The 222884-nt window shown below is 59.6% G+C and carries 224 protein-coding genes, 2 tRNA genes, 1 pseudogene and 1 riboswitch (2 of these 228 running past the window's edge); of the genes and pseudogenes, 138 read left to right on the forward strand and 89 right to left on the reverse strand.

Going from position 1 to position 222884, the window contains the following annotated elements; translation table 11 throughout:
- From ACA054_RS06750 to ACA054_RS06760, 3 genes are all read right to left on the reverse strand, one after another.
- Nucleotides 1-1260 carry the 5' portion of an inorganic phosphate transporter gene (locus tag ACA054_RS06750; protein WP_008056861.1) on the reverse strand. Its footprint begins 216 nt before the window's first position, so only the first 1260 of its 1476 coding nucleotides appear in the window; it begins with the start codon at nt 1258-1260; the stop codon falls past the left edge of the window.
- A gap of 368 nt (nt 1261-1628) precedes the next feature.
- The gene (locus tag ACA054_RS06755; protein ID WP_224541985.1) at nt 1629-1829 is read right to left on the reverse strand and encodes a hypothetical protein; all 201 of its coding nucleotides are present in this window, start codon (nt 1827-1829) and stop codon (nt 1629-1631) included.
- The gene (locus ACA054_RS06760) at nt 1826-2086 is read right to left on the reverse strand and encodes a hypothetical protein (RefSeq protein ID WP_497688706.1); all 261 of its coding nucleotides are present in this window, start codon (nt 2084-2086) and stop codon (nt 1826-1828) included. Before ACA054_RS06760 ends, ACA054_RS06755 begins: the two co-directional genes overlap by 4 nt.
- A 423-nt stretch (nt 2087-2509) precedes the next feature.
- Between ACA054_RS06760 and pcaR the strand changes: the two genes are divergently transcribed.
- The 10 genes from pcaR to pcaC all read left to right on the forward strand — a co-directional run bounded on the left by pcaR (nt 2510) and on the right by pcaC (nt 11962).
- Nucleotides 2510-3352, forward strand: a complete 843-nt coding sequence (gene pcaR / locus ACA054_RS06765) for a pca regulon transcriptional regulator PcaR (protein ID WP_150769781.1) — start codon at nt 2510-2512, stop codon at nt 3350-3352.
- Nucleotides 3353-3483: 131 nt separating this feature from the next.
- Nucleotides 3484-4830 carry a 4-hydroxybenzoate transporter PcaK gene (gene pcaK, locus ACA054_RS06770; protein ID WP_497688707.1) on the forward strand — a complete coding sequence of 449 codons (1347 nt, stop codon included), beginning with the start codon at nt 3484-3486 and terminating at the stop codon, nt 4828-4830.
- A 204-nt stretch (nt 4831-5034) separates the two neighbouring features.
- Nucleotides 5035-5892 (forward strand): CoA transferase subunit A, encoded by an 858-nt coding sequence (locus ACA054_RS06775; RefSeq protein WP_008054173.1) that lies wholly within the window; start codon nt 5035-5037, stop codon nt 5890-5892.
- Nucleotides 5892-6671, forward strand: coding sequence for a CoA-transferase subunit beta (locus tag ACA054_RS06780; protein ID WP_497638354.1), 780 nt, complete (start codon nt 5892-5894; stop codon nt 6669-6671). The genes ACA054_RS06775 and ACA054_RS06780 overlap by 1 nt, the downstream gene beginning before the upstream one ends.
- A complete protein-coding gene (gene pcaF / locus ACA054_RS06785) occupies nt 6668-7873 on the forward strand; it encodes a 3-oxoadipyl-CoA thiolase (RefSeq protein ID WP_497688708.1) in 1206 nt (401 codons plus the stop codon). Before ACA054_RS06780 ends, pcaF begins: the two co-directional genes overlap by 4 nt.
- 38 nt (nt 7874-7911) lie before the next feature.
- Complete coding sequence (pcaH, locus tag ACA054_RS06790) at nt 7912-8616, forward strand: protocatechuate 3,4-dioxygenase subunit beta (RefSeq protein WP_497688709.1); 705 nt, start codon at nt 7912-7914, stop codon at nt 8614-8616.
- Between the two features lies 1 nt (nt 8617).
- Entirely contained in the window at nt 8618-9184 is a 567-nt protein-coding gene (gene pcaG / locus ACA054_RS06795; protein WP_497688710.1) for a protocatechuate 3,4-dioxygenase subunit alpha, read from the forward strand.
- A 192-nt stretch (nt 9185-9376) separates the two neighbouring features.
- Nucleotides 9377-10741: a 3-carboxy-cis,cis-muconate cycloisomerase gene (locus ACA054_RS06800; RefSeq protein WP_497688711.1), complete on the forward strand. Its 1365-nt coding sequence runs from the start codon at nt 9377-9379 to the stop codon at nt 10739-10741.
- Nucleotides 10742-10752: 11 nt separating this feature from the next.
- A complete protein-coding gene (gene pcaD / locus ACA054_RS06805; protein ID WP_497688712.1) occupies nt 10753-11559 on the forward strand; it encodes a 3-oxoadipate enol-lactonase in 807 nt (268 codons plus the stop codon).
- A 10-nt stretch (nt 11560-11569) separates the two neighbouring features.
- A complete protein-coding gene (gene pcaC, locus ACA054_RS06810; protein ID WP_497688713.1) occupies nt 11570-11962 on the forward strand; it encodes a 4-carboxymuconolactone decarboxylase in 393 nt (130 codons plus the stop codon).
- 129 nt (nt 11963-12091) lie between these two features.
- Here the strand turns inward: pcaC and ACA054_RS06815 are convergent, their stop codons facing one another.
- The 4 genes from ACA054_RS06815 to emhA all read right to left on the reverse strand — a co-directional run bounded on the left by ACA054_RS06815 (nt 12092) and on the right by emhA (nt 19572).
- Complete coding sequence (locus ACA054_RS06815) at nt 12092-13351, reverse strand: OprD family porin (RefSeq protein ID WP_497688714.1); 1260 nt, start codon at nt 13349-13351, stop codon at nt 12092-12094.
- A 438-nt stretch (nt 13352-13789) separates the two neighbouring features.
- Nucleotides 13790-15250, reverse strand: coding sequence for an efflux RND transporter outer membrane subunit EmhC (gene emhC, locus ACA054_RS06820; protein ID WP_497688715.1), 1461 nt, complete (start codon nt 15248-15250; stop codon nt 13790-13792).
- Nucleotides 15250-18411, reverse strand: a complete 3162-nt coding sequence (gene emhB, locus ACA054_RS06825; protein WP_497688716.1) for an efflux RND transporter permease subunit EmhB — start codon at nt 18409-18411, stop codon at nt 15250-15252. Before emhB ends, emhC begins: the two co-directional genes overlap by 1 nt.
- Before the next feature lie 3 nt (nt 18412-18414).
- On the reverse strand, nt 18415-19572 hold the full coding sequence (gene emhA, locus ACA054_RS06830; RefSeq protein ID WP_497688717.1) for an efflux RND transporter periplasmic adaptor subunit EmhA: 1158 nt from the start codon (nt 19570-19572) through the stop codon (nt 18415-18417).
- A gap of 269 nt (nt 19573-19841) precedes the next feature.
- On the opposite strand from emhA, the gene emhR reads away from it, so the two are divergent.
- Nucleotides 19842-20474 carry an efflux system transcriptional repressor EmhR gene (gene emhR, locus ACA054_RS06835; protein WP_497688718.1) on the forward strand — a complete coding sequence of 211 codons (633 nt, stop codon included), beginning with the start codon at nt 19842-19844 and terminating at the stop codon, nt 20472-20474.
- 846 nt (nt 20475-21320) lie between these two features.
- Here emhR and ACA054_RS06840 read toward each other — a convergent pair.
- From ACA054_RS06840 to ACA054_RS06850, 3 genes are read right to left on the reverse strand one after another with little or no spacing between them, the layout of a single operon-like run.
- The gene (locus tag ACA054_RS06840) at nt 21321-22370 is read right to left on the reverse strand and encodes an alkene reductase (RefSeq protein ID WP_497688719.1); all 1050 of its coding nucleotides are present in this window, start codon (nt 22368-22370) and stop codon (nt 21321-21323) included.
- 21 nt (nt 22371-22391) lie between these two features.
- Nucleotides 22392-23558 (reverse strand): MFS transporter, encoded by a 1167-nt coding sequence (locus ACA054_RS06845; protein ID WP_497688720.1) that lies wholly within the window; start codon nt 23556-23558, stop codon nt 22392-22394.
- 34 nt (nt 23559-23592) lie between these two features.
- Nucleotides 23593-23895: an ArsR/SmtB family transcription factor gene (locus tag ACA054_RS06850; protein WP_034146718.1), complete on the reverse strand. Its 303-nt coding sequence runs from the start codon at nt 23893-23895 to the stop codon at nt 23593-23595.
- Between the two features lie 171 nt (nt 23896-24066).
- Between ACA054_RS06850 and ACA054_RS06855 the strand changes: the two genes are divergently transcribed.
- A complete protein-coding gene (locus tag ACA054_RS06855; protein WP_497688721.1) occupies nt 24067-24636 on the forward strand; it encodes an acyl carrier protein phosphodiesterase in 570 nt (189 codons plus the stop codon).
- A 102-nt stretch (nt 24637-24738) separates the two neighbouring features.
- Here the strand turns inward: ACA054_RS06855 and ACA054_RS06860 are convergent, their stop codons facing one another.
- Nucleotides 24739-25533, reverse strand: coding sequence for a lysophospholipid acyltransferase family protein (locus ACA054_RS06860; protein WP_497688722.1), 795 nt, complete (start codon nt 25531-25533; stop codon nt 24739-24741).
- On the reverse strand, nt 25533-26288 hold the full coding sequence (gene olsB / locus ACA054_RS06865) for an L-ornithine N(alpha)-acyltransferase (protein ID WP_497688723.1): 756 nt from the start codon (nt 26286-26288) through the stop codon (nt 25533-25535). The genes ACA054_RS06860 and olsB overlap by 1 nt, the downstream gene beginning before the upstream one ends.
- Nucleotides 26289-26443: 155 nt before the next feature.
- Between olsB and ACA054_RS06870 the strand changes: the two genes are divergently transcribed.
- The 9 genes from ACA054_RS06870 (at nt 26444) to ACA054_RS06910 (ending at nt 36031) form a co-directional block, all read left to right on the forward strand.
- Nucleotides 26444-27322 (forward strand): acyl-CoA dehydrogenase middle domain-containing protein, encoded by an 879-nt coding sequence (locus ACA054_RS06870; protein WP_497688724.1) that lies wholly within the window; start codon nt 26444-26446, stop codon nt 27320-27322.
- Between the two features lie 158 nt (nt 27323-27480).
- Entirely contained in the window at nt 27481-28575 is a 1095-nt protein-coding gene (locus tag ACA054_RS06875) for a serine hydrolase domain-containing protein (protein WP_497688725.1), read from the forward strand.
- A complete protein-coding gene (locus tag ACA054_RS06880; RefSeq protein ID WP_497688726.1) occupies nt 28572-28895 on the forward strand; it encodes an amidase in 324 nt (107 codons plus the stop codon). Before ACA054_RS06875 ends, ACA054_RS06880 begins: the two co-directional genes overlap by 4 nt.
- 289 nt (nt 28896-29184) lie before the next feature.
- On the forward strand, nt 29185-30360 hold the full coding sequence (locus ACA054_RS06885; RefSeq protein WP_497688727.1) for a M20 aminoacylase family protein: 1176 nt from the start codon (nt 29185-29187) through the stop codon (nt 30358-30360).
- An 82-nt stretch (nt 30361-30442) separates the two neighbouring features.
- Nucleotides 30443-31753 carry a citrate-proton symporter gene (locus ACA054_RS06890; protein ID WP_497688728.1) on the forward strand — a complete coding sequence of 437 codons (1311 nt, stop codon included), beginning with the start codon at nt 30443-30445 and terminating at the stop codon, nt 31751-31753.
- Between the two features lie 2 nt (nt 31754-31755).
- Entirely contained in the window at nt 31756-33198 is a 1443-nt protein-coding gene (locus tag ACA054_RS06895) for an amidase (protein WP_497688729.1), read from the forward strand.
- Nucleotides 33199-33282: 84 nt separating this feature from the next.
- Nucleotides 33283-34053: an IclR family transcriptional regulator gene (locus ACA054_RS06900; protein ID WP_497688730.1), complete on the forward strand. Its 771-nt coding sequence runs from the start codon at nt 33283-33285 to the stop codon at nt 34051-34053.
- A gap of 228 nt (nt 34054-34281) precedes the next feature.
- Nucleotides 34282-34872 carry a YceI family protein gene (locus tag ACA054_RS06905; protein ID WP_497688731.1) on the forward strand — a complete coding sequence of 197 codons (591 nt, stop codon included), beginning with the start codon at nt 34282-34284 and terminating at the stop codon, nt 34870-34872.
- Between the two features lies 1 nt (nt 34873).
- A complete protein-coding gene (locus ACA054_RS06910) occupies nt 34874-36031 on the forward strand; it encodes a phospholipase D-like domain-containing protein (RefSeq protein WP_497688732.1) in 1158 nt (385 codons plus the stop codon).
- A 121-nt stretch (nt 36032-36152) separates the two neighbouring features.
- On the opposite strand, the gene bglX is transcribed toward ACA054_RS06910, so the two are convergent.
- The gene (bglX, locus tag ACA054_RS06915) at nt 36153-38444 is read right to left on the reverse strand and encodes a beta-glucosidase BglX (RefSeq protein WP_497688733.1); all 2292 of its coding nucleotides are present in this window, start codon (nt 38442-38444) and stop codon (nt 36153-36155) included.
- A 259-nt stretch (nt 38445-38703) separates the two neighbouring features.
- Here bglX and ACA054_RS06920 point away from each other — a divergent pair, with 259 nt between their 5' ends.
- From ACA054_RS06920 to ACA054_RS06940, 5 genes are all read left to right on the forward strand, one after another.
- The gene (locus tag ACA054_RS06920) at nt 38704-39309 is read left to right on the forward strand and encodes a LemA family protein (RefSeq protein ID WP_497688734.1); all 606 of its coding nucleotides are present in this window, start codon (nt 38704-38706) and stop codon (nt 39307-39309) included.
- Between the two features lie 29 nt (nt 39310-39338).
- Complete coding sequence (locus tag ACA054_RS06925; RefSeq protein ID WP_497688735.1) at nt 39339-40091, forward strand: TPM domain-containing protein; 753 nt, start codon at nt 39339-39341, stop codon at nt 40089-40091.
- A gap of 43 nt (nt 40092-40134) precedes the next feature.
- Entirely contained in the window at nt 40135-40752 is a 618-nt protein-coding gene (locus ACA054_RS06930) for a TPM domain-containing protein (RefSeq protein WP_497688736.1), read from the forward strand.
- Nucleotides 40753-40887: 135 nt separating this feature from the next.
- Nucleotides 40888-41190, forward strand: coding sequence for a helix-turn-helix domain-containing protein (locus tag ACA054_RS06935; RefSeq protein ID WP_497688737.1), 303 nt, complete (start codon nt 40888-40890; stop codon nt 41188-41190).
- Nucleotides 41177-41533, forward strand: coding sequence for a putative holin (locus ACA054_RS06940; RefSeq protein ID WP_497688738.1), 357 nt, complete (start codon nt 41177-41179; stop codon nt 41531-41533). Before ACA054_RS06935 ends, ACA054_RS06940 begins: the two co-directional genes overlap by 14 nt.
- A 78-nt stretch (nt 41534-41611) precedes the next feature.
- On the opposite strand, the gene ACA054_RS06945 is transcribed toward ACA054_RS06940, so the two are convergent.
- On the reverse strand, nt 41612-42040 hold the full coding sequence (locus ACA054_RS06945) for a helix-turn-helix domain-containing protein (RefSeq protein ID WP_497688739.1): 429 nt from the start codon (nt 42038-42040) through the stop codon (nt 41612-41614).
- A 300-nt stretch (nt 42041-42340) separates the two neighbouring features.
- Between ACA054_RS06945 and ACA054_RS06950 the strand changes: the two genes are divergently transcribed.
- The 3 genes from ACA054_RS06950 (at nt 42341) to ACA054_RS06960 (ending at nt 44331) form a co-directional block, all read left to right on the forward strand.
- Nucleotides 42341-42619, forward strand: coding sequence for an Ogr/Delta-like zinc finger protein (locus tag ACA054_RS06950; RefSeq protein ID WP_497688740.1), 279 nt, complete (start codon nt 42341-42343; stop codon nt 42617-42619).
- A gap of 2 nt (nt 42620-42621) precedes the next feature.
- Entirely contained in the window at nt 42622-42984 is a 363-nt protein-coding gene (locus tag ACA054_RS06955) for a hypothetical protein (RefSeq protein WP_497688741.1), read from the forward strand.
- Nucleotides 42985-43116: 132 nt separating this feature from the next.
- Entirely contained in the window at nt 43117-44331 is a 1215-nt protein-coding gene (locus ACA054_RS06960; RefSeq protein ID WP_497688742.1) for a class I SAM-dependent methyltransferase, read from the forward strand.
- Between the two features lie 13 nt (nt 44332-44344).
- On the opposite strand, the gene ACA054_RS06965 is transcribed toward ACA054_RS06960, so the two are convergent.
- On the reverse strand, nt 44345-45235 hold the full coding sequence (locus ACA054_RS06965) for a DMT family transporter (RefSeq protein WP_497688743.1): 891 nt from the start codon (nt 45233-45235) through the stop codon (nt 44345-44347).
- A 304-nt stretch (nt 45236-45539) separates the two neighbouring features.
- Between ACA054_RS06965 and ACA054_RS06970 the strand changes: the two genes are divergently transcribed.
- The 3 genes from ACA054_RS06970 (at nt 45540) to ACA054_RS06980 (ending at nt 46878) form a co-directional block, all read left to right on the forward strand.
- Nucleotides 45540-46121: a DJ-1/PfpI family protein gene (locus ACA054_RS06970; protein WP_497688744.1), complete on the forward strand. Its 582-nt coding sequence runs from the start codon at nt 45540-45542 to the stop codon at nt 46119-46121.
- Nucleotides 46122-46135: 14 nt separating this feature from the next.
- Nucleotides 46136-46441 carry a ribbon-helix-helix domain-containing protein gene (locus ACA054_RS06975; protein ID WP_497688745.1) on the forward strand — a complete coding sequence of 102 codons (306 nt, stop codon included), beginning with the start codon at nt 46136-46138 and terminating at the stop codon, nt 46439-46441.
- Nucleotides 46442-46533: 92 nt separating this feature from the next.
- Nucleotides 46534-46878 (forward strand): YegP family protein, encoded by a 345-nt coding sequence (locus ACA054_RS06980; protein ID WP_497688746.1) that lies wholly within the window; start codon nt 46534-46536, stop codon nt 46876-46878.
- A 141-nt stretch (nt 46879-47019) separates the two neighbouring features.
- Here ACA054_RS06980 and ACA054_RS06985 read toward each other — a convergent pair whose 3' ends face one another.
- Both ACA054_RS06985 and ACA054_RS06990 read right to left on the reverse strand, forming a co-directional pair.
- Nucleotides 47020-47907 carry a dihydrodipicolinate synthase family protein gene (locus tag ACA054_RS06985; RefSeq protein WP_497688747.1) on the reverse strand — a complete coding sequence of 296 codons (888 nt, stop codon included), beginning with the start codon at nt 47905-47907 and terminating at the stop codon, nt 47020-47022.
- A 31-nt stretch (nt 47908-47938) separates the two neighbouring features.
- Nucleotides 47939-48721, reverse strand: a complete 783-nt coding sequence (locus ACA054_RS06990) for an aldolase (RefSeq protein ID WP_497688748.1) — start codon at nt 48719-48721, stop codon at nt 47939-47941.
- 111 nt (nt 48722-48832) lie between these two features.
- Here ACA054_RS06990 and ACA054_RS06995 point away from each other — a divergent pair, with 111 nt between their 5' ends.
- Nucleotides 48833-49375: a helix-turn-helix domain-containing protein gene (locus ACA054_RS06995; protein WP_497638397.1), complete on the forward strand. Its 543-nt coding sequence runs from the start codon at nt 48833-48835 to the stop codon at nt 49373-49375.
- A gap of 99 nt (nt 49376-49474) precedes the next feature.
- Here ACA054_RS06995 and ACA054_RS07000 read toward each other — a convergent pair whose 3' ends face one another.
- Nucleotides 49475-50494, reverse strand: coding sequence for a DUF4917 family protein (locus ACA054_RS07000; RefSeq protein WP_497688749.1), 1020 nt, complete (start codon nt 50492-50494; stop codon nt 49475-49477).
- Nucleotides 50495-50540: 46 nt separating this feature from the next.
- Nucleotides 50541-51707 (reverse strand): MFS transporter, encoded by a 1167-nt coding sequence (locus ACA054_RS07005; RefSeq protein WP_497688750.1) that lies wholly within the window; start codon nt 51705-51707, stop codon nt 50541-50543.
- 243 nt (nt 51708-51950) lie between these two features.
- On the opposite strand from ACA054_RS07005, the gene ACA054_RS07010 reads away from it, so the two are divergent.
- The 4 genes from ACA054_RS07010 to ACA054_RS07025 all read left to right on the forward strand — a co-directional run bounded on the left by ACA054_RS07010 (nt 51951) and on the right by ACA054_RS07025 (nt 56726).
- Nucleotides 51951-52859: a LysR family transcriptional regulator gene (locus tag ACA054_RS07010; protein WP_497688751.1), complete on the forward strand. Its 909-nt coding sequence runs from the start codon at nt 51951-51953 to the stop codon at nt 52857-52859.
- A 230-nt stretch (nt 52860-53089) separates the two neighbouring features.
- A complete protein-coding gene (locus ACA054_RS07015) occupies nt 53090-54283 on the forward strand; it encodes a CaiB/BaiF CoA transferase family protein (RefSeq protein WP_497688752.1) in 1194 nt (397 codons plus the stop codon).
- Nucleotides 54280-55206, forward strand: coding sequence for a hydroxymethylglutaryl-CoA lyase (locus ACA054_RS07020; protein ID WP_497688753.1), 927 nt, complete (start codon nt 54280-54282; stop codon nt 55204-55206). Before ACA054_RS07015 ends, ACA054_RS07020 begins: the two co-directional genes overlap by 4 nt.
- A 188-nt stretch (nt 55207-55394) precedes the next feature.
- Nucleotides 55395-56726 (forward strand): MFS transporter, encoded by a 1332-nt coding sequence (locus tag ACA054_RS07025; protein WP_497688754.1) that lies wholly within the window; start codon nt 55395-55397, stop codon nt 56724-56726.
- A 78-nt stretch (nt 56727-56804) separates the two neighbouring features.
- Here ACA054_RS07025 and ACA054_RS07030 read toward each other — a convergent pair whose 3' ends face one another.
- Nucleotides 56805-57293 carry a DMT family transporter gene (locus ACA054_RS07030; RefSeq protein WP_497688755.1) on the reverse strand — a complete coding sequence of 163 codons (489 nt, stop codon included), beginning with the start codon at nt 57291-57293 and terminating at the stop codon, nt 56805-56807.
- A gap of 77 nt (nt 57294-57370) precedes the next feature.
- Here ACA054_RS07030 and ACA054_RS07035 point away from each other — a divergent pair, with 77 nt between their 5' ends.
- The 5 genes from ACA054_RS07035 to ACA054_RS07055 all read left to right on the forward strand — a co-directional run bounded on the left by ACA054_RS07035 (nt 57371) and on the right by ACA054_RS07055 (nt 61261).
- On the forward strand, nt 57371-58324 hold the full coding sequence (locus tag ACA054_RS07035; protein WP_497690256.1) for a LysR family transcriptional regulator: 954 nt from the start codon (nt 57371-57373) through the stop codon (nt 58322-58324).
- Nucleotides 58321-58959, forward strand: coding sequence for a LysE family translocator (locus tag ACA054_RS07040; RefSeq protein WP_497688756.1), 639 nt, complete (start codon nt 58321-58323; stop codon nt 58957-58959). The genes ACA054_RS07035 and ACA054_RS07040 overlap by 4 nt, the downstream gene beginning before the upstream one ends.
- Nucleotides 58960-59062: 103 nt before the next feature.
- Nucleotides 59063-60409: a sensor domain-containing protein gene (locus tag ACA054_RS07045; RefSeq protein WP_497688757.1), complete on the forward strand. Its 1347-nt coding sequence runs from the start codon at nt 59063-59065 to the stop codon at nt 60407-60409.
- A 118-nt stretch (nt 60410-60527) separates the two neighbouring features.
- Nucleotides 60528-60683, forward strand: a complete 156-nt coding sequence (locus ACA054_RS07050) for a stress protein (protein WP_497688758.1) — start codon at nt 60528-60530, stop codon at nt 60681-60683.
- A gap of 74 nt (nt 60684-60757) precedes the next feature.
- Nucleotides 60758-61261 carry a DUF4142 domain-containing protein gene (locus ACA054_RS07055; RefSeq protein ID WP_497688759.1) on the forward strand — a complete coding sequence of 168 codons (504 nt, stop codon included), beginning with the start codon at nt 60758-60760 and terminating at the stop codon, nt 61259-61261.
- A gap of 45 nt (nt 61262-61306) precedes the next feature.
- Here ACA054_RS07055 and ACA054_RS07060 read toward each other — a convergent pair whose 3' ends face one another.
- Nucleotides 61307-61717: a low affinity iron permease family protein gene (locus ACA054_RS07060; protein ID WP_401308702.1), complete on the reverse strand. Its 411-nt coding sequence runs from the start codon at nt 61715-61717 to the stop codon at nt 61307-61309.
- A gap of 661 nt (nt 61718-62378) precedes the next feature.
- On the opposite strand from ACA054_RS07060, the gene tam reads away from it, so the two are divergent.
- Nucleotides 62379-63149, forward strand: coding sequence for a trans-aconitate 2-methyltransferase (gene tam, locus ACA054_RS07065; protein ID WP_497688760.1), 771 nt, complete (start codon nt 62379-62381; stop codon nt 63147-63149).
- 53 nt (nt 63150-63202) lie between these two features.
- Here tam and ACA054_RS07070 read toward each other — a convergent pair whose 3' ends face one another.
- Complete coding sequence (locus tag ACA054_RS07070; RefSeq protein ID WP_497688761.1) at nt 63203-63931, reverse strand: class I SAM-dependent methyltransferase; 729 nt, start codon at nt 63929-63931, stop codon at nt 63203-63205.
- A gap of 139 nt (nt 63932-64070) precedes the next feature.
- The gene (locus tag ACA054_RS07075; protein ID WP_497688762.1) at nt 64071-64340 is read right to left on the reverse strand and encodes a short-chain dehydrogenase; all 270 of its coding nucleotides are present in this window, start codon (nt 64338-64340) and stop codon (nt 64071-64073) included.
- Between the two features lie 727 nt (nt 64341-65067).
- Here ACA054_RS07075 and ACA054_RS07080 point away from each other — a divergent pair.
- Nucleotides 65068-65637: a YjaZ family protein gene (locus ACA054_RS07080; RefSeq protein WP_497688763.1), complete on the forward strand. Its 570-nt coding sequence runs from the start codon at nt 65068-65070 to the stop codon at nt 65635-65637.
- 422 nt (nt 65638-66059) lie between these two features.
- Here the strand turns inward: ACA054_RS07080 and ACA054_RS07085 are convergent, their stop codons facing one another.
- The 13 genes from ACA054_RS07085 to ACA054_RS07145 all read right to left on the reverse strand — a co-directional run bounded on the left by ACA054_RS07085 (nt 66060) and on the right by ACA054_RS07145 (nt 81830).
- Nucleotides 66060-67607: a Fic family protein gene (locus ACA054_RS07085; RefSeq protein ID WP_497688764.1), complete on the reverse strand. Its 1548-nt coding sequence runs from the start codon at nt 67605-67607 to the stop codon at nt 66060-66062.
- Between the two features lie 305 nt (nt 67608-67912).
- Nucleotides 67913-67986 (reverse strand) — tRNA-Gly (locus ACA054_RS07090).
- Between the two features lie 165 nt (nt 67987-68151).
- Nucleotides 68152-69036 (reverse strand): alpha/beta fold hydrolase, encoded by an 885-nt coding sequence (locus ACA054_RS07095; protein WP_497688765.1) that lies wholly within the window; start codon nt 69034-69036, stop codon nt 68152-68154.
- A 312-nt stretch (nt 69037-69348) separates the two neighbouring features.
- Complete coding sequence (locus tag ACA054_RS07100) at nt 69349-70041, reverse strand: pseudouridine synthase (RefSeq protein WP_497688766.1); 693 nt, start codon at nt 70039-70041, stop codon at nt 69349-69351.
- Between the two features lie 35 nt (nt 70042-70076).
- On the reverse strand, nt 70077-70295 hold the full coding sequence (locus tag ACA054_RS07105) for a cysteine-rich CWC family protein (RefSeq protein ID WP_497688767.1): 219 nt from the start codon (nt 70293-70295) through the stop codon (nt 70077-70079).
- Nucleotides 70292-71791, reverse strand: coding sequence for a sensor domain-containing diguanylate cyclase (locus tag ACA054_RS07110; RefSeq protein ID WP_497688768.1), 1500 nt, complete (start codon nt 71789-71791; stop codon nt 70292-70294). The genes ACA054_RS07105 and ACA054_RS07110 overlap by 4 nt, the downstream gene beginning before the upstream one ends.
- A gap of 230 nt (nt 71792-72021) precedes the next feature.
- Nucleotides 72022-73800 (reverse strand): allophanate hydrolase, encoded by a 1779-nt coding sequence (gene atzF / locus ACA054_RS07115; RefSeq protein WP_497688769.1) that lies wholly within the window; start codon nt 73798-73800, stop codon nt 72022-72024.
- Nucleotides 73801-73825: 25 nt separating this feature from the next.
- Nucleotides 73826-77461 (reverse strand): urea carboxylase, encoded by a 3636-nt coding sequence (uca, locus tag ACA054_RS07120; protein ID WP_497688770.1) that lies wholly within the window; start codon nt 77459-77461, stop codon nt 73826-73828.
- 281 nt (nt 77462-77742) lie between these two features.
- Nucleotides 77743-78396 (reverse strand): urea amidolyase associated protein UAAP2, encoded by a 654-nt coding sequence (locus tag ACA054_RS07125; protein WP_497688771.1) that lies wholly within the window; start codon nt 78394-78396, stop codon nt 77743-77745.
- 11 nt (nt 78397-78407) lie between these two features.
- Entirely contained in the window at nt 78408-79133 is a 726-nt protein-coding gene (locus ACA054_RS07130) for an urea amidolyase associated protein UAAP1 (RefSeq protein WP_497688772.1), read from the reverse strand.
- Nucleotides 79134-79155: 22 nt separating this feature from the next.
- Nucleotides 79156-79935, reverse strand: a complete 780-nt coding sequence (locus tag ACA054_RS07135; protein ID WP_497688773.1) for an ABC transporter ATP-binding protein — start codon at nt 79933-79935, stop codon at nt 79156-79158.
- Nucleotides 79932-80747: an ABC transporter permease gene (locus tag ACA054_RS07140; RefSeq protein WP_497688774.1), complete on the reverse strand. Its 816-nt coding sequence runs from the start codon at nt 80745-80747 to the stop codon at nt 79932-79934. Before ACA054_RS07140 ends, ACA054_RS07135 begins: the two co-directional genes overlap by 4 nt.
- 15 nt (nt 80748-80762) lie before the next feature.
- Nucleotides 80763-81830: a putative urea ABC transporter substrate-binding protein gene (locus ACA054_RS07145; RefSeq protein ID WP_497688775.1), complete on the reverse strand. Its 1068-nt coding sequence runs from the start codon at nt 81828-81830 to the stop codon at nt 80763-80765.
- A gap of 60 nt (nt 81831-81890) precedes the next feature.
- Nucleotides 81891-81991, reverse strand: a riboswitch (guanidine-I (ykkC/yxkD leader).
- A gap of 277 nt (nt 81992-82268) precedes the next feature.
- Between ACA054_RS07145 and ACA054_RS07150 the strand changes: the two genes are divergently transcribed.
- Both ACA054_RS07150 and ACA054_RS07155 read left to right on the forward strand, forming a co-directional pair.
- Entirely contained in the window at nt 82269-82517 is a 249-nt protein-coding gene (locus tag ACA054_RS07150) for a hypothetical protein (protein WP_497688776.1), read from the forward strand.
- A 167-nt stretch (nt 82518-82684) separates the two neighbouring features.
- Entirely contained in the window at nt 82685-83134 is a 450-nt protein-coding gene (locus ACA054_RS07155) for a hypothetical protein (protein ID WP_497688777.1), read from the forward strand.
- Between the two features lie 367 nt (nt 83135-83501).
- On the opposite strand, the gene ACA054_RS07160 is transcribed toward ACA054_RS07155, so the two are convergent.
- Nucleotides 83502-84050, reverse strand: coding sequence for a P-loop NTPase family protein (locus tag ACA054_RS07160; protein WP_497688778.1), 549 nt, complete (start codon nt 84048-84050; stop codon nt 83502-83504).
- A 17-nt stretch (nt 84051-84067) separates the two neighbouring features.
- Here ACA054_RS07160 and ACA054_RS07165 point away from each other — a divergent pair.
- Nucleotides 84068-84249 (forward strand): annotated as a pseudogene (locus tag ACA054_RS07165) (group II intron reverse transcriptase/maturase); the annotation flags it as partial.
- A gap of 138 nt (nt 84250-84387) precedes the next feature.
- Here ACA054_RS07165 and dspII read toward each other — a convergent pair.
- On the reverse strand, nt 84388-85500 hold the full coding sequence (gene dspII / locus ACA054_RS07170; protein WP_497688779.1) for an enoyl-CoA hydratase/isomerase DspII: 1113 nt from the start codon (nt 85498-85500) through the stop codon (nt 84388-84390).
- 132 nt (nt 85501-85632) lie between these two features.
- On the opposite strand from dspII, the gene ung reads away from it, so the two are divergent.
- Nucleotides 85633-86325, forward strand: a complete 693-nt coding sequence (gene ung, locus ACA054_RS07175; RefSeq protein WP_497688780.1) for a uracil-DNA glycosylase — start codon at nt 85633-85635, stop codon at nt 86323-86325.
- Between the two features lie 112 nt (nt 86326-86437).
- Here ung and ACA054_RS07180 read toward each other — a convergent pair whose 3' ends face one another.
- From ACA054_RS07180 to ACA054_RS07195, 4 genes are read right to left on the reverse strand one after another with little or no spacing between them, the layout of a single operon-like run.
- A complete protein-coding gene (locus ACA054_RS07180; protein WP_497688781.1) occupies nt 86438-87478 on the reverse strand; it encodes an AbrB family transcriptional regulator in 1041 nt (346 codons plus the stop codon).
- A complete protein-coding gene (locus ACA054_RS07185) occupies nt 87471-88985 on the reverse strand; it encodes a tripartite tricarboxylate transporter permease (RefSeq protein WP_497688782.1) in 1515 nt (504 codons plus the stop codon). Before ACA054_RS07185 ends, ACA054_RS07180 begins: the two co-directional genes overlap by 8 nt.
- 1 nt (nt 88986) lies before the next feature.
- Nucleotides 88987-89445 (reverse strand): tripartite tricarboxylate transporter TctB family protein, encoded by a 459-nt coding sequence (locus ACA054_RS07190; RefSeq protein WP_497688783.1) that lies wholly within the window; start codon nt 89443-89445, stop codon nt 88987-88989.
- 58 nt (nt 89446-89503) lie between these two features.
- Nucleotides 89504-90481 (reverse strand): Bug family tripartite tricarboxylate transporter substrate binding protein, encoded by a 978-nt coding sequence (locus tag ACA054_RS07195; RefSeq protein WP_497688784.1) that lies wholly within the window; start codon nt 90479-90481, stop codon nt 89504-89506.
- A 439-nt stretch (nt 90482-90920) separates the two neighbouring features.
- On the opposite strand from ACA054_RS07195, the gene ACA054_RS07200 reads away from it, so the two are divergent.
- Nucleotides 90921-91592, forward strand: a complete 672-nt coding sequence (locus ACA054_RS07200) for a response regulator (protein ID WP_008055965.1) — start codon at nt 90921-90923, stop codon at nt 91590-91592.
- Nucleotides 91585-92973, forward strand: coding sequence for a sensor histidine kinase (locus tag ACA054_RS07205; RefSeq protein WP_497688785.1), 1389 nt, complete (start codon nt 91585-91587; stop codon nt 92971-92973). Before ACA054_RS07200 ends, ACA054_RS07205 begins: the two co-directional genes overlap by 8 nt.
- Nucleotides 92974-93087: 114 nt before the next feature.
- Here ACA054_RS07205 and ACA054_RS07210 read toward each other — a convergent pair whose 3' ends face one another.
- A complete protein-coding gene (locus ACA054_RS07210; protein ID WP_497688786.1) occupies nt 93088-93909 on the reverse strand; it encodes an HDOD domain-containing protein in 822 nt (273 codons plus the stop codon).
- Nucleotides 93910-93944: 35 nt separating this feature from the next.
- Nucleotides 93945-94886 (reverse strand): CAF17-like 4Fe-4S cluster assembly/insertion protein YgfZ, encoded by a 942-nt coding sequence (ygfZ, locus tag ACA054_RS07215; RefSeq protein WP_497688787.1) that lies wholly within the window; start codon nt 94884-94886, stop codon nt 93945-93947.
- A 149-nt stretch (nt 94887-95035) separates the two neighbouring features.
- Here ygfZ and ACA054_RS07220 point away from each other — a divergent pair, with 149 nt between their 5' ends.
- Nucleotides 95036-95290, forward strand: coding sequence for an FAD assembly factor SdhE (locus ACA054_RS07220; protein ID WP_007898624.1), 255 nt, complete (start codon nt 95036-95038; stop codon nt 95288-95290).
- On the forward strand, nt 95274-95726 hold the full coding sequence (locus tag ACA054_RS07225) for a protein YgfX (RefSeq protein ID WP_497688788.1): 453 nt from the start codon (nt 95274-95276) through the stop codon (nt 95724-95726). The genes ACA054_RS07220 and ACA054_RS07225 overlap by 17 nt, the downstream gene beginning before the upstream one ends.
- On the opposite strand, the gene nadB is transcribed toward ACA054_RS07225, so the two are convergent.
- On the reverse strand, nt 95695-97311 hold the full coding sequence (gene nadB / locus ACA054_RS07230; RefSeq protein WP_497688789.1) for an L-aspartate oxidase: 1617 nt from the start codon (nt 97309-97311) through the stop codon (nt 95695-95697). The two genes, ACA054_RS07225 and nadB, sit on opposite strands and share 32 nt — an antisense overlap.
- 557 nt (nt 97312-97868) lie before the next feature.
- On the opposite strand from nadB, the gene rpoE reads away from it, so the two are divergent.
- The 4 genes from rpoE to ACA054_RS07250 all read left to right on the forward strand — a co-directional run bounded on the left by rpoE (nt 97869) and on the right by ACA054_RS07250 (nt 101643).
- Nucleotides 97869-98450 carry an RNA polymerase sigma factor RpoE/AlgU gene (gene rpoE / locus ACA054_RS07235; RefSeq protein WP_003172477.1) on the forward strand — a complete coding sequence of 194 codons (582 nt, stop codon included), beginning with the start codon at nt 97869-97871 and terminating at the stop codon, nt 98448-98450.
- A gap of 31 nt (nt 98451-98481) precedes the next feature.
- Nucleotides 98482-99069, forward strand: coding sequence for a sigma-E factor negative regulatory protein (locus tag ACA054_RS07240; protein WP_497688790.1), 588 nt, complete (start codon nt 98482-98484; stop codon nt 99067-99069).
- A gap of 8 nt (nt 99070-99077) precedes the next feature.
- On the forward strand, nt 99078-100037 hold the full coding sequence (locus tag ACA054_RS07245) for a MucB/RseB C-terminal domain-containing protein (RefSeq protein WP_497688791.1): 960 nt from the start codon (nt 99078-99080) through the stop codon (nt 100035-100037).
- Between the two features lie 178 nt (nt 100038-100215).
- Nucleotides 100216-101643 carry a DegQ family serine endoprotease gene (locus ACA054_RS07250; protein ID WP_497688792.1) on the forward strand — a complete coding sequence of 476 codons (1428 nt, stop codon included), beginning with the start codon at nt 100216-100218 and terminating at the stop codon, nt 101641-101643.
- A 63-nt stretch (nt 101644-101706) separates the two neighbouring features.
- On the opposite strand, the gene ACA054_RS07255 is transcribed toward ACA054_RS07250, so the two are convergent.
- Entirely contained in the window at nt 101707-103140 is a 1434-nt protein-coding gene (locus ACA054_RS07255) for a M48 family metallopeptidase (RefSeq protein WP_497688793.1), read from the reverse strand.
- A gap of 98 nt (nt 103141-103238) precedes the next feature.
- Between ACA054_RS07255 and ACA054_RS07260 the strand changes: the two genes are divergently transcribed.
- A complete protein-coding gene (locus tag ACA054_RS07260) occupies nt 103239-103478 on the forward strand; it encodes a sulfurtransferase TusA family protein (RefSeq protein ID WP_497688794.1) in 240 nt (79 codons plus the stop codon).
- 31 nt (nt 103479-103509) lie between these two features.
- Nucleotides 103510-104580: an AI-2E family transporter gene (locus ACA054_RS07265; protein ID WP_497688795.1), complete on the forward strand. Its 1071-nt coding sequence runs from the start codon at nt 103510-103512 to the stop codon at nt 104578-104580.
- 143 nt (nt 104581-104723) lie between these two features.
- On the opposite strand, the gene ACA054_RS07270 is transcribed toward ACA054_RS07265, so the two are convergent.
- Entirely contained in the window at nt 104724-105197 is a 474-nt protein-coding gene (locus ACA054_RS07270; protein ID WP_497688796.1) for a peroxiredoxin, read from the reverse strand.
- A gap of 10 nt (nt 105198-105207) precedes the next feature.
- Nucleotides 105208-105768 carry a glycine cleavage system transcriptional repressor gene (locus ACA054_RS07275; RefSeq protein WP_497688797.1) on the reverse strand — a complete coding sequence of 187 codons (561 nt, stop codon included), beginning with the start codon at nt 105766-105768 and terminating at the stop codon, nt 105208-105210.
- 330 nt (nt 105769-106098) lie between these two features.
- On the opposite strand from ACA054_RS07275, the gene dapA reads away from it, so the two are divergent.
- The 6 genes from dapA to ACA054_RS07305 all read left to right on the forward strand — a co-directional run bounded on the left by dapA (nt 106099) and on the right by ACA054_RS07305 (nt 110838).
- Nucleotides 106099-106977 carry a 4-hydroxy-tetrahydrodipicolinate synthase gene (gene dapA / locus ACA054_RS07280; protein ID WP_110752523.1) on the forward strand — a complete coding sequence of 293 codons (879 nt, stop codon included), beginning with the start codon at nt 106099-106101 and terminating at the stop codon, nt 106975-106977.
- A gap of 17 nt (nt 106978-106994) precedes the next feature.
- Nucleotides 106995-108110 carry an NlpB/DapX family lipoprotein gene (gene bamC, locus ACA054_RS07285; RefSeq protein ID WP_497688798.1) on the forward strand — a complete coding sequence of 372 codons (1116 nt, stop codon included), beginning with the start codon at nt 106995-106997 and terminating at the stop codon, nt 108108-108110.
- A 4-nt stretch (nt 108111-108114) separates the two neighbouring features.
- Nucleotides 108115-108873, forward strand: a complete 759-nt coding sequence (locus tag ACA054_RS07290; RefSeq protein WP_497688799.1) for an MBL fold metallo-hydrolase — start codon at nt 108115-108117, stop codon at nt 108871-108873.
- Between the two features lie 28 nt (nt 108874-108901).
- The gene (gene purC, locus ACA054_RS07295; protein WP_065929120.1) at nt 108902-109615 is read left to right on the forward strand and encodes a phosphoribosylaminoimidazolesuccinocarboxamide synthase; all 714 of its coding nucleotides are present in this window, start codon (nt 108902-108904) and stop codon (nt 109613-109615) included.
- A gap of 84 nt (nt 109616-109699) precedes the next feature.
- Nucleotides 109700-109789 (forward strand) — tRNA-Ser (locus ACA054_RS07300).
- Between the two features lie 194 nt (nt 109790-109983).
- Nucleotides 109984-110838, forward strand: a complete 855-nt coding sequence (locus ACA054_RS07305; protein ID WP_497688800.1) for a DUF4062 domain-containing protein — start codon at nt 109984-109986, stop codon at nt 110836-110838.
- Between the two features lie 54 nt (nt 110839-110892).
- Here the strand turns inward: ACA054_RS07305 and ACA054_RS07310 are convergent, their stop codons facing one another.
- The 11 genes from ACA054_RS07310 to ACA054_RS07360 form a co-directional block, all read right to left on the reverse strand.
- Nucleotides 110893-112119 carry an Arm DNA-binding domain-containing protein gene (locus ACA054_RS07310; protein ID WP_497688801.1) on the reverse strand — a complete coding sequence of 409 codons (1227 nt, stop codon included), beginning with the start codon at nt 112117-112119 and terminating at the stop codon, nt 110893-110895.
- The gene (gene xisR / locus ACA054_RS07315) at nt 112116-112331 is read right to left on the reverse strand and encodes an excisionase family protein (protein WP_497688802.1); all 216 of its coding nucleotides are present in this window, start codon (nt 112329-112331) and stop codon (nt 112116-112118) included. The genes ACA054_RS07310 and xisR overlap by 4 nt, the downstream gene beginning before the upstream one ends.
- Nucleotides 112332-112497: 166 nt before the next feature.
- Entirely contained in the window at nt 112498-112956 is a 459-nt protein-coding gene (locus tag ACA054_RS07320; protein WP_497688803.1) for a hypothetical protein, read from the reverse strand.
- Between the two features lie 74 nt (nt 112957-113030).
- Nucleotides 113031-113843: a DUF2303 family protein gene (locus ACA054_RS07325; RefSeq protein ID WP_497688804.1), complete on the reverse strand. Its 813-nt coding sequence runs from the start codon at nt 113841-113843 to the stop codon at nt 113031-113033.
- Nucleotides 113844-113883: 40 nt separating this feature from the next.
- Nucleotides 113884-114234: a YfdP family phage-associated protein gene (locus ACA054_RS07330; protein ID WP_497688805.1), complete on the reverse strand. Its 351-nt coding sequence runs from the start codon at nt 114232-114234 to the stop codon at nt 113884-113886.
- A gap of 59 nt (nt 114235-114293) precedes the next feature.
- Nucleotides 114294-114536, reverse strand: a complete 243-nt coding sequence (locus ACA054_RS07335) for a pyocin activator PrtN family protein (protein ID WP_497688806.1) — start codon at nt 114534-114536, stop codon at nt 114294-114296.
- Entirely contained in the window at nt 114533-114916 is a 384-nt protein-coding gene (locus tag ACA054_RS07340) for a hypothetical protein (protein ID WP_497688807.1), read from the reverse strand. Before ACA054_RS07340 ends, ACA054_RS07335 begins: the two co-directional genes overlap by 4 nt.
- Nucleotides 114913-115188: a hypothetical protein gene (locus tag ACA054_RS07345; RefSeq protein WP_008056012.1), complete on the reverse strand. Its 276-nt coding sequence runs from the start codon at nt 115186-115188 to the stop codon at nt 114913-114915. Before ACA054_RS07345 ends, ACA054_RS07340 begins: the two co-directional genes overlap by 4 nt.
- A 10-nt stretch (nt 115189-115198) precedes the next feature.
- Nucleotides 115199-115570 carry a hypothetical protein gene (locus tag ACA054_RS07350; RefSeq protein ID WP_008056014.1) on the reverse strand — a complete coding sequence of 124 codons (372 nt, stop codon included), beginning with the start codon at nt 115568-115570 and terminating at the stop codon, nt 115199-115201.
- Entirely contained in the window at nt 115567-115773 is a 207-nt protein-coding gene (locus ACA054_RS07355; RefSeq protein WP_492598516.1) for a hypothetical protein, read from the reverse strand. The genes ACA054_RS07350 and ACA054_RS07355 overlap by 4 nt, the downstream gene beginning before the upstream one ends.
- A gap of 138 nt (nt 115774-115911) precedes the next feature.
- A complete protein-coding gene (locus ACA054_RS07360; protein ID WP_497688808.1) occupies nt 115912-116658 on the reverse strand; it encodes a S24 family peptidase in 747 nt (248 codons plus the stop codon).
- 99 nt (nt 116659-116757) lie between these two features.
- Here ACA054_RS07360 and ACA054_RS07365 point away from each other — a divergent pair, with 99 nt between their 5' ends.
- The 32 genes from ACA054_RS07365 to ACA054_RS07520 all read left to right on the forward strand — a co-directional run bounded on the left by ACA054_RS07365 (nt 116758) and on the right by ACA054_RS07520 (nt 147133).
- A complete protein-coding gene (locus tag ACA054_RS07365) occupies nt 116758-116985 on the forward strand; it encodes a transcriptional regulator (protein ID WP_497688809.1) in 228 nt (75 codons plus the stop codon).
- A 138-nt stretch (nt 116986-117123) separates the two neighbouring features.
- Nucleotides 117124-117612 (forward strand): phage regulatory CII family protein, encoded by a 489-nt coding sequence (locus tag ACA054_RS07370; protein ID WP_414920556.1) that lies wholly within the window; start codon nt 117124-117126, stop codon nt 117610-117612.
- On the forward strand, nt 117605-117811 hold the full coding sequence (locus tag ACA054_RS07375) for a TraR/DksA C4-type zinc finger protein (RefSeq protein ID WP_008056023.1): 207 nt from the start codon (nt 117605-117607) through the stop codon (nt 117809-117811). The genes ACA054_RS07370 and ACA054_RS07375 overlap by 8 nt, the downstream gene beginning before the upstream one ends.
- Nucleotides 117808-120504 carry a bifunctional DNA primase/polymerase gene (locus ACA054_RS07380; protein ID WP_497688810.1) on the forward strand — a complete coding sequence of 899 codons (2697 nt, stop codon included), beginning with the start codon at nt 117808-117810 and terminating at the stop codon, nt 120502-120504. Before ACA054_RS07375 ends, ACA054_RS07380 begins: the two co-directional genes overlap by 4 nt.
- 328 nt (nt 120505-120832) lie before the next feature.
- Nucleotides 120833-121315, forward strand: a complete 483-nt coding sequence (locus ACA054_RS07385) for a hypothetical protein (protein ID WP_497688811.1) — start codon at nt 120833-120835, stop codon at nt 121313-121315.
- Between the two features lie 190 nt (nt 121316-121505).
- Nucleotides 121506-121844, forward strand: a complete 339-nt coding sequence (locus tag ACA054_RS07390; RefSeq protein WP_179054248.1) for a phage holin family protein — start codon at nt 121506-121508, stop codon at nt 121842-121844.
- A 20-nt stretch (nt 121845-121864) separates the two neighbouring features.
- Nucleotides 121865-122581, forward strand: a complete 717-nt coding sequence (locus ACA054_RS07395) for a hypothetical protein (protein ID WP_497688812.1) — start codon at nt 121865-121867, stop codon at nt 122579-122581.
- A 189-nt stretch (nt 122582-122770) separates the two neighbouring features.
- Nucleotides 122771-123268: a hypothetical protein gene (locus tag ACA054_RS07400; protein WP_497688813.1), complete on the forward strand. Its 498-nt coding sequence runs from the start codon at nt 122771-122773 to the stop codon at nt 123266-123268.
- 19 nt (nt 123269-123287) lie between these two features.
- Nucleotides 123288-125306: a phage terminase large subunit family protein gene (locus tag ACA054_RS07405; RefSeq protein WP_497688814.1), complete on the forward strand. Its 2019-nt coding sequence runs from the start codon at nt 123288-123290 to the stop codon at nt 125304-125306.
- A gap of 2 nt (nt 125307-125308) precedes the next feature.
- Nucleotides 125309-125530: a DUF6148 family protein gene (locus tag ACA054_RS07410; protein ID WP_274073221.1), complete on the forward strand. Its 222-nt coding sequence runs from the start codon at nt 125309-125311 to the stop codon at nt 125528-125530.
- The gene (locus ACA054_RS07415) at nt 125527-127137 is read left to right on the forward strand and encodes a phage portal protein (RefSeq protein ID WP_497688815.1); all 1611 of its coding nucleotides are present in this window, start codon (nt 125527-125529) and stop codon (nt 127135-127137) included. Before ACA054_RS07410 ends, ACA054_RS07415 begins: the two co-directional genes overlap by 4 nt.
- A gap of 2 nt (nt 127138-127139) precedes the next feature.
- Nucleotides 127140-128495 carry a S49 family peptidase gene (locus ACA054_RS07420; RefSeq protein ID WP_497688816.1) on the forward strand — a complete coding sequence of 452 codons (1356 nt, stop codon included), beginning with the start codon at nt 127140-127142 and terminating at the stop codon, nt 128493-128495.
- A 41-nt stretch (nt 128496-128536) separates the two neighbouring features.
- Entirely contained in the window at nt 128537-128950 is a 414-nt protein-coding gene (locus tag ACA054_RS07425) for a hypothetical protein (protein ID WP_497688817.1), read from the forward strand.
- 39 nt (nt 128951-128989) lie between these two features.
- On the forward strand, nt 128990-129934 hold the full coding sequence (locus ACA054_RS07430; protein WP_103393070.1) for a Mu-like prophage major head subunit gpT family protein: 945 nt from the start codon (nt 128990-128992) through the stop codon (nt 129932-129934).
- Nucleotides 129935-129969: 35 nt separating this feature from the next.
- Complete coding sequence (locus ACA054_RS07435) at nt 129970-130212, forward strand: hypothetical protein (RefSeq protein WP_497688818.1); 243 nt, start codon at nt 129970-129972, stop codon at nt 130210-130212.
- Complete coding sequence (locus ACA054_RS07440) at nt 130202-130390, forward strand: hypothetical protein (protein ID WP_497688819.1); 189 nt, start codon at nt 130202-130204, stop codon at nt 130388-130390. The genes ACA054_RS07435 and ACA054_RS07440 overlap by 11 nt, the downstream gene beginning before the upstream one ends.
- Before the next feature lie 34 nt (nt 130391-130424).
- Complete coding sequence (locus ACA054_RS07445) at nt 130425-130670, forward strand: hypothetical protein (protein ID WP_218495646.1); 246 nt, start codon at nt 130425-130427, stop codon at nt 130668-130670.
- 4 nt (nt 130671-130674) lie between these two features.
- Nucleotides 130675-131127 (forward strand): hypothetical protein, encoded by a 453-nt coding sequence (locus ACA054_RS07450; RefSeq protein ID WP_497688820.1) that lies wholly within the window; start codon nt 130675-130677, stop codon nt 131125-131127.
- Nucleotides 131128-131139: 12 nt separating this feature from the next.
- Nucleotides 131140-131895: a hypothetical protein gene (locus ACA054_RS07455; protein WP_497688821.1), complete on the forward strand. Its 756-nt coding sequence runs from the start codon at nt 131140-131142 to the stop codon at nt 131893-131895.
- The gene (locus tag ACA054_RS07460) at nt 131892-132242 is read left to right on the forward strand and encodes a hypothetical protein (protein ID WP_497688822.1); all 351 of its coding nucleotides are present in this window, start codon (nt 131892-131894) and stop codon (nt 132240-132242) included. The genes ACA054_RS07455 and ACA054_RS07460 overlap by 4 nt, the downstream gene beginning before the upstream one ends.
- A gap of 65 nt (nt 132243-132307) precedes the next feature.
- Nucleotides 132308-132508, forward strand: a complete 201-nt coding sequence (locus ACA054_RS07465; protein WP_497688823.1) for a hypothetical protein — start codon at nt 132308-132310, stop codon at nt 132506-132508.
- 79 nt (nt 132509-132587) lie between these two features.
- On the forward strand, nt 132588-135353 hold the full coding sequence (locus tag ACA054_RS07470) for a hypothetical protein (protein WP_497688824.1): 2766 nt from the start codon (nt 132588-132590) through the stop codon (nt 135351-135353).
- Nucleotides 135354-135362: 9 nt separating this feature from the next.
- Nucleotides 135363-136013, forward strand: coding sequence for a DUF2460 domain-containing protein (locus ACA054_RS07475; protein WP_497688825.1), 651 nt, complete (start codon nt 135363-135365; stop codon nt 136011-136013).
- Nucleotides 136010-136870 carry a phage/gene transfer agent baseplate hub protein gene (locus ACA054_RS07480; RefSeq protein WP_497688826.1) on the forward strand — a complete coding sequence of 287 codons (861 nt, stop codon included), beginning with the start codon at nt 136010-136012 and terminating at the stop codon, nt 136868-136870. Before ACA054_RS07475 ends, ACA054_RS07480 begins: the two co-directional genes overlap by 4 nt.
- A complete protein-coding gene (locus ACA054_RS07485; RefSeq protein WP_497688827.1) occupies nt 136867-137325 on the forward strand; it encodes a CHAP domain-containing protein in 459 nt (152 codons plus the stop codon). The genes ACA054_RS07480 and ACA054_RS07485 overlap by 4 nt, the downstream gene beginning before the upstream one ends.
- Nucleotides 137309-139846 (forward strand): phage tail protein, encoded by a 2538-nt coding sequence (locus ACA054_RS07490; RefSeq protein WP_497688828.1) that lies wholly within the window; start codon nt 137309-137311, stop codon nt 139844-139846. The genes ACA054_RS07485 and ACA054_RS07490 overlap by 17 nt, the downstream gene beginning before the upstream one ends.
- Nucleotides 139847-139858: 12 nt before the next feature.
- Nucleotides 139859-141799 carry an SGNH/GDSL hydrolase family protein gene (locus ACA054_RS07495; protein WP_497688829.1) on the forward strand — a complete coding sequence of 647 codons (1941 nt, stop codon included), beginning with the start codon at nt 139859-139861 and terminating at the stop codon, nt 141797-141799.
- Nucleotides 141800-141821: 22 nt separating this feature from the next.
- The gene (locus ACA054_RS07500) at nt 141822-142592 is read left to right on the forward strand and encodes a hypothetical protein (protein WP_497688830.1); all 771 of its coding nucleotides are present in this window, start codon (nt 141822-141824) and stop codon (nt 142590-142592) included.
- A 198-nt stretch (nt 142593-142790) separates the two neighbouring features.
- Entirely contained in the window at nt 142791-144074 is a 1284-nt protein-coding gene (locus ACA054_RS07505) for an SGNH/GDSL hydrolase family protein (RefSeq protein WP_497688831.1), read from the forward strand.
- Nucleotides 144075-144143: 69 nt separating this feature from the next.
- Nucleotides 144144-144653, forward strand: a complete 510-nt coding sequence (locus ACA054_RS07510; RefSeq protein WP_497688832.1) for a glycoside hydrolase family 24 protein — start codon at nt 144144-144146, stop codon at nt 144651-144653.
- Between the two features lie 20 nt (nt 144654-144673).
- Nucleotides 144674-145024: a hypothetical protein gene (locus ACA054_RS07515; RefSeq protein WP_497688833.1), complete on the forward strand. Its 351-nt coding sequence runs from the start codon at nt 144674-144676 to the stop codon at nt 145022-145024.
- Nucleotides 145025-145426: 402 nt separating this feature from the next.
- Entirely contained in the window at nt 145427-147133 is a 1707-nt protein-coding gene (locus ACA054_RS07520) for a glycosyltransferase (protein ID WP_497688834.1), read from the forward strand.
- Nucleotides 147134-147277: 144 nt separating this feature from the next.
- On the opposite strand, the gene ACA054_RS07525 is transcribed toward ACA054_RS07520, so the two are convergent.
- The gene (locus ACA054_RS07525) at nt 147278-148102 is read right to left on the reverse strand and encodes an LPO_1073/Vpar_1526 family protein (protein ID WP_497688835.1); all 825 of its coding nucleotides are present in this window, start codon (nt 148100-148102) and stop codon (nt 147278-147280) included.
- Between the two features lie 404 nt (nt 148103-148506).
- Here ACA054_RS07525 and ACA054_RS07530 point away from each other — a divergent pair, with 404 nt between their 5' ends.
- Nucleotides 148507-148737, forward strand: a complete 231-nt coding sequence (locus ACA054_RS07530) for a hypothetical protein (protein ID WP_497688836.1) — start codon at nt 148507-148509, stop codon at nt 148735-148737.
- Here the strand turns inward: ACA054_RS07530 and ACA054_RS07535 are convergent.
- The gene (locus ACA054_RS07535; protein WP_497688837.1) at nt 148734-149429 is read right to left on the reverse strand and encodes an SOS response-associated peptidase family protein; all 696 of its coding nucleotides are present in this window, start codon (nt 149427-149429) and stop codon (nt 148734-148736) included. The genes ACA054_RS07530 and ACA054_RS07535 overlap by 4 nt on opposite strands.
- Nucleotides 149430-149431: 2 nt before the next feature.
- A complete protein-coding gene (locus ACA054_RS07540; RefSeq protein WP_497688838.1) occupies nt 149432-149758 on the reverse strand; it encodes a hypothetical protein in 327 nt (108 codons plus the stop codon).
- A 440-nt stretch (nt 149759-150198) separates the two neighbouring features.
- Here ACA054_RS07540 and ACA054_RS07545 point away from each other — a divergent pair, with 440 nt between their 5' ends.
- Nucleotides 150199-150816, forward strand: coding sequence for a hypothetical protein (locus ACA054_RS07545; protein WP_497688839.1), 618 nt, complete (start codon nt 150199-150201; stop codon nt 150814-150816).
- A 231-nt stretch (nt 150817-151047) separates the two neighbouring features.
- Here ACA054_RS07545 and ACA054_RS07550 read toward each other — a convergent pair whose 3' ends face one another.
- The gene (locus ACA054_RS07550; protein ID WP_497688840.1) at nt 151048-151260 is read right to left on the reverse strand and encodes a hypothetical protein; all 213 of its coding nucleotides are present in this window, start codon (nt 151258-151260) and stop codon (nt 151048-151050) included.
- Nucleotides 151261-151444: 184 nt separating this feature from the next.
- Nucleotides 151445-151651 (reverse strand): hypothetical protein, encoded by a 207-nt coding sequence (locus tag ACA054_RS07555; protein WP_497688841.1) that lies wholly within the window; start codon nt 151649-151651, stop codon nt 151445-151447.
- Between the two features lie 242 nt (nt 151652-151893).
- On the opposite strand from ACA054_RS07555, the gene ACA054_RS07560 reads away from it, so the two are divergent.
- Nucleotides 151894-152820: a LysR family transcriptional regulator gene (locus tag ACA054_RS07560; protein WP_497688842.1), complete on the forward strand. Its 927-nt coding sequence runs from the start codon at nt 151894-151896 to the stop codon at nt 152818-152820.
- 57 nt (nt 152821-152877) lie between these two features.
- Nucleotides 152878-153243 carry a 5-carboxymethyl-2-hydroxymuconate Delta-isomerase gene (locus ACA054_RS07565; protein WP_497688843.1) on the forward strand — a complete coding sequence of 122 codons (366 nt, stop codon included), beginning with the start codon at nt 152878-152880 and terminating at the stop codon, nt 153241-153243.
- Between the two features lie 3 nt (nt 153244-153246).
- Here the strand turns inward: ACA054_RS07565 and ACA054_RS07570 are convergent, their stop codons facing one another.
- Nucleotides 153247-154182, reverse strand: a complete 936-nt coding sequence (locus tag ACA054_RS07570; RefSeq protein WP_497688844.1) for a LysR family transcriptional regulator — start codon at nt 154180-154182, stop codon at nt 153247-153249.
- 93 nt (nt 154183-154275) lie between these two features.
- Nucleotides 154276-155454: a cyanate transporter gene (locus ACA054_RS07575; RefSeq protein WP_497688845.1), complete on the reverse strand. Its 1179-nt coding sequence runs from the start codon at nt 155452-155454 to the stop codon at nt 154276-154278.
- A 327-nt stretch (nt 155455-155781) separates the two neighbouring features.
- Here ACA054_RS07575 and ACA054_RS07580 point away from each other — a divergent pair, with 327 nt between their 5' ends.
- From ACA054_RS07580 to ACA054_RS07600, 5 genes are all read left to right on the forward strand, one after another.
- Entirely contained in the window at nt 155782-157431 is a 1650-nt protein-coding gene (locus tag ACA054_RS07580) for a phosphoethanolamine transferase (protein ID WP_497688846.1), read from the forward strand.
- Between the two features lie 61 nt (nt 157432-157492).
- Entirely contained in the window at nt 157493-158155 is a 663-nt protein-coding gene (locus ACA054_RS07585) for a class I SAM-dependent methyltransferase (protein WP_497688847.1), read from the forward strand.
- A gap of 123 nt (nt 158156-158278) precedes the next feature.
- Nucleotides 158279-159412, forward strand: a complete 1134-nt coding sequence (rnd, locus tag ACA054_RS07590) for a ribonuclease D (RefSeq protein ID WP_401308820.1) — start codon at nt 158279-158281, stop codon at nt 159410-159412.
- Nucleotides 159409-159702, forward strand: a complete 294-nt coding sequence (locus ACA054_RS07595; RefSeq protein ID WP_497688848.1) for a YcgL domain-containing protein — start codon at nt 159409-159411, stop codon at nt 159700-159702. The genes rnd and ACA054_RS07595 overlap by 4 nt, the downstream gene beginning before the upstream one ends.
- Nucleotides 159703-159822: 120 nt before the next feature.
- On the forward strand, nt 159823-160755 hold the full coding sequence (locus ACA054_RS07600) for a D-2-hydroxyacid dehydrogenase (protein WP_497688849.1): 933 nt from the start codon (nt 159823-159825) through the stop codon (nt 160753-160755).
- 125 nt (nt 160756-160880) lie between these two features.
- Here ACA054_RS07600 and ACA054_RS07605 read toward each other — a convergent pair whose 3' ends face one another.
- The gene (locus tag ACA054_RS07605; RefSeq protein ID WP_497688850.1) at nt 160881-161474 is read right to left on the reverse strand and encodes a nitroreductase family protein; all 594 of its coding nucleotides are present in this window, start codon (nt 161472-161474) and stop codon (nt 160881-160883) included.
- A gap of 278 nt (nt 161475-161752) precedes the next feature.
- Between ACA054_RS07605 and ACA054_RS07610 the strand changes: the two genes are divergently transcribed.
- Both ACA054_RS07610 and ACA054_RS07615 read left to right on the forward strand, forming a co-directional pair.
- The gene (locus tag ACA054_RS07610; protein ID WP_497688851.1) at nt 161753-162202 is read left to right on the forward strand and encodes a YcgN family cysteine cluster protein; all 450 of its coding nucleotides are present in this window, start codon (nt 161753-161755) and stop codon (nt 162200-162202) included.
- Nucleotides 162203-162222: 20 nt separating this feature from the next.
- Nucleotides 162223-163455, forward strand: coding sequence for a hypothetical protein (locus ACA054_RS07615; RefSeq protein WP_497688852.1), 1233 nt, complete (start codon nt 162223-162225; stop codon nt 163453-163455).
- Between the two features lie 128 nt (nt 163456-163583).
- On the opposite strand, the gene ACA054_RS07620 is transcribed toward ACA054_RS07615, so the two are convergent.
- The 4 genes from ACA054_RS07620 to ACA054_RS07635 all read right to left on the reverse strand — a co-directional run bounded on the left by ACA054_RS07620 (nt 163584) and on the right by ACA054_RS07635 (nt 165816).
- Entirely contained in the window at nt 163584-163961 is a 378-nt protein-coding gene (locus ACA054_RS07620) for a YgaP family membrane protein (protein ID WP_497688853.1), read from the reverse strand.
- An 80-nt stretch (nt 163962-164041) separates the two neighbouring features.
- Entirely contained in the window at nt 164042-164512 is a 471-nt protein-coding gene (locus ACA054_RS07625; protein ID WP_046816778.1) for an RNA methyltransferase, read from the reverse strand.
- A 197-nt stretch (nt 164513-164709) separates the two neighbouring features.
- Nucleotides 164710-165081 (reverse strand): YajD family HNH nuclease, encoded by a 372-nt coding sequence (locus tag ACA054_RS07630; RefSeq protein WP_007944009.1) that lies wholly within the window; start codon nt 165079-165081, stop codon nt 164710-164712.
- A 48-nt stretch (nt 165082-165129) separates the two neighbouring features.
- Nucleotides 165130-165816: a spermidine synthase gene (locus ACA054_RS07635; RefSeq protein WP_497638469.1), complete on the reverse strand. Its 687-nt coding sequence runs from the start codon at nt 165814-165816 to the stop codon at nt 165130-165132.
- A gap of 94 nt (nt 165817-165910) precedes the next feature.
- Here ACA054_RS07635 and ACA054_RS07640 point away from each other — a divergent pair, with 94 nt between their 5' ends.
- Nucleotides 165911-166201, forward strand: a complete 291-nt coding sequence (locus ACA054_RS07640) for a hypothetical protein (RefSeq protein WP_497688854.1) — start codon at nt 165911-165913, stop codon at nt 166199-166201.
- Here ACA054_RS07640 and ACA054_RS07645 read toward each other — a convergent pair.
- Together ACA054_RS07645 and ACA054_RS07650 are read right to left on the reverse strand one after the other, a co-directional pair.
- Nucleotides 166198-166671, reverse strand: coding sequence for a cyclic nucleotide-binding domain-containing protein (locus ACA054_RS07645; RefSeq protein WP_497688855.1), 474 nt, complete (start codon nt 166669-166671; stop codon nt 166198-166200). The genes ACA054_RS07640 and ACA054_RS07645 overlap by 4 nt on opposite strands.
- 197 nt (nt 166672-166868) lie before the next feature.
- On the reverse strand, nt 166869-168923 hold the full coding sequence (locus ACA054_RS07650) for a S9 family peptidase (protein WP_497688856.1): 2055 nt from the start codon (nt 168921-168923) through the stop codon (nt 166869-166871).
- Between the two features lie 303 nt (nt 168924-169226).
- On the opposite strand from ACA054_RS07650, the gene ACA054_RS07655 reads away from it, so the two are divergent.
- From ACA054_RS07655 to ACA054_RS07665, 3 genes are read left to right on the forward strand one after another with little or no spacing between them, the layout of a single operon-like run.
- The gene (locus ACA054_RS07655) at nt 169227-169724 is read left to right on the forward strand and encodes an MFS transporter (RefSeq protein ID WP_497688857.1); all 498 of its coding nucleotides are present in this window, start codon (nt 169227-169229) and stop codon (nt 169722-169724) included.
- A gap of 33 nt (nt 169725-169757) precedes the next feature.
- The gene (locus tag ACA054_RS07660) at nt 169758-170534 is read left to right on the forward strand and encodes a class II glutamine amidotransferase (RefSeq protein WP_008056134.1); all 777 of its coding nucleotides are present in this window, start codon (nt 169758-169760) and stop codon (nt 170532-170534) included.
- Between the two features lie 12 nt (nt 170535-170546).
- Nucleotides 170547-171089 (forward strand): DUF2937 family protein, encoded by a 543-nt coding sequence (locus ACA054_RS07665; protein ID WP_020797831.1) that lies wholly within the window; start codon nt 170547-170549, stop codon nt 171087-171089.
- Between the two features lie 113 nt (nt 171090-171202).
- On the opposite strand, the gene ACA054_RS07670 is transcribed toward ACA054_RS07665, so the two are convergent.
- Nucleotides 171203-172117 carry a LysR family transcriptional regulator gene (locus ACA054_RS07670; RefSeq protein WP_497688858.1) on the reverse strand — a complete coding sequence of 305 codons (915 nt, stop codon included), beginning with the start codon at nt 172115-172117 and terminating at the stop codon, nt 171203-171205.
- A 147-nt stretch (nt 172118-172264) separates the two neighbouring features.
- On the opposite strand from ACA054_RS07670, the gene ACA054_RS07675 reads away from it, so the two are divergent.
- The 4 genes from ACA054_RS07675 (at nt 172265) to ACA054_RS07690 (ending at nt 176001) form a co-directional block, all read left to right on the forward strand.
- Nucleotides 172265-173551: an MFS transporter gene (locus ACA054_RS07675; RefSeq protein WP_497688859.1), complete on the forward strand. Its 1287-nt coding sequence runs from the start codon at nt 172265-172267 to the stop codon at nt 173549-173551.
- Nucleotides 173552-173624: 73 nt separating this feature from the next.
- Nucleotides 173625-174377: a 5-oxoprolinase subunit PxpA gene (locus ACA054_RS07680; protein WP_497688860.1), complete on the forward strand. Its 753-nt coding sequence runs from the start codon at nt 173625-173627 to the stop codon at nt 174375-174377.
- Nucleotides 174374-175078: a 5-oxoprolinase subunit PxpB gene (gene pxpB, locus ACA054_RS07685; RefSeq protein WP_497688861.1), complete on the forward strand. Its 705-nt coding sequence runs from the start codon at nt 174374-174376 to the stop codon at nt 175076-175078. Before ACA054_RS07680 ends, pxpB begins: the two co-directional genes overlap by 4 nt.
- The gene (locus ACA054_RS07690) at nt 175075-176001 is read left to right on the forward strand and encodes a 5-oxoprolinase subunit C family protein (RefSeq protein ID WP_497688862.1); all 927 of its coding nucleotides are present in this window, start codon (nt 175075-175077) and stop codon (nt 175999-176001) included. The genes pxpB and ACA054_RS07690 overlap by 4 nt, the downstream gene beginning before the upstream one ends.
- A gap of 104 nt (nt 176002-176105) precedes the next feature.
- On the opposite strand, the gene ACA054_RS07695 is transcribed toward ACA054_RS07690, so the two are convergent.
- Nucleotides 176106-177284 carry a vWA domain-containing protein gene (locus tag ACA054_RS07695; RefSeq protein WP_497688863.1) on the reverse strand — a complete coding sequence of 393 codons (1179 nt, stop codon included), beginning with the start codon at nt 177282-177284 and terminating at the stop codon, nt 176106-176108.
- A gap of 18 nt (nt 177285-177302) precedes the next feature.
- Nucleotides 177303-178148, reverse strand: a complete 846-nt coding sequence (locus tag ACA054_RS07700) for an AAA family ATPase (protein ID WP_060541285.1) — start codon at nt 178146-178148, stop codon at nt 177303-177305.
- Nucleotides 178149-178376: 228 nt separating this feature from the next.
- Between ACA054_RS07700 and ACA054_RS07705 the strand changes: the two genes are divergently transcribed.
- Nucleotides 178377-178607, forward strand: coding sequence for a DUF4160 domain-containing protein (locus ACA054_RS07705; RefSeq protein WP_219095173.1), 231 nt, complete (start codon nt 178377-178379; stop codon nt 178605-178607).
- The gene (locus ACA054_RS07710) at nt 178595-179095 is read left to right on the forward strand and encodes a DUF2442 domain-containing protein (RefSeq protein ID WP_497688864.1); all 501 of its coding nucleotides are present in this window, start codon (nt 178595-178597) and stop codon (nt 179093-179095) included. The genes ACA054_RS07705 and ACA054_RS07710 overlap by 13 nt, the downstream gene beginning before the upstream one ends.
- On the opposite strand, the gene ACA054_RS07715 is transcribed toward ACA054_RS07710, so the two are convergent.
- The gene (locus tag ACA054_RS07715) at nt 179092-180198 is read right to left on the reverse strand and encodes a DUF748 domain-containing protein (protein ID WP_497688865.1); all 1107 of its coding nucleotides are present in this window, start codon (nt 180196-180198) and stop codon (nt 179092-179094) included. The genes ACA054_RS07710 and ACA054_RS07715 overlap by 4 nt on opposite strands.
- Before the next feature lie 98 nt (nt 180199-180296).
- Here ACA054_RS07715 and cysK point away from each other — a divergent pair, with 98 nt between their 5' ends.
- The 6 genes from cysK to ACA054_RS07745 all read left to right on the forward strand — a co-directional run bounded on the left by cysK (nt 180297) and on the right by ACA054_RS07745 (nt 187729).
- Nucleotides 180297-181271, forward strand: a complete 975-nt coding sequence (gene cysK / locus ACA054_RS07720; RefSeq protein ID WP_497688866.1) for a cysteine synthase A — start codon at nt 180297-180299, stop codon at nt 181269-181271.
- 231 nt (nt 181272-181502) lie between these two features.
- Nucleotides 181503-182441, forward strand: a complete 939-nt coding sequence (locus ACA054_RS07725) for an aspartyl/asparaginyl beta-hydroxylase domain-containing protein (protein ID WP_497688867.1) — start codon at nt 181503-181505, stop codon at nt 182439-182441.
- 1191 nt (nt 182442-183632) lie between these two features.
- Nucleotides 183633-184703 carry a dTDP-glucose 4,6-dehydratase gene (gene rfbB, locus ACA054_RS07730; protein ID WP_497688868.1) on the forward strand — a complete coding sequence of 357 codons (1071 nt, stop codon included), beginning with the start codon at nt 183633-183635 and terminating at the stop codon, nt 184701-184703.
- A complete protein-coding gene (gene rfbD, locus ACA054_RS07735; RefSeq protein WP_497688869.1) occupies nt 184700-185596 on the forward strand; it encodes a dTDP-4-dehydrorhamnose reductase in 897 nt (298 codons plus the stop codon). The genes rfbB and rfbD overlap by 4 nt, the downstream gene beginning before the upstream one ends.
- A 2-nt stretch (nt 185597-185598) precedes the next feature.
- Nucleotides 185599-186477: a glucose-1-phosphate thymidylyltransferase RfbA gene (gene rfbA / locus ACA054_RS07740; protein WP_497688870.1), complete on the forward strand. Its 879-nt coding sequence runs from the start codon at nt 185599-185601 to the stop codon at nt 186475-186477.
- A 388-nt stretch (nt 186478-186865) separates the two neighbouring features.
- A complete protein-coding gene (locus ACA054_RS07745) occupies nt 186866-187729 on the forward strand; it encodes a DMT family transporter (RefSeq protein ID WP_497688871.1) in 864 nt (287 codons plus the stop codon).
- A gap of 94 nt (nt 187730-187823) precedes the next feature.
- Here ACA054_RS07745 and ACA054_RS07750 read toward each other — a convergent pair whose 3' ends face one another.
- The 4 genes from ACA054_RS07750 to ACA054_RS07765 all read right to left on the reverse strand — a co-directional run bounded on the left by ACA054_RS07750 (nt 187824) and on the right by ACA054_RS07765 (nt 191963).
- Complete coding sequence (locus tag ACA054_RS07750) at nt 187824-188768, reverse strand: LysR family transcriptional regulator (RefSeq protein ID WP_497688872.1); 945 nt, start codon at nt 188766-188768, stop codon at nt 187824-187826.
- Between the two features lie 69 nt (nt 188769-188837).
- A complete protein-coding gene (locus tag ACA054_RS07755; RefSeq protein ID WP_497688873.1) occupies nt 188838-190367 on the reverse strand; it encodes a tripartite tricarboxylate transporter permease in 1530 nt (509 codons plus the stop codon).
- Nucleotides 190364-190897: a tripartite tricarboxylate transporter TctB family protein gene (locus ACA054_RS07760; protein ID WP_497688874.1), complete on the reverse strand. Its 534-nt coding sequence runs from the start codon at nt 190895-190897 to the stop codon at nt 190364-190366. The genes ACA054_RS07755 and ACA054_RS07760 overlap by 4 nt, the downstream gene beginning before the upstream one ends.
- A 52-nt stretch (nt 190898-190949) precedes the next feature.
- Nucleotides 190950-191963: a Bug family tripartite tricarboxylate transporter substrate binding protein gene (locus tag ACA054_RS07765; RefSeq protein ID WP_497688875.1), complete on the reverse strand. Its 1014-nt coding sequence runs from the start codon at nt 191961-191963 to the stop codon at nt 190950-190952.
- Nucleotides 191964-192508: 545 nt separating this feature from the next.
- On the opposite strand from ACA054_RS07765, the gene ACA054_RS07770 reads away from it, so the two are divergent.
- The 6 genes from ACA054_RS07770 (at nt 192509) to ACA054_RS07795 (ending at nt 200042) form a co-directional block, all read left to right on the forward strand.
- Nucleotides 192509-193831 carry an MFS transporter gene (locus ACA054_RS07770; RefSeq protein ID WP_497688876.1) on the forward strand — a complete coding sequence of 441 codons (1323 nt, stop codon included), beginning with the start codon at nt 192509-192511 and terminating at the stop codon, nt 193829-193831.
- Nucleotides 193824-194780 (forward strand): amidohydrolase family protein, encoded by a 957-nt coding sequence (locus tag ACA054_RS07775; protein ID WP_497688877.1) that lies wholly within the window; start codon nt 193824-193826, stop codon nt 194778-194780. The genes ACA054_RS07770 and ACA054_RS07775 overlap by 8 nt, the downstream gene beginning before the upstream one ends.
- Nucleotides 194777-195781: a 4-hydroxythreonine-4-phosphate dehydrogenase PdxA gene (locus ACA054_RS07780; RefSeq protein ID WP_497688878.1), complete on the forward strand. Its 1005-nt coding sequence runs from the start codon at nt 194777-194779 to the stop codon at nt 195779-195781. Before ACA054_RS07775 ends, ACA054_RS07780 begins: the two co-directional genes overlap by 4 nt.
- Nucleotides 195782-196097: 316 nt before the next feature.
- A complete protein-coding gene (locus tag ACA054_RS07785; protein WP_497688879.1) occupies nt 196098-197273 on the forward strand; it encodes an L-rhamnonate dehydratase in 1176 nt (391 codons plus the stop codon).
- 41 nt (nt 197274-197314) lie between these two features.
- Nucleotides 197315-198310: an AraD1 family protein gene (gene araD1 / locus ACA054_RS07790; protein WP_497688880.1), complete on the forward strand. Its 996-nt coding sequence runs from the start codon at nt 197315-197317 to the stop codon at nt 198308-198310.
- Between the two features lie 151 nt (nt 198311-198461).
- A complete protein-coding gene (locus ACA054_RS07795; protein WP_497688881.1) occupies nt 198462-200042 on the forward strand; it encodes an aldehyde dehydrogenase (NADP(+)) in 1581 nt (526 codons plus the stop codon).
- A 132-nt stretch (nt 200043-200174) separates the two neighbouring features.
- Here ACA054_RS07795 and ACA054_RS07800 read toward each other — a convergent pair whose 3' ends face one another.
- The gene (locus tag ACA054_RS07800) at nt 200175-201068 is read right to left on the reverse strand and encodes a DMT family transporter (protein ID WP_497688882.1); all 894 of its coding nucleotides are present in this window, start codon (nt 201066-201068) and stop codon (nt 200175-200177) included.
- A gap of 163 nt (nt 201069-201231) precedes the next feature.
- On the opposite strand from ACA054_RS07800, the gene aceK reads away from it, so the two are divergent.
- The 3 genes from aceK to ACA054_RS07815 all read left to right on the forward strand — a co-directional run bounded on the left by aceK (nt 201232) and on the right by ACA054_RS07815 (nt 208499).
- Entirely contained in the window at nt 201232-202950 is a 1719-nt protein-coding gene (aceK, locus tag ACA054_RS07805) for a bifunctional isocitrate dehydrogenase kinase/phosphatase (RefSeq protein WP_497688883.1), read from the forward strand.
- Nucleotides 202951-203134: 184 nt separating this feature from the next.
- Nucleotides 203135-207046, forward strand: coding sequence for an ATP-dependent RNA helicase HrpA (gene hrpA / locus ACA054_RS07810; protein ID WP_497688884.1), 3912 nt, complete (start codon nt 203135-203137; stop codon nt 207044-207046).
- 331 nt (nt 207047-207377) lie between these two features.
- Nucleotides 207378-208499 carry a beta-ketoacyl-ACP synthase III gene (locus tag ACA054_RS07815; RefSeq protein ID WP_497688885.1) on the forward strand — a complete coding sequence of 374 codons (1122 nt, stop codon included), beginning with the start codon at nt 207378-207380 and terminating at the stop codon, nt 208497-208499.
- A gap of 240 nt (nt 208500-208739) precedes the next feature.
- Here ACA054_RS07815 and ACA054_RS07820 read toward each other — a convergent pair whose 3' ends face one another.
- Nucleotides 208740-210059, reverse strand: a complete 1320-nt coding sequence (locus tag ACA054_RS07820) for a putative porin (protein ID WP_497688886.1) — start codon at nt 210057-210059, stop codon at nt 208740-208742.
- Nucleotides 210060-210341: 282 nt separating this feature from the next.
- On the opposite strand from ACA054_RS07820, the gene ACA054_RS07825 reads away from it, so the two are divergent.
- Nucleotides 210342-211466: a GNAT family N-acetyltransferase gene (locus ACA054_RS07825; RefSeq protein WP_497688887.1), complete on the forward strand. Its 1125-nt coding sequence runs from the start codon at nt 210342-210344 to the stop codon at nt 211464-211466.
- A 116-nt stretch (nt 211467-211582) separates the two neighbouring features.
- Here ACA054_RS07825 and ACA054_RS07830 read toward each other — a convergent pair whose 3' ends face one another.
- The 4 genes from ACA054_RS07830 to ACA054_RS07845 all read right to left on the reverse strand — a co-directional run bounded on the left by ACA054_RS07830 (nt 211583) and on the right by ACA054_RS07845 (nt 215811).
- Nucleotides 211583-213415, reverse strand: a complete 1833-nt coding sequence (locus ACA054_RS07830) for an ABC transporter ATP-binding protein (RefSeq protein WP_497688888.1) — start codon at nt 213413-213415, stop codon at nt 211583-211585.
- Between the two features lie 93 nt (nt 213416-213508).
- Complete coding sequence (locus ACA054_RS07835; protein WP_497688889.1) at nt 213509-214066, reverse strand: peptidylprolyl isomerase; 558 nt, start codon at nt 214064-214066, stop codon at nt 213509-213511.
- A gap of 3 nt (nt 214067-214069) precedes the next feature.
- A complete protein-coding gene (locus ACA054_RS07840) occupies nt 214070-214873 on the reverse strand; it encodes an alpha/beta fold hydrolase (RefSeq protein ID WP_497688890.1) in 804 nt (267 codons plus the stop codon).
- A 14-nt stretch (nt 214874-214887) separates the two neighbouring features.
- A complete protein-coding gene (locus ACA054_RS07845; protein WP_110964427.1) occupies nt 214888-215811 on the reverse strand; it encodes a PA3225 family LysR-type transcriptional regulator in 924 nt (307 codons plus the stop codon).
- A 50-nt stretch (nt 215812-215861) separates the two neighbouring features.
- On the opposite strand from ACA054_RS07845, the gene ACA054_RS07850 reads away from it, so the two are divergent.
- The 4 genes from ACA054_RS07850 (at nt 215862) to ACA054_RS07865 (ending at nt 219861) form a co-directional block, all read left to right on the forward strand.
- Nucleotides 215862-216191, forward strand: a complete 330-nt coding sequence (locus ACA054_RS07850; RefSeq protein WP_497688891.1) for a 3-phosphoglycerate kinase — start codon at nt 215862-215864, stop codon at nt 216189-216191.
- Nucleotides 216192-216341: 150 nt separating this feature from the next.
- Nucleotides 216342-216941: an FMN-dependent NADH-azoreductase gene (locus tag ACA054_RS07855; RefSeq protein ID WP_497688892.1), complete on the forward strand. Its 600-nt coding sequence runs from the start codon at nt 216342-216344 to the stop codon at nt 216939-216941.
- Nucleotides 216942-217170: 229 nt separating this feature from the next.
- Nucleotides 217171-218037, forward strand: coding sequence for a carboxylate/amino acid/amine transporter (locus tag ACA054_RS07860; protein ID WP_497688893.1), 867 nt, complete (start codon nt 217171-217173; stop codon nt 218035-218037).
- Between the two features lie 180 nt (nt 218038-218217).
- Nucleotides 218218-219861 (forward strand): acetolactate synthase large subunit, encoded by a 1644-nt coding sequence (locus ACA054_RS07865; protein ID WP_497688894.1) that lies wholly within the window; start codon nt 218218-218220, stop codon nt 219859-219861.
- 150 nt (nt 219862-220011) lie between these two features.
- Here the strand turns inward: ACA054_RS07865 and ycaC are convergent, their stop codons facing one another.
- Together ycaC and ACA054_RS07875 are read right to left on the reverse strand one after the other, a co-directional pair.
- Nucleotides 220012-220644 carry an isochorismate family cysteine hydrolase YcaC gene (gene ycaC / locus ACA054_RS07870; protein ID WP_497688895.1) on the reverse strand — a complete coding sequence of 211 codons (633 nt, stop codon included), beginning with the start codon at nt 220642-220644 and terminating at the stop codon, nt 220012-220014.
- 166 nt (nt 220645-220810) lie between these two features.
- Nucleotides 220811-222109 (reverse strand): mechanosensitive ion channel family protein, encoded by a 1299-nt coding sequence (locus tag ACA054_RS07875; RefSeq protein WP_497688896.1) that lies wholly within the window; start codon nt 222107-222109, stop codon nt 220811-220813.
- Nucleotides 222110-222301: 192 nt separating this feature from the next.
- Here ACA054_RS07875 and ACA054_RS07880 point away from each other — a divergent pair, with 192 nt between their 5' ends.
- Nucleotides 222302-222884, forward strand: partial view of a DEAD/DEAH box helicase gene (locus ACA054_RS07880; RefSeq protein ID WP_497688897.1) — the 5' end (the start) only. Its footprint extends 758 nt past the window's final position; the window shows 583 of its 1341 coding nt (coding positions 1-583); it begins with the start codon at nt 222302-222304; its stop codon lies off the right edge, out of view.

Consider the following 222884-nt stretch of genomic DNA (forward strand, 5'->3'; position numbering starts at 1 on the left):
GGTGGTGATCTGCGCCGACATGCCCTGGGAATAGGTCATGCCTTGCTTGCCGATCTTCTCGCCGATGGTCAGTACCACGCGTTTCCAGCCAACCATGGTACCGAGGCCCAGGGCCAGTGCAACCGCCAGGATGACCCAGAACGGCGCGTATTCGGTGGTGGTGGTCAGGTCTTTGCGCAGCTTGTCCAGGTCAGCCTTTTCACGGGCGCCCAGGATTGGCAACTTGCTGACTTTCTTCGCCGTGTCGTCCAGGCACAACAGATAACGGCGTACTTCGATGCGGCTTTCCGACGACAGCGAGTGGTAGTCGGCTACGCCCTTCAGGGTGCCTAGCAGGGCATCGATGGTCGGTTCGGTCTGCTGCGGGTTGCAACGGAACTTCTCCGGCAGATCGCCTTCCAAGCTTTTGCCCAGGGCCAGGAACTCGCCCAGGGAGTCGGCGTTGCGCTTGTAGAACTGACTCAAGTGCAAGGTGGCGTCGCGGGTACGCTCGATCTGGTAGGTGGTGCTGTTCAGGTCGAGAACGAACTGCGCCGGCACAATACCGATCAGCACCAGCATGATCAGGCCGATACCTTTCTGACCATCATTGGAGCCGTGCACGAAGCTCACGGCCATGGCCGAGATCACCAGTACCAGGCGGTTCCAGAACGGCGGATGCTTCTTGTCGTCGATCTTGCGGCGCTGCTCCGGCGTCTTGTGCATCTTCGACAGCGGACGCCACCATTTAAGGCCGATCAATATCAGCGCGGCGATCAGGAAGCCTGCCATTGGCGAGAACACCAGCGACATGGCGATATCGATTGCCTTCTGCCAGTTCACTCCGTCGGCCAACGGAATATCGTTGATCAGGGCATTGGCCAGGCCTACGCCGAGGATCGAACCGATCAGCGTGTGGGAGCTGGAGGCCGGGATACCGAAGTACCAGGTGCCCAGGTTCCAGGTGATGGCCGCTGCGAGCAGCGAGAAAACCATTGCCAGGCCGTGGCCGGTGTTCACGTTGATCAGCAGTTCAACCGGTAGCAGGTGAACAATGGCATACGCCACGCCAACGCCACCGAGCAATACGCCGAGGAAATTGAACACACCGGAAAAGAACACCGCCAGATGTGGGGGCATGGCTTTGGTGTAGATAACAGTGGCTACCGCGTTAGCGGTGTCATGAAATCCATTGATGAACTCGAAGGCGAGGACAAAAGCCAGGGCGAGCAAGAGGCTCACAAGCACCCAAGCATCCAGTCCGCTGAATAAATCGATCATGAAGGTTTTCTGACCCGGTCATAAGGGGGCGCGATTATGCCAGAAAAGACTGGAAATCGATGCACCTGCTGCTCATTGGTAACATTCTTCAACGAATTATTTTGCAACGGTGCCCAAAACCCCGGCGAATTTACGGGTCTTGCAAGTGATTGAATTTCTTTGAAAAGCCCGCAGGCACAGGGGTTTGCCACACTTGTAGGGATTGTGAGTGTGCTTGTATGAAATTTCTGAAAAAAGGGTCAGATTCGAGCCTTCAACCTCGTCCGGTGGGCAAGGCGGCCGCTGCCCGCTCGTAGCGGGCGCAAAAGGCAACATCAGTACATCCCGCTTTTGACGGATGCAACCTGCAAGTATTCAAGCCCAGGCCATCATGGCTCCTCGGCTTTGAGTTCCTTTTCCATTTTTTCCAGTTCTTGCTTGAAAACCTGATCCTGAACGGTGGCGCGTTTGCGCCATGGCTTGCGTTCCGGTTCTGGCTGGGCGGCGTAGGTGGTGACTTCCCCGCCGTAAACATCCTTGTAACGTTGTTCCTGGCGCTCAAGTTCCGCGCGCAGTTCGTCTTTTGTCACGGTGCTACCTGATTGAGTTGAGTTGAATTCTGGTGAAACGCGCTGCACCTGATGTATTGAGCGCACGCGTCGAAAGCAAAAAGCCTTTGCAGGCATCGTTTTTGCGACAGTGCGACCATTACTTCCATGTTGCAGGCGGCCACGGCACCAGAGATAAACAGCTGACGTAGCATCAGATCCTGTTTCAGCGAGCGCGTTGGCGCGATGCAGATGCAGTCGGCGTCAGGTGCTTGCTGTGGAGAGCGGCGATGGAACATCGCGCCACCGGGTAGCGGGATCGGCTAATAAAAATCCGAATGGCTACTGAATTACATTATAGCGAGCGATTTACAGAACACTATCACGATAGAGTTAAAAGTGGATCTTGATGTGTGATTGTTTTTTTACCCATAACCTTTACTGGCAACTAGGACACCGGATGATGCCACTGTACGGCGATGCCTTTCTGGCGCCATTAAGTCGCACAACTTAAGACAGTTAAATTGCGCCTTGAAGTCTGCACTGGCGCCTGCGCAAAAACATGTATTGATAGCTGCATGGCCGGTCGCATCATGAACGGCATGGATTGCGATTATCGAGCGATGGTTCGATAATCGCCCAATGTTGCTGGGCCAGGCTTGTGTTACCTACTGCCAGTGTCCTGTAATAGCTCGCCGATCCGTCCGGGAAAAGGACCTTACATGAACGATCAACTGCGCAACTCCTTCGCTTCGGTGGCACCGCCGATCGTTGCTTCACCCGCCAAGCGGATCCAGGCCCTGACTGGTGATCCGGATTTCATGACCTCGCTGGCGCGTGGACTGGCCGTGGTGCAAGCCTTCCAGGAGCGCAAGCGGCACCTGACCATTGCCCAGATCAGCCATCGTACGGAAATTCCCCGCGCCGCGGTGCGACGTTGTCTGCACACGCTGATCAAACTCGGTTACGCCACGACCGATGGCCGTACGTATTCGTTGTTACCCAAAGTGCTGACCCTCGGCCATGCCTATGTGTCCTCGACGCCGCTGGCTGTTTCTGCGCAGCCCTACCTGGACCGCATGAGCGAGCAGCTCCATGAGGCCTGCAACATGGCCACCCTGGAAGGCGATGACATTTTATACATCGCCCGCTCGGCGACCACCCAGCGCCTGATTTCGGTCGACCTTTCGGTGGGCGGGCGCTTGCCGGCCTATTGCACGTCGATGGGCAGGATCCTGCTCGCCGCCCTGGATGACACTTCATTGCGCGAGTATCTCGACCACGCCGACCTGCAAGCCAAGACCAGTCGAACTATTCATACCCCCGAGGCATTGCTCGAATGCCTGCAAGAAGTGCGTCAACAGGGATGGTGCATCGTCGATCAAGAGCTGGAGCAGGGCCTGCGCTCCATTGCCGTCCCGGTGTATGACGCTTCCGGTCAGGTGGTCGCGGCCCTCAACGTCAGTACCCATGCCGGTCGGGTCAGCCGCAATGAGCTTGAGCAGCGTTTCCTGCCCGGCCTGTTGAGTGCCAGCCGCGACCTCAGCGCACAGTTGTTTGCCTAAGCTGTTCGATAATCGCACGGAGTCGCTTTTAGTGAATTGACGCTGTTTCCTGCGGATTATTACTGTCGCGGCTGCGCCAACCCCTCGGCTGGCACCTGTTCGACTGTGTACTTCTGCGTGGAATAAAAATAATGAATCAACCTCAGTCTGCTGTAGGAAACTGCCTCGACGTGCAGTCCTTCATCAACGCTCAACCCATTTCACGCTACCAGTGGCGCGTGGTAATCCTGTGTTTCCTGATTGTCTTCCTCGATGGCCTCGACACCGCGGCCATGGGGTTCATCGCCCCGGCCCTGTCACAGGACTGGGGCATCGACCGCGCCAGCCTGGGTCCGGTCATGAGTGCGGCGCTGATCGGCATGGTCTTCGGCGCATTGGGCTCCGGCCCTTTGGCTGACCGCTTCGGGCGAAAAGTCGTACTGGTGGGTGCCGTGTTCCTGTTCGGTGCATTCAGCCTGGCGTCGGCTTACAGCACCAATGTCGATCAGTTGCTGGTCTTGCGCTTCCTCACTGGCCTTGGGTTGGGTGCCGGGATGCCGAACGCCACCACGCTGCTGTCGGAATACACCCCGGAGCGCAAGAAATCCCTGCTGGTGACCAGCATGTTCTGCGGCTTCAATCTGGGCATGGCGGGTGGCGGATTCATTTCGGCCAAGTTGATTCCGGCTTTCGGCTGGCACAGCCTGCTGTTGATCGGCGGGATTCTGCCGTTGATCCTCGGCGTCGTGTTGCTGTTCTGGCTACCGGAATCGGCGCGCTATCTCGTCGTCCGTAACCGTGGCACCGACAAAGTGCGCAAGACGCTGGCACCCATCGACCCGACAGTGGTCGGCCAGGCTTCCAGCTTCAGCGTGCCGGAACAGAAAACCGTGAAGGCGCGCAACGTGTTTGCGGTGATCTTCTCCGGTACCTATCGCGCCGGTACGTTGTTGCTGTGGCTGACCTATTTCATGGGCCTGGTGATCGTTTACCTGCTGACAAGCTGGCTGCCGACCCTGATGCGCGACAGTGGCGCGAGCATGGAGCAGGCCGCGTTCATCGGCGCGCTGTTCCAGTTCGGCGGGGTGTTGAGCGCGGTGGGCGTAGGTTGGGCGATGGACCGCTTCAATCCGCACAAAGTCATCGGCACGTTCTACCTGCTGGCGGGCATATTCGCCTACGCGGTTGGGCAGAGCCTGGGCAATATCACCCTCCTGGCGACCCTGGTGTTGGTGGCAGGCATGTGTGTCAACGGTGCGCAATCGGCGATGCCGTCGCTGGCGGCACGGTTTTATCCGACTCAAGGGCGTGCTACCGGGGTGTCGTGGATGCTTGGGATTGGCCGCTTCGGCGCGATCCTTGGCGCATGGATGGGCGCGACGCTGCTTGGGCTGGGCTGGAATTTCGAGCAAGTGTTGACGGCACTGGTGATTCCGGCGGCTTTGGCGACTGCGGCGGTGGTAATCAAGGGTGTGGTCAGTCATGCGGATGCGACCTGATCATGGCTTGAAATAGCGGTGTAGCAGCAAAGATCGCAGGCGACACAAAACGATAGCTGACCAACAATGTGTTCGATAATCGAACACTCAGTCGATTATCGGATTGTTTGGCGTATATCAGGGGCTTAATCTTTAACCATTCCGGCGCTGCGCATCGGCGCCTTTTCCACCACGTTGGTTAATAACAAATGGGAGCCTGCCCCAATGGCTGAAATTCTTTCGCTGCACGACGCGGTGAAGCAATTCGTGAACGACGGCGATACGGTCGCACTCGAAGGCTTTACTCACCTGATCCCGACAGCGGCGGGTCACGAAATCATTCGTCAGGGCAAGAAAGACCTGACCCTGGTGCGGATGACCCCTGACCTGATCTACGATCAGTTGATCGGTGCCGGTTGTGCTCGCAAGCTGATTTTCTCCTGGGGTGGCAACCCTGGCGTCGGTTCGTTGCATCGTCTGCGTGACGCCGTCGAGAAGCAGTGGCCCCACGCCCTGGAAATTGAAGAACACAGCCACGCCGACCTGGCCAACGCCTATGTCGCCGGCGCTTCGGGCCTGCCGTTCGCGGTGCTGCGTGCGTACGCCGGTTCCGACCTGCCGAAGGTCAACCCGCTGATCAAGTCCGTCACCTGCCCGTTCACCGGCGAAGTGCTGGCCGCCGTGCCTTCGGTACGCCCGGACATCACCGTGATTCACGCGCAAAAAGCCGACCGCAAGGGCAACGTGCTGTTGTGGGGCATTCTCGGCGTACAGAAAGAAGCTGCGCTGGCTGCCAAGCGCTGCATCGTCACCGTTGAGGAAATCGTCGACGACCTCAACGCGCCGATGAACTCCTGTGTGCTGCCAACCTGGGCACTGAGCGCGGTTTGCCACGTCCCTGGCGGCGCGCATCCGTCTTACGCCCACGGTTACAACGAGCGTGACAACCGTTTCTACCAGGCTTGGGACCCAATTGCCCGCGACCGTGAAACCTTCACCGCGTGGATCAACGAGTACATCCATGGCAGCGCTGACTTCAGCGAGTTCCAGGCCAAACTGGCCGCCGCTTCGGAGGCGAAGTAATGACTTACACCACCAATGAAATGATGACCGTCGCCGCCGCCCGCCGCCTGAAGAACGGTTCTGTATGCTTCGTGGGCATCGGCCTGCCGTCGAAAGCGGCCAACCTGGCGCGCCTGACTTCCTCGCCGGACGTGGTCCTGATCTACGAATCGGGCCCGATCGGCGCCAAGCCGAGCGTACTGCCACTGTCGATCGGTGACGGTGAACTGGCGGAAACCGCTGATACCGTGGTCCCGACCGGTGAGATTTTCCGCTACTGGCTGCAGGGCGGGCGTATCGACGTCGGTTTCCTCGGCGCTGCGCAAGTCGACCGTTTCGGCAACATCAACACTACCGTGGTCGGTGATTACCACGCACCGAAAGTGCGTCTGCCGGGTGCCGGTGGCGCGCCGGAGATTGCCGGTTCCGCCAAGAGCGTGCTGATCATCCTCAAGCAGTCGGCGCGTTCCTTCGTCGACAAACTCGACTTCATCACTTCGGTCGGCCATGGCGAGGGCGGTGATTCACGCAAGCGTCTGGGCCTGCCGGGCGCAGGTCCAGTGGGGATCATTACCGACCTGTGCATCATGGAGCCGGAAGCCGGCACCCATGAATTCGTGGTCACTGCATTGCACCCGGGCGTGACCCGCGAGCAAGTGGTCGCCGCGACCGGTTGGCCAATCCGCTTTGCCGACAGTGTCGACACCAGCGCCGAGCCGACCGAGGTCGAGCTGACCGCTCTGCGTGATCTCGAAGCCCGCACCGCAGCGGCCCACGGCCAAGCACCGGGAGAAGCGTGATGCGTGAGGTTTATATCTGCGATGCGATTCGCACCCCCATCGGCCGTTTCGGTGGTGGCCTGGCGGCGGTTCGCGCCGACGACCTGGCCGCCGTGCCGATCAAGGCACTGATGGAGCGTAACCCGTCGGTGGACTGGAATGCAGTGGACGAAGTGTTCCTCGGCTGCGCCAACCAGGCCGGTGAAGACAACCGCAACGTGGCGCGCATGGCGCTGCTGCTGGCGGGTCTGCCGGAGACCATTCCGGGTGTGACGCTCAATCGCCTTTGCGCTTCGGGCATGGATGCCATCGGCACCGCGTTCCGTGCCATCGCCAGTGGCGAAATGGAGCTGGCGATTGCCGGTGGCGTCGAGTCGATGTCCCGCGCGCCGTTCGTGATGGGCAAGGCCGACGCCGCGTTCTCGCGCAACATGAAGCTGGAAGACACCACCATCGGCTGGCGCTTCATCAACCCGTTGATGAAAGCCCAGTACGGTGTGGATGCGATGCCGCAGACCGCCGACAACGTCGCCGACGATTACCAGGTGTCCCGCGAAGACCAGGACGCGTTCGCCTTGCGCAGTCAGCAACGCACCGCAGCCGCACAAGCCGCGGGCTTTTTCGCCGAAGAAATCGTCGAAGTGCGCATCGCCCACAAGAAGGGTGAAACCGTGGTCAGCCAGGACGAACATCCTCGCGCCGACACCACCCTGGAAGCCTTGACCAGACTCAAGCCGGTCAATGGTCCCGACAAAACCGTCACTGCTGGCAACGCTTCGGGTGTCAACGATGGCGCCGCCGCGTTGATCCTGGCTTCGGCCGAAGCAGTGAAAAAACACGGTCTAACCGCCCGCGCCAAAGTGCTGGGCATGGCCAGCGCCGGTGTCGCCCCACGGGTGATGGGTATCGGCCCGGTACCGGCCGTGCGCAAACTGATTGAACGCCTCGGTGTGGCAGTCAGCGATTTCGATGTGATCGAACTCAACGAAGCCTTCGCCAGCCAGGGCCTGGCGGTGCTGCGTGAACTGGGGATCGCCGACGACGCGGCCCAGGTCAACCCCAATGGTGGCGCGATTGCCTTAGGCCATCCGTTGGGCATGAGCGGCGCGCGGTTGGTGCTGACCGCGTTGCATCAGCTGGAAAAAACCGGTGGCAAGAAAGGTCTGGCGACCATGTGCGTCGGTGTCGGCCAGGGTCTGGCCCTGGCGATCGAACGCGTCTGACGCGCTCGAAAAGACTTATAAGAACTGAGGAATGTTTCATGACTGACAAGCCTGGTTACCGTCGCCCGCAGGAAGGCACTCAGCCCGCGTACCTGCACCCGACCTATCAATCCACCAACCTGCGCTCGCCGTCCAAACCGTTGGTGTTCTTGCCGCATTCGCTGTCGGAAATCACCGGTCCTACCGTCGGCGCCGAGCGCATCAACGAGAAGGACAACGACCTGACCGCCCAGCACGAGGGGCAGCCTCAGGGTGAGCGCATCATCGTCCATGGCCGTGTGCTGGATGAAAACGGTCTGCCGGTGCCGGGGATTCTGGTGGAGATCTGGCAGGCCAACGCCGCCGGTCGCTACAACCATGCCCGTGACCTGCACGACGCGCCGCTGGACCCGAACTTCACCGGCACCGGCCGCACCGTGACTGACGCCGATGGCTGGTACCAGTTCCAGACCATCAAGCCCGGCGCGTATCCGTGGGGTAACCACCACAACGCCTGGCGTCCGGCGCACATCCATTTCTCGCTGTTCGGGCCGAGCATCCTGACGCGCCTGGTCACCCAGATGTATTTCCCGGGGGATCCGCTGCTGGCGTACGACCCGATCTACAACTGCGTGCCCGATACCCGCGCCAAAGAGCGTTTGATCGCCACGTTCGATCTTGAAAAAACCATCCCTTCCTATGCCCTCGGTTATCGCTGGGACATCGTTTTGCGCGGCCGCGATGCCACGCCGATGGAGAAATAAGATGACGCTGACTGCGACCACGTCCCACACCGTCGGGCCGTACTACCACATCGGCCTGACCTGGCTGAATCGCGAAAACCTGACCGTCGAACAAACCCTGGGCGAGCGCGTGGCGATCACTGGGCAAGTGGTCGATGGCAACGGTGATGTCGTCAACGACGCGATGCTGGAAGTCTGGCAGGCCAACGCCGCCGGCAAATACGATCACCCTGAAGACGATCAGGACAAACCCCTGGACCCGAACTTCGAAGGCTTTGGCCGGGTGCCGGTGGACGCCGAAGGGCGCTTCCGCTTCACCACCATCAAGCCGGGCACGGTCGAAGGCCTCAAAGGCACGACCCAGGCACCGCATCTGGTGGTGCTGGTGTTTGCCCGTGGCCTGGTGAAGCACTTGCTGACGCGGATCTACTTCGATGGCGAACCGGCCAATGTTTCGGACCCGCTGCTCGAATGCGTGCCGGCCGAGCGCCGCAGTACCTTGCTGGCCAAGCAGGATGCGTCGGGTGTTTATCAGTGGAATGTGATTCTGCAGGGCACTGATGCGGAGACGGTGTTTTTCGATTATTGAGTGAACATCGCAAATCCTGTAGGAGCCGGCTTGCTGCGGGCTCCTACAGGGGTAACTGCGTAGGCCAAGCATCTGCGAAATGGGGCTGTGGCAAAGTATGTCTAGACTCTCACAGACCCAAGCAAGCGAAGTATTTGCATCACGACCATTGATCTACACAAGCGGGCCCGCCCGCGCCTCCAGGGACTGTTTATGAACGAGCGACCGGGCAATCAATTGTTCGATGCCTATTTCACTGCCCGCGACATGCGCGAAGTGTTCTGCGATCAGGGCCGGGTCCAGGCCATGCTCGATTTCGAAGCGGCACTGGCCCGGGCCGAAGCACGGGTCGGCCTGATTCCGCACACGGCGGTCGCGGCGATCGAAGCGGCCTGCCAGGCCGGGCATTACGATTTTGCTGTCCTCGGCGAGGCGATTGCCACGGCGGGTAATTCGGCGATCCCGTTGGTCAAGGCGTTGGGCAAGCAGATCGCCGCGAGCGATGCGCAAGCCGAACGCTATGTGCATCTGGGCGCCACCAGTCAGGACGTGATGGACAGCGGCCTCGTGTTGCAATTGCGCCGGGCGCTCGAATTGATCGACAGCGATCTGGCGCAACTGGGCGAAACCCTCGCCACCCAGGCCCAATGTTATGTGGCCACGCCACTGGCCGGGCGCACCTGGTTGCAACACGCGACGCCGGTCACCCTCGGCATGAAGATCGCCGGTTGGCTGGGGGCGGTTACCCGTAGTCGGCAGCGTCTGCTCGAACTCAAACCGCGTCTGCTGGTGCTTCAATTCGGCGGCGCTTCCGGAACCCTCGCGGCCCTCGGTGAGCAGGCGATGCCGATTGCCCAGGCGCTGGCCGAGGAGCTGCAACTGAGCTTGCCCGACCAGCCCTGGCACACCCAGCGAGATCGCCTGGTGGAATTTGGATCGGTACTCGGTTTGATCGCCGGTAGCCTCGGCAAACTCGGTCGCGATATCAGCTTGTTGATGCAGACCGAAGCTGCCGAGGTGTTCGAGCCTTCGGCGCCGGGCAAGGGCGGTTCCTCGACCATGCCGCATAAACGCAACCCAGTCGGCGCGGCGGTGCTGATTGGCGCGGCGACGCGCGTGCCGGGCCTGCTTTCGACGCTATTCAGCGCCATGCCGCAGGAGCACGAGCGCAGCCTGGGGCTGTGGCATGCCGAGTGGGAAACCCTGCCGGAGATTTGCTGCCTGGTGTCCGGCAGCCTCAAGCAAGCGCTGTTGGTCACGGGTGGGCTGGAAGTGGACGCCGAACGCATGGCCCGCAATCTCGATCTGACCCAGGGCCTGGTGCTCGCCGAAGCGGTGAGTATCGTCCTCGCACAAAGGGTCGGCCGCGACACCGCGCATCACCTGTTGGAGCAATGCTGCAAACGCGCCGTGGCCGAACAACGGCATCTGCGCGCCGTACTCGGCGACGAACCGCAAGTGACCGCCGAGCTGTCGGCCGCTGAACTCGATCATCTGCTGGACCCCGCCCATTATCTCGGTCAGGCCCGTACCTGGGTCGAGCGAGCGGTGGCTGAACATTCTGCACTGACTGCCTGAAGGAGACTGCTGTGGCTTTCGTACAACTCGCCGATGGCGAACTGCACTACCAAATTCAAGGGCCGCAACTCGATGGGCCGGTCGATGCGCCGGTACTGGTGCTGTCCAACTCGCTGGGCACCGACCTGCATATGTGGGACGCGCAGATTCCGGCGTTTACCGAGCATTTCCGCGTGCTGCGTTTCGACACCCGTGGTCACGGCCAATCGCTGGTGACCCCGGGCCCTTACAGCATCGAACAACTTGGCCGTGATGTATTGGCACTGCTGGATGCCTTGCACATCGAACGTGCGCATTTCTGTGGCCTGTCCATGGGTGGGCTGATCGGGCAATGGCTGGGGATTAATGCTGGCGAGCGCCTGAATAAGCTGATCGTGTGCAACACGGCGGCGAAAATCGGCGATCCGTCGATCTGGAACCCGCGTATCGAAACCGTGCTGCGTGACGGTCAGGCGGCCATGGTCGCCTTGCGCGATGCATCGATTGCACGCTGGTTCACCCCGGACTTCTCCGAAGCCAATCCGGCGGCGGCCAAGCAGATTACCGACATGCTCGCGGCCACTTCGCCTGAAGGCTATGCGGCCAATTGCGCGGCGGTGCGTGATGCAGACTTCCGCGATCAGTTGTCCTCGATCAAGGTGCCGCTGCTGGTGGTTGCCGGGACTGAAGACGCAGTCACGCCGCCATCCGGTGGGCATTTCATTCAGGAACATGTGCCGGGTGCCGAGTACGCCGAGTTCTATGCGGCGCACTTGTCCAATGTCCAGGCAGGCAGCGCGTTCAGCGAGCGGGTACTGGCGTTTTTGTCGGCTAATTAAGGGGATTGTTGTGGACGAGAAACAACGTTACGACGAGGGCATGAAAGTCCGTCGCGCGGTACTGGGCGACGCCCATGTCGATCGCAGCCTGACCACCCTGACCGAGTTCAACTCGGGGTTCCAGGAAATGATCACCCGCCACGCCTGGGGTGATATCTGGACTCGCCCTGGCCTGCCGCGCCACACCCGCAGCCTGATCACCATCGCCATGCTGATCGGCATGAACCGTGAGGGTGAACTCAAACTGCACCTGCGCGCCGCCGCCAACAACGGCGTGAGCCGTGGCGAGATCAAGGAAGTGATCATGCAGAGCGCGATCTACTGCGGCATCCCGGCGGCCAACGCGACGTTCCACCTGGCCGAGTCGGTGTGGGATGAGTTGGGGGTTGAATCGCGGGAGTGATCCCGGCGATATGTGGTGCCTGATCTGACGCCTTCGCGAGCAGGCTCGCTCCCACAGTTAACCGAGTTTTTCCTGAAGGAATGCGGTCGAATGTGGGAGCGAGCCTGCTCGCGAAGGCGTACTTGAGGTTTACAACAGGCTGATCGGGTAACTGATGATCACGCGGTTCTCATCGAACTCGTTGTTGCTGTAGTCGCGGCGCATCGTCGAGTTGCGCCATTTCACATTCAGGTCTTTCAGCGCACCGCTCTGCACGGTGTAGCCCAGTTCACTTTCACGACCCCATTCCTTGCCATCGGTGATCGTGCCGGTGTGGACGTTGTCGCCGCTGATATAGCGGTTCATCAGGGTCAGCCCCGGCACGCCAACGGCAACGAAGTTGTAGTCGTGGCGCACTTGCCAGGATTTTTCCCGGGCGTTGTCGTAACTGGAGTTGTAGCTGTCGTTGGCCAGGGTGCCGCCGCTGGTGCCGTTGACCCGCATCCACGGGCTGTCGCCGGTGAGTTTCTGCAGGCCGACGTAGAAGGTGTTGCCGCCGTACTTGGCCGAGAGCAGGCCGTACATGGTTTTGTTGTCCAGCTCGCCGGCCCGGGCGCTACCGTCATCCTTGCCGTAGAAAAACCCGAGATTGGCGCCCAAGGTCCAGGCGCCGATCGGTTGGCTGTGGGTCAGGTTGATGAATTGCTGGCTGTAGATGTCCTTGAGTTCGGCGTTCCACACTCCGATCTGGGTGCGTTTGTCGTTGAACAGGTACTCGCCGCCCTGGAAGTTGAAACGGTCGGAGGTGAACGCGGCTTTGCCGGTCATCGACATGTCGCTCATGCTGCTGTCGTCGCGCGGGCTGTTTTGTCGGAACTGGCCGCCGTACAGCGTCAGGCCGTCGAATTCCTTCGAGGTGATCTGACCGCCACGGAAGGTCTGCGGCAGCGAGCGACCGTCGTCCGAACGCAGGATTGGCAGCACCGGCATCCATTCGCCCACCTTCGCTTCGGTCTGCGACAGCTTGGCCTTGAACGCCACGTTGGTGCGGCCGAAGTTGTCGGCCGGGCGGCCGTCACTGTCCAGCGGCAGCAACTGGGTACCGCCAGTGCCTTTGCCGCCATCAAGTTTCACCGAGTACAGCCCCAGCACATCCATGCCGAAACCGACGGTGCCCTGGGTAAACCCGGACTTGGCGTCGAGAATGAAGCTTTGCGTCCACTCTTCGGCCTTGCCCTGGGCCTTGGTCGGGTTGGTGAAGTTGCGATTGATGTAGAAGTTGCGCAGGTTCAGGTTAACCTTGGCCCCTTCGACAAAACCCGACTCCTCGGCTTGGGCGGGCAGGGCTGCGCTCGCCAGGGCCAGGGCGATCAGACTGGGAACGAAATACTGCGCGGGAGAAGGCGTCATGGGCTCGGGTCTCTCTAATTCTTGGGGGTGAAACAAGGTGATGCCGCAACCCGGGGTTGCAGACGTGCAGTGGAAACAGGACAAACGAGGCGGATCAGCCGGAGAGGGCAGGGCGCGGGGGCATGGCATCGGACCTGTTGTTATTGGTTTTGTGGATCGGATGGTGCGATGTATGTACTAGATGGTTCAATCTGTAAATGCAGGTTATGGGCGATAATCGAACATAACCTGTAGTCGGATTTTGTGTGGCCTGTGCTGGCCTCATCGCGAGCAAGCTCGCTCCCACAGGGGGCTTTCTCTATGCATGAGATTTGAGCCAAACGACGATCCCTTGTGGGAGCGAGCTTGCTCGCGATGGGGCCACAACGGGCAACGCATATTTTCAGGCAGCCAACAAAAAGCCCACCAAAAGGCGGGCTTCGTGTTTTCACAGCGCTATCAGAACAACTTCAACTTCGGCGCTTCTTCTTTCAACGGCTCGTTCTTCGCCGTCTGTTCATTCCAGCCACCGCCCAGGGCCTTGTACAGGTTGACCTGGCTGACCAGTTGCGCCAGACGGTCGGTGATCAGTGCCTGTTGGGCGCTGAACAGCTGACGCTGGGCATCGAGGAAGGTCAGGTTACTGTCGACACCGATGCGGTAACGACGCTCGGCCAGACGGTAGTAGTCCTGGTTGGCATTGACGAAATCCTGCTGTGCCTGCAACTGCTGGACGTAGGTCTGGCGCGCGGCCAGGCCGTCGGCGACTTCCTGGAAGGCCGTTTGAATGGACTTCTCGTAGTTCGCCACGCCAATGTCTTTCTGGATTTTCGAGTAATCCAGGCTGGCGCGCAGGCTGCCGGCGTTGAAGATTGGCAGGTTGATCTGCGGCTGGAACAGCCAGGTACCCGAACCACCCTTGAACAGACCGGACAGGTCCGGGCTCAGGGTCCCGGCGTTGGCCGTCAGGCTGATGCTCGGGAAGAACGCCGCCCGCGCCGCGCCGATATTGGCGTTGGCGGCCTTGAGGTTGTACTCGGCTTGCAGGATGTCCGGACGACGCTGCAGCAAGTCCGACGGCAGGCCAGGTGGCACTTCGGCCAACAGATCGTCCGCCAGCGGTTTGGCCGCTTGCAGGTTGGCCGGGATGCCGGTGCCCAGCAGCAACACCAGGCTGTTTTCATCCTGGGCGACCTGACGGGTGTACTTGGCCAGTTGCGCACGGGCGTTTTCCACCGAGGTGCGCGACTGCGCCAGGTCCAGGGCCGAAGCGACCCCCACTTCGTTGCTGCGGGCGGTGAGCTTGTAGCTCTCCTCGAACGCGGCAAGGGTGTCCTGAGTCAGCTTGTACAGTTCCTTGTCGGCCTGCCAGGTCAGGTAGGCATTGGCCACGCTGGCCACCAGGCTGATCTGGGTGCTGCGGCGGCCTTCTTCGGTGGCGAAGTACTTCTGCAGGGCTTCTTCGTTCAGGCTGCGAATGCGGCCGAACATATCGAGTTCATAGGCACTGATGCCGACCGTGGCCGAGTAGGAACTGCTGATCCCGGCTTCACCGGTCTGCGAAGCGTCAGCCGGCAAGCGTTGGCGGCTGCCGGTACCGTTGGCCGAAACGGCCGGGAACAGATCGGCGCGCGAGATGCGGTATTGAGCCGCAAAAGCGTCGATGTTCAAGGCCGCGACACGCAGGTCACGGTTGTTTTCCAGGGATATCTGAATCAGCTGCTGCAGCGCCGGGTCATGGAAAAACTGCTTCCAGCCCTGCTCGGCAGCGGCCTGCGCCGGTGCCTGGGCCGGCGAATACGCCGGGCCCTGCGGGTATTGACCTGCCACCGGTGCTTGCGGCTGCTGATAGTCAGGTATCAGCGAGCAGCCACCGAGCACGAAGGCGGCGACTGCCAGGGAGAGTAGCGACTTGCTCATTAGCCAGCCTCTTTAGGAGTTTCAGTAGCGTCTTCCTGGTCGACGTTTTTACGCTGACCCATGGCCGACACGGTGACGAAGAACAGTGGGACCCAGAAGATCGCCAGAACGGTTGCCGTGATCATACCGCCAATTACACCGGTGCCGATGGCATGCTGGCTACCGGAACCTGCGCCCGTGGATATCGCCAGGGGTACCACACCGAGAACGAACGCGAGCGAGGTCATGATGATCGGTCGCAGACGCATGCGGCAGGCTTCGATGGCCGCCTCGCGCAGGCTGCGCCCTTGTTCGTGCAGTTCCTTGGCGAATTCGACGATCAGGATGGCGTTTTTCGCCGCCAGGCCGATGGTCGTCAACAAGCCCACCTGGAAGTACACGTCGTTGGACAGGCCGCGCAGGCTGGTGGCCATCAGCGCACCGATGATCCCCAGCGGCACCACCAACATCACCGCGATCGGAATCGACCAGCTTTCATAGAGTGCCGCCAGGCACAGGAACACCATCAGCAACGACAGGGCGTACAGCGCTGGCGCTTGCGAACCGGACAGACGTTCCTCGTAGGACAGACCGGTCCAGGAAATACCGACACCGGCCGGCAGTTTCTTGGCGATGGCTTCGACTTCGGCCATGGCTTCACCGGTGGAGTAACCCGGTGCCGGAGCGCCGAGGATTTCCACCGCTTCCACGCCGTTGTAACGGGCCAGTTTCGGCGATCCGTAAATCCACTCACCCTTGGCGAACGCCGAGAACGGAACCATGGTGCCGACGCTATTGCGCACGTACCACTTCTTCAAGTCTTCAGGGCTCATGCGTGCACCGGGCTGGCCTTGCACGTAAACCTTCTTCACCCGACCACGGTCGATGAAGTCGTTGACGTAGCTACTGCCCAGGGCGATCGACAAGGTGTTGTTGATGTCGGCGATGGTAATGCCCAGGGCACTGGCCTTCTCGTCGTCGATTTCCAGCTGGTATTGCGGCTCATCGTTCAGGCCGTTCGGACGCACCTGAGTCAGGATCTTGCTTTGCGCCGCCATGCCGAGGAACTGGTTACGGGCTTCCATCAGCTTGTCGTGACCAATACCGGCGCGGTCCTGCAGGAACACGTCGAAACCGGTGGCGTTACCCAATTCCAGTACCGCCGGTGGCGCGAAGGCAAACACCATGGCGTCACGGAAGGTGAAGAAGTGTTGCTGGGCACGGGCTGCGACCTTGAACACGCTGTTGTCAGCGTTACGATCTTCCCATGGGCGCAGCATAATGAACGCCATGCCCGAACTCTGGCCACGGCCGGCGAAGTTGAAGCCGGTCACGGTAAATACCGAGTTCACCGCATCGCCTTCACCGCCATCCTTGCCCGGACGCAGCAGGAATTCCCGCATTTCGTCCACCACCACCTGGGTGCGCTGGGACGTCGAGCCGGCCGGCGTCTGTACTTGGGCGAACAGTACGCCCTGGTCTTCTTCCGGCAGGAACGCGGTTGGAATGCGGGTGAACAGCCAGATCATGCCGACGACGATGATGATGTAGGCCAGCAGGTACGGCGCCTTGTGCGTGAGCATGCTGCCCACGCCACGCTCGTAGCTTTTGACGCCGCGGTCGAAGTTGCGGTTGAACCAGCCGAAGAAGCCGCGTTTCGGGGTGTGGTGCTCGCCTTTCGGAATCGGCTTGAGCATGGTGGCGCAAAGCGCCGGCGTGAAGATCAGTGCAACCAGTACCGACAGGGCCATGGCCGAGACGATGGTGATCGAGAACTGCTTGTAGATCACACCGGTGGAACCGCTGAAGAAGGCCATTGGCAGCAGAACCGCCGACAGCACCAGGGCGATACCCACCAGTGCACCCTGGATCTGGCCCATGGATTTCTTGGTGGCTTCCTTGGGCGACAGGCCTTCTTCGCTCATGACCCGTTCGACGTTTTCCACCACGACGATGGCGTCATCCACCAGCAAGCCGATGGCCAGCACCATACCGAACATGGTCAGGGTGTTGATGCTGAACCCGGCCGCCGCGAGGATGCCGAATGTACCGAGCAATACCACCGGCACGGTCATCGTGGTGATGATGGTGGCGCGGAAGTTCTGCAGGAACAGGAACATCACCAGGAACACCAGCGCAACCGCTTCGACCAGGGTGTGAACCACGCCCTTGATCGATTCGGTCACCACCGGCGTGGTGTCGTACGGGAACACCACTTCCATGCCTTCGGGGAAGAACGGCTTGAGGTTGTCGATGGTCGTGCGCAATGCCTTGGCGGTATCCAGGGCATTGGCGCCGGTGGCCAGCTTCACGGCCAGGCCAGACGCCGGGGCGCCGTTGAACTGGGCGTTGATGCTGTAGTTCTCGCCACCCAGACCGACCTCGGCGACATCTTTGAGGCGAACCTGGGAGCCGTCCTTGTTGACCTTGAGCAGAATCTTGTTGAATTGCTCCGCGGTCTGCAGGCGGGTCTTGCCGATGATCGTCGCGTTCAGCTGGGTGCCGGGCAGGGCCGGCAAGCCGCCGAGCTGGCCGGAGGACACCTGGACGTTCTGTGCGGCGATGGCGGTTTTGACGTCGACCGGGGTCAGGTTGAAATTGTTCAACTTGGCCGGGTCGAGCCAGATGCGCATGGCGTATTGCGAACCGAATACCTGGAAGTCGCCGACACCGGCGGTCCGCGAGATCGGGTCCTGCATGTTGGAGACGATGTAGTTGGACAGGTCGTCCTTGGTCATGCTGCCGTCACGCGAAACCACGCCGATCACCAGCAGGAAGTTCTTCACTGCCTTGGTCACGCGGATACCTTGCTGCTGCACTTCTTGCGGCAACAGCGGGGTGGCCAGGTTCAGCTTGTTCTGGACCTGAACCTGCGCGGTATCGGAGTTGGTACCTTGCTCAAAGGTCGCGGTAATGGTCATGGTGCCATCGGAGTTACTTTCCGAAGACACATAACGCAAATTGTCGATACCGTTGAGCTGTTGCTCGATCACCTGAACCACGGTGTCCTGCACGGTTTGCGCAGAAGCGCCCGGGTAAGTCACGGAAATGGCGATGGCCGGTGGCGCAATGCTCGGGTATTGGTTGATCGGCAGCTTGAGGATCGATAGAGCCCCGACCAGCATGATCACCAGGGCGATTACCCAGGCGAAAATCGGACGGTCGATGAAGAATTTTGACATGAATTACTCCCCTTTGCCGCTGGAAGCCTGCTCAGCTGGCTTGGCGGGGGCCGGGTCTTTTGCGCCTACGTTGGTCGCGTCAGTGGCCTTGACTTCGATACCAGGTTTGACGAATTGCAGGCCTTCGGTGATCAGGCGATCGCCGGCCTTCAGGCCGTCCTCGATCAGCCATTGGTTGCCGACGGTACGGTTAGCCTTGAGCTGACGCAGTTCGACCTTGTTGTCGGGGCCCACGACCAATGCGGTCGGCGTGCCTTTGAGGTCGCGGGTGACACCTTGCTGCGGAGCCAGGATCGCGGCGCTGTTCACACCGGCCTGCAACTGGGCGTGCACGAACATGCCCGGCAGAAGGGTGTGCTCAGGGTTCGGGAACACGGCGCGCAGCGTCACGGAGCCGGTGGTCTGGTCAACCGAGACCTCGGAGAACTCCAGCTTGCCGTCGAGTTTGTACTGGCTGCCATCCTCGAGGGTCAGTTTGACTTTCGCGGCGTTGTCGCCGGCCTTTTGCAGGCGACCGCTTTCCAGTTCGCGTCGCAGTTGCAGCAGTTCTACGGAGGACTGGGTGACGTCGACGTAGATCGGGTCAAGTTGCTGGATGACGGCCATCGCTTCGGTCTGGCCGTTGCTGACCAGCGCGCCTTCGGTGACCGACGAGCGACCGATCCGGCCGGTCAACGGCGCATACACCTTGGTGTAACGCACGTTGATCTGGGCCGATTGAAGTGCGGCTTCCGATTGCAGGCGGTTGGCCACAGCGGTGTCGTATTCCTGGCGGCTTACGGCCTGTTCGTCGACCAGTTGCTTGTAGCGGTCGGAGATCGACTTGGTCGAACGCAGGTTGGCTTCGGCGCTTTTCAGCGTAGCGTCGTAGACCGAGGGATCGATCTGATACAGCTGCTGGCCGGCCTTGACGTCGCCGCCTTCCTTGAACTGACGCTTGAGAATGATGCCGTTGACCTGTGGGCGAACTTCAGCAATGCGGAACGCACTGGTGCGACCCGGAAGTTCGGAAGTCAACGTAAACGTTTGCGTCTGCAGGGTGACAACGCCGACCTGAGGCGGTGGTGCGGCCGGAGCGGCTTCTTCCTTTTTACATCCGCTGAGCAGCGATGCCAGGGCGACGGCGGCGACCAGAGCGGTAACAGCTGGCTTGAATTGCATGAAAATCCTCGGGTCAGGCGCGAAAAAAAACGCACAAGAAAAGATTGAAGGTTAAAAAGTGGGGGCCGAGTGGATAAGTAGCATGCTAAGTAATATACTTACGTTCATGGCTGTTTGTAAAGACCTTGGACATGTACCCCAAGCCGTTACAAACGCCGTTGAAAGGTTCGAATCGTAGGTCCGGGGACGATACCCAAGAGCACTCGCCCCGCTTTTATTCAGCTGATATCCAGACATCGCTGAAGCATCCTGATTGAGGTTGTACTGCCATGGTCCGTCGTACCAAAGAGGAAGCTCAAGAAACCCGCAGCCAGATACTCGAAGCGGCCGAGAAAGCCTTTTTCGAAAGGGGCGTGGCGCGCACGACACTGGCGGACATCGCTACCCTGGCTGGCGTCACCCGCGGGGCGATTTATTGGCATTTCAGTAACAAGGCGGACCTGGTCCAGGCCATGCTCGACACCCTGCATGAGCCTCTCGATGAAATGGCCAAGGCCAGCGAAAGCGCAGACGAACCCGACCCCCTGGGCTGCATGCGCAAGCTGTTGATTCATTTGTTTCATCAAGTTGCCCTGGACCCGAAAACCCGACGCATCAACGAAATTCTGTTTCATAAGTGCGAGTTCACCGATGAAATGTGCGACTTGCGCCAACAACGCGTGGCGGCCAGCCTGGACTGCAAAGTACGAATCGGCCTGGCCCTGAGTAACGCGGTGAATCGCGGGCAACTGCCGGAAGACCTCGACACCGTCCGCGCAGCCATCAGCCTGCATGCCTATATCGATGGCATCCTGTACCAGTGGCTGCTGGCTCCCGACAGTTTTCAACTGCACAGCGAGGCGGAGCGTTGGGCCGATACCGGGCTGGACCTGTTGCGCTTCAGCCCCAGCTTGCGCAAATGAAGCAAAATGCGTAATTGGCTTCGTATGTGTCAATCGATAAGGGTGTAGATGAACAGTTCTTCATTCGCTCTGAGGCAATGGGCTGCTTTTATATACTTACACTGGGCGGGTTGACAGGCAGCAAGCTGAGTATTTTGTAGGGATTTTGTGTCGAACCCGTAGGAGCAAGGCTTGCCCGCGATGGCGGCCTGATAGCCGACCTGTCTTTTGTTGACTGAGTACATATCCGTTGCTGCGGTAACGGCGGCTGGTGGTTTCGCCCTGACGGCCGACTCCCTTTGGCAAACGCCGGAGTGCCGGCCCAGCCCAAAGGAAGCAAAGGTCTCGCCCCGGCGTCCGGCCCCTCGCCAAGGCTCGGGGTTCCTTCGCTCCGGCATTCATCCGGGGACACTGCCCTCCGGTTGGCTTCGCTGCACCTTCATGCAGCGTGTTCGACTACGTCGAACGGCGCTGCGCGCCACTCCCCGGATAAACGCCTCCACTCAGCCTCCCGAAGGGGCGGGCAGATCAAGATCAAAAGCTGAAGGCGAGCTAACGCTCGGCCTGATGAGTGGTGAAGAGCGGGTGTACGCCAAACTGTTTTTGTAGGAGCAAGGGTTGCCCGCGATGGCAGCCTGCCAGCCGACATGATTTTTGTGGGTGCAATCGTTCCCCTGTAGGAGCGAGCATGCTCCGGGCGGCGTTCCGACGATGGTCGTCAACGATAACGCGCAAAGCCAGATGCCCCGCGGCGCCCTCGGGTTTTTCGCGAGCAGGCTCGCTCCTACAAGGGGCGCGCCAAATTCACGATAAATAAAAAGCCCCGGCTCTTTCGAGTCGGGGCTTTTACGTTTTACGGCGTGCTGATTACAACGTCGGGTAGTCGATGTAGCCAACCGGACCCTTGGCATAAAACAATTCCGGACGCGCTTCGTTCAGCGGCGCATCCGCTTTCAAACGTGCCGGCAAGTCCGGGTTGGCAATGAACGGCACGCCGAAGGCGACCGCATCAGCCTTGCCAGCGGCCAGCCAGGCATTGGCGCTGTCCTTGGTGAAGCGTTCGTTGATGATGTACGGGCCGCCGAAGGCTTCCTTGATCTGCGGGCCGAGGCTGTCGGCGCCTTCTTTCTCGCGTGAGCAAATGAACGCGATGCCGCGTTTGCCCAGTTCGCGAGCGACGTAGGTGAAGGTTTCGGCGAGGTTGTCGTCGCCCATGTCATGAGAGTCGGCACGCGGTGACAAGTGAACACCGACACGGCCGGCGCCCCAGACTTCGATCGCGGCATCGGTCACTTCCAGCAACAGGCGGGCACGGTTTTCCAGGGAGCCGCCGTATTGGTCGGTGCGCTGGTTGGTGCTGCTTTGCAGGAACTGGTCGAGCAGGTAGCCGTTGGCGCCGTGGATTTCCACGCCATCGAAGCCGGCCGCCTTGGCGTTCTCGGCACCGGTGCGGTAGGCATCGACGATGTCGGCGATTTCAGCGGTTTCCAGGGCGCGCGGGGTCGGGTAGTCGGACAGTGGACGAACCAGGCTGACGTGACCTTTGGGCTGGATCGCGCTTGGTGCGACCGGTGCTTCACCGCCCAGGTACGACGGGTGCGAGACACGACCCACGTGCCACAGTTGCAGGAATATCTTGCCGCCCGCACCGTGGATTGCCTTGGTTACGTTGGTCCAGCCGCGCACCTGGTCGTTGGACCAGATGCCCGGAGTATCGGGGTAGCCGACGCCCATCGGCGTGACCGAAGTGGCCTCGCTGAGGATCAGGCCAGCCGAGGCACGTTGTACGTAGTACTCGGCCATCAGTGCATTCGGTACACGACCTTCGTCGGCGCGGCAGCGGGTCAGCGGGGCCATGATGATGCGGTTGGCCAACTCGAGGTCGCCCAGTTTGATCGGATCGAAAATAGTGGTCATCAAATAGCTCTCTTTTGGAGATCAGTTGGTAGCGGGGGCCAGTTCGGGATTGCCGCTCTGACGGAAAGTAATCAGGGTTACCAGCAGGGCGAGTACCGCAAGTAAGGCGGCCGCGAGAGGAACGCTGGTCAGGCCGAAACCGTGGGCGATGACACTGCCGCCAACCCAGGCGCCCAGGGCGTTGCCGACGTTGAAGGCGCCGATGTTCAGGGTCGAGACCAGGTTCGGTGCGGCCTTGCCGTAGGTCACCACGTTCACTTGCAGGGCAGGCACGGCGGCGAAACACGCGGTGGCCCAGAGGAAGAGGGTGATTTCGGTCGGAATCAACGCGACGCTGGTCCAGGTCAGCACGGTGGACACTACGGCCATCGCGATGAAGACGCCGATCAGCGTTGCCGCCAGACCCTTGTCTGCCAGCTTGCCGCCGATGATGTTGCCGACGGTCAGGCCCAGGCCGATGAGCATCAGGGTCCAGGTCACGCCACGGGGTGAGACGCCGGTGACTTCGCCCAACAGTGGCGCCACATAGGTGAACAGGGTGAATACCGAGGCGGCGAACAGTGCGGTCATGCTCAGGGACAACCAGATCCCGGCGCCTTTGAGGGCGCGCAATTCGGCGCGCATGTCGAGTTTTTCTTCATCGCGCTTGGCCGGCAGGAAGCGGATCAGGCCGATCAGTGCGATCACACCGATCACTGTCACTGCCCAGAAGGTCGAGCGCCAACCGGCCTGTTGACCGAGCGCGGTGCCCAGCGGCACGCCGAGGACGTTGGCCAGGGTCAGGCCGGTGAACATCAGGGCCACGGCCGAGGCGCGTTTGTTGGCTGGCACCAGGCCTGCCGCCACCACCGAACCGATGCCGAAGAATGCACCGTGGCACAGCGCCGTCACCACCCGGGCAAACATCAGCACGTTGTAGTCACTGGCCACCGCGCAGAGCAGGTTGCCGATAATAAAAATGCCCATCAATGCGACCAGGGCGGCCTTGCGCGGCAGTCGAGCGGTGGCCAGTGCCATGAACGGCGCACCAATGGCCACGCCCAGGGCGTAACCGGTCACCAGCCAGCCGGCGCCGGGGATCGAGACACCGAGGTCGGCGGCCACGTCGGGCAGCAAGCCCATGATGACGAACTCGGTGGTGCCGATGGCGAAGGCGCTCAAGGCCAGAATGAGTAGCGAGAGGGGCATGGTTGATTCCTTATCGGCGTACTGACGTAAAGGGTCAGAGCTCTTTGCTGAAGATTTTGAGGAACTCCTGAATGGTTTCCTCATTGCGTTTAAAGAAATGCCACTGGCCGACCTTGCGGCTGCTGATCAGGCCGGCGCGTTGCAGGGTTGCCAAGTGTGCGGACACCGTGGACTGCGACAAACCGCAACGTTGATCGATCTGCCCGGCGCAGACGCCGTGCTCGTTGCTGTGGGACTGGTCTGGAAATTCGACGTCCGGATTTTTCAGCCAGTGCAGGATTTCTCGCCGTACCGGGTGTGCCAGGGCTTTTATTATTTCGTCGAGTTCAAGGTTCATGGTTGGGGGCTCGTGATCAGTAAAACGCTATATCGCGATGAAGCGAACTTTAAATCGGTATTTCGCGATATACCAATATGATTTTGGTCTGACGACCGAGTAAATCGGTATATCGGGTTATAACGATATGTGGGCTGTAAAGAAACAATGGGGCAGTGCTAAGCTGCGCCCATGAACTATCTCGCACATCTTCACCTCGGTGGCCAGCGTCCCGGTCAATTACTCGGCAGTCTGTATGGCGATTTCGTCAAAGGGCGGCTGCAAGGGCAGTTCGATCCAGAGATCGAAGCGGCCATCCAGCTGCATCGCAGCATTGACGTTTATACCGACCGTCATCCACTGGTGGATGTCGCATTGTCGAGGTTTTCCCTGACGCGCCGGCGCTATGCCGGAATCGTGCTCGATGTGTTTTTCGATCATTGCCTGGCACGGGACTGGACGTTGTACGCGGACCGGCCGCTGGAGCTGTTCACCTCGGACGTGTACCGGGTGCTGTCCACCCAATCTCAACTGCCGGAGCGCCTGGCGCAAATCGCGCCGCACATGGTGGCCAATGACTGGTTGGGGTCTTACCGCGAGTTCGAATTGCTGGAGCAGGTGTTGCGGGGGATTTCACGGCGCTTGACCCGACCGGAAGAACTGGCCGCTGCGATGCAGGAACTGCGGGTGTTGTATGAGCCGTTGAGCGAGGATTTTCGGTTGTTCTATCCGCAGCTTCAGGATTTTGCCCAGAACCGCTGACACTCATGACCTGTAGGAGCGAGGCTTGCCCGCGAAGGGAACGCCGCGGTGTGCCTGAGACACCGCGGCGTTCCCTTCGCGGGCAAGCCTCGCTCCTACGGGTTAGGCGGCGATCAGTTCTCCGGTACGACGTGGCTCGACAGGTTTCGCCACTTCACCAAACAACGCCTTCTGCACCGCCTGCTGCGCCTCGAACGCCAGTGCCGCACGTTCCCGACCTTCGCAAGCAATCGGCTTGAGCAGATGAATCTCCACATGGCCCCGGTCATTGGCAAACAGACGCATCAAGTGCGACAACAAATCATCATCACCAATGAACGGCGCCAGTGTGTCGGGCTCGCCGTTGCGCACATATCGAATCGCCACCGGTTGCATCGCCACTTCGGAGTCGATGGCGGCAGACAGCAAGCGACCATGGAAAGTGCGCAGCGAGCGGCCGTCAGTGGTGGTGCCCTCGGGGAACATCAGCAGCGGGTGGGCGTGCGCCAGGTGGCGGGTCATTTGTTTGCGGATCAACTGGCTGTCACCCGAACCGCGACGGATAAACAGGCTGCCGGCCTTGGCGGCCAGCCAGCCGGCGACGGGCCAGGTGCGCACTTCGGCCTTGGACAGGAACGACAGCGGTGTGAGCATGCCCAGCAACGGTATGTCGGTCCAGGAGACATGGTTGCTGACCCACAGCATCGGCGCTTTCGGCAGCTTGCCGTGCACCGTGACGTCGAAGGGCAGGGCATTGCTCAGGCGCGCCATGAAAAACCGCGACCAGCGCTGGCGGCGTTCCATCGAATGGGCCAGCCCCAGCCGCTCGAAGACACCAAATACGGTTGCCATGCTCAGGCCGAGCCCGACCACCAGCAGCACTCGTGCGATTCGCGCATACACGCGCAGGCGACTCATTACACAGCCGCCTTGAAGTGTTTGGCGTAACGCGGGCAGAGTTCGTCGCGCTTGAGCAGGATGAACACATCGGCCACCTGGAAATCTTCGTCCCAGCACGGCTCGCCGCAGATCTTCGCGCCCAGGCGCATGTAGGCCTTGAGCAGCGGCGGCATTTCGGCGATCACGTTCGATGGAATATCCAGCGTCGGCAACGGCTTTTTCGGCTCGGCCCGCAAGTGTTCGGTACACAGGTAGCGTTCACGCAGACGCTGCATGATCGCGTGGGCCTGGATCCCGCCATCCTGCATCGGAATGCTTGCGCAACCCATCAGGTAGCTGTAGCCACCCTGGTTCAACACTTCCGCCAGCTCTCCCCAGAGCACGGCGATGGTGCCGCCGTTGCGGTAGGCCGGGTCGACGCAGGTGCGACCGATTTCCAGGATCGGGCCTTGCAGATGGACCAGGCCGTGCAGGCTGAATTCTTCTTCGCTGTAGAACTTGCCCAGGCTGCTGGCGGCAGTGTGGTCGAGCAGGCGGGTGGTCGCCACCAGGCGCCCGGTGTTCAGGTCGCGCACGCCGATGTGGGTGCAGTGAACATCGTAGTCGTCCATGTCCAGACCCAGCTCCGCACCTTTCAGCCTGGCGTTGAATTCGCCGCTGAACACGTTGAAGCGCAAGGCCTGGGCTTGCTGCAAAGCCTCGGCGCCTATCAGACGTTCGGCTTGCAGGCGGCGTTCGTTGCCGGTGTCGCTGATGCGGGCGATCTGAGTCATGGCGAATCTCCGTGCGGGCTGCTCACCCGTCTTGGGGTTACAGCGAATCGACTTTCTTTATCCAGCCGTGTTGTGCAAAGTCAGGCTATGTAGCCCCGGTGTCATCGCCATGAAGCTTTGGTGATGCTTGTATGACAGCCCACAAGGAGCCTTCTATGCCCTGGCAAACCCTGTTGAACCGCCACGCTCGCTTGCCCGCCAACCCGGATCTGGGCGAGGGGTTCGCCACGTTGTTGCAGCAGCTGGGCAACGTCACTCCGTTTGAACTGGCCGTGGTCGGTGCACGCATGATGGCGACGCCGGGGCTGGCGTTTCTGGTGGGCTATCAGGCGGCGTTGCGCATGCTGTGGCCAAGCGCGCCGTTGAGCCTTGGCGCGCTGTGCGCGACCGAGCAACGCAGCCTGCGGGTGGCTGACATGCAGACCCGTCTGCACGATTTGCGCTTGAGCGGTCGCAAGGATTTCGTCACCGCAGGCGATGCCGCCGACTGGCTGCTGATTGCCGCCCGCAGTGAACAACCCGACGAGACTCCGCGCCTGAGCCTGGCGGTGGTCTACCCCGATGAGCCGGGCGTGCGGGTGGAAAAACTGCCGCCGATCCCGTTGATGCCGGACATCAGCCATGGCCGCTTGTTTCTGGATAACGCACTGTGCGAATTGCTCGCGGGAGATGGCTGGGATGCCTACGTCAAACCGTTCCGAACCCTGGAAGACATCTATGTATTGAGTGCCATGACCGCCTGGCTGTATGGCGTCGGTCAGGACAGTGACTGGCCGCAGGCCTTGCAGTTGCGCTTGCTGGCGCTGCTGGCCGGGTGTGCGGAGGTCAGTCGACAACCCCCCGTCAGTCCGGCGGGGCATGTGTTGCTCGGTGGGTTGTTTGCGCAGTTCGAGGGGCTCAAGGGTGAGATCAATGAAGCGCTGGCCGAGGGCTCGCCGGAGTGGGCGGCAATGTGGCAGCGCGATCAGGCGGTGATGGAGCTGGCGGCGGGGGCCAGGGCCAAGCGTCTTGCTAAAGCATTGACGGCGATCTGACCGGCCCCATCGCGAGCAAGCTCGCTCCCACAGGGGAATGAACTCGAAAATGTGGGAGCGAGCTTGCTCGCGATGGCGACCTTCAGGACAACAAAATCCCCCAAAACTGTCATCAACCTCAACTAGGCTCAGCAGGTTCATCCCCACGAGCCCCCGCCATGCCTAAAGGCCTGTCCCTGTTTTTCATGCTGCTGCTCAGCCTCACGGCCCACGCTGAAAACTGGCCCACCGAGCAATGGTCGCCCGGCCCGACCATCACCGGGCCCGCGCTTGAAGCTCTGGCGCGTTACGCCTTTCCACCCCGCAACGACACCACCCGCCAAGACATCCGCACCGACGCCTTGCTCGTAATCCGTGACGGCCAGGTGATCTACGAGCGCTACGCCGGGCCGACTACCGCCGAGACGCCGCACCTCACTTGGTCCATCAGCAAAAGCCTGATGGCCACGGTCCTCGGCGTGGCTTATGGCGAGGGTCGGTTCAGGCTCCAGGACCCGGTGGCCAAATTCTATCCGCCATTGCAAAAACACCCGGACCTGACCATGATCGACCTGCTGCACTGGGCCTCCGGCCTCGACTGGCAGGAAGACTACGAATACGCACCGCTTAAATCCTCGGTGGTGGCCATGCTCTACACCCGAGGTCACCGGGACATGGCCGCCTTCACTGCCGATCACGGCACCTACGCCGCACCAGGGCAGGCGTTTCGTTATTCCAGTGGCGACACGAATCTACTGTCCGCCGCGCTGAAAACTATCGTCGGTGCAGAGCGCTATGCGAACTATCCGTGGACTGCGTTGTTCGAGCCTCTGGGCATTCGCAGCGCGGTCTGGGAAACCGACGCCACTGGAACGTTCGTCGCTTCGTCCTATGCCTACCTCACCGCTCGGGATCTGGCCCGCATCGGTTTGTTGATGGCGCGGGACGGTCGCTGGGGCGACAAACAACTCCTGCCCAAGGACTGGGTTGCCTTCAATCGCGAACCCTTCGCTCGCTATCGCGCCAACCAGGATGATGCGGTGCCCGGCGGCCACTGGTGGCTCAATCGTGCAGCAGACGGGGGCGCCCGACCCTGGTCCGATGCTCCCGTCGACACCTTCGCCGCGCTGGGCCATTGGGGCCAGGCGATGTACGTGATCCCCGGCGCAAACCTGGTGATCGTACGCTACGGCGATGACCGCGACGGCAGCTACCGGCACAACGAATTGCTCAGGCTTGTGCTCAAGGCGTTTGCCGGGAGGGAGCAGCCATGAGCGGTTTCATTCGTCGCCGTCCCATCAGTTCGCTGCTGCTGGCCCTGTTGCTCGCCTTGCTCGGCTGGATCTGGCATGAGCGGGTGGCGCTGTGGGCATTCCCCGACATCATCAGCGCCTACACCGCCAAGGAATATTGCTCGTGCCGTTACGTGATGAACAACGACGCCGAGTATTGCCGTGGCTACGTAAAGCAATGGTTGCCCACCAGCGGTTTTGCCGATGATACCGCCAGTAAGCGCATCACCGTCAGCGGCATGGGGCGCACTAATAGCGCAGCCTGGATCGGTGATCGCCAGGGCTGCCGCTTGAATCCCTGACTCCACACACAACACCTGTGGGAGCGAGCCTGCTCGCGAAAGCGTCGGCAGACTCAACGCAAGCAGCGGGGCTGGTATTGCATTCGCGAGCAGGCTCGCTCCCACAGGGTATTAGGCGAATTTCAATTGATCGGCCTCTCAGGTTCCACGCAGTGGAACCACATTCGATTGTCCTCGCGCGCGACTCGCGGTTATCTGGTCGTGAGCGCCTGCCTTTGATGCGTCGCGCTCACCACCAAAGAACAGCTAACAAAAAGAACGGGAATACACCCGGCCCGAGGAAATCGTCATGACCCGACATCAGCACATCCTTGCCTGGCTCAACGACGTCGCCAGCGACCTGCATGCCACCCGCCAGGACATCCACGCTCACCCGGAGCTTGGCTTCGAGGAAAACCGCACCTCGGCGTTGGTCGCCAGGTCGCTTGAAGAATGGGGCTACGAAGTACACACCGGGATCGGCAAGACCGGCGTGGTCGGTGTCCTCCGCAACGGCAGCAGCCCGCGCAAACTCGGGATACGGGCGGACATGGATGCGCTGCCGATCATCGAAAATACCGGGGCGGCCTACAGCAGCCGGCACCAGGGCTGTATGCACGCCTGTGGGCACGACGGCCACACCACGATGTTGTTGGGCGCGGCGCGTTACCTGGCGGCGACCCGCCAGTTCGACGGCACCCTGACCCTGATTTTCCAGCCCGCCGAAGAAGGCCAGGGCGGCGCCGAAGCGATGCTCGCCGATGGCCTGCTCGAACGTTTTCCCTGCGATGCACTGTTCGGCATGCACAACATGCCGGGCTTGCCAGCGGGGCACCTGGGCTTTCGCGAAGGGCCGATGATGGCTTCGCAGGATTTGCTCACGGTGACCATCGAAGGCGTCGGCGGGCACGGCTCGATGCCGCATCTGGCGGTAGACCCATTGGTGGCGGCGGCCAGCGTAGTCATGGCCCTGCAAACCGTGGTCGCGCGCAACATCGATGCGCAGCAGGCGGCGGTGGTAACGGTCGGTGCATTGCAGGCCGGGGAGGCGGCCAACGTCATCCCCCAGCAGGCGATCCTGCGCCTGAGCCTGCGCGCGCTGAACGCCCAGGTGCGTGAGCAGACCCTCGACCGGGTGCGCGCGATCATCGAATCCCAGGCTCAGAGTTTTGGTTGCAGTTCGAAAATCGAGCACCGTCCGGCTTACCCGGTACTGGTCAACCATGCCGCTGAAACCGAGTTCGCCCGGCAAGTCGGCGTCGAGCTGCTCGGCGCCGCTGCGGTGGATGGCAACACCCCCAAACTCATGGGCAGCGAAGACTTCGCCTGGATGCTGCAACGCTGTCCCGGCGCCTACCTGTTCATCGGCAACGGTGTGTCGCGGCCGATGGTGCACAACCCTGCCTACGACTTCAACGACGACATCCTGCTGACCGGCGCGGCGTATTGGGGCGCGCTGACCGAGAGCTGGCTCAAGCCGGCCTGACCCTTTCACTTTCTACTGCCGCTGGACCGGGCGTGCCAAGTCGTGCCCGGCATCACCCAACAGGTTTCTGGAGAGTTCCCCCATGCACACTTCGAGCACAGGTGTTTCGCGCACCCGGCAGGTGGTCGCTGCCGTTATCGGCAACGCGCTGGAATGGTATGACTTCATTGTTTACGGCTTTCTGGCGAGCATCATCGCTCGGCAGTTCTTCCCCTCCGAGGACGAATACGCGTCGTTGCTGATGGCCCTGGCGACCTTCGGCGTCGGCTTCTTCATGCGCCCGGTGGGCGGCATTCTGCTGGGCATGTATTCGGACCGCAAAGGGCGAAAGGCGGCGATGCAGATGATCATTCGCCTGATGACCGTGTCCATCGCGTTGATCGCCTTCGCGCCGAACTACGCCGCCATCGGCATGGGCGCGCCGCTGTTGATCGTGGTCGCGCGAATGCTCCAGGGCTTCGCCACCGGCGGCGAGTACGCCAGTGCCACGGCGTTCCTGGTGGAAAGCGCGCCGGCGCACCGCAAGGGTTTGTACGGTTCGTGGCAATTGGTCGGGCAATGCCTGGCGGTGTTTTCCGGGGCGGGGATGGTGGCGTTATTTACGCACCTGCTGACCCCCGAGGCGCTGGACAGCTGGGGCTGGCGGATTCCATTCATGATCGGCCTGTTGATCGGCCCGGTCGGCCTGTGGATTCGCAAGCACATGGAGGAACCGGAAGAGTTTCTCGAGGCACGCAAACAGGCCAAAGGCGAAAGCCCGGGTTTGCTGCAAGTGATCCGCGAACATCGCCGCGCCATTCTGGTGTCGATGGGCCTGGCGTGCGGCGCGACGGTGTCGTTTTACGTGGTGCTGGTGAACATGCCGACCTTCGCTCACAAAAACCTCGGTTTGCCGCTGGATCAGGTGCTGTTGGTGCAAATGCTCGCGGTGGCGCTGATGACCGTGGTCATTCCCCTGTCCGGCGCACTGTCGGACCGCCTTGGCCGCCGCCCGGTGTTGATGGCCTTCACCCTGGCGTTTTTCCTGATGGTGTATCCGCTGTATGTGTGGGTGGCGGCGGCGCCTTCAGTAGAGCGCTTGCTGGTGATGCAACTGCTGTTGTGCAGTTCGATTGGTGGCTTCTTTGGTCCGGCACCGACGGCACTGGCCGAGCAGTTTCCGATTGAAGTGCGCTCCACCGGGGTGTCGGTGGCCTATAACGTTGCGGTCATGGTGTTCGGCGGTTTCGCCCCGCTGATCGTCACCTGGCTGAGCAAGGTATTGGCCACGCCGGTGGCGCCATCGTTCTACGTATTGTTCGCTTGCGTGCTGACGCTGTTGGGCACCTACTGCATGCAGGAAGCACCACGGGCAAAGAGATCCGTTGCACTTAACCTTGGGGTGAAACCTTGAGCATGAATCCGATTGTTGAAATGGACGCCGATGCGTTGTCCCGCGCCATCCACGGGCGACTGGTGTCCTGCCGTGAAGTGATGCAGGCGTATGTGGCGCAGATCGAACGCTTCAATCCACAGGTCAATGCGCTGGTATCCCTGCGCCCGGCCGAAGAATTGCTGGCAGAGGCCGACGCCTGCGACCGACAACTGGACCAGGGCCAGTCCCGGGGCTGGATGCACGGCATGCCGCAAGCGGTGAAGGACCTGGCGGCCACCGCCGGATTGCGCACGACCATGGGCTCGCCGCTGTTTGCCGAGCAAGTCCCGCAGCACGACGCCATCAGCGTGGCGCGGGTTCGCGACTGTGGCGCGATCATAATCGGCAAGTCCAACGTGCCGGAATTCGGCCTCGGTTCGCAGAGCTACAACAGTGTGTTCGGCACCACCACCAATGCCTACGATCCGTCGCTGGTTGCCGGCGGCAGCAGCGGCGGGGCGGCGGTGGCACTGGCGTTGCGCATGCTGCCAGTGGCCGACGGCAGTGACATGATGGGCTCGCTGCGCAACCCGGCGGCCTTCAACAATGTGTTCGGTTTTCGTCCGTCCCAAGGCCGCGTGCCCCACGGCCCGCAACCGGAGGTGTTTGTCCAGCAGCTGGCCACGGAAGGGCCGATGGGCCGCACCGTCACCGATGTCGCCCGGTTGCTCGGCACCCAGGCCGGGTACGACCCGCGCGTGCCGTTGTCGCTGACTCAGGACCCGGAGATTTTCCATCAGTCGCTGGCGCAGGATTTCAGCGAGGTCCGCCTGGGTTGGCTGGGCGACTACAACGGCTATCTGCCGATGGACCCTGGCGTGATGAGTCTGTGCGAGTCGGCGCTGCAGGACTTTACGGCCCTCGGGTGCAAGGTCGAAGCCTGCCAACCGGATTTCTCCATGGAGCGCCTGTGGCAGGCCTGGCTGGTGCACCGCCACTGGCTGGTGCAGGGCAGCCTCGGTAGCCTGTATGCCGACCCGCGCAAGCGCGAGCAACTCAAGCCGGAAGCCATTTGGGAAATCGAGGGTGGTATGCGCCTGACGGCGGCGGATGTCTATCAAGCCTCGGTCAGTCGCAGCGAGTGGTATCGCGCCTTGAACGAGTTGTTCGAACGTTACGATTTCCTGCTGTTGCCCACTGCGCAAGTGTTTCCTTTTGATGCACAAACCCCTTGGCCGCGCGTCGTCGGCGGGCAGAGCATGGACACCTATCACCGCTGGATGGAGGTGGTGATCGGACCCACCCTGGCCGGTTTGCCGAGCATGAACGTGCCGGTAGGATTCAACCCGGCCGGACTGCCGATGGGCCTGCAAATCATCGGCCCGGCTCAGGCTGATCGCGCGGTATTGCAACTGGCGTACGCCCACGAACAACTGACGCAATGGGTCACGCGCCGACCGCCTGGTTGTCTGCAAAATGCGTGAAAGCTGTGGGCAGGCCCACATCTTGCTGTGCTTTGTAAAAAAAGAGCAGCGATCATCCGATCCGGGCTCAGGGATATCGAATCCATGGGGAACAAGGCAGAAACCGGCAGCGTACGTTCCGTCGAGCGCGCCTTGGCGATCGTCGAGTTACTGGGCGAGCATCAGGCGCTGGGCCTGGAGGAGTTGCACTACTTGACCCGCCTGCCCAAGGCCACGGTGTCGCGCATGCTGCTGACCTTGCAGGAGCAAGGCTGGATCTACCGCGGCTTGAGCGACCGGCGTTACCGCTTGTGTGCCAAGCGCCTGTTCGGTGACAGTCGGCAGCGCTTCAAGCGGCGCCTGGTGGAAAACGCCGCGCCGCTGTTGCTGGCGTTGAGCGAGCGCACCGGGCTGGTGGCGGATCTGTCGTGCTTCGATGGCGAACGGGTGGAGGTGATGGAAAGTGCGATCCCGCAGGTTTTGCGCAAACGCTACCCCAACAACTGTCAGATCGTTGGCCAGCACGCCAGCCTGTTTCATTCGGCCATGGGCCGTGCCTGCCTCGGTGAACTGGAAAGTCATGAAGTGGAGCGCCTGGCCAGTCGTGAGCGACTGAGCGACGAATCGCTGTTCAGCGCCACCGAACAGGCGCTGCATCAAGGTTTCGGCCAGCGCACCGAAGGCTACTGGGAATACCCGGTGCGCCTGCCGTTCCTGATTCGCGCGGTGGCCTTGCCGATTCACACCGATGGTCGGCTGGTGGGCAGTATGGCGTTGCACTGGCCGATGGATCAGGCGCCGGTGGAACGGGTGCTGAGCCTGCACCTGAGCAGCCTCGCCGCCACCATTGGTGATGTGCAGCAGGCGATGGCTTGACCCTGCTTTTGTGGCGAGGGGATTTATCCCCGCTCGGCTGCGTAGCAGTCGTAATACCTGCGACGGCGGTCTGTCTGATAAAACGCATCGCCTGGTTTTGGGAGCGCTTCGCACTCCAACGGGGATAAATCCCCTCGCCACAGGAGATGCGGTGCACTCGAAGAAAGTTTGCAACCTGTGTCAGGGCAGTTAAGGTTCAGCACAGGTTTATCTGCCCCTAGAGTTTCTATGTTCAAGCGGTCTGTTTGCAAAACCCTCACCTGCCTGCTGTTGGCCGGCGCTTCGCTGTCGGCCCAGGCCAACTGGTATCTGGACGGGGAATCCTCGCGGCTGTCGTTCGTCAGCACCAAAAACGCCAATGTTTCCGAAGTGCAGCGCTTTTTGGTGTTGCACGGCAAAGTCGATCCCAGCGGCAAGGCCGAAGTCGAGGTCGAGCTGGAATCGGTCAACAGCGGTATTCCCTTGCGCGATGAACGCATGCGCAAGGATCTGTTCGAGATCGACAGGTTTTCCGAAGCCCTGATCACCACGCAAATCGACCTGCGTCCGATCAACGACCTTGCGCCCGGTGCGCAACTGGAGTTACGCCTGCCGCTGACCGTCGACTTGCATGGCAAGCAACACACCTACAACGCCGAACTGTTGGCCACTCGTCTGGATGACCGGCGCTTCCAGGTGGTGACTTTGGAACCGGTGGTGATCAATGCCGAAGACTTCGATCTGGCGCCCGGCCTGGAAGCGCTGCGCAAGGTCGCCGGCCTGTCGGCCATCAGTCTGTCGGTGCCGGTGGGTGCGGTGCTGATCTTCACGGCGCGTTGACATGGCCGGCCCGATCTTTCCCTGGCGTGAAGGCAATCGCTTCGAATTGCTGGTCGACGGTCCGCAATTCTTCCCACGCATGCTGGTGGCGATTGCCCGCGCCGAAGAACAGGTCGAGCTGGAGCTGTACCTGGTGGAGGCGGGCGCCTGCGCCGAAGCCATGGTTCAGGCACTGGTCCAGGCCGCCGAGCGCGGTGTACGGGTGCGCTGCCTTTTCGATGATTACGGCAGCCTCGCCTTTACCCTGACCCTGCGTCAGCGGCTCATGGCCGCCGGCGTCGAACTGCGCTTCTACAATCGTCTGAGCTGGCGGCGCTGGGTCGGCAATTTCTACCGCGATCACCGCAAGTTGCTGCTGGTGGATCAGAGCATGGCCGTGGTCGGTGGCACCGGTGTGACCGATGAATTCTGGACACCCAACGAAGACGTCAGCGAGTGGCACGAAGTGATGGTGGAAATCACCGGCCCGCTGGTGCTCGACTGGCAATTGCTGTTCGACCGCCAATGGATCGCCAACCGCCATCGTCGCGCCTGGCGACCGGCCTCGCATTTCGGTCTGCCGCGCCTGCCCCGCGTGCCGTCCACGGGCGAGGGCATGGGCCGGGTCGCCTATGCCGACGCCCGCCAGCACCGGGACATCCTGCAATCGCTGATTCGTGCGTTGAACAGCGGACAGAAGCGGATCTGGCTGGCTACCCCGTATTTCCTGCCGACCTGGAAAGTCCGTCGATCACTGCGCCGCGCGGCCTCCCGGGGTGTCGATGTGCGGCTGCTGTTGACCGGACCACGCACCGATCACCCTTCAGTGCGCTACGCCGGGCATCGCTACTACCCGCGATTGCTCAAGTCCGATGTACGGATTTTCGAGTACCAGCCGTGTTTCCTGCATTTGAAAATGGTCTTGATCGACGACTGGGTGAGCATTGGTTCGTGCAACTTCGATCACTGGAATTTGCGTTTCAATCTGGAGGCCAATCTTGAGGCGCTGGACCCTGGATTGACTCGTGACGTGGTGGCGAGCTTCGAGAAGGACTTCTCGCTGAGCCAGGAAGTCAGCCTGGAAGCGTGGCAGCGCCGGCCGCTGTGGAAGCGGGTCAAGCAGCGGGTGTGGGGGTGGGTGGATCGGCTGGTGGTCAATCTGCTGGATCGACGAGGATAGTGATCCAGATCGTTCCCACGCTCTGCGTGGGAATGCAGCCCGTGACGCTCCGCGTCACTGGACGCGGAGCGTCCCTTGAGGCGTTCCCACGCAGAGCGTGGGAACGATCAGTGCACGGGGATTAGAGCAACTCGAAGCTCTGCTGCGTCACATCCTGGGAGTCCAGGCCGATCTGCACGTTGAACTTGCCCGGTTCCGCCGCGTACTTGAGCTGGGTGTTGTAGAACTTCAGGTCGTCCTCGGTGATGGTGAAGTGCACGACTTTTTGTTCACCCGCCTTGAGCATGATTTTCTGGAAATTCTTCAGCTCCTTGAGCGGGCGGATCATCGAGCCGGTCACGTCCTGGATGTACAACTGCACCACGGTTTCGCCATCGCGCTTGCCGGTGTTCTTCAGCACCACGCTGGCATCGAGCTTGCCGGTCTTGTTCAGGGTGGTCGACGACAGGGCCATGTCGCTCAGGCTGAAATCGGTGTAGCTCAAGCCGAAACCGAACGGAAACAGTGGGCCGGTGGTGTCATCGAAGTACTGCGAGGTGTAGTTGCCCGGCTTGCCCGGTGTGAATGGCCGGCCAATGCTCAGGTGGTTGTAATAAGTCGGAATCTGCCCCACCGAACGCGGGATGGTGATCGGCAGTTTGCCCGATGGGTTGTAATCGCCAAACAGCACGTCGGCAATGGCGTTGCCACCTTCGGTACCGCTGAACCAGGTTTCCAGGATCGCGTCGGCCTGCTCCTTCTCCTGAAGAATCGACAGCGGACGGCCGTTCATCAGCACCAGCACCAGCGGTTTGCCGGTGGCTTTCAGGGCGCGGATCAACTCCCGCTGGTTTTCCGGGATGTTCAGGTCGGTGCGGCTCGACGACTCGTGGGACATGCCACGGGACTCGCCCACAGCGGCCACCACCACATCGGCATCCTTGGCGGCTTTCACCGCTTCATCGATCAGTACTTGCGCCGAGCGCGGATCATCCACCACTTCCGGGGCATCGAAGTTGAGGAAGTTCAGGTAATCCAGCGCCTTCTTGTCGCTGGTGATGTTGGCGCCACGGGCATAGATCAGCGTCGATTGCGCACCGAGTGCGGTGGTCATGCCATCGAACAGGGTCACCGACTGCGCAGGGCGACCGTTGGCGGCCCAACTGCCCATCATGTCGATCGGCGCCTTGGCCAACGGACCGACCAGGACGATCTTCGCGGTTTTCTTCAGCGGCAGGGTTTCGCTCTGGTTTTTCAGCAACACCAGGGTGCGGCGCGCGACGTCGCGGGCCTCGGCGCGGTGCAGGCGGCTGTCGGCGTTGGTGTCGGCCGGGTCATCCTCGGCCTTGCCGATGCGCAGGTACGGGTCCTTGAACAGGCCCATGTCGTACTTGGCGTCGAGCACCGCGCGCACGGCGTTGTCGATGTCGCTCTGCTCGATCTCGCCAGCCTTCAACAGCCCTGGCAGTTCCTTGCCGTAGAGCGTGTCGTTCATGCTCATGTGGATGCCGGCCTTGATCGCCAGCTTCGCGGCTTCGCGACCGTCAGCGGCGACGCCGTGCTTGATCAGCTCGAAAATCGCTCCGTGGTCGCTGACCGCCAGGCCCTTGAAGCCCCATTCCTTGCGCAACAGGTCGTTCATCAGCCAGGTGTTGGCGGTGGCCGGCACGCCGTTGATCGAGTTCAGCGCGACCATTACCCCGCCAGCGCCGGCGTCAATCGCGGCGCGGTACGGCGGCAGGTAGTCCTGGTACATCTTGACCGGGCTCATGTCGACCACGTTGTAATCGCGACCGCCCTCGACCGCGCCATACAGGGCGAAATGCTTGACGCTGGCCATGATGCTGTCGGCCGCGTTCGCGCCGGTGCCCTGGAACGCCTTGACCATCACCCCGGCAATGCGTGACACCAGGTAGGTGTCTTCACCAAAGCCTTCGGATGTACGGCCCCAGCGTGGGTCGCGGGAGATGTCGACCATTGGCGCGAAGGTCAAGTCAATGCTGTCCGACGCGGCTTCCTTGGCGGCGATGCGCCCGGACAGGCCGATGGCGTCCATGTCCCAGCTCGAGGCCAGGGCCAGCGGGATCGGGAAAATGGTGCGGTGGCCGTGGATCACGTCGTAGGCGAAAAACATCGGGATCTTCAACCGGCTGCGCATTGCCGCATCCTGCATCGGACGGTTTTCCGGGCGGGTGATCGAGTTGAACGTACCGCCGATGTTGCCCGCCGCGATTTCCTTGCGAATCAGCTCCCGGGGCATTTCCGGGCCGATACTGATCAGGCGCAACTGGCCGATTTTTTCATCCAGGGTCATCTGCTTCATCAGGTTGCTGACGAAGGCGTCCTTGTTCTCCAGAGGTGCGGGCGTCGTGGCGGCCAGTACGTTATGACTGGCCAGGCTGACGAACAGGCCCAGCAAACACAGCTTATTCATGAATAGTTTTCTCAAGGGCCCAAGCGGCGATGTACACGCCGGCCAGCCAAAATTTAGGGAGCGACTATTGTTGTTCGGGTGCTGACTCAAAAAGCGCCAGCCGAAAACGGCAGTCGAACGCCGGATACGGCTTTTGCGCAGGGCTTCTTTTAGCCCATTTGTCCCGACGCAATCCAGTGCCGCGCCGATTATGCCCGAAGAGCCGGCCGAGAGGGTCGCCGGTTGATTTTCCATGAAATGTGAAGGGAGCATCACTCTGATGAATGTACGACAGTCTTACCGGTCGAGCCTGCAAGTCGCCACGTTGCTCATGCTGGCCACGCTGCTGACCGCCTGCGGCATCAACAACATCCCGACCCTCGATGAACAGGCCAAGGCTGCCTGGGGTCAGGTGCAGAACCAGTATCAGCGCCGTGCCGACCTGATTCCCAACCTGGTGGAAACCGTCAAGGGCTATGCCGCGCATGAAAAGGAAACCCTGACTGCGGTGATCGAGGCCCGGGCCAAGGCCACCTCGATCCAGGTTGACGCCTCCACGCTCGATAACCCGGAAAAACTCAAGCAGTACCAACAGGCCCAGGATCAACTCAGCGGCGCCTTGAGCCGCCTGATGGTGGTGTCCGAGCGCTATCCGGACCTGAAGGCCAACCAGAACTTCCTGGCCCTGCAATCGCAGCTTGAAGGCACCGAGAACCGAATCAGCGTGGCCCGACGCGACTTCATCCTGGCGGTGCAGAAATACAACACCGAAATCCGCACGTTCCCCGGTCGCCTGTGGCACAGCGTGATGTACAGCAACCTGCCGGAACGCGAGACCTTCGAGGCCACGCCGGGGTCGGAGAAGCCACCCGAGGTTAAATTCTGATCGCTGCGTCACCACGGACGAGGTAGCCCATGCGCGTGTTGAAAGCTGGCCTGGTGTTGTTGCTGTGGGTGTTTGCCCTGGCGGTCCAGGCCCAATTGAAGTTCCCGGAGCTGACCGGGCGGGTGGTGGATAACGCCCAGATGATCGAGCCATCGGTGCGCGAGCAGCTGGTGCAGCAGTTGCAGGCCCATGAAAAGGTCACGGGTGAGCAGCTGGTGGTGGTTACGCTTGCGGACTTGCAGGGCGCCGACATCGCCGATTTCGGCTATCAACTGGGCCGCTACTGGGGCATTGGCCAGAAAGACAAGAACAACGGCGCGTTACTGATTGTTGCCCGCGATGAGCGCAAACTGCGCATCGAAGTCGGCTACGGCCTGGAAGATCGCCTGACCGACGCCCAGAGTTCGGTGATCATCAATCAGGTCATCACCCCGGCGTTCAAGGCGGGTAATTACAGCAAAGGCATCAGCGACGGGGTAGCGGCGATGCTGGTGGTACTGGGCGGCAATCCCCTGGACGAACCCTCGACGGTCTATGAGTCCAGCGGCGATCCGAGTGATGATTTCATGTCGCGGCACCCTGGGGTATTCGTGTTCCTGGTGTTGTTGTTCATCCTGACAGTATTTGTTTGCCAGATGCTCGGTATCCTTCCTGCCGGTCGTGGCGGCTCCGGTGGTTCCGGTGGCGGTTTTGGTGGCGGTGGTTTCGGCGGCGGTGGCGGTGGGGGCTTCAGCGGTGGAGGGGGCAGTTTCGGTGGCGGTGGCTCATCGGGCGGCTGGTGATGACATAGCAGATAAAAACTATAGCGAGCAGGCATTCAACCACATGGCATTACTGACTGAACACGAACAACGCAAGGTCGCCGAGGCGATTGCTCGGGTGGAGCGCGACACCGACGCGGAACTGGTCACCGTGCTCGCGGCTCGCGCCGACGACTATGTGTACATCCCGCTGCTCTGGGCCAGCCTGCTGGCACTGGTGCTACCGGGGATCGTGCATTACCTGACCGGCTGGCTGACCTTGCACAGCCTGCTGCTGGTGCAATGGATCACCTTCATCGTGCTGTGCCTGGTATTGCGCATACCGAAAATCACCACACGCCTGATTCCCCGTTCGGTGCGTCACTGGCGCGCCTCGAACCTGGCGCGCCGGCAATTCCTGGAGCAGAACCTGCACCACACGGTGGGCAGCACCGGCATCCTGATTTTCGTCTCTGAAGCCGAGCGCTATGTGGAAATCCTGGTGGATGAGGGTATTTCCAGTCGGCTGGACAACAGCAATTGGGATGCGATCGTCGAGGCGTTCACCCGGCAGGTGCGACAGGGCCAGACGTTGCAGGGCTTTGTCGCCTGCGTCGAGGCGTGCGGCGAATTGCTCAAGGTGCACGTTCCGGTGACGCATGTGCGCAACGAGCTGCCAAACCGCCTGGTGGTGCTCGGCTAGTGCTGTTCGGACGAACACTTTTGTAACGCTTGGCGGTACAACTTCGGCAAGTTGTTTGGCTTCTGTTCAGTCTTCAACATCTCCCTCCAATAGCGAGCGCCCTGTAACGGGCGTTCTGACGTAGAGGGAGTACTTATGTCAACGCATCTACCGCTCGACTCTTTTGTCGGTGCCGCGCCCGACGGCGAGGGAAATGTACCGTCGGTACATCTGACGGCGAAAGAAATACAAGCCTTAATGTGGTGCTTCAGAGGCAAGACTTCCTGGGAAATCGCCAGGATTCAGAATTGCTCGCCAACCACGATCAACTTCCACTTTTCCAATATTCGCCGCAAGTTTGCTGTCAGGTCCCGTCATGCCGCCTTGCTCAAAGCCATTGAGTCGGGAGTCATTGTCATCGACAGCGTCGATGAGCGAGGTGCCCATGAGCCTGACTGATTCCGCCTACAACAGTATCAGCGGACTCCTGCTGGGATTGGGGATCGCGACACTGCCTTCGATTGATGGCGAAGCGCTGTTCGGTGCATCGCTCGGCGCGTGGCTGGTCACGACCACTCGTGTTGACTTCAAGGCCTGGCAGCGTATCGGCTCCTGGTTGCTGTCGGCAGGCGTTGGCTATCTGTTTACCCCCGTCGCGCTGCCGCTGGCGCCTTTCCTGACCGCTGGGGTGACGGCATTTCTGTGTGCGCTGATCATTATTCCCATCAGCGTCAAGGTCATGCAGTGGGTCGATGGCGCTGGCCTGGGTGAAATCATTGAGCGCCTCAAGGGACGAGGCTGATGGGTATTAACTTGTCATCATTAAGTGCTGTAGCAACATCGCCGGTGTGACGTGCCTTCAAGTAAACAGCATATGACATTATGTTTCGTTCGACTGTTGAAGTGTCGACAGAATAGACGCCATCTCTGAAAGTTTGAGTTCCATTTCACGCAGGCGGCGTTTTTCCTCCAAGACATTTTGTATGGCGCAGCGATCTTCTTCACTGAGCAATCGCCACATCGCGAGAATTGTGTTTTCCCGGGTAGCTGTTTCCTGGTTGTGTTCAATGGCATTGGCAGCAGCGCTGTGGCGCAAGACCGGTCCTTCACCCAGCAACAACCAGTCGAGTGAAATGCCGCGCGATTGAGCGATTTCTACGCATAATGAGTATGGTGTGCTGTCGCGACCCTTCCAGCTGCTGAGGGTCTGTGGGCTGACTTGTAGCGCCGAAGACAAAGAAGCATCGCTTTTTGTGCCAGTAATTTGCTTTAGTCGCGCTAAAACAGCCTGAGATTTTTTGCTACGCAATTTGAGCCTCTTCCTTTTGACACATGCTTTTTGAGTGCTTAATGTATGCGCAATGAGTAGTATTTTTATTGTGAGTAATCAATCGTTAACTATGAGTCAGATGAATAAGATGTCGAAACTTCCTAATGGTAGCAGGGTGATTTCCTACATGTTTGGTTCTTACCCATTACGCCGGTGTTCGTTGCACTTTCTTTTTTCGGGTGGGCGTTACTTGCAGTGCCGGGTTGCAGCGATCATCGCTTCCAGCAGTATTGCGTTTGATTATGGCGATTACCACCCGATGTATAGCGGGATCCAGGCATGAGTACTTACAAAATGGTGTGTCCGCACTGCTTGAACCGGATGCGAATCCGAACCAGCGAGGGGCGGCATATTTTCCTGCGGGTGGCCTACTTGCAATGCACGTCGGAAGCCTGCGGCTGGTCGGTTCGGGCCGAGTTCGAAATGACTCACGAACTCTCTCCCAGTGGAATGCCCAACCCCGCCGTGCGCTTGCCTTTCGCCGGGCCCGACTTGCGGCACGCCGCCCGGCCGGTTGCGCCAAGTGAACCGACGACGTCGGCGCCGCTGGAGTCATGAACATGAGCGCAATGGTTGAAGACGAGGAGTTGAACGAGCAATTGTTGGCCGTTGCCCAGGCATTTCTGGCCCGTCATGAAAGCGATGCGGTCGTTGATGACCAAGTGCTGTTCTGTCGCGCCGTAAAGCACTTGCAAGGGATTGATGTGCCGATGCACCTGGCGGAGCGACTGGTCAGCCACGCCTATGGGGAGCTCAAGTCCTGCAACGATCGACGACGCCTGGACATCGGCGCAAGCTCCGAAACCGTCGCTGTCATCACTGACCCGGCCAATGGCCTGACGTGGGCCGTACCGGTGGGATTGATCGTCAGATATGTGATCAATTCACCGAGCAATCGCAAACTTCGGCTGGTGCAGCCCTGAGGTATCGGTGAATACAAAGCGGGTCTGGGGGGCATTACCGGGCCTGCGAAAAATAACCCCGTGCCCAAAACCCGCATCCCCCCTAAAATACCGGGCATTCTCCGATTCGCATTGCCCGAGGCCGTTTTTTCCATGTCCGTCATCGCCACACCCGCCAGCCTCGCGCCGGACCATCACGCCCAGTTCATCGACCTGCTGCAATCGAGCCTGGAGCAGAACGCCTTCATCAAGCTGGTGCTGGCCAAGTACGCTGGCGATGAAGCGGACCTGCAGCGGATCATCATCAAGCCGGTGACGGTCAAGGCGCAGTCTTGTCTGTCCTTCGTCTATCGGTACAAGACCCGCGACATCACCAAGAACTTGCCATTGGCCGAAGGGGTGGCGGTCATCAAAGGCTTGTTGCCGGCATCGTTCAAGAATGCGCATTTGTTGTCATTGAACGATGAAACCCAGCTCGAATACAGCAAAAAGGGCAAGTCTTCGCTGTTCAAGAGCAAACCCCAGCAATTGCGCGAAGTGCCGTCCGCCGGGCACAACCGCGAGAAAAACCGCTTTCTCGATCTGCACCGGCCGTTTCTCGCCGACCTGGGTGTCACCAACAAGCAGCATGAATTGATCCCGGCGATGTCGCGCAAGTGGAAGCAGATCAACAAGTTCATCGAAGTCTTCAGCCATGCGCTGACCTCGTCGCCACTGGCGCTGGACAGCCCGGTTCGCGTGGCAGACTTCGGGTCCGGCAAGGGTTACCTGACTTTTGCGATCCATGACTATCTGCGCAATACCTTGAAGGCCGAAGCGCAAGTGACCGGCGTCGAGCTGCGTGAAGACATGGTCACCCTGTGCAACAGCGCCGCGGCAAAGCTTGAGCATCCAGGGTTGGTCTTCAAGTGCGGTGATGTGCGCAGCGTGGCACCGAGCGAGCTGGATGTGATGATCGCGTTGCATGCCTGCGACATCGCCACGGACTATGCGATTCACACCGGCATTCGTTCCGGTGCCTCGATCATCATGTGCTCACCGTGCTGTCACAAACAGATTCGCCTGCAAATCCAGAGCCCGGCATTACTCAAGCCGATGCTGCAATACGGCTTGCACCTGGGACAGCAGGCGGAAATGGTGACCGACAGCTTGCGTGCACTGTTCCTTGAAGCCTGCGGCTACGAGACCAAGGTGTTCGAGTTCATCTCGCTGGACCACACCAACAAGAACAAGATGATTCTGGCGGTCAAGCGTGCCGAGCCGGTAGATCCGGCCCAACTGTTGGCGAAGATCCAGGAACTCAAGGCGTTCTACCACATCACCGAGCATTGCCTGGAAACCCTGTTGCGGGCTGACGGTTACCTCTAGACCCCGCCTGAATTTACGCCGTGGCAATACGTGCGGGCTTGACCGCCGTCTTGCGTCCCAGCACGACGGTCAGGATCACCCCGCCGGCAAACAGCCAGGTAATCGGCTCGACGTGTTCGCCAAAGAACAGCGCCGAAAAGCCGATGGTGAAGAAAATCTGCAGCAGCTGGATCTGGCTGACCCGGGCAATGCCACCGATGGCCAGCCCGGCATACCAGGCAAAGAACCCGATGAATTGCGAAAACAGCGAGACGTAGCCGAAGGCCCACCAGGTCTTGGTCGAAATCTCGCCCTGATGTTGCAACCCAAGGTACAGCACCGGCCCGACCAGCAGCGGCGTCGACAGCACCAGTGCCCAGCAGATCACTTGCCAGCCGCCCATTTCCTTGGCCAATCGGCCACCCTCGGCGTACCCCAGGCCGCCCACCGCAATTGCGCCGAGCATCAACAGGTCACCCGCCTGGATGCTGCCGGCCCCGCTGATCAGCGCGTAACCGAGCACCAGCGCACTGCCCAGCGCGGCGCAGGCCCAGAAGGCTTTCGACGGGCGTTCGTGGGACAGCCACGCGGCGTAAAGCGCCACGCACAGTGGCTGCAAGCCATTGACCAGTGCGCCATGGGACGCCGGCAAGGTTTGCATGGCCCAGGCCGACAGCACCGGAAACCCGAGGATCACCCCGGCAATGACCAGCGTCAGGCCTTTGACCTGCTTCCAGGTTGGCCATTTCTCACGCCGCCACAACAACAGCAACGCCGCGGGAATCGCCGCGAACAGCGCCCGGCCCAGGCCGTTGAGCAGTGGATGCATTTCCTGCACGACAATGCGTGTGAAAGGCAGGGTGAGGCTGAAGATCACAACGCCGAGAAGGCCCAGGGCCATGCCGGTGTTTTCGCGGGTGGACATGATGGCAACCAGAATCTTGGGGGATGGGAGGTGCCTTCATCTAGCCATAAACCATTGTTTTTGGCGCTTACAGCTGGACACAGAATTATCCGTACAGTTCAAGGACGCCTTCGCGGGCAAGCCATGCTCCTACAGGTATCGCATCGGTTTTGGAGAACGGCGCAGGACCTGTAGGAGCATGGCTTGCCCGCGATGAACGATAACGCGGTCCATCAGGTAGTAGCCGGTTGTTACCCGACCGGCCGGATAAGGACTACCTTGAATACTCCTGCATGCCCATGCATTTCCCAGAGGAGTCCTCCCCATGGCGGCGAAAAAAATTCTGATGCTGGTCGGCGATTACGTCGAAGACTATGAAGTGATGGTGCCGTTCCAGGCCCTGCTGATGGTCGGTCACACGGTGCATGCCGTCTGCCCGGACAAGAGCGCCGGCCAGACCGTGCGCACCGCTATCCATGACTTCGAAGGCGACCAGACCTACAGCGAAAAACCCGGTCACCTGTTTGCCCTGAACTTCGATTTTGCCAAAGTTAAAGAGGCGGATTACGACGCAGTGCTGATCCCGGGTGGTCGTGCGCCGGAGTACTTGCGGTTGAACGAAAAAGTCCTGGAACTGGTGCGCGACTTCGACAAGGCCGGCAAGCCGATCGCCGCCGTGTGCCATGGTGCACAATTGTTGGCCGCCGCCGGGATACTCGAGGGGCGTGAATGCAGCGCCTACCCGGCCTGTGCGCCAGAAGTGCGCTTGGCGGGCGGTACGTTTATCGATATCCCGGTGACGGATGGCCATGTTCAAGGCAATCTGGCGACGGCACCGGCCTGGCCTGCCCACCCGAGTTGGCTCGCCGGTTTTCTCGGCTTGCTGGGCACCAAAATCACGCTGTAACGGGAGACCCGTCCATGTGCGAGCTGTACGTCAAAGCCGATCCGATTCTCTACGAATCGCGCTCCCGCTCGCTGCGCATCTGCGGGGTGGTCACCACCCTGCGGTTGGAGAATCAGTTTTGGGACATCCTCAGCGAAATCGCCGAGACCGACGGCATGACCACCAATCAGCTGGTTGCCAAGCTGTATGAAGAGGTCATGGACTACCGCGGCGAGGTGGTCAATTTTGCCTCGTTCCTGCGGGTGAGTTGTACGCGGTATCTGAGTCAGCGGCGGACTCAGGCGCCGGAGTTGTCGGTGGTGCGGGCGGTGGTGAAGTAGACAGAGTTGTATAGAGCCGCACAGGCGACAAAAATACCGGCCTGGTCTTTACTCTGAAGCGCGCAACCTCTCAATCGCCAAGGAGAAAGAGCATGTCCGGATGGTACGAAGTGAGCAAGAGCAGCAGCGGTCAGTTCAGGTTTGTGCTGAAGGCGGCGAATGCCGAAACCATTCTGACCAGCGAGTTGTACACCACCCGCGCCGCGGCCGACAAAGGCATAGCGTCGGTCCAGGCCAACAGCCCGCTCGATGAGCGCTACGAGAAGAAAACCACCAAGGATGGGCATCCTTATTTCAACCTCAAGGCGGGTAACCACGAGATTATCGGCAGCAGCGAGTCCTATTCCTCCGATGCCACCATGGAGAAAGGCATTGGCAGTGTGAAGGCGAACGGCCCGACCAAGGTGATCAAGGACAAGACCCTGCCGGTGCTTTGAACACATCTTTCAAATACAGCACAAATCCCTGTGGGTGCGAGCTTGCTCGCGATGGCGGTCTTACAGTCAACATTGAAGCTGAATGTTATGGCCTCATCGCGAGCAAGCTCGCTCCCACAGGGAATAGGTGCTGTCCCAAGGTCAGCGCAGGGTTTTCAACAAGCCTTGCAGTTGACTGACACCAGCGTCATCCAACGGAAACACCGGCAACCGCGGATCACCCACCTCCAGCCCGGTTTGGCGCAAACCAGCCTTGATCGTCGCCGGCAAACCACCCTTGAGAATGAAGTCCAGCAACGGCAACTGGCGATAGAACAGTTCACGTGCCTTGTTCAGGTCGTTGGCCAGCACGGCGTCGTACAGGTCGAGATTGAGCTGCGGGATCAGGTTCGGCGCTGCTGTGCACCAGCCTTTTGCCCCGGCCGCGAAGGCTTCCAGCGCCAGCGGGTTGCAACCGTTGTAGAAGGGCACCTGACCTTCGCCCAGGCGATACAGTTGATGCATGCGCTGGATGTCGCCGGTGCTCTCCTTGACCATGGTCACGTTTTCCACGCCGTCGACGATGCGCAGGATCAGGTCCACCGACATGTCGGTGCCGCTTGTGGCCGGGTTGTTGTAGAGCATGATCGGCACGCCAATGCTGTCGCCGATGGCGCGGTAGTGCGCGAGGATTTGCGTTTCGCTGAGTTTCCAGTACGACGTCGGCAGCACCATCACCACGTCGGCGCCATGAGCTTCGGCGAAACGGGCGCGACGGACCGCTTTGGCGGTGGTCAGGTCGGACACGCTGACGATGGTCGGCACACGCTTGGCCACGTGCCTGATGCTGAACTCGGCGACCTGGTCCCACTCCGCGTCGCTCAGGTAAGCGCCTTCGCCAGTACTGCCCAGTGGCGCGATGGAATGCACGCCGCCGTCGATCAAGCGATCGATGGAGCGCCCGAGCGCGTCAAGATCAACACCCTCGCCGTTGGCGGTGAATGGGGTGATGGTGTAGCCGATGATGCCGTGAATGTTTGCGGTGGACATGGTGTCTCTCCGTTCAAAAAAGGTCTGGGGTTCAGTTCAGGCAATCGGCGTGTCGACGCAGGTTCTGCCGGGCGTAGTAGTTGAAAGCGGCGGCGTGACGCTTGGGCCGGGCAATCCAGTCATGGGCTTCACGGCCCAGCTCCGGAATGATCGGCTTGATGGTTCCGGCGCTCATCGCCAGCAGCTGTAATCTGGCGGCGCGTTCGATCAGTTGGGCGATCACACAGGCCTCCTCGATGGTGGTGCCGGTGGACAACTGGCCGTGGTGGGAAAGCAGGATCGCCCGCTTGTCGCCCAGCGCGCCGGCAATCAATTCGCCTTCTTCATTACCCACCGGTACACCGGGCCAGCCTTCGAGAAATGCGCAGTCGTCATAGAGCGGGCAGAGGTCCATGTGGGAAATCTGCAGCGGCACTTCCAGCATCGACAACGCCGCGACGTGAGTCGGGTGGGTGTGAATGATGCAGTTCACATCCGGGCGGGCGCGGTACACCCAGCTGTGGAAGCGGTTGGCCGGGTTGGGCATGCCGTGGCCTTCGAGCACGTCCAGGTCTTCGTTGACCAGCAGCAGGTTGCCTGCGGTGATTTCGTCGAAACCCAGGCCCAGTTGTTGAGTGTAATAGGTGCCAGGCTGCGGGCCGCGGGCGGTGATTTGCCCGGCCAGGCCAGAGTCATGGCCATTCTCGAACAGAATGCGGCAGGTCAGGGCCAGCTTTTGCCGGTCGGTCCACGTATTATCCGCGAGGGTGTTTTGCATCTGGCTCAGCGCTTGCTTGACCAGTTGATCTTTGGGCAGTGCTAATGTCGTGGCCATATCGGTGTCCTCTTTGGCTGGGTCATGCATATGACACGAAAGATGCTATATGACACTTTGTGTCATTAGCAAGGACAATTCGTCACCTCCTTTATGGATTAATCGCTCTAAATGTCTATCCGTTTGAAATTATTGAGAAAAAAACTTGGCGTGACCCTTGAGGCGTTGGCGGAAAAATCCGGCATGACCAAGAGTTATCTGTCAAAAGTCGAACGCGGCCTGAACACGCCGTCGATTGCGGCCGCATTGAAACTGGCCAAGGCACTGAACGTGAAGGTCGAGGAGCTTTTTTCTGAAGACAAGGTCAGCCTCGACAGCTACAGCCTGGTGCGTAGCCATGAGCGCCAGCCACTGGGTGCCAGCGACGACAACCCGGGTTACGCGGTGCTGGCCCATCAGGTCAGCGAACGCAGCTTGCTGCCGTTCATCATCTATCCGCCGACAGAATTTACCGACAAAGCCTTCAAGGAACACTTGGGCGAAGAGTTTCTGTTCGTCCACGAGGGCCAGGTTGAAGTGGATTTCGTCAACGAACGCGTGCTGCTCAGCCGTGGCGATGCGCTGCACTTCAACTCACAGAAACCGCACCGGATCCGCTCAGTGGGCGAGGTGCAGGCGCAGTTGTTGGTGGTGGTGCATAGCGCTGAAGAATGAGTTGACCCTAAAAGCTTCGCGAGCAGGCTCGCTCCCACAGGAGGAATGCATTCCATTGTGGGAGCGAGCCTGCTCGCGAAGGCGTCAGCTCGAACAACACTAAACTTCGACGGGAACCGCCAATTTCGGGCTACCCAACGCATGGGTCTTCGAATCAAAAAACCGCAACTCAACCCCAGTCCCCTCGAACACCTTCGCGTAATGCCGCTTCTGATGCTGGATGAACGCCTTGCTGCGCGGATAAATCGAGATTGCCACGACCTTCGGTTTCGCCAGGCGCAAGGCATGCACGATATGGCTGTCCTGCTCACCCAATGCATGCCCGAAAATGCACAAGCCGTCACCATGGCCGAGCAACTGGTCGTAGCAGAACGACAGGTAATCCGAACTGCGGATGGTCTTGAGCTTGTCCGCGCTCGGCCCTTCGTTGATGAACAACGGCACCTCGTCGAGGGTCTTGATCGTGTTGTTGATGGCGAAACTGCCCAGTAACGTGCCTTCGGTCGACATCAGTTTGCGCGCCGTGCCGTCCTGATTGCGCACTAGGTGCAGACCGCCGTGCAGGTAGAGCAAGCGGGTTTTGTCGGTGGCGGTAACGCTCAGGTCGAAGGCCGGTTCAGAACCCTGGAACAGATCGGTGATCGCCTCGGGTTGCTGCTGGATCGCCCAGTAATTGAGCAAGTCGTAGTTGGTGGTGAACACCGTGCGATAGCGGCCCAGTTCCTGACTGATCGTCCCAAGGCTCGACGCCTCGACCAACCGCCACGGGATGTGTACCCCATGCACGGTGTTGATCAGCGCTTCCTTGATCGCGTAGTAGCGGTTTCGCGGTGCGGCGGAGCTGACGGCCAGGGCCTTGTTAACCCGGCTGGTGGTTTTCAAAGCGCTGAGCACCTGCTCGAAACTGCGTGTTTGCAGCGCCTCGAACACGCTCAGTTCGGACGGGCTGAGGGGTTTTTCTTCGACGGTGCGGGCGTTTTCGAACAGCGAGTCGTAACCGAAGTCGTCCCACACCGCACGGCTGGCCCCATTACCCACCAGCAGACCGTCGAACGCAGCGCTGCTGCGCAAGACGTTCCAGTCTTCAAGTTGGGAATCGACATCCTGGAAATCGGTCATTGCGGTGGTCGTCTCGAAGCAAAAGGTCTAATGGGCGGCGACTCTATCATGGTCGGGCGTTGAGCCTGGCCAGCATCACGCAGATCATCGCGCCCAAGGCCAGCAAGGTGCAAAGCAGCGATAGCGGCCATGCCTGCTGACCAGCGATCAGGCTAGCAATCCCGCCAATTGCGGCAGCCATCAGTTGATGGATGAAACCACTCAGCGCCATCGCATAAGCACCGCCGACCGGCGCACCGTCGTTGGCCAGGGACAGACTGATGGGATAGTTAAGTGACTGGCCGAATACTGCAACGCAGTAGGGTAGCCAGAACAGAAGCGCAATTGAGGTGCCCGCGACGCTCCCCAGCAGCATCACCGCGCTTCCAGTCAGCACCAATCCCACACCGATCTTCATCAGCCAATGTCGGCCGGTGCGAAGTACCAGGTTATTTACCCCCAGAGCTCCTAGAAAATACGCCGCGCTGATGGGCCAGCCCAATAACCCGTACTCCACGGGCGACCAATTGAATGGCCCTTGCAGAATCAGTGGTGCTGCGGTGTTGAAGGCAATGATTACCCCGTATCCCAACCCCCCGGCCAGCGCGGGCAACAGAAAGTCCCGATGACACAGAATTTGCCAGTAGCTCAGCCAAGTGGATGACCTGGCATTTTCCTCAACTCGTGGCGCAAAGGTAATTCGCGCGACGACCACCGCCATCGCAAGACTCACACCTCCCAATAGAAAGAAAATTGCTTGCCAGCCCAATGCCACCTGAATGATCGAACCGAGGTACTGGCCGATACCCAGCGCGACCACAAAGGAAATCGACAGCCAGGACAACGCCTTGGCCAGCAGGTCACCGCTGAAGCTGTCGCGGATCAACACCCGGGCCATTACCGAAATGCCGCTGGCACCAACGCCTGTAAGCAGGCGCAGGACCAGAAACGATTCCAGGTTCGAGCCCAAGGGCAAGGCGAGATTTCCCAGACCAAACACACCCAATGCCGCAAGCAACACCGGTTTGCGGCCGATATGCTGGGCGAGACTGCCCCAGAACAGCATCGGCAGCGCCATACCGATCAGATACACCGCTAGCCCCCAAGACAACTGTGACGCTTCGGCAGCCAGTTCATGGGCGATTTCCGGTAACGCCGACAGGTAGATGCTCATGCCAAGTTGCGCAAGAAAAACCGTGCAGCAGGTAACGAGGAGGGTGGTGTGTTTTTTCATTGAGCCGTCCCTGGTTTTTTTAGCAGTCGACATCTTCGCCGTGAGTACGCAAAAGCTCGGTGACTAGCTTACAGAAGCCCAGACTACAGAGGACGAGGCGGCCATTTGAATTAGCTGATTCTGGCAAAGCTGTGTGTTACAGGAGGTATATGTGTAGGACGATTATGTTCGGTGCCGTGTCAGGTTAAACACAAACCGGGCTATCCTGCCGTCTCAGTCGACCCTCACGTCATCGAGCCCTCCATGCTGCAAAAAAGCCTGATCCGCCGTCTCGACCTGATCACCCTGCAACTTTTTGTCGCTGTCCATGAAGAGGGCACGCTCACCCGTGCCGCCGCGCGTGAAGCGATTGCGGTGTCGGCGGCGAGCAAGCGTTTGATGGAGCTGGAGGAAGCGCTGGGTATCAGCTTGTTCGTGCGCCAGGCCAAAGGCATGACGTTGACGCCGGCGGGTGAAACGTTGCTGCACCACGCTCGGCAGATGTTGTTCAACGTCGAGAAAATGGGCCTGGAGCTGGGCGAGCACAGCCACGGTGTGCGGGGCTATGTGCGGATGCTCGCCAATCTGTCGGCAATCATTCAGTTCCTGCCCGAAGACTTGCGGGATTTTTCCGAGCGTCACCCGCAGGTCAAGACCGATCTCGAGGAACGGCCCAGCGCCGGGGTGATCCAGGGCGTTCTGGATGGCGTGGCGGATCTCGGAATCTGCTCCATCGACAGCGACATCAAGGGCCTGCGCAGCGTGCTGTATCGCCAGGACAAACTGGTGGTGTTGATGCCCCCACACCATCCGTTGGCGGGCCGTTCGAGCCTGGCGTTTGCCGACACCCTGGACAGCGATTACGTCGGCCTGCACGCCGCCAGTTCGATCAACATGCGCACCCACGCGGCGGCGCGTGAGGCCGGCAAGGTCTTGCGGGTGCGTATCCATGTACCGGGATTCGACGCCATGTGCCGCATGGTCCAGGCCAACATGGGCATCGGCGTCCTGCCGCAGCGGGCCTATGAATTGTTCGGTCGGGCCTTGGGGCTGACGGCCGTGCCGTTGACCGATGAGTGGTCGGATCGCGCCTTGATCCTGGTGGTGCGTGATGAGGCGTTGCTGTCGCCGGTGAGCCGGATGTTGTTTGAGCATTTGCATGGGGCGGTCTGACAATTCTCTATTGATTGGACCGGCCTCTTCGCGAGCAGGCTCGCTCCCACATTTGGACTGCATTTCCCTGTGGGAGCGAGCCTGCTCGCGAAGGCATACCTGAGGTCGCGGAGTATTCATTGCCGGCCGTTCGCGTTTCGCGAACGCTCGTTGCCAACTGAAGGTTGGATTCCCAAGCCTCCTGTCCTCTAGCCTTGGACCCATATTCCAAGAACAAGAGGTACCCCGCGATGACTGCCCCCTTAAGTGCAATCAAAGTGATCGAGATCGGCACGCTGATCGCCGCGCCGTTCGCCGCGCGCATGCTCGCCGAGTTCGGCGCCGAGGTGATCAAGATCGAAGCCATGGGCCAGGGCGATCCCCTGCGTAAATGGCGCAAGCTGCACGAAGGCACCTCGCTGTGGTGGTACCTGCAATCGCGCAACAAGAAGTCCCTGGCGCTGAACCTCAAATCCGCCGAAGGCATCGAACTGGTCAAGCAACTGGCGACCAGCGCCGACGTGCTGATCGAAAACCTGCGTCCCGGCGCACTGGAAAAACTCGGCCTCGGTTGGGACGTGCTGCATGCCCTCAACCCCAACCTGACGCTGGTACGGATTTCCGGTTACGGCCAGACCGGTCCGTACCGCGACCGTCCGGGTTTCGGTGCCATTGGCGAGGCCATGGGCGGCATCCGCTACACCACCGGCACCCCCGGTTCGCCACCGGCGCGGGTTGGCGTCAGCCTTGGCGATTCCCTGGCATCGCTGCACGCAGTGATCGGCGCGCTGATGTCGCTGCTGCGGGTCAAGACCGGGCAGGGCGGTGGGCAAATCGTCGATGTGTCGCTGGCCGAAAGCGTGTTCAACGTCATGGAAAGCCTGGTGCCGGAATACGACATGCTCGGCCATGTGCGTGAGCGCAGCGGCGGTGCCTTGCCGGGCATCGCACCTTCCAACACTTACCTCACGGCCGATGGCGCCTACGTGGTGATTGCCGGCAACAGCGATCCGATCTACAAGCGACTGATGCAAACCATTGGCCGCCAGGATCTGGCCGAAGCCCCCGAGTTCGCCCATAACGACGGGCGTGCGGCCAAGAGCGGCCTGCTCGATGCGGCGATCACCCACTGGACCAGCAGCCTGCCGATCGACGACGTACTGGCGGCGCTGGAAGCCGCCGAAGTGCCGGCCGGACGCATCTATTCGGTAGCCGACATCGTTGCCGATCCGCATTATCAGGCGCGGGACATGCTGCTCAGTGCCGAACTGCCGGGTGGCGCCACGGTGAAGATGCCGGGCATCGTGCCGAAACTCTCGGAGACACCCGGTGGCGTCAACTGGTCGGGGCCGGGACTGGGCCAGCACACCGACGGCATCCTCGCGCAGCTTGGTCTTACGCTGGCGGACATCGAACGCCTGAAAGTCGAAGGAGTGGTGCAATGATCACTGATTATTCCGAGCGCCTGATCGTTCAGGAAGTCTCCCCGCGCGACGGCTTGCAGATCGAGCCGACCTGGGTTGAAACCGTCGACAAGATCGCGCTGATCGATCAACTGTCGCTGGCCGGGTTCAGCCGTATCGAGGCCGGGTCGTTCGTGTCACCCAAGGCCATTCCCGCGTTGCGCGACGGTGAGCTGGTGTTCAAGGGCATCGCCCGCCAACCGGGAGTGATCTACGTCGCGTTGATCCCCAACCTGAAGGGCGCGCAACGGGCGCTGGCCTGCAGTGCCGATGAACTGAACCTGGTGATGTCCGCCAGCCAGACCCACAACCTGGCGAACATGCGCATGCGCTGCGAAGACTCGTTGGCCGCCTTCGGCGAGATCGTGGCGTTTGTGCACGGCACACCGGTGCGTCTCAACGCCAGCATTGCCACCACCTTTGGTTGCCCGTTCGAAGGCAAGATTGATGAGGACCGGGTACTGCAAATCGTCGAGGCCTATCAAGAGCTCGGCATCCAGGGCATCACCCTGGCCGATACCACAGGCATGGCCAATCCGCGGCAGGTCGACCGGTTGGTGCGACGGGTGTTGCAACGGGTATCGCCAGCGGACCTGACCCTGCATTTCCACAACACCCGTGGTCTGGGTTTGTGCAATGTGCTGGCCGCCTACGAGGCCGGTGCCCGGCGTTTCGACGCGGCACTCGGCGGCCTCGGCGGTTGCCCGTTTGCACCGGGTGCCTCTGGCAATATCTGCACCGAAGACCTGGTCAATCTGTGCGATGAAGTCGGGATTACCACCGGCATCGACTTGCCGCTGTTGCTCAAGCTGTCCCGAGGATTGCCGGCGCTGCTCGGCCACGAAGTGCCGGGCCAGTTGGCCAAGGCCGGGCGCAATTGCGACCTGCACCCCGTGCCCTCCTGACCACATCCAAACCCCCTGTGGGAGCGAGCTTGCTCGCGATGAGGCCAGCCCATTCAACATTTATGGTGACTGTCACACCGCTATCGCGAGCAAGCTCGCTCCCACAGTAAAAGCTCTCACACCGAGCACCTTAACCAGACAACAAAAACAATCGGACACCCCAAGGGAAGTCCGCCTGGAGAACCGCAATGAGCCTGAATGCACTGGAGGTCGGCGCGAGCCCGGCCGTTAGCCACGATGAAGAAAAAGCCTTGGTCAGCAAGGTCGCCTGGCGGTTGATGCCGCTGATCATGGTCTGCTACCTGTTCGCGTTTTTCGACCGCATCAACATCAGCTTCGCCAAGTTTCAGCTGCAGACCGACCTGAGCCTGAGCGACACCGCTTATGGCCTCGGCGCCGGGTTGTTCGTGGTCGGTTATGTGATTTTCGAAGTGCCGAGCAACATGATGCTGTACAAGGTCGGCGCCCGTCGCTGGATCGCCCGGATCATGATGTCCTGGGGCGTGGCCACGGCGTTGATGGTGTTCGTCAACAGCGAATGGCAGTTCTACACCTTGCGTTTCGTGATTGGCGCAATGGAGGCGGGTTTTGCGCCAGGCGTGTTGTATTACCTGACGCTGTGGTTCCCGCAGCACTACCGCGGGCGCATCACGTCGATGCTGTTTTTGTCGTCGGCCTTTGCCGGTCTGGTCGGTGCGCCGTTTTCCGGGCTGGTGTTGCAACACCTGGATGGTTTCCTGCAAATGCGCGGCTGGCACTGGTTGTTCCTGCTTGGCGGTGTGCCTTGCATCGGCCTCGGCTTGCTGGTGTTGACCTCGCTCAAGGACCGCATCGAAGACGCCCATTGGCTTACGCCGTCGGAGAAGACCCTGCTGGCCAGTCGCATTGCGCACCATGAGCCGCACAAGAGTGGCGGCTCGCTGCTCGCCGCCTTGCGGATTCCGGGCTTCCTGACCCTCGGCCTGATCTACTTCCTGATTCAGGTGGCGTCCTACGGCCTGAATTTCTGGGCACCACAACTGATCCGCAGCGCGGGTACCGAGAGCCCGGTGATGATCGGACTGTTGACGGCCATTCCGTACATCTGCGGCGCCATCAGCATGGTGGTGATCGGGCGCTTGTCCGATGCTTCTGGCGAGCGACGCAAGTTTGTCGCCGGTCTGGTCGCCGTTGGCGCGATTGGTTTCTTCTGTGCCGGGATCTTCGCTAACCACACGACCTTCCTGATCGTCGCATTGGGCTTGCTAGGTGCCGGCATCATCGCCTCCATCCCGAGCTTCTGGACCCTGCCGCCGAAACTGCTGGCCGGTGCCGGCGCGGGTGCGGCGGGCGGGATCGCGGTGATCAACACTCTGGGGCAGTTCGGTGGCATCGTCAGCCCGGTCATGGTCGGACGGATCAAGGACCTGACCGGCAGCACCACGCCAGCGCTGTACGTCATTGGTGTCTGCGCGCTGATCGCTGTTGCGCTGCTGTTGTGGGGCTTGCCGCAGAAGCTGCGCACGTTAGACAAGTTTTAAAAGATCGCAGCCTTCGGCAGCTCCTACAAGGACCACGCATCCCTGTAGGAGCTGCCGGAGGCTGCGATCTTTTGATCTTCAAGTATTTGCTGCAATTGCTTTTCCTGCAGTGTCACCGAACTGAATCAACACCACACCGCCGATCAACAACACCGCCCCAGCCAATCGCGGCAAGGTGATTTGCCGCTCCACCAACCCAAACCACCCAAAGTGATCGAGCAACAGCGAAGCCACCACTTGCCCAGCCAGCGCCAATGCCATAAACCCCGAAGCGCCAAGCTTGGGCAGCAGAACCAACGCCAACGAAATAAAACACACCCCAAACGCACCACCAGCCCACATCCACAGCGGCGCCTTTCCGATGAACGCCAACGACGGCAACGGCAAACGCATCGCCAGCATGATCGGCAACAACACCAGAATGCTTACCACCAATGAAGCGAGGGTTGCCCACAACGGATGACCCAGGCCGCGCCCCAGATTGACATTGATCGCGCTCTGAAACGGCACCACCGCACCGGCGAACGCGGCAAGCAGCAACAGACCCGCCCAATGCAACGTACTCATATTCATTCTCCAACAAGTTTTGCTGGACTCTAGAGTATTCGTCGCACAGATTTAAATTCCGATTTGCTATGTCGAACATGCACCACATGAATGATCTGCGCCGCATCGACCTTAACCTGCTGGTGATCCTCGACGCCTTGCTCAGCGAGCAACACGTCACTCGCGCGGCAGAGCGTCTGCACCTCAGCCAGCCTGCCGTCAGCCATGCCCTGGCGCGCTTGCGCGATCTGCTCGGTGATCCTTTACTGGTTCGCGCCGGCGCCAGCCTGGTGCCGACCCCGCGGGCGCTGGAGCTAATGGCGCCGCTGGGCGAAGTCCTGGCCCAGGTGCAATCACTGTTGGCACCGAACGCCTTCGATCCAACCACGGCCAAACGCACCTTTCGCTTGGCGATGTCTGATTACGGCGCCGCCATCGTCCTGCCAGGTCTGATCCGCACGCTGCGGCGTGAAGCGCCGGGCATCGACCTGCAAATCAGTCACGCCAGCCGTGAAGGCATGCTCGAAGGGGTGCTCAACGGTGATATCGATGTCGCCGCCGGGGTGTTTCCGGAAATGCCCAACGAGCTGCGCAGCACGCCGTTATTCGAAGAGCACTATGTTTGCCTGGTGGACCGCAACAGCCTGCCTGACGCGAGCGTGCTCGATCTTCGCACCTATTTGAGCCGACCCCACGTCCTGCTGGAAATGCGTGGCAGCGGCACCCCGGAAATTGAGCGCGCCTTGACCCGCCTGCGCGAACGTCGTCGAGTTGCGATCAGCCTGCCGCACTGGAGTGTCGCCCCGGAACTCATCAGCGCAACGGATCTAATCCTCACCGTCGCCTCCCGGGCCCTGCGCGATATCGATGAGCAGTCATTGATAGTCATGCCGCCGCCGTTTGATATTCCGTCGTTTACCTTTGTCCTGGTCTGGCACAAGCGCCGGGGCGGGGACCAGGCGTTGAATTGGCTGAATGCGCAAATCGAGCGAGCCTCAGCTGATATAGACTGGCGCCCACTCACCAAAACAGCTCAAAAGGACTTCCCATGACCCCCTCGCTGCTAATGGCCGTTCTCGCCTCGGGCTTCATCTATGGCATCACGCCAGGGCCGGGCGTATTGGCGGTGTTCGGCATTGGCGCCGCGCACGGACGGCGGGCGGGGGCGGGGTTTCTCTGCGGGCATTTGTTGGGGGATGTGGTCTGGTGCAGCACCGCGCTGGTGGCGATTGTCGGTGCGCGGGAAATCGGCAGCACCGCGTTCGATGCGCTGGGCGTGCTCAGCGGGCTCTACCTGTTCTGGCTCGGCTGGCGCGCGGTGCGGGCGCGTCAAAGGGGTGCCGAGGCGCCGCAGGGGCCGGCGCGGCAGCCATTCTGGCACGGCATTCTGTTCGGCCTGACCAATCCGAAAGCTTACCCGGTGGCAGTGGCCACCTTCACTGCGCTATTGTCCAGCCGGGCAGAGTTGCTGACCTGGTCGATGTTGCCGTGGCTGATCGTCTTGAGCTTCGTCGGTGGCCTGCTGGCCTACGCTATCCTCATCGGCATTGTCGGCGCGCGCCAGGTGCGCACCTTGTATCAACGTCATGAATTGGCTATCACCCGGTTGTGCGGGGTAATGTTTATCGGTTTCGCCATCAACGCACTGGCGCATGCACTGCCGGGGCTGGTGACGAACAAGGCTTGACGCTGAGCGCAGGGACGCATCAGTTGCACAGTCGGCGCTCGGGCGCCTGACCGGTCAGGGAAGGTTCTTAATGGCTGCAATGTCCGGACATGCTCACTGCACCATGACCAGAACAAACTCCGCGCCGTTGGCGAGCTACATCGACCTATTGCTGGACGCCGTTTGCGCGGTCGACAAACAAGGCCGCTTCGTCTTTGTCAGCGCGGCTTGCGAGCGCATTTTCGGCTACAGCCCCGACGAGCTGATCGGCCAGCCAATGATCGACCTGGTGCACCCGGCCGATCGTCAGCGCACCCTCGACGCCGCGCAGGACATCATGGGCGGCGAGCCCAAGCTCAATTTCGAAAACCGCTACCTGCGCAAGGATGGCCGGGTGGTCAATATCCTGTGGTCGGCGCGTTGGTCAGAGGTCGATCAGCTGCGCATCGCCGTGGCCCGCGACATTACCGAGCGCAAGCTGGCCGAATCCCGGCAAGCGGCGTTGTATGCGATTTCCGAAGCGGCACATGCGGCGGAAGACTTGCTGGCGTTGTTCAAACGTGTCCACCTGATTATCGGCGAATGGTTGCCGGCGCTGAATTTTTCCGTGGCGCTGTTTGACGAGCAGTGTGCGCAGCTGAAATTTCCCTATCACGTCGACGATCACGAGCCGCAACCCGAACAGCCCGGAACCATCACCGCACGCCTTTGCGCGCAGGTTATCCGCAGCGGCCTGCCGATCCTGCTGACGCCGGACCAGAGCGACGTGCCCGTGGGCTTCGAGGCGCTGGTGAGCGGGCAGCATTCGTCGTGCTGGCTGGGTGTGCCGCTGAACTCGCAAAACGGCACGATTGGTGCCCTGATCGTCAAAAGCGTGCCGGGTGGCGAGCGCTACACCGAGCAGGACAAGGAGTTGCTGCAATATGTTTGCGAGCAAGTCGCCACCGCGATCGAGCGCAAGCAATTGCACACGCGCCTGCAGCACATGGCCCAATACGACCAGTTGACCCAGCTGCCCAACCGCGAATTGCTGCGTGACCGGCTGAATTTGGCCCTGGAATCGGCGCGGGAAGAACGCGGACGCATGGCTCTGTTGTACGTCGATCTTGACCGCTTCAAGCAAGTCAACGACACCCACGGTCATGCAGTCGGTGACATGTTGCTGCAGACAGTGGCCAATCGGCTCAAGGGTTGCGTGCGCGAAACCGACACAGTGGCGCGCATTGGCGGTGACGAATTCGTGGTGTTGCTGCACAGCATCAACGCCTCGGGCGATGCCGACTGTGTGGCCGGGAAAATTCGTCAGGTACTGTCAGCTCCGCTGCGCCTCGACGGGCACAGCCTGCACATCCAGCCGAGCATCGGCGTCGCCCAATACCCCGAGCATGGCACCGAAGAAAAGCAGCTGTTCAGGCACGCCGACGAGGCGATGTACACCGCCAAGCGCGAGAATCACCTGCGTCTTGTCTGAAAAGTATTGCCACCGTTCGTCGTGGCGATTTCAGCTTTTCTAAACCTTTTGCTACGTGGAAATTCAGATTCTATGCGGGCTACGGCTCGCCGCGTTCATCATCAAGAGGTAGAGAATCATGCCTAACTCAAGAAACTCGAACTCGGGAAACGCCAACGATCGAACGAAGGCGCCTGAAGCCGGTCGCAAAGGTGGGAAAACTACCACCACGACTGTCGATAAAGAGCCTGCGAAACCCGACATGGGCCGCAAACCTGGACAGAAATCCAAGTAGCGGATGAAGGTAGTTTTGATTGAGAAGCGGGAGCGAAAGCTCCCGTTTGAATTTTTACTGAGGAGGGCGCGACCATGAACCGCATGGCCACCCGATTACGCAACTGCGGTCTAGCCGCGTTACTGGGCCTGTGTGCCAACAGTGCCTTCGCCCAGACACCCACCGAATTCATCAACGATGCGTCGGCCAAGGGCATCGCCGACATCGAAGCCAGTCGCCTGGCGCACCAGAAGTCCGAATCCAAAGAGGTCAAGGACTACACCATCGTCGTAATCAACGATCGCACGACCGCCAACCAGCATCTGGCGAAAATCGCCAAGCAGCTGGACCTGCCGGTGGCCCCGCGCGAAGAGGTGATGGAAAAAGCCAAGGCCCTAATGCCGCAAGTCATGGAAGGCGCGACCTTCGATGAGGCCTACGCGGCCAGTCAGGTCAAGACCACCCAGGAAGCCATTGAGCAGCTCGAGCAAACGGCGCAGACCACCGACGAGCCGCAAATCAAGGCGTTCGCTGAAGAAACCCTGCCAAAACTGCAGAATCACCTGCAAATGGCCAGGGCCCTGCAAGCCAGTCGGTAACCCTTCGCGTGCGCGGGTGACTTGCGCTCACCCGCGCACCATCGATCAGCATTCATTCAGATCCTGTTTGCCTTTCTCCTGGACCACGGTGCCATCAATGGAAATGGTCTGGCCTTCGCCAAGGCTGCGGTAGTGCTTTCTCAAGGCTTCCAGTTCCTTGAGGTCCAACGCCTCGAGCCCTAGCATCGCGTTCTGCGCTTCTTTTGTTACCCGCAGCAACTCATCGACCTTCAGATGCAGAATGTCCGTGTCACGGTTCTGCGTGTTCTGGATCAGGAATACCATCAGGAAGGTGATGATGGTGGTTGAGGTATTGATGACCAACTGCCAGGTATCGTTGAAACCGAAAATCGGCCCACTCAGCCCCCACACTAAAATCAGGATGATCGCCCCGAGGAACGTCGTGGGGCTGCCGGTCCACAGGGCAAGTTTCTGGGCGATTTTTGCGAATTTCATGGCCGTTTTCCTTATTGGGGATGAACCTGAAATTCAGACATCGGTGGCGCGACGAAAATTCGGATTTTTACCGGCTACCCAATGGCGAACCCTGTAGGAGCCAGGCTTGCCGGCGAAGGCGGCCTGACTGCCGATCATTTTCTTACAGGTGTACATATCCATTACTGCGGTAACGGCGACTTAGGGTTTCGCCCTTACGGCGAGTCACTTGGAAAAGCCCCAAGTAACCAAGGGCTCTTGCCCCTGACGTTCGGTGCCTCGCTGTGGCTCGGCATGCCCTCGCTCCGGTCCTGCTCCGTGGGCCCGCCGCGATGGGCCATCCTTGGCCCAGCGCGGCTAACCCGGCATCCATGCCGGGTTGCCCACTGCGCAGAACCTCCACTCGGCCTCTCGATGTGGCAAGAAAATCAAAAGCCAAATCAAAAGCCAAAACGAGGCGGCCTACCGGCCGGCCTGATCGGGAGCCCTACGCATCCCCTCTGTAGGAGCCAGGCTTGCCGGCGAAGGCGTCTTCGAACATTGCGTTGGTCTTTCGGACCGGGCGGAAACCTGTACTGACGATTCCCGCCAAAGGTGGAATAGAGCACCGCCCCCCAGTCGATGTATCGTAGCGAACCGGTTGTCAGCCAAGACCCACACAACGCACCGACAGGAGAACGCAATGAGTTGGTCCGCCAAACAATACGTCGCTTTTGAAGATGAACGCACCCGTCCCGCCCGCGACCTGCTGGCCGCCATACCCGACGGGACAGTGCGCTCGGCCATTGACATCGGTTGCGGTCCCGGTAACTCGACCGAGTTGCTGGTAGAGCGCTTCGCCGACGCCACCGTACGTGGGCTGGACAGTTCGACCGACATGATCGAGGCCGCGCGCAAGCGCCTGCCGCAGGTGCGGTTCGATGTTGCTAACATCGACACCTGGAATGACAGCGGCCCGTTCGATGTGATTTTTGCCAACGCGGTGCTGCAGTGGGTTCCCGATCACGCAACGTTGCTGCCTGCGCTGGTGAGCAAGCTCGCACAGGGTGGCAGCCTGGCGATCCAGATGCCGGACAACCTCAATCAACCTTCGCACCGCTTGATGCGCGAAGTTGCGGCACAAGGCCCGTGGGCCGAAAAACTGGCAGGCGTCGCAGGACAACGGACCGAAATGGCCGATGCCAGCGCTTATTACTCGATGTTGAAAGCCTGTTGTACCCGCGTCGATGTATGGCGCACCACTTACCATCATCCGCTGGCGGGCGGCGCGTCGGGTGTGGTGGAGTGGTTCAAAGGCAGCGGGTTGCGGCCGTTCCTCGATCCGCTGGATGAGGCGGAACGCGCGCAGTATCTGAAGCAGTATCAGGCCGCCATCGAGCAGGCCTATCCGGCATTGGCCGATGGTTCGGTATTGCTGCCGTTCCCGCGGTTGTTTCTGGTGGCCACTCGCTGAAGCGAAAAAGGGACAGATCACACTGAGCGTCATCTGTCCCATGGCTTCATCAATCAGCGCTGAACGCTGACCAACATCATCATCGGCCGTTCCCGCTCTTCGGCCAATGCCGGTTGCGCTTCAACCTCGGCATCCGTGGGTCCCCATTCGTTGACATGCTGGATGCTGAAACCCGCGCCAATCAGCATGTTGAGTAACGTGCCAACGGTTCGGTGCTGCTTGATCACGCCGTCGGCCAACCAGTTGGTCACGCGTTCTCCTTCCATCTGATAGTTATCCAATGGCCAGCTCTTGCGGCCCTCGGCATCGGTGATCCAGCCGGGATTACGCGGCGCCATGAAGATAGGATGTTCGATGGAAAACACAAACCGCGAACCGGGTTTGAGCGCTGCGTGGGTATTCGCGAATAGCCCCGGCAAATCCTTAATGTAATGCAGCGCAAGTGAGCTGTAAGCCAGATCGAAACTAGTTGCCGGCAAATTGAGCTGTTCCAGGTTTGCGCGTTCGTATCGGATATTAGAGGCGGACGTTGTGCTACCAGCCTGATCGAGCATTTTCTGCGAAACGTCCAGGCCAAGCACACTGTGGGCGCCTTGCTCACTGGCCCAACGGCAAAACCAGCCGTAACCGCAACCGAGATCCACCACCTTCAAGCCTTTCATCGGCGGCAACATCGCCTTCAGCGCAGGCCATTCCGGTGCGGCATCGAGGCCATTAATGGAACGGGCCATTTGACTGTAGCCCTGGAAGAAACCGGGGTTGTCGTAGATGTTTTGGGTCATGGTCGGGGTGCTCTGCTGAAATCGTTCGACATGCGTTGGGGTTACCGTAAACCCTGTGGGAGCGAGCCTGCTCGCGATGACGGTCGCACATTCACATCCGTGTTGTCTGCCTGGCCGCCATCGTGAGCAAGGTGTTACATCAGGACGGTTCTGCATCCATGCGTCGAGCTATAACGTCCAGCACATCACAACCGTCGCGCAACGGCACGCAGCAGAGCAATGCAAAGTCGCTGAGGATGACCGAGTCGGTGGTGATACCGCCCCGCATCGCGAGGTTTTCAAGGATCTGCGTGACGGCCCGGATTCTGTAGATGGCGGTGCTAAGAAGTGAGTGCAGCGGTTGGGTGGTGTTTACATACAACGAGGGGAGGTCGTCGGCGTTGCTGGTTAAAGCCATAAATTCTTTCATGAGTGATTACCTTGAGGTTAGGTGAACTACCACTCAGCGTCGCCAAACAAAGGGTGGTAGCTGTACGCGGGTTGGCGAACCGGACAAGGCACAAACCGGCAGACCCGAAGATCTCCCACGCACAGCCACCAAAAAACAGGTAGCCAAGTACGTTCAGAAACGCTCCGAGCTGGCTCGGAGATTTCTGTGCCTTGCCATCGAGTCGCCAAACCCGATACGCCATTTAGGGCGCGCTCGGACTATAGATCTCATGACAAAGGCACAGCAATGCGCGAGTGTACGGACATTTCCTAGTGTCGTGTAGGACGTGGCTTGTTTGAAGGTCGGGCTGTTTGTAACCATCGGAGATGGGGGCATTCCGTACGCGGAACCACCCAGCGCGTCAGCCGGATCCGCAAAAGAATTACTCTTTGCTGCCCATCTTTCGATCCACAAACACGGAAAGCCCTCACGACACGTTGGTTGGCGCCTCATGGCGATGTGCCGGGACGAGTTCAGTCTCGATGAAGTCGAGCGAGTTTGGCTAGAGCCTTAACTTAAAGCCGTCGAAACTTTCATGTGTCCGGAGCGGGTCACCCACTGGCGATCGCTATCGAGCCCGCCTCGTTACGCGTCACGAACTGAATATCAAGCAACCCCGGCCATGAGCCTCAGCCGTGTTCGGTGTCCAAAATAACGCTGATTTTTCAGGTAAAGTGGGCGTTTACCCCTTGCTCGAGGAACGAGCTTGCCAGCATTTCACGTTGACTCCATCCAGCATTGGGAGCCTTTTGAGCATGACGGGATGTCGTTTGACCTGGGGCATTTAGACAGTCACGAAGTCCTGTTCCAGAAGGAAGAAGGCAAGGAAGCAATCCGCTTCGTCGTCACCTATGGTTTGCACTGCTTCACCAAAGACGACACCAAGCACAATATTCCCCTGAAGTACGCCGACGGTCGCGAGAGTCAGTTCATCTGTATGGAGCGCTACGAGGCTTCAAAACAGCTGCGAGGCATGCTGGAAAAACTCGCCGGCGCTACGGTCTACCTGACGCAAGGCGAAAGCTTTTTCACCTTGGACGTGATGAACAACGAAAGTGGCGTGGTGGAGCCGTTCAAGATCTGCATGGCCATCTTTCGGGAAAATCGGGTGTTGCGGATCCACGTCACCAGCGCTTTCTTTGCACGGCTGGGCGAAGGCTCACCAGGGGTGCCGATCAACAAGAAGGGGTTCAGCATCTTCAAGGTCGCGGTCGACACCCAGAAAAAGCCGAAGGGGCAGTGTCCGAAAGAAGTCCGGAACCGGCACAAGACGTGAGTAGCGGGAAATTGGGGGCCCAGAAACGGCGAATCCCTCTCTAGGAGGGATTCTCAGCCGTCGATTGCATGCATTCGACGGGGCAGGTCGTTCTCGCGTCGCGCTCGGCGAACTGCTTTCGCAGTAACGGGGTGCGATCCTTTCGGATCCCTGTAACCACCCTGTGGTACACGACTAAGTCGCAAGTTGATTATGCAAGGAACCACAAGCGTATACAAGGTTCATTGATCATTTTTGATCACCCTGGTTCACGCTGGATCATCGCGTTTGCCCTATTCAAAGCCACGGCCACCACCTTGAGCTCATCGGCTTGGCCGGAATACTCGTCAGGCATCACCCGCAAACAAACTTGACCGGAAAAAGGTGACGAAAAGGTGACGAAAAGGTGACGAAAAAGGTGACTGACGAAAAAGGTGACGGATTTATTTCTCTTCACTGTCTCCCATCTCGCGATCCTCAAACACCGAACGCACAGCCTCCACAACCCGCTCCGCCATGCGCTCATCTTCAAGCAGCGGATACCCTTTCTTCAGCTTGCCCGACACCACCCAGCCATTCTCCTTGATGGAACGGATGATGCGATTCGCATCCTGATCCGGCATTTCCAGTACCTCTTTCAACTGCTCCTGTGCTCGCTGAAAGATCACCAGCACGCGGGCTTCATCCGCCATTTCCGTGCGAATCGTGTGCTCGACAACGCGTGCGGTGTACAGGACGTGTTCGGTCAGATCCGGATACCTCCAGGCGAAGCAGGCATCTTCGTATTCATCGAAGATGAAGTTGCTGAGCGTTCCGTCCTCGTAGGTCACCAGTTCGCCGAAGCGATAGGCCGTCGCGTAACGTCGCATGAACGGTCGCGAGAACACTTCGAGCGTACGGTCGTAGCCAGCCCTGAAGTCGATCGAGCTAGTGATGGTGGCTGACACCGGCAGGATTACGCCGTCGGGCACTGCCTTGTCCCGAATCAAGGTGTCGTTGATCAGGAAGCGGTGTATCCGGCCATTGCCATCGCGCATGGGACGGATATAGACGAAGCCAAATGCCAACACAGCGGCGCGTGCCAGTGATTCCGCACCACGCGTTGCAACCTCAAACTCGTTGAGGCCCGCCAGTAACGGGTCAAGGTCCCTGGAGTGGGGGGCGATGTAATGCACGATGTCTTCGCGCATCGTGGCCTGCCCCACGAACACAGGAGAGCGCCGAAATCCCAGTCCGATGGCATCACGCCCGAGAATGCCGGCTTGAAGGGACTGCAGGCTGTCGTTGCTCAACGGATCTTTGATATGACCACAGTACTGGGCAATGACATGGGCAAACCGCTGGATGCGATCAGCCTGGTCGGCTTCCTTTTCGATGAGGAAACTCGCACGCGATTCCTTAAACGTCAGCCAACTGGCCGTGCGCATCAGGATGTTGGCGCCAAAGGTCTGATCCAACTCAGCCAATGCTTCGCGCAGATCGAATTGCAGAGCTTCCTGCACGGGCGTCGTACGGCGAACCAAGGGACAGAACTGAGCTGTTCCTGGCAGATTGTTATTGATTCGCCAACGCCGGATTCGTAACGACTCGCGACGAGTCAGGTATTTTTTTGCCGAAAGTGCATCGACATAGGCGCCATTGGTCACGTCAGGCACATCCAGATGTTCACCTGTCAGCCATTCGTAGAGGAATCCTGTGCGACGGGCGTACTGGCCAAAAGGCTCCCGTCGACACCAGTCTTCAACAGGCTGTGGACCTACTGCCGCAAACAGGCGAGCAAAGAACTCGAGATGAATCTCTTCGTACTTGAGGCCGAATTCGAAATGTCCTGCAAAGTCGTCTGCGGGCCGGTAGCTTGGCGGATACCGGTTTTCCACATGCCCGTCGCTTTCGCGGCTGACACGGGTGGTGCCGATCATGGACTCGACGCGCAGAGGTTGCGCTAATGCGATGTCGTAGCGGTTCGCGAGGGTCTTGAAACCGACTTGCATTGACGAAATCCTTTACTGAGGCAAGAAAAACGCTAACAGAACGTCGATCCTATGCGAAAACGCTAATTTGCGCAGGTGTGAAAAGGCTAATGCTTGATGAAAATTGATACTGAAACCGGGTTTTGAGAAAAAAACGCTAACGGGCTCAGAGTAGTCGCAACACCGGCGGGAACACTTTCTAGTCGACCAGCGGAATGACAAGCCGGATCTCACCAAACCCCAGGCACAAAAAAACCGGCCATAAAGGCCGGTTTTTTCTATACCTGCATCCCCCGTCAAAAAACAACGTGAGACAAAAATTCGATTGGAGCGGGTGAAGGGAATCGAACCCTCGTTATCAGCTTGGGAAGCTGGAGTAATGCCATTATACGACACCCGCTCAGAGCGGTGACTTTGTACCAGATGTGCGCGTGGAAATGAAGTTTTTCTTTGCGTTTGATGGCTTTAGCGCGGGTGAAACACAAACAGGAACCGTGTGACGGTCATTCGCGGGCAAGCCTCGCTCCTACAGGGCAGGGTGGGGCTTGCTCGCGATGACGCTATTTCAGAGGGACAGTGCATGGTGGTCCTGGACGTAGTGGTAACGCGGTCGGCTATCGTGCTGTGCCGGCTTCAGGAACCCCAGCAGTGCATTGCGGCTGTCTCGGCAGGCGGCTTTGTGTTCCATGTCGAGAAAGTGGCCGGTGGCTCCCAGGGTTGTGAAGGTGGCGTCTTGCACGTGACCGGCGAACAACCGGGCGCCTTCGGCGGCGGTGTATTCGTCCCATTCGCCGTTCATGAACAGCAGGGGTACGTTGATTTTCTCGGCCGCTTTGAAGAAGCATTGGCGGTCGCTGTGCAGCAGGTCGCTGATGTGGAAGTGCATCTGCCCGTATTCATGATCGGCCAGGCTGCTGACGTGCCGGTAGTTGAAGCGCTTGAACAGCGTCGGCAGGTGTTTGCCGATGGTGCTGTTGACCAGGTTGCCGACCCGGTCACCGTCGCGGCTGCCCAGGTAATCCACACCGCGCTCGAGGTAATCGAGCATGTGCGCATTGATCTCCGGGGAGAATGAGCTGATCACGGCTTTTTCGATGCGCCGTGGCTGATGGGCCAATGCGACCAGTGTTGCTGCGCCACCCCAGGAAAACGACAGCACGTGTTCGGCGGCGAAGTGGTCGATCAGCTCCAGGAGGATCTGCCCTTCGACTTCCTTGGTCAGCAATTTCTCATGCAGGTTGTGGGCTTTGGATTTGCCCGCGTAGGGCTGGTCATAGCAGACCACATTGAACTGCGGGTGGAGGTTTTTCACGGTTTGTGCAAACGACGCAGTCGTGGCCATCGAGCCGTTGACCAGAATAATGGTCTTCTCTGCGGCGTCTGCGCGATAGAACTCCGTGTAAACCCGATACTGACCCTGTATATCCAGCACAGCGATTTCTGGCCTCATGTCATAAGACTCCTGGCAAGCGGGTATGCGCGCAAAAGAGATTGCACGAGCTTTGTGACAGGTAGGCATACGCCTTGGAAATTGTTAGCCCATGTCGATCCATTACAGCCCGGTCGACGGGTATTATTATTGGCGGGCAGTTTGCCGGGCGAGGCCGGAACCCAGGGGTTCCTACCGGCAAAAAGTTTCTAAGAAGCATCTTGTGACTCATCGGTCACATTTCGGCCGACGTCCTGATTCAAGCAGGCGTCACGTCATCGCGCAAGTGCTAATGGCAAATTGTTCGACAACTTCTGCTGAGCGGTACCCTGCTTAGATCAATTCGATCTCGTCAACGCTCAGGGGGCGGTATTCGCCTGGTTTTAACCCGTTGTCGAGCACCAGTGGGCCCATGCGTTCGCGATGCAGGCGCAGCACCTTGTTGTTGAAGTGACCGAACATGCGCTTGACCTGGTGGTACCGACCTTCGACGATGCTCAGGCGCGCGCATTTTGGGCCCAGCAGCTCTAGCCCGGCGGGTTGGGTGGTGAGATCTTCAAAGGCGAAATACAACCCCTCGCGGAATGTGATCGCGTATTCGGGGCCGATGTCCTGCTCGGTTTCAACGTAGTAGACCTTCGCCAGTTTAGTTTGCGGCTGGGTCAGGCGTCGCGACCAACTGCCGTCGTTGGTGATGAGCATCAGGCCGGTGGTGTTGAAATCCAGGCGTCCGGCGATGTGCAAGTCATCCTTGTCCGGTTCTGCGATCAGGTCCAGTACGGTGGGGTGCTGCGGGTCGCGGGTGGCGCTGACGCATCCGGCGGGTTTGTTCAGCATGAAGTGACGCAGCGGTTTGCCGGGTTGCAGCACCTGTTCGTCGACTTCGACGCGGCTGAATTCGCGGACGTCGGCGTGGGGGTCGCTAACGGTTTTGCCGTCGATCCTTACGCGCTTTTCCACTAGCAACAGGCGCACCTGCTTTCGGTTGAAGCAGGGCAGGTTACTGAGAAAGCGGTCGACGCGCATGGATGGAAGATCAGTGAAGAACGGGGGGGCGCATCTTACTGGATTGACTGCGCCGTTGCTTGCAACTGCGCCTCGACCTCGGCGCAACGCGGGCACAGGCAGGCAGCGTTGCGCAGTTCGGCTGGCAGCGCTTGGAGCACCGCCGGATCGATGCTGACGCCGTAGCACCAGCACGCCCGGTCAGCGGTTCGCGGGTCGGCCAGGGCGCAGTCGTTGGGTGCGCCGCAAGCGGGGCAGAGGTCAGGCTTTGTCATAAGCAGGCTTTTTCATAAAGAGCGTCGGGCAGTTCCACGCAGGTTCGATTGCGGCCCGATTGTTTGGCCCGATACATCGCATGATCGGCCCGCGACAGCAGGGTGTGCAAGGTGTCATCGGCCTGCAGGGTGGTCAGGCCGATGCTGACGGTCAGTCGCAAGCGGTTGCCATTGTAGGCATAGGGCTGGCGTTCCACATGCTGACGTATTTTCTCGGCGATCACCTGGCCGCTGTCACCGTCAGTGTCCTTGAGCAGCACGATGAATTCTTCACCGCCCCAGCGACAGACGATGTCGGAGTGGCGCAGGCAGCTTTCCAGGTCCCGGGCGAAGCCGATCAGCACCTGATCGCCGGCCAGGTGACCGTAGGTGTCATTCAAGGCCTTGAAGTGGTCCAGGTCCAGCAGCAAGGCCGTCAGCGGCCTTGGTTCGCGCTGGGCTTCGTGCATCGCTTGCGCGGCCAGCAGGTCAAAGCCGCGACGGTTGGGCAGTTCCGTCAGGCTGTCGAGCGTCGCCTGGGTCTGGATCTGGCCCTGGTAGCGTTTGATCACGTGGTTGAGCAGGGCCAGCACGGTCAGGGTGACGACCAGGCAAATCAGCAAGTTGAGGTACAGCGAGCGGCGGATGTCGCTGAGGTCGCCGTCTTCGCGCTTATCGACGAACAGGTACCAGTTCAGTTCCGGGATGAACCGCACGTTGAGGAAATGTCCCTGGCCCTGGCCCGAGTATTCGTAGCTGCCGCTGTGGGGCTTGGGCAGCTGGCTGAGCAGGTTTTTCATGCTGTCGAGTTCGGCCAGGGTCTGCCCGGCTAGGGCACCTTGCGGCCCGCCCTCGGCCCCGGTGAGCACCAGACGGCCGAATGTATCGACGAAGTACACGCTGCGTTGGTAGCGCTGCTGGTATTTGTCGATCAGCTTGATCACCGCGTCGACCGTCAGCCCGACACCCGCGGCGCCGATGAAGCGGTTGTGGTAGTCGTAGACCTTGTAGTTGATGAAGACGGTCAGGTTGTCCTTGTTGGCGAGGTCCGGATCGACGTTGATCTCGTAGGGATCCTTCATGTCACGGACACGGAAGTACCAGGCATCGCGGGGCTCGGTGATCTTGACCTGCTTGAGCACGCCCTTGGCGTGGTAGTAGGTCAGGCTGGCGTCGGAGACGAAGAACGCCGTGTAGGCACCGTAGTGGGTCATGACCTCGTTGAGGTAGCGGGTCATCTGCCCGGTGTCGCGTTCGCCGTTGACCACCCAGTCGCGCATGAAGGTGTCGCGGGACATCATCGAGGAAATCAGGATTGGCCTGACCAGGTCTTTCTGGATTTCCGAGTAGACGGTGTCCGAGGTCAGCGGCAGCTCGGTATTGACGATGTTGTCGCGGATCGACGCTCGCGAGGCGTAGTAACTGAGAAAGGAGGTGGCCAGGAAGCCCGCGCCCAGCAACGCGACCAGTGTGAGGACCAACGACCGTTGGGAATACAGCGGCGAGCGAAGTGGCATGGCAGTTCCATTGTCAGCAATCCGATGGCAAGCATTCTAAAGGCTGGCGCGGGAAATAACTGCTCTATGTACGTCGCGAATGCTCGTTCCTGTGTTGTGGCGCAGATCATTCCCACGCTCTGCGTGGGAATGCAGCCAGGGACGCTCCGCGTCCCAAATCAAGAGCCGAACGCAGAGCGTCCGTTGAGGCATTCCCACGCAGAGCGTGGGAACGATCTCACAGGGGCGGGTCAGGCGGGGGTTCTCAGATAGGCGCGCCACCCGCCCAAATGACTGATTTCCACCGCCCCCTCCAATCCATAGGCCTCACAGATAAACCCGCTTTCCCAGCGACCATCCGCCAACTGCACCTTGCCCAGCCCCAACGGTGCCGCAATGCCGGTGAGGAACGAACCCAGTTCGCTGCTCGGCAATTCCCAGACTTCCACGGCAATCGCCACGCCGCCGTCCTTGACCCGAACCATGCCTGGACGAAACGGCGGGCCACCGGCCAAGGCATACAGTTGATAATCGGCTGAGCTGGACGTGGTCTCCACCAAGCGCGCGCCGCGCTGTTTGAGCTGCCAGTTCAACGCCAATCCATCCAGGTGCGCGCCACAGACCACCAGCCGCGCCCGGTCATTGCGTGCCACCGCCGTCGGCACCGGTGCCGCCAATCCTTGCTGGCGCTGCAAGCCATCGGCCAGGCTCAACAGATACTGATCGGTGAACGCCCGCCCAAACAGAGTCACGCCCCAGGGCAAGCCGTTGTCCATGAAAGCGCTGGGCACGGCAACGGCGGCGTAGTCGAGCAGGTTCATGAAGTTGGTGTAGTAGCCCAGTTCGCTATTGCGCAGTACCGGTTCGGCGTCGAGTTCTGCCAGTGTGACCGGGCGGCCGATGGTGGGCGTGACCACGCAATCGAGGCCATCCAGCGCTTTGTCGCACAAGGCTTTCAGCGCTTGCAGTCGATACTGCGCGCGGAAGGTTTGCACACCGCTGACCGCCGGCGCCTTGTCCAATACGGCGCGAATCACCGGCAACACGGCTTGCGGGTTTTCTTCCATCAGCTCGCCGGCCACGCTGTAACGTTCGGCCACCCAAGGGCCTTCGTATAGCAAACGCGCCGCTTCGAGGAACGGCGAAAGATCCAGCTCCACGGCTTCGCCGCCCAAAGCCTTGAGTTGTTCGATGGCATCGGCGAACAACAACGGGCCTTCAGCGCAGCCGAAAAATTCCAGGTCTTGCGCCCGAGGCACACCGAAACGGAACGCACGCATGGCGCCAAACGCCGAGCCGTCATTCCACAACGGATTACTGCGGCTGTACTCGTCCCGTGGGTCGAGTTTCGCGGTCAATGCAAGCAACTGACTCGCCTCCCGGGCGGTTGCGGTAAACGTCGTCACGCAATCGAGCGTGCGACAGGCCGGCACCACGCCAGCGGTGGAAATCAGGCCCTTGGTGGCTTTCATCCCGACCAGGTTGTTCAACGCCGCCGGCACGCGCCCGGAGCCCGCGGTGTCGGTGCCCAGGGAAAAACTCGCCACACCGAGCGCCACCGCCAGTGAAGAACCGGCGCTGGAACCACCCGACGGATACTCCGGCAACACGCTGTTTGGGCATGCGCCATAGGGCGAGCGAGTGCCGTTGAGGCCGGTGGCGAACTGGTCGAGGTTGGTCTTGCCCAGCGGCACTGCGCCCAGCGCCAGCAGTTGCTCGACGATGGTCGCCGACCGTTGGGGCACGTAGGCAAACGCCGGACAGGCCGCCGTGGTCGTTATGCCCGCCAGGTCGATGTTGTCCTTGATCGCGAACGGCACGCCGTACAGTGGCAGGCTGTCGATGTCGCGGCCGTCGAGGGCGGCGAGGTAGGGTTCCAGTTCTTCTGCGCTGAGCAAATGGATGAACAGGTGATAGTCCGGGTTCAGTGCCGCCGCTTTGTCCCGAAGGCTCAGCAGCAGTTGCCGGGGCGTGGTGCTGCCGTCGCGGTAGGCGTTGCGCAGGGCGTCGAGTTGCAGATTGATGTTCATGGCGTTAATCCTTTTCAAAATGGTTTCAGTCGAGTTCCAGCACCACGACGCGTTGTCCGGCGCGCACCGCCGAACCCGGCTGCACACGAACCTCGCGCACCACCCCGGCCATGGGGGCGAGCAGCGGGATTTCCATCTTCATCGACTCCAGGATCACCAGCACATCACCGGCCTCGACCCGGCTGCCGGTTTCGACCTGAACCTGCCAGAGGTTGCCGGCGATGTGGCTGTCGACGCTCTGTTGACCGCTGGCCAGTGCTGCGTCCTCGGTCACTTCCGGGATGAGTTCTTCGCTGTCGAAATGCGCTTGGCCGCTGGCGATCCACCGTTCGCGTTCGGCGTTGAACGCGCCTTTTTGCTGATCGCGAAACGCGTTGATGCTCTGGGCTTCCTGCGCCAGGAATGCAAGGTAATCCGCCAGGTTCAGCTGGCTGTGTTCGATGTTCAGCTCGAAGCGCCCGAGGGGGAAATCCCGGCGTATGCGCAACAGTTCATCGGCGCTGACCGGGTAGAAACGGATCTGGTCGAAGAAGCGCAGCAACCACGGTTTGCCATCGAACGCGGCGACTTCGCGGTAGCGATTCCACATCTGCAACGTACGCCCGACGAACTGATAACCGCCGGGGCCTTCCATGCCGTACACGCACATGTAGGCGCCACCGATGCCCACCGAATTTTCCGCGGTCCAGGTGCGGGCCGGGTTGTACTTGGTGGTCACCAGGCGATGGCGCGGATCGAGCGGGGTGGCGACCGGTGCGCCGAGGTAGACGTCGCCCAGGCCCATCACCAGGTAGCTGGCGTCGAACACCGTGCGTTGCACTTCATCGAGGTTCGGCAGGTCGTTGATGCGGCGGATGAACTCCAGATTGCTCGGGCACCAGGGGGCGTCCTTGCGCACGGTGGTCATGTATTTCTCGATGGCCAACTGACAGGCCGGGTCGTCCCAGGATAGAGGCAGGTGGACGATGCGCGAGGGCACCTGCAGGTCTTTGGCGGCGCACACGGCGTCCCATTCGCCGGCAACGATGCCGAGCAGATCCGCCAGGGGCAATTGCTCGGGTTGGTAGTGCACTTGCAACGAGCGGATGCCTGGGGTGAGGTCGATCACGCCGTGCAGGTGTTTGCTTTCCAGGGCTTGCATGAGGGCGTGGGCGCGGAAGCGCAGGACGAGGTCGAGTTCCGGGGCGCCGATTTCCAGGAGCAGGTGTGTATCACCGGACAACCGCGCAACCAGCCGCGTGTCTTCCTGACCAATATCCAGCACCACAGGCGACACAACCCCCTGTGGGAGCGAGCCTGCTCGCGAAGGGGCCAGATCAGACACCGCATTAACTTCTTCGCGAGCAGGCTCGCTCCCACAGGGGGGACTCCATTTCAGGGCGAGATTTCGGGCGGTTTTCAGATCGACAGGGGTGAATTGCACCTTGTCCCCAGCCTTGAGCTGCCCCAGTTGCCAAAGATCCGCCTCGATCACCGTCACCGGGCAGACAAATCCGCCTAGGCTCGGACCATCCGGCCCCAAGATCACCGGCATGTCGCCAGTGAAATCCACCGCGCCGATGGCGTACGGATTGTCGTGGATGTTCGACGGATGCAGACCTGCCTCACCGCCATCTGCCCGTACCCATTCCGGTTTCGGCCCGATCAGCCGCACGCCGGTTCTGCTGGAGTTGAAATGCACTTCCCATTGAGTCGCGAAGAAGGTGCCGATGTAGTTTTCAGTGAAGTATTCCGGTGCGCCGTGTGGACCGTAGATCACCCGGATCTGCCGCATGGCAGGCAACTCGCTGAGCTGATTGTCGGCCAATCGCGCACCGACGCTGCGGTCACTCAAGGCCGGCACATGCAACACGTCGCCGGCCCGCAAAGCACGACCGCCATGCCCGCCAAACTGGCCGAGGGTGAAGGTACTTTTGCTGCCCAGGTAATCCGGCACTTGCAGCCCGCCACGCAGGCACAGGTAGCTGCGAGCGCCAGCGCCGGCAATAGTGCCCAGGCTCAATGTCGCGCCTGCCGGAACCAGCAGTGCGCAGTTCATCGCCACGCTTTCGCCGTTCAGCGCCAGCGCAATCACTGCGCCCGTGACGGCAACGACCGCGTCGCAATTGAAGCGCAGCAGTGGCCCGCTCATGGTGATTTCCAGCGCTGCGGCGCCTTCGTCATTGCCCAGCAAAAGGTTACCCAAGCGCAACGCTCGACTGTCCATCGGCCCCGATGGTGGTACGCCTACCGCCCAATAGCCGAGGCGACCGGGATAGTCCTGGACGCTGGTCTGGGTGCCGGCGCTGAGCACTTCGAAGGTGTTGGCCTGGTATACCAGGCCTTCCAGGCAACGGGTCCACGGCTGACCGCTGGCGAAGGGCGCATCGAGCAGAATCTGCCTCAGGTAATCACGGTTGGTTTCCACCCCGTAGAGCAGGCTTTCGCCCAAGGCTTGATGCAGGTCGGCAGCCGCTTGATCACGGGTCGGCGCCCAACTAATGATCTTGGCGATCATCGGATCGAAATAGGGCGGGATCTCGCAACCGGTCTCGACCCAGGTGTCGATGCGCAGTTGTATACCGTTAGCCGGTGGAAAATTCACGGCGGTCAGCAGGCCCGGACTGGGTTGAAAATCGCGTCCTGGATCTTCCGCATACAAGCGTGCCTGAATCGCATGACCCTGCGGTTTCAAGCCCTGGCTCAACGCGCTCAACGGCGGCAGATCACCCGCTGCCAGTTGCACCATCCAGCGCACCAGGTCGACGCCCCAGACTTGCTCGGTGACGCCGTGTTCCACCTGCAAACGAGTGTTCACTTCAAGGAAGTAGAAACGCTGGGCATCGCTGTCGAACACGAACTCGACCGTGCCGGCGCTGCGGTAATTCACCGCTTTGGCCAGTTTGATCGCCGCCGCGCACAGTTCATCGGCCATACCCTCGGGCAGGTTCGGCGCTGGGGTTTCTTCGAGGACTTTCTGGTTGCGCCGCTGCACCGAACAGTCGCGCACGCCGAGGGCAATCACCTCGCCACAGCCGTCGCCAAACACCTGCACTTCCAGATGCCGGGCGCGCTGGATGTACTTCTCGATGAATACACCGGCGTCGCTGAAATTGTTCTGGCCAAGGCGCTTGACCGCTTCAAAGGATTCGCTCAATTCGGCCGCGCTGCGGCATACACGCATGCCGATGCCGCCACCGCCGGCGGTGCTTTTGAGCATTACCGGGTAGCCGACCTGTTCACCGGCTATCAATGCCGCTTCGAGGCTGTCGAGCAGTTCGGTACCTTCGAGCATCGGCACGCCGTGTTGTTTGGCCAGGGCGCGGGCGGTGTGCTTGAGGCCGAACACGCGCAATTGCTCCGGGGTCGGGCCGATGAAGGCGATGTCGGCGGCTTCGCAGGCTTGGGCGAAGGTGGCGTTTTCCGAGAGAAAGCCGTAGCCGGGATGGATCGCGGTGGCGCCGGTGGCCTTGGCGATGGCGAGGATTTTTTCCACCGCCAGGTAGGTGCCAGCGGCCGCGCCTTCACCGAGGCAGTGGGCCTCGTCGGCTTGCAGGATGTGCAGGCTGGCGGCATCGGCTTCGGAGTACACGGCAACGCCCGCGACGTGCAGTTCGCGCAAGGTGCGCAGGATGCGGCAGGCAATGGCGCCACGGTTGGCAATCAGGACTTTTTCGAACATGGCATAACCCCTGGAGGGGATGCGGGCCGTCCCGCAGTTTTTCGATGAGCGCCGGGGTCGTCCCCAACGGAAAAATCAATTCTCTTCAGACTCCACCGTCCCCCTGTGGGAGCGAGCTTGCTCGCGATGACGGTCCCACATTCAACGTATGTGTTGCCTGACACACCGCTATCGCGAGCAAGCTCGCTCCCACAGGGTTCAGTGGCGTTCGGAATGTTTGAGGCACTGGCCTGAGCGGGCCTGGCATAGGGCAAACAACCAGCGGCGCAACAGCGAAATTTTCAGTTCCATACCAGCAGCTCCGCAGGGGTCGGGTTGTAGGCGTTGCACGGGTTGTTCAGTTGCGGGCAGTTGGAGATCAGCACGATCACGTCCATCTCGGCGCGCAGGTCGACGTATTTGCCCGGTGCGGAAATCCCGTCTTCGAAAGTCAGCCCGCCGTCCGCAGTGACCGGTACGTTCATGAAGAAATTGATGTTCGGGCCGATGTCGCCTTTGCCCAGGCGCCCGTCGTGAACGCAGGCGCGCAGGTAGTTGTCGCGGCAGCTGTGCATGTAGCGTTTTTCCAGGGCGTAGCGCACGGTGTTGCTCTCTTGCGCGCAGGCACCGCCGAGCGAGTCATGGCGTCCGCAAGTGTCGGCGACGATCGTCAGCATCGGCTTGCCGAGGTTGGAATAGAGCACGCTGCCAGTGCTCAGATACACGCTGTTCTGGCGGCGCAACGTGCGCTGCACGTCGTAGCGTTCCTTGGGATTGGCGACGCTGTAGAACAGGGTGTCGACGGCCTGGTTGCCTTCCAGATCGAGAATGCGCAGGGTCTGGCCGGCCTTGACCTCCATCAGCCAGGGTTCGCCGGCGGGGATGGTGGCGTGGTAGACCGCAGTTTCGGGCTGCCTGCTTGTAGTAACGTCAGTAGTAGCGATAGCGAGTGACATGGCAGCGATCCTCAGGCGAACAGACGGTCGGTGTTGATGAAGCCGCGCTCGTTTTCCGGGCGCGAGGTGCGGCAGTGTTCGGCGACGCTGGGGTCGGCGTTCATCCAGCTGAGCTTCAGCGGTTTCGGCGCATATTCCGGTGCCGGGTCCATCGGATGCTGCAGGGCGGTGAGCACCACCAGGGTGTCCATCGGCGCGTACAGCTCGATGTAGTCGCCAGCCTTGGAATTGCCTTCTACGAAATGGAAACGCCCGGCGTCGTCGACGTTCACGCGGCTGAACAGGTTGAGGGTCATCAACAGGTCGGACAGGCCCAGTCCCCACTTGCCCAGTTCCACCAACAGGTTGTCGGTGCCGTTGCGGAAGAAGCCGTTGCGCAGCTCCTGATAGCGGCCCTGGCCATATTTTTCTGCCACTTCCTCAGCGCAGAGCACGCCGCCGAGGCTGTCGCTCCAACCGCAAGTATCGGCGGTGATGGCGGCCAATACGCGGCCCATGTCCGAGTACAGGCAATGGCCGGCGGTGAGCTTGGCGGTGTGTTGGCATTTGAGGCTGTCGGGCAGGTTCAGGCGTTCGGTTTTTTCATTGGCGTTGAGCAGCGTCAGGCTGACGTTGGCGCCGCCGCGCAGGTCGGTCAGGCGCAGCAGTTGGCCGCGTTTGAGCACGAAGGAACGATGGCCGCCGCCGGGCAGCAGTTCTTCGGCGAAGGGCGGGAACAGTTGGGTCGAATCAGTCATTCTGAAAGTCCTCTCAAGCGGTTCATAGCGCGCCTGCCAGTTGCACTGGCAAGGCATCGACGGCGGCACGGCAGGCGCGGCGGTCGCTGTTCAAAGGGATGTCGTAAGTGATGCGCGCGCCATAGGCGCCGGGGGCGTGCGGGTCGACGCGGACCTTGTCGAACACCAGCAAACGGGTACCGAGGCTGAAACCTTCGGACAGGTCATGGGTGACCATGAATACCGTCAGTTGGGTCTCGCGCCACAGCTCCAGGAGCAAGGCGTGCATGTCTTTGCGGATGCCCGGATCGAGGGCGCCGAAGGGTTCGTCGAGCAGCAGCACCCGCGGCTTCATGATCAACGCCTGGGCGATGGCGAGGCGTTGTTGCATGCCGCCGGAAAGTTGCGCCGGGTACTTGTCCAGCGAATGACCGAGGCCGACTTTGTGCAGCAGCACCGAAGCCTGTTCCCTAGCTTGGCGCTTGGCGCTGCCAAACAGACGCCCAAGCAATGGCGAGCGGGGCAGTTCGAGGCCGAGGGCGACGTTGTCCAGGACGCTCAAGTGCGGGAACACCGAGTAGCGCTGGAACACCACGCCACGGCTGGCATCCGGTTCAGCGGCCAGCGGTTGGCCGTCAAGCAGGATCTCGCCACGACTGGCGCATTCCTGGCCGAGCAGCAGGCGCAGGAAGGTCGATTTGCCGCAACCGGAGGCGCCGACCAACGTGCAGAACTCGCCCTCATTGACGTTCAGGTTCAGGCCTTCGAGCACCACCTGGTCGGCGTATTGCTGCCAGACATTTTTCACCGTGATGAAACTCATGCCCGCGCTCCTTCATACCAGGGGAACGCACGCAGGGTCAGGCGCTTGAGGCCCCAATCCATCAGCCAGGCGAGGAGGGTGATCCACACCACGTACGGCAGGATCACGTCCATCGCCAGGTAGCGGCGCACCAGGAAAATCCGGTAGCCGAGGCCGTCGGTGGACGCGATGGCTTCGGCGGCAATCAGGAACAGCCACGCCGAACCCAGCATCAGGCGCAGCGAGATCAGCAGGCGCGGTAGCAACTGCGGCAGGACCACCCGCAGCATCAGGGTCCAGGTCGATGCACCGAGGGTCTGGGCCTTGATCAGCAGTTCCACGGGGATTTCCCGAGCGCGCTGTTCCAGGTCACGGGCCAGGGCCGGGGTGATGCCGATCACGATCAGCATCACTTTCGACAATTCCCCCAGCCCGAAGACGATGAACAGGATCGGCAGGATCGCCAGCGGCGGCACCATCGATAGCACGGTCAGCAACGGCGACAACGGCGCGCCGAACAACGGCAGGGTGCCAGCGGCGATGCCCAGGCACAGCCCGGCCAGCGCGCTGATGCCCAGGCCGATGGCCAGGCGTCGCAGGCTGGAGGCGCTGTCCTGCCAAAGCAGGTATTCGCCGGTGCGGCTGTCGGCAACGAAGGCCAGGCGCTTCACTGCGTCGGTCATTTGCACGGCACTGGGCAGCAGTTTGTCGTTGGGGTTGTCCGCCAGGCGCTCGGCCGAGCCCATGAAGTAGGCGAACAGCAGCAGAGCGAACGGCAGGATCACCAGCAACAGGCGACTCGGGCGATCCGGGTGGCGATTGATCAGGCGCATGGCCAAGTCCTCTGGTTACAACTTGGCGTCGGCAGCCATCTGCACGTAACTGGGGTCGAAGCGCAGCTTGAGGTTGCCCTTGTCGCCGCTGGTCACCCCGTTGGCGAAGGCCATGCCGACCGCGCTGGTGTCTTTGGCACCCTCACCGAGCAAGCCGTGCTGGAAGGAAAACTCGGCCACCTTGCGCATGGTTTCCGGCAATTGCTTGCTGGTGCTGAACGCCAGGGCTTCTTGAGGGGTGGCGAACAATCTGGTGGTGTCCAGTTGCGCCTGGAAGCCGGCCAGATCGGTGCCCGAGGCTTTGGCCATGTGCTCCAGTGCGGCCTTGCTCGCGGCGTTTTTCGCGTTCATCAACTCGACCACTTCGAACCAGGCGCCGGTCAGCGCTTTACCCAGGGCCGGGTTGTCCTTGAGGGTCTGGGAGTTGACCACCATCATGTCCATGATCTCGCCGGGGATCTGGCTGGAATTGAACACCTCGGTCACCCCGGGCTTGGCCTTGATGTCCGAAAGCATCGGGTTCCAGGTGGTGACGGCGTTGACCTGATCGGTGTTGAAGGCGGCGGAGATATCGGCGTCGGAGGTGTTGACCACTTTCAGGTCTTTCTCGGTGAGGTCCACCGAATCCAGGGCCCTGGCCAGCAGGTAGTGCGACACCGAGAGCTCGACCAGATTGACGTCCGCACCCTTGAGGTCGGCGACTTTCTTTCCTTCGCCCTTGAGCACTATGCCGTCGTTGCCGTTGGAGAAGTCGCTGACGATCAGCGCGGTGCTGTCGACGCCGCCAGCGGCCGGAATGGTCAGCGCGTCCATGTTGGTCATGGTGCAGCCGTCGAACTGGCCGGCGGTGTACTGGTTGATCGATTCGACGTAGTCGTTGAGCTGCACCACATCGATCTTGATGCCGTACTTCTTCGCCCACTTGTCGACGATGCCTTGGCTGCCGGCGTATTCCCAGGGCATCCAGCCGGCGTAGATCGTCCAGCAGACGCTGAAGTGGTCTTTCTGGGCGGCATGGGACGAGACGCTCACGAGGGCTGCGAAGGCAGCGGCGAGCAGGGCGGGTAAACGATGCTGGGACATGATGGTTCTCCAGTTGATCAAGGGCGGACAGGACGGCAGCGGCACCGCGAACGGTGGCTTGTCTCCCGGGCTTTTGTCCCGCCGTGTAACCTCAACTGGAGGTCGCCAACTCTCGGACCAGTCACTCGCGCTTGCGAGCCGGAACCCTAGTCAGCCATTGCAAATTGTGGTGCCGCGAACCTGTGATGACTCCTGCACGTCTTCGCTAAAGCGAGAGACGTGCCAAGTCGATTGAAGCGCTCTGGCACGGGGGATTGTTCGACTGTTGCTGTAGGAAGGGTGTTTGGGGTTGCCTTGTGATGGTGCGCGGGTGCACCGCAATGGAACGCGCTGGCCACTGATCCGAAGGTTGCCAGGGCGGTGCACTTGGTCGGGGATAACGAGTCAAAACAGGTGTCAGCCGGCCTGTACCGGCTGCGGGTCTTTCAGGAGGCCGCCATGTTTCGTCGATTGTTGCTCGGTTGTGTACTCGGGTTGGGCTTGGCCGGCTGTTATTACTATTCCGGTGGCTACGACGTCGCGTATCCCGCACCTTATTACTATCCCGGTTATTCGCCTTATTCCTACTACTACGGCCCGCGTTACTACTACGGCGGCCCTCGCTTCTATGGCGGTTATCGCTATTTCTACTGGGGCGGTCACGCGCCACGTTATTACGGCGGTGGATATCGTCACGGCCACCACTAATCAGCGTGTGAATAGATGAAAAACCTTTCATCGGCGAGATGTTTCGACGTGTTGCAAGAACGCACCAGATCTCGAATTCGATGTCTGATCTATCGACAGTCGCAGAACATTTCACTGTCGCCTGCCAGCGTCGCTGGTGTGGTTCACTCGCGGTCCAGGAGGCCGCTATGTATAGACGAATTCTTCTGATTGCCGTGTTGGGTTTGTCATTGGGTGGATGCGTGCCTTATTCCGATGGAGGCGGCGGTTATTACAGTTCCGAGGTCTACACCTCGCCAGCGCCTTACTACGCAGGCGGCAACTCCTACTACTCCAATGGCGGCGGTTACTACACGCCACCGCGCCGGTATTACGCGCCGCCAGCGCGGTATTACCAGCCAACGCCGCGCTATTACCACCAGCCGCGGATCTATCAGCCGGCGCCGCGCTATTACCAACCGGCTCCTCGTTACTATCAGTCCCGGCCGGACTACAGGGCGCATCAGAACCATGGTTGGGACGGTCGCAACCGTGGCGGCTGGGACAATGATCATCGTCGCGGACGAAACGACAAACACGATCGTCGAGGCGACCGCAATGGGCGCGGCGATCGCGACGGCCGGGGTAATCACCGTTAATCACGCATGACCAAGCGGCGCATCAAGCGCCGCTTTTTTGTGATGCGCGAGGCATGGTGCGTTGCGCGAAACGCAACCAACTTGGCTGTGGTGACCACTCTGGTGACTTGAAGGTGAAAGTCCTCTACACACCCGGCAAGGGGAAGTGTTAGCAAGAGCCAAGGGGGGCGCGGGTGACTGCGAATCTGAAGGAAAGCCCGAGGCAAAATGCTGGCCTGCGAACAGGAAGCGGTTAGAGGCGGCGCAGCGGTGTAAGGTGGCCATGATTACTAAAGCCCAGTACTTACCACGGAACGCTGCGACGTAGACCCGAACAGGCATAAGCAGGAAGAGGTGTCCACGCCCAGCTCGATGTAACTTGAACCGCTCAGCTCAGCGCCTCCACTGCCTCAGCAACCAAGGACACTTGCAGCGCCACCTCAAGATCTCCCTCCAGCCTCAACACCTTGCCTCTGCGCTGGCCCAGCCAGGCTTCATGTGACGCTCGGGACCGTCCTGGCCGGCCGCCCTGCTCGTATTGAGCTGCCCAATCAATAAAAGCAAGATCAATATCCGTATATAAACGCCGCTCACGCGCGATCAACCGCTGCAAACGTATCGATGTATCCAGCACCCTGAACACAATAAGGTCGAAAGCGTTTTCCAAAGCGTCTCCCCAATTGACAATCGAACCGGCGACAACAACATTCTTCTCACGATTCAGGGCATCGAGAATATTCCACAAACGCGTCGCTTCATCTACCTTTCGTGTAAAGGGGGGCGCCTTGTCCAACCATTGAAAGTCATCCGTTTCAAGATGACGCCACAATAGTTGCTCAGCCAACGCGGCTGCCAACGTCGACGTGCCGGAACCCGGCCCTCCCATGATCAATACTCGAAGGGGCCTTATTTTAATTGCCGAAGCTGTAGTGTTCATTTTTCAATTATCACACATGGGTGCGTGACAAACTTCGCTGTGTCATCTGGCGTCAATGGAAGCAGCCCTCAACGAGGGCGCGTAACCTGAGCTGGGGCTCGACGAAGAACGCGTCTGTACATCCGCGTTCAATGGTCGAGGTCAATGGTGTAACTCCGGAGCGCCGCATATGAATCAGGCCCTGCCGAAGAAACTGTGAGGCCGACTGGGACTGGTCTCGATACTGGATACGATAAACCGGCTCAGCCGTGTAATCTGAACCGCCGTATATGGAACCGTACGTTCGGTTGGTGTGAGAGAAGGCGGATGTAAATCCGCCACCTACTCAATCCGGATTTCAGTAATTCGACAAATCCGCGAGCGGATGACGGCCTTCCCAGGCCTTTTGGAAATGCGCCTCCACCACGGCATCCGGCACGTTGTTGACGTCCGGCCAGTGCCAGCGGGGTTTCTGATCCTTGTCGATCAACCGCGCGCGCACGCCTTCGCTGAATTCGGGATGGCGACAGCAGTTGAGGCTCAGGGTGTATTCCATCTCAAAGACTTGCGCCAGTGACAGATGCCGGGCACGTTTGATCTGTTCCCAGACCAGATGCGCTGTCAGCGGCGAGCCTTCTATCAGGTTGCGCGCGGCGCGGTTGAGCAGCAGGTCTGTGTGATCGCGTAGCGTGCTGATAGCCTTCCAGGCGCAGCGCACATCACTGACATCCAGCAGTTCATCGATTTGCTCGCGGCGCGGCAGCCACTGGGCTTCGGGCATCTGCGCAACGGCCTTCTGCTGCAAGGCCTTGAGCAGACTGTTGAGCTGCATCGGCGTCTGTTCCTGCCAGTTCAACTGCAGCAGGCCTTCGATCAGCTCTGGCTGTTGCTCATCGAGCAGGAAACGATCAGCCAGGTCCAGGTCGATCGCATCACGACCATTCATGTGGGCACCGGTCAAGCCGAGAAACAATCCGAGCTTGCCGGGCAACCGTGACAGGAACCAACTGGCACCGACGTCCGGGTACAGGCCGATGGTGATCTCCGGCATGGCCAGCCGGCTGCTCGGTGTGACAATACGAATGTTCGCCCCCTGCAGCAGCCCCATGCCGCCGCCGAGCACATAGCCGTGACCCCAGCAGATCAGCGGTTTTGGATAGGTATGCAGGTTGAAGTCCAGGCGATATTCCGCGGCGAAGAAGTGCGCAGCCAGGGGCGGCACTTCGCCCGGATGGGCACGACAGGCCTCGACCAGGCTGCGCACTTCACCGCCAGCGCAAAAAGCCTTGATGCCGTTGCCGCGCAGCATGACGCAAACGATTTGTGGTTCCTTCGCCCAAGCGTCCAACCTGTCGCGCAGAGCGTTGATCATCGGCAATGACAGGGCGTTCAACGATTGCTCGGCATCCAGGGTGGCAACGCCGATGCGGGCGCCGTCAGTACCGGTGTGTTCTTCGAAGTGCAGATTCATCGTGACCTCGCTCGGGAATTTGAGGGTTAAGTATGATCGCTGTGTGGGAAAGTGCCGGATCGGCGTCAGATCAATTGACAAGCGTGATGGGCTTTCCTAGGGTGCGCCCCATAGTTTTTGCCGGATGTAACCATGACTGCTGACGACCGTATCAAACTCGAACCGAGCTGGAAGGAGGCACTGCGTGCCGAATTCGACCAGCCCTACATGGCAGAGTTGCGAAAATTCCTCCAGGAGGAGCGGGCGGCGGGCAAGGAAATCTATCCGCCGGGTCCGATGATCTTCAACGCGCTCAATTCCACGCCGCTGGACAAGGTCAAGGTGGTCATTCTTGGCCAGGACCCCTATCACGGCCCAGGCCAGGCCCACGGCCTGTGTTTCTCGGTGCAACCGGGCGTGCCGGCGCCGCCGTCGCTGGTCAATATCTATAAAGAGTTGAAGCGCGACCTGAACATCGACATCCCCAGCCACGGCTACCTGCAAAGCTGGGCCGAGCAGGGCGTGTTGATGCTCAATACCACCATGACCGTGGAGCGTGCCAACGCCAACGCGCACAAGGACAAGGGCTGGCAGTTTTTCACCGACCGGATCATTGAAGTGGTCAGCCAGCAGCAGCCGCACCTGGTGTTTATGCTGTGGGGCGCCCATGCCCAGAGCAAACAGAAGCTGATCGATGCCACCAAGCACCTGGTGCTGACCTCGGTGCACCCGTCACCGCTGTCGGCCTATCGTGGCTTCCTCGGGTGCGGGCACTTCAGCCGGACCAATAAGTTTCTGGAGCAGAATGGCGAGACGCCGATCGAGTGGCGGTTGCCACCGGTTTGATGCGTTGGCCGGGCCGGCCCCATCGCGAGCAAGCTCGCTCCCACAGGGTTTTGTGATCACCGCAAATCCAATGTGGGAGCGAGCCTGCTCGCGAAAAGGGCGCCTCGGTTTATCAGGCTGAATCCGGGTTTCGGTTCCAATACTTGAACAACGGCTCCGCCAGAAACAACACAAACAACAACCGCATCACCTGCATCGCCGTCACCAACGGCACCGAGAGTTGCAAGGTTTCGGCCGTCAGGCTCATCTCGGCAATCCCGCCGGGCATCATGCCCAGCGTCAGCGAGCGCAAGTCCAGGTGGGTCAGCGCACTCAATCCCAGCGCTGCCACCGTGGCGATCAACATGGTCAGCACCGTACCGATCAATGTCCGCCCCATGAACGACGGCGCGCGACGAAAAAACTGCCGATTGAAGTGACACCCCAGGCCGCTGCCGATCAGCCATTGGCCGATCTGGCTGCCGCCGTTGGGCAAGCCGATATGCAGGTCCCAACTGATGCTGACCCCTGCGCTCACCAGCAAGGGGCCGAACAGCCAGGGATTGGGTTGACGCAGGCGTTCCCAGATCCAGGCCGCCACCGCCCCTGCCGGAAACAACACCGCCAGCCAGCGCCAATCGATGCTGCCAGCGTAGGCAATCGGTGCGCCGTCACCCAGCAGGTATTTGAACGCTGCCGGTACGCAAAGTACGACGACCAGGACTCGCAAACTCTGGCCCGCCGCCACCCGACTGAGCACCGCGCCATTGCGTGCGCCGAGGTTGACCATCTCCCCGGAACCGCCGGGCATGCTGGAAAAAAATGCAGTGGCGCGATCTTCACCGGTGCGGCGCATCAACCACACGCCGACCACCGCCGAGAGGCTGGTGACCAACGCACCGAAGAAGATCAAACCGAAATGACTCAGCACCTGCTCCATCACCACCGGGGTGAAGTGCAGGCCGATGCCGATGCCGACGATCCACTGGCCGCACTTGCGCCCACCAGGGATTTCCGCCAGTTGCCAGGATGTCAGGCTGCGCACGAGGATGATCGCCAGCAACGAGCCGACCATCCACGGCAAAGGCCAGCCGACCTGGCTGGCGAGGAAACCGCCAATCAGGCCGACCAGCGGGGTTCCCCACCAGAGTTTGAAGGGGGACCGATCAGACATCGGCGATAACGCGTTGCGCGGCCGAACGTTTGCGCCAGATGCGGATGATCGGCATCAACAGCATGATCGCCGTCAGGACCCAGCAACCGAAAGTGATCGGGCTCGACCAGAGGATTTCCAGCGCACCGTTGGAGATCGACAGGGCACGGCGCAGGTTCTGCTCCATCAGGCCTCCGAGAATGAACCCCAGCAGCACCGGCGACAGGGGGAAGTCCAGCTTGCGCAGAATGTAGCCGAAGATGCCGATACCAATCATCAGGAACAGGTCGAAGGTGGTGGCGTGCACCGCGTAGACGCCGATCCCGGTAATGATCGCGATCACCGGCACCAGCGCCCAATTCGGTACGGCGAGAATGCGGGTAAAGATGCGAATCATCGGGATGTTGAGGATCACCAGCATCACGTTGGCGATGAACAACGAAGCGATCAGGCCCCAGACGATGTCCGGTTGCTGTTGGAACAGCAGCGGACCGGGGGTGATGTTGTACAGCGACAGGGCGCCGATCATCACCGCCGTTGTGCCCGAACCTGGAACGCCGAGGGTCAGCATCGGTACCAGCGCACCGCAGGCGGCGCCGCCGATGGCGGTTTCCGGCGCCGCGAGGCCGCGCATGTCGCCCTGGCCGAAAGTACCCTTGGCACCCGCCATGCGTTTTTCGGTCATGTAGGCCACGGCGCTGGCCAGGGTCGCACCGGCGCCCGGCAATACGCCCATGATGAAACCCAGTACGCCGCAACGGATGTTCACCACGAACACCGACGCCGCTTCCTTGAAGTTGAACATCATGCGCCCGGTGGCTTTCACCGCTTCCTGGCCGTGGTGGGTTTTCTCCAGTAACAGGAGGATTTCACTGATGGAGAACAGGCCCAGCACCAGCACCACGAACTGAATGCCGTCAGTCAGGTGGATGTTGTCACCGGTGAAACGGTACACGCCACTGTTGGCATCGATGCCGACCGTCGACAGGAACAGGCCGATCAGTGCTGCGATAAAGGTTTTCAACGGTCGGTCACCGGCCATGCCGCCCAGGCAAACGATCGCGAACACCATCAACACGAAGTATTCCGCCGGGCCGAAGGCGATCGCCCATTTCGCCAGCAGCGGGGCAAACAGCACCATGCCGCAAGTGGCGATGAAAGCGCCGATGAACGAGCTCCACGCCGACAGCGACAACGCCACACCGGCCAAGCCTTTGCGGGCCATCGGATAACCATCGAGGGTGGTCATCACGGTGGAGGCTTCACCTGGAATGTTCAGCAGGATCGAGCTGATCCGGCCGCCGTATTCACAACCCAGGTACACCGCCGCCAGCAGGATCAGCGCCGACTCCGGTGGCAGGCCGAGGGCGAATGCGATCGGTATCAGCAGTGCCACGCCATTGATCGGTCCCAGGCCCGGCAACAGGCCGACCACCGTACCGATCAGGGTGCCGCACAACGCGGTCACCAGATTGTACGGGCTCAGCGCGACGCCGAAGCCCTGACCCAAATAGCCAAGAGTATCCATATCAGTTCTCCAGAACGTCGAGCACGCCAAGTGGCAGCGGCACGTCCATCAACTTGTCGAACAGCAGGTAGAGGCCGACGGCCATCAGACTGATGATCACGATGCTCGGCACCCAGCGACCGCCATACAGACGGGCCATGGGCACGCCGATCAGGATGCTGGCGACGATGAAGCCCAGCGGTTCGAAGGTGCCGGCGAACACCAGCAACAGCACCACACAGATTCCGATTTTGGTCAGGGTTTCGCGATCCAGCGGCGGCTCGTCATCACTGTGTTTGATCGGTGCCGGACGGAACACCATGTACAACAGCGCTGAGCCCATCAGGCCGAGCATCAGCAACGGGAAGGCCCGAGGCCCCACCGGTTCATAGGAAAAAGCCGCTTGATACGGCCAGGCCATCAGTGCGAGGCCGAGACAGGCCAGCAACAGCACCGAAGCAAAAATGCGTTGTAAGAGCATGGGGAACTCCTGGGCCACGGCTGCGCAATCGCCAGCCGTGACCGCTAGACAGAGACGATCACTGGATCAGGCCGAACTCTTTGGCCAGCACTTTGTAGTCCGCCACCTGCTTCTTCACGTAGGTGTCCAGCTCCGGGCCGGTCATGGCGAACGGGAACAGTTCACGCTGATCGCGCAGCTTGGCGAACTCAGGTGAGGCCAGCAGTTTGTCGAAGGAGTCCTTCCACCAGGCGTAGTCTTCATCGCTGACTTTTGGCCCGAGGTAGAAACCGCGCACCACCGGCCAGACGATGTCGTAGCCTTGTTCCTTGGCGGTCGGAATGTCTTTCATTTCCGGCTCGTCCAGGCGCTTCTCGGAGAACACCGCCAGCAGACGCATGTCGCCGCTCTGGATGTGCGGCATGGAGTCGGAGATGTCGGTGCTGCCGACCTGGATGTGGCCGCCGAGCAGGGCGGTGGCGATTTCACCGCCGCCTTCGAGCGCCACGTAACGCAGGTCACGCGGGTTGATCCCGGCGGCCTTGGCGATCAGGGCGGTCTGCATCCAGTCCTGGCTGCCGACGGTGCCACCGGAACCGATCACCACTTTGCTCGGATCTTTCTTCAGCGCCTGCACCAAATCGTCCAGGGTCTTGTAGGGCGAATCGCTTTTCACCGCGATGGCGCCGTAACTGGTGCCGACGGCGGCCAGCCAGCGCACGTTGGTTTCATCGAAACGACCGAACTTGCCCTGGGCCAGGTTCAGCAGCGAGCCGCTGGACCAGGCCACCAGCGTGCCGGCATCCGCCGGGCGCTGGGCGACGACTGCGTTGTAGGCCACCGCGCCGACACCGCCGGGCATGTAGGTCACGCGCATCGGTTTGGTCAGCAGCTTTTCGTTGACCAGCGCGCTCTGCGCCAGTTTGCAGGTCAGGTCGAAACCGCCGCCGGGCGAGGCCGGGGCGATGCATTCCGGGCGTTTCGGCTCGGCCATCAGTTGGCCGGCGAACAGCATGACGCTGGCGGCGAGGGCGAAACGGCGCAGTGATCGATTCATTTTTGTCTCCACAGGAGTTGTTGTTTTTCGGGATGATTCAGGTGCGACGATTTCGCGCGGTGCTGGCATGTTCAAGTCCGCAGGGACTGAACGACGGGCAGCCGGCTTCGGCGCTGGCAAGCGTAGATATCGGGGCGTTTAGGGAAGGGTGGTGCGGGCAAGCCTGGGGCTGTGCGTACAGCATGGCGAAGTACCTCGTTTATTGTTCTTATTGGCGAAAACGCTTCATGGCGTTTTTCGGGAGCTACATTTCACAGCAGGGTGCAGACGATGGTTGGAACGTCAGGTCGAAACATTCCGTAACCCGACTCTAACCACTCAACCTTTCGCTAACCTTTCAGGGCGCTTTCACGGTTTTTCGGGCTTCACAGCGGCGGAGGCCGCTGTAAACTCCGCGCCAAAGAATGGCGTCGACCATCCCTGAACGAGGTAATAATCAATGCGTGTCCTGCTCGTCGAAGACCATCTGCAGCTCGCCGAAAGCGTCGCCCAGGCGCTCAAAAGCACCGGCTTGACCGTGGATGTGCTGCACGACGGTGTAGCGGCCGATCTGGCGCTGGGCAGCGAGGAATACGCCATGGCGATTCTCGACGTCGGCCTACCACGCATGGATGGTTTCGAGGTACTCGCGCGCCTGCGTGCCCGGGGCAAGAACCTTCCGGTGTTGATGCTGACCGCCCGCAGCGACGTCAAGGATCGGGTCCATGGCCTGAACCTGGGCGCCGATGACTATCTGGCCAAACCTTTCGAACTCACCGAGCTTGAAGCCCGGGTCAAGGCCTTGCTGCGCCGTAGCGTGTTGGGTGGCGAGCGTCTGCAGCGCTGTGGTGTGCTGGCCTACGACCTGGAGACCCGGCGCTTCACTCTCGGCGAGGAGCTGCTGACCCTGACCTCCCGCGAGCAAGCGGTACTCGAAGCCCTGATCGCCCGTCCCGGCCGGGTGATGAGCAAGGAGCAACTGGCCTCACAGGTTTTCGGCCTGGACGAGGAGGCCAGTCCCGACGCCATCGAAATCTACGTACACCGCTTGCGCAAGAAACTCGACGGCCACCCGGTGGCCATCGTGACGTTCCGCGGTCTCGGTTATTTGCTGGAAAGCCGTGATGCATAAGGCCAGCAGCCTGCGCTGGCGGTTGTTGTGGAACCTGGCGCTGTTGCTGGTGGTATTGATGCTGGCCAGTGGCTTGAGCGCTTACTGGAACGGTCGCGAAGCGGCTGACACGGCCTATGACCGGACGTTGCTGGCCTCGGCGCGGACCATCGCCGCCGGCCTGTCCGAGCGTGATGGCAGCCTCAGCCTGGACGTGCCTTACGTGGCCCTCGATACGTTCGCCTACGACAGTGCGGGGCGTATTTTCTACCTGGTCAACGACATCAACCAAAAGCTGATCTCCGGCTACGAAAACCTGCCGCCGCCGCCACCCGGTACACCGCGCACCGACAACTACCCGGCGCTGGCGCGTTTTTACAACGCGACTTACCAGGGGCAGAACGTGCGCGTGGTCAGTCTGCTCAAGGCCGTCAGCGAGCCGAACATGAACGGCATGGCGGAAATCCGCGTGGCGGAGACCGATGAGGCCCGCGTCAGCATGGCCCGCAGCCTCGCTGGCGATACCTTGCTGCGTCTAGGCATGCTGGCGGTCGGGGCACTGATGATCGTGTGGTTTGCGGTCAGTGCGGCGCTGCGTCCGCTGGAGCGTTTGCGTACGGCGGTGGAGGAGCGTCAGCCGGATGACCTGCGGCCGTTGCCATTGGTAGAAGTGCAACGCGAGTTGTGGCCACTGGTGCGTGCGCTCAATCATTTCACCGAGCGTCTGCGCGGGCAGTTCGAGAAGCAGGCGCAATTCATCGCCGATGCCGCCCACGAATTGCGCACTCCATTGGCGGCGCTCAAGGCCAGGCTGGAATTGGGCTTGCGCGCGAGCGAGCCACAAACCTGGCGCAGCACGCTGGAAACCGCTGCTCAGGGCACTGATCGCCTGACCCATCTGGCCAATCAATTGCTCTCGTTGGCCCGGGTGGAAAACGGCGCCAGGGCGATTGCCGAGGGTGGCGCGCAACTGCTCGACCTCAGTCAATTGGCGCGTGAGCTGGGCATGGCCATGGCGCCGCTGGCCCATAAGCGCGGCGTGGCCCTGGCGCTGGAAGCTGACGAACCGGTGTGGTTGCGCGGCGAGCCGACCTTGTTGAATGAGTTGTTGAGCAATCTGGTGGACAACGCCTTGGCCCACACGCCACCGGGCGGCAACGTCATTTTGCGGGTCTTTGCCCCGGCGGTGCTGGAGGTTGAGGATGATGGGCCTGGGATTCCCCTTGATGAGCGTGATCGAGTATTCGAGCGCTTTTACCGGCGCAATCAGCAGGTGGCCGGGTCGGGGCTGGGTTTGGCGATTGTCGGCGAGATCTGCCGCGCGCACCTGGCGCAGATCAGCCTGCATGATGGGGAGCAGGCGGGGTTGAAGGTGCGGGTGAGTTTTATTGCCGGGGATTGATGGTGTTTGTTCTGGCCTCTTCGCGAGCAGGCTCGCTCCCACAGGGATCTGTGGCGCTACATAAATCCAATGTGGGAGCGAGCCTGCTCGCGAATGAGGCGATGCGGTGTTTGATCAGTAAAACATCAAACGCGTTTCTTCCAGATCTTCGCACATCGCCTTGTTATCCGGATCGATCCCGAGCTTGATGAAGGCCGGCACGCTGAAAGGATCAATGCGCGAGATCGGATGATCTGTGTCTTTGTAGCAATACAGGCTGGCCACCTGAACCAGATCGACATAATCGATTTGCGCGGACTGTCGCTTGAAGTCCAGGTAGAGCTGCGGCACCTGCACCAGCGGCTCCGGAAACTCCCAGACCCGCAGCAGCTTGTCGCCGAGCAACGGATGAATGTGGTCGATCACATGATTGAGGCTGACCGGATCGGACAGCAGTTCATAGTGATCTTCGGCATACGTCAGGATCGGCAATACCCCGATCTGGTGCACCAGCCCGCCAAGGGCCGCCTGATCAGGCTTTAGCTGGGTGTAGTTGCGGCAAAGCGCATAGCTGACGCCGGCGATTTCCAGGCTTTTGCGCCAGACATCGCGCATTTTCTGTTCCACGACTTCGGAGCGGGCATGGAAAATCTGTTCCATGACCAGGCCGATGGCCAGATTGCTGCTGTAGTTGATGCCCAGGCGCGTGATCGCCGTGTGCAAATCGGTGACTTCCTGCGCCGCGCGCAGCAGTGGGCTATTGACCACCTTGATCAGGCGCGCCGACAGCGCGGTATCGCGGCCAATCACTTTGCTCAGGCTATTGATACTGATTTCCGGGTCTTCGGCGGCCTTGCGAATCTGCAAGGCCACTTCCGGTAACGTTGGCAGAACCAGGTCATCGTTATCGATGGCCTCAACCAAATCCTGTTGGACCTTTTCCGCCAGCTCACTCATTACGCTTCTCTAGGTATTGCAAAAAAGTACGGCGGTTAACGCTGGATTTCGCGATCGCGGTCCAGTGAGTACGGCAGGTCGAGCAAGTGCAGGGCCGGGCCGTCGAGTGCGCCCAGATGAATGTCGCCGCCTTCTGCCGCTTCGGCTTGCAACACGGCCAACAGTTCAATGTGACCGGCGGCATCGGCGGCCAGCACCACTTCACCGATCGAGCTGCCGTGACTCGGGGCAAACAGCTGGGTGCCGGGTTCCGGTAGTTCGCTGGCATCCAGTTGCAGGCGATACAGGCGGCGCTTGAGTTTGCCCAGGTATTGCATGCGCGCGACGATTTCCTGACCGGTGTAGCAGCCTTTCTTGAAACTCACGCCACCAACGGCTTGCAGATTGAGCATCTGCGGAATGAACAACTCACGGGTGCTTGGCATCACCTGGCCGATCCCGGCACGGACCTGGCCCAGTAGCCATTGATTGAGCTCACCTTCGTTCAGCAGGGCGGACAGCTGGCCCTTGATGCCGTCGGCCCGGTCGGCGGCAACCCACAGCTCGGCGCGTTCGGGCGAGACGCGAATGGCGATCAAGCCGTCATTACGCACGACGCTGTCGGTGTCTGCCGACAGTTCAAGGCCGAGGCTTTTCAATGCGCCATCGCCATGCTCGATGCCGAAGCGAACCCAGGCAGCGCTTTCATCGGTCAGTTTGGACTTGGAGAACACTGCGTATTTTTTCAGGTCCGCCAATTGCGGTTCGAGCAACTCGCTGGCCATGGCCAGAAGTACGCCATCACCTTCAAGCAGGATGCGGAAGCTCGACTGCATCCGGCCTTTCTGCGTGCAACGCGCGCCGAGGCTGGCCCGGGTGTCGCTCAGGTAATCGAGGTTGCAGGTCAGTTGGCCTTGCAGGAATTTGCCGGCGTCCGCGCCGCGGACCGCCAGAACACCTTCATGAGACAGCGTGCAGAAAAAAGCAGAATCGGCCATGGGTCATCGCAGGGTAAAGAGTCTGGCGGACATGATAAGGGGCTGCCCTTGAAATGGGTAGTTCACAAAGGATCGTCGGTGCCCGACCAAAGCCGAGTGTTCGATGAGGCGCGGGGCTGTATACTTGTGGCCTATTTGAGGAGCGCTCCATGGTCGAAGATGTTGAACTGAATCGCCTCTACTGGCACAGCCGCCGCGGCATGCTTGAGCTTGACGTGTTGCTGGTGCCGTTTGTGAAAGAGGTTTATCCGCACCTCAACGAAGTTGATCGCGCCTGCTACGTCAGGCTGCTCGAATGCGAAGATCAGGACATGTTCGGCTGGTTCATGGAGCGCGCCGAATCGGAAGATCCGGAGCTTCAGCGCATGGTTCGCATGATCCTGGATCGTGTCCAGCCCAAGTAACGGGTTTGAATGCCGCTGGCATGCCTCACGGCAGTTGCTGGCGGCGTATCTTGTAGTCCAGCTGTTCGCGCTGGGTTCGTTGTTCCTGCTCGCCATACCGCTCTGGGCCAGTCTACCCGGTGCCTTGTGCTGTCTGTTGCACGGCGCCTGGACGCTGCCGCGACAGATTTTATTGACGCACCCACAGGCTTTTCGCGGCTTGCGGCGTGACGCTGATGGCTGGCAATTGTGGAGTCAGGCGCGGGGATGGCAGCCGGTGCAACTGCGTCCGGACAGCCTGGCACTGCCATTGGGGGTGGTGCTGCGTTTTCGTCTGCGCGGCGAGCGACGCGTCAGGACCCTTTGTGTGCCGCGGGATTCGCAGGCGGCGGATCTGCACCGACGCCTGCGAGTGCGGCTCAAGTTCAGTCGGCGTAGGTGGGCGGCACCAGGATAGTGTCCCGGGCGACCGGCAGCATGTTCGGGTAGTCGAGGGTGTAGTGCAGGCCGCGACTCTCCTTGCGCTCCATGGCTGAAAGGATCATCAGCTCGGCCACCTGGGCCAGGTTGCGCAATTCGATCAAATCCCGGCTGACCTTGTAGTTGCTGTAGAACTCGTCGATTTCGTCGAGCAACAGACGCACCCGGTGTTGCGCCCGTTGCAGGCGCTTGTTGGTGCGCACGATGCCGACGTAGTCCCACATGAATCGCCGCAGCTCATCCCAGTTGTGCGCAATGATCACGTCTTCATCGGAATCGGTCACCTGGCTCGCGTCCCAGATGGGCAGGGCAACAGGTGCCGACACCTGTTGCAACTGTTCCAGGATGTCCGCCGCTGCCGAGCGGGCGTAGACGAAGCACTCCAGCAACGAGTTGCTGGCCATGCGGTTGGCACCGTGCAGGCCGGTGAAGCTGGTTTCGCCAATCGCGTACAGCCCAGGCACATCGGTGCGACCCTGTTGATCGACCATCACGCCGCCACAGGTGTAGTGCGCCGCGGGCACCACCGGGATCGGCTGTTTGGTGATGTCGATGGAAAATTCGAGGCAACGTTCGTACACCGTCGGGAAGTGCGACTTGATGAACGCTTCAGACTTGTGGCTGATGTCCAGGTACACGCAGTCGACGCCAAGTCGCTTCATCTCATGGTCGATGGCCCGGGCGACGATGTCCCGTGGCGCCAGTTCGGCCCTGGGGTCGAAGCGCTGCATGAAGCGTTCGCCATTGGGCAGCTTCAGGTGCGCACCTTCGCCGCGCAGGGCTTCGGTGATCAGGAAACTCTTGGCTTGCGGGTGATACAGGCAGGTGGGGTGGAACTGGTTGAATTCCAGGTTCGCCACCCGGCAGCCCGAGCGCCAGGCCATGGCGATGCCATCACCGCAGGCGCCATCGGGGTTGCTGGTATAGAGGTAGACCTTGGCCGCGCCGCCGGAGGCGAGGATCACGAAGCGGGCGCCGTAGGTGTCGACTTGCCCGGTACCGCGATTGAGCACGTAGGCACCCAGGCAACGATCACCTTCAAGGCCCAGGCGCTTTTCGGTAATCAGGTCGACCGCGACTCGCTGCTCCAGCAACTCGATGTTGGGCCGTTGTTGGGCCTGGGTGAGCAACGTTCTGAAAATCGCCGCGCCGGTGGCGTCGGCTGCATGGATGATGCGGCGATGGCTGTGACCGCCTTCACGGGTCAGGTGGAACTCGAATCCGCCATCTTCGGTGCCGGACTGCTCGTCGCGGGTGAACGGCACGCCCTGGTCGATCAGCCATTGAATGGCCTCTCTGCTGTGCTCGACGGTAAAGCGCACGGCGTCTTCATGACACAACCCGCCACCGGCGTTGAGGGTGTCATCGACGTGGGACTCGATGGTGTCGGTGTCATCCAGAACCGCGGCGACCCCGCCCTGGGCCCAGAACGTCGAGCCATTGGCGAGGTCGCCTTTGCTCAATACGGCGATGCGCAAATGACCGGGCAAGGTCAGCGCAAGGCTCAAGCCGGCAGCACCGCTGCCAATTACCAGGACATCGTGTTGAAACTGTTGGCTCATTTCAGGATTCCGCTCAAAGCGACCCGGGTCGGGGTAGGCGCCAGACATCTGGACAGGCATGCCCGGCAGCCGCACAGCCCACTAGTATATAGAGGGGGGGAGCGGCACAATAGCCGAGCCGATATGGCATTGTGAAACTACTGTGACGGAAAACTGCTGACGCTTCGTCGGATGTTTTTTCCATCGGTTCGGCGACAAGCGAACTGTATCGTGGATTTAACACTCTTTTTCGCTTCAGGGTTGCACAATGTCGGTTCTGCGCAACTATAAATATTTGGAACTTTTGCCAAAGGCTCAAGATCAATAGACGGTTGCCTGAATCAAGGGACAGTGTCGGTTTCATCGCAGGATCGCGGTTGGATCCTTGCCGGTCAAACCGATGACAAGATTATTCGCGCAGCCGGGGAATCTCGCGCTGCGTTTTTCGTGCGTGCCGAATCAGAGCCCGCAGGAAACTTGCCTGGAGGGGGAGAACTTTTGCGAAAAGCCCGAGTCTATGTTTGCAAGCCCGGTCGTTTAGTAATGCAAGCCTCCTCCGAGCTTATCGAGGAGTGTTCATGCTAACCCAGGAAGAGGATCAGCAGCTGGTCGAACGCGTTCAGCGCGGCGACAAGCGTGCATTCGATCTGCTAGTGCTGAAATATCAGCACAAAATTCTCGGGTTGATCGTGCGTTTCGTGCACGACACCCATGAAGCCCAGGATGTAGCGCAAGAAGCCTTCATAAAGGCCTATCGCGCACTTGGTAATTTTCGCGGAGACAGCGCGTTTTATACGTGGCTTTACCGCATCGCCATCAACACGGCGAAGAACTATCTGGTTTCACGCGGCCGTCGGCCGCCGGATAGCGATGTCAGTTCCGAGGATGCAGAGTTCTACGATGGCGATCATGGCCTCAAGGATCTCGAGTCGCCAGAGCGGGCTTTGCTGCGGGATGAGATCGAAGGCACCGTCCATCGAACCATTCAGCAACTGCCAGAAGATTTGCGTACGGCTTTAACTTTACGTGAATTCGATGGTCTGAGTTACGAGGACATTGCGAGCGTCATGCAGTGTCCGGTGGGTACCGTGCGCTCCCGGATCTTCCGCGCCCGGGAGGCCATCGATAAAGCCCTGCAGCCGTTGTTGCAGGAAAACTAAAGACAGCGGCGACAGCCAAGAGAGGAACGCCATGAGTCGTGAAGCCCTGCAGGAATCGCTGTCCGCAGTGATGGATAACGAAGCGGACGAATTGGAATTGCGTCGGGTATTGAATGCCTTCGACGATGTTGAAACCCGTGAAACCTGGGCTCGTTATCAGATCGCTCGGGCGGTGATGCACAAGGATCTCCTGCTGCCACGCCTGGATATTGCCGCGGCTGTATCTGCTGCATTGGCTGACGAAGCCGTACCGGCAAAAGCCACCCGTGGTCCATGGCGCAGCCTGGGTCGCCTGGCCGTTGCCGCCTCGGTGACCCTGGCGGTATTGGCAGGTGTTCGTCTGTACAACCAGGACGAGATCGCTGGCGTCGAACTGGCACAGCAATCCACTCAACCAGGCTTGGCTGTCCCACAAGTCAAGGGCCCGGCTGTTCTGGCAGGCTACAATGAGAGTTCGGAAGCCACCGGCCCCATGGCCAACGGCGTATTGCAAGGTCAACCAGGCTTCAACGATCAGCGTTTGCCGGGCTACTTGCGCCAACATGCTCAACAGGCTGCACTGAAAGGTACTGAGAGCGCTCTGCCTTACGCTCGTGCAGCAAGCCTGGAAAACCGTTAAGGAGGATCATGCGCGCCATACCTCTACTTACGCTTTTGCTCAGTGGCTGGTTCGTTGTTCCAGCCCACGCCGATGAGGCTCATGACTGGTTGACCCGTCTTGGCCAGGCCGAGCAGCAGCAAAGCTTTCAAGGTACTTTTGTCTACGAGCGTAACGGTAGTTTTTCTACCCACAACATTTGGCACCGCGTCCAGGATGGCAAGGTCCGCGAGCGCTTGATCCAGCTCGACGGGACTGCTCAGGAGGTCGTGCGCGTTGATGGGCATACTCAATGCGTCAGCGGCAACCTGATGGCAGGGGTTGGGGATTCCTCCAGCTCCGCAGCTCGTGCACTTGATCCACAAAAGCTCAAGAATTGGTATGACCTTGCTGTCATTGGCAAGTCGCGCGTCGCTGGGCGCCCGGCAGTGATCGTCTCGCTGACCCCGCGTGACCAGCACCGTTACGGTTTTGAACTGCATCTGGATAAAGAAACCGGCCTGCCTCTGAAGTCATTGCTGCTGGATGACAAAGGGCGACTGCTCGAGCGCTTCCAGTTCACTCGACTCGATCCCGCTGCGGTTCCGTCCGACAGTGACCTGCAGCCCGGTTCCGATTGCAAGAAGGTCTTGGTCGACAGCGACAAGGCTTCGGCGGTCAAGGAAGCACGGGTCTGGCATTCGGACTGGTTGCCACCGGGTTTCGAATTGACCAGCAGTACGGCACGCAAGGATCCAGAGACCAAGGCTCTGGTCAACAGCCTGATGTATGACGATGGCCTCGCCCGTTTTTCAGTGTTCCTAGAGCCTTTGAGTGGTACTGGGGCGGCCGATACCCGTACTCAACTAGGGCCAACCGTTGCCGTTTCCCGGCGCTTGAGCACACCTCAAGGCGAAATGATCGTGACTGTCGTGGGTGAGATCCCGATCGGCACCGCTGAACGGATTGCCTTATCCATGCGAACCGACGCCACTGCGACCCAGCAGTGATGCGCACTCGAAATGTTTCGTGAGCATTTCAATTTGCAAATCCCGCCAGAATTTTTTATAGGTCAGAGCCCCTCGGCTCTGGCCTTGTTTGTTGTTCCCGGAACAAAAATACCGGCGTATCTTTCCTGGTGTTCCTTGCTCCATATCGCTTAACCATGCTCGTCGTAACGGGAGCCGTATGTCGATACCACGCTTGAAGTCTTACCTCTCCATTTTTGCCACCGTGCTGGTGCTCGGTCAGGCGGTCGCTGTTCAAGCGGTCGAATTGCCTGACTTCACGCAACTGGTCGAACAGGCCTCGCCTGCGGTGGTGAATATCAGCACTACGCAAAAACTGCCTGACCGCAAAGTGAACCAGCAGATGCCTGACCTCGAAGGCTTGCCGCCGATGCTGCGCGAGTTTTTCGAACGCGGCATGCCGCCGCAGCCTCGATCGCCACGTGGCGATCGTCAGCGCGAAGCGCAATCGTTGGGTTCGGGTTTCATCATCTCGCCTGACGGCTACATCCTGACCAATAATCATGTGATCGCCGATGCCGACGAAATCCTCGTGCGTCTGTCCGACCGCAGTGAAATGAAGGCCAAGCTGGTCGGCACCGATCCGCGATCCGATGTGGCGCTGCTGAAAATCGAAGCCAAGGATCTTCCGGTCCTGAAACTGGGTAAATCCCAGGATCTGAAAGCGGGGCAATGGGTCGTGGCCATTGGCTCGCCGTTTGGTTTCGACCATACCGTGACCCAGGGCATCGTCAGTGCCGTCGGTCGCAGCCTGCCGAATGAAAACTATGTGCCGTTCATCCAGACCGACGTGCCGATCAACCCGGGTAACTCGGGTGGGCCGCTGTTCAACCTCAACGGTGAGGTGGTCGGGATCAACTCGCAGATCTACACCCGTTCCGGCGGCTTCATGGGCGTATCGTTCGCGATCCCTATCGATGTGGCCATGGACGTTTCCAATCAGCTGAAAAGCGGTGGCAAGGTCAGCCGTGGCTGGTTGGGTGTGGTGATCCAGGAAGTGAACAAGGATCTGGCCGAATCGTTCGGCCTGGAAAAGCCGGCCGGTGCGCTGGTCGCTCAGATTCAGGATGACGGCCCGGCTGCCAAGGGTGGGCTGCAGGTAGGCGATGTGATCCTGACCATGAATGGCCAGCCGATCGTCATGTCCGCCGATCTGCCACACCTGGTGGGCGCATTGAAGGCGGGCTCCAAGGCCAATCTGGAAGTGATCCGCGAAGGCAAGCGCAAGAATGTCGAACTGACTGTTGGCGCTATCCCGGAAGAAGGCAAGGAGCTGGACGACCTGCCACAGTCGAGTATCGAGCGAAGCAGCAACCGCCTGGGCGTTTCCGTGGCGGAGCTGACGGACGAACAGAAGAAAACCTACGAACTCAAGGGTGGCGTGGTGATCAAGGAGGTCCAGGACGGTCCTGCTTCGATGATCGGCCTGCAGCCAGGCGATATCATCACTCACCTGAACAATCAGGCGATCGGTTCGGCCAAGGAGTTCACGGACATCGCCAAAGCGTTGCCCAAGAACCGCTCGGTGTCGATGCGCGTACTGCGTCAGAACCGTGCGAGCTTCATCACCTTCAAGCTGGCTGAATAATCCGCTTGTCGGCTGAATGAAAAACCGCCTCGAAAGAGGCGGTTTTTTTTGGGGTGAAACTTGTCAGCCCATCATGTCCTTGATCATGCGCTCCTGCTCCATCAGCTCGCGCTGGCGGGCATCGATTCGCGAGGACAGCGGGAAATTGGTACCCGCCTTGCGCTTGGCAAAATCCAGTTGCTGAATGGCCTGGCGATAGTCGCCCACCAGCGCGAAATACTCGGCGCGCGCCTGGTGCAGGCCAATGATGTTGCCTGACAGTCCGCGGGTTTCGGCAACCTGATACCACACGTCCGGATCGTCCGGGCGCGATTTGAGCAGGCCTTCGAGGGCCTTTTCGGCATCGGCGGCGCGGTTCTGTTTCAGCAGCAGGTCGACGCGTACCTGGTTCAGCGGATAATTGCCGGGGTATTGCGTCAGCATCCGGTCAACCCTGGACTGTGCGTCCGGCAGGCGATTGTTGGTGATGTCCAGATCGACCTGAGCGAGGTTGTAGATGATCTCGTTCGGCGCTTTGGCCAGCAGCAACTTGAGGTTTTCCCGTGCTTCGTTCAGCTGGCCGCCCTTGATCTGGGCGATCGCAAGACCGTAGCGAGCCGCATCGTTTTTCGGATTTTCCTCCAGCAAGGCGCGGAAGCGCTTGGCGCCCAGGCCTGGGGTTTCTTCATAGATCAGCTGAACCCGTGTACGAATAAGCTGGTAACGCAGGGTGTCTTCGATGCCGCCTTTTGAGGCCTGCTCGGCACGGTTGCGGGTGTCGGCGATCCGCGATTCGGTCACCGGGTGAGTCAGCAGGAATTCCGGTGGCTTGGCGTCGAAGCGGTACTGACGCCCCAGGCGTTCGAACATGGTTGGCATTGAACGCGGGTCGTAGCCGGCCTTTTCCAGATTGAGGATGCCGATGCGGTCGGCTTCCTGTTCGTTCTGGCGAGAGAATCGCCGCTGTTCCTGGATGGCCGCCGCCTGCGTCCCAGCAATCGCCGCAATACCGGCATCGCCGGCACCGGCCGCCGCAATCACGATGCCGGCCAGCAACGCGGCCATCATCGGTACTTGCATGCGCTGCTGGGCTTCGACACCACGGGCAAAGTGGCGCTGCGACAAGTGAGCCAGTTCGTGCGCCATTACCGAGGCATATTCGCCTTCGGTCTGCGCATTGAGGAACAGGCCGCCGTTGACCCCGACAATCCCGCCGGGTGCCGCGAATGCGTTGAGCTGCGGGCTGTTGATCAGGATGAACTCCAGGCGCCGGTCATTGACCTGGCTGGTCTCCACCAGCCGGTAGACGCTGGATTCGACGTAATCCTTGAGCTGCGGGTCGTTGAGCTGCGCGACCTGGCTGCGCAACAGGGCCAGCCAGGCGCGGCCCAGCTGGTACTCCTGTTGCGGCGAGACGATGGCAGAACTGGCGTCACCGAGTGACGGCAGGTCGTCGGCGAAGCCCGGTGAGGCAAGCAGGCAAGCGAGCGTCAGCAGGGTAGGGCGCAAAAAAGTCATGCACAAAGCCTTAGTCGACAAAGAGCTTACTGTAGCCGGACACCAGCCCTGCGACCAGATATTCTAGGTAACTCAACCACCTGACCCGGAGTGATGCAATGATCGACGCTGTAGCCCATGACGTTGAACTCGACGCCAGTGGCCTCAATTGCCCGCTGCCGTTGCTCAAGGCCAAGATGGAACTCAACCGGATGGCCAGTGGCGCGGTGCTTAAGGTGACTGCCACCGATGCAGGTTCGCAGCGTGATTTCCGCACCTTTGCCCGATTGGCCGGTCATACGCTGCTTCGTGAAGAAGATGAAGCGGGCATTTACCGTTACTGGTTGAAAAAAGCCTGAAACCTGCAGCGTTCGCTCCTAAGGAATATTGATGTTCAAAGTGTTGCGCGACTGGATTCAGCGCTACTTCTCCGATGAAGAGGCCGTGGTTCTGGCGGTGCTGTTGTTCCTGGCATTCACCGCCGTGCTGACCCTGGGCGGCATGCTCGCGCCGGTGCTGGCCGGAATGGTGCTGGCCTACCTGATGCAGGGCCTGGTGGTGAGCCTGGAGCGAATGCGGATGCCGGGCGGGGTCGCGGTGGGGCTGGTCTTCGCGCTGTTCATGGGGCTGCTGCTGGTGTTCATCGTGGTCGTGGTGCCGTTGCTCTGGCATCAGCTGATCACCTTGTTCAACGAATTACCCGGCATGCTCGCCAAGTGGCAGACGCTGTTGCTGCTGCTACCGGAGCGCTATCCGCACCTGGTGTCCGACGAGCAGGTGCTGCAAGCCATTGAAGTGGCGCGGGGCGAGATCGGCAAGTTTGGCCAATGGGCGTTGACGTTTTCGCTGTCGAGCCTGCCGCTGCTGGTCAACATCATGATCTATCTGGTGCTGGTGCCGATCCTGGTGTTCTTCTTTCTCAAGGACCGGCAAATGATCGGCCAGTGGGTGCGCGGCTACCTGCCCCGTGAGCGGGCGCTGATCACCCGCGTCGCCCATGAGATGAACCGGCAGATCGCCAACTACATTCGTGGCAAGGTCATCGAGATTTTCATTTGTGGCGGGGTGACCTACGTCGCCTTTGTCGTCCTGGATCTCAACTATGCGGCGCTGCTGGCCTTGCTGGTGGGCATCTCGGTGGTCGTGCCCTACGTCGGGGCGGTGGTGGTGACCGTGCCTGTGTTCCTGATAGCGCTGTTCCAGTGGGGCTGGAGCGATCAGTTCATCTATTTGATGGCGGTCTACGGGATTATCCAGACGCTGGATGGCAACGTGCTGGTGCCACTGTTGTTCTCGGAAGCCGTGAACCTGCATCCGGTGGCGATCATCTGCGCGGTGTTGTTGTTTGGCGGGCTGTGGGGCTTCTGGGGGGTGTTCTTTGCGATTCCCCTGGCGACGCTGTTCAAGGCCGTACTCGACGCGTGGCCGCGCAAGGAGCCGGTGGTGGCGCCTCTGCTTTAACTATCATCCCCGAACATTTCGTGGGGCTGATGGCCTCTTCCCGAGCAGGCTCGGTCCCACAGTTGACCGAGTCGTCCAGTCATACTCGGTTAACTGTGGGAGCGAGCCTGCTCGCGAAGGCGCCGCAACAGGCGCCCAATCAATCAGGCTTTGTCGAGGGCCTGGGCAGCAGCCAAAACAGCATCCACATGCCCCGGCACCTTCACGCCGCGCCATTCCTGACGCAACACTCCATCCTTGTCGATCAGGAACGTGCTGCGATCCACGCCCATATATTCCTTGCCATAAAGCTTTTTAAGCTTGATCACATCAAACAGCTGGCAGAGCGCTTCTTCCTTGTCGCTGATCAGCTCGAAGGTGAATGCCTGCTTGGCCTTGAAGTTCTCATGGGACTTCAGGCTATCGCGGGACACGCCGAACACTTCGGTGTTGGCGGCCTTGAAGGCGTCCAGCTGATCGCGAAAGCCCTGGCCCTGGGTGGTGCAGCCCGGCGTGCTGTCCTTGGGGTAGAAGTAGATCACTACCTGCTTGCCCTTGAGGTCTGCGAGACGGACGGTTTGCCCGCTGGTGGCGGGTGCTTCGAAGTCGGCAACCGGTTGGTCGAGTGCAACGGCCATGAATGCTTCCTTACATTGGGTTCTGTGGACGCCACGGTTCGATCAGGGCGTCGAGGTTCAGCGCGTCGGCGAAGTCCAGGAACTGGTCGCGCAACCAGCTGATTTGCACACCGGCCGGCAGGGTCACGGTAAACGTGGCATTGAGCATGGTGCCGCCGGTCTGTGGTGCCTGATAGGTGTCACAGGTCAGGTTTTCCAGTTCGACATTGTGGTCCATGAAGAACTGGCACAGCTCGTTGATGATGTCCGAGCGGTAGGCCGAGCTGACATAGGCCACGTAGGGCAGGGCCTGGGGACGGTTCTCCAGGGCGGCGCTGCGCACCACATTGACGGTGAAGGCATGCCGTTTTGCCAGGGTCGTCAGGCTGCCTTCCAGGCGAGCCAGGGCGTCCCAGCTGCCGGAGATTTCGAGGACCAGCGCACTGCACTCGCCATGACGCGTCAGGCGAGAGGTGACCACGGCGCAGCGGTTTTCATGGCTGGCGCGGCACAGGACGTTAGTCAGCTCCATGGGGTTGGCGCCGAGGGCACTGATGACAAGGAATTGTTCGCGAACTGTGGGGGTGGACATGCAGCATTCCTAAAGCGATGAGCGGTCGGTACTTCTATCGGCTGGTTTTGCCGGGAGCGCGCCTGCGGATGCGAATTATCAAAGCCCCGGGCACAAGGTCGCAACGTGGCTCCAGAGTAGCAGGAGCGGGGGTGGCAACGCTGGATCGGGGGCTTGTGATGTCGAAAATGGAGGTGCAAACCCGAAATACGAGCTTAGCAGTATCGATCAAAGTCTGAAGGGTAGCGAAAAGCGGCGCCTAGGGGAATGGCGGCAGCGCAGTACTTCGCTTGTGCAAGCATCTTGGCGCCAGTACCATTACGGCTCTCTTTTTCCGGCAGGAGCGGTTGCATGATTGCGGGCAGTATGGTGGCACTGGTCACACCCATGGATGCACAAGGTCGTCTCGACTGGGACAGCCTGAGCAAACTGGTGGACTTTCACCTGCAAAACGGCACCCACGCCATCGTGGCGGTCGGCACCACAGGTGAATCGGCCACTCTTGATGTGAGCGAACACATCGAAGTGATCCGTCGCGTAGTCAAGCAGGTCAACGGGCGCATTCCGGTCATCGCCGGCACCGGCGCCAACTCGACTCGCGAGGCGATCGAGCTGACCACCAATGCAAAGACCGCGGGCGCCGATGCTTGCCTGCTGGTCACGCCGTACTACAACAAGCCGACCCAGGAAGGCCTGTACCAGCACTTCAAGGCGATCGCCGAAGCCGTCGACATCCCGCAGATCCTCTACAACGTGCCAGGCCGCACCGCCTGCGACATGCTGGCCGAGACCGTGATCCGCCTGTCGAGCGTCAAGAACATCATCGGTATCAAGGAAGCCACCGGCGACCTGCAGCGCGCCAAGGCCATCATCGACGGTGTCGACAGCAACTTCCTGGTGATCTCCGGTGACGACGCCACTGCCGTCGAGCTGATCCTGCTGGGCGGCAAGGGCAACATTTCGGTGACGGCCAACGTCGCCCCGCGTGACATGGCCGACCTGTGCATTGCCGCGCTGAACGGCGAAGCCGAGAAGGCGCGCGCCATTCACCAAAAGCTGATGCCACTCAATAAAACCCTGTTTATCGAGTCCAATCCAATTCCCGTGAAATGGGCGCTGCACGAAATGGGCCTGATGCCGGACGGTATCCGTCTGCCGCTCACCTGGCTCAGCGCCGAATGTCACGAACCGCTGCGGCAGGCCATGCGCCAGTCCGGCGTCCTGGTTTAATTGAGGAAGTACAACGCATGAAGCGAATGGCCGGACTTTCCGCACTTGCCTTGATCATCTCCAGCACCAGTGGCTGTGGATGGGTCTGGGGCCCGGAAGGTTATTTCCGTGACCGTGGTAGCGATTACCTGGAAGCGCAACAGACTGCACCCATGCAATTGCCGCCGGATATCACCACCGCCAAGCGTCTGGATCCGCTGTTGCCGATTCCGCGCAACGTCGCCGATGACACCGCCAAGGGCGAATACATCGTGCCTCGTCCGCAGCCGTTGTCGGCCGCAGCCGACGCCAGTGGCTACTCGCTGCAAAAGAGCGGCGATACACGCTCGATCCTGGCGCAGAACCCGCCAGCGGAAGCGTGGCCCGTGGCCGTACAGTTCTTCCAGGACAACGGTTTCCGCCTGGACGAACAGCGCCCGCAAACCGGTGAGTTCACCACCACCTGGCAGCGTTCCGACGAACTGTCCGCCGCCATGGCCAAGCGCCTGAGCGCGGCCGGTGTCAGCACCGACAGCGAAACCCGCGTGCGGGTACGCATCGAGCCAGGCGTACAGCGCAACACCAGTGAAATCTACGTGGTCAGCGCCGAGCGTCCTGCCGGCAGCACGGCCGACGTCGCCTTCACCAACCGTTCGGTCAACACTGGCCTGGACTCGGCGCTGGTCGACGACATGCTGGCGAGCATGAGCCGCATCTCCGAGAAGGGCGGTTCGGTCTCCATGCTGGCCTCTCGCGATTCCGACGCGCCAAGTCGCGTCAGCCTGAGCGAAGACGGTAGCGGCAACCCGGTGCTGAACGTCGGTACCGACCTGGATCGTGCCTGGTCGAGCGTCGGTCGTGCGCTGGAGCAGGGCGAATGGCGCGTTGAAGACATCAACCGCAGCCTGGGCCTGTACTACATCAACCTCGCTGAAAAAGCCGAGAAGAAGGACGACCAGCCTGGGTTCTTCAGCAGCCTGTTCGGCAGTGCGCCGAGCAAGGAAGAAGTCGAGTCCCGTGCCGAGCGCTATCAGGTTCGCCTGAGCAAGGTGGGCGACAGCGTCCAGGTCACCGTCGAGAAAAACATCAACACCGTGGCGCCGGCTGACGTGGCGCGCAAAGTGTTGAGCGTGATTCAGGACAATCTGGGCTGATCACATGCGTTTTGCCGTTCTCGGCAGCGGTAGCCAAGGGAATGGCACGCTGATAGCCAGCGCTGATACGTATGTGCTGGTGGATTGTGGTTTCTCCCTGCGGGAAACCGAAAAACGCTTGCTGCGCCTGGGTGTAGACCCTGCGCAGTTGAGCGCGATACTCGTGACCCACGAACATGCCGACCACGTGCATGGCGTGGGTTTGCTGTCTCGGCGTTACAATCTGCCTGTCTACCTCAGTCGCGGGACCCTGCGCGGGATGCGCAAACCGGTCGAGCCCGCGGGCTTCCTGGCCGGTGGCGAACAACTGCAGATCGGCGACTTGAGCATTGGTGTCATTGCCGTGGCCCACGATGCGCAGGAGCCGACGCAATACGTTTTCAGCGACGGTGAGCGGCGCTTCGGCCTGTTGACCGACCTGGGCTCATATTGCAACAAGGTGCTGGACGGCTATCGCGACCTCGATGCATTGATGATCGAGGCCAACCATTGCCGCGACATGCTGGCTCGCGGTCATTACCCGTACTTTCTCAAGCAGCGGGTGGGCGGTGAGCTGGGACATTTGAACAACCATCAGGCGGCATTCCTGGTGTCCGAGTTAGGCTGGAAAGACCTGCAACACCTGGTCCTGGCCCATCTGAGCAGCAAGAACAACCTGCCGCGGCTGGCCCGGCAATGTTTTGTCGACACCCTCGGGTGCGACCCGGACTGGCTGCAACTGGCCGATCAAGATTCAGGGCTCGACTGGCGACACATCGCCTAGCCCACCTACTTAGCAAGCGGAGCCCATCATGGAAAAACGTGAAGAACTCTACCGCGGCAAAGCCAAATCGGTTTACAAGACCGACGACGCTAACCGCTTGATCCTGCTGTTTCGCAACGACACTTCGGCGTTCGACGGCAAGCGCATCGAACAGCTCGACCGCAAAGGCATGGTGAACAACAAGTTCAACGCCTTCATCATGCAGAAACTCGAAGCCGCCGGCGTGCCGACCCAATTCGACAAACTGCTGGGCGACAACGAATGCCTGGTGAAGAAGCTCGACATGATCCCTGTCGAGTGCGTCGTGCGTAACTACGCCGCCGGCAGCCTGGTCAAGCGCCTGGGCGTTGAAGAAGGTTTGAAGCTCAACCCTTACACCTTCGAACTGTTCCTGAAGGACGACGCCAAGGGCGACCCGTTCATCAACGAATCCCACGTCGTGGCCTTCGGTTGGGGCACTGCCGAGCAACTGGTGCGCATGAAGGAGCTGTCGCTCAAGGTCAACGATGTCCTGAGCAAACTGTTCGACGACGCCGGCCTGCTGCTGGTCGACTTCAAACTGGAATTCGGCGTATTCCACGACGGCACCATCGTCCTGGGTGACGAATTCAGCCCGGACGGCTGCCGCCTGTGGGACAAGGCCACCAAGAAGAAAATGGACAAGGACCGCTTCCGCCAGGGCCTCGGTGACGTCATCGAAGCCTACGAAGAAGTCGCCAATCGTCTGGGCGTACCGCTTTAATCGACGCAAGCATCTGATAGCACAGAAAAAAATTGCGAAAGAGGGTTTGCTTTCGGCAAAAGTGTTGTTATGATGCGCGCCGTTGGAGAGATGCCAGAGTGGCCGAATGGGACGGATTCGAAATCCGTTGTACCTTCACCGGTACCTAGGGTTCGAATCCCTATCTCTCCGCCATTATTAAGTACGATTAAACCCCTGAAAATGTTGAAGTTTTCAGGGGTTTTTTCGTTTCTAGCGTCATATTTAGGGCAAATTTAGGGCAGAAATCTACGACTCAAGGCCGTTCTATACCGCTGGACGCCTTTCACTGATGTCATCTGATACTCTGCGTTCATCTGTAACATTAGGTAATCGGGGAACTGGGAAGGATGAGTTACGACGCCAAGGTTTTTAACGTGATGGTTGCTTCGCCTGGGGATGTCCAAGCTGAGCGTGCAGTCTTCCGTGAAGTCATTCACGAATGGAACGCCATCCATTCTGAAGCGAGGAAGGTTGTACTCATGCCCGTCGGTTGGGAAACTCATTCTTCACCGGAAATGGGAGCCGGCGGCCCTCAGGACATCATCAACAAGCAAGTCCTTCACAGCTGCGATCTTTTGGTAGGTATTTTCTGGACGAAAGCCGGAACTCGTACAACGGAGTTTGCCAGTGGAACGATTGAGGAGATTGAAAGGCATATAGCCGCTGGGCGTTTGGCGATGTTGTATTTCTCCAGTACACCAGTAGTGATAGATAACGTTGATCATGAGCAGTACCAAACTCTGAAAGCATTCAAAGAATCCTGTCGAAGCCGTGGCCTGTACGAGTCTTTTGAAGGTCTCGGTGAGTTTCGTACTAAATTCACCAGGCAACTTCAACAAAAACTTAACGCTCATGAAATGTTCAAGCTTGCACAGGTGCAGCTTCCGGATGCAGTTCCTATGGCTTCAGGCACTTTTCCTCCGGCAACTCAGTCGCTGACGTTGGAAGCTAGAACTTTGCTGAAAGAAGCAAGCCAGGATCCGCAGGGCCAAATCCTATATCTCCACTTTTTAGGCGGATCTGCGATGCAATCAAACGGTAAAAGCTTTTTGGAGAGTGCTGAGCGCCGAGTGATTGCAAGGTGGGAGGCCGGGTTGAATCAGCTTCAGAATGAGGAATTGGTCACTCCGCGGGGGGTAAAGGGGGAGATTTTCGAGATCACCGCGAAGGGCTATGAGTTCGCCGATAAAATAGATTCTTGACAATAAAGTCAAAATAGATCTTGAGATGCGCCTCAGCGCATCTCAAGATCTAGGTCATCCATCTTCGCTTCCCCGGAAACCGAGCATCTTCGAAACGATACCCGCCATGCTCTTGGTATCCTTCGGTATCCATCTCCCGTAGTGCTTTCTCACCATCGTTGTGTCGGCATGTCCGAGTTGTCGGGCAACCCATTCGACCGGTACATAGCTCGACAACATCTGGCTGGCAAAGGTGTGGCGGCACTGATTCGCCCCGCGGTGGCGGACCTCTGCCTTTTTCAGATGGGCAGTAAACCAATTGCTCAGTGTCTTGCCACTCCACAGCAAACCGCTGGTCGAGCTGCGGAAAAGGAATCTGACTTTCATTTTCTTGGACGTGATGTTGTCGCGCTGGATGACAGTGATCTCCACGGATGGGGCGTCTTTGGCAGCGGCAACAATCTCCCGCATCAGTTCAAGTGCTGGGTCGATGAGCTCGACGACTCGAACCCTGGATCGCTCTTTGGGGACTTTGAATTCACCGACGACCAATGCCCTGCGAACGTGTACCAGGCCGGCTTCAAGATCGATGTCTTCAACGGCAAGCCCGATGAGCTCGGACAGGGACAGCCCGGCCCAGCAGTTGAACTCAATCATCCGGGCGTCAGCTCGCCGGTCGGGATCCGCGTTGCCAATCAAGTCGATCTCGGTGCGACTGAAGGGGTCTGCATGCTCCAGGTCGACGTCAGATCCGACGTTGCTGATCCGGTCGAGCGGATTGGCTTTCAAGATGCCGTCGCCGAAGGCATCAGCCCAGACCCCACGGACGACCGTGAAAATGTCGTTCACTGTCTTCGGTGCGAGGCCTTGCTTGAGTAACTGCGCCTGGAACAACTCGATGTCGCTCTTACTGATGTCGACGATCCGGCGTTTGCCGAATTTCTTCTCGACGTGCACAGCTTTACTGACGTAGTTAACGACAGTGCTCGAAGCTTTGAGCGCGCGCTGAACCTCCAGCCAGCGATCAATGCCTTCTTTCACTGTGCGCTTTAGCGAAGGGCCGCCAGTCCCCGTAAACATGGCAGCCCTGGGCGAGTTCGGAAAGTGGGCCGCATAGTCGAAGCGGCCCTCTTTTATTTCCGCGAGGATGGTGCGGCGCTTGTTGTCGGCGTAGGCGATCGCGGCCTTGTTAACTTTCGAGACTCCTTCCAAGGGTTCCCGGCACCGTTGGCCGTTGAAGATGAACCAAATGCGTAACTGCTTGCCGTTCATCTCAACGCCGGTCGGCATCTTGTCGGTCATGGTTTCCCTTCCATCCAGCGTTCAATGGCGGAGCGGTTGTAAACGATCACGTTGGCTGGGTCCTTGCGCCAGTGTTTGCCTTCAAGCCAGAGGCCGCGGGTGCGGTACTTGCGGACAGCTTCGGTGCTCAGACCGAACACTGGATACAGCAGGTCCTGGCGGAACCAGGCGCCTGGTGTGATGTGGAGGTCGAGTTTCTCTGCTGCGCTCATTGTTGTTTCTCCCCTGCGCGCCGGGCGATACCCTCGGCTTGGCGCTGCTTGCTGCATTGTTCGTGGTTGCCGTGCGCCCGTGACTTGTTGCACTTGTCGCAGATCGTTTGTAAGTCGAGTGGGGGCATTTGGCCTCGGCGGATTCGGACTGTTCGGCGCAGGGCGGTCATGCGGCATCCTTCAGCGCCAAGCGTTCCTCAGCATTGATGCTATCCAGCAAGCGATAAGCCAGGGCGCCGACGAAGTGGGCCTGGTTGATTGCTTTCACGCGATAAGCCTCGGTTCCCGGGAATGCCTCCCAAGTGTCTTTGGCTAGCCTGAGGGTGGTGGCAATCTCTAGCAGGGCCAAGTGGTCGCTCTTGAGGACCGGGGTTGCGTGCGTAGCACGCGCTTGTCGAGCCAGTTTCTCCAACCGGTGTTGGTCGGCGCGATGCAGACGATTCAGGTCGGCGATGTCGGTGTTCAAAGCTTCAATGCGAAGCGAATGCACGGCATTGCGCTCGTCCAAACCTCTGCTGTAGCTGCGGGCGAGTGAGCGCAGGACTGCTTCACGAATGAAGTAGGCCATCAACAGAAGGCCAATGGCTGAGCAAATGACGATGATGATCTGGTGTTGTGTTTGCATGTACTGTGTTCCTCGGTAGAGCCCGCCGCTGGGATCATTGGTGAGAGGCCGGCGGCGGGGTGTTGCAGTGGTGGTTAGCCCAAGTTGAAGCTGCCGATGGTCAACTTCGCGCCGCCACCGACTTCCTGCTGAACGACATCCTTGAATTCTTGTGCGAGGTCCTCGCGCAGCTGCTCTTCGCCAATCCAGCGCAGGCGCAGTAGGGGCTTGTCACCGCCGGTGAGGACAGCAACACGGAGTCGGATGATCTGCACCTTCAGTCCTTCATATGGCTCGACGGTGAATAGGAATTCGGCTGGCAGGCCTTCCGAGGATTTGGCTTCGATCTGGTCCATCGCCGAGCGGGATGCGCTCAGATCGCCAACGATATGTTCGCTCTTGCGTGCTTGCTCGATGCTGATGGAGCGGATAGCGCTAGCGGCTTTGCGCAGATCGATGTGGCTATCGTCCGCTGAAAGGGCTTGGAGGTTCGACGCCCAATCCTCAATCCAGTCGCTCAGGTCTTTCTGCGCGAATTGGATGGTGGCGGCACGCTCGAGCGCACGGAAGGCGGCAGTCTTTCTCAGATTGAGGGTGGCGGTAAAATCGCCGTGCCCGGGCTCTTTGGTGTTGCCCAGGTTAAAAATGACGGTGCAAGACATGGCTTCGGCGTCGACAAAACCAGATGCGACGACTTCGGCGCTTTGCTCCATCACGTAGTTGCCGAAGTCCAGCAACGAGTGGGTGGTGAGCGCACCGCGGAAGCGACTACGAGCGGCTTGGAACTTCTCGATGCTGTGGATCTTCTGATCAGACGGCAGAATCAGCGCCGGAGTGAAGGTGCTCAGCGGCTTGGCATAGGCCAATACGGCGGTGTCTTGAATCAACTGAATTGCTTTGGCTTCCATCGGATCGTTTTCCTTTTGGCGAGAGGCATGGATATAGCGGTTAGGACTTCGGGTGAATCGGCGCGGCGTCTCGGTTGAACAGCTGGCCCGCGCGAGGGGCTTCGGCAAACAAGGTCAGGCGACCGCCCTCGTTGACATGCATCGGCGTGTCGAGGGTTGTGTCTTCGCTGCGGCTGCCGCGTTTGGTTGGCACCTTGTAGGCGAGCTTGTGGTTGACCGTTACCTGGTGGCTGTCGGCAATCTGTTTCAGCGTGAAGGTCAGCGTGACGGAGCCGACCTTGCCGTTATCGACAACGCCCGATGCAACTTCGGAAAGGGCGTGGCCGATCTGGTTCGCGAAGACGCCCGCGTTGAGTTCACCGATGAATTCGGCTGTGTCTGTTGGTTTCATGTGCTGTGCCTCAGTGAGTGCGAGTTGTTTGCCCCTGAACGGCAGGGGCCACCGATAAATCAGGCCGCTTGCTTCGCCGCTTGGGCGTCGAGGAAGTCGGCCAGGTCGTGCAGATAAACCACGCGCTTCGCCCGTGCCGAGTTGTGTAGCCGCTTGACGACCAGGGCGATGCGACCGGCCTTGATCTCTTCCAGCAGGTAGCGGTCGGTCCGGATGTGCGTGAAGTACTGTTCACGGACTGCCGTCAATGAAGGGCAGGGTGTGGCGAACTGTCTACGAAGCAGGTCGAGGGTGTTGCTCATGCGGCTTCCTCCCCGAACCCCTCCGATCGGGGCACCAGCTTGAGGCGTATCAATTCAGCCAGTCCTTCTTTGCTTTTGCCCATCGCGGCGGCGCAGATTTGGCCTTTGGCATCAGCCACCACGGCACCGAATGGGTACTCCGGCGAGTTGGTAGGGGTGACGTAGGCCACTTGCCCGTCTTGAATGACGTTGTTGACGCAGCGAAATACCTCCGCAAGATCGGTACTCAGCACTGGCATGCTTTCCAGCAGCTGGACGGCTTCCGTCGAGGCGCCGATCAGCGTGGCGCGGTTGATGACGCCGGGGCAGTTGAGGAAGATCGGGATCAACTTCAGGGCGCCGAGGGCTTGGGTGTAGGCGTTGGCTTGATTGGTTTTCATGCGGCGGCGTCCTTGTTCGTAATGGTGATGCCCAGCTTCTTTGCCAGCCATTCCACCCCGGGTTCTTTCACCATCACTACGGCGTAGTGAACCGGTTTGCCTATCGTGGGGTTCCAGCGGACGCGGGGGTCTGAGTACAGGCGGCCTTGGTCTCGATACTGGCTGGCGAGGTCACCGCTGCTGTTCAAAATGCCCAGCTCCCGCAACCTGGTGCGGAAGGCGCGGGGCTTGATGCCGAGCACTGCGGCGGTTTGGTCCAGGGTGCGGTTCATGGCGCTGTCCTCAGGCGGCGATCAGTTTGCGAACGCGGTCAAGCAATGCTTCCGAGTCGGCCAGTGCCTGATCAATTTGCGCCAGTCGGCCGGACTGTTCTGGTGGCGCGGGTCGCGCCGACTCAATCCGGCCGTTCGCAATGTCCTGGATGAAATCTCGCAGGTGCAGGTGGTTGGCTCGGTCTGATCGCTTGAGGGTCAGTTCGCCGGTGTGGCCGCCCAGGTCAACATTGATGAGGGCGGTGGTGTCGGTGAGCTCGACTTCAAAGCTTGCGTGGATGGTTTGCTCTGGTCTTTGAAGGGGGCACACGGCGGCGCCGCCGACCTGCAGCATGTGGTGCAGGAGCTCTTGCTTTGCCAGTGGGATTAGATAGCTGTTCATGCTGCGTCACCCCCGAAAGGCCAGGAGCTGTTATCGACGGCGACGATGTCGAATGGCTTGACGGCTTCGGTGCGGCCTTTAGCGCTGGTGATTACCAGCAGTCCGGTGCGGCGCTGGATCGCTTCAACGGCGGCCCGGCTACTGCATGCGGATGGGTGCAGGTACACCGGGCAGCGGGTGTTGCTGTGCTGTGTGGTTTGCATGGCTCGTACTCTTGGTGAGAGGTAGATACGAGTGCAAAATTAGCAACGGCTAAATAAACTTGCAATAGCAAATGCTAAATTAGTTTTTCGATTAGCAAAAAAAACCCGCACTTGGCGGGTTCTTCGATGCGTGAGGTCCTACAGCAACACGGAATACCAGAAGACCTTACCGATCACGATGATCTCGTTTTTGATGAGGTCAGTCGCGCTGTACTCTTCGTCGGGATGCTCTTCACGATTGTAGCTGCGCATTCTCAAGCCTCCGCCAGGTAAGCGGTATAGCGTCTTAACTCTTAGCTGACCACCGTGATTGAGCGCGTACATTTTTCCATCTGTGATGGTTGTACAGCCCTGATCAACACCGACGGTGCTGCCGTGTGGCAGTACAGGCTCCATGCTGTTGCCGTTAACTGTTACGCATACGGCCTCATTCGCCTGAACGTTTTGCCGCCGAAGCGTCATCTTTCCGAATCGAAGTTTTTGCTTGTGGGACTGGTGAACCGCAGTCCTGCCGCTTCCCGCGGACAATTCAACTTCCTTAAGGAAAGGCACGTAAACCTCGTCATCATCCAAGGGGGTCTCGTCGTCCCAGACGTCGATTGGGCCGAGGTAATAGGCATTGCTGTCGACTGACTGATTCTCAGATGGTGGCAGCGTTCCGGTTGCGGATGCGCGCATCGAGACAGAAGGCGTGGTGAGGGTTCCCGCAGCAAGGCCGATTTTCGCTTCGAGATTCGCCGCTGCTTTTTCGCCCAACGATCTATGCCCATTGAGAAGCTGGGAAAGGTACGAGGCATCCAGGTTGTAATGCTCGGCGAACTCTTTCTGGGTTCTTTCACCCATCAAGTCGCGCAAAACTTGAATTCGCATTTTCTTTATATCCATTCGCCAATCATCGCCTTCCGTTAGCAAACAGTAAATTACGGTTTGCTATTGCTCATTGCATTAGCAATTGCTAATCTCGGCGCTCAGAAGGAGGTGTGTATGACCTTGCACGAGTATTTGAAAAGTCTTGATAAGGCGTCGCTGGATGCATTCGCGGGCCGATGCGGTACGTCAGTAGGCCAGTTGAAACAGGTCGCTTACGGCAATCGCAGGGCCAGCGTCGCTTTGGCGGTAGGCATCGAGCGAGAGTCTGCGGGTTCAGTCACCTGCGAACAGCTTCGTGCAGATATTGACTGGGCATATTTGCGCGGCTCTAAAGGAGCTTAAAAGGTGCCGAGCTGGGGCCTCTCACCAAAGATCCCCCAGCTCAGCTACGACGACACACAGCACATGCACATCGGTCGTGGTCGTAGGATAGGGTCTGCCCTGGTCTATGGCTACACCGTAAATAGGGGATTTACGGTTATGAGTCGCACAGATCTTTTGCCGGACGCGGGTCCGGTCCTTCCATTGCGTCAGGCGATCTATCGCGCTGGTCGTGATTACAAAGGCGGAATCACCGCCCTTGCCTTTGACATGGTGTTGGACAACGACACCCTTCAAAAGAAACTCAAGCTCGATGAAGAGCGCCGTTGGCTGAACCCTGATGAGCTTGAGGAGTTGATCAGGCTTACTGGCGATTCGCGCTTACTTGATGCGCTGATGCGCCCGGCCGGCGCTGTCTGGTATCGCCCGGTTCCAGTACCAGCAACGCGGGATGCCCTGAAGGCCGTCGGTAAGTTGCTCGGCGAAACCGGTGAGTTCGTGGCTGCCATGCACGATGGTGCTGCCGACAATGTATGGGAGCTTCACGAAGTTCTCGATCTTGAAAAGCAGGGCATGGATGTGATCCGCGAAGTTCTCGGCATCATGGCGGGCGCTCGTCAGGCAATGGAGGATCGTGTCCATGGCTGACGAAATCGATCGCGCCAATGATCAGGCGCAGTACTTGCTCGACGTTGCGCTTCAGCGCCGTCGCCTTGCACCATCAAACCGCGTCAGTGCGCAGTTCTGTGTGGATTGCGACGAAGCCATCCCGTTACTTCGACAGCAGACGATTGCAGGTTGCCAAACCTGTGTCGACTGCCAGGGGTTGCGGGAGGTTCGGCGATGAGTGAGCCGGCAAAAGGAATAGCCATCGCCACATGGGCAAAACGCTACATCGATACTTTCAACTTCGCCTTGGTATCCATTGAACCAGGTGAAAAAACCCCGAAAGGCATGGGGTGGAACAAACCGGGCGGTTACATCACTGATGCCGCCACTGCTGAAGCATTCTGGCAACGAAACCCTAATCACAACCTCGGCGTCGTACTCGGACCGAGCCGTGTCTGTTCGCTGGACGTCGACGACGTTCAGTGGACGCGGCACGTGTTGTATGAGCTGCTGGGTGTTGATCTGGATGCCATGGTGTTGGTGTATCCGACTATTGTTGGTAACCCTGCGCGCTTCCGGGTCGTGTTCAAAGTGCCGGAAGGCATTGAGCTTACCCGGCACTCTCTTTCCTGGCCAAATGAAAAAGACCCTGACGGTTCGATTCACAAAGGCCTGATGGATAAAGCCAAGGCTGCGAACGAGCAGGGCGATGGGGTCGGGGAGGCTGCAGCGCGCGCGGAGGCTGAAGAGTACAAGCGCTTCACGGTGTTCGAGCTTCGCGCCGGCCTGGTACAGGACGTGTTCCCGCCTTCGATTCATCCGGGTACCGGCAAGCCTTACACCTGGAGAACTCCACCGAACGCTAACGACGGCCTGCCGACGCTGACTGTCGATCTGCTGAACATCTGGCAAGGCTGGGAGTTTTTCAAACGTGATGCCGAGGCAGCCTGCCCGTGGGCCATCAAGCCAACCACGGCGCCGGCGAAAGTCATTAAGCGTTCAGCACCTGCGGTAGGTAAGCAGCCGTCAGTGATCGACGAGTTCAACCGCTGCCACGACATCGAAGAACTGCTGCGTACTCACGGCTATATCAAGCGGGGTAGCAAGTGGCTCTACCCGCAGAGCAGCACCGGCCTACCAGGTGTGACAATCGCTGACGGCAAGGTCTATTCGCACCACGGTGCCGATCCGCTCGCGAATGGGCATCAGAATGACGCCTTCGAGGTGTTCTGTTTGCTCGAGCACGGCGGCGATCAGTCGAAAGCGGTGAAGGATGCTGCGCGTATGTTGGGTATGCAGCGTTCATCGCGGCCTGATCCGCAGGATCTTCCCCCGACCCCATCCGGTGAAGTGAGCGAGCCGAGCTGCGCGAACGACGCCATCGGCGAGGCTGCTCCGGCTCCTGACGGGGGGGCGGGGGAGGCACTCACGCTAGACCATTTACTTCGTCGTTTTGCGCTGGTCGAGGGCACCACGCAAGTGTGGGACTGCGACCAGTCACGGGTGATGAAGAAGGCCGCATTTGAAGCGCGCGTGGGCAAGCCCCTCGCCAAGGCGTGGCTGGACGACATGGCCAAACGGTTGATTGCGGATGATCACGTCCGCGACATCGAGCAAGCGCGACGTATGGCGGGTAAGAAGGGCGGCGCGCTCGGTATGCCGCCGACTGATCGGTATGTGTACATCGATGGCACCAAGGATGTCTGGGATCGGGAAAAGAAGCGGCGTATTGCCGAAGGCGCCGTGAAGATGGCGCTGGGTGACACTTATCCGCTGTGGCTCAACAGCAGTGAGCGGCGCACCGTGGATGTCGAACACATCGTGTTTGATCCGACCATGAGCAAGGACCCTGCGGTGTACATCAATACCTTTGATGGCCTGCCGCTGGAACCTGTCAGGGATGATGAAGCCTGCGCCAATCTGCGTTGGCTGATTTCGTTTTTGTGCAACCACGATGAAGCAGCGGCCCAATGGCTCGTCCGCTGGTTGGCGTACCCGTTGCAGCACCTGGGCGCCAAGATGGACACCGCGGTACTGATGCACTCGATCATGGAAGGCTCAGGCAAAAGCCTGCTGTTCGCCGATGCACTGGGCATGCTGTATGGACAGTACGCGGCCACGGTCGGCCAGACGCAGTTGGAGAGCAACTTCAACGCCTGGCAAAGCCGCAAGTTGTGGTCGGTGTTTGAAGAGGTTGTGAGCCGTGACCAGCGGTACAACCAAGTGGGCAAGATCAAGCACCTGATCACCGGCAAAACGGTGCGAATGGAATCGAAGTTCATCAACGGTTGGGAGGAAGCTAACCATATGAACGCGGTATTCCTGAGCAACGAAATTCTGCCGTGGCCGATCAGTGACAGTGACCGGCGGATGCTGGTGATGTGGCCTATGGAAACCTTACCGGTCGAACGGCAAAAAGCGATCGGACGAGAGCTGGAGCAGGGTGGAGTCGCGGCGCTGTACGGCTGGTTGTTGTCGGTCGACCTGGGCGACTTCAACCAGCGGACACGACCACCGTCGACGGATGCTCGTGAGCGTCTGGTGGCCTTGAGTCGCGCCGGATGGCAGACGTTCTTGCATCTGTGGAAGTACAGCGAGTTGGGCCAGGGGCTTTGGGGGCCGTGTCTGTCGACCGACCTCTATTCGCTGTTCCTCGAATGGTGCCAGCGCAATAAAGAGCACGTGATGAGTCAGACGAAGTTCTCGCTGTTCATCAGTTCCGAGGTCGATAAGACGCGGGCGATTCCCTGGACCGATGGCAGCAACCGGCGTTTTGGCGCGTTCTTCTTTCCCGTCGATCAGGCCGCTTCCCCGCCCCCATCACTGAAGGCGGCCGAGCTGGGCAAGCAGGTCGAAAACTGGCGCGCCAAGGCGAAGCTTGCGGGCTGGCATGTGGACAGCTGGGACCACATCAAGGCGGCTGCCGCATGACTACATCTAAAAGTGTGTTGGGTGTGTCGGGTGTGTGTTGGGTTGATTTCAGATACCCCACACAGACTGAAGCCTTCTTTTCCAGCGGTTTGCGGGCTTTGTGTCGGGTGTGTTGGGTTTCGCTACGCGTGCGCGCAGGCGTGACGTTAGATGTTCGGTTTCCGATGACTGATTATTTTCTTCATGCGAGGACGGAAATACGCAACAAACCCAACACACTAAACACAACACGATTAGGGCTATTGATTTTAAAGGGTTTTGTTTGTGTTGGGTTTGTGTCGGGTTGGGTGTTTTTTGTGTCGGGTTCGGTTTTCGGGGGAGTAGGGCGATGATCCAGGCAATGGAAGTACTGCTGAAGTACTGGGGCGAGCAACTTCGACTCAATGGCGAAAGCGGCGGCATGGGCAGTCCGATGGCAACGATCATGGAGTGGGGTGGCTGCGCACCACGCGGCACGCCTGGATCCCGAGTCATCCTTGGCGCTGGAGCTGGGCCTGATGCAGTTGCGCAGGAGATCGCCGCTGCCCTGTCGGAGATCGGGCGTCAGGGTGAGCAGGGTGATCGGCTGATGCGTTTGGCGAGCCTGCGTTATGGCGATGATCCGGCGCCGACCTGGCTGATGCAGTTGCATCTGCTGGGGATGGAGTCGAGAGCGAAACAGACTTACTACGACCAGGTGCACCGTCTGCATGAGCGGCTGCTGGAAGTGCTGGCCGAGCGTGCTGACGCCCGTAAGTGGCTTACCGCCGGTCGGGGCGTTTTGCCTCAAAGTCTCCTCAAAGTTGCGTCAAAGTTGCGTCGAGTCGGATAACCGAAAATGACCCCTTTTCGGTTCCGTACTCAGCGGGTAAAAAGTCACCACGATATGAAATTTGCGCCTTGGCGCTGACCCGAGCACGTGCTGTGCACTCCGTCTTGGCTAACGTCATGACATCGAAACCCTGCCCCCCGGCGGGGTTTTCTTTTTTGTGTTCGGCACAAACCTTCACTTGAGGCACGACATGACAAATGAGCAGCAAGCGCTGGCAGAGATGCCGATCTGGTTAGTGATCGTTCTGGCTCTGGTTGGAGGTGTATCCGGAGAGATGTGGCGAGCCGATAAGGATGGGGCGCGCGGCTGGGCGCTATTGCGGCGCCTGGCACTTCGCTCCGGTGCCTGCATCGTTTGCGGTGTGTCGGCAATGATGCTGATGATCGGCGCGGGCATGACGATCTGGACAGCAGGCAGCCTGGGTTGCCTGACTGCGATGGCCGGCGCCGATGTTGCCATCGGCCTGTACGAACGCTGGGCCGCCAAACGCCTCGGCGTCACCCAGTCGCCAGCCGCTGATCGCGAGTAAGGGCAATGATGCGGCTTGAGATGCGAGACAACATCGACAAGATCGTGCGAGAGATGCGCGGGCTGGCCCGCAACAAGGTGCCCATGGCTGCGGCCAAGGCACTGACCTTCACTGCTGAGCGTGTGCAGTTAGCCGAGACGGCCGAGATAGCCCGCGTGTTTGATCGGCCAACCCGCTGGACCTTGAACTCGATCTACAAGCGCGGAGCCAGCCCCACCAGGCTGTTTGCTCGCGTGTGGGTCAAGGATGAATCCAGCTCGGGTGTCGCCGCCTCGAAGTACCTGCCGGTTCATATGGACGGCGGCAGTCGCCCGCACAAGCGATTTGAAAAGGCGCTGATTCACTACGGCCTGATGCCTGCCGACATGTACGCGGTACCAGGCCGGCGTGCCCGAATGGATGGCAGCGGCAACATCAGCCGCGGCCAGATCATGCAGATACTGTCCGCCCTCGGCGCTGCCGAGCGTGTATCAGGTTTCATGGCCAACCGGACGGCGCGCAGCAAGCGGCGCAATCGCAATGCCCCGGACTACTTCGCTGGTCGCCCAGGTAATGGCACGGGTCCGCTGGGCATCTGGCAGCGCGTCGGCAGCGGTGCGCGTCCCATCCTGATCTTCGTCAAGCGTCCGACCTATCGTCGACGCTTCGATTTCTACGGCGTGGCGGATCGTGTCGCCGCGGCCGAATTCGAACCGCTGTTTCGCCGGGCATTGGCCCGTGAGATGGGTCGGGGGTGACGGCCGGCCTCGATTTCGCCCGGTTTCGGTCGATTTTGGTGCATTTCGGTCGGATGCGACGGCCTCAGCCCCTTTTTCATTGGGTCCTTCCGGGCGATGACGAAATTGGGGTAATTCGAACCCCGATCTTTTTGCAGATTCAACCCGACATAGGGGGTTCCGCTTCCTGTCCAGTCCTAGGAGATGGCCATGCCAACACAACGCGAGATTGCCGATCACCTGGACATGAGCGAGCGCAATGCCCGCGATGTGTTGAAGGGGTTGGGCATCAGTGATTGGCAGGCGGCCAGCCTGGACGAGATCCGGATCGCGTACATCCGCGACCTGCGCAATAAGGCGGCGGGGCGTGGGGGCAGCCAGTTGGAGGAACTCAACGCCGTGCGGATTGACGAAGGGCGGGTCAAGGCGGCGAACGGGCGCCTGCTGTATCACGAGAAATTGCGGTCGCTGATCCCCAGCATGGAAGCGGAGCGGGTGCTGTCCGACTGGGCGGCCTTCGCCAACCGGGAATACCTGGGCGGCGTCGAACGATTAATTCAGGAAATCGAGAACGTGCAGAAACTCACGGTTGATCGATCTGTGGTGGCCAAAGTTGCTGGACCTACAACCGAGCGAATTGCAGGCTACGCGCGAAAACTTGGCGCAGAGCTTGTTGGCAGCAGCGGGGAAGTTCAACCCGCCGCGTGATGTGCCCACGGCGGAGTACTTGAGCACAGAGTTTTACTTGCCCGCTGAAAGCGGCGTGCTACATGGCCTGTACGACTTCCTCTACACGCCGTACTTCCTCGGCGTTGCCGCCGCGCTGGATGATCCGCGCGTCAGCGAAGTGGACCTGATGAAAGCCGCGCAGATCGGCTGGACCTGGTTCCTGATCGGTTACCTGTTCAAGTTTGTCCAGTTCCTGCCCCGGCCGATCATGATCCTGTTTGCCAAGGAAAAAGACGGGAAGAACTTCCACGATGAGAAGCTCAAGCACGGCGTGATGGCGAACACCGAGGTCAATCGGTTGATGCCGGTCGACACCAGCCGATCCTCCGGCAACCGCTGGGACCACAAGAGCTTCCCCGGCGGCTTCCTCAAGTTGGTGGCCTCGAACTCCCCCGGCAACGTGAAGTCGACGTCATCGGTGGGACTGTCGGTGGTCGAGGAACCGGATGACACCAGCGACGACGTGAAGGGGCAGGGTGATGCGATCGCCCTGCTCGAAGAACGTGGTAAGCGATATCCCGGTTCGAAAATGCTGGTCGGTGGAACCCCGGCGATCAAGGGCGCGAGCAAGACCGAGGCGCGTCTTGCCCAGACCGATTGCCGAGTGCTGCCGATTGTCTGCCATGCCTGCGGCCAGGCACATGTGCTGGACTTCGCCCATATCAAATACCTGGACATCAATGAAGGCGTCGAGCCGCACGAAATCTATGGGCGTGCGGATCCCGACACGGCCGGTTATGCCTGCCCGCATTGCGGAGAGATCTGGGACGACTACCAACGCAAGGAGAACATCCGCAACACGGTGTTCAACGCCGTCGAGGCGGGTGATCCATTCTGCGGTTGGGTGGCGACCAAGCCCTTTGCCGGGCGCGCCGGGTTCATCGAACTGAACGAGCTCTATGCATGTCTGCCGGGTACCAGCCTGGCGAACATCGTGCGCGAGCAGCTCAACGCCGAGCACCAGGCCGCCATGGGCAATCTGTCGCTGCTGATCAAGTTCGTTAACCAGAAACAGGGTCGCGCCTACGAGTACAAATCGGATCTGCCCGAAGCCGACAAGCTGGCGGAGCGGGCCGAGGATTACCCGGAAATGTTCGTGCCCATGGGTGGGTTGGTGATCACCGCGGGCGTTGACGTGCAGCACGATCGCCTGGCGGTCGTTCTTCGCGCCTGGGGCCGTGGCGAGGAGTCATGGTTGCTCTACTGGGGTGAGATCTACGGCGAAGTGGTGTTGCCAGGGCAGGGCGTTTGGCTGGACCTGGAAAAGCTGCTGTTTTCGCCGATCAGTCATGCCTGCGGCGCCAAGCTGAAAGTCCTGGCCGTCTCGCTGGACACCTCGGACGGCACCGTTACCCAGGATGCGGCCTATGCGTTTTGCCGTAAGCATCAACAACGCGGTGTGATGGCGATAAAGGGAGCCAGCGAGCGGGGCAACAGCCGGGACGATGAACGCAAAGAAATCTTCAGCGCGCCTCGGCAGGGTGTGGACACCGACAAGGAGCAAAAGGCTTCGAAGTACGGCCTGCGCCCGTACATCGTCGGTACGTCGCGGGCCAAGGATCTTTGGATCGAAGGCCGGCTGCCGTTGACGGGCGAAGGCCCGGGTCGGATGCACTTCTACAAGACAGTGCGACCGGACTACTTCCGGCAGATTACCGCCGAAGTGAAAGCCCCCAGCCGGCGGCACCACTATCGCAAGGTCTGGCAGAAGAAGGCGGGCGAGCGAAACGAAGCCACGGACTGCGAAACCTACGCGCTGCATGCGGCCCGTTCGCTGAAAACCCACCTGCTCAATGAACACGATTGGGCTGCACTGGATGCGCAGATCCGGCAAGGCGGTTTGTTTGATACGCCACCACCGGAAGCTGACATCGAGCCGGATTCAGATCCCGCACCGGCGCCGGAAAACCCGGTACCTAAACCACCCGCTGAACCCAACGAGCTCCCGCCTTCTGGCGGGAGAGTTGTTTCTGGGCGCCGCAGTGCCATGCGCGTGCTCTCCCAACGCAGGAATTAACGATGGCCATTACCCTGGAACAGGCGCAGAGCCAGCTTCAAGCCTGGCTTGATGCGAGCATGAAAGTCAGCCAGAAACAGAGTTACCGCATCGGTACTCGTCAGCTGAACTACGCCGACGCGGCGGAGATCACCAAGATGATCGACTACTGGCAGCGCCAGGTCGATCAACTGGCCAGCGGTCGTCCTCGCGGCATTGTCTTGCGCGGGATTACACCGTTATGAGCCGCGCGTCCAAGGCCTCCCAACCGACGTTGTTGGATAAGGCCATCAATTGGTTGAACCCCGTGCAGGGTGCAAAACGTATGCATGCGCGGATGACGATGACGGCGCTGGGCGGATACAGCGGCGCCTCGAAGAACAAACGCTCGCTCAGTGCCTGGAATCCGGGGGCTGGTAGCGCAGCCTCGGATCTGCTGCCGGATCTGCCAACTCTTCGGGAACGTTGCCGCGACCTGGAGCGAAATAACCCCATCGGCGGCGGCGCGATCAACACGGTGGTCACCAAAACGGTCGGTACTGGGTTGGCGCTGAAGTCGGTGGTCAATCGTCAGATCCTCGGCTGGGATGAGGACAGCGCACGTGAGTGGCAGCGCAACACCGAGTCGTTGTTCAAGTCGTGGGCGGAAACCACGGCCTGCGATATCACTCGCGAACAAAACTTTTACGGCTTGCAGGATCTGGCCTGGCGTTCGGTGCTCAGCAGCGGTGATGTCTTTCCGTTGTTGACCCACAAAGAACGCCCGGGTCAGCACTACTCGGCCTGCATCCAGCTGATCGAAGGCGATCGGGTGTGTAACCCGGACAACAAGGCCGATACCGAAACGCTCACCGCTGGCATCGAGCGTGACGCGGATGGTGAACCGATCAAGGCTCACATTCTACGCAGCCACCCGGGTGCGCTGGGTGTGCGAGAGCGGAAATGGGATGAGCGACCGTTCTTCAATGAACGGGGTGGCCGAGCGTTGTTGCACCTGTATCGGCGTCGTCGCGTGGGCCAGCCTCGCGGTGTGCCGTATCTGGCGCCGGTAATCGAGAAGCTCAAACAGCTCGACCGCTACACCGATGCGGAACTCGAAGCCGCCGTAGTGTCGGCGTTCTTTGCGGTCTTCATCAAGCCCGGTACCGGTGGCAGTCTCAGTCCGCTGGCCTCTGCCGCGACCGGCAACACGCCGGTGGGCGGTGATCGTCCTGCAGGTCGCGACTCTGGCGGCTGGGACGGTTCGCTCAGCGGCGGCATTGTCGCGGAGCTGGACGACGGCGCATCGATCGAAACTGCGGCGCCGGGGCGACCCAACTTGGCATTCGATCCGTTTGTATTGGCGATGTTGCGCCAGATCGGCATGGCGTTGGAGCTGCCCTATGAGGTGCTGATCAAGCACTTCACCGCCAGCTACACCGCCGCGCGCGCGGCCGTGATGGAAGCTTGGCAGTTCATCCGCGGCTGTCGTGATTTTCTGGGCAACGACTTCTGTCAGCCGGTGTACGAGCACTGGCTGGAAGAGGCTGTTGCCCAGGGCGACGTCGATGCCCCCGGCTTTTTCGACCATCCGTTGCTGCGCTATGCCTACTGCGGCTCGATCTGGGTCGGGGATGGGCCGGGCACCGTGGATCCGCTCAAGGATATCAACGCGGCCAAGGGTCGTGTCGATCTGGGTGTTAGCACACTGGCCAAGGAATCGATGCTCTACGACGGCAGCGACTGGGAAGAAAACCACGAACAACGCGCGCTGGAGGTGAAGCGTCGAATGGAAGACGGCCTGTCTGCCACGCCGGCCTCTCAACCTGAAGACCAGTTACCGCAAAACCCCGACCTACCCGAACGGACCTGACCATGACCGATAAACCAACCGACGCACTCCCGGCGCATCGGGTGACGGCGTTCGACCTGATGTCGCGCGAGCCCTGGGCGATCACCCCGGACATGCTGCATACCATCGCGGCGATCGCCCGTCGTGAAAACGAAGGCCCCGAAGCTGTAGAGGCTCGGCAGGGGAGGTCGCTACAGAACACCCGCAACGTGACCCAGCGCGGCAGTGTGGCGCTGGTCCCCGTCACCGGCCCGGTGTTTCGCTACGCGAACCTGTTCACTGCCATGTCCGGCGCGACTTCGCTAGACGTGTTGGCGAAGGAGTTCACCGCGGCGGTGGATGACCCGCGTACCGACAGCATCATCCTGGTGATGGACACGCCCGGCGGCCAGGCCAGCGGCATCGCTGAGTTCGCCCAGATGATTCGGGCGTCCCCGAAACGGGTGGTCGCGTACGTGTCGGGTAACGCCGCTAGTGCGGGTTACTGGATGGCGGCGGCAGCCCACGAAATCGTCATGAGCCGCACCGGCGCGGTTGGCTCGATCGGCACCGTGCTCTCGGTGCGCACGAACAAGGATGACGGTAGCGTCGAGATCGTCAGTAGCCAGAGCCCAAACAAACGTCCCGACTTTGCGACCGAGCAGGGCCGTGCCTTGGCCCAGAGCCATGTTGATCGCCTGACCACCATCTTCGTCGAGGACGTCGCGAGCTATCGCGGGGTTGGCGTCGATACCGTCCTTTCCGACTTCGGTCAGGGCGACATGCGGATCGGCTCAGACGCTGTGGCCCTGGGCATGGCCGACCGTGAATCCACCCTTGAATCTTTGATTGCCGAACTCAACGGCAGCAACTCCGGAGATCGTTCTATGAGCACTACCACCGCAACCCAGCCAGGCACGCCCGCTGCCGACAAGCCAACCATCGACCGTGCCTACCTGGCGGCCAACTACGCCGAGCTGCTGGCGACGCTGGAGCACTCCGCTCACGCCGCCGGTGCGAAAGCTGAGTGTGAACGTATTCAGGCGGTCGAAGCTGCCGGCCTGCCGGGCCATGAAGAGTTGATCGCCTCCCTGAAATTCGACGGCCTGACCTCTGGTGCTGAAGCAGCCAGCCAGGTGATCGCCGCGGAAAAGTCCAAGCGCACTGCCGCGCTGGCGGATATCCGCAGCACGGCGACCAAGCCTGTCCCTGCCGCAGCCGCACCGGATACGCCGGCAGCCGCGGCTGATCAGGAAGACCCCGAGGCGCCGCTCGAGGAGCGCGCCAAGGCGACCTGGGACGGCAACAAGGAATTGCGGGCTGAGTTCGGCGACTTCGGTGCGTACCACGCGTACCGCAAAGCCGAAGACAAGGGCCTGATCAAAGTCCTGAAGAAGTAACCCGGACCACACCCACCACCCTTTAGGCTTTGGAGATCCTCATGCCTCTTACTCTCGACACTCCCCGCGCTTACGAGACGGGCGACATCAATGATCTGGCTGTCGCTTCTGGCGTGCAGATCTTCGAAGGCTCGGCCGTCGGCATCAACTCGGCGAATGGCCTGGCGCGTCCGCTGGCTGCTGGTGACCTGTTCGTCGGCTTCGCTGACCGCGGTGTGGACAACCGCACCGGCGCTGCCGGCGCGGCGCGCGTTCGCCTGCGTGAAGCGGGCAAGGTGCAACTGTCTGTCGCAGCCCTGGCCGTCACCGACATCGGTAAAGCGGTGTACGCCAGTGACAGCGGCACCTTTGTCCTCACCGCAGCGAGTAATAGCCGTATCGGCCATGTGCACCGCTTTGTGAGCGGTGGCGCGGGCATCGTCAAGTTCGCCGCTCAGGCCGTCCCGGCTGCGTAATACGCCGGTTTATCAAGTCTTTCATCAGGAGATACACCCATGGGTGCTGAAGTACTTTCCAGCCGTGCCGTCATTGGCACGTTTTACGAGCTGCTCGAACAAAACGCCGGGGCGACCTGGATCGATCTGATCTCCAACCTCTTCGACTCGGACCAGGCCAAGGAAACTTATCCGTGGATCGGCGCGGTACCGACGCTGCGTGAGTGGATCGGCGGGCGCCACGCCAAGGGCTTTGTGAGCGCTGACCTCGAAATCGAAAACCTGCACTACGAAGCAACGATCGAGGTCCTGGTCAAGGAGCTGCGCCGCGATAAAACCGGGCAGCTGCGCATTCGTCTCGGTGAACTGGCCGATCGCACCAACTCGCACTGGGCTCGTCTGCTGTCGGCCCTGGTGCTGAACGGCGAAAGCCAGATCTGCTACGACGGCCAGTACTTCTTCGATACCGATCACGAAGAGGGCAACAGCGGCCCGCAGTCGAACAAGATCACCACCGACATCAGCGAGCTGGCGGCCACGCTGCACGGCACTCCCTCGCGCCCGAGCCCTGAAGAGTTCCAGCAGGCCGTGGCCAAGTCGGTGACCCAGCTGACCAGCCTCAAGGACGATCAAGGCGAGCCCATCAACGAACTGGCCCGCGAGTTCCTGGTGATGGTGCCTTTCGGTTTGCTGAGCGTGGCCCAGTCGGCGCTGACCGTACCGCGCGGTACCAACATCAGCGAGATCGTCATGCCGGACAACGTCAACGTGCGGGTGATCGGTAACGTCCGCCTGAATGCCTGGACCGACAAGTTCGTGACCTTCCGCACCGACGGGCGCCTGAAATCGTTCATCCGTCAGCAGGAAACCGACGTGGTGATGAAGGCCAAAGCCGAGGGCTCGGAGTACGAGTTTGACAATGACGCGCACCAGTACGGCGTCGACACCTGGCGCAACGTCGGTTTCGGGCGCTGGCAGTACGCCGTCCTGAACCAACTGGTGTAAGCCTTCGGGCTTGCACCTCATTCGAGGACATCACAATGCCGAAATACACAGTCGGTCAGAACATCACCCTGTTCGGTGGCGAGCTGATCCTGACGGCTGCTCAGGCCGGTGCGCGTTCGCACTGCTTGCAGGAGCTCAAGAAAGGCCGCTACGAGATCATCAGCCCGGTCCAGTTCAAGAAGGGGGAGGTGATTGTCATCCCCGGTGAGCCGGACAAGGCACTGGCTCAGAAGGTCACCAAGGTCGAAAAGGATGCAGGGGGCGGTAATGGCGAATAAATCCTACCGGGTGCTCAGCGGTTCTTTCCGCAAGTCCAACGACGAGTTGGTCGAAGTCGGTGGGACGATCGAGTTGCCGGCCGACATCTCGGAGCGTTTCCGCAACCAGCTGAGCGAAATTTCCCCGGTCGAGTCGAGCAAAAAGGCCAGTACGGCCAAGGCTGAAGGCGATGTTTGAGGAGGACCTTTCGGCCTTCCTCGAGGATTTCAATGTGGGTGGCCTAGTTGACGGCCAGCCCTTCCTGGCGGTGCGGGACATGCCGGACGAGATCCGTGCCATGGCCGGCATCAACAGCCAGTCGACCTACTACGAAATCCTGATCATCACCGCCGAGGCTGAGCGCCTGGGCATCGTCAACGGCAAGTTGATCAGCGTGGGTGGCGTGTCCTACAGGGTGCGCGACCGGCTGATGATCGATGACGGGGCCTTCAGTCTCGCTTCACTCACCAAGGTCTAACCCTATGTCTTCCATTCAAGAGCGCATCGTCGATCGGGCGAAGGTGCTGATTCTTGGCGCCGGTACGCTGGCCGGTGACCGGGTGTTTCGCAGTCGCACGGAAGCGATCACCCGGGACATGTCGCCGGCCATTGTGATTCGTCCGAACCTGGAAACCACCGAACGCGAAAGCCAGTTGGTAGACCGCAACCAGTTTGAGCTGTCGGTGGAGATCCTCGCTCGCGAGGACACCACCACGGGCGAGGCCTGGGACCAGGTCGCGGATCTGATCAAGGTTGCCGTGCACGCGGTCCTGCTGGAGGAGGACGCCTTTCCCGAGGCTGACCGGATTCAACGTTTCTACATCGACTGGATCGAGGACGACGGCGACAACACCGCGGGCAACTGCATGGTGCGCTACCGCTTCACCTATCTGTGCAACACCGGCGACCTGTCGTCGGGACCCACTATTTATTGAGGAATACCTCTCATGCAAATTGCATTCGGTAGCGGGCTGTTTTATGCCACCCCGCTGATGGACGCCTTCGGCAACTCGCTGGCCGCACCGACACCGATCCTGCTCGGCATCATGCAGGAAGCGTCTATTGATCTGTCCTTTGACTCCAAGGAGTTGTTCGGGGGTGACCAGTTCGCCATCGATGCGGCGCGCGGGCAGGGCAAGTTGTCGGGCAAGGCCAAGTCGGCCCAGATCAGCCTCTTCCAGTGGAACCAACTGGTCTTTGGGCAATCGCTCAGTACCGGCCAGGTGCTGGTGAGCCACTCAACGACCCCGACGCCAGTTCCGGTGGGCGCCTCCATCACCGTTGCACCGCCGGCTGGCGGCATTGTTTCGGGTGACCTGGGTGTTCGTGGGGCGGGTTCGGTCCCGTTCCAGCGAGTGCTGGCTGCTCCAGCGGCGGGCCAGTACGTATTCGATTCGGTTGCCGGCAAATACACCTTTGCAGCCGCTGATGTCGGTGTGCCGGTGTTCATCGATTTTCGCTACACCGTGACGACGGGCAAGAGCCTGTCGGTCAAAAACCTGCCCATGGGCGACATGCCGGTGTTCCAGGGTGAGTTGTTCCTGAAATACAAAGGCAAAACGATCTACGTGCGCGTGCCCAACTTCGTCAGCAACAAGCTCGGCATCTCGACCAAGCAGGACGATTACACCATCCCTGACTTCGAGTTCACCGGTTACCAGGATGAATTCGGTGAAGTCTGCTACTGGAGTTCGAACGAATGACCGCCGTCAACGTGCCGGGTGTTTCGTTCCCATTCCCGGGCAAAACGCTGGTGATTCCGCCGCTGTCGTTGGGGGACCTGGAGCAGCTGCTGGATCGCATCAATAACGTCATGTCCGGCAGCATGGACAAGGACAGCATTGCGACCGTGATTGATGCCACGCACGCCGCGTTGCGTCGTAATTATCCGGACATGGATCGTGTGGAAGTGGCAAGCCTTCTCGACCTGCAGAACATGCGTGGCGCGCTGGATGCCGTCATGAGCGCATCAGGGATGGAGGCGCAACCTGTGAGCGAGTCGGGGGAAGCTCCGGCCCCCTCGACTGGGGCCAGCTCTACGCGCACTTGATTGCCAGCACTGGCCAGAGCCCGGTCACGCTGCGGCGTGATTGGGACATGGTCATGGTGGGGCATATGACGGACTACTGGCAGCGACATCCGCCGCTGCATGTCCTGGCCGCCGGTTACCTGGGCTTCAAACCGGATCTGCCGGTGGCGGATGCGCCGGATCTGGCCACGAACCTCGCCGCGATGGCAAAGGATCTGTGGGCCGATTTGCCAGAGCATTTACGCGGCGCCTTGGATGCATTCTCCGCTCCGGGCGGGACCGGTTAGGGCAGCAGCATCATTCAACACCTGAAGAGCCACCGCATCGTCGGAGGCTTTTTCTTCCCCCACTTTTTGAGGTGTCGGCATGGAAAGAAACATTGCCTACCAGTTCACTGCCGGCACGCAGGGTTTTGACCTCGCAGTAGAAAGCATCGAGCGCAACATGCGCGATGCGCGAAGCACGTTTAACCGTGAGTTGAGGGCCATAAACACCGACATGGTGGGCAGCCAAACCCAGATCAGTCGATTGGGTGCGGCCGCCAATGATGCGTTCGGTTTTGTCGGGGCCAAAATCAAAGGCGACCTGCTGGCCTTGGGTGCTTCGATGGCTGCCGTATTTTCCGCCGTTGCGATCAAGGATTTTGTCAGCGACAGCAAGGCGGCACTGCTTGAGCAGCAGTCTGCTTACCGCGGGCTCGAGGCGGTGGCCAACCATGCGGGTGTGGGCATTGGTCGGGCAATGGAAGAGGCCCAGAAGCTTTCCGCCGATGGCTTGATCACTGTGAGTGATGCGGCTAAGTCCCTGCAGAACCTGTTGAGTCGGGGTTACAACGTTGATCAGGCGGTGTTGGTGATCAACCGTTTGAAGGACGCTGCCGCCTTTAACCGACAGGCCAACCTCGGAATGTCTGAGGCCGTTGTAGGCGCAACCGAGGGTCTCAAGAACGAAAACTCCGCGTTGGTCGACAATGCGGGTGTCACCAAAAACGTGGCAAAAATGTGGGAGGAGTACGCCAAAAGCATCGGCACCACTCGCGACAAACTCAGCGACTCACAAAAGATTCAGGCCGAGTACACCGGTATTCTCAAGGAAACCGAAGCGCAAGTCGGCAACGCCACCAAAGCCTCGCAAGGGTTGACGGGCAGCCAGGCTGAGCTGGACACCAAGAGCAACGAACTCAAGGTCACCCTCGGTACGATTCTTGAGCCTGCGTTCATCAGCCTGAACAAGCGCCTGGCCGAAACAGCGAGCTGGTTCAATGGCGTATTGAAGGGCCTCACTGGGACCGGCGTCACCGTTGATGAAGTCGCCGGCAACGTCAAACGCCTTGAGGCCATGTTGGCGAATCTGGATAACAAGGGTTCCCGCGGCGGTGGCGGCAAGGCGCAGCTGGAAGGCTCGCTGCAAGAAGAACGGTTGTTACTGGAAGCCATGCAGCTGACTTCCGACAAGATCGAAACAGTCGACGCGGGCATGAAGACGCGTTTGGCCCGGATCGAAGAACAACGGCAAAAGGTCGCCGAGCTGGCGGCAAAGGGAGATACCCGTCTTTCCACGCAGCAGCAGGCGCAGCAGCGCCCCACGGCCTACGGCCTTGAGGTGATGCGCCTCACCAAGCTGGAAACGGCTTACGCGGCGGCCATTGAACATCGTAAGGCGCTGGAGCAGGGCAACACCCCGCCACCGGCCAAGCCGGACACGCCGACAGCGGACGGCGGCACTTCAAAGTCGCGGGTCAGCCAGTGGGCTGAAGTGCTGGACGCGCAGAAGGTGGCACACACCCAGCAGCAAGCCGAGCAGGGAACCTTTCAGCAGTTCTCGCTGCAAAAGGAAGTCGATTACTGGCAGGCGATGTTGCAGCGCACCGACCTCAGCGCGGCTGAGCGGTTGAGTGTCCAGCGCAACTATCTGGGCGCGCTGACCAGCTTGCGCAAGCAAGACGAAGGGTCTGCCTTTGCTGATCTGCAGGCCCAGGCCCAGATGTACCGCAACAACATGGAGGCCCGCCTGCAGATTGCCCAGCAGGTGCTGGATCGCAGTCGCCAGTTGTACGGCCAGGACAGCGAGGAGTATCGCCAGGCGGCCTCTGAAGTGGTGGCGATCGAGCGTGAGAAGCAACAGCAGATCACCAACATGAAGCAGCAACAGTTGGCGGCTGATCAGCAGGCTCGGCTCTCGGAGATTTCGCACGCCGAACAGATGGCTCAACTGGATCTGCAAGCGAACCTGATCACCCAGGGGCAATTGCTGCAGTCGCAGGCCGAGTTTGAGCAACAGCGTTACGCGATCGAAGCGGCGGCCCTGGCCCAGCGCAAGCAGTTGCTGGAGCAGGATCCGGATCGCAATCCGGTCGCCCTGCAGCAAGTGCAACAGCAGATTCTTGCGCTCGAACAAACCCATCGCAACAGCCTAGCGGTCATTGGCCGTCAGCAAACGATGGAGTCTCAGAACAACTGGACCGGAATGGTTGGTAGCGTGCGTTCCAGCTGGACCACCGGTCTGAATGGCATCTTGACCGGCACCATGTCGACCCAGGGCTTGCTCAACGGGATTTTTGGCAGCATCGGTAGCGCGTTTATCGAGAACATGGTCACCGCCCCGTTGATGGCCTGGTTGTTCGGTGAGACCGCAAAAACCGGTGCAACGGTTGCCGGTGTCGGGGTGCGTACTGCGGCCGAGGCGGGCGGCGCTGCAATGTCCGTGGCGATCTGGGGCGCGGCCAGCATCAAGAACATCATGGCCAGCGCCTGGCAGGCCATGGCGGGTGCATTTGCGGCCATGACAGCGATTCCCATTATTGGTCCAGCGTTGGGTGTGGCGGCGGCTGGTGCCGCCGGTGCGTTCGTCTTCGGGCTGGTGAAAAACGTCGCTTCCGCCGAGGGCGGCTATGACATTCCTGCCGGTACCAACCCCCTGACTCAGCTTCACGAACAAGAAATGGTCCTGCCCAAACAGTACGCCAATGTCATTCGCCAGGCGGCGAATGGCGAAGGCCAGTTGGGCGGCGGCGGTGTTTACCACTACAACGATCACAGCGGCCGGCTCACCCCGGCGGATATCCGGCGCAATGCCCGGGTGTTTGCCGAGGAAATGCAAAAACTGCGACGCAACGGCGCCATCAAAGCGTGAGGAGGAATCATGGCGTTAGGTCCATTCTGGCCACCGCGTTGGATCGCCGGCTATCCGGACCGGGGCATTGTGGTTGAAGGGGTATTGCCACGCATGCCGGGGCAAACCTTGCTCTCCAAAAAATCACCCGAATGGAGCACCGGGGTTCAAAAGGCCGTCAGTGGCCGACGCCGTACGACGGCCTACTATTCGGCGCCGCTGTGGTCCTTTCAGATCAGCTACAACGCCGTGCGCAAGCGGCCGGGTCTGGATGAATGGTCACGATTGGTGGACTTCTTCAACAGCCGAAAAGGCCAGTTCGGTGAGTTCTTGTACTTCGATCGCACCGATCACCTGGTCACCAACCATCGCTTCGGTACCGGAGATGGCTCCACCACCGCCTTTCAGTTGTCTCGCGCTGTTGGGAGCTGGGTGGAGCCGGTGTACGGCGTGGTCAACATCGATGCTCTGCGGGTGGGTGGGATACCGATTACTGCGTACAGCGTCGACGGAATAGGCCGCGTGACCTTTGACGTTCCACCGCCTGTTGGTGCCTCGCTGGTCTGGACTGGCGCGTTTTTCTTTCGATGCGCTTTTGATGGAGATTCGCTCGATGGCGCCCAACCTTTCCGGACTATCTGGGAAATGAAGAACATCGCTTTCACGAGTATCAAACCATGATCGATGTCACCCCCGCGTTAAAGGAATTCTTGGCTACGGCGCGCAGTTTTGTCATGGCCGATCTGTACACCATTACCCTGGCCAGTGGACAGGTACTGCGCTACACCGATGCAGGCATCCAGGTCTACTCCGGTGGCCAGAACTACTCAGCCAGCGGCCCGCTGATCAAACGCTCGGGCGTGCGGGCTGTTCGCGGCATTGAGGTCAACACCTTGAGTGTCACGTTTTCTGCGGGATTGGAAGACACGGTGTTGGGCGAGGCGGTGCTGCCATTCATCGCAGGAGGCGGATTTGACGGCGCTTCACTGATGTTGGCCCGGGCCTTCATGCGCGACTGGGGTTCGCCAGTTGTTGGCACCGTCACTCGTTTCATCGGACGTGTAGCCGAGGTCGACCCTGCCGATCGGGAGCAGGCCACGGTCGCAGTGAAGTCGCCGATGGAATTGCTTGATACCAAGGTGCCGAAAGGGGTCTACCAACCTTCCTGCTTGCGCACGGTGTACAGCAGCGACTGCGGCGTTAACCGTGCGCTGTTTGAAACCGCCGGACTGGTGCAAGCGGGTAGCACGGCGTTGCGCATCCGCAGTACCGTCTCCGCCGATCAGGGCTGGTTCGACCAGGGTGTGATCCGTTTCATCAATGGGGCTAATGCCGGCGTAGCCCGCACAGTGAGGCGTCACACCGGAGACGGTGATGTGACGCTGATTCTCGGTTTGCCGGCCGAGCCGCAGGCCGGTGACCAGTTTCTGATCTACCCGGGGTGTCCCCGCACGCTGGATGCCTGCACCAACAAATTCGGCAATCGCGCTCATTACCGAGCGATGCCGTTCATACCTGTGGCGGAGACCTCGGTATGAGCCCGCAGGAAACACTGCAGCGCGAGCTCGTTATCACCGAGGCGCGTGGCTGGCTCAACACGCCTTATCAGCATCGCCAGCACCTTATCGGTGTTGGTGTCGATTGCGCCTGGCTGCTGATCGAGGTGTTCTTCGCCGCTGGGCTGATGCCGTTGATTGATCCGGGGGCCTATGCCCAGGACTGGCACCTGCATCGCAGCGAAGAGCGCTACCTGGGCTGGCTGGAGTTGTTTGGGCGCGAGATCGAATCGCCGCAACCCGGCGATGTCGCGGTGTGGCAGTTCGGCCGCACCTACAGCCACGGGGCCATCGTGGTGAATGAGTACCAGGTGATTCATGCGTACCGGGATATCGGCGTCGAGTTGGCGGACAGACGCGAAGAGCATCTGGCCTGTCGGCGGGTGCGCTATTACACATTGAACAACTATGGGGTGAACGATGGGAGGCAGCAGTAGCACCATCTCCAACAGCGCAACACGCATTAATGCCCTGCAGGTCCAAAGCAGCGCCAGTGGCAAACCGATCGCCTGGATCGCGGGCCGCAATCGCATCAGCCCCAACCTGATCTACTACACCGACTTCGAATCCGTCGCCAAAACGAAAAAGACCAAGTCGGGGGGAAAGGGTGGCGGTGGCGCAACGCAGCAAGACACCACCTACAAATACTATGCCGCTTTGATCCTGGCCATTGGCCGAGGCCGGTTAGGGGCAGTTCATCGCATCTTTCGCGACAAGGAAGTGTTCAGCGAAAAAGTGGTGGATGGCGTGACGAAATCCGCGCTGTCACAGATCGGTTTCAGTTTCAAAAGGGGAGTACGGAATCAGGAGGTGTGGGGCTTCCTTGAAATCAAGCATCCGGACGAGGCGATTGCTTATTCCGACACTGCGTATGTGTACGCCCCCCGGTACCGGCTCAATGACAGTGCCGGTGTGCAGAATCACACGTTCGAGGTCGACGGTCCTTATCAGGTACCGGGCTTGCCGGATGCTAACCCGGGGGAATTTCTGCCTGGCCTGCTCCTTGATCCGCTGGATGGGGTTGGTTTTGATCCTGGTTGGATAGCGGATCTGAGCAGCTATCGCGATTATTGCCTGGCCGAAAACCTGTTGTTGAGTCCGGTGCTCGATGAGCAGGCGCCCGCCAGTGAGGCAATCGCCCGCTGGCTGCAACTGACCAACAGCGAGATCTACTGGTCGGCAGGCAAGTTGAAGGTGGTTCCTTTTGGCGACCAGGTGGTGACCGGCAACGGGGTCACCTGGTACCCGAACACGACGCCCGTTGCCCATCTGACTGATGACGATTTTCTTGCCGAGGAGGGCGAGCCGCCCGTCCAGCTCAAGATCAAGAGCCAGGCCGACAGCTACAACGAGGTTTCGCTGGAGATCCTCGACCGTGCCCATGAATACAACACCGATGTGGTTCGAGGCGTCGACCAGGCCGCGATCGAGCAGTTCGGCTCGAGGCCGATGGACACCATCAAGGCCTACGAGATCTGTGACGTAGCCATCGGGGCGCACGCGGCGCAGCTGCTGGTCCAGCGCAAACTGTACATCCGCAACGAATATCAATTTTCGCTGGGCTGGCAGCATGTGCTGCTGGAGCCAATGGATCTGGTCACTGTCACTGAACCCGGCCTGAAATTAAATCGTCGGTTGGTCCGTTTGATCTCGGTCGAGGAGGACGATGAAGGCAAGCTGACGGTGGTCGCTGAAGACGCCCTGCTTGGGGTGGGCAGTGCGCCGAACTACCCGGTACAGAGTAAGGCGGGCTACCAGGGCAACCAGAACACGGAACCAGGTCCAGTGCTGCCGCCCATCATGTTCAATCCGCCCGAAAGCCTGCTGGTTGGAGGTGATAACCAGATTTGGGGGGCAGTCACCGGCGCCGGCGACAGTTGGGGCGGGTGTGAACTGTGGATCAGCGCTGATGGCGATAGCTATTGGATGGCTGAATCGATCTATGGCGGTGCCCGGATGGGGCACCTTTCGGCGCCACTGGCCGCAGGCGGCGATCCAGACACAACGAACACCTTGTCCGTGTTGCTTGCCGTTCCGGACGAACTGACGGCGGTAACCACCGCAGAAGCTGACAGCGGCGGGACGCTTTGCTGGGTCAACGGTGAGTTGCTCAGTTACCGAGACGCTGCATTAACAGGCGTTGGGGCTTACGACCTGGAGTACTTGAGGCGTGGCCGGCTCAGCACTGCAGTGGCGGCCCACCCTACGGGTGCACCGTTTGTGCGTCTCGATGATGCGGTGTGGAAGTACAGCTACACACCTGACCAGGTTGGCAAAACGATATGGGTCAAGTTTCGATCGTTCAACGTGTTCGGCAGGGCGACCGAGGATCTCGCGGATGTTGCCGCCTACAGCGTGACCTTGTCACCGGCTCGGGTCGTGCCCGGAGCTGCACAAGCGCTGAGCCTGATCGGATCGTTTGAGGCGCCTTACTTCACGGTGAGCTGGGTAGCTGGTGCGCGGGTTGAGGACCACTTGGTGAGGGTTCGCAACGCGGCGACCAATACGGTGTTACGTGAGGTCAGTACTACCAGCACGTCATTCACTTATCAGCGTGCTGACGCGTTGGTCGATGGTGCGTTGGTGCGTAGCTATCGAGTGGAAGTAATAGAACGCAACGCAGCCGGCAACGCGCCGGGGGCATCGCTTCTGGTAACCAACACCGCGCCGCCGGTAGTGGGTGGGACAGCCGCGACTGTAAGCGGAACCACGGCAGACGTCAGTTGTGATGCGAGTGGGGCAGTGGATGCCGCTGGCTACATGTTCGTGTTTTCTCTCACTTCCGATTTTGATCCGACGATTGCAGGGACTGTCGGTTATCAGGGAGCCGCCCCTGCCGGGCAGATTACAGGCCTGATTGCGGGCTCCACGTACTTCCTGCGCGCAGCTGCTTACGACACCTGGAGCAGTACCCGCTCCCAGCTCAATTTTGCTCCGGCAATTTCTTTCAACACCTGATAGAGACTCAATATGCAACCCATTCAATTCTTCGCCGCACGGGCAGAGGACGGCGCTCTGCTGCCTGGTGCAACCGTCAATGTGTTCATCACTGGGACGCGTGATCACGCATTGTTAGCGAAAGACGCGGAGGGCGCCTTTGCATTGGCCAACCCGTTGACCGCCGATGGTAACGGTCGGGTGCTGTTCTACACGGCGGCTCCCCGCATCGATATTCAGATCAGCCGTGGAGGGTATGTGGCGCCGTTGCTGGTGGATATCAGAACCAGTGACCCCGCCGATGTGTTGTCGGCGACGCTGACCGCCGCAGAGCGTGCGGAGTCTGCACGCGATGCGGCTCAATACACCTCCAACTGGGCGGACGATGTGGCTCAAGGTTTGGCGTCCGGTAAGCCGTACTTTGTCGTGCCTTCCCCTGTATCCGACGAGTACTTGGTTCTTTATAAAAATGTCGGTGGCATGGCCGTTGAGCTAGACCGCTTGGCAAATTGGACCGCAGTCAAAAACATCAGCTCCATCATTCGTGGGTTCGGTTCAGCCGCGGTTGAAACTGAAATCATGAAAATCGTTGACCCTGAAGGCGGGCTATTTGCAGACCTGACCAATCAACGCATGAGTTTGCCCTTTGTCGGACTGATCAGTGGCGGTCAAGGAATGGGGCTGCTCGATGCCGAGGGTAATGCCGCGTTCTATTCGGACCCGACCCGAACGATCGCAGGACCGATGGAGTTCCGATACACCGACTATCCCAGCGTTGTGTATGTCGATGCATTCGATCAGGTGATATGGGACCCGTTGGAAACCCCGCAATCCTCTGGTGGAGGGGAGGTGACCCTTCCATTCGAAGGAGGTCTACTATTTCAGCCCAAGATTGCCATTGGACAAAACTTCGAACCGACGCTTTATCCGGCCAGCATGCTGACCCATCGGGATCGTATCCAGGATGTAGTCGCCTCCCTCAACAGCACCACCACCGGTTCGGCCAGGTCGGCTGATGAGCTGCCGGTCACTGCAAGCTACGGTGCCGGCGCTGTGCTGAACCTGCGCCCGCGCAACTCACCGAATGACCGTCGGTTCATGGCCCTGAACATCATCAAGGTGCCGCAGCAGTCGGCCAGGCCGGTCAAGGTGCTGATGATCGGTGACAGCATCGTCAATCGACAGGGTGCTTACCTGATGAACCTGTATCTGCGCGAGTTGGGGTTCATTCCGACCTTCATTGGATTGCTGGCCGGGATCGGCGCCGACGGTGTGACCAGCAACGGTCCGATGACCGAAGGTCGCTCAGGGTGGGAAAGTGGCGACTTCACCTTCGCGGTGACCGATCGAGCGCTGCCTATTGTTCCTGGAGAAGAGGCAGCGTTTCTCGCATTGGGCAAAGGAGCTCGAGTCGCTTACAACACCTTCATCCGTCCGGCGGTAGTGGGAGACAACCCTAACCTGGTGCGCAATGGCTACGTATTTGACTGTGCCTTCTATCAGAGCAGGTTCCCCGGGTTCGTGGAAACGCCGGACATTGTCGTCAACGCGCTGGGCACCAATGATTTTCGCGATCGCGCCGAGGCCACTGTCTACGACACCGTGTACGACAACGACCGGATCATTCATTCGCAAATCCGCGCGGCTTGGCCGGCAGCGAAAATCATTCGTGCAGTCCCCGGCACCTCGGTCAACGACGATCGCAACAGCCTCTGGACTCGTGGGTATTCGAGGGGGATTCAGGCCATCCAGCAATGCGCCAAGGACCTGGCCGACCCGCTACTTACCATCGCTCCGCTGTGGGCGATGACCAATCCCGAAGTCGGTTATCTGCGACTTGATACCGCCCCGGGTTCAGACGGTTTTGTCAGCGGCAATTGGGCTGACGATATCCATCCTGAAGAGTCATCGAAAATTGGTTACTACCGGGCGATGGCACCGTACATCGCCGCTGCCGCTATCGGCTCTCTCTAATCATTGTGAAAGGAATTTATACATGGGCGTTCTGATTGTTGCTCAAGATGCATTGGCATCGCCGAACTCGAAAATCATCTGTCCGGTCCAGCGTGGGATGCGGGGGTATTTCACCACCGACGGTGATGTGTCCCGATTCGCTGTCAACCGTTCCCCAGGTCAACCCAATGGGGTGGTTGTGGGGAACCCCATAGCGTTCCCGACCCACGGGCGTTTCAAGGGCAATTCCAACTTCCTGCAGACGCAAATTGCAGAGGAAGCCAGTATGACTATAATCGTCGTGGGTAAGGCTGTAGCGCCGGTACCCGACGGATCGAACGCAGCAGGGGACGCAAACACGCCGATGTATGCCGGCAATTTCCGTTCCGAAACCAATTCCCCGGGCTATACCGGCGTCTCGGGTGGCATCGCCTTGGGCCACGTGGCCTCCAATACGCTGACATCGTACGGTGCGCGTGACAATGGTTCGGGTGGGCACAGTTCTAGCCCGTTCAGTGTGGGAGGTGATGTTCCTACGTCGTGGGGTATTCGTGCCGTGCGGGTCAGGCAGAACGGCGCCACCACGATCCAGAACGTGACCCTGGGTATTCGCAATGACAGCACCAGCACCACCCAGCGAGTGCTGAACGGTCTAAGAATGCGCATCGGCAGTGGTGGGGGCAGTTCGGGCTTTGCTGGTGAGGTAGATATTTCGATGGCCATTCTGGCGAATGTGGCCTGGACGGATGCCGAATTGGCCTTGGTGGTGGAGCAGATCCGAGCGCGCATGAGTCGCTTGGGAATAGCCGTCTAAATAACGCACAGGACGAAAAACCTTAGCCGCTGAAAAGCGGTATTTTTTCGTCCTGATTTTTACGTCGCATTGGATGATGTTTTCAGCATAACGGCTTATTGCTATTATGGGCGTAGAATCAGACATAAAAATCACGGCGACTGTTTTCGGACCTCGGTTCCGCCTTTAAATGGACAAGACGGATAGATGAGAGATTTGATGTTAGACAACGAAATTACGATCGTTTTTCTAGCTGTTCTAGCAATTGCTTCGTTCGCCGCAATTATCATTTCGATATTTCTGTTGCGCAAACTTCGTGCATTAAGCGAATCAAAAGAGCCAAGCGTTACTTCCTCTACCCCTCACCCGTTTAGAGGGGGATTGCTATTCGAGCCGACGATTGCGGTGGCTGAGTCAGAGTCGTCATTTATCTACCCTGCGAATATCTTGACGCGCAGAGAGTTGGCAAAGGATGTCATATTTACTATTGGTGGAACAAGGTCCTCAGGCTCATACACCGGGAGCACGCTTCCGGTAAGTCAAGATTTAGGGCGGGAGGCCATCCTTAACCTAAGGACGGTTAACTCGACGGATGATCGTCGCTTCTTCACGTTGAACATCATTCGTGTTCCGAAACAGTCAGGAACCCCAATTAAAGTATTGATGATCGGCGACAGTATAGTTAATCGTGATGGATCAAGGTTGCTGAATAAGTACTTACGAGAGCTCGGGTTTAATCCACAAATGTTGGGACTCCTGAAAGGGATGAATGCTGAAGGTCTGTCGGATGGACTCTTCAGTGAGGGCCGCTCTGGCTGGGAAAGTGGAGATTTCACATACGCGATCAACGATCGAGCCATTCCAGTGGCAGACGGTGAGGAGGGGGCGTTTTTGGAGTTGGGTAAGGGGGGGAGGGTTACCTACAATCCCTTTATTCGTCTCGCAAAGCCAGATGATTCGTCTGATCTTATTCGTAACGGATATGTTTTTGATTGCGCGTTCTATCAAGCGAGGTTTGATTTAGAGACACCTGATGTTGTGATCAATGCCTTAGGTACGAACGACGCTAGAGATAGGTCAACCTCCAAGGTTTACGATTGCATCTACGACAACGATAGGATTATTCATTCGCAAATTCGGGCGGCCTGGCCGAAAGCTAGAATCATCAGAACGCTTCCATCCACTGCGATTGCGAACGCTAGAAATAAGCTGTGGACGTACAGCTACGCCAAAATAATTAGGGCAATGCGCGCTTCTGCAAAGGATCTCGGTGACCCGCTCCTGATCGTGGCGCCTTTATGGGCAATGACTAACCCGGAATGCGGTTATGAGTTGCCTGCAAAAGAGGCTGGGAATGATGGGTTCATTGCAGGAAACTGGGCTGATCCGATTCATCCGTCTGGCGCCTCACAATATGGCTATTACAAAGCCATGGCGCCATTTATCGGGGGTGCCGCATTGGGGTTGCTCGACAACCAGGTGGATAGGATCTCTCAGCTGTAGTCATCAAAGTTATTAATAAACCGTAATTAGCCCGCACCGAGCGGGCTTTTTTTCGTCTGGAGAAAAGTGATGGCAAGACTTTCAGAAAGCCGAGCTGGCAGCCGCAATGCGCTTGCATTCCTCGACATGCTGGCTTGGGCAGAAGGCACTTCCACGTCACCGGCCACGGCCATGGATGGCTATGACGTGATCGTCACAGGCATCGACAAGAAACCGGAGTTGTTTAAAGACTTCACGGACCATCCCTTTGCCCGTGAACGCAGATCTAAGACGATCAATAGCCGCGGCCTGACCTCGAACGCATCCGGTCGGTACCAGCAGATGCTCAAGGACTGGCCGCATTACCGGGCGCTGCTCAAACTGCCTGACTTCAGCCCTATTAGCCAGGACCTGGTCGCTCTGCAGCATATCCGCGAATGCAGGGCGCTACACGACGTGCACGCTGGCCGGATCGAAGCCGCAATCAAGAAGTGCCGGAACATTTGGGCCAGTCTCCCGGATGCGGGTTACGGCCAACCCGAGCACCGGATAGAGGACCTGATTAAGCAGTTCCGTTTGGCAGGTGGGGTGCTGTCGTGAATTCGCTTGGGACAAAGGTAGTGTTCGCTCTGGGAACCATCCTTTTACTACTGGCAGCAGGTGCAGGGCTTGGGGTGTGGATGGCGGCTCAGCATTACCGGCCATTACTCGATAATGCCAATAATGAATCTGCGATCGTCAAAGTAGCTCGTGACAACCTGGAAATGCTGGCCGGTGAGCAGGGCAGAAAGCTCGGTGATTTGTCAAAGATGGCTAATAATCGCAAGAAAACAGCAGATGAAGCGATTGCCAAGGCCGCTTTAGAGTCAAGGCTTCACTCCGAAGCAGCCAATCGAATTCAGCAGGAGAGCATCGCTGGCGATCAATGCACCGCGACGGAAACTGTCATCGATCAGGAGCTTGGCCTATGAAGAATGCGACGATAGTTGCCTGCCTGATACTTCTATCCGGATGTGCTGTATGTGAGCCAGAGGTCCGCGCCGTCCGAGTAGAGGTGCCAGTAGCGGTGCCTTGTCAGACATCTCCAATTGAAGAGCCAGAATTTGCGGCCGCGAGCCTGAAGAAAACGGACAGCCTTCAGGTCAAAGTTCGCGCGCTGCTGGCCGAGCGTAGGCAGCGAATGGCATTCGCCAAGAGACAGCAAGCGGCAATCGCTGCATGCAAATGACTTGCGGCTCCCGTAAGGACATCGCTGTTTAGGCTTTCCATCCTTTTGAGGTGCAGCGCAATGACGTGAACGTCGTCCGGATTGTTACGCCTGAGCCAAAACCGATGGCATAATGGCCAATTACCATGGATGAGGGTGCGAGCTAATGTTTGGTGGATTGCTGGGAAGGAAGGGATCAGAGCTCGCAGGAACTCAAGTTATATCTGTTCTTAATAGATTGTCTGCCACGGCTGGTGGCGTCACACGAGCAGCTCTCAACAGAGCTGGCGTGCTTGGCAAGAACGGGTTTGGTTCGTATGTCGTTTCAATCGATTATGATGCTGGCCTAGCCAACTCAATTGAGGTGTTAAGAAGAGACGGGAGGCTTGACTCGGAAGTTCTAGCCTTCAACTTCTTTTTTTATTATGGAGCTTTATCTGAGTTCCTCGCAAAATCTAAGAGTAAGCCTCAGTTACGTAAGTTGTCCGTGTCATCGCTTCTGTCGGTGCCGAAGCGCAGATCTCGATTTGTGGGGGCTACAGAGCTTCAGTCTGTTGAGTTTTTCAATGGTGCAGGAGTCGTGTTTGCTCGCGAACTTCTCGATGAATCTGGTAAGTCGGTTTCATTTCAGTTGAACGTGTCACCTACTGAGAATCATACATTTAAGACCAGAGACGATGCTTGCACTTTTTGGCTTGAGGAATTATCCAAAAAAGCATCATTTTCGGTAGTTGTAGCAGATGCTTCATCGACTAGTGATATCGTAGCGAATATTTCATCCAACAATACCAAAAAAGTTTTAACGCTTCATGGAAATCATTTTGCTGATCCGTATGTCTACGGTAGTGCGATAAAGCCTAGAAGTCAGTTGATTATTGATAATGCTAAAGTTTGCGATACTCTTGTTCTGCTGACAGAGGCTCAGCGAAAGGATATCGAGCAGCAATTCGGATTTGATCAAAAAGTATCGGTAATTCCAAATTCTAAAACAGTTTTTAAAGACGATATTCCTGTTCAAAGGAAATCAAAGCTATTTGTTATTGTTTCTCGGCTTGATTCGGTGAAGAATATTGATCGCGCTATAAGGGCATTCAAGCTGGCAGTAGAGATAGATCCCGAACTCATGCTGGAGATTTGGGGCCGTGGTGCGTTAGAAAGCGAGCTCACGAACTTGATACATGAGTTGGAGCTTTCTGAAAACGTGTTCATGCAAGGGTACACGCGAAATCCGGATACAGTGTTCAGAAGAGCTAGAGCATCTCTTTCTAGTTCTCTCTCGGAAGGGTTTGGTCTCAGCTTGTTAGAGTCTATGTCTGTAGGGACGCCAGTCATTTCTTTCGACTCAAATTATGGTCCAAAGGAAATTATTCAAAACGGCGAGAATGGTTTTCTTGTAAATAGCGAAAGCGAATGTGCCGCACAAATAGTTCGATTGGCGCGTGACAATTCTCTTTTTGATAAATTGTCGAAAGGTGGAGTTGAAAGCTCTGAACGTTACTCTCCAGAGTTGATCGGTCAGAAGTGGGTCGAACTGGTCAATTGCTTAGTGAGCACCAAAAGGTATCAGGGCGCTTTTGGTGAGAGAGTCATATTTGAAAATACTAACTCGAGTAGCTCGGGAAGTATTTTCATTTCCGATAAAGAAATTGCTGGTCGCCCGCTCGATGGGGTGCGGCGAGTAGAGATTATACGCATCGACCGGACCAAAACGTTCAGCAATACGTATTCCAAGCTTGAGCCTGGGATCTATCGAGTTCACAGCATCACCCATGAACCTGGCTCATTCAGGTATGCGATTAAGATCGCTCAGGACGGAAGCGTTCATAAGGGAACAATTCCTTTGAAGGCGTTGACGTTCAAGCTGCTCAATTAGTATGCATATGGGGTAGCGCTCCTATATGCGAGTGCTGCCCCAATTGTTTTTTTGATTGAAAGCCATTCTTTATCGCAAAATATCCATCCGTATATTTATGTAAATCAATTGCACGGTGGAAGATTCAAATAGTTTCTTTTGGTTTTATTTTAGCCAGATGGAGAAGTCCAGATCTAGTTGTATGTGCTTGGCTATTGTCGCTAGAGCGATAGCTTGGCCGACGCTTGTAAGGTTTATGCTATAAAGTTTTTGTGCGCCATACATTCTTGTCATTTCAGAAAAAGTTGGCGCCTCTATTATAAGGGCTGATCTAAAAGCGTCTATTGTTCTGAACCCGATGGATTTATACGAATTAAACATTCTTTCGTATGGATCTATTATTTGTAGCGGATTGTACGCGCAAGCTCCGGAGTATTGCATGTGTCTTTTCTGAGTTTCGGATAATTCAATGCAATTTTGTATTAATGGAGCCAGCTCAGCGGCGACAAGCTCTAGTTGGGAGAGTGATACTATAGTTCCGAAATACATCGACTGGACGACGTGTGTAATACATAGTGTGGAGATGTGTTGTTGTGTTAGCTTTGGAACTACCTGGATTGCCTCGGATATAACGATATCCTTGAAGCTATTTGATTGATTCGAAATTCTTTCAATGACCAATCTGCAAAGAGTTTCTGGGTTGCTATCCTCTCCTCGACGAGCGGCAGAGGCCACGGCATCGTGCAGGCAAGCTTGTACGTCGGGATCTTTGAACTTCTCGGCGTCAATCTTTCTAGCGGCATTGACAATTTGTTGGCCCAGTCCCTCTGCGAACAGTCGAACGCGCTCATCTGCTATAGCTTGGGCTTCGGCGCGAAGAATAGGGAAATTTTTTTCGTGAAGAAGTTTGCACAAGTCATTGACTTCAGAATATGTCATACCATAAGTGACATTGCCTGAGGCCTGAATCGCTGTTGAACCATTGCCCACGTTTTGATCCTGACTAGATCCGAACATTTCTCGCCTCACTTATTAATGTGTGCATCGCGTCCTGCTTGAATCGCAACCGAATTCGGTCCTGTGGTCTGCGACTGGCTCGGCTCGGTCCGTCCTTTTGCAATGTATGCTCCCAGTAGAGTTCCAAGTGAGATGATCGCTGCGGTTATGGAATCAAATCCGGGCCTCATGAGTGCCCAGCTCATGCAGGCGACGAAAGCTACGAAAAGAACGAATATAAAAATGGAACGCATGTTAGACCCTAGGTTGAGTTTACTCAGAAGGCCCAAGTGTGCATGCGAAAGGTAAGCGATTCCAGTATCCGTAAGCTAAAAGTCCGATCCAGGGAACATATGACGCTATCCTGTAGCCGATCACTCAAATGAAATGGTGGCGGCATGGATGGTGTAGAGCTGAGCACAAAGATTGAGCGCGAAGCGGACAAGCTTCTCGCTCAGATCGCCCAGGCGGACTCGATGATTGTTGCGGCGAAAGCGGGCGCACGCGCTGAGGGTTTTGTGCTTGGCTTGGAGTCGGCCCGCGCTTTGAGTGAAGCGACCATTGATCGGCTCTATGTCATCTTCGACTCCGCGACTGAAGAGCGGCTGAGAGCGCTGGCCGCGACTTAGAACAAGCCGTTTTCCTCGGCTGGCTTGATCAGGTCGGGCCCCTGATTGCGCACGTTGCCTATCGCTCGGTCCACCTTGAACCACTCGAATGCCTCGGTGGGCTCGCCTTGGTGCATCACCATCTGTTCGGCTCGCTCCTTTGGCGTGGCCGGGTCAAGCCATTCCCGAGCGAGCTCTGGCGAAAGCGTAACCGGCCGGCGGTCGTGGATATCAACCATACCACCGGCACTGTCGGCGGTGATGATGACGAAGCCGTCGTGTTCGCTTGGCTCATGCTCGGCATTGGGATACTGTCCGATCGCAGCGCACAAGATTGGCGCGCGGTCCCGCCGGCGTATCAGGTAGGGCTGCTTCTTCGGTCCACCTTCGTCGACCCATTCAAACCAGTTGTTGATCGCGATGATGGCCCGGTGCGGCCAGATCGCACGGAAGAATGGGCCGTGGGCGACTTTCTCTACCCTGGCATTGATCGGTGGTGCGCGGTCCTTGGCCCAATGCGGACGCCATCCCCAGCGCACCATGTCGGCATGCAGGTATTCACCTTCCTTGTGGAAAATAGCGAGTTGGGTTGTCGGAGCTGCGTTATACCGCTCGAACGGATGGTCGCCTGCCTTGTTAACCAGCGGGTTGGGCATGCTGAGTGCCGCGACGAAGTCGTGGATGCCATCGTATTGGGAAAGTCGTCCGCACATGGTCAGTTCCTCTGGTTCAGCTGGCCTAGCTGCAACTCGCGAATAATCCGTTCTTTTTGATCCAGGACCAATGTCAGGCTCCGGATCTGGGCCAACTGATCGGTGGTTTCCGCCTCAAGGTTCGCCATCCATGCCCGCTTTTTTTGGAGTTCAGCTGACAGCTGGTCGTTCATTTCAACAAGGGTGGAAACATTGCCCTTCGCTGCGTGCAGCTGCCGCCTCAACTCTTCGATGTCTCCCTCGAGCATATGGGCGTAATGCGTTACGGTTTCGAGCCTGGTCGGACTGCCGAGCCATTCGCTGGTATCTTCGATTTCATACGGATCCACGGCTGCGCCCTGTTTGTACTGTTTGTATATACAGCAAGCTAGATGCGCACGATAGGCGAGGGTTGGGCGACGAGAAGCGGCTGAGAGAAATGCGATGGGGCAAAAATGGGGCAAATCGTACGCCAATCCACGCCATTCAATGCCAAATAAACGATAACCCTATTTTGTCAAATCAGCCCTACAGCCCTTGTAACATAAGGGTGTAGGGCTTTTTCCGTTAGTACTCCAACACAATCGGCGTGTGGCACAAAACGGTAGGACTTGAACGCTAGCGCGTTTTGTGGATAGATATCCCAAGGCGCTGATGGGCGCCTGCCGCTTGCATTGGCGAAGTCAAACACCATCGTGGCATACGCAGTTCCCCCCCATTCGCGTAGCTCCTACCCAGGCGCGCGGTGAGCAAGCAATCGTAAATTCATGCGCCGATCTGGAGTAGAGCTATGACTCAATACAGCTATATCAACCTAATCAAACGCGAAGCGAAGGCCTACGGGAAATCCATGGGTGTTCCACTTGCATTGGCGCAAGAGCATGTAGCCCGAAATGCCGGCTTTGCTCATTACCATGAAATGGTTGCAGTATCTAAGGCCAACCCCAGTGATCACCGTCTCATGAGGCGGGCTGTAGGTGTTTCAAACTTAGAAGACGTCCTGTACCAAGACCCAATATGGGTGGCGTTGGATTTCCTGGTCGAAGATGCCTTCAGCGGAGCCATTGCTGATACGAATGCAACAGGATTCGCCATAGAAAACCTGGAGATATCGTCGGCGGATTACGATGAATCTAACGGCGTGCTCACACTTGAAGTTTACTTCGAGTATCAAGGAGAGCAGGACCTCGACCGAGTTTGGCACGGTAATGAATTTTACGTTGATGCTCAGATCCAGTTGATTTTTCGGAATGGTTGGGACTTTGTGGAAGAAGACCCGTTGGTCGTCACTGGCTGCAAGACAGATCAAGATCTGGATCATGAAGCAGAGCAAGCCTATGAATATGAGCTGTATCTGAAGGCTCAGAAGAAGCGTAGTGACTCCCCGGATGGGCCCATCGAAGTTTAGGGCAGATTTAGGGCAAAACTAGGGCCGCTATAGACCGCGTGGCGCTTGTCACTAGGCAAGAAAGCACCGTTTTTTCTGGCCTAGGGCGGTCTGATAAGTATTTGGAAGGGGTTCGAATCCCTATCTCTCCGCCATTACATAGAAAAAGCCCCGTAGCTGAAAAGTTACGGGGCTTTTTTGTTTGTGCAATAACCTGTCAGGTTTTTACCTGCACGGGGTACGCAGGGCCAATCAGTTACCCATGGTTACGTGGGTGACGATTTCGTTCTCGACCAGCAGGTTGATTCGTGCAGGGTTGTAGTCCTTGGTCATGATGTACCCAACACCCGTCGGTCGTACTGCCAGGCAGGTCTTGTTGGCGAGTTCTGCGCGAAGCTCCTCGGTGTATTGCCGACCGATGTATTGTTTGGCAGTGTCCAAGTGTTGATTCAAATCCATAGTCATGTGTTGCTTCCTTGCGATAATTGAAATGAGCGATGTGCTCCCGTCATCCGGACTGGATGACGCGGGGAAATTCTGGAGCAACTGCGCTTCTTTATCACCCGTTGGACTGTGTCGTGATGTTTGCCTCATCCTTTGATAGGGGGAAGCTGCTCAGACAGAGCAGCTTCGTTCTAACTGGCCAGTCTTACGGCTGCGAGTGGCCCAGTTTTCTTTTGATCAAGTCGTAGACGTCCTTGTGGGTTGAGTTGTGCAGGGAGTTGTCCTTGCAGGCCGATGCCAGGAAGTTTTTCACTTCGTCCTTGGCGTGAGGATAGAGGCCGGCGACGTAGTCGGCTTCATGCGTCTGGGTGCAGTTGAAGTGCTTGTCGTCTTTCGCTTTGTCTCTAGCCATTGAAATTCTCCTATTGTGTTTGAAGGTTGTCGTCCGGGCCGTTTTTGCCCGAAGCCTCCTGAGCTTAGGGGCGCGGGGCCGTCCCGCCAGAGGCGCGACGAAATCAGGAAGGGGATGTAGGACCCGGCGCGTGAGCCGGTTGGCATTAAACACAAATCGCTCGAGGCATTCGTTCAGTCGCGTAGACGCCGATTGTTACACCTCCCTAAACTGTCGATAGTTTTTGAGCGCGGGGGCAATGGATGAATCGCAACGAACTACGCAAGGCCGACATCAACCTGATGGTGGTGTTTGAAACGCTGATGCTCGAACGCAACGTCACCAAGGTGGCGAAGAAGTTGTTTCTCGGTCAGCCGACCATCAGTTCGGCGCTCAACCGCTTGCGTACCATGTTCAACGATCCGTTGTTCATACGCGTCGGCCATCGCATGGAGCCAACGGCGCGGGCTGAAGAGATCTTTCGGCACTTGTCGCCGGCGCTGGATTCGTTGTCGGTGGCGTTGAGCCTGACCCATGATTTCGACCCGAGCAGCAGCACCATGACCTTTCGCATCGGGATGTCGGACGATGTCGAATTCGCCCTGTTGCCGCCGTTGCTGCGGGCGTTGCGCCAGGAAGCGCCGAAGGTGGTGTTCGTGGTGCAGAATGTCGATTACTGGCGCATTCCCGACTTGCTGGCGTCTGGCGACATAACGGTCGGCGTCAGCCAGACCCGTGGTCTGCCAGCCAACGCCAAGCGCAAGTTGTTGCGGCACATCCATCCCTGCGTTTTACGAGCCGATGCCAGCGATACACCGCTGACGGTCGATGAGTACTGCTCGCGCCCACATTTGCTGGTGTCCCACATTGCCAACGTCAGTGGTTTCGCTGACGAGTGGCTGGCAGCGATCGGCCGCACCCGCCAGGTGGTGCTCTCGGTGCCGCAATACAGTTCGTTGCCGGCGTTGCTCGCCGGGACCGATCTGATTGCCAGTCTGCCGGATTACACCGCAGCAGCCATGGCGGCTACAGGTCAGTTGTTCAAGGAGCCGTTTCCGTTCAAGACGCCGACCCTCGAGTTGTCCATGGTCTGGCTCAGCCATGTCGACAGCGACCCTGCCGAGCGCTGGTTGCGCTCACGAATTGAAGCGTTCATGGGCGAGCGCAATCTGTTGTCGCTGCCCCAGTGAGCAAGGCAGCGCTGTGCTATATGTAAGAACTTTCCGCCGACCTACAGGAGTTACGCCATGCCTCACCTGCACTTGGAATACACCGCCAACCTGCCTGACCTGAACGCCGATGTGGCGCTGATGCGTCTGAACAATACGCTGGTGGGCTCCGGTCAGTTCGGTGCCGAATTCGACATCAAGAGCCGCGCGGTGAAGGTCGAGACGTTCAAGGTCGGCACGGCACTGAGCGAGCGGGGGTTCGTGCATGTGAAACTGGCCTTGCTGAGCGGTCGCTCGGAGCAGATCAAGAAGCAGCTGTCCGAAAGCCTGCTGGCAGTGGTCAAGGACCTGTGTGAATGGCCGGCGGGGGTTGAGGTGCAGTTGTGCGTGGAGATTCTCGACATCGATCGCGAACCCTATGCCAAGGCCACCGTCGGCGTCTGAGTTTCAGGCCGTATACGCTTCGGCGCACGCCCTGATCACTTGCTCACGCAACCAGGTATTGGCGCTGTCCTGATCGGCGCCCTGGCTCCACTGCATGTCGAGGGTGAATCCCGGCAAGCCATGGGGCGCCTCACTGCAATCGAAGACACTTTCATTGGCCAGCAATTGCTGGATGCGCCGGGGCAGGGTGAGGATGAAGTCGGTGCCGGTGATCATCTTCAGGGCCGCGCTGTAGCTATTGGCCCGCGCAACGATCTGCCGTTGTCGGGCTTGCTGCGCCAACCAGCCGTCGACCATGTTGCTGGTGGATGTCCAGGGTGTCGGGTACACATGCCGGCGCTCGACAAAGGTTTGCAGGCTCAGGCGTGGTTGCGGCGGGGTGGCGCGTTTGTCAAAGACGCAGACGAGATCATCTTCAAGCAGCGTCCGCGCTTTGAAGTCACCGTGGTTTCGATGAAAGTCCGGACCGAAACCTATTGCCAGGTCGAGGCTGCCATCACGCAGTGCTTCGGCCGGGATGTCGGTTTCGAGCTTATGCACATTGACCGTCACCGCAAGCTCGGCGAGCGCGAAACGCTTCAGCAGGCGCGGTAGAACCAGTTGCTCGAAGTATTCCGGTGCGCAGAGGTTGAAAACCGTCGGTTGCACGGTCGGATCGAACGCCGACGCACTGGCGTGGCACAGGTTGATGCTGTCGAGGATCTTCAGCACGTGGGGGTACATGCTGCCGGCTTTGAAAGTGGGGCGCATCCCGGTGCGGGTATTGATGAACAATTCGTCTTCAAATCCGGCGCGCAGTTTTTTCAGGCAGTAACTCACGGTGGACTGGCTGACGCACAGTGTCTCGGAAACGCCGGAGACACTGTTTTGCTCATACACGGCGACGAATACCATCAGGTCCTGCATGTCGAGCTTTCGTAGCACGTTACTGTTCAGCATCCTTTCTGGCTCATGCGCAAACTTGTGCGAATGATCCTAACGTAATGAAGGCAGCAGGAGAATGTCCCGCCGGCATTCGAGGTGGGCTGCGAGTCAGTGCATGTGCCTGGCGTAATGCCGTGGATCGAAGCGCAAGGCCATCAGGATCATTAGTGCCATGACGCCGGTGAGTGACCACCAGGCCCATTCGAAACTGCCGAGCTGATCGCGGATCATCCCGGCAACCAGCGGTGAAAGGCCGGCGATCAGATAGCCGATGCCTTGCACGAACGCGGTGAGCGCACCCGCGGGCCGGGGATCGTCCAGATGATCCAGCGACACGATCAGGCTCATCGGGAACAGCCCGCCGATTCCCAGCCCCAACAGGCACGGCCACAAGAGACCGAGGTGTGCCGGACTCAGAATCAACCCGCAAAAACCGGCCATGATCAGCGCCAATAACACTACCAGCACCAGGCGTCGATCACGGCTACGGTTGGCGATGGCTGGTGTCAGCAGGCCGGACAACACCTCCATGGCGGTCAGGAAGCCCAACAGCAACCCGGCGTTTTGTTCACTCCAGCCCTTTTCCACATAGTACGGCGCCAGCCAGGCCAGTACGCAGGTGTAGGACGCCGTGCCCAGGCCGAAAAAAGCCGCGAGCAACCAGGCGCGGGGATGGCTGAAGAAGGAGCGGTTGCTCGTTGAGCCGGGCGTCGGCGCTGCCGTGCGTTGGCTGCTCCAGAACAGCAGTGCGAGCACGGCCAGTACCGCCCAGATTGCCAGGCCCAGGCGCCAACTGCCCTTACGGACCATCACCAGCGGGGCGAAGGAGGCTGCAATGGCGGCACCGCCCATGATCGACGTGACGTAGAGCCCCATGCACAGGGCCACGTTGTCACTGAATCGGGATTTGATCAGCGTCGGCATCAGCGCCTGGATCAGCGCGATGCCGATGCCGGCCAGCACGGCGCTGAGGATCAGTTCCAGGGCGGAATCGAGGAACAATCGCGAAGCAGTGGCCAGGCCGATGACCAGCAGCGACAGCACGACCGTGCGTCGCTCGCCGAGGCGTTGGCTGATCGCCAGGCCAAAGAACATCGCCAGCCCCATGGTCATGACCGGCAGCAGGGTCAGCAGCGACGCGAGACTGAAGCTCAGCGGGATGTCGCCGCGAATCGCAGATAGCAAAGGCCCGACCGCGGCCATGGAGGGCCGCAAGTTCAGTGCGACCAAAATAATGCTGAACATCAGCCACAGGGCAGGGCGGGAGGTGGCGCGAATGTTTTCCATGATCGGACCTTGATAAATCAGGAGCCGATTAGGCGCGAGTGGTTCGCGGGCGGCAAATCAGAAAGTCTTGGGCAGTATCGGGAAATTAAATAGGGCTGGCATGACACCGGCGAGCATCCTTGAGATGTTCAGTCTCTGACCTTGCTGAACCAGACCTGAACCATTCTCAAATAAGTAGAAAGTTTCATCGAGTGTAAGGTGTGCAACTAATCGTTGGCTTCTTTTTCACGAAAAATTGATGGTCGGCTGCCTAGAGTTAGTGTTGTCGCGATAAATGAAATTTTCACATTTATCGAAGGCACTTCTTTTCAGGATCACTCAAAAACCATGTTGAAGATTAAAGCCGTGCGCCCGGAATGGGTGACACTGATTGCCAGCGCCTTTTTATTGACTGCCTGCAATTTTGTCTTGTGGCAGCACCTCTTCGAAATCACCGCGTCTGACGGCAAAGGCTTTGTCATGCGGGTGGCATTCGGGGTGATGATCTTCGCGGCCTTCAACATTATCCTGACCGTGCTGGCTTTTCGGCCGGTGCTGAAACCCTTGCTGACCCTGCTGTTCATGATCAGTGCGGGGGTCGCTTATTTCATGGGCGAATACGGCGTCTTGATCGACATAGGCATGTTGCGAAACTTCGCTCAAACCAATGCCACGGAAGTGCGTGACTTACTGTCTATCAAGTTACTTGCTTATATGGTTTTCCTCGGTGTGCTGCCGTCCTGGTTGTTGTGGAAAACGCCGGTTAGTTATCGCCGCTGGCATCGTGAGTTATTAAGCAAGTCACTCGTGACTTTTGCCTCTGCGGCGGTCATTGGTGGTGTTGCGCTGGTTAATTATCAAGGCCTGTCTTCGCTGTTTCGCAATCACCATGAACTGCGCCTGATGGTGGTGCCGAGCAATTACATTGGTGCCTCCGCCGGTTACTTGCGCGAGCAGGTCGCGTCAGCGCGCCAGCCCTTTGTCCAAGTCGGTGAAGATGCCCAGAGAAATCCGGCATGGCAATCCCACGGCCGTAAATCCCTGACCGTGCTGGTGGTGGGCGAAAGTGCCCGGGCCGAGAACTTCGGCATTCTCGGCTACAACCGTGAAACGACGCCTCAGCTGGATAAAGAAGCCGGTTTGATTGCCTTTACCGACGTGCATTCCTGCGGCACTGAAACAGCGGTGTCGGTGCCCTGCATGTTCTCCAACATGGGGCGCAAGGATTACAACGCGAGCAAGGCCAAGAACGAAGAAGGCCTGCTGGATGTACTCAAGCGTGCCGGCCTCGAGGTGATCTGGCGTGACAACCAGTCTGGCTGCAAGGGTACCTGCGATCGCGTCACCCTTGATGATGTCAGCAATCTGAAAGACCCGGTCCTTTGCGCCAACAGTGAATGCCGCGATGAAATCCTGCTGCAAGGTCTGCAGCATTTCATCGACACCCTGGATAAGGACACGGTACTGGTATTGCACCAGATGGGCAGTCACGGTCCGGAGTACTACAAACGCTATCCGAAGGAGTTCGAGCGCTTTACTCCGGTCTGCAAAAGTAATGCACTGAATAACTGCAGCCGCGAAAGCATCATCAATGGCTATGACAACACGCTGGTGTACACCGACCATGTGCTGTCGACCCTGATTGATCTGTTGCGCAGCAACCAGGACAAAGTCGATACCGCGATGCTGTATCTGTCGGACCACGGCGAATCCTTGGGTGAATACAACCTGTTCCTCCATGGCACGCCTTACATGCTGGCACCGGAACAGCAGAAGCATGTGGCGATGCTGGCCTGGTTCTCCGACAGCTATCAGAAGTCGTTCTCGGTAGACACCCATTGCCTGCAACTGAGTCGTGAAAAGCCCTTGAGCCAGGACAACCTGTTCCATTCGATGCTGGGGCTGCTGGAGGTCAACAGCAAGGTTTATAACCAGGACCTGGATATGTTTGCCGGGTGCCGCAGGGCGGCGATCGACGGCGTACTGGCCAAAGATTGAGCGACCTCTATTTCATACGACGGCCTGCGGCCGGCACATCTACGCTCAAGAGCCCTTGCACATGTCTGCTCAGTCCCTCTCCGCCATCGAGCTCGAGTTCGCCCGGCATTATGACCAGGAACACGCCCGCGTCTGCCTGCAGCCGCGAGCGCAAGGCCTGGGCGAGCGCTTGGCGTTCTGGCGTGACGAGCAAATGGTGCGCCGGGCGCTCAAAACCGCCGGCGAACCGGGCTTGATTCTCGATGTGGCTTGCGGTGTCGGGCGCTTCTGGTCGGTGCTTGGCGAGCGTGCGAACCGGGTGATCCTCGCGATGGATCCGTCCCAGGCTATTCTCGAACATGCTTGGACCCACCATCCGCAGAGCCTGATGAAGCGAGTCAGGACCTTTCAAAGCTCCGCCTTCAGCATTGGTTTGTCGGAGAATGCAGTTGACTGCATTTTTTGCATGCAGTTGTTTCAGCACATTGCCTGTCCCGAACTTCGTCTGGCGATGTTGGGCGAGTTTTACCGGGTCAGTCGCGATACGGTGATTGTGGCGGTGCGTGTCGGTGGCCGTTTCAAGGGATGGCGCACCGACGGGCAGGGGGGCGCAGCGGGGCCGCTGGTCAGCAAGGCCCAGCTCGAGGCTGAATTCAAGCGGGCGGGATTGCGCGTGCTCAGCCATCAGGATTTTCTGCCCGGTTGCGCACCGAGGCGGTTTTACGTGCTGGGTAAGGTCGGTTAGGCAGTGTTTGTAAGACTATTCTTACTGTCAGGCAGGCATTTTCGCTAAAGCTCTTGTTCAGTGGATGCGCGGAAATCGTCGGGGGCGATATATACTGCGCGCCATTCTTCAAGGGAGAGCCGTGTGGCCATCGATATTCACTGGATTCGCGACAACGATAGCCTCGGTCGGTTTTGCACCGAGTGGCAGCAGCTGCCATTCGTTGCCCTCGACACCGAATTCATGCGGGTTGACACCTTCTACCCGATCGCGGGCCTGCTACAGGTCGGCGATGGCGAACGTGCCTACCTGATCGATCCGCTGACCATCGACAACTGGCAGCCTCTGGCCGCCTTGCTGGAAAATCCGGCCGTGGTCAAGGTTGTCCATGCGTGCAGCGAAGACCTCGAAGTCCTGCTGCGCCTGACCGGCAGCCTGCCGGCACCGCTGTTCGATACGCAACTGGCCGCCGCCTACCTGAACCTGGGTTTCTCCATGGGCTATTCGCGGCTGGTGCAGGAAGTACTGGGTATCGACCTGCCCAAGGGCGAAACCCGTTCCGACTGGCTGCAACGCCCGCTTTCCGAGACCCAGATCAGCTACGCTGCCGAAGATGCCGTGCACCTGGCGGAAGTTTTCGTCAAATTGCGTCCGCAACTCTCGGACGACAAATACGCCTGGGTCCTCGAAGACGGTGCGGAGCTGGTGGCCAACCTGCGCCGCGAAATCGACCCGTTCGAGGTCTATCGCGACGCCAAGCTGGCCTGGAAGCTGTCCCGTGCGCAGCTCGCCGTGTTGCGTGAACTCTGCGCCTGGCGCGAGCAAGAGGCGCGTGCCCGAGACCTGCCGCGCAACCGCATCATCCGCGAGCATTCGCTTTGGCCGCTGGCGCGCACGCAACCGGACAATCTCGGCGCATTGGCGAAAATCGAAGACATGCACCCGCGTACCGTGCGTCAGGACGGCGAGTTTCTGCTTGATCTGATCAAGCGCTCTGGCAGTGTGTCGCCGGAGCAATGGCCGCCCGCCGTGCCTGAGCCGTTGCCGGTGGACGCCGCCGCGCTGCTCAAGCGGCTCAAAGCCATCGGCCAGGCCGAGGCCGAGCGCCTGAACATCGCTCCTGAGCTGATGCTGCGCAAGAAAACCCTGGAAGCCTTGCTCAAAAGCGGCTTCCCCAATGGTCCCTACCAATTGCCTGATTCGCTGCGTGGCTGGCGCCGCGAATTGATGGGCCAGGCGCTGCTCGACAGCCTGGCCACCGCCGGAGAACAGCCTTGAAACGTATTTGCTCCATCTACCGCAGTTCGAAGAGAAACGAGATGTACCTGTATGTGCTCAAGAGCGATGCTCTGGAGCGTGTACCGGAACCCTTGATGGCCGCCTTCGGCAAACCTATCCACGCGTTCGACCTGGTGTTGAGCCCCGAGCGCAAACTGTCGCGCGAGGACATTACCGTCGTGCTGGATAACCTCGACAAGCAGGGCTATCACCTGCAAATGCCGCCAGCGGAAGATGAATACATCGAACACTTGCCGGAAGAATTGCTGCGACGCAACGACCCCATGTGATCGACAGACAGGCTCTGTTCAAAGCCTGGATGAACACTGGAATGATTTTGGCGATGGCCGCAACGACAGAGCAGGACTCTGTCTGTGGCCGTCTGCACTGTTTTTCGAAAGGTTTGAAGCATGCGCGTTCTGATTGCTGAACACGACCACCCGGTGTACGCCCGACTGTTGCAAGAGGCGGCGCCCGACGTGGAAGTACTGACCAGCGGCGATTCCGCCGAACTGGCGCGTCTGGCTGCCGATTGCCCGGTCTGGCTCGGCCAACCCGACTTGCTGGCGACCCTGTTGCGTCAGGGGCATCAGCCACAATGGCTGCAATCGACCTGGGCCGGGATCACGCCGCTGCTGGCCGATGGCTTGCCCCGGCACTATCGCCTGACCCGCGCGGTGGGGATTTTCGGTCAGGTCATGGCCGAGTATGTGCTCACCTACATGCTCGGCCACGAACGTGAGGTGCTGGCGCGGCTGGTCAGCCAAGTCGAGCGCAAATGGGACAGCCGTCACGGCCAGAGCCTGGCGGGGCGCAAGGTATTGATCGTCGGTACCGGTGATATCGGGCAGACGGTGGCGCAGTTCCTCGTACCTTTTGGTGTGCAGTTGTATGGCATCGCCAGTGAAGCCCGTGAGCAGGCACCTTTTATCGAAGTCGGTTCGCTGGAGGACCTGCCACGATTGGTCGGTGAAGTGGATTATGTGGTCAATCTGCTGCCGAATACCCCGAATACCCACGATATCTACAATGCAGCGTTGTTCAAACAGTTCAAGCCGAGCGGGTTGTTCATCAACGTCGGGCGCGGTGTGGCGGTGGTGGATGCGGATCTGGTGGAAGCCTTGAAGGAAGGGCATCTGGTGGGCGCCGTGATCGACGTCTGTCGCCAGGAGCCGCTGCCGCAACGTCATCCGTTCTGGACGGCCTTCGGCCTGCTGCTGACGGGCCACAGCTCGGCACCGACCTCGCCATCGCTGATGGTGAATCTGTTTGTCGAGAACCTGCGGGCGTATCAGGCGGGTGAAGGGTTGCGCGGGGAAGTGGATTTCAATCGCGGGTATTGAAATCTACTCGAATCAAATGTGGGAGCGAGCTTGCTCGCGATAGCGGTGTGTCAGTCACCAAAATCGTTGACTGACGCGCTGCTATCGCGAGCAAGCTCGCTCCCACATTGGTTTCGTAGTCTGTCTTACAGGGTGAAATCGCCTTCGGCGGCGAGTTCACTCAACGGACGCCGCGGGCTCGGCTCTTCCCGCGCTTGCAGGTAATCCGCCAGCGTCGCTTTATCCCCCAGCTTGCCCACTGCCACGGCTGCGTGCAGGGCGTAGCCTTCAGGGATGTTCAGCTCTTTGCGGGTCAGTTCCTGATCGAAACCAGCCATGCCGTGGGTATGCCAGCCACTGATGCTGGCTTGCAGCGCCAGGTGGCCCCAGGCGGAACCGGTGTCGAAGGTGTGCCACAGCGCTGGGGTTTCTTCGGTGGCGCCAGGCGCGGCGAAAGTGGTTTTCGAAATCACGATCACCAATGCCGAGGCGTGTTGCGCCCAATTGCGGTTGAATTCGTTCAGCAGGCCCAGGTAACGCTCCCAGTTCGGCGTATCGCGACGCGCATAGAGAAACCGCCAAGGCTGCGAGTTGTACGCCGACGGTGCCCAACGTGCGGCTTCAAAGAAGCTCAGCAGGGTTTCTTCAGGAATGGTTTCGCCGGTGAAGGCGCGGGGCGACCAGCGATCGGTAAATTGAGGATGGATGGCATAGTCGGCAATGCGTGGGTTTGCACTCATCAAGAGATTCCTTGCTACGTTTGAAAGAGAGGATCGTCTGAAACCTGCGGGCGCAGTTGAGCTGGGCGGTGAGGTTTTTCGGAGCCTGGGCGGTCACCGGAATGCAACGCGGTCGAGCGTTAATGGCACGCGGGTAGGGCTCCTTGCGATTGGCAAAGCTACTTGGCGCTGCCCTTGCTGACAAGTCCCGTCCTACCGACAGTCGCCAATGCTTGGCCCGCGGGGCTGCGGGCACTAGACTGGCGGCCTTTTCACCACCTGATGTCGATGCTTGAACCATGGCCGCCAAAGTAGAACCTTTCTGGATACGCAAAACCCTCGATCAACTCGATCAGCAGGAATGGGAATCGCTGTGTGACGGCTGTGGGCTGTGCTGCCTGCAAAAGCTCGAAGACGAAGACGACAACAGCGTCTATTACACGCGCATCGCCTGCAAACTGCTGGACTTGAAAACCTGCCAATGCAGCGATTACCCCAACCGTCGCGCCTCGGTGCCGGACTGCATCCAGCTCACTCCGGGCAAGGCCGACGAGTTCAAATGGCTGCCGCCGACCTGCGGCTATCGCCTGGTCAGCGAGGGCAAGGACCTGCCGTTGTGGCATCACCTTGTGTGCGGCGATCGCGACGCGGTGCACCAGGAACGTATTTCCCAGTCCGGGCGCATGCTCGCCGAAGGCAGCGTGGCTGAAGAGGATTGGGAAGACCATCTGATCTTCCGCGCGGGTTAAGGTTTTACAAAGGAGTGTGTATGGCTGTGGCATGGCGGCGGGCGCTGGCCGTTGGGTTATTGACCCTGAGTTCTCCCGTGTGGGCGGCGACGAAGAAGGTTGATCTGGATTACCACGTGCGCCTGTTGCCGCAAAGCGACCAGGCTGAAGTGCGCCTGACCCTGGCCCAGGGTTCGGCGGTACGCAGCCTGGATTTCGACCTCGGCGACGGCAGCCACTACAGTGATTTCAAGGCTGACGGCCAATGGCAGCTGACCGAAGGCAAGCAGGCCCGCGGTGTCTGGCGCCCGATCACCGACAAGGCCAGCCTGACCTACCGGGTTCGCATCAGCCATGGCCGCAAGAGCGGCAGCTTCGACACGCGCATGACCCCGGCCTGGGCGCTGCTGCGCGGCGACGATCTGGTGCCGCCGGCCAAACTCGATCAGCAGGACGGCATCGAACTGGTGTCACGCCTTGAATTCGAGTTGCCCAACGGCTGGCAAAGCGTCGAAACTGCCTGGCCGCGCATCGGCAAGAACAAGTTCCGCATCGATAACGTTTCTCGACTGTTCGACCGGCCCACGGGCTGGATGCTTGCGGGTCACCTCGGTAGTCGACGCACCCGGTTGGGCGAAACCGAAGTCACTGTCACCTCGCCGCGAGGCCAGGGCATGCGGCGCATGGACGTGCTGACGCTGCTGACGTTTGTATGGCCGCAGGTGCAAGCGGTGTTTCCTCGTCATCCGACCAAGTTGTTGATTGTCGGCGCCAACGATCCGATGTGGCGCGGCAGCCTGTCGGCGCATGAATCGATCTACCTGAACAGCCGTCTGCCATTGGTCAGCGAAAGCGGCACCAGTGCACTGGTGCGGGAGTTGGCTCAGGTGTTCGGGCGGATCAACGATCAGCAGCGCAGCGACTGGATCAGCGAAGGCTTTGCCGAGTATTACGCCATCGAACTCGTGCGCCGGGCTGGCGGTATGAGTGATGAGCGGTATGAGGATTTGCATAAGAAGCTGCTCAAGGTCAGCCAGAAAGTCACCAGTTTGCGCGGCGAGCAGATCAACTCTGCACAGGTGGCCAAAGCGGTGGTGTTGCTGCAGGAGCTGGATCGGGAGATTCGCCTGAAGACCCGTAACAAGCGTTCGCTGGATGATGTGCTGCGGGGGGCGATGCGTCTGGGGAGCATTGATACCAAGGAGTTCGTTCAGCTCAGTGAGAGCGTGATTGGCGAGGCTTCCAAAGTCCTGGATACCGGGTTGCTTCAGTAATACCGCTTTCGCGAGCAAGCTTTGCTCCTACAGGAATCGTGTCGAATGGAACATTTGTGAACGACGCAACTTCTGTAGGAGCAAAGCTTGCTCGCGATTAGGCCATCAGCCCCAGCAAAAACTCAGGATCAAACCCCGGTTTTAGGCGACTTCAAAGAATCATTGCCGGTCACCGTCGCAGTTTTGGTCGCCGCCTCTGCATTAGCCTTCAATTGGCTCAACTCTTCACCCGCTCGCTGAATCTTCGCCCGCACGTTGTTCATGTCCTGACGGCTTTTTTCCAGCAGGCTTTTCGCCGAGCTGTGGCCGGTGATGCCGCGGGCCAGGGCGACGCCGCCGATGGCCACTTGAATCAAACCGAAAATGCCGCCACGGCGCAGTCCCTTTCCAACCATCACCACGCCACCGGCCAGGGAGCCAAGACGTTCCCAACCGTGAACGTTCTGATCGGTATGAGTCTGGAACGGGGTGGATTCGATGCGCTCTACGCGTTTGAGTTCGCTCATGATCTGACTCCAGGCTTGAGTAATGGATAGATCAGATGACTGCCACAGCAAGCCACTTGTTCCATCGGATGTGCTGCGATTCAGCGGAATTTCGGCCCCGAGCGGGTATTCAGGCCCTTGGCCATGCGGTCGTAGAGTACGACGTTGACCGTGGCGGCGAGGTTCATGCAGCCGGTGGTCGGGATGTAGACCACGTCTTCGCACCAGTCACGGATCTCTTTGTCCAGCGAGCCGTCTTCCGGGCCGAAGATGTACAGCGCGCGATCCGGGTGGGTGTACTCCGGCAACGGGCGGGCGCCGTCGACCAGTTCCACGGCAACGGGTACACAATTGAGGGGCAGGATTTTCTTCAGGTCGTCGATGCCGATCAGCGGGATGTCGTAATGGACGCGCTTGGTATCGGTGACGAAGTCGGCGGCGCGCTCATAGCGCTTGCCGGTGTAGAACACCGACGCCACGCCATAACAGCCAGCGGCGCGCATCACCGAACCGACGTTCTCCGGTGACTTAGGGTTATACAAACCAATGCAGCTGTACCGTTTATCTGCCACGAGCGGGGTGCCTTTGGGAAAAAAGCGCGATTATACGGGGATTGGCAGGCAGCGGTCAGTTTGGAGATTGGCGGTGGCAGGGCTATTGCTATCGCGAGCAAGCTCGCTCCCACAGTTGACCGAGGTGTCCTGACGGACGCAGAACAATGTGGGAGCGAGCCTGCTCGCGATGGGGGCGGTGCAGGCGCTGAAGATCTTCAGTCTTCTTTCTTCATCAGGCCGGCCAACGCCGCAAACGGGTTGTGCGTCGCCTTGGCGATTTTCGGCGTGCTCAGCGAGCCCTCGCCGAAATACTGCTGGTCGGTATAACGCGAGTGTTCGTTATCGTGGCAGTACAGGCACAACAATTCCCAGTTCGACCCGTCCTGGGGGTTGTTGTCGTGGTTGTGGTCGCGGTGGTGCACGGTCAGTTCGCTCAGGCGCTTGCCGGAGAATTCACGGGCGCAGCGACCGCATACGTGCGGGTACATCTTCAGGGCCTTGTCGCGGTAGCCCATTTCCTTGTCGCGCTGGTTGTCGGCGAGGATGCGGTCCAGCTTCGAGGTGTTGGTCGGGGTGGACGAACTCATGGGTTCACCTTTGTTGAATGACTAATGACGGTATAAACGCAGTTTAGCTCAGCCCTTGAGCTTCTCGGCAATCCAGATGGTATGGCGGGTGCCTTTGTTGCCGTGGGCGAAGACCTGCACTTCCTCGGCCTTGAAACCGGCTTTTTTCAGTTTGTCGGAAAACTGTCGGTCGGCGCTGGCCGACCAGACCGCCAGCACGCCTTTGGGTCGCAGGGCCTTGGCGCAGGCGCTCAGGCCACCGGCGGAGTAGAGCCAGCTGTTGGCCCTCTGGGTCAGGCCTTCGGGGCCATTGTCGACGTCGAGCATGATCGCGTCGAAACCTTGCGGCTCTGCCTGCAGGACTTTGGCCACGTCTTCCAGGCGGATCACCGTGCGCGGGTCTTGCAGCGGATTTCCGGCTTTTTCGCCCAGCGCTCCGCGGTTCCACTCCACAACGCCCGGTACCAGTTCGGCGACCACCACTTCAGCGGATTTGCCCAGATGCTTGAGCGCCGAGGCGAGGGTGAAGCCCATGCCCAGGCCACCGATCAACACCCGCGAGTTCGGCCGTCCTGCGACCTTGCGGCAGGGGATCTCGGCCAGGGCATCCTCGGAGCCGTGCATGCGCGTGTTCATCAATTGTCCGCCGTCACCGCCCTGGATCTTGATGACGAAATCCTCGCCGTATTCGAACAGGCACAGGGCGCCGCCGTTCTCGGGTATGGGGGCGGTATCGAGCAGAACAAAACGTTTCATGGGGCTCACTTGAGGAAAAATGGCAGCACAGGGAAAGCAAACGGGCGCAGTTGGGAGTAGCCTGCAAACGACCACAAGGCCAACGGAGCCATTGATGAAGCGCACCATTCTAACGGCCATTGCCCTGGCCGCGCTCTCGATAACTGCAGTGCAGGCCCAGCAGCTGCAGACCACGCCGATCAGTGCCGCGCCAATGCCCGGTTCGCCGGGCACCGCAACGCCCACGCCGTATCCGCAGATCAGCCCGGCACCGCTGCCGAAAGTGGGCCCTGGCAGTGGCGGCCCACCGTTGGTGCCGATCGAAATGCCGAGTCCGCCGACCAAGGACCAGCCGGTGCCGGGGATTGAGCAGAACCCGCCGAAGGTCAAGTCGCCCGGCGGTTAAACCTGCTGCGACAGCAATTGCCCATCGGCCATGCGCAAGCGCCTGGAGAGAGAGACGGCGAGGGCGCGGATGATCTTGGCAGCGATTTTCGGTGCGTCGTTGAGCATCTTTTCCAGCGAATCCTTGCCCAGGTTGAGCAACTGGCAGCTGCTCGCGGCCACGCAACTGGCCGAGCGCCGTTCGCCGTCGAGCACGGCCATTTCGCCGAACGAGCGACCGCTGCGCAGCGTCGCGATGGTCACCTGCTGGCCGTCGCTGGTGGTCTTCTGCACCGCCACCTGGCCGCTGTGGATGATGCACATGAAGCTGCCGGCATCGCCCTCATGGAAAATCTCTTCGCCCTGGGCAATGGTGCTCAGGCTGAAATAGCCCGAGGCTGCGGCGAATTCCGCCGGTAGCAGCTGGTTGAACAGGCCGCAGTCCATCAGCCAGTTGCGAATTTCGTTGTTCAGTAAGGTGGGTTCTGACATGTCGTGCGGTCTTTTTTTGTTGTGTCTGTTGTTCCGGATTATATGAATCCCTTGTAGGAGCGTGGCTTGCCCGCGAAGAGGCCACAACATTCAACATCAAACGTTGATTGAGCAACTGCCTTCGCGGGCAAGTCGGATCGCCGCATCGCTCGCTCCTACAAGTTCTTTCTTAAGACTGAGTCATCACGCCAAGTTCCTCAGGCAACACCCAATACCTTGAACAAAAATGCATATTCGAGTGCTACGTCACGCAATCCCTGGTATCGACCGCTCATCCCGCCATGCCCGGCGCCCAGTTCGGTCTTGAGCAACAGCGGATTGCCGTCGGTCTTGGTGGCGCGCAATTTCGCCACCCATTTGGCCGCTTCCCAGTACTGCACGCGGCTGTCGTTGTAGCCGGCGATCACCAGCGTCGCCGGATAGGCTTGCGCGGTGACGTTTTCGTAAGGCGCGTAGGCCTTGATCCGCTCATGGACGTCCGGCTCCTGAGGATTGCCCCACTCGTCGTATTCAGTGACGGTCAATGGCAGCTCCGGGTCGAGCATGGTGTTGAGCACATCGACGAACGGCACTTCGGCAATCGCCGCGCCAAACAGCTCCGGGCGCTGGTTGAGCACCGCCCCGATCAACAGGCCACCGGCACTGCCGCCGCTGATCGCCAGTTGTGGCGCAGTGGTCAAGCCATTGGCGATCAGGTGTTCGGCGCAGGCGATGAAGTCGCTGAAGGTGTTCTGCTTGTGCTCCTGCTTGCCGGCGCGATACCAGGCCTCGCCCAGCTCACCGCCGCCGCGCACGTGCGCGATGGCGAACGCCATGCCGCGATCGAGCAGGCTCAGGCGTGCGTGGGAGAACCACGGGTCGAGGCTTTCGCCATAGGCGCCGTAACCGTACAGGTAAAGCGGAACCGGCTTGCCGAGCGCTTCGCGCTTGACCACCAGACTGATCGGTACTTGCGTGCCATCGGGCGCCGTGGCCCACAGGCGCTGGCTGACGTAAGCGTCGGCGTCGAACGGGCCAAGCACCGGGGTTTGCTTGAGTACTTTCTGCTCACCGCTGACCAGTTCCAGTTGGCGGACTTGCGCCGGACGGTTCAACGCTTCGTAGCGCAGGCGAATCCGCTCGCTGACGAACTCCAGGCTGTTCTGCACGTGCAGGCTGTAGGCCGCGTCCGGCAGTTGCACCCGATAGCTCGGCAGGTCCTGCGGGTGAACTTCGATCACCGGCAAACCGCCGACCCGCAGACTCAGGGTCATGGCGCCGACGTTCAGGCTCATGCCATCGATCATCACCGTGTCGCTGTGGGGGATCAGGTTCTGCCAGTCGGCCTCGGCTGGCGCCACGCCACTGTCGAGGGCGGTGTACAGAGCAAAATTGATGCCGTCACGATTGGTGCGGATGAACCAGGTCCATTGGCCATCGAGCGTGCCGTGGTCAACGTCGTACTCATGGTCTTCCAGGCGTGGCGCTATGCAGCTGAAGGGCTGTTGCGGATGGTTGGCGTCGAGCACCCAGACTTCGCTGGTGGTTTTGCTGCCCACGGACAGCAGCAATTGCTGTTCGGAGCTCGAACGGTAGCAGTGCATGAAGAAGCGGCCGTCCGTTTCATGGAACACTTCTTCAGCCGCCGTGCCGTCCAGGCGATAGCGCAACAGTTTATGCGGGCGATGGGTGTCGTCCAGCTCGCCGAAAAACAGGGTCAGGCTGTCGTTGGCCCAAGTCATGCTGCCGTCGCAGTCCTGGAATTCCAGTTCACTGACGCGACCGTCGGATAACTCCTTGACGAACAGCGTGTAAACCTCGTCGCCCGTGGAATCGATGCTGTAGGCCAGGCGCTGGTGATCGGGGCTGATGCTGAACGCGCCGAGGGAAAAGAAGCCGCCTTTGGCCAGTGCGTTAGGGTCCAGCAGCAGTTGTTCCCGGCTTTCGTCGAGGACCAGGCTGTCGTCGGCCGGGCGCGGGCAGCGGTAGTGGCGGGCGTATTCGTCACCCGCCGTGGTGCGCGTGTAGTACAGGTAGGGTCCCCATGGCGAGGGCAGGGACAGGTCGGTTTCGAGAATCCGGCCCTTGATCTCCTCGAACAGGGTTTCACGCAACCCGGCCTGATCGGCGGTTTGCGCCTCCTGATAACGGTTTTCAGCCTTGAGGTAGTCGAGGACCGCAGCGCTGTCGCGCTCCTGCAGCCAGGCGTACGGGTCGGATCCTTCGGCCTTGCGGGCAATCGGGGCGTCGGAAACGTTGGCGGATAGGGGCATGAAGGATTCTCGAACAATGTACGAAGTAAGGATATCGCAAACTGTGGGAGATTCTATGGTTGAGGGGATTTAGCGAAACGTCGCACCGCCCCGTTCGGCTGCGAAGCAGTCGCAAAGCCAGTGCACGCGGTGTATCTGATACTCCGCTGTTGCAGGTTTTGGGGCCGCTGCGCGACCCAACGGGGATAAATCCCCTCACCACAAAGGCTCGCTCCCACAGGGTTTGTGTTTTGCCCGACTGGCATTGAAGCAGCCTGATGGGCGAAAAGCCGTTATCATAAGCGCCTCTTTGCCTGCCTTGCCATGGACACCATGACCGAGAACGACTATCTGATCGCTTGGGGCCTCTACGCCTTTGCCGCTTTGGGCTGCCTGCTGGTGTGGATGCGCATCACCCGCTGGATGTGGCGCTGGTTGCGCGAACCCCTGCGTTTACTGGTGGCGGTGCTGCTGTTCAGCCCGACCATCATCGACCCGGTGAAGGAAAAAGTGGCCCCGGCCCTTGCCATCACGGCACTTGACCTGTTGTTCAAGGTCGGCAACAACGCGTGGCGGGCGATTTCCGATCTGTTCATGTACGGCATGATCGCTTTCGGCCTCTACCTGGTGTTCGTGGCGATTCGTTTCGTCCTCGAGCGGGGCGCCAGGGCCCGCAATGAACAGGCGGCCGCCGCCCACGCCGCTGCCTACGCCGATGAACCGGAAGAGGAACATCCTTTCGGCGGTGCCGGTGACGATCGTTACGGTCGTCCGCCAGTGCCGAGTAACCCCCAGCGCATGCGGGTCGAACCGCGTTTGTAACTTTGCCCCCTGGCTTGAAGCGAGAGTCCGAGCATGTGTGAGTTATTGGGCATGAGCGCCAATGTCCCGACCGATATCGTGTTCAGCTTCACCGGGCTGATGCAGCGCGGTGGGCGTACCGGTCCGCACCGAGACGGTTGGGGCATCGCTTTCTACGAAGGCCGGGGTTTGCGCCTGTTTCAGGACCCGGCGGCGAGCTGCGAGTCGGAAGTCGCGAACCTGGTGCAACGCTACCCGATCAAGAGCGAAGTGGTGATCGGGCATATCCGCCAGGCCAACGTCGGTAAGGTCTGCCTTTCCAACACCCATCCCTTCGTGCGCGAGTTGTGGGGACGTAACTGGTGCTTCGCCCATAATGGCCAGTTGGCGGATCTGCAGCCGACCGCCAGCTTCTACCGGCCCGTCGGCGATACCGACAGCGAAGCGGCGTTCTGTGACTTGCTCAACCGCGTGCGGGCCGCGTTTCCCGAGCCAGTAGAGGTCGAAGAACTGCTGCCGGATCTGGTCGCTGCCTGCGCCGAATACCGCAGCAAGGGCGTGTTCAACTGCCTGCTCAGCGATGGCGACTGGTTGTTCTGCTATTGCTCGACCAAGCTGGCGCAGATCACCCGTCGTGCCCCGTTCGGCCCGGCGCGCTTGAAGGACGTCGATGTGATCGTCGACTTCCAGGCCGAAACCACACCTAACGATGTGGTCACGGTGATCGCCACCGAACCCTTGACCGAAAATGAAACCTGGACCCGCTATGAGCCAGGCCAATGGAGCCTGTGGCGACGCGGTGAATGCGTCAGCCAGGGCAGGACCGAATAAGGATCATCCCCCATGTTGCTCAGTTATCTACGGCTGGTGTTGTTTGCGGCGGGCCTGTTGATCGGTGTCCAGGTGCCGGGGTTCATCAATGATTACGCCAAGCGGGTCGAAGCGCACCTGATTGAAGCGCAGGCCGGGCTGAGCGGGTTTCAGAACACCGCCAATCAATTCTTCAAGGGGGACATGCAGGCCCTGGTCGCCCACTATCGCGCCAGTGAAGACCCGATCTTTCGCAGCGACGCCGACAGCCTGGGCAACCTGCTGACTCGCCAGGTGGCGTTGGACAAGCAGTTCCAGGCGATGCAAGGGCCGTGGTACATCCGCTTCCTGCAAGTGGTGCTGGCTGCGGATCCGGATATTCGCAAGGAAACCTGGAACGGCTACAGCTACCAGATCCTGTTGACCCCGGAGGCGATGATCTGGGGCATGAGCGGCGCATTGCTGCTGTCGTTCGGGATTGAGTGCCTGTTCCGTCTGATCGATTGGGTGGTGTTGGGTGGTAAGCGATTGCGCCAGAGCCGGCCGATCGAAGAACGGGATTTGCGCGGGTTGTAATGATCGTTCCCACGCTCTGCGTGGGAATGCCTCAACGGACGCTCCGCGTTCGGCTCTGAATGGGACGCGGAGCGTCCCGGGCTGCATTCCCACGCAGAGCGTGGGAACGATCATCAACCGGCCAAGGTAATGTAGTTCGCACCCACCCGACGCGCATACCCCTCCAGCACCTGCTGACACAACGCCACAATCTCCTCGACCCATTCCACGCCCACCCGCCACGACACCACCACTTGCAAGTCCGGTGGTCGCTGGTCGATGTCCAGCAAGGTCAATTCACCCCGTGCCAGTTCCTCCGCCACCAGCACCGGCGGCAATGCACCGATGCCAAAACCGTCGCGCAGTAATCGGGTGATCGCCGAGACCGAGTTCACGCAGTTCAGCCGTGGCGCCATGACGCCGTTGGCCTGCATCAGCGCGAGCACTTCCTGATGGGGATGGGAGTTTTTCGAGTAGGTAATGATCCGCTCATTGGCAAGGTCGACGATGCCTGAGTAGTCGCGGTTGTAGAGCGAATTGCTGGCGACGATCCAGCCCATGGGGTGGCTGGCCAGTTCCAGGCTGCGCACGCTTTCCTGGCGCAGCAGATCGGTTTGCAGGATCACATCGAGAAAGCCTTTTTGCAGCTGATCGCAGAGGTTGAGCGAGGTATCGGCCACCAGTTCGATTTCCACCAGCGGGTAGTGATCGGTCATCTGCGCCACCAACGGGCTCAGCCAGGTGTGGATCACCGTGTCCATCACACCGATGCGCACACGTCCCGCCTTGCTCGAACGTGTCTCGATCGACTGCTTGAGCGCTTGCATGGTGTCCATCATCTGCTCGGCGTATTCGAGCACTTTCAAGCCTTCCGGGGTCAGGCTCACACCGCGCGAGTCGCGTAGGAACAGCTTCACCCCAAGCTCGCCTTCGAGTACGGCGATGCGGCTGGAAATCGACGCCTGGGTAGTGAAGAGCTTGTCGGCGGTGAGGCGGAAACTCTTGAGCCGGGCGACCCAGACGAATGTCTCGAGAAACTTCAGGTTCATGTGATCAAGTTTTTCTTATGGCTAGGGCGGGTTTTTATTAGTTGGACGCAGAGGGCTGGCGCGTCCAAAAATCGACACATCCGGTTCCCACGATAGGCGTCGTCGGGGCTCAGAACAATACCAATAAAATCAGCGCGGAGATTTGCCATGAGTGCGCCCGACACCCCCTTCATTCCGAAAGCCACGGCTCGCCCGGGACCTTTCGACTGGTATCGCAACATCAATCAGCAGGAACGCCGCACCTTCTGGAGCTGCAAGATCGGCTATGGCCTGGATGGCATGGACACCCAGATGCTCAGCTTCGTGGTGCCGACCCTGATTGCCATGTGGGGCATTACCACCGGCCAGGCCGGGCTGATTCACACCAGCACACTGATCGCTTCGGCCATTGGTGGCTGGGTGGCGGGGATTCTCTCCGACCGCATCGGTCGTGTGCGCACCTTGCAACTGACCGTGCTGTGGTTTGCGTTCTTCACCTTCCTCTGCGGTTTCGCTCAGAGCTACGAGCAACTACTGATCGCGCGGACCCTGATGGGCTTCGGTTTCGGCGGCGAGTGGACCGCCGGCGCAGTGCTGATCGGCGAAGTCATCCGCGCTCAGGACCGCGGCAAGGCAGTAGGCATGGTGCAATCGGGCTGGGCGCTGGGCTGGGGCCTGACCGCAATCCTGTATGCGCTGCTGTTTTCGATAATGCCGCCGGAAGACGCCTGGCGCGCGCTGTTCATCCTCGGCATCGTGCCGGCGATTTTCGTGATCTTCGTCCGCCGCCTGGTCAAGGACCCGGAAATCTACCGCGAAGCCAAAGCCAGACAGGAACCGAGCAATCCGGCGAAGTTCTACGAGATCTTCGCCCCCGGCATGCTCTTCACCACGATTCGCGCTTCGTTGCTGACCACCGGTGCGCTGGGCGGCTACTACGCCATCACCTCCTGGCTGCCGACCTTCTTGAAGAACGAACGCGGTTTGAGCGTACTCGGCACCGGCGGTTATCTGGCGATGGTGATCGTCGGTTCCTACGTCGGTTATGTCATCAGCGCCTATTTGACCGACATCCTCGGTCGCAAAAAGAACTTCATCCTGTTCGCCGTCGGCTCGTTCACCATCGTTTTGCTGTACACCCAATTGCCGGTCAGCAACGGCGTGATGCTGTGGCTGGGCTTTCCATTGGGCTTCTTCGCTTCGGGGATTTTCAGCGGCATGGGTTCGTTCCTGACCGAGCTGTTCCCTACGCGGATTCGTGGTTCTGGCCAAGGCTTTTGCTACAACATCGGCCGGGCGCTGGCGGCGTTGTTCCCGCTGTTGATCGGCCTGCTCAGCCAGACCGTGCCGCTGAGTGTGGGCATCGGTGCCTTTGCGGCGGTGTCCTACGGCGTGGTGATCCTCGCGGCCCTGAGCTTGCCGGAAACCCGTGGCAAGCAACTCGACGCCCAGTAACTGGTAATCTGCGGGCGTGTCATACGGATATGTCCCACAGCTAAAAAGAATAAAGCCTACAGGAGTGATCAGCGTGAGCCGCCTGCTATTGAACTGCGACATTGGCGAAAGCTTTGGCAACTGGACCATGGGTCTGGACGCCGAAGTCATGCCCTTCATCGATTGCGCCAACATCGCCTGCGGTTTCCATGCCAGCGACCCGAGCATCATGCGCAAGACCGTCAGCCTGGCCCTCAGCCACGGTGTGCAGATCGGAGCCCATCCGGCCTATCAGGATCTGGTCGGTTTTGGCCGCCGTTCCATGGCCTATGCCACCCAGGAACTGCAGGACATCCTGCATTACCAGATCGGCGCCCTCGACGGCATCTGCCGGGCCCAGGGCGGGCGGGTCAGTTACGTCAAACCCCACGGCGCGATGTACAACGACATGATGGCCAACCCGGCACAATTACGGGCGGTGCTTCAGGCGGTGGCGTCCTATGACCGCAACCTGCCGTTGATGCTGATGGCCACCCGCGACAACAGTGCCGCGCAGCAGTTAGGTGAGGAGTACGGCGTGACCCTGTGGTTCGAAGCCTTCGCCGACCGCGCTTACGACAGCGCCGGCATGCTGGTGTCGCGGCAATTGCCGGGGGCGGTGCATCACGATCCAGAGAAAATCATCGAACAGGCGCTGATCATTGCCCGTGGCGATCACCTCAGCGCCAGTGATGGCAGCGCCTTGCACTTGCAGGCCAACACCCTGTGCGTGCACGGCGACAATGCCAGTTCGGTGGCCGCCGTGCGGCGCATTCGTGAAGCCTTGAATCAGCAGGGCGCGTCATGAAACTGCGGGTAGAAGTGGTCGCGCTCGATTGCCTGATGGTGCGTCTGTTCGATGAGATCGCCGAAGCCAACATGCCTTGGATGCTCGCCGCCAGTGAAAGTCTGCGGGCGGCGTTCGGTGAACAGCTGATCGATCTGGTGCCGTCCTACACAACCTTGATGGTGCATTACGATCTGACAGCGTTGAGCCCGACCCAGGCCCGGGAGCTGATTGCCCAGGCGCTGATCGATCTGTCGCCCAATGCACGCACCCGTGGCAAATGTCATGTGCTGCCGGTGTGGTACGACTTGAGTGTCGGGCCGGAGCTGAGCCTGTTGTCACAACGCAGCGGGCTGGCGGTGGAAGAGGTGATTCGCCGTCACAGCCAGCGTGAGTATCAGGTGTTCGCCCTGGGATTCGCACCGGGGTTCGCGTTTATGGGCCTGGTGGAAGAAGTACTCGCCGCACCGCGCCTGAGCACGCCGCGCAAAAAGGTCGCCGCGGGCAGTGTCGGTATCGCCGAACGGCAGACGGCCGCCTATCCGGTGGTATCGCCCGGCGGCTGGAACCTGATCGGCCGCACGCCGGCCAGATTGTTCGACCGCAACCGTGACGGCTACAGCTTGATGCAACCGGGCGACACCGTGCGTTTCGAAGCGGTCGGCCATGCCGAGTTCATCAATCTGGGCGGTGACGACACGCCATTGGAGGCACAGGCATGAGCCGTCTGACGATTGAAGCGAGTACACCGCTGTGCCTGTTGCAGGACGCCGGTCGTTTTGGCGTGCGGCATCTGGGCGTGACCCAGGGCGGCGCGGCTGATTGGCGTTCAATGTCGTGGGCCAATTGGTTGCTGGGTAACGGGCTGGATGCGCCGGTGATCGAAATCACCCTCGGCGGGTTCACCTTGGTGGCCGAGGACGATTGCGTGCTGGCGCTGGCCGGAGCGGATCTTGGCGCTCGGGTGGACGGCGAGCCGCTGGCGCCGTGGCGCAGCTTCCGGCTACATAAGGGCCAGCAATTGCAATTCACCCAGCCATTGCTCGGCGCCCGGGCCTATCTGGCCGCGCCGGGTGGCTTCGATGCGCCTAAGGTGTTGGGCAGCAGCGCGACCGTAGTTCGTGAGGAACTCGGTGGACTGGATGGCATGGGGCGTGCGCTGAGCAAAGGCGAGTGTTTGAGCTATTCGGGCAATTCGGTGATGTTGCTGCGGGAGTTGACCGCAGAGCAGCGTCCGAACCTGAATCTCGATGCTCCGTTGGACCTGGTACTCGGTGCGCAGGTCGGTGAATTCAGCGGGCAGAGTCTGTTCGATGCGTTCAACAGCGCATGGAGCCTCGACAGCCGCGCCGACCGCATGGGCATTCGCTTGTTGGGCACACCCTTGCAGTACCAAGGCAAGCCGATGATTTCCGAGGGTATTCCACTGGGGGCGGTGCAGGTGCCACCGGACGGGCAGCCGATTGTGTTGCTTAATGATCGGCAGACCATTGGCGGTTATCCGCGTTTGGGGGCGTTGACGCCGTTGGCGCTGGCGCGGCTGGCGCAGTGCCTGCCGGGGGCGCAGGTAAGGTTGCGGCCGGTGGTGCAGGAGGTCGCCCATCGGGAGCAGATCGAGTACTTGCGCCGTTTTTCAAACCGTTAAAAGCTTCGCGAGCAGGCTCGCTCCCACAGGGATCTCATGTTCACAAAGATCCATTGTGGGAGCGAGCCTGCTCGCGAAGGCGGCATCCCGGACAACAGAAATCTCTACTTGGAAAGAAACCGCATCCCTTCCTCCAACCCCCGCAGCGTCAGCGGATACATCTGGTCTTCAATCAAGTCGCGAACGATATTGGTCGACGAGGTGTAACCCCAGGTATCTTTCGGATACGGGTTGATCCAGATGAGCTTCTTGTACTTCTCCTTGAACCGCTGCATCCACACATAGCCAGCTTCTTCGTTCCAGTGCTCGACGCTGCCACCGGCCTGGGTGATTTCGTAGGGCGCCATGGCGGCGTCACCGATGAAGATCACTTTGTAGTCGGCGCCGTACTTGTGCAGCAAGTCCTGAGTCGAGGTGCGCTCGGAGCTGCGCCGCATGTTGTTCTTCCACACCGATTCATAAATGAAGTTGTGGAAGTAGAAGTACTCCAGATGCTTGAACTCGGTCTTGCACGCCGAGAACAGCTCCTCGCAGATCTTCACGTGGGCGTCCATCGAGCCGCCGATGTCGAACAGCAGCAAGAGCTTGACGGTGTTGCGCCGTTCTGGACGCATCTGGATGTTCAGCAGCCCCGCATCCTTGGCGGTGTGGTCGATGGTGCCATCGATATCGAGTTCTTCCGCTGCACCCTGACGGGCAAATTTGCGCAAGCGGCGCAGGGCGACCTTGATGTTGCGCGTGCCCAGCTCGACCGAATCGTCGAGGTTCTTGTACTCGCGCTGATCCCAGACTTTCACGGCCTTGCCCTGGCGTTTGCCGGCATCGCCGACCCGAATGCCTTCCGGGTTGAAACCGCCGGAACCGAATGGACTGGTACCACCGGTGCCGATCCACTTGTTGCCGCCAGCATGGCGTTCCTTCTGTTCTTCCAGGCGCTTCTTGAACTCTTCGATCAGCTTGTCGAGGCCGCCGAGCGACTGGATCGCCGCCCGCTCTTCGTCAGTCAGGGAGCGTTCGAATTCCTTGCGCAGCCAGTCTTCCGGAATCAACGCCTGCAGGTGATCGTCGAGCTTTTCCAGGCCATTGAAGTAGGCCCCAAAGGCCCGGTCGAACTTGTCGAAATGCTTTTCGTCCTTCACCAGGATCGCCCGGGACAAGTAATAGAACTCGTCCATGTCGGCGAAGGTCACGCGCTGTTTCAGCGCGTTGATCAGGTCCAGCAGCTCGCGCACCGAGACCGGCACCTTGGCTGCACGCATTTCATTGAACAGATTGAGCAGCATGGCTTTTGCCCCAGATGATCAACGACTGCCGCGACGGCTCATGAACGCCAGACGCTCCAGCAGTTGCACGTCCTGTTCGTTCTTCACCAGGGCACCGGCCAGCGGCGGAATGGCCTTGGTCGGATCGCGTTCGCGCAGCACCGCTTCGCCGATGTTGTCGGCCATCAGCAGCTTCAGCCAGTCCACCAGTTCGGAGGTCGATGGCTTCTTCTTCAGGCCCGGCACCTTGCGCACGTCGAAGAACACGTCCAGCGCTTCGCTGACCAGGTCTTTCTTGATGTCCGGGTAGTGCACGTCGACGATCCGCTGCATCGTGGTGCGATCCGGGAACGCGATGTAGTGGAAGAAGCAGCGGCGCAGGAAGGCGTCCGGCAGCTCTTTCTCGTTGTTGGAGGTGATGATGATGATCGGGCGCTTCTTGGCCTTGATGGTCTCGTCGATCTCGTAGACGTAGAACTCCATCTTGTCGAGTTCTTGCAACAGGTCGTTGGGGAACTCGATGTCGGCCTTGTCGATTTCGTCGATCAGCAGGATCACTCGCTCTTCGGACTCGAAAGCTTCCCAGAGCTTGCCCTTCTTCAGGTAGTTACGAACGTCGTGGACCTTTTCCGTGCCGAGCTGCGAATCGCGCAGACGGCTGACCGCGTCGTACTCGTACAGGCCCTGGTGAGCCTTGGTGGTGGACTTGATGTGCCAGGTGATCAGCTTGGCACCAAAGGATTCGGCCAGTTGCTCGGCGAGCATGGTCTTGCCGGTGCCTGGTTCGCCCTTGACCAGCAGCGGCCGCTCCAGGGTGATGGCGGCGTTGACCGCCAGCTTAAGGTCATCGGTGGCGACGTAGGCCTGGGTGCCTTCGAACTTCATCTGCTAATCCTCGAACGGTAACGCCGGCCTGAGCGAGGCAGGGCGCAGGGTGCAATAAAAGGTGCAATAAGGTGCAATAAAATGGTCAGCCCCGACTATAACGCGCAGTACGGTCGACTGTGAACGCAGACGGCTTATTCAGTCTCTGAATGGAGCGTCACATCTTGACTCAGACTCGGCGGCTGGCCAGTATTGAGCTATCGCCATTTTGGCGATAGCTTGCTGGGCATGTCTACAAAATATCGATTTCGAGATACGTACCGCATTCAGTTGCGCGAGAAGGATCATCCGCCGCCCCACGTTCATCTGACCGGTGGCGGGTTGGACGTCATGCTGAGCCTGGAAACCGTAGACGTGATGGTGGGCAAGGCACCGCCGCTGATTATCAAGGAAGCGCTTGAGTGGGTCAGGGCCCATCAGGTGCAATTGCTGGAGGATTGGAAACGATGTTACCCATGAAGCGACCACGACTATTGGCAGTGGGGGTATTGCCGGATTATCGGCTGGCGCTGACGTTCATCGATGGTCAACAACTGACCCTGGACCTGAGTCGCGACCTGCAGGCCTTCGCGGGCTTGCAACCCTTGCAGGGAAGCGCTTTCGAGGGTGCTGCGCTCGGTGATGATGGCTGGTGTGTAGAGTGGCCTGAGCTGGACATCCAGATCGGTGCCGATACCTTGTATCTGGATGCGCTCGCGCAAAACGCTTCGGACGAAAATACCCGAATCTTCATCGACTGGCGCGCTCGCACCGGATTGCCGCTCAATCAGGCCGCCGAGGCGCTGGGGGTCAGCGCCCGCAGCATCAGCCGCTACAGCAGTGGTCGAGAGGCGGTTCCGCGATCACTGGCCCTGGCCTGCCTGGGATGGGATTTCTTGCAACAGCAAGCCAATCCGCTACGGGCAGCCGAAGATACCGGTCGTTACACCGTCACGCGCAAACGTTAGCCGGCATCCGGCTTGGGTCGTTCATACCGGGCATTGAACGCTTGAATGAAACCATTTCGTAAAATCTGCAAAAACGCCTCGAACGCGTTGATATCTTTTTGGTGAACATTGCCGCTCAGCTCTACTCGGGTCGCAAACTGGTTCTTACCCTGGTTTTTCAACACGGTTTCGGAGCCGCCGACGATAGCCTCCCAGATGGAACGAAAAATCCCTTTGTCCTTATTTTCCACATCCTGTTGCCAGTTGAACACGTCAACATCCCTGAGCAGCGGTTTGATATAACCCGTCAATTTGGCTTTTTTGGCTTGGGCTTCGATCACTACATCGCCGTGGCCGGCATTGAAATCGAACTTGCCATAGGCCGAAGCGAAGTCGTTCATGCGTTTGAGTTCAATGTTCCTGGCGCGCATGCGAAACTCGAAATCTTCGAAATTACTCAGTGGATCGAAGGTGGCCGTGGTTTCCAGGGGGGCATGTCCCAACAACAGCGCCTTGCCTTCGAAGCGGGCGTCGCGCTTGCCTTTGGAATCGACCACGTTGGTCAGGTTGTAAATGCTCAGGTCGACCTTGGTGGCATTCATGTTCACCGGCGGTTTGGAGTTGAAGTTGCGAAAGCTGATCTTGCCATCGTCGATCCGCACTTCATTCAGGGTTATCGGCAGCAATTTGCCCAGCTGGGCGCGCCAGTCGGTACCCTCGCCGGTTTGCGAGTTTTTCTTGTTGGCCCCGCCATCGACGAAGTTGACCTCAGGCTTGACGAACTTCACTTCGGCGACCACCGCGTGGTCGTACCAGAGGGAATGCCAGCTGACCGAGAGGTCGATCAGTGGCGCATTGACAAAGGGAACCGGCACCTTGCCCTCGACCTTGACGATTTTCAGGCCGTTGATCTTGTAGGCACCGCGCCACAGGGCCAAGTCCACGTCGGTGATCTGGCCGCGGTAATCGCCCATGTTCGCCAACCTGTCATTGAGGTAGTCGCGAACCAGGTAGGGCAGGGAGAAGTGCAGGGCAATCAGCAGCACAACGAGGCCGGCGAAGCTCCACAACGGCCAACGGTATCGACGTTTCATGGTGGTAATTCTCTGGCGTTCTAAAGCCATTGACTGCGGTGACATCCGGACGTTCGACCTGACTGGACGCCTGCGGGCAAGAGGCTTACCTTGATGCCCTATTTAATGCTGTCGTTAAGGACCCAGCCATGAGCCGTATCTTCGCTGACAATGCCCATTCCATCGGCAATACGCCTTTGGTGCAGATCAACCGTATTGCGCCACGCGGCGTCACCATCCTGGCCAAGATAGAGGGGCGCAACCCCGGTTACTCGGTCAAGTGCCGGATTGGCGCCAACATGATCTGGGACGCCGAAAGCACAGGCAGACTCAAGCCGGGCATGACCATCGTCGAACCGACTTCCGGCAACACCGGTATCGGCCTGGCCTTCGTTGCCGCCGCACGTGGCTACAAATTGATGCTGACCATGCCGGCATCCATGAGCATCGAGCGCCGCAAGGTACTCAAGGCACTGGGGGCAGAGCTGGTGCTGACCGAGCCGGCCAAGGGCATGAAAGGCGCCATCGAGAAGGCTGGGGAAATAGTCGCCAGTGATCCGGCCCTCTATTTCATGCCGGCGCAGTTCGACAACCCGGCCAACCCCGCCATCCACGAAAAAACCACCGGGCCCGAGATCTGGAACGATACCGACGGTGCCGTGGATGTCCTGGTGGCAGGTGTTGGAACAGGCGGAACCATTACCGGCGTTTCACGGTATATCAAGAATACCCAGGGCAAACCTATTGTCTCGGTGGCAGTGGAGCCAGCCGTATCTCCGGTGATTTCCCAGGCGTTGGCCGGTGAAGAAATCAAGCCGAGCCCGCACAAGATCCAGGGCATCGGCGCCGGTTTTGTACCGAAAAACCTCGACCTGTCGATTGTCGACCGGGTGGAGCTGGTCACCGATGAGGAGTCCAAGGCCATGGCCCTGCGCTTGATGCAGGAAGAAGGCATCCTGTGCGGTATTTCCTGCGGCGCCGCGATGGCGGTGGCGGTACGCTTGGCGGAGACCCCGGAAATGCAGGGCAAGACCATTGTGGTGATCCTTCCGGATTCCGGTGAACGTTACTTGTCGAGCATGCTGTTCAGCGATCTGTTTACTGAGCAGGAGAACCAGCAGTAACGGCTGGGCGAAGGCTTGACGATGGAGAGGGGGCCCCCCTTCTTCATCCGGTGTGACTGGACGCGGGTCAGCAAGCGTTCAGCCACCTTGTGTTAAGAAATGCTTTGTTACGCATTCCTTAACACTGTATGTCGGACTACACGGGTTTTTCCCGTGATTGGTAGTGGTTATCATGCCAACGGCTGCGTCGAGGAATGGCGTTGCGGATGTCTATCTATCAAGGAGTTGTTGATGAGCGTTTCGGTTGTCGCGAAAGCGTCGTTGTTGCTGCTGTTTCTGGGCAGTACCCTCTATGTGCATTTGCGTGGCAAGGCACGTTTGCCGGTCTTGCGCCAATTCGTCAACCATTCGGCCCTGTTCGCTCCCTATAATGCCTTGATGTATCTGTTCTCCGGCGTGCCTTCAAAACCCTACCTGGACCGCAGCAGGTTTCCCGAACTGGATGTGCTCAAGGACAACTGGGAAGTTATCCGCGACGAAGCGATGCATCTGTTTGATGAGGGTTATATCTGCGCCGCGGAAAAAAATAACGACGCCGGTTTCGGTTCATTCTTCAAGAAGGGCTGGAAGCGTTTCTACCTAAAGTGGTACGACAAACCCTTGCCCTCGGCCGAGCTGCTGTGCCCGAAGACCGTGGCGCTGGTCAGCGCGATTCCCAATGTCAGGGGCGCCATGTTCGCCCTGCTGCCGGGAGGCAGTCACCTTAATCCGCACCGCGATCCGTTCGCCGGTTCCCTGCGCTATCACCTGGGGCTGTCAACGCCTAATTCCAACGCTTGCCGCATCTTCGTCGACGGTCAGGCCTACGCCTGGCGTGATGGTGAAGACGTGATGTTCGACGAGACCTATGTGCACTGGGTCAAGAACGAAACCGACAAGACCCGGGTCATCCTGTTCTGCGACATCGAGCGACCGCTCAGTAACCGCTTGATCACCGGCATCAACCGCTGGATCAGCAGCCTGCTGGGGCGCGCCACCGCACCGCAGAACCTTGCGGATGAACGCGTGGGCGGGATCAACCAGGCCTATGCCCGGAGCAAGCAGTTCAGCGACAGGTTCAGTGGGGTGATCAAGCAGTGGAAACGTCGTTTTCCCAAGGCGTACCGGGCAATGCGGCCGGTGTTGGCGATCGGCGTGTTGGGTTTGCTGGGGCATTGGCTGCTGGGCTGAACACCTGTTGGCCACAAGGACAGGAAAAAAGATCGCCATCAGGCTGATGCTGTTCACTTTTGGCTGCAGGTGCATATTTGGCTTGGGTGAATATCCGTTGCTGCGGTAACGGCCGCCTAGGGTTTCGCTTTTACAGCGAGTCACTTGGAAGAGCCCTGTAGGAGCGAGCCTGCTCGCGATGGAGGTCAACGATGACGCGGGGAGCCTGACACCCCGCGGTGCTCTCAGGTTCATCGCGAGCATGCTCGCTCCTACAGGGCCGGCCGCCATCGGCCATCCATGGCAGGCGGCGGCTAAACCGGCATCCATGCCGGTTTACCCACTGCGCAGAACCTCCACTCGGCCTCTCGAGGGGGCAAGAAAATCAAAAGCCAAAGCCAATGCGAGGCGGCCTGACAGCCGACCTGATTGCAGGTCTGTCCGCGATCCCCTGTGGGAGCGAGCCTGCTCGCGAAAAACGTCCAGACAACGCGATCATCCAGACAGGGCGCGTAATCGTTGACGTCCATCGCGAGCAAGCTCGCTCCCACAGGGATTCGGGGGGCTGTCAAAGTCAGGTCGGCTGTCAGGCCGCCTCGCTTTGGCTTTAGATTTGGGCGCCCCGTTAACCACGATGGCCGAACGCAGGCATTGCGCAGTGGGTAAACCGGCAGGACGCCGGTTTAGCCGCGCTGGGCCAGGGATGGCCCATCGCGGCGACCCACGGAGCAATGCCGGAGTGAGGGCATGCCGAGCCCTAGCGAGGCACCAAGTGTTGGGGCAAAGCCTTTTGGTTCCTTTTTGGCGTTTGAAAAAGGGACTCGCCGTAAGGGCGAAACCCTAAGTGGCCGTTACCGCAGCAATGGATATCCCCTCAATCCAGTTCTTAAATACAACCCCATGCTTAAGTGAACAGCATTGCGCCATCAGGCGATTTTTTTTTTATTTTTCGGAGCTTTGCTATATTACAAATGTCGCCCGTAAATGATGTCAGGGCGTCGAGAGGGTATATACAGAGCCGGTCGCAGAGCTGGCGTGCGCTGAATGTTCAAAACCTTATCCAACCCTTGCCACAGCAGAATTTCCTTGGCAGTAACGCCTTGGGTGTTAACCGGGCTGCGCGGGTTTCAAGCATGCCGGTTTGAATGGGCAATCCGTCTTTGAGAACCTGGGTCCGATCCTCGCAACCTTATTGAAAAAAGGTCTGAATCAATGACCATCCTGGTAACTGGCGGTGCAGGCTTCATTGGGGCAAATTTCGTATTGGATTGGCTGGCTCACTCCGATGAAACCGTAGTCAATCTGGACAAGCTGACCTATGCCGGCAACCTGGACAATCTCAGCAGCCTGACGGGCAATCCGCAGCATGTATTCGTGCATGGCGATATCGGTGACAGTGCCTTGGTCGAGCGCTTGCTCGAAGAGCACCGGCCCCGTGCCATTCTCAATTTTGCCGCGGAGTCTCATGTCGATCGCTCGATCCACGGGCCGCAAGCATTCATCGACACCAACATCGTTGGCACTTTCCGCTTACTGGAAGCCGTGCGCGCCTACGTCAAGGGGCTGGCGTGCGATTCGCTACAGGCCTTTCGCTTCCTGCATGTGTCCACCGACGAAGTCTATGGCTCGCTGGGCAAAGAAGAAGCGGCGTTCAACGAAAGCCATGCGTATGAACCCAACAGCCCTTACTCGGCCAGCAAAGCCGCCAGCGACCACCTGGTGCGCGCCTATCATCACACTTACGGCCTGCCCGTACTGACCACCAACTGCTCGAACAACTACGGGCCGTATCATTTCCCGGAAAAGCTGATTCCGCTGATGATCGTCAACGCGCTGTCCGGCGAGGCATTGCCGGTCTATGGCGATGGCCAGCAAATTCGCGACTGGTTGTATGTCAAGGACCACTGCAGCGCCATACGCCGCGTGTTGGAGGCAGGCAGCGTGGGTGAGGTCTACAACGTCGGTGGCTGGAACGAAAAGACCAATCTCGAGATCGTGCACACCGTCTGCGCCTTGCTCGATGAGCTGCGTCCGCGTGCCGACGGCCAGCCCTACCATGCACAAATCCGCTACGTCACCGATCGGCCCGGGCACGACCGCCGTTATGCCATCGATGCCCGAAAACTCGAACGTGAACTGGGTTGGAGACCGGCAGAAACCTTCGAGACCGGCATTCGCAAAACCGTCCAGTGGTACCTGGACAACCAGGATTGGGTGCGCAATATCCAGTCCGGCGCTTACCGCGAATGGGTCGAGAAAAATTATGCCGGGCGCAGCGCATGAAACTGCTTTTGCTCGGCAAGAATGGCCAGGTGGGCTGGGAGCTGCAACGCAGCCTTGCGCCCCTTGGCGAGTTGTTGGCGCTGGACTCCGCAAGCCAGGAGTACTGCGGCGATCTGAATGATTTGCCGGGGCTGGCCGCCACCGTGCAGCGCTTCGCGCCTGACGTTATCGTTAACGCAGCGGCCTACACCGCTGTCGACAAGGCTGAAAGCGAACCGCAGCTGGCCCATCGGGTCAATGCCGATGCGCCGGCAGTGCTGGCTCGAGAGGCGTTACGGTTGAAGGCTCTGCTGGTGCATTACTCCACCGATTATGTGTTCGCAGGGCTTGGCGACAGGCCTTGGCAGGAAAACGATCCGGTAGCGCCATTGAGTGTCTATGGCGCCAGTAAGCTGGCCGGCGAACAGGCGATTGCCGCCAGCGGCTGTGCTCATCTGATCTTGCGTACCAGCTGGGTGTATTCCGCACGGGGCAACAACTTTGCCACGACCATGCTGCGCCTGGCCCGGGAACGTGAAAGCCTGGCCGTGATCGATGATCAGTTCGGCGCGCCAACCGGTGCCGAATTGCTGGCGGATGTGACCGCCCATGCCATCCGTAGCCTGATGGCCGACCCGCAATTGGGCGGGATCTACCATCTTGCCGCCACTGGCGAAACCTCCTGGTGTCGCTATGCTCGTTTTGTACTCGAACAAGCCGAGCGGGCAGGCATGAACCTCAAGGTTACCCCGGCAATGGTCGACGCGATCGGCACCGAGGCGTACCCGACGCCGGCACGACGCCCATGCAATTCCCGACTCGATACTCAAAAACTGCAAAAGGCCTTTGCGCTGAGCTTGCCTGACTGGAAAGTCGGCGTGACACGGATGCTCGCAGAAATACTGGAGAAATGAATATGCTCAATCGTAAAGGCATCATCCTTGCCGGCGGCTCTGGTACTCGACTGCATCCGGCGACATTGTCCATCTCCAAGCAGCTGCTGCCGGTTTACGACAAGCCGATGATCTACTACCCACTGAGCACCCTGATGCTGGCGGGTATTCGCGATATCCTGATCATTTCCACGCCACAAGACACTCCGCGTTTCGAACAGCTCCTGGGGGACGGCGCCCGTTGGGGCCTGAACATTTCCTATGCCGTGCAGCCTTCGCCCGATGGCCTGGCGCAGGCCTTCATCATCGGCGAAGACTTTATCGGCAACGACCCCAGCGCCCTGGTCTTGGGTGACAACATCTATCACGGCCACGACTTCATCAATATTCTGCAAAGTGCCATGACGCGTCAGGCTGGAGCGAGTGTCTTTGCCTATCACGTCAATGACCCGGAGCGTTACGGCGTGGTCGAGTTCGACGGCCAGGGCAAGGCGATCAGCCTCGAAGAAAAGCCACTCAAGCCCAAGTCGAACTTTGCAGTCACCGGGCTGTACTTCTATGACCAGGACGTTGTCGAGATGGCCAAGAGCATCAAGCCATCGGCGCGGGGCGAGCTGGAAATCACCGATATCAACAGCCTTTACCTGGAACAGGGCAACCTGTCGGTAGAAATCATGGGCCGCGGTTACGCCTGGCTGGATACCGGGACTCACGACTCACTGCTCGATGCCAGTCTGTTCATTGCCACGCTTGAGCGTCGCCAGGGCCTTAAAGTCGCATGTCCTGAAGAGATTGCCTTCCGGCAGAAATGGATTGATGCCGATCAGCTGCAAAAACTGGCGGCACCCTTGGCAAAAAATGGTTACGGCCAGTACCTCAACCGTCTTTTGCAAGCGGGTTGATGCCTGCCGCGCCTTCCAACGCATTGCCAAGGGTATCGAGCTCTGGTTATAGTCAGCACAAGCAGGTCCCCTTGACCTGCTTTCTCGACCTCTCGAAAAAGATCAGCCCAATGCCTGCATCCCTCATCAACGCGGTAGTCGATTCAGCGGTCAACGCTGGCGTCGTGCCGTGCGGGAACCAGCAGCCTGTGCAGATCAGTCATTACCCCCCACCTGTCAGTAGCACGCCGGCGTACGCAGTCGTATCACCGCCGGGCGTCGGCATTTCGGGCTGATCAGGGTTTTTCTGCTGTTCCCCTGCCTGTCTGAAAAAGCGTCCGCTTAAAAAAAAACTACTGAATTTCAGCTTCGGCTGAGTTGGCTTCTTGCCTGACTACAGGTGGTATTCATGTTTGTCCTTTCGAAAAAGTCCGCGCTCGCGGCGGCTTCCACGAGCCTGTTCGTTCTGCTGTGGAGCAGCGGGGCGATCTTCTCCAAGTGGGGGCTGGCCCACGCGTCACCCTTTGCCTTTCTGTTGATTCGCTTCGCCATCGCGTTATGCGGCCTGGTGTTGCTGATGCCGTTACTGAAGTTGAAGTTGCCCAAGGGCGGCAAGGCAATGCGCTATGCGATGGCCACCGGTGTGGTGTTGCTGGGGGCGTATCAGATTTTTTATCTGCTGGCGCTCGACCTCAAGGTCACGCCCGGTGTGATGGCGACCATCATGGGCGTGCAACCGATTCTCACGGTGGTGCTCATGGAGCGTCAGCGCTCAGCCAGCCGAATGTTCGGCCTGTCCTTGGGACTGGCCGGTTTGATCATGGTGGTCTATCAAGGCATCGGCCTGGCCGGTATGTCGCTGGCCGGAATGCTGTTTGGCCTGCTGGCGCTGGCAAGCATGACCTTTGGTTCGATCATGCAGAAACGCATTACCGACAATCCCCTCGGCACGCTGCCGGTGCAGTACCTGGCCGGGCTGTTGCTCTGCGGGATTTTCGTGCCGTTCCAGCCGTTTCATTTCGAACACAGCAGCGGATTCATCGTGCCGGTGTTGTGGATGGGGCTGGTGGTGTCGGTGCTGGCAACCTTGTTGCTGTACCGCTTGATCGCCCGGGGCAATCTGGTGAATGTTACCAGTCTGTTCTATCTGGTACCGGCCGTGACGGCCGTGATGGATTACCTGATTTTCGGCAATCGGCTGGCGATGTTGAGCATCCTCGGCATGCTGCTGATTATCGTCGGTCTGGTGTTCGTGTTCCGTAAAACCGCGTAAACGCATTCCCCTGTAGGAGCTGCCGGAGGCTGCGATCTTTTGATCTTGCTTTTAAAAGATCAAAAGATCGCAGCCTCGTTGCACTCGGCAGCTCCTACAGTTTGCTCAGCGCGTGCTCGGCGCGCACCGAGTTCATGAACGCCTGCATCGCCGAGGATTGAATCCGATGACGCCGGGTGATCAGCCCATACGGTGGCAATCGTGCTTCGAACTTGATCGGCAACACCGCCAGCAGGTCACGACCGGGATAGTCCTCGACCACCGACACCGGCGTGACACCGAGCATGTCGGTCTGCTGAATCAACGAGAGCAAGGTCATGATCGAGGTGGTTTCGACGATGCTGCTGGGGATGTCGACCCGAGCATTGTGGAACACCTGATTGATGATCGCGCGCATCGGGCTTGGCTGTTGTTGCAGCACCCAGGTCATGTTCTGCAATTCTGCCCAGCCCAGTTGCTTCTCCTGCGCCAGCGGATTTTGCGCACCGGCAATCACACACAGGGCTTCTTCACCCAGGCTGTCGAACAGCAGTTCTTCGGCCCGTGCTCCGGGCGGAATCCGCCCCAGCACGATGTCCAGTTGATCCTGTAACAGCGCCTGCACCAGCACGTCGCTGGTGTCGACCTGGATGCTCATGGACAAGCGTGGATGGCTTTGCTTCAAGGTCGCGATGGTGCGGGTCAACAGCCCTGAGGCCAGCGCGGGAATGGCGCCAACTGCGACCCGACCCAGGTTGCCCGATTGCAGGGCCACAAGTTCTTCGCGCATGCCGCTGAGCTCGGCAAAGACCATGCGTGCGTAGTAGATGACGGTTTCGCCGAACGGGGTCGAACGCATGCCCCGAGGTAGACGTTCAAAGAGCTCGACGCCGAGCAAATCCTCAGCCTCGTGCAGCATCTTGGTCGCTGCCGGTTGAGTCATGCCGATGTGGTCGGCGGCGCGACGCAACGAGCCAAATTCTTCCAGCGCCAGCATCAGCCGCAGTTGGCGCAGACGCAGTCGACTGTGGATCACATTGGCATCAGGAATTCGGGACATGGGCCGTACTCGCAATAAAGACTGCGGCAAGCCTGACAACAAATGTCAGGCGTTGCCAGCATTGCTGTGTCACAGCACCGATTTTGGCTTGGTGACCTGGGGTTTGCGCAGGCTCATCAGGGTTTGCAGCGCCTTGGAAATCAACGGCCAGAACAGCATCAGCAGCGCCGCCGTGGTCAGGCTGCCCACCAATGGATTGGACCAGAAGATCCCCAGGTGCCCGTCAGAGAACAGCATCGCCTGACGGAATGCATCTTCGGCCTTGTCGCCCAGCACCGCCGCCAGTACCAGCGGCGCGATCGGATAGCCGAGTTTCTTGAACAGATAACCCAACGCGCCGAAACCGAGCATCAGCACCACGTCGAAGAACGAGTTGTGCACCGAGTAGGCACCGATGGCGCAGACCATGATGATGATCGGCGCGATGATCGAGAACGGAATGCGCAGGATCGAGGCGAACAGCGGCACGGTAGCCAACACCACGATCAGGCTCACGACGTTGCCCAGGTACATGCTGGCGATCAGGCCCCAGACAAAGTCGTGCTGTTCGACGAACAACGTTGGCCCTGGGTGCAGGCCCCAGATCATCAAACCGCCGAGCATCACTGCCGCGGTGGCCGAACCGGGGATGCCCAGGGTCAGCATCGGCAGCAAGGCACTGGTGCCGGCCGCGTGGTCGGCGGTTTCCGGGGCGATCACGCCTTCGAGTTCACCTTTGCCAAAGTTGTCGCGATTCTTCGAAAAACGCCGCGCCAGGCTGTAGCTCATGAACGACGCAGCCGTCGGCCCGCCCGGCGTAATGCCCATCCAGCAACCGACCAGGGTGCTGCGCAAGATGGTCCACCAGTAGCGCGGCAACTTGGCCCAGGTGCGCAGGATCACCATCGGCGTAATGCGCGCATGTTCGCCACGGAACACCAGGCCTTCCTCCACGGTGCAGAGGATTTCGCCGATACCGAACAGACCGATCACCGCCACTTCGAAGCTGATGCCGGTCATCAAGGTCGGCTGATCAAAGGTCAGGCGCAGGTTGCCGGACACGGTGTCCATCCCCACCGCCGCCATGGCGAAACCGATCATCATCGCCACCACGGTTTTCAGCGGCGGGTTCTTGCTCATGCCGATGAAGGTGCAGAACGCCAACAGGTACACCGCGAAGAACTCCGGTGAACTGAACGACATGGCGAACGCGGCAATTTTTGTCGACAGGAAGGTCAGCAACAACACCCCGGCCAGTGCGCCGATCAGTGCCGAGCTGAATGCTGCAGTCAACGCTTCAGCAGCGCGACCTTCGCGGGCCATCGGGTAGCCGTCAAACGTCGTCGCCACCGATGAGGGTTCTCCGGGGATGTTGAACAGGATCGAGGTGATCGAGCCGCCAAACAGCGCGCCCCAATACATGCACGACAGCAGGATGATCGCCGACACCGGCGACATGGTGAACGTCAGCGGTAACAACAGTGCCACGCCATTGGGGGCGCCGAGACCGGGCAACACGCCGACCAGGATGCCCAGCAGCACGCCGATCACCATCAGGCCGATGTGGCCCGGGGTCAGGATCAGGTTCATGCCTTGCAACAGGGAATCGAATTCGCTCATTTGAAGTTTCTCCCGGCCAGGGCAATCCAGTCGCCCATCGGGCCGGCATCCAGCGGGACCTTGAACCACAGCGCGAAAATCAGGTAGCTGGCGAGTACCGCGCCGAGGGATACACTGCCGATCATCAATTTACCGTAAGGCTTGGCGCGGACCTTGTCGCGCCACATGAACCAGGCGATGAAGCACGCGGAGGCGACGTAGATGCCGGTGAGAGGCATGGCCGCGACGAACAGCGCAATCGGGATGAACACGGACAGCACTTGCCTGAACGCACTGCGACTGACAAATGCAATGCTCAGCGCTTGCCAGCGCACCACGGTCAACACGCCATTGGCCACGCTCGCAGTGCTCAACATCAGGCCGATGTAGAAGGGGAAGTAACCCGGCTCGGGGCCGGAATCGCCCCAGCCGATACCTTGTTCGACGCTGCCGTACATCACCACCACGCCGATCAGCGCGGTGAAGACAGCCAGGCCGAGTTCGACCCAGCGGGTGCCGACCAGCGCCGGTGAATCCGAAGAATGAGACATGAAAACACCTCCAGCAGGTGACGGCCGCCCGCAGGCGAGCGGCCATGACACTTCAGTTTTTCAGCCACCCGGCTTCTTTGAACACAGGGGTGACGCGGGCGGTGTCTTTTTCGATGTAGGCGGTCAGCGGTTCGCCTTCGAGGAAGGTCGGCACCAGTGCGTTCTGCTTGACGTAGGCCTTGAACTCCGGCGTTTCGGTGACTTTACGCATCAGCTCGACATAGAACGCGCGTTGCTCGGCGGAAATGTCGCCGGGCATGAACACGGTGCGTGGGAAGCGGTATTGATCGATGCCCAGACCTTGTTCGTGGCAGGTCGGCACATCCGCCCAGGACTTGTCGCCGGCGACTTTTTCAGTGTAGGCCATGCGCTCTTTACTGAAGACGCAGAGCGGTTCGACCTGATCGCCACGCCATTGGCTGATGCTTTCGCTGGGATTGTTGACGTTGGCAGCGATGTGCTTGCCGGCCAGTTGGGTTGCGGCTTCGCTGCCGCTCTTGAACGGGATGTACACCAGTTTGCTGTTGGTGGTCTGGTTCAGCAGCAGGGTCAGGGTCTGGTCGACGTCCTTGGACTGGCTGCCGCCCATGCGCAGGTTCGACGGATCGGCCTTGACCGCTGCGTAGAAGCCTTTGGCGTCTTTCCATGGAGCGTCCTTGTAGCTCCAGAGAATGAAGTCATCCTCGGCCACGGCGGCAATCGGGGTCAGCTCCTGCCATTGGTAGCCGAGCTTGGACACCAGCGGCAACAGGTAGATGTTGTTGGTGCCGATTACCAGCTTTTCGGCGTCGCCCTTGTTCATTTTCATGTCGAGAAAGGCTTCGGCACCGTTGCCGCCACCCTTGTTGAGGACGATGGTATTAACGTCGAGGAACTTGTGAATGGTGATGATCGACTGGATCAGGCGACCGAGTTGGTCGGTACCGCCACCGGGGCCACCGGCGACAACGATTTCCACATTTTTGTCCGGTTGCCAGGCGTGGGCCAGAGCGGGGAGGGCGCCAGCGGCGACCAGCGTGCAGCCAAGAAACAGACGGGATGTGCGACGGACGAATGCATTTCGCATGATGGAAGAGCCTCGTTTTTGTAGTTGTTATGAGTGACTTGGTTGCGTTCGAAAGCTGCAAGCCTGGCCTGAGTGTGGGAAGGCGCCGTCGCCGCGTCTAGTCAAAACAATACATACACCGATAGCCTGGGGTTATAGCTCGGCAAACGAAGCAAGACTTCTGTGGGAGCGAGCCTGCTCGCGATGGACCCAAGGGCGCCGCGTTTATTCAGGAAACACGCGATTTCGTTGAAGACCATCGCGAGCAAGCTCGCTCCCACAGAAAAATGTATGCCCACGTTGAAAGCTCATTGAAAGCACGGCATGCCATAACCCGTAGCTATCACCTGATTTCAAGTTTTGATTAGACGGTTATCACCGGGCCTTCGATAGTACCTACCAATGCCGCCTTGTAGGAGCGAGCATGCTCGCGCAAAACGTCATGACACCTCGGGCATTCAGACAGCCCGCGTTTTCGTTAACGACCATCGCGAGCATGCTCGCTCCTACAAGGGGCCAAGGGGCAATGTTGGCCCTCAAAAAAATAAAAAATCGAGGTACGCACCATGGCTCGTCCCAGTGCTTCCCTGCACCTTCCCACGGCAGCAGTGATCCCGCAGGCCACCGCCGCGAAAGCCAGTAGCGTGCGCTGGCGGATCTTCGCGATCGTCTTCGCGCTGACCATGGTCAACCTGATCGATCGGGTATCGCTGTCCATCGCCATGCCGACCATCGCCCATGAATTCTCCCTGTCACCGAGTATGCAAGGGCTGATCCTCAGCAGCTTTTTCTGGGCCTATGCACTGCTGCAGATTCCCGGTGGCTGGTTGATCGATCGCTTCGGACCGCATCGGGTCATCAGTTGGTCCACCGGGCTGTGGGGCGCATTCCAGGTGCTGGCGGCGTTCGCCACTGGTGGCTTGTCGTTGTTGTTTGCCCGCGTGGCGTTGGGGGCCTCGGAAGCTCCGTTATTCCCGTCCGGCGGCAAGCTGATTTCCCTGTGGCTGGCGCCCAGCGAACGCAGTCGCGGCGCCGTGCTGATGGACAGCGGCAGCCCATTGGGCGTGGCGTTGGGCGGGTTGATCATTGCCTACCTGATCGCCTCGCTGGATTCCTGGCGTCTGGCGTTCGTGATCGCCGGCATCGCGACCCTGGTTCTGGCCTGGCTGGCGCGGCGTTATCTGCGTGATGATCCGGCCAGTCACCCGCAGGTCAATGCCCTGGAGCTTGCGAAGATCAATGCCGGGCGCGCCACGCCGGCCGCCGAAGCCGCCCGTGCACCGGTCAAAGGCTTGGGCATTGCCGCCCGTTCACTCAGCGGATTGCTGATCGGTCGTGCCAGTTGGGCGATGGTGTATTTCGGCCTGCTGACCTGGGGGCCGAGCTATCTGGCGCAAGCCCGGGGTTTTGATATCAAGGGCATTGGCGCAGCAACATTCGTGATTTTCGTCTGCGGTGCGTTGGGTTCGTTGACCGGTGGTTTCCTCTGCGACGGCTTGATCCGCAAGGGCATCAGTCGCGGGGTGGCGGTCAAGAGCCTGCTGGCGTTTTCCGGCCTGGTGGCCCTCGGCGCGTTCCTGCTGTTGCCGACCCTGAGCAATCCTTTTGCGGCCGTGGCGCTGTTGGCCATGACCGCTTTTTTCTTGATGTGGGGCAGCCTCTACTGGAGTTTCCCGGCACTGCTGGCAGCGCCTGCGCGGGTCGGGTTGATCGGCGGCGTGATGAACATGGCCGGTAGTACTGGTGGCATCGCGGTGCCGATCCTGGTGGGTGTGATTTTGCAAATGACCGGTGGATTTGCCCCGGTACTGGGATTTTTTGCGGTGTGCTCAGCAGTGTTTGTGTTGGCGACTTTGTTCATCAGTCTCGACGAGGTGCGTTATGGCTGAGCGTTGGAATGGACCGATCATCGATGCCCATCATCACTTTTGGGACCCATCGATCAACGACCATCCGTGGCTGGCGCCCGAAGCCAACATTGCGTTTCGCTACGGCGATTACACCGCAATCAAGCGCCGCTATTTTCCCGAGGATTATTTCGCCGATGCCGGTGAACATCGGGTGGTGCAAACGGTGTATGTCGAGACCGAATGGAACCCGCAGGACCCGATTGGCGAAACCCGTTTTATCGAGCAACTGGCCGCTCGCTACGGCGTGCCGAACGCGATCGTCGCGCAAGCCTGGCTCGACCACCCGGACGCCATTGCGCTGCTGGCCGAGCAGGCCACCTACAAGTGCGTGCGTAGCGTGCGGCACAAACCCGGCGGGCCGACGTCACCCGAACAGTTCGGCCGGGTGCGCAGCCTGATGAGCGACGATCACTGGCGGCGCAGCTACGCGGCGCTGGAAGGTCTGGGCCTGCATTTCGATTTGCAGACCCCCTGGTGGAACTTGCCCGAAGCCGAACGGCTGGCTCGGGATTTCCCCGGCATCACCCTGATTCTCAATCACGCCGGGTTGCCCAACGACCGCAGCGCCGAAGGCCTGGCCGGTTGGCGCGCCGCGATGGCGCGGTTGGCGCAGTGGCCGAACGTGCAGGTCAAGATTTCCGGCCTGGGCCAGGCGGGCCGGGCATGGCGAGCCATCGACAACGCCTGGATCGTGCGCGAAATCATCGCGATGTTCGGTACCCAACGGGCGATGTTCGCCAGCAACTTTCCGGTGGACAGCCTGTGCGGCTCGTTCGACGACATCTACAGCGGTTTCAAATCCATCGTCGCCGATCTGCCAGTGGCCGATCAGGAGCGACTGTTCTACAGCAACGCGCAGCGAATCTATCGCTGCGAACCTTGCGCCATTGACCGGGCGCTGCCTGAATCCTTGAGGAGTGAAGCATGAACAAGACAACCATCGCGATGGTCCTGGGTGACCCGGCGGGCATCGGCCCGGAACTGATCGCCCGCTTGCTCGGCGAGCCCGAGGTACGCGGCCAGGCCAACGTGATTCTGATTGCCGACGAAGCGGAAATGCGTCGCGGCATGCGCATCGCCGGGGTGGAGTTTCCCTATCGCCGGGTGGAGTCGCTGGAGCAGCTGTCTTTCGTTGATGACACACCGCTGTTCTACGATTTTCGCGGCGACACTATCGGTGAATTTCCGCGCAGCGAGGCCAGCGTCATTGGCGGTCGCTACAGCCTCGACACTTTGGAAATCGCCCTGCGCCTGACCGAGGCCGGGACCACTGACGCGATATTGTTCGGACCGCTGAACAAGACCTCGCTGCACATGGCCGGCATGGCCCACAACGATGAGTTGCACTGGTTCGCCGAGTTGCTGGATTTCCACGGGCCGTTCTGCGAATTCAACGTGCTCGACAATCTCTGGACCTCACGTGTTACCTCTCACGTGGCGTTGGCGGAAGTACCGGGGCTGCTCAGCCAGGAGCGGGTTGTGGAAGCGATTCAATTGATCGACACCGCGTTGAAGCGTAATGGCCTGGAAAAACCGCGCATCGGTGTTTGTGGACTCAATCCGCACAACGGCGACAACGGCTCCTTCGGCCGTGAAGAACTGGACATCATCGGCCCGGCCGTGCGCAAGGCTCAGGCGCTGGGGATTGCGGCGGAAGGGCCGTATCCGGGCGACACGATTTTCCTCAAGGTCCAGGGCGACGCCAGCGCCTTTGACGCGGTCGTCACGATGTATCACGACCAGGGGCAGATCGCGATCAAGCTGATGGGCTTCTCCCGTGGCGTCACGGTACAGGGCGGCCTGCCCATTCCGATCACAACGCCGGCCCACGGCACCGCGTTCGATATCGCGGGGCAAGGCAAGGCGAATGTCGGCGCAACCCGTCAGGCGTTCGAGATTGCTTGCCGGATGGGGGGCAACAGCTACTGATAAAACGCATGTCCCCCTGTGGGAGCGAGCCTGCTCGCGAAAGCGGTCTAACAGTCACTGTAGTGGTGCCTGACCTGACGCCTTCGCGAGCAGGCTCGCTCCCACATTTGTTTTGTGTGCGGCTGATAACCCTTTCCACTCAATAATCCAATTTTCCTATCACCCTAGGTTATCGCCGGATACGCATAAGTGATTATCCGCAGCCCCTTGGCGCTGGCTAAAGTCGCTCCATCGAATGCGCGCAACCGCTCCCCGAGCGGCTCCACGCAGCGACTCAACAATGACAAGAAGCCGGCAGCGCAAGGAAACTGTATTCATGAAAATCAAAGCGATCCGTACCCGCGTTTTCGAGTGGAAAGGTAAAGTCGTCCCACCTCAAGCGCACTTCTGCACCAACGCCAGCGACATCCTGTTCGAGCGCGGCGACGCCATGGGCTCGTTCCGTTTTCACGGCTGGCTGGTGGTGGAAGTCGAGACCGATACGGGCCTCATCGGCATCGGCAACTGCGCCCTGGCGCCGCGGGTGGCCAAGGAAATCATCGACACCTACCTGGCCCCCATCGCGATTGGCGAAGACCCGTTCGACAACGAATACATCTGGCAGAAAATGTACCGCCAGAGTCACGCCTGGGGCCGCAAAGGCATTGGCATGGCGGCCATCTCGGCGATCGACATCGCCATCTGGGACATCATGGGCAAGGCGGTCAACAAGCCAGTGTTCAAACTGCTCGGCGGTCGCACCAAGGAAAAGATCTGGACCTACGCTTCCAAGCTCTACGCCAACGACAACCTCGACCTGTTCCTCGAAGAAGCCCAGGGTTATTTGAACCAGGGTTTCACCGCGTTGAAAATGCGCTTCGGCTACGGTCCGAAAGACGGCCCGGCGGGCATGCGCAAGAACATCGAACAAGTGCGCGCCCTTCGTAACCTGGCCGGCCCCGACGTCGACATCATGCTCGAATGCTACATGGGCTGGACCCTCGAATATGCCCGCCGCATGTTGCCGAAACTGGCCGAGTTCGAGCCGCGCTGGCTGGAAGAACCGGTGATCGCCGATGACATCGAGAGCTACATCGAGCTGAAAAAAATGGGGATCATGCCGATCTCTGGCGGTGAGCACGAATTCACTTCGTACGGCTTCAAAGACTTGCTGGAGCGCCGCGCCATCGACGTGATCCAGTACGACACCAACCGCGTCGGCGGCATCACCGCCGCGCGCAAGATCAACGCCTTGGCCGAGGCCTGGTCAGTACCGGTGATCCCGCACGCCGGGCAGATGCACAACTACCACCTGACCATGTCCACCACCGCCTCGCCGATGGCCGAGTTCTTCCCGGTGTTCGACGTCGAAGTCGGCAACGAACTCTTCTACTACGTGTTCAAGGGCGAGCCGCAACCAGTCAACGGCTACATCCAGCTCGACGACAACAAACCGGGTCTGGGCCTGGAAATCTCCGATGAGTACTTGAACGACTTCAACATCATCGAGTGACCCTGTGGTGAGCCACTTATTCACGACTTTCCGGAGGCGACATGCGCCTGATTCAATTCGAAAACACTGCCGGTGAACGCCAGGTCGGGCTGGTCGACGGGGCACAAGTCCAGGTGCTCAAAGGCACCCGCAGCACCCGTGAACTGGCACTCGCGGCAATCCGCGCCAAACGCAGCCTGCAAGAAGAGGTCGCCCTGCGCGGCACCGAGCCAGGCCCGGATTACGCGAAGCTGTTGCAGCAGGGCCAGGTCCTGCCACCGCTGGATCACGAAGACCCGGCCCATTGCCTGATCAGCGGCACCGGCTTGACCCACCTGGGCAGCGCTTCGGCGCGGGACAAAATGCACCAGCAGGAAGGCGCCGTCGAAACCGGCATGACCGACACCATGCGCATTTTCAAGTGGGGCCTGGAGGGCGGCAAGCCAGCGGCCGGGCAGGTCGGTGCGCAACCGGAATGGTTCTACAAGGGCGACGGCAGCATCGTCGTGCGTCCCGGTGCAGACTTCCCGGTGCCGCCATTTGCCGAAGACGCCGGCGAAGAACCGGAGCTGACCGGGCTCTACGTGATCGGCGACGACGGCCAGCCGTATCGCGTCGGTTATGCCTTGGGTAATGAGTTTTCCGACCATGTCATGGAACGGCGCAATTACCTGTACCTGGCTCATTCAAAACTGCGCTACTGCTCGTACGGTCCGGAACTGCGTGTCGGCGAGTTGCCCAGACACCTGGTCGGCACCAGCCGCATCAAGCGCAATGGCGAAACGATCTGGGAAAAGGAGTTTCTCAGCGGCGAAGACAACATGTGCCATAGCCTCGCCAACCTCGAATTCCACCACTTCAAGTACGCGCAGTTCCTGCGCTCCGGTGATGTTCATGTGCACTACTTCGGCACTGCCACGCTGTCGTTTGCCGATGGCGTGAAAACCCAGCCAGGGGACCGCTTCCAGATCAGCCTCGAAGAGTTCGGTGCGCCACTGGTGAACGGCATTGGCGAAAGCGCCCAGCCGTTGCCTATCGGTCAGGTGCGTGTGCTCTAAACGCGGACCGGGAACGCCGACGAACCTGTAGGAGCTGGCTTGCCAGCGATTGGTCTCCAAGCCTTGCGCCGTCCTTGTGGACGCTATCGCCAGCAAGCCGGCTCCTACAGGTCGCATACCCGTTTCTACACAATCGATCAGGAAACACCCCATGACCACGCCTCTTGGACACAACTACATCGGCGGCCGCCGCAGCGCCAACGGCACCTTGCAACTGCAAAGCCTCGACGCGACCACCGGCGAGCCGTTACCCGGCACTTTCTTCCAGGCATCCGAAGCCGAAGTGGATGCCGCCGCCAAAGCCGCCGCTGCGGCGTACCCGATCTACCGCAACCTGAGCGCGGAAAAACGCGCGACGTTCCTCGATGCCATCGCCGATGAAATCGATGCGCTGGGCGATGACTTCGTCGCCACCGTGTGCCGCGAAACCGCGTTGCCGCCCGGGCGTATCCAGGGGGAGCGCGGTCGCACCAGCGGCCAGTTGCGCTTGTTCGCCAAGGTTTTGCGTCGCGGTGATTTCTACGGCGCACGCATCGACCGGGCGTTGCCGGATCGCCAGCCATTGCCACGCCCGGATCTGCGTCAGTACCGCATCGCCCTGGGGCCGGTGGCGGTGTTCGGCGCCAGCAACTTTCCCTTGGCGTTTTCCACGGCCGGTGGCGACACCGCCTCGGCCCTGGCCGCCGGTTGCCCGGTGGTGTTCAAGGCCCACAGCGGGCACATGGCAACCGCCGAATGGGTGGCGGACGCGATCATTCGCGCCGCCGAGCGCACGGAAATGCCGGCCGGTGTATTCAACATGATTTATGGCGGTGGCGTCGGTGAGTGGCTGGTCAAGCACCCGGCGATCCAGGCAGTGGGTTTCACCGGTTCGCTCAAGGGTGGCAATGCCCTGAGCCATATGGCCGCGACCCGGCCACAGCCGATCCCGGTGTTCGCCGAGATGTCGAGCATCAACCCGGTGTTCCTGCTGCCCGAAGCGCTGGCAGTGCGGGGTGAACAGATCGCGGCGCAGCTCGCAGGTTCAGTGACCCTGGGCTGTGGTCAGTTCTGTACCAACCCTGGCCTGGTCATTGGCCTGCGTTCGCCGCAGTTCAGCACCTTTCTCGAAACCTTTTGCGCGAGCATGAACCAGCAACCTGCGCAAACCATGCTCAATGCCCCGGCGCTGGCCAGCTACAGCTTGGGCCTGGGTGAACTGCACGAACATCCGGGGCTGAGCCATGTGGCGGGCAGACCACAACAGGGCAATCAGGCGCAGCCACAAGTGTTCAAGGCCGATGTCAGCCTGTTGCTCAAGGGCGATGAATTGCTTCAGGAAGAAGTCTTCGGGCCGACGACCATCGTCATCGAGGTCGAGGACCGCGCGCAGTTGGCAGCGGCGCTGCAGGGCCTGCGCGGGCAGTTGACGGCGACCTTGATCGGCGAAGCTGACGAGTTGCTGGAGTACCGCTGGCTGGCGGAGATGTTGCAGGAAAAGGTCGGGCGGATTCTGCTCAACGGCTATCCGACAGGTGTCGAGGTGTGCGAGGCGATGGTGCATGGCGGGCCATATCCGGCGACGTCCGATTCGCGGGGAACGTCGGTCGGCACCCTGGCCATCGACCGCTTCCTGCGCCCGGTGTGCTTCCAGAATTACCCGGATGCGTTGCTGCCCGAGGCGTTGCAGGATGCCAATCCGCTGGGGATTCGGCGGTTGGTGGATGGGGAGGTGAGTCAGTCAGCTTTGTAGCGCTTGAGCGATCGCCTTCGCGAGCAGGCTCGCTCCCACAGTTAATCTCAGTGTTCACAAATATTGTGTTCACAGGAGATCTAATGTGGGAGCGAGCCTGCTCGCGAAGGCGTCATTTGAGACACCGCAAATTTACCGGGCAGCCACCTTCGCAGGCTTCAACACCAGCCACAACGCCGCCGCAATCAACACCCCACCATAGATATGCGCCATCGACAGCGGTTCATCGAGAAACATCGCCCCCCACAACACGCCGAACGGCGGGATCATGAAGGTCACGGTCGATGACTTCACCGGGCCGATCGCGCTGAGCAGGCGGAAGTAAATGATGTAGGCAAACGCGGTACACGCCAGCCCCAATCCCAACAGCGACAACCAGACATTCCAGCCGCCCCAGCTCGCCGGCGGCTGGCTGATCACGCTGTAGCCGAACAGCGGCAGCAGGAACAGCGTGGCGCCGAGCATGCTGCCCAGCGCTGACAGGCGACTGTCGAGCCCACCGGCCTGATCGAGCCAGCGGCGCGCAAGAAAACCGGCAAAGCCATAACAGGTGGTGGCGAGCAGGCAGGCGAGGGCGCCCATCAGCAATTGCAGATCGAACGCGACCGGACCTGCGCGGGTCAGCACGCCGACGCCGAGCAGCCCGAGGAACACGCCACCGAGCTTGGCGCCAGAGAGTCTTTCATGGAAGAACAGGCCGCCGATCAATACGCCCATCAGCGGCGTGGTGGCATTGAAAATCGCCGAATACCCGGCCGGCAACACTTGCGCGGCCACCGAGTAGAGCGTTGCCGGAATCCCTGAGTTGATCACCCCGAGCAGCATCACGGTTTTGAGTTTGCCCTTGAAGTCCCAGCTGATGCGCATCAGTCCGAGAATCACCAGCAGCCCGACCGCCGCGATGGAAACGCGGAAAAAGGCCGTGGGAATCGTGCCAATCACCGGGGCGATGATGCGCATGAACAGAAAGCTCGCACCCCAAATGGCCGCCAATGACAGTAAACGCAATAGATCGACGGGGTTCACAGCGTGTTCCTTGCTTGATGGGGGCGAGAGTGTTGCCGAGCCCTTGAATGATGGCAACCGCAAAACGCACATGTAACTCTCAAGGGGCTCGAAAATTACACTTCTCCTGCACCCGCTTCACTGGCTAAGCTCAGGGCTCACGAATTCCCGCAGAGGTCTCACCATGCCGCAGCAATGGCCAGCCGCCGACATCGCCCGCCTGATCCTCGATGGCTTTGACGATTACCGCGAGCATTTCCGCCAGATCACCGACGGCGCCCGGGCCCGCTTCGAGCAGGCCAAGTGGCAGGAGACGCAGTCGGCGTCGGCGGCGCGGATCAATCTCTACGAAGAAAAAGTCAGTGAAACGGTGGAGCGACTGCACACCGCCTTTGACACCGATACCCTGGACGTCAGTTGCTGGCCGCTGGTCAAGAGCGCCTACATCAGCTTGATCGACCTGCGCTTCGACGATGAATTGTCCGAGACCTGGTACAACTCAATTTTCTGCGGGCTGTTCAGCCATGACCTGATCAGCGACGGCTGCATGTTCATCCACACCACACGGCCGAGCCTGCGCCGGGCCCGCGCCGCGCAAACCCGCACCTACAAACCCCAGGGCCAACTGTCGGGCATGCTGGCGAGCATCTTTGCCGACTATCGCTTCAGCGAGGAATACGCCGACCTGCCCGGCGACCTGCGCCGCCTTGAAGCGCAACTGCGCGAGAACCTGCCGGACTGGGTGTGCAAGGATCCGCAGCTTAGCGTCGAACTGTTTTCCTCGGTGCTCTACCGCAACAAGGGCGCCTACCTGGTGGGGCGCATCTACACCGCCGATGAGCAATGGCCGCTGGCGATCCCGCTGCTGCATCTCGAGGGGCGGGGCATCCAGATCGATGCTCTGATCACCGACGAGGCGGACGTGTCGATCATCTTCTCCTTCACCCGTTCGTATTTCATGGTGGATGTGCCAGTGCCGGCGGAGTTCATCGGCTTCCTCAAGCGCATCCTGCCGGGTAAGCACGTCGCCGAGTTGTACACCTCGATCGGTTTCTACAAACATGGCAAGTCCGAGTTCTACCGGGCGCTGATCAACCACCTGGCCAGCACCGACGACCAGTTCATCATGGCCCCCGGCGTGCGCGGCATGGTCATGAGTGTGTTCACCCTGCCGGGTTTCAACACCGTGTTCAAAATCATCAAGGACCGCTTCTCGCCGTCGAAAAACGTCGACCGCGCTACGGTGATCGAGAAGTACCGGCTGGTGAAAAGCGTCGACCGCGTCGGGCGCCTGGCCGACACCCAGGAGTTCGCCGACTTCCGCTTCCCGCTGAGCAAGTTCGACCCGGCGTGCCTGGAGGAACTCCTGGAAGTCGCGGCGTCCACGGTGTCGGTGGAAGGGGACACGGTGCTGATCCGCCACTGCTGGACCGAGCGGCGGATGACGCCGCTGAACCTGTACCTGGAAAACGCCAACGAGGCGCAGGTACGCGAGGCCCTGGAGGATTACGGCCTGGCGATCAAGCAACTGGCGGCGGCGAACATCTTTCCCGGTGATATGTTGCTGAAGAACTTCGGCGTCACGCGTCATGGGCGGGTGGTGTTTTATGACTATGACGAGATCTGCTTCCTGACTGAAGCCAACTTCCGCCACATCCCGCAACCGCGTACGCCGGAAGATGAGATGGCGTCGGAACCGTGGTATTCGATTGGACCGCTGGATGTGTTCCCTGAGGAATTTCCGCCGTTTCTATTTGCCGATTCAGGGCAGCGCAAGTTGTTTGATCAGTTGCATGGCGAGCTTTATAACGCCGATTACTGGAAAAGCCTGCAGGAAGCCATTCGCGCCGGCAAGGTCATCGATGTATTCCCGTATCGCCGCAAGGGCCAGGATAACGAATAACCCGCCGACACAGATCGTTCCCACGCTCCGCGTGGGAATGCAGCCCGGGACGCTCCGCGTCCCAAGAGCGGACGCAGAGCGTCCGTTGAGGCATTCCCACGCAGAGCGTGGGAACGATCACATGGCCGCCCAAATCTGCGACAATCCCCGACCTGCGCCACTAGACGACTGAATTGCGTACCCGATGACCGACGAATCGCCCTCCATCGACAAACTGCTGAAAAACCTCGATCACGCCATGCTCGCCGACCGCCACCGGCTGCGGCGGCAGTTGCTTGAGCTGCGCAAGAAACCTGACGAGGCCAAACTGGCCCAGTGGGTGACGCGGATGCAGGCGTCCTGTGACCAGGTGCTGGCACGCAAGGCCAGCCTGCCGGTGATTCGCTACGACGACAGCCTGCCGATCGCCGCCAAGCGCGACGAAATCAAGAAGGCCCTGCAACAGCATCAGGTGCTGATCATTGCCGGCGAAACCGGGTCGGGTAAAACTACACAGTTACCGAAAATCTGCCTGGAAATCGGGCGCGGCCAACATGGCCTGATCGGCCACACCCAACCGCGCCGAATCGCCGCACGTAGCGTGGCCGCCCGGGTTGCCGAAGAACTCGGCACGCCGTTGGGCGCCCTGGTCGGTTATCAGGTGCGGTTCGAGGATCAAAGTGATTCCAATACCCTGATCAAACTGATGACCGACGGCATCCTGCTGGCGGAAACCCAGAACGACCGTTATCTGGAACGCTACGACACCCTCATCGTCGACGAAGCCCACGAACGCAGCCTCAACATCGATTTTCTGCTCGGTTACCTGAAAACCCTGCTGCCGCGTCGTCCGGACCTGAAAGTCATCATCACCTCGGCGACCATCGACCTTGAGCGCTTTTCCAAGCATTTCGACGATGCGCCGATTGTCGAAGTGTCCGGCCGTACTTTCCCGGTGGACACCTGGTATCGCCCGCTGACCCTGGAACAGGACGAGGAAGGCAACCGTGTCGAGGATGACCTGACGGTGGATCAGGCGATCCTCGCCACCCTCGACGAAATTGCCGCCTATGAGCGCAGCGAACGCCGCAGTCCCGGTGACGTGCTGGTGTTCTTGCCCGGCGAGCGCGAGATTCGCGACGCCGCCGACATGCTGCGCAAGGCCCAACTCAAGCACACCGAGATTCTGCCGTTGTACGCGCGCCTGTCGCCGGCCGAGCAGCAGCGGATATTCCAGTCGCACCCAGGCCGTCGCGTGGTGCTGGCGACCAACGTCGCGGAAACCTCGCTGACCGTACCGGGCATCCGTTACGTGATCGACAGCGGCACCGCGCGCATCAGTCGCTACAGCTACCGCGCGAAGGTCCAGCGCCTGCCCATCGAAGCCATTTCCCAGGCCAGCGCCAACCAGCGTAAAGGCCGATGCGGACGGGTCGAACCGGGTATCTGTGTGCGCCTGTACAGCGAAGAGGATTTTCTCGGCCGTCCGGAGTTCACCGATCCGGAAATCCTGCGGACCAACCTCGCCGCCGTTATTTTGCAGATGCTGCATCTGCGCCTTGGCGAAATCACCGCGTTCCCGTTTATCGAGCCGCCGGACGGCAAGGCGATCAGCGACGGTTTCAACCTGCTGCAAGAACTCTCGGCAGTGGACCGCAACAGCCAATTGACCCCCCTCGGTCGCCAATTGGCGCGGCTCCCCGTGGACCCGCGCATGGGCCGCATGTTGCTGGAAGCGGCGAAACTGGGCAGCCTGCAGGAAGTGCTGATCGTCGCCAGCGCCATGTCGATCCAGGACCCGCGCGAACGTCCGCCAGAGCGCCAGCAAGCGGCGGATCAAGCCCACGCGCAATGGAAAGACGTCGACTCGGACTTCGCCGGGCTGGTCAACCTGTGGCGCGGTTTCGAAGAGCAGCGCCAGGCGCTGACTGCGAGCCCGTTGCGCAACTGGTGTCGCAAGAATTTCCTCAATTACCTGCGTCTGCGCGAGTGGCGTGACTCCCATCGGCAGTTGAGCCTGATCTGCCGCGACATGCAGTTAAGCCTCAATAAAGAGCCGGCGGACTACCCGAAACTGCACAAGGCGGTGCTGGTGGGATTGCTGAGCCAGATCGGTCAGAAAACCGAAGACGGCGATTACCTTGGCGCGCGCCAGCGACGTTTCTGGATTCACCCGTCGTCGGGTATCGGCAAGAAGCGCCCGCAATGGCTGATGACCGCCGAACTGGTGGAAACCACCAAGCTGTATGCACGGATGGTGGCCAAGATCGATGCCGACTGGATCGAGCCGCTGGCCGGGCACCTGATCAAGAAAAACCACTTCGAACCCCATTGGGAGAAGAAGCGTGGCCAGGTCGTGGCATTCGAGCAGATCACCCTGTTCGGGCTGATCGTGGTCGGCCGCCGGCCGGTGCATTACGGTCCGGTCGATCCGGTGGTGTCCCGTGAACTGTTCATCCGAGAAGCATTGGTGCGAGGCGAGATTCAGTCGAAAGCCAAGTGCCTGACGGCCAACCAGCAGTTGCTGGAACAACTCGACGAACTGGAAGCCAAGGCCCGTCGCCGGGACATTCTGGCTGACGAAGAAACCCTCTACGCCTTTTACGATGCGCGCCTTCCGGCAGAGATCCACCAGACTGCGACCTTCGACAGTTGGTATCGGATCAACAGCCAGAAAGACCCGCAACTGCTGATCATGCGCGCAGAGGACGTGCTGGCCCGCGAGGCCAGTGAAGTCACCGCCCAGCATTATCCGGACACGCTGCACATCGGCGACCTGGAGCTGGCCCTGAGCTACCACTTCGAACCGAACCACCCGCGCGACGGCGTGACCCTGCGTGTACCGGCACCGCTGTTGCCGATGCTGCCGCCGGAGCGCCTGGAATGGCTGGTGCCGGGGTTGATCGAAGCCAAGTGCATAGCCCTGGTGCGCAACCTGCCCAAGGCCTTGCGCAAGAATTTCGTGCCGGTGCCGGATTTCGTCAAGGCCGCGTTGCAGCGCATGACCTTCGCTGAAGGCTCGTTGCCACAGGCCTTGGGTCGTGAGTTGCTGCGCATGACCGGCGCCCGTGTCAGCGATGAAGCCTGGGTCGAAGCGGCTCAACAGGTCGAAAGCCATCTGCGGATGAACCTGGAAATCGTCGATGCGCAGGGCAAGTTCCTCGGCGAAGGGCGCGACCTGGCCGAGCTGACTGCCCGTTTCGCCGAGGCCAGTCAGGCCGCCCTGGCCGTGCCGCAAACCGCGAAAAGCCAGCAGCTGGTCGAACCGAAAGTATTTGCCGCCGTCGCCGAGAAAACCCAGCAGAAGATCGCCGGCTTGTCGATGACGGTCTATCCGGCGCTGGTGGAAGAGGCGGGGACGGTCAAGGAAGGTCGTTTCTCGACACCGGCCGAAGCCGAGTTCCAGCATCGCCGCGCCCTGCAGCGCTTGCTAATGCAACAACTGGCGGAACCGGCGAAGTTCCTGCGCGGCAAATTGCCGGGCCTGACCGAACTGGGCCTGCTGTATCGCGACTTGGGGCGTGTCGATGCATTGGTCGAAGACATTCTGTTAGCCAGCCTCGACAGCTGCATCCTCGACGGTGAAGACCCGTTGCCACGCGACGGCGCCGGGTTGGCATCGTTGGCCGAACGCAAGCGCGGCGCCTGGACCGAACATGCCGAACGCGTGGCGAGGCTGACCCTGGAAATCCTCAAGCACTGGCACGGCCTGCAAAAACGCTTCAAGGGCAAGATCGACCTGGCGCAAGCCGTGGCCCTGAACGACATCAAGCAGCAGCTCAGCCATCTGGTGTATCCGGGGTTTGTCCGGGAAACGCCGATGCAGTGGCTCAAGGAACTGCCGCGCTACCTCAAGGCCATTGAACAGCGTTTCGAAAAAATCGGCGCCCAGGTGCAACGGGATCGGGTCTGGAGCGGCGAGTTGTCCGGCCTCTGGACGCAATACCAGACCCGCGCCAACAAACACGCCCAGGAAGGCAAGCGCGATCCGCAGCTGGAGCTGTATCGCTGGTGGCTGGAGGAATACCGGGTTTCGCTGTTTGCCCAGCAGTTAGGGACGAAGGTACCGATCTCCGACAAGCGCCTGAACAAACAGTGGAGCCAGATCGAGCCATAATACGAGTCCTGTAGGAGCGAGCATGCTCGCGATGGTCGTCAACGATAACGCTGAGCGCCTGGCACCCCGTGGAGCTCTCCAGTCCATCGCGAGCATGCTCGCTCCTACAGGTATCGCGTTGTACCGCCGTATTTGCAAAAGGCGCCAAAACCCAAGGTTTATGGCAAACTTCGCGACCATAAGCGCCGGTTTCGCCCTCCAGAGCCTTTGGCCGGGTTGCGCGACGGAATAAAGCGATGCCAGGTTTGCGTCCCCCAGATGGGAATAGACCCTTTGTGTGTTGGTACGCCTGTACCAATGCTTTCTGCCTGAACAGATTAGAGACACGACCATGCATAACGTCGTCATCAGCGGCACCGGCCTCTACACCCCGGCCAACAGCATCTCCAACGAAGAGCTGGTGCAGTCTTTCAATGCTTATGTAGCTCAATTCAACACCGACAACGCCCAAGCTATTGCCCGCGGTGAAGTCGAGGCGTTGACCGAGTCCAGCGCAGCGTTCATCGAGAAAGCCTCCGGTATCAAAAGCCGCTTTGTCATGGACAAGGAGGGCATCCTCGACCCGCAACGTATGGCGCCACGCCTGCCCGAGCGTTCCAACGACGAATGGTCAGTGCTTTGCCAGATGGCCATCGGCGCAGCCGAACAAGCCTTGCAGCGTGCCGGCAAGACCGCCGCGGACATCGACGGCGTGATCGTCGCCTGCTCCAACCTGCAACGCGCCTATCCGGCCATTGCCATCGAAGTCCAGGAAGCGCTGGGTATCCAGGGTTTTGGTTTTGACATGAACGTGGCGTGTTCTTCGGCCACCTTCGGCATCCAGGCCGCGGCCAACAGCGTCCAGCTGGGCCAGGCCCGGGCGATCCTGATGGTCAACCCGGAAGTCTGCACCGGTCACCTGAACTTCCGCGACCGTGACAGTCACTTCATCTTCGGCGATGCCGCTACCGCAGTGATCATCGAGCGCGCCGACCTGGCCACTTCCAGTCACCAGTTCGACATTGTCAGCACCAAGCTGCAGACCAAGTTCTCCAACAACATCCGCAACAACTTCGGCTTCCTCAACCGCGCCGCGGAAGAGGGCATCGGTGCCAAGGACAAACTGTTCGTGCAGGAAGGCCGCAAGGTGTTCAAGGAAGTCTGCCCGATGGTCGCCGAGCTGATCGCTGCGCACCTGGAAGAGAATCAACTCAACGTAGGCGACGTGAAGCGCTTCTGGCTGCACCAGGCCAACCTCAGCATGAACCACCTGATCGTCAGGAAGCTGCTGGGTCGTGAAGCCACCGAGCAGGAAGCACCGGTGATTCTCGATACCTATGCCAACACCAGTTCGGCAGGTTCGGTGATTGCGTTCCACAAGCACCAGGACGATCTGGCCGCCGGCTCGCTGGCGGTGCTCAGCTCGTTCGGCGCCGGTTATTCGATTGGTAGCGTGCTGTTGCGCAAACGCTGATTTTTTCGCTGTAGCTGAAAAGATCGCAGCCTGCGGCAGCTCCTACAGGATCAGGTTTCAACGCGATATCGCGATTGAACATCGATCAATGTAGGGGCTGCCGCAGGCTGCGATCTTTTTTTGCGCGCCAATAGAAACAGCCTGGCGTTGATATATCGGAGGATGATGGGGACCGATACATCAACGCCAGGCTGTAAAAGCAACTCAGGCATCCTTGCCGGAGTCGTGTAGCGGGTTAAATCAGAACTTCGCTTCGGCATCCAGTTGCAGGGTGTTGATGTCGGAGTCTTTCAGGTTGACGCTGGCGTTGGTGTAGTCGGAGTTCGCCATGAAGTACGTCGCACCCAGGGTGAAGTTCTTGTCCAGCTCGTAGCTGACTTTCAGCTTGCTGCCGCGCGAACCGGTGAAGCCGTTGGCGAAGTCAGAGTCGGTGAAGGCACCCACCACCGCGTTCTGCTGCACGTCGCGGTAGTTGTAGTCCAGGCCGAAGCCGTAGATCTTGGTCTTGACGCCGGCCAGCCAGCCAGTGTCCTTATCGTTGCTGGCTTCGGCGTTGTGTACGTACTGGCCGTACAGCGACAGCGGCATTGGCAGGCCGCCGATGTCGATCTGGCTGAAACCTTCCCACAGACGGAACTCTTCGCCCGGGCTGTTACCGTTGACGGCCAGTGCGCATGGCGTGGTGGTGGCGGTGCAGGTGCTGTCTTCGTCGTTGTCGTAGTTGTAGAGGCTGCCGCCCACGGTCATTTTCAGGTTGTCGGTAATGGCGAAGCGCGCACCCAACTGGCCAGCGTACAGACGCAGGTCGTGCTTGAACTGCACGCCTTCGCCGTCGACGTTGTCCTTGAGGGTGTAGTGACCGGCACTACCGAACAGTTCGGTGTTGCCCAGCGGATATTTGTAAGTCAGGGCCAGGCCTTCGGGGTTGATGTCGCTATCCCAGATGATGTCGCCCATGCTCACCCACGGCTGCAACATCTTGCCGCCGATCACGTGCAGGTTCTTGATGGCGTCCGGGTGGTAATCGACATAACCCAGGTCCAGCCAGATCTGCTTCTTGTCGAAGTAGTTGTTCAGGTCCTGGTTGGTGGAGCGAGCGTCGTCGCTGCTGCCGGTGGCAATACGGATGCCGGTGTCTACTTGCGGGTTGATTTCGCTGAACGCACCCAGGCGGGCACGAATGCGCTGACGATCGCTGTCTTTGTTGTTGGAAACACCATCGTTGTGGATGTTTTCCTGACGGAAACGCACGTCGCCCTTGAATTGGGTCTTGGCAGCCCACGCCAGCTTCTGGTCGAAACTGCTCAGCTCATTGGTCTTCTTCGCGGTGGCCGCGATCTGCTCGTTGGTCTCTTGCTGGGCCTGACGAGCGATTTGCTGGTCTTTCTGATCCTTCGCCAGCTCGGCTTGCAGTTCGCTGTACTGGGCGTTGGTAATCGAGCCGTTAGCCTTGAGCATGTCGAGCAGTTTGGCGTCGACTGCGGCGCTGGCCGGAACACTCATGGCCAGCAACAGGCCGCCACACAAGGCCGCCGCAGTTTTCGTGGAAGCAAGACGCATATCAATCTCCGAAAGTGAGAGTGGATGGCTGAACCATCCTGGGCACAACCGACCATGGGGTGGACGGAAAACAGTGGCCGGATATAACCCGGCGCTCTAAAAACAGGCGCCAGTATCGCGATGGTTTATGACAGTGCAGTGGCAGAGTGATGGCATGTCTGTGACGATACAAAGTCGTCGCGAACGATTGATCTAGAGCGCTGTCGTCCAAATGCCCGTGTGCAAAGCACACCGATAGGCGATACTCGCGGGGCTTTCACGCCATGAAGAGTGAGGATGGTGATGCCGTTGCAACGCCTGCAAAGTCTGTCCGAAATCGACCCGCAATCGTGGGACGCGCTGGTGCCCGAGAATCAGCCATTTCTGCGTCATGGGTTTCTCGGCGCGTTGGAAGACAGTGGCAGTGTCAGCCCCCATTCCGGCTGGCAACCCGAACATTTGCTGCACGTCGAAGGCGATCGACTGATCGCAGCGTTGCCCAGCTACCGCAAATGGCATTCCTACGGCGAGTATGTGTTCGATCATGCCTGGGCCGATGCCTGTGAGCGTGCGGGGATCGATTACTACCCCAAGCTTCTGAGCGCCGTACCGTTCAGCCCGGTCAGTGGCCCGCGCTTGCTGGCGGCCAAGATCGAAGACGGTTTCGAATTACTGAAGAGTTTGCCGGGTTATCTGGAAATCGAAGCGCTTTCCAGCGCCCACATCAACTTCACGGATCCGTTCACCGACGCCGCTTTGGCCGAGCAGCCAGGCTGGTTGCAACGCATCGGCTGTCAGTATCACTGGCAGAACCGTGGCTATCGGGATTTCCAGGATTTTCTCGACGTACTCAGTTCGCGCAAGCGCAAGCAGATGCGCAAGGAACGCGAGCAAGTGGCGGGGCAGGGTATTGATTTTGAATGGCTCGAAGGCCGGGAATTGACCGAGTCGCTGTGGGATTTTGTCTATGCCTGCTACGCCAACACTTATGCAATTCGCCGACAACGGCCTTACCTGACGCGGGAATTTTTCAGCCTGTTGGCCGAGCGTATGCCTCAGGCGATTCGAGTAGTGTTGGCCAAACAAGGCTCACGTCCCGTGGCGATGGCTTTCAGCCTGGTCGGTGGCGACAGTTTCTACGGTCGTTATTGGGGGTGTCTGGCGGAGTTCGATCGCCTGCATTTCGAGACCTGTTTCTACCAGGGCATGGATTACGCGATTGCCAACGGTTATCAGCGCTTCGATGCCGGAGCCCAGGGCGAACACAAGTTGATTCGCGGGTTTGAACCGGTGATCACGCATTCCTGGCACTACCTGCGCCATCCCGGGTTGAAAGCCGCAGTCAAGGACTTCCTTCATCAGGAGCGGGTGGGTGTGCTGGCGTATGCCGAAGAAGCCAGGACTGCCTTGCCCTATCGCCAAACCTGATACCACCCCCTGTGGGAGCGAGCCTGCTCGCGAAGGCGTCGTGTCAGTCGATATCATAGTTGCCTGACTCACCGCTTTCGCGAGCAGGCTCGCTCCCACGGGGAATCGCATCGGGTTCAATCGATCCCGACGAACCCGCCCGTCTGGTGCTGCCACAACCGCGCATACAAGCCGCCATGAGCCAGCAGCTCGGCGTGAGTGCCGGTCTCGGCAATCTTGCCATTCTCCAGCACCACCAGCCGGTCCATCCGGGCGATGGTCGAGAGCCGGTGGGCGATGGCGATCACGGTCTTGCCCTGCATCAGGGTTTCCAGGCTTTCCTGGATCGCCGCTTCGACCTCCGAATCCAGAGCCGACGTAGCCTCGTCCATGATCAGGATCGGCGCGTCCTTGAGCAGCACACGGGCAATGGCGATGCGCTGGCGCTGGCCGCCGGAAAGCTTCACCCCGCGTTCCCCGACATGGGCATCGAACCCGCTGCGGCCTTCGGCGTCCGACAACAGCGGGATGAACCCGTCGGCCCGGGCCTTGTGCACCGCTTCCCAGAGTTCGGCATCGGTAGCGTCGGGTTTGCCGTAGAGCAGGTTGTCGCGGATCGAGCGATGCAGCAGCGAGGTGTCCTGGGTAATCATGCCAATGCGTTCGCGCAGGCTTTCCTGGCTGACGTCGGCGATGTTCTGGCCATCGATGAGGATGCCCCCGCCCTCCACGTCGTAGAGGCGTAGCAGCAGATTGACCAGGGTCGACTTGCCCGCGCCGGACGGACCGATCAGGCCGATCTTCTCGCCGGGTTTGATCGTCAGGTTGAGCCCGCCGATGATCCCGCTCTGTTTGCCGTAGTGGAAATCCACATTATCGAAACGCACTTCACCACGGGCCACCGCCAGCGGCTTGGCCTGGTCACGGTCGGTGACACTGACCGGCTGCGAAATGCTTTGCAGCCCGTCCTGGACCATACCGATGTTTTCGAAGATGCCGGTGACCACCCACATGATCCAGCCGGACATGTTGACGATGCGGATCACCAGCCCGGTGGCCAGGGCAATGGCGCCCACGGTGATCAGCGACTGTGTCCACAGCCACAGGGCCAGGCCGGTGGTGCAGACGATCAGCAAGCCGTTCATGCTGGTGATGACCACGTCCATGCTGGTGACGACACGGCCGGCCAGTTGGGCTTTTTCGGTTTGTTCCTTGATCGCTTCGCGGGCGTATTGCTGCTCGAAGTTGGTGTGGGCAAACAGCTTCAGAGTGGTGATGTTGGTGTAGCCGTCGACGATCCGCCCCATGAGTTTGGAGCGCGCATCGGAGGACACCACCGAACGTTCCTTGACCCGTGGCACGAAGTAGTAGAGCGCGCTGATGAACGCGACGATCCAGGTCAGCAGCGGGATCATCAGGCGCCAGTCGGCTTCGGCGAACAGCACCAGCGAGCTGATGGCGTAGATCAACACATGCCACAGCGCATCCACCGCCTGTACCGCTGAATCGCGCAGGGAGTTGCCGGTTTGCATGATGCGTTGGGCGATGCGCCCGGCGAAGTCGTTCTGGAAAAAATTCAGGCTCTGCTTGAGCACGTAACTGTGGTTCTGCCAGCGAATCAGGCTGGTCATGCTGGGGCTCAGGGTCTGGTGCACCAGAAGGTCATGCAGGCCGACGAACAGCGGGCGCAAAACCAGCGCCACCACCACCATCCAGGTCAGTTCGAGACCGTGTTCCTTGAAGAAGTCGACGTTTGGCGTGCCCTGGGCCAAGTCGATGATGCGGCTCAGGTAGCTGAACAGCGCCACTTCGATCAATGCGCCGAACAGGCCGACGATCAGCAGGGCGGCGAAACTCGGCCAGACCTGCTTGAGGTAGTAGGTATAAAAAGGCCAGACCCGATCCGGCGGGGCGGCTGACGGGGCATCGCGGAAGACGTCGATCAGTTTTTCAAAACGGCGATAAAGCATCGGTTATTCACCCGCGAACGGGCTCTCCTTCAAACGGTTTGAGCGTTGCCGGCAATACCGGCAACGGCTCGGACATCCTTGTCCAGCTTAGTCTCAGTCGATGCGCTTGGCCGACTTGATGAACACAGGGTCGGCGGGCACATCCTTCATGCCGCTACGCACGGTGGTTGGCGAGTTGACGATGATGTCCACCACGTCCATGCCCTTGACCACTTTGCCGAACACCGCGTAGCCATCACCCTGGTCGAGGAAATCGTTGTCCTTGACGTTGATGAAGAACTGGCTGGTGGCCGAGTCAGGTACCGAAGTTCGGGCCATGGACAAGGTGCCACGAACGTTGACCAGACCGTTCTTGTGCTCGTTCTTGATCGGCGTCTTGGTTTCTTTTTGCTGCATTTGCTGGGTAAAGCCGCCGCCCTGGACCATGAAGCCCGGAATCACGCGGTGGAAAATCGTGTTGTTGTAGAAGCCGCTGTCCACGTACTCAAGGAAATTCTTGGTACTGATCGGAGCCTTGACCGGGTCCAGTTCGATTTCGATCTGGCCGTTGGTGGTGTCCAGTAGAACGTGCGGCGCCTTGGCAGGCGTTGCCGCCATCAGGTTGGCGGCAAACAGAACGGAGCCAGCGACGAGGGCGATTTTTTTCAGCATGGGTCAGTGATCCTGATGGGTAGTGTCGACTGCGGCGAGGAACTCCAGCAGCGTCTGGTTGAAGCGTTCGGGCTGATCCAGCGGGGTGGCGTGACGCGAATCGGCGATCACTGCCAGCCGCGCATTCGGCAGCAGTCTTACGTAGTTTTCCTTCAGCGCGACCGGCGTGTAGTCGCGGTCGGCGCTGACGATGAGGGTTGGACAGGTGACCTTGGACAGTCGTTCCTGAACCCCCCAGCCAACAATGGCATCGAAGCTGGCGAGATAAGCATGTTTGTCGTTTTTTGCCCAGCGCTCGGCCATCTTTTGTCGCAAATCGGCCTGCCCGGGTTTGGGGAACAGTTTGCCGCCCAGGGCTTTGCCGATGGTGTGAAGACTGAGTACACGCATAAGGCTCCAGCGCTTGAACCACTGCCAGTAATCATCGCGGCTGCGCAACTTGACCTCGGGAGCGCTATTGACGATGCACAGGCTCTTGAGCAATTGCGGCTGATCCACGCCCAGTTGGAAGCCGATCATGCCACCCATCGACAACCCTACGAAATGGGCGGGCGCAAGGTTCAGGTGCTCCATCAGCGCCACCAGGTCGGCGCTGAACCCGGCGATGCTGTAGCGCTCACGGGGTTTGTCGGAGCGCCCGTGGCCGCGCACATCCGGGACGATCACCCGGTAGCGGGCGGCCAGCGTCGGGATCTGCTCTTCCCAGTCCAGGGTACTGGAACCCAGGCCATGGACCAGCAGCAACGGCGTGCCGTGGCCATATTCCTCATAGTGCAGGTTGCAACCTTCGTGTTCGAAATAGGCCATGCATTACCTCCGTGTCAGGCTTGTTCTGGGGCGGCGAACGGTGCGTCCAGTGGTGCGGTATCGAATGTGCGCAGCAGCTCGATAAGAATCTGCGTCGCCGGGCCGAGCGGCTTGTCCTTGTTCGAATACAGGTAAAAACTCGGGTTGCGGCTGCCGCCCTGATCCAACGGTAGCAGCTTGAGCGTGCCTTCCTTGAGTTCCCGTTCAATCATGTGCCTTGGCAACCAGGCGAACCCCAGGCCGCTGCCGACGAAAGTGGCGGCGGTGGCCAGGCTGCCGACGGTCCAGCGTTGTTCGGCACCGAGCCAGCCGACGTCCCGTGGTTGCTGGCGCCCGGAGTCGCGGATGACCACTTGCAGCTGGCTTTCCAGGTCCTGGAAATTCAGTTCGCGATTGAGGCGGTGCAGGGGGTGCTCCGGATGGGCGACCGCGACGAACTCGACGTCGCTCAATTCCGCGCCCAGGTAACCGGGAATGCTGAAACCGCTGATGGCCAGGTCGGCCACGCCTTCGAGTAGGACCTCTTCCACGCCCGACAGCACCTCTTCACGCAGACGCACGCGGCAGCCACGGCTTTGCGGCATGAACGCGGTCAACGCGCGCACGAGGCGGGCGCTCGGGTAGGCGGCATCGACCACCAGGCGCACTTCGGCTTCCCAGCCTTGCTCCATGTGATGCGCCAAGTCTTCGAGCTGACTGGCCTGTTTCACCAGTTGCCGGGAGCGGCGCAACAACACGCCGCCAGCCTCGGTGAGGACCGCTTTGCGCCCGTCGATGCGCAACAACGGCACGCCGAGCTGGTCTTGCATGCGCGCCACGGTGTAGCTGACCGACGATTGCGAGCGGTGCAGCGCTTCGGCGGCCTGGGCGAAGCCGCCGTGGTCGACCACGGCCTGAAGCGTTCGCCATTGATCAAGGGTCACGCGGGGCGCTTTCATGATGGGCTCCTGTTGTCCTAAGCTGCGCAGTTCTTATTGGAGACTGCTGAATGAAAAAGCTGTTTTTTTTAAAATCGGGTTATGTGCTACTGGCGATGATGCCCCTGACTGCGTTTGCTTACCCGATCGACGTACAGAAAGAACTCAATGGACTGAAGATCGACTACACCACCTACGCCTCCGATTACGACATGGGCTCGATCACCGTGAACAACTACGGCGACACCGCTGCCGAATGCTCGGTGGTGTTTCGCAACGGTCCAGAATCGCCCAAGACCCGCAGGGTTAATCTGGACGCGGGTAAAAGCGCGGACCTTTCAGCCAAGTTCAACCGCAAGATCATCAAGCTGTACATCAGCATGACCTGCAAACCGAAATGACATCCAGCGGAGCACGCCAATCGCTGATGCTCCGCTTATAAACGAATTTCTTGATCGGTTATAGCAGTTATTTGCGCTTTTTCATCGATATAACTCTGTTTAACCTTCACTCCATCGACTTACAGCATTCTCAGATGGAGGCTACAGCCCATGTCCCGCGTTCTGATCATCGAAAGCAGTGCCCGTCAGCAAGACTCGGTTTCCCGTCAACTGACCCAGACCTTCATCTCCCAGTGGCAAGCCACGCATCCGAAAGACCAGATCACCGTCCGTGACCTGGCCGTCAACCCGGTGCCACACCTGGATAGCAACCTGTTGGGCGGCTGGATGAAACCTGCCGATCAACGCAGTGACATCGAACAACTTTCACTGGAACGCTCCAACCAGCTGACCGACGAGTTGCTCGCCGCCGACGTGCTGGTGATGGCAGCGCCGATGTACAACTTCGCCATCCCGAGCACCCTCAAAGCCTGGCTTGATCATGTGCTGCGTGCCGGCGTGACCTTCAAGTACACCGAAACCGGTCCGCAAGGTTTGCTCAGCGGCAAGCGCGCCTATGTACTGACGGCTCGCGGCGGTATCTACGCCGGCAGTACCGCTGATCACCAGGAACCCTACCTGCGTCAGGTCATGGGCTTCATCGGCATCCACGACGTGACGTTCATTCACGCCGAAGGCATGAACCTGGGCGGCGACTTCCAGGAGAAAGGCCTGAACCAGGCGAACGCCAAGCTTTCCCAAGTGGCCTGAGCCGTTAATCGCCAGATAATCACCGGATGGTCTAGTGACCTGGCGCGCAACCCTTCAAGCCTGTACGCGCATCGAACCTCCCTTTGCACTTGTTGCACCTGAGTGCTCTAGCCCGATTGAACGCTTTAGCGAGATCGGGCTTTTTTTTGCCTGGGTTTTTGTATCGTTTGACTGTTCGCGATAACTGGCAAAAACCGTTATCTTCGCCGCCATTCGAAACGAGGCGAGCATGGGCTATCTACTTTTTGTCACGCTGATCCAGGCGTTTTCCTTCAGTCTGATCGGCGAATACCTGGCCGGTCATGTCGACAGTTACTTCGCAGTGCTGATACGCGTGCTGCTGGCGGGGCTGGTGTTTATCCCGCTGACCCGCTGGCGTTCGGTGGAGCCGGCGTTCATGCGTGGCATGTTGCTGATCGGCGCACTGCAATTTGGTGTGACCTACGTCTGCCTGTACCTGAGCTTTCGCGTGCTGACGGTACCTGAAGTGCTGCTGTTCACCATCCTCACACCGTTGCATGTGACGCTGATAGAAGACGCGCTGAACCGTCGCTTCAATCCATGGGCCCTTGTCGCGGCACTGGTGGCGGTGGCGGGGGCGGCGGTGATTCGCTTCGACCGGATCAACCCGGACTTCTTCATGGGTTTCCTGCTGCTGCAACTGGCCAACTTCACCTACGCCGCCGGGCAGGTGCTCTACAAACATCTGGTCGCGCGTCATCCGAGCGATTTGCCGCATTACCGGCGTTTTGGCTATTTCTACCTGGGCGCATTGGCGGTGGCGTTGCCGGCGTTCCTGTTGTTCGGCAAACAGAACTTCCTGCCTGAAGCACCGTTGCAATGGGGCGTGCTGCTGTTCCTCGGCCTCGTCTCGACCGCGCTGGGGCTGTACTGGTGGAACAAAGGCGCGTGCCTGGTCAATGGCGGGACGCTGGCGGTGATGAACAACCTGCATGTGCCGGTGGGGCTGCTGATCAATCTGTTGATCTGGAATCAGCATGAGGAACTGGGACGGTTGTTGCTCGGTGGTTCGGTGATATTGATGGCGGTGTGGATCAGCCGGTTGGGTATACGCCAACCAGCAATCGCGCACTGAACCATCGGCATGCGCAAACGGCCGACTATCATTCTAGCGTGCGCCCTCAAATCGACGGCTTGTAAAAATGGAACGTCGTTGTAATTTTTTAAAGGCACTGTATGTGCCGCGTCCGAGGAGTTGAGCGCACACAAATTCAAAAATTATCGGGTTTCCGCCGAGCGTAGGTGAGACAAGAAAATGGCCAAAGCTGCCGATGTGGTTGTGCAATGCCTGGAAAGTGAAGGCGTCGAGTATGTATTCGGCATTCCAGGCGAGGAAAACCTCGACCTGCTTGAATCGCTACGCACGTCGACAATCAAGCTGGTGCTGACGCGTCACGAGCAATCCGCCGGCTTCATGGCCGCCACCTACGGCCGCCTCACGGGTAAGACCGGCGTCAGCCTTTCGACCCTCGGCCCGGGCGCAACGAATTTGGTGACTGCCAGCGCGTACGCCTATCTGGGCGGCATGCCCATGATGATGATTACAGGCCAGAAGCCGATCAAGAAGTCCAAGCAAGGCCGTTTTCAGATCATTGACGTCTGCGGCATGATGGCGCCGATCACCAAGTACACCCACCAGTTCGCTTCGGCAGACAACATACCGGCGCGCATGCGTGAAGCGTTTCGTCTCGCTGAAGAAGAGAAGCCCGGAGCCGTCCACCTCGAGCTGCCGGAAGATATCGCCGCCGAGCAAACCGATAGCCTGCCGATGCCGCGGAGCCTGCACCGCCGTCCATTGGCCGAGCACAAGGCTGTCGAGGCCGCTGTCGAGAAATTGCAGAACGCTCGCAGTCCAATCCTTGTGATTGGCGCAGGTGCCAACCGCAAGATGACCGCCAAGGTTTTGAAGCAACTGATCGACGATACCGGCATTCCCTTTATCACTACCCAGATGGGCAAGGGCGTGGTTGATGAGCGCCACCCGCGTTTCCTCGGCAATGCCGCGCTGTCGTCGGGAGACTTTGTTCACCGCGCCGTCGAGGCTGCCGACCTGATTGTCAATATCGGCCACGATGTGATCGAGAAGCCGCCATTCTTCATGGTGCGTGGCGGCACCGAAGTCATCCACATCAACTTCCGCTCCGCTGAAGTCGATGCCGTGTATTTCCCACAGATTGAAGTAATCGGTGATATCGCCAACGCCGTCTGGCAGATCGGCGAAGCTCTGAACGATACCAGTCATTGGGACTTCACACGCTTGATGGCGATTCGTGATGCGAACGAAGCCCAGATCATTGAAGGGGCGGACGACAACAGGTTCCCGGTCTACCCACAGCGTGTGGTTGCCGACATTCGTCGCGTGTTGCCGTCCGAGGGCATCGTTGCCCTCGACAATGGCATCTACAAGATCTGGTTTGCCCGCAACTACAAGGCGCACAAGCCCAACACCGTGCTGCTGGACAACGCGTTGGCGACCATGGGGGCGGGTCTGCCTTCGGCTATGGCCGCGCATTTGGTGTACCCGGATCGTCCGGTGATATCCGTGTGTGGGGACGGCGGTTTCATGATGAACAGCCAGGAGTTGGAGACAGCGGTTCGACTGAACATGAATTTGACCGTGGTCATCCTGCGGGACGACGGCTACGGCATGATCCGCTGGAAGCAGGCCAATATGGGGTTCACCGACTTCGGCCTGGATTACGGCAACCCGGACTTCGTTAAATACGCAGAGGCCTATGGCGCCAATGGCCACCGCGTGGAAAGCGCCGAGGGTTTCCTGCCGCTGCTGGAGCACTGTGTCAAGACACCCGGTGTGCATGTGATCGACTGTCCTGTCGATTACAGCGAAAACGACCGCATCCTGAACATGGAGTTGCGTCAGCGTAGTGCTGCCATTTGATCTCGTAGCGAGATTTTTTGACGAGCTCGTATACCTGATCGCGAGCATCAAAGGGCGCAGGCTGAAGCATTGAAGTCCTGGTAGGTTCAAATACAAAAGGGCCCTTCGAGGGCCCTTTTGTTGTATGCGTCTTCTGAACTCAATGCCCGATCATGCCTGGCGCGCTGCCATTGCCGAATAGCTGTTCATCAGGTTGCGGTAGTTCGGAATGCGCTGGGACAGCAGGTTGCCCAGGCCTTCGATGTCGTTGCGCCAGTCGCCCTGCAATTCGCAAGCGACCGAGAACCAGTTCATCATTTGAGCCCCTGCCTGGGTCATACGGTTCCAGGCTGCCTGTTGTACGGTGGTGTTGAAGGTGCCGGAAGAGTCAGTGACCACGAACACTTCAAACCCTTCCGCCAGTGCAGACAATGTAGGGAAGGTCACGCAGACGTCAGTTACCACACCGGCAATGATCAATTGCTTGCGACCGGTCGCCTTGATTGCCTTGACGAAGTCTTCGTTGTCCCAAGCATTGATCTGGCCAGGCCGGGCAATGTAAGGCGCGTCCGGGAACATCTCTTTGAGTTCTGGTACCAGCGGGCCATTGGGGCCTTGTTCAAAGCTGGTCGTGAGGATGGTTGGCAGCTCGAAGAATTTTGCCACGTCAGCCAGTGCCAGTACGTTGTTCTTGAATTCGTTGGGCGAAAAGTCTTGAACCAGGGAAATCAGGCCGGTCTGGTGGTCAATCAACAAAACTACAGCGTCGTCTTTGTTCAGGCGTTTGTAGGTAGCGTTGCTCATGATGAAATCCTTTCGAGGTAAGTGAGTGGCGTCGTTCAACATGGGCACAGATTAGGGTTTGCGATGAGGCAGAAAAAGCCGGTGAAAAGCGTTTAACTGTCAACCTGGAAGAGACAATCTGGATGGGGTTTATCTACCATCGAATGTCCCACTGGGAATCGCGCTGCTACATGACGTGCTTTTCGGCCTCTGGAATGTGGCTCGCGCCCAGCACCGCCGGCAACAAGCCGGCCCGCAAATCCCCGCCACTCGGCTGTTGATACAAGCTCAAGCCAAACTCCGGCAACACCGCCAGCAGGTAATCAAAAATATCCCCCTGAATCCGCTCGTAATCTGCCCACACCGTGGTACGGGTGAAGCAGTAGATTTCCAGTGGAATCCCCTGCGCCGTGGTCTGCATCTGGCGGACCATGCAGGTCATATTGGGCTGGATCTCCGGATGACTCTTCAGATACGCCAGTGCATAGGCGCGAAAAGTGCCGATATTGGTCATGCGCCGGCGGTTGGCCGACATCGCCGCGACATTGCCCTGGGCTTCGTTCCAGGCCTTGAGTTCGGCCTGTTTACGGCTGATGTAATCAGTCAGCAGATGCACCTGGGACAGCTTCAGCTCCTCGTCATCGCGGATGAACCGCACGCCACTGGCGTCGATGAACAGGCTGCGCTTGATCCGCCGGCCACCGGACTGTTGCATGCCGCGCCAGTTCTTGAATGATTCGGACATCAGGCGCCAGGTCGGGATCGAAACAATCGTCTTGTCAAAATTCTGCACCTTGACCGTATGCAGCGTGATGTCCACTACATCGCCATCGGCACCGACCTGCGGCATCTCGATCCAGTCGCCGACCCGCAGCATGTCGTTGCTGGTCAGCTGCACGCTCGCGACGAACGACAGCAGGGTGTCCTTGTAGACCAACAGGATTACCGCCGACATGGCGCCCAGGCCCGACAGCAGCAACAGCGGCGAACGGTCGATCAAGGTGGCGACGATGACGATCGCGCCAAACACGTACAACACCATTTTTGCCAGTTGCACATAGCCCTTGATCGAGCGCGTGCGGGCGTGTTCGGTGCGGGCGTAGATGTCCAGCAGTGCATTGAGCAGGGCCGCGATCGACAGCAGCAGGAACAGGATGGTGAACGCCAGCGCCACATTGCCGAGGAATACCATCGCGGTTTTACTCAGCTCCGGTACCAGGTGCAGGCCGAACTGGATCACCAGCGACGGTGTGATCTGTGCCAGACGTTGGAATACCTTGTTGTGACGCAAGTCGTTGATCCAGTGCAGCGCCGGCTGGCGGCCAAGGATTTTGCTGGCGTGCAGAATCAGGTAGCGCGCCACTCGTCCGAGGGCAAGCGCAATGACCAACAACACTATCAGTGCCAGGCTGGCATGCACGAGCGGATGCTGGTCAAGGGCACCCCAAAGGTCTTGGGCATTGAGCCAGAGCTGTTTGATATCCATGGGCAAAAACGATTCTTCTAGGGGACAAGAGGGGCGATTAGAGCATTTAAGACGCTTTGTATTACGTTCGGGGACAAATCGGGCAACAAAAAAACCACTGTTTACCGCCATTTGTATAAAGAAACTCGGCCTACGCGCTCGAAACCGGTACCCTATGCAGCTGTTTTTTTGCATTTCTTCGAGGTAGCACCCGTGTTTTCCGAATTCGCCTTGCACGAACGCCTGCTCAAAGCCGTGGCCGAGCTGAAATTTGTCGAGCCAACGCCTGTGCAAGCAGCGGCCATCCCGCTGGCGCTCCAAGGGCGTGACCTGCGGGTGACAGCGCAAACCGGTAGCGGCAAGACCGCTGCATTTGTCTTGCCGATCCTCAACCGCTTGATCGGGCCGGCCAAAGTCCGCGTCAGCATCAAGACCCTGATCCTGTTGCCGACCCGCGAGCTGGCCCAGCAAACCTTGAAAGAAGTTGAACGCTTCGCGCAGTTCACCTTCATCAAGTCCGGCCTGATCACCGGCGGTGAAGACTTCAAGGTCCAGGCCGCCATGCTGCGCAAGGTGCCGGACATCCTGATCGGTACCCCGGGGCGGATGATCGAGCAACTGAACGCTGGCAACCTCGACTTGAAAGAAGTCGAAGTGCTGGTGCTCGATGAAGCCGACCGCATGCTCGACATGGGGTTCGCCGAAGACGTTCAGCGTCTGGTGGACGAGTGCACCAACCGTCAGCAGACCATGCTGTTCTCCGCCACCACCGGTGGTTCCGGTCTGCGCGAGATGA

The sequence above is a fragment of the Pseudomonas sp. LBUM1653 genome, from assembly GCF_059716115.1.

What these genes read in the sequence shown, in the direction of transcription:
- ACA054_RS07610 (WP_497688851.1), top strand. Translation starts at nt 161,753, where the DNA reads ATGGCCGCCAAAGTAGAACCTTTCTGGATACGCAAAACCCTCGATCAA.
- ACA054_RS07275 (WP_497688797.1), bottom strand. Translation starts at nt 105,768, where the DNA reads ATGTCCACCCCCACAGTTCGCGAACAATTCCTTGTCATCAGTGCCCTC.
- ACA054_RS07055 (WP_497688759.1), top strand. Translation starts at nt 60,758, where the DNA reads ATGAACCGCATGGCCACCCGATTACGCAACTGCGGTCTAGCCGCGTTA.
- ACA054_RS07355 (WP_492598516.1), bottom strand. Translation starts at nt 115,773, where the DNA reads ATGCAAACCACACAGCACAGCAACACCCGCTGCCCGGTGTACCTGCAC.
- ACA054_RS07860 (WP_497688893.1), top strand. Translation starts at nt 217,171, where the DNA reads ATGGGCTATCTACTTTTTGTCACGCTGATCCAGGCGTTTTCCTTCAGT.
- ACA054_RS06930 (WP_497688736.1), top strand. Translation starts at nt 40,135, where the DNA reads ATGGCATTACTGACTGAACACGAACAACGCAAGGTCGCCGAGGCGATT.
- ACA054_RS07615 (WP_497688852.1), top strand. Translation starts at nt 162,223, where the DNA reads ATGGCTGTGGCATGGCGGCGGGCGCTGGCCGTTGGGTTATTGACCCTG.
- ACA054_RS07100 (WP_497688766.1), bottom strand. Translation starts at nt 70,041, where the DNA reads ATGCGCGTCGACCGCTTTCTCAGTAACCTGCCCTGCTTCAACCGAAAG.
- ACA054_RS06935 (WP_497688737.1), top strand. Translation starts at nt 40,888, where the DNA reads ATGTCAACGCATCTACCGCTCGACTCTTTTGTCGGTGCCGCGCCCGAC.
- ACA054_RS06800 (WP_497688711.1), top strand. Translation starts at nt 9,377, where the DNA reads ATGAACGAGCGACCGGGCAATCAATTGTTCGATGCCTATTTCACTGCC.
- ACA054_RS07585 (WP_497688847.1), top strand. Translation starts at nt 157,493, where the DNA reads ATGTCTGCTCAGTCCCTCTCCGCCATCGAGCTCGAGTTCGCCCGGCAT.
- ACA054_RS07705 (WP_219095173.1), top strand. Translation starts at nt 178,377, where the DNA reads ATGTCTACAAAATATCGATTTCGAGATACGTACCGCATTCAGTTGCGC.
- ACA054_RS07840 (WP_497688890.1), bottom strand. Translation starts at nt 214,873, where the DNA reads ATGGCCTATTTCGAACACGAAGGTTGCAACCTGCACTATGAGGAATAT.
- ACA054_RS07485 (WP_497688827.1), top strand. Translation starts at nt 136,867, where the DNA reads ATGAGCCCGCAGGAAACACTGCAGCGCGAGCTCGTTATCACCGAGGCG.
- ACA054_RS07655 (WP_497688857.1), top strand. Translation starts at nt 169,227, where the DNA reads ATGGACACCATGACCGAGAACGACTATCTGATCGCTTGGGGCCTCTAC.
- ACA054_RS06965 (WP_497688743.1), bottom strand. Translation starts at nt 45,235, where the DNA reads ATGTCCACCCGCGAAAACACCGGCATGGCCCTGGGCCTTCTCGGCGTT.
- ACA054_RS07360 (WP_497688808.1), bottom strand. Translation starts at nt 116,658, where the DNA reads ATGGATATAAAGAAAATGCGAATTCAAGTTTTGCGCGACTTGATGGGT.
- ACA054_RS07270 (WP_497688796.1), bottom strand. Translation starts at nt 105,197, where the DNA reads ATGGCCGTTGCACTCGACCAACCGGTTGCCGACTTCGAAGCACCCGCC.
- rfbA (WP_497688870.1), top strand. Translation starts at nt 185,599, where the DNA reads ATGCTCAATCGTAAAGGCATCATCCTTGCCGGCGGCTCTGGTACTCGA.
- emhC (WP_497688715.1), bottom strand. Translation starts at nt 15,250, where the DNA reads ATGAGCAAGTCGCTACTCTCCCTGGCAGTCGCCGCCTTCGTGCTCGGT.
- cysK (WP_497688866.1), top strand. Translation starts at nt 180,297, where the DNA reads ATGAGCCGTATCTTCGCTGACAATGCCCATTCCATCGGCAATACGCCT.
- ACA054_RS07400 (WP_497688813.1), top strand. Translation starts at nt 122,771, where the DNA reads ATGCCAACACAACGCGAGATTGCCGATCACCTGGACATGAGCGAGCGC.
- ACA054_RS07660 (WP_008056134.1), top strand. Translation starts at nt 169,758, where the DNA reads ATGTGTGAGTTATTGGGCATGAGCGCCAATGTCCCGACCGATATCGTG.
- ACA054_RS06995 (WP_497638397.1), top strand. Translation starts at nt 48,833, where the DNA reads ATGTCTATCCGTTTGAAATTATTGAGAAAAAAACTTGGCGTGACCCTT.
- ACA054_RS07085 (WP_497688764.1), bottom strand. Translation starts at nt 67,607, where the DNA reads ATGCAAGTCGGTTTCAAGACCCTCGCGAACCGCTACGACATCGCATTA.
- aceK (WP_497688883.1), top strand. Translation starts at nt 201,232, where the DNA reads ATGCCGCAGCAATGGCCAGCCGCCGACATCGCCCGCCTGATCCTCGAT.
- ACA054_RS07770 (WP_497688876.1), top strand. Translation starts at nt 192,509, where the DNA reads ATGGCTCGTCCCAGTGCTTCCCTGCACCTTCCCACGGCAGCAGTGATC.
- ACA054_RS07700 (WP_060541285.1), bottom strand. Translation starts at nt 178,148, where the DNA reads ATGAAGTTCGAAGGCACCCAGGCCTACGTCGCCACCGATGACCTTAAG.
- ACA054_RS07255 (WP_497688793.1), bottom strand. Translation starts at nt 103,140, where the DNA reads ATGACTTTTTTGCGCCCTACCCTGCTGACGCTCGCTTGCCTGCTTGCC.
- ACA054_RS07015 (WP_497688752.1), top strand. Translation starts at nt 53,090, where the DNA reads ATGACTGCCCCCTTAAGTGCAATCAAAGTGATCGAGATCGGCACGCTG.
- ACA054_RS06975 (WP_497688745.1), top strand. Translation starts at nt 46,136, where the DNA reads ATGTGCGAGCTGTACGTCAAAGCCGATCCGATTCTCTACGAATCGCGC.
- hrpA (WP_497688884.1), top strand. Translation starts at nt 203,135, where the DNA reads ATGACCGACGAATCGCCCTCCATCGACAAACTGCTGAAAAACCTCGAT.
- ACA054_RS07690 (WP_497688862.1), top strand. Translation starts at nt 175,075, where the DNA reads ATGAGCCGTCTGACGATTGAAGCGAGTACACCGCTGTGCCTGTTGCAG.
- ACA054_RS06905 (WP_497688731.1), top strand. Translation starts at nt 34,282, where the DNA reads ATGTTCAAGCGGTCTGTTTGCAAAACCCTCACCTGCCTGCTGTTGGCC.
- ACA054_RS06815 (WP_497688714.1), bottom strand. Translation starts at nt 13,351, where the DNA reads ATGACGCCTTCTCCCGCGCAGTATTTCGTTCCCAGTCTGATCGCCCTG.
- ACA054_RS07715 (WP_497688865.1), bottom strand. Translation starts at nt 180,198, where the DNA reads ATGGCTTTAGAACGCCAGAGAATTACCACCATGAAACGTCGATACCGT.
- ACA054_RS07220 (WP_007898624.1), top strand. Translation starts at nt 95,036, where the DNA reads ATGGTCGAAGATGTTGAACTGAATCGCCTCTACTGGCACAGCCGCCGC.
- ACA054_RS07365 (WP_497688809.1), top strand. Translation starts at nt 116,758, where the DNA reads ATGACCTTGCACGAGTATTTGAAAAGTCTTGATAAGGCGTCGCTGGAT.
- ACA054_RS07675 (WP_497688859.1), top strand. Translation starts at nt 172,265, where the DNA reads ATGAGTGCGCCCGACACCCCCTTCATTCCGAAAGCCACGGCTCGCCCG.
- ACA054_RS07025 (WP_497688754.1), top strand. Translation starts at nt 55,395, where the DNA reads ATGAGCCTGAATGCACTGGAGGTCGGCGCGAGCCCGGCCGTTAGCCAC.
- ACA054_RS06980 (WP_497688746.1), top strand. Translation starts at nt 46,534, where the DNA reads ATGTCCGGATGGTACGAAGTGAGCAAGAGCAGCAGCGGTCAGTTCAGG.
- ACA054_RS06875 (WP_497688725.1), top strand. Translation starts at nt 27,481, where the DNA reads ATGCCTAAAGGCCTGTCCCTGTTTTTCATGCTGCTGCTCAGCCTCACG.
- ACA054_RS07420 (WP_497688816.1), top strand. Translation starts at nt 127,140, where the DNA reads ATGACCGATAAACCAACCGACGCACTCCCGGCGCATCGGGTGACGGCG.
- ACA054_RS06840 (WP_497688719.1), bottom strand. Translation starts at nt 22,370, where the DNA reads ATGACCACTATTTTCGATCCGATCAAACTGGGCGACCTCGAGTTGGCC.
- ACA054_RS07500 (WP_497688830.1), top strand. Translation starts at nt 141,822, where the DNA reads ATGGGCGTTCTGATTGTTGCTCAAGATGCATTGGCATCGCCGAACTCG.
- ACA054_RS06850 (WP_034146718.1), bottom strand. Translation starts at nt 23,895, where the DNA reads ATGAACCTTGAACTCGACGAAATAATAAAAGCCCTGGCACACCCGGTA.
- ACA054_RS06775 (WP_008054173.1), top strand. Translation starts at nt 5,035, where the DNA reads ATGGCTGAAATTCTTTCGCTGCACGACGCGGTGAAGCAATTCGTGAAC.
- ACA054_RS07830 (WP_497688888.1), bottom strand. Translation starts at nt 213,415, where the DNA reads ATGCTTTATCGCCGTTTTGAAAAACTGATCGACGTCTTCCGCGATGCC.
- ACA054_RS07875 (WP_497688896.1), bottom strand. Translation starts at nt 222,109, where the DNA reads ATGGATATCAAACAGCTCTGGCTCAATGCCCAAGACCTTTGGGGTGCC.
- ACA054_RS07565 (WP_497688843.1), top strand. Translation starts at nt 152,878, where the DNA reads ATGCCTCACCTGCACTTGGAATACACCGCCAACCTGCCTGACCTGAAC.
- ACA054_RS07265 (WP_497688795.1), top strand. Translation starts at nt 103,510, where the DNA reads ATGTTCAAAGTGTTGCGCGACTGGATTCAGCGCTACTTCTCCGATGAA.
- ACA054_RS07410 (WP_274073221.1), top strand. Translation starts at nt 125,309, where the DNA reads ATGGCCATTACCCTGGAACAGGCGCAGAGCCAGCTTCAAGCCTGGCTT.
- ACA054_RS07370 (WP_414920556.1), top strand. Translation starts at nt 117,124, where the DNA reads ATGAGTCGCACAGATCTTTTGCCGGACGCGGGTCCGGTCCTTCCATTG.
- ACA054_RS07395 (WP_497688812.1), top strand. Translation starts at nt 121,865, where the DNA reads ATGCGAGACAACATCGACAAGATCGTGCGAGAGATGCGCGGGCTGGCC.
- ACA054_RS07815 (WP_497688885.1), top strand. Translation starts at nt 207,378, where the DNA reads ATGCATAACGTCGTCATCAGCGGCACCGGCCTCTACACCCCGGCCAAC.
- pcaK (WP_497688707.1), top strand. Translation starts at nt 3,484, where the DNA reads ATGAATCAACCTCAGTCTGCTGTAGGAAACTGCCTCGACGTGCAGTCC.
- pxpB (WP_497688861.1), top strand. Translation starts at nt 174,374, where the DNA reads ATGAAACTGCGGGTAGAAGTGGTCGCGCTCGATTGCCTGATGGTGCGT.
- ACA054_RS07780 (WP_497688878.1), top strand. Translation starts at nt 194,777, where the DNA reads ATGAACAAGACAACCATCGCGATGGTCCTGGGTGACCCGGCGGGCATC.
- ACA054_RS07375 (WP_008056023.1), top strand. Translation starts at nt 117,605, where the DNA reads ATGGCTGACGAAATCGATCGCGCCAATGATCAGGCGCAGTACTTGCTC.
- ACA054_RS07310 (WP_497688801.1), bottom strand. Translation starts at nt 112,119, where the DNA reads ATGACCGACAAGATGCCGACCGGCGTTGAGATGAACGGCAAGCAGTTA.
- ACA054_RS07435 (WP_497688818.1), top strand. Translation starts at nt 129,970, where the DNA reads ATGCCGAAATACACAGTCGGTCAGAACATCACCCTGTTCGGTGGCGAG.
- ACA054_RS07640 (WP_497688854.1), top strand. Translation starts at nt 165,911, where the DNA reads ATGAAGCGCACCATTCTAACGGCCATTGCCCTGGCCGCGCTCTCGATA.
- ACA054_RS07130 (WP_497688772.1), bottom strand. Translation starts at nt 79,133, where the DNA reads ATGACTGATTCGACCCAACTGTTCCCGCCCTTCGCCGAAGAACTGCTG.
- ACA054_RS07695 (WP_497688863.1), bottom strand. Translation starts at nt 177,284, where the DNA reads ATGCTGCTCAATCTGTTCAATGAAATGCGTGCAGCCAAGGTGCCGGTC.
- ACA054_RS07290 (WP_497688799.1), top strand. Translation starts at nt 108,115, where the DNA reads ATGCGTTTTGCCGTTCTCGGCAGCGGTAGCCAAGGGAATGGCACGCTG.
- ACA054_RS07605 (WP_497688850.1), bottom strand. Translation starts at nt 161,474, where the DNA reads ATGAGTGCAAACCCACGCATTGCCGACTATGCCATCCATCCTCAATTT.
- ACA054_RS07460 (WP_497688822.1), top strand. Translation starts at nt 131,892, where the DNA reads ATGACCGCCGTCAACGTGCCGGGTGTTTCGTTCCCATTCCCGGGCAAA.
- ACA054_RS06925 (WP_497688735.1), top strand. Translation starts at nt 39,339, where the DNA reads ATGCGCGTGTTGAAAGCTGGCCTGGTGTTGTTGCTGTGGGTGTTTGCC.
- ACA054_RS07480 (WP_497688826.1), top strand. Translation starts at nt 136,010, where the DNA reads ATGATCGATGTCACCCCCGCGTTAAAGGAATTCTTGGCTACGGCGCGC.
- ACA054_RS07520 (WP_497688834.1), top strand. Translation starts at nt 145,427, where the DNA reads ATGTTTGGTGGATTGCTGGGAAGGAAGGGATCAGAGCTCGCAGGAACT.
- ACA054_RS06885 (WP_497688727.1), top strand. Translation starts at nt 29,185, where the DNA reads ATGACCCGACATCAGCACATCCTTGCCTGGCTCAACGACGTCGCCAGC.
- ACA054_RS07415 (WP_497688815.1), top strand. Translation starts at nt 125,527, where the DNA reads ATGAGCCGCGCGTCCAAGGCCTCCCAACCGACGTTGTTGGATAAGGCC.
- ACA054_RS07505 (WP_497688831.1), top strand. Translation starts at nt 142,791, where the DNA reads ATGTTAGACAACGAAATTACGATCGTTTTTCTAGCTGTTCTAGCAATT.
- atzF (WP_497688769.1), bottom strand. Translation starts at nt 73,800, where the DNA reads ATGAACATCAATCTGCAACTCGACGCCCTGCGCAACGCCTACCGCGAC.
- ACA054_RS07825 (WP_497688887.1), top strand. Translation starts at nt 210,342, where the DNA reads ATGCCGTTGCAACGCCTGCAAAGTCTGTCCGAAATCGACCCGCAATCG.
- ACA054_RS07490 (WP_497688828.1), top strand. Translation starts at nt 137,309, where the DNA reads ATGGGAGGCAGCAGTAGCACCATCTCCAACAGCGCAACACGCATTAAT.
- ACA054_RS07335 (WP_497688806.1), bottom strand. Translation starts at nt 114,536, where the DNA reads ATGAGCAACACCCTCGACCTGCTTCGTAGACAGTTCGCCACACCCTGC.
- ACA054_RS07495 (WP_497688829.1), top strand. Translation starts at nt 139,859, where the DNA reads ATGCAACCCATTCAATTCTTCGCCGCACGGGCAGAGGACGGCGCTCTG.
- tam (WP_497688760.1), top strand. Translation starts at nt 62,379, where the DNA reads ATGAGTTGGTCCGCCAAACAATACGTCGCTTTTGAAGATGAACGCACC.
- ACA054_RS06855 (WP_497688721.1), top strand. Translation starts at nt 24,067, where the DNA reads ATGAACTATCTCGCACATCTTCACCTCGGTGGCCAGCGTCCCGGTCAA.
- ACA054_RS07850 (WP_497688891.1), top strand. Translation starts at nt 215,862, where the DNA reads ATGAAAAAGCTGTTTTTTTTAAAATCGGGTTATGTGCTACTGGCGATG.
- ACA054_RS07545 (WP_497688839.1), top strand. Translation starts at nt 150,199, where the DNA reads ATGACTCAATACAGCTATATCAACCTAATCAAACGCGAAGCGAAGGCC.
- emhR (WP_497688718.1), top strand. Translation starts at nt 19,842, where the DNA reads ATGGTCCGTCGTACCAAAGAGGAAGCTCAAGAAACCCGCAGCCAGATA.
- ACA054_RS07795 (WP_497688881.1), top strand. Translation starts at nt 198,462, where the DNA reads ATGACCACGCCTCTTGGACACAACTACATCGGCGGCCGCCGCAGCGCC.
- ACA054_RS07005 (WP_497688750.1), bottom strand. Translation starts at nt 51,707, where the DNA reads ATGAAAAAACACACCACCCTCCTCGTTACCTGCTGCACGGTTTTTCTT.
- ACA054_RS07450 (WP_497688820.1), top strand. Translation starts at nt 130,675, where the DNA reads ATGTCTTCCATTCAAGAGCGCATCGTCGATCGGGCGAAGGTGCTGATT.
- pcaH (WP_497688709.1), top strand. Translation starts at nt 7,912, where the DNA reads ATGACTGACAAGCCTGGTTACCGTCGCCCGCAGGAAGGCACTCAGCCC.
- ycaC (WP_497688895.1), bottom strand. Translation starts at nt 220,644, where the DNA reads ATGAGCAACGCTACCTACAAACGCCTGAACAAAGACGACGCTGTAGTT.
- ACA054_RS07305 (WP_497688800.1), top strand. Translation starts at nt 109,984, where the DNA reads ATGAGTTACGACGCCAAGGTTTTTAACGTGATGGTTGCTTCGCCTGGG.
- xisR (WP_497688802.1), bottom strand. Translation starts at nt 112,331, where the DNA reads ATGAGCGCAGCAGAGAAACTCGACCTCCACATCACACCAGGCGCCTGG.
- ACA054_RS07575 (WP_497688845.1), bottom strand. Translation starts at nt 155,454, where the DNA reads ATGGAAAACATTCGCGCCACCTCCCGCCCTGCCCTGTGGCTGATGTTC.
- dapA (WP_110752523.1), top strand. Translation starts at nt 106,099, where the DNA reads ATGATTGCGGGCAGTATGGTGGCACTGGTCACACCCATGGATGCACAA.
- bamC (WP_497688798.1), top strand. Translation starts at nt 106,995, where the DNA reads ATGAAGCGAATGGCCGGACTTTCCGCACTTGCCTTGATCATCTCCAGC.
- ACA054_RS07030 (WP_497688755.1), bottom strand. Translation starts at nt 57,293, where the DNA reads ATGAGTACGTTGCATTGGGCGGGTCTGTTGCTGCTTGCCGCGTTCGCC.
- ACA054_RS07425 (WP_497688817.1), top strand. Translation starts at nt 128,537, where the DNA reads ATGCCTCTTACTCTCGACACTCCCCGCGCTTACGAGACGGGCGACATC.
- ACA054_RS07155 (WP_497688777.1), top strand. Translation starts at nt 82,685, where the DNA reads ATGTATAGACGAATTCTTCTGATTGCCGTGTTGGGTTTGTCATTGGGT.
- bglX (WP_497688733.1), bottom strand. Translation starts at nt 38,444, where the DNA reads ATGAATAAGCTGTGTTTGCTGGGCCTGTTCGTCAGCCTGGCCAGTCAT.
- ung (WP_497688780.1), top strand. Translation starts at nt 85,633, where the DNA reads ATGACTGCTGACGACCGTATCAAACTCGAACCGAGCTGGAAGGAGGCA.
- nadB (WP_497688789.1), bottom strand. Translation starts at nt 97,311, where the DNA reads ATGAGCCAACAGTTTCAACACGATGTCCTGGTAATTGGCAGCGGTGCT.
- ACA054_RS07665 (WP_020797831.1), top strand. Translation starts at nt 170,547, where the DNA reads ATGTTGCTCAGTTATCTACGGCTGGTGTTGTTTGCGGCGGGCCTGTTG.
- ACA054_RS07075 (WP_497688762.1), bottom strand. Translation starts at nt 64,340, where the DNA reads ATGAAAGAATTTATGGCTTTAACCAGCAACGCCGACGACCTCCCCTCG.
- ACA054_RS07760 (WP_497688874.1), bottom strand. Translation starts at nt 190,897, where the DNA reads ATGTCTCATTCTTCGGATTCACCGGCGCTGGTCGGCACCCGCTGGGTC.
- ACA054_RS07710 (WP_497688864.1), top strand. Translation starts at nt 178,595, where the DNA reads ATGTTACCCATGAAGCGACCACGACTATTGGCAGTGGGGGTATTGCCG.
- ACA054_RS07140 (WP_497688774.1), bottom strand. Translation starts at nt 80,747, where the DNA reads ATGCGCCTGATCAATCGCCACCCGGATCGCCCGAGTCGCCTGTTGCTG.
- emhA (WP_497688717.1), bottom strand. Translation starts at nt 19,572, where the DNA reads ATGCAATTCAAGCCAGCTGTTACCGCTCTGGTCGCCGCCGTCGCCCTG.
- ACA054_RS07820 (WP_497688886.1), bottom strand. Translation starts at nt 210,059, where the DNA reads ATGCGTCTTGCTTCCACGAAAACTGCGGCGGCCTTGTGTGGCGGCCTG.
- ACA054_RS07105 (WP_497688767.1), bottom strand. Translation starts at nt 70,295, where the DNA reads ATGACAAAGCCTGACCTCTGCCCCGCTTGCGGCGCACCCAACGACTGC.
- ACA054_RS06990 (WP_497688748.1), bottom strand. Translation starts at nt 48,721, where the DNA reads ATGGCCACGACATTAGCACTGCCCAAAGATCAACTGGTCAAGCAAGCG.
- ACA054_RS07455 (WP_497688821.1), top strand. Translation starts at nt 131,140, where the DNA reads ATGCAAATTGCATTCGGTAGCGGGCTGTTTTATGCCACCCCGCTGATG.
- ACA054_RS07050 (WP_497688758.1), top strand. Translation starts at nt 60,528, where the DNA reads ATGCCTAACTCAAGAAACTCGAACTCGGGAAACGCCAACGATCGAACG.
- ACA054_RS06890 (WP_497688728.1), top strand. Translation starts at nt 30,443, where the DNA reads ATGCACACTTCGAGCACAGGTGTTTCGCGCACCCGGCAGGTGGTCGCT.
- ACA054_RS07725 (WP_497688867.1), top strand. Translation starts at nt 181,503, where the DNA reads ATGAGCGTTTCGGTTGTCGCGAAAGCGTCGTTGTTGCTGCTGTTTCTG.
- rpoE (WP_003172477.1), top strand. Translation starts at nt 97,869, where the DNA reads ATGCTAACCCAGGAAGAGGATCAGCAGCTGGTCGAACGCGTTCAGCGC.
- ACA054_RS07180 (WP_497688781.1), bottom strand. Translation starts at nt 87,478, where the DNA reads ATGTCTGATCGGTCCCCCTTCAAACTCTGGTGGGGAACCCCGCTGGTC.
- ACA054_RS07580 (WP_497688846.1), top strand. Translation starts at nt 155,782, where the DNA reads ATGTTGAAGATTAAAGCCGTGCGCCCGGAATGGGTGACACTGATTGCC.
- ACA054_RS06900 (WP_497688730.1), top strand. Translation starts at nt 33,283, where the DNA reads ATGGGGAACAAGGCAGAAACCGGCAGCGTACGTTCCGTCGAGCGCGCC.
- olsB (WP_497688723.1), bottom strand. Translation starts at nt 26,288, where the DNA reads ATGACTCAGATCGCCCGCATCAGCGACACCGGCAACGAACGCCGCCTG.
- araD1 (WP_497688880.1), top strand. Translation starts at nt 197,315, where the DNA reads ATGCGCCTGATTCAATTCGAAAACACTGCCGGTGAACGCCAGGTCGGG.
- ACA054_RS07750 (WP_497688872.1), bottom strand. Translation starts at nt 188,768, where the DNA reads ATGTCCCGAATTCCTGATGCCAATGTGATCCACAGTCGACTGCGTCTG.
- ACA054_RS07465 (WP_497688823.1), top strand. Translation starts at nt 132,308, where the DNA reads ATGACGGACTACTGGCAGCGACATCCGCCGCTGCATGTCCTGGCCGCC.
- ACA054_RS07385 (WP_497688811.1), top strand. Translation starts at nt 120,833, where the DNA reads ATGATCCAGGCAATGGAAGTACTGCTGAAGTACTGGGGCGAGCAACTT.
- ACA054_RS07135 (WP_497688773.1), bottom strand. Translation starts at nt 79,935, where the DNA reads ATGAGTTTCATCACGGTGAAAAATGTCTGGCAGCAATACGCCGACCAG.
- pcaG (WP_497688710.1), top strand. Translation starts at nt 8,618, where the DNA reads ATGACGCTGACTGCGACCACGTCCCACACCGTCGGGCCGTACTACCAC.
- ACA054_RS07430 (WP_103393070.1), top strand. Translation starts at nt 128,990, where the DNA reads ATGGGTGCTGAAGTACTTTCCAGCCGTGCCGTCATTGGCACGTTTTAC.
- ACA054_RS07570 (WP_497688844.1), bottom strand. Translation starts at nt 154,182, where the DNA reads ATGCTGAACAGTAACGTGCTACGAAAGCTCGACATGCAGGACCTGATG.
- ACA054_RS07150 (WP_497688776.1), top strand. Translation starts at nt 82,269, where the DNA reads ATGTTTCGTCGATTGTTGCTCGGTTGTGTACTCGGGTTGGGCTTGGCC.
- ACA054_RS07040 (WP_497688756.1), top strand. Translation starts at nt 58,321, where the DNA reads ATGACCCCCTCGCTGCTAATGGCCGTTCTCGCCTCGGGCTTCATCTAT.
- emhB (WP_497688716.1), bottom strand. Translation starts at nt 18,411, where the DNA reads ATGTCAAAATTCTTCATCGACCGTCCGATTTTCGCCTGGGTAATCGCC.
- ACA054_RS07390 (WP_179054248.1), top strand. Translation starts at nt 121,506, where the DNA reads ATGACAAATGAGCAGCAAGCGCTGGCAGAGATGCCGATCTGGTTAGTG.
- ACA054_RS07765 (WP_497688875.1), bottom strand. Translation starts at nt 191,963, where the DNA reads ATGCGAAATGCATTCGTCCGTCGCACATCCCGTCTGTTTCTTGGCTGC.
- ACA054_RS06845 (WP_497688720.1), bottom strand. Translation starts at nt 23,558, where the DNA reads ATGCCCCTCTCGCTACTCATTCTGGCCTTGAGCGCCTTCGCCATCGGC.
- ACA054_RS06895 (WP_497688729.1), top strand. Translation starts at nt 31,756, where the DNA reads ATGAATCCGATTGTTGAAATGGACGCCGATGCGTTGTCCCGCGCCATC.
- ACA054_RS07185 (WP_497688782.1), bottom strand. Translation starts at nt 88,985, where the DNA reads ATGGATACTCTTGGCTATTTGGGTCAGGGCTTCGGCGTCGCGCTGAGC.
- rfbB (WP_497688868.1), top strand. Translation starts at nt 183,633, where the DNA reads ATGACCATCCTGGTAACTGGCGGTGCAGGCTTCATTGGGGCAAATTTC.
- ACA054_RS07530 (WP_497688836.1), top strand. Translation starts at nt 148,507, where the DNA reads ATGGATGGTGTAGAGCTGAGCACAAAGATTGAGCGCGAAGCGGACAAG.
- ACA054_RS06940 (WP_497688738.1), top strand. Translation starts at nt 41,177, where the DNA reads ATGAGCCTGACTGATTCCGCCTACAACAGTATCAGCGGACTCCTGCTG.
- ACA054_RS07775 (WP_497688877.1), top strand. Translation starts at nt 193,824, where the DNA reads ATGGCTGAGCGTTGGAATGGACCGATCATCGATGCCCATCATCACTTT.
- ACA054_RS07475 (WP_497688825.1), top strand. Translation starts at nt 135,363, where the DNA reads ATGGCGTTAGGTCCATTCTGGCCACCGCGTTGGATCGCCGGCTATCCG.
- ACA054_RS07190 (WP_497688783.1), bottom strand. Translation starts at nt 89,445, where the DNA reads ATGCTCTTACAACGCATTTTTGCTTCGGTGCTGTTGCTGGCCTGTCTC.
- ACA054_RS07645 (WP_497688855.1), bottom strand. Translation starts at nt 166,671, where the DNA reads ATGTCAGAACCCACCTTACTGAACAACGAAATTCGCAACTGGCTGATG.
- ACA054_RS06880 (WP_497688726.1), top strand. Translation starts at nt 28,572, where the DNA reads ATGAGCGGTTTCATTCGTCGCCGTCCCATCAGTTCGCTGCTGCTGGCC.
- ACA054_RS07835 (WP_497688889.1), bottom strand. Translation starts at nt 214,066, where the DNA reads ATGCTGAAAAAAATCGCCCTCGTCGCTGGCTCCGTTCTGTTTGCCGCC.
- ACA054_RS07600 (WP_497688849.1), top strand. Translation starts at nt 159,823, where the DNA reads ATGCGCGTTCTGATTGCTGAACACGACCACCCGGTGTACGCCCGACTG.
- ACA054_RS07205 (WP_497688785.1), top strand. Translation starts at nt 91,585, where the DNA reads ATGCATAAGGCCAGCAGCCTGCGCTGGCGGTTGTTGTGGAACCTGGCG.
- ACA054_RS07240 (WP_497688790.1), top strand. Translation starts at nt 98,482, where the DNA reads ATGAGTCGTGAAGCCCTGCAGGAATCGCTGTCCGCAGTGATGGATAAC.
- ACA054_RS07060 (WP_401308702.1), bottom strand. Translation starts at nt 61,717, where the DNA reads ATGAAATTCGCAAAAATCGCCCAGAAACTTGCCCTGTGGACCGGCAGC.
- rfbD (WP_497688869.1), top strand. Translation starts at nt 184,700, where the DNA reads ATGAAACTGCTTTTGCTCGGCAAGAATGGCCAGGTGGGCTGGGAGCTG.
- ACA054_RS06950 (WP_497688740.1), top strand. Translation starts at nt 42,341, where the DNA reads ATGAGTACTTACAAAATGGTGTGTCCGCACTGCTTGAACCGGATGCGA.
- ACA054_RS07340 (WP_497688807.1), bottom strand. Translation starts at nt 114,916, where the DNA reads ATGAAAACCAATCAAGCCAACGCCTACACCCAAGCCCTCGGCGCCCTG.
- ACA054_RS07345 (WP_008056012.1), bottom strand. Translation starts at nt 115,188, where the DNA reads ATGAACCGCACCCTGGACCAAACCGCCGCAGTGCTCGGCATCAAGCCC.
- ACA054_RS07070 (WP_497688761.1), bottom strand. Translation starts at nt 63,931, where the DNA reads ATGACCCAAAACATCTACGACAACCCCGGTTTCTTCCAGGGCTACAGT.
- ACA054_RS07440 (WP_497688819.1), top strand. Translation starts at nt 130,202, where the DNA reads ATGGCGAATAAATCCTACCGGGTGCTCAGCGGTTCTTTCCGCAAGTCC.
- ACA054_RS07330 (WP_497688805.1), bottom strand. Translation starts at nt 114,234, where the DNA reads ATGAAACCAACAGACACAGCCGAATTCATCGGTGAACTCAACGCGGGC.
- ACA054_RS07095 (WP_497688765.1), bottom strand. Translation starts at nt 69,036, where the DNA reads ATGAGGCCAGAAATCGCTGTGCTGGATATACAGGGTCAGTATCGGGTT.
- ACA054_RS07245 (WP_497688791.1), top strand. Translation starts at nt 99,078, where the DNA reads ATGCGCGCCATACCTCTACTTACGCTTTTGCTCAGTGGCTGGTTCGTT.
- ACA054_RS06870 (WP_497688724.1), top strand. Translation starts at nt 26,444, where the DNA reads ATGCCCTGGCAAACCCTGTTGAACCGCCACGCTCGCTTGCCCGCCAAC.
- ACA054_RS07125 (WP_497688771.1), bottom strand. Translation starts at nt 78,396, where the DNA reads ATGTCACTCGCTATCGCTACTACTGACGTTACTACAAGCAGGCAGCCC.
- ACA054_RS07210 (WP_497688786.1), bottom strand. Translation starts at nt 93,909, where the DNA reads ATGAGTGAGCTGGCGGAAAAGGTCCAACAGGATTTGGTTGAGGCCATC.
- ACA054_RS07745 (WP_497688871.1), top strand. Translation starts at nt 186,866, where the DNA reads ATGTTTGTCCTTTCGAAAAAGTCCGCGCTCGCGGCGGCTTCCACGAGC.
- ACA054_RS06920 (WP_497688734.1), top strand. Translation starts at nt 38,704, where the DNA reads ATGAATGTACGACAGTCTTACCGGTCGAGCCTGCAAGTCGCCACGTTG.
- ACA054_RS07630 (WP_007944009.1), bottom strand. Translation starts at nt 165,081, where the DNA reads ATGAGTTCGTCCACCCCGACCAACACCTCGAAGCTGGACCGCATCCTC.
- ACA054_RS07670 (WP_497688858.1), bottom strand. Translation starts at nt 172,117, where the DNA reads ATGAACCTGAAGTTTCTCGAGACATTCGTCTGGGTCGCCCGGCTCAAG.
- ygfZ (WP_497688787.1), bottom strand. Translation starts at nt 94,886, where the DNA reads ATGGCCGATTCTGCTTTTTTCTGCACGCTGTCTCATGAAGGTGTTCTG.
- ACA054_RS07560 (WP_497688842.1), top strand. Translation starts at nt 151,894, where the DNA reads ATGAATCGCAACGAACTACGCAAGGCCGACATCAACCTGATGGTGGTG.
- ACA054_RS07845 (WP_110964427.1), bottom strand. Translation starts at nt 215,811, where the DNA reads ATGAAAGCGCCCCGCGTGACCCTTGATCAATGGCGAACGCTTCAGGCC.
- ACA054_RS07865 (WP_497688894.1), top strand. Translation starts at nt 218,218, where the DNA reads ATGGCCAAAGCTGCCGATGTGGTTGTGCAATGCCTGGAAAGTGAAGGC.
- ACA054_RS07635 (WP_497638469.1), bottom strand. Translation starts at nt 165,816, where the DNA reads ATGAAACGTTTTGTTCTGCTCGATACCGCCCCCATACCCGAGAACGGC.
- ACA054_RS06985 (WP_497688747.1), bottom strand. Translation starts at nt 47,907, where the DNA reads ATGTCCACCGCAAACATTCACGGCATCATCGGCTACACCATCACCCCA.
- ACA054_RS07020 (WP_497688753.1), top strand. Translation starts at nt 54,280, where the DNA reads ATGATCACTGATTATTCCGAGCGCCTGATCGTTCAGGAAGTCTCCCCG.
- ACA054_RS06960 (WP_497688742.1), top strand. Translation starts at nt 43,117, where the DNA reads ATGTCCGTCATCGCCACACCCGCCAGCCTCGCGCCGGACCATCACGCC.
- ACA054_RS07855 (WP_497688892.1), top strand. Translation starts at nt 216,342, where the DNA reads ATGTCCCGCGTTCTGATCATCGAAAGCAGTGCCCGTCAGCAAGACTCG.
- dspII (WP_497688779.1), bottom strand. Translation starts at nt 85,500, where the DNA reads ATGAATCTGCACTTCGAAGAACACACCGGTACTGACGGCGCCCGCATC.
- ACA054_RS06760 (WP_497688706.1), bottom strand. Translation starts at nt 2,086, where the DNA reads ATGTTCCATCGCCGCTCTCCACAGCAAGCACCTGACGCCGACTGCATC.
- ACA054_RS07110 (WP_497688768.1), bottom strand. Translation starts at nt 71,791, where the DNA reads ATGCCACTTCGCTCGCCGCTGTATTCCCAACGGTCGTTGGTCCTCACA.
- pcaR (WP_150769781.1), top strand. Translation starts at nt 2,510, where the DNA reads ATGAACGATCAACTGCGCAACTCCTTCGCTTCGGTGGCACCGCCGATC.
- ACA054_RS07755 (WP_497688873.1), bottom strand. Translation starts at nt 190,367, where the DNA reads ATGAGCGAATTCGATTCCCTGTTGCAAGGCATGAACCTGATCCTGACC.
- ACA054_RS07470 (WP_497688824.1), top strand. Translation starts at nt 132,588, where the DNA reads ATGGAAAGAAACATTGCCTACCAGTTCACTGCCGGCACGCAGGGTTTT.
- ACA054_RS07535 (WP_497688837.1), bottom strand. Translation starts at nt 149,429, where the DNA reads ATGTGCGGACGACTTTCCCAATACGATGGCATCCACGACTTCGTCGCG.
- ACA054_RS06910 (WP_497688732.1), top strand. Translation starts at nt 34,874, where the DNA reads ATGGCCGGCCCGATCTTTCCCTGGCGTGAAGGCAATCGCTTCGAATTG.
- ACA054_RS06780 (WP_497638354.1), top strand. Translation starts at nt 5,892, where the DNA reads ATGACTTACACCACCAATGAAATGATGACCGTCGCCGCCGCCCGCCGC.
- ACA054_RS07260 (WP_497688794.1), top strand. Translation starts at nt 103,239, where the DNA reads ATGATCGACGCTGTAGCCCATGACGTTGAACTCGACGCCAGTGGCCTC.
- ACA054_RS07010 (WP_497688751.1), top strand. Translation starts at nt 51,951, where the DNA reads ATGCTGCAAAAAAGCCTGATCCGCCGTCTCGACCTGATCACCCTGCAA.
- ACA054_RS07160 (WP_497688778.1), bottom strand. Translation starts at nt 84,050, where the DNA reads ATGAACACTACAGCTTCGGCAATTAAAATAAGGCCCCTTCGAGTATTG.
- ACA054_RS06860 (WP_497688722.1), bottom strand. Translation starts at nt 25,533, where the DNA reads ATGAGTCGCCTGCGCGTGTATGCGCGAATCGCACGAGTGCTGCTGGTG.
- ACA054_RS07510 (WP_497688832.1), top strand. Translation starts at nt 144,144, where the DNA reads ATGGCAAGACTTTCAGAAAGCCGAGCTGGCAGCCGCAATGCGCTTGCA.
- ACA054_RS07350 (WP_008056014.1), bottom strand. Translation starts at nt 115,570, where the DNA reads ATGAACAGCTATCTAATCCCACTGGCAAAGCAAGAGCTCCTGCACCAC.
- ACA054_RS07195 (WP_497688784.1), bottom strand. Translation starts at nt 90,481, where the DNA reads ATGAATCGATCACTGCGCCGTTTCGCCCTCGCCGCCAGCGTCATGCTG.
- ACA054_RS07145 (WP_497688775.1), bottom strand. Translation starts at nt 81,830, where the DNA reads ATGTCCCAGCATCGTTTACCCGCCCTGCTCGCCGCTGCCTTCGCAGCC.
- ACA054_RS07650 (WP_497688856.1), bottom strand. Translation starts at nt 168,923, where the DNA reads ATGCCCCTATCCGCCAACGTTTCCGACGCCCCGATTGCCCGCAAGGCC.
- ACA054_RS07380 (WP_497688810.1), top strand. Translation starts at nt 117,808, where the DNA reads ATGAGTGAGCCGGCAAAAGGAATAGCCATCGCCACATGGGCAAAACGC.
- ACA054_RS07200 (WP_008055965.1), top strand. Translation starts at nt 90,921, where the DNA reads ATGCGTGTCCTGCTCGTCGAAGACCATCTGCAGCTCGCCGAAAGCGTC.
- purC (WP_065929120.1), top strand. Translation starts at nt 108,902, where the DNA reads ATGGAAAAACGTGAAGAACTCTACCGCGGCAAAGCCAAATCGGTTTAC.
- ACA054_RS07785 (WP_497688879.1), top strand. Translation starts at nt 196,098, where the DNA reads ATGAAAATCAAAGCGATCCGTACCCGCGTTTTCGAGTGGAAAGGTAAA.
- ACA054_RS07045 (WP_497688757.1), top strand. Translation starts at nt 59,063, where the DNA reads ATGACCAGAACAAACTCCGCGCCGTTGGCGAGCTACATCGACCTATTG.
- ACA054_RS07555 (WP_497688841.1), bottom strand. Translation starts at nt 151,651, where the DNA reads ATGGCTAGAGACAAAGCGAAAGACGACAAGCACTTCAACTGCACCCAG.
- ACA054_RS07000 (WP_497688749.1), bottom strand. Translation starts at nt 50,494, where the DNA reads ATGACCGATTTCCAGGATGTCGATTCCCAACTTGAAGACTGGAACGTC.
- ACA054_RS06970 (WP_497688744.1), top strand. Translation starts at nt 45,540, where the DNA reads ATGGCGGCGAAAAAAATTCTGATGCTGGTCGGCGATTACGTCGAAGAC.
- uca (WP_497688770.1), bottom strand. Translation starts at nt 77,461, where the DNA reads ATGTTCGAAAAAGTCCTGATTGCCAACCGTGGCGCCATTGCCTGCCGC.
- ACA054_RS07325 (WP_497688804.1), bottom strand. Translation starts at nt 113,843, where the DNA reads ATGGAAGCCAAAGCAATTCAGTTGATTCAAGACACCGCCGTATTGGCC.
- ACA054_RS07320 (WP_497688803.1), bottom strand. Translation starts at nt 112,956, where the DNA reads ATGCAAACACAACACCAGATCATCATCGTCATTTGCTCAGCCATTGGC.
- ACA054_RS07620 (WP_497688853.1), bottom strand. Translation starts at nt 163,961, where the DNA reads ATGAGCGAACTCAAACGCGTAGAGCGCATCGAATCCACCCCGTTCCAG.
- ACA054_RS07550 (WP_497688840.1), bottom strand. Translation starts at nt 151,260, where the DNA reads ATGACTATGGATTTGAATCAACACTTGGACACTGCCAAACAATACATC.
- ACA054_RS07250 (WP_497688792.1), top strand. Translation starts at nt 100,216, where the DNA reads ATGTCGATACCACGCTTGAAGTCTTACCTCTCCATTTTTGCCACCGTG.
- ACA054_RS07035 (WP_497690256.1), top strand. Translation starts at nt 57,371, where the DNA reads ATGCACCACATGAATGATCTGCGCCGCATCGACCTTAACCTGCTGGTG.
- ACA054_RS06955 (WP_497688741.1), top strand. Translation starts at nt 42,622, where the DNA reads ATGAGCGCAATGGTTGAAGACGAGGAGTTGAACGAGCAATTGTTGGCC.